The following is a 227,172-nucleotide window of genomic DNA, read 5'->3' as shown; positions in this document are numbered from 1 at the left end:
ACTTTTCCATCCGCTTTTGCGCGCTTTCGAGCGCGGCTGTCAGCTTGTCTGCTTCCTCCCGCGTTCGGGCCGTCTCGATGCGCAGTTTGTTGTAGGCCTGTTCGGTCGAATTAATCTTTCCCTGCGCCGCGACCAGTGCGCGGTTTCCGGCGTCGTACGATTCCTGCAGCGATTTTTCTTCCTTTTTAAGTCTCGCCGTTTCGACCTCGAGCGCCCGCATTGAAGCCTCGTCGAGATCGCCCGCCTTGGCATGCGCTTTAAGCGCTTCCGCGCTATCGGCGTGCGCTTTTTTCGCGGCTTCCAGCTTTGCCGCAAGCTCTTGCTGCCCCTTGGCAGTAGTCTCCAAGTCTTTCCGCAGCTTCTCAAGCCGCTCGCTGTATTTCTGGCAGGCCGCTTCCTGCAATTCGAGTTTCCGGCTCGCCGCTTCTCCCTTGGCTCCCAGCTCGTCGAATCGCTTCCCTGCCGCTTCTGCCTCGGCTTTTGAAACCTTAAATTCGTCGTCGATTCCCCTCACCGATGCCGCCGCGCGTTTCATCTGCGTCTCAAACGTGCTCGATCTCAGCGCCAGCTCAACGGCTATCGACCCCGCGTTTTGTTCGGCCATGTGTCCACCTCCTTTGCGGCATAAATTCCGTCCGCACATATCCGGCGCGGCAAAAAGAGTAAATTTAAAAATGGCATCCTTTTTCTCGTTTTTTCTTTAATACGTATTGACATAATACGTATTAAATGGTATAATAATAATCGTAAAGGGGGAACGAAAATGCCGCCGATGCCAAGAGAAATGGAAAAAATCATTCTCGCAGACGGATGGATTTTCAAATCGCAGGAGGGCTCGCACCGGCATTACGTCCACCCGACAAAGCCCGGAAAGGTGACAATTCCCTTCCATGCGAAAGAGTTATCGAAAATCACGGAAAAATCCATCCGAAAGCAAGCGGGGCTAAAATAAGCCCCGCCCCTTTCCAACCCATGCAGGAGGTGCCGCTTATGCTTACCGCTTACCCCGCGTGTTTTTTCAAAGAAGAGCCTGGCTATTCCGTTGTCTTTCCCGATCTGAATTATCTTGCGACGTGCGATGATACTCTGACTGGTGCGTTCTCCGCTGCCGTCGATTGCCTTGCAGGGTATCTCTATACCGCGCAGCGCGACGGGGAAGACGTTCCTCCCCCGTCCGACATGCGCGCCATCAACCCCGCCGAAGTAGCGCGCGCCCTCGAAGCCGATCCCGGCGAATCTTTTGTCAACATGATAACAGTTGACGTAAACGAGTATGCCCGCGCTCACTTTGAAAAGTCCGTCAAGAAGACGCTTTCGATTCCGGCATGGCTGAATGCGGCCGCGCTTGAAAAAGGCATCAACTTTTCGCAGGCTCTTCAGGGCGCGCTGATGGATCAGCTCGGTTTGCGCCGGTAAGGCAAATAAAAAGGCGTGCAAAGCGCCTTTTTTGTTTGCTTAAAATAGGCCGAGCTCGTCGATGAATTTCGGCTTCGGTTCCTGCTTCCCCTCAGTGCCTCGCAGCGCACGCAGAAAGAACCCCATGTCCATGTCGTCAATGTCCCGCATCGTCCACCCCTCGCGTAGCAGCTTCGCGTACATGTCCAGAAGGAAATCCCCAAACGTTACGGTTTCGCCGCCGTCTTCGGCGGCTTCGGAAAACCCGCGTCCAGTTCTCCCGCAACACCCGCCAGCATGTCGTCCATCATGCTCAGGATGTCGAAGAACCACCCCTGATAACCGTCCAGAAATTCATCCGCCGTGAACTGGCGGTCGAACGCCTCTACCACCCATTGCAGCATCGCGTCGGTCGTTCCCTCGTCGAACTTGGACGATTCGCCGCCTTCCCGAAGGCGCTCGCGAATCCTTTCGCGGTGAAAATAGGCGTCGCGCGTCTTGCGCGCCGTGGGCGAGGAAAGGAAGACCCTTTCCCCGCCGCCTAGCTTAAGCGTGATTTTCATGCTGCCTCCTTACACCGTCGCCTTTTCGTACGGCTTTTCAAACCATTTGGAGATCACGTCCGCGCTGGCCCCCTCCGCGCCGCTGTTGACGCTCGCCATCCATTTCCCATCAGACAGACGCGGCGAGCACGAAATCGTGACCTTCTGCGTCTGCATCGTGACGGAAGAGCCCTCCTTCGTGTGGTGGGCGTTTTCCGGCAGGCTCGCGAGCGCCTTGTAGACCCAAACGTATTTAAAGGTCTTGTCGTGATTCTGCGATTTGAACCCCAGCGCGAAGTGTCTCGCCGTGTCGTCCGCGCCCTTTACGAGCACGCCGTCCTCGTCCCTCTGGTGCCCGAACCAATCCACCTGTACATCGTCAGGCAGGCTCGCCAGCTCAAGCGCAATGGACACGTCGCCGAGCGACGTGATTTCCGCGAACGTGCCGTCGTCGGCATAGAGCGGGGTGTTCTCGCTGCTCGGCGTAATCGTCGCGTCAATCGCGCCCGCAACGCCCTTGACGGCGACCGTGCTTTCCTTGGTCTCGTAGACCGTCCCGGTCTCGTCGTCCTTGGTAATCATCGCGTAGCATACGTCGCGCAGGCCAATAGATACCGGCCCGCGATATTTCGTCATACCCATTTTCATTCCTCCAATGCTTTCCATTCCATAGTGGCAATTTGGTACTCCCCGTCAAATTTGTCCGCGCGGAAAACGAAGCCAAAGCCCGCCGCGGTCAGGGCGTTTTCGGCCCGCTGTGCAAGGTCGCACAAACCGCTTTTCGCAAACACCCGAATTTCCACTGTGCATTCGCAACACGCAACTCTGTCGTCCGCGTAAAATGGTCTTTTCCGCGCCAACCGAACGATAGCGTACTCCACCGCCAGCCCATCCCGGCACAGTGCGTCCGCCTCTATGCCGACGCCGCGCAGCGCGGCAATGGCCGTCTCGTAAACCGTCATTTTGTGGTCCTCCTGATCGCCCGCTCGACGCCCGCGGCGATCTCTTTCAGCGCTTCGTCACGCCCTTCTTCCATCGCGGGAGCGAGATAGGGATGCGGGTCTGCGCGGCCCACCCCTCGCGGCCCTACGTGTCCGTTCTCCACAAGCCAGCCGTGAGAACCTTCGGGCCGCCGTGCAAGCACCTGAACTGACGTTTTTTCTTTTGTTGCCGTTATGTTTCCAACGTCAATCGAAGGCCCGAGATTGCCAGAACGATTGCGAATCCCGCGCTTTGCCAGTTCCGCAATTATATCGCCTCCGCGCCGAAGACCTTCCCGCACCTCCTCGCGTTGCGACGCGACCATCGAGGTTTCCACAAGCTTCCCGTATGTCTCCGCAATGCCCCTTACGTCCAACGTCACGCTCGCACTCACAGAACGGCCTCCTCACACGTAAGTTCAGTTTCGCGCGCGCTCTTGTCATCGTAGGCGCGGAGCACCTTGTACGTCGTACCCTGATGCCGTACAAATATCTGTCCCGCGTACTCGCCTTGCCAAATCGTTACCTTGAGCACCGGCGTCATGCCGACCGCCGCGCTTTCGTAAAATTCCTTCATCCCAACGCGGGCGGTATAAGCGAATACCCGCTGCGCGGCGCGCTCGTCCGGTTTCGGCGCGGTAGGCGGAGAACCGGCGTCTTTGGGGAACAACGTCACCACGTCGTTTTTGCGCTTCATTCGCCCACCGCCTTGCGCAGCGCATCCGTCATCGCTCCGTAGCTGCTTTCAAACGCCGCGCGCACATCCGGGTCGTCGGCCTGCTGCGCCCGTGCGTAGGTCGTGATAGCCATGCGGGCAAGCGGCTCCGTAAGCCGCGCATCCGCGACGCCGACGCGGCGCAGGTCATCCCGCGCCGCGTCGATCATCAGGGCAATTTCTCCGTCAAGCGCGTGTGTGCTGTACCGCAGCGCCGTTCGTACCTCAGAGACCAGTGATTGCTCGCGGAAGTCCGCAATCATGCCCCCTACCTCCGCGCGCACCTCCTCCGGCGCGGCTTCGCACGCCCCAAGGATGCCTTCCAGCAGCTCATCAATCAGCATGCAACGCGCCCCCCTTCATTCAGCTCGCCGCCTTCGACGGGATGGTTACGATCTCGTACGCTTCAGGCCGCGTGATGGTGCCGCCGATCATCGCCTCGCCGCGTACGGCAATAAGCCCTTCCGCGAACTTGTAGTCGCGGGACATTTCCACCTCAAACGGCCCGAACAGGCCCAGCTTGTAGGCTCTCGGCACGCCGTAGACCATCGTCGGGATCGCCGCGTCGCCCTGCGCGGTGCCGCTCAGCGCGTTCAGCTTCGGGCAGATGCAGTAGCGCACGGATACGCCGCCGTCCTTGATGATGCCGGTGTTCGGGTTCTGCGCGTCCGGCGTGATCTCGTAGACGTACTTTTTCTCGTTCGTGCCGCGCACATCGCCGAAGGCCAGCAGGTCCTTTTTGTTGAGGAACAGCACAGCGCCGCCGATGATGTTGTTGTCCCCGCCGAAGTTCATCACGATGTTGCGCAGCGTCTTTTCGTCGATTACGCCCTTGCTCCCGCTGTCCAGTTTTGCGATAAGCGTGGTGTGCATGTCCTTTGGCGTTTCGCTCTCCCCCGTGACGTAGCTCTTGCAGTTGTACAGGCCAACCGGGCCGGGCGCACCTGCGGCGGTCTGGATCATGTCCGCCACTTTCTGGCGGAGCGCAATACTCGCGCCGCGGCGCACCTTGTCCTCGAGCTGCACGTTGGTCACGCGGTAAATGTCCTTGCTCACGTACGAAATCACCGAAACGGGCTTCGGCGTGATCTTCACCATTCCGGTCGCAAGGTCGCTTTCGTTCGGGCTCTTGCCCTCGCCGGGATGATCGCCCGCTTCCTGCCAGTGTTCGATGTAGGTTTCGGTGTACTCCGTCATGCCGGTAAGGTCTTCGGTTTCTACCATGTCGATGATGCTCGACACCGTGTTCATCGGCTCGGAGACGTTCGCGCCGTTTCCCTTCGGCGCGCTGATGTTTCCGCCGGAGAAAAGCAGCGCGCGCAGCTCGTCCGCGCCCAGCTTTACGGATTTGCCGCGGCGGAGCTGTTCGCCCCGCGTATCCTCGCGGCTTCGCTGCAAGTCCGCAGGCTTCTGCTCGGGGGTTGCCTCCGGGCCGAGCTTGTCCATGAGCGCGTGGCGCGCCTCGAGCTTTTGCATCTCAGCGTCGAGGTTTTCCAGTTCCCCGGTCAGGCCGCGCAGTTCGTCGGTCGTCATGTCCGGCTTGTCGTTCAGTGCCTTGCGGATTTCCGCTTTGCGCTCTCTGATTTCGTTCAAACGCTTTTCCATGTTTGTTCATCCTTTCTTTTCACAGCAGGCTCATGATTTTCGCCCGCTCGATGTCCCGCTCGTTTGCGCGAATCGCGGTCATGGCGTCCCTGCGCCGCGCTTCGATCTCCGTGTCGCCGTAGGCCGGGATGTCAACGGCGCTCACGTCATGCACCACGCCGATTTTCTTGATGCGGTAGTCAATCGTAACCGCGTTTTCGTCCTCCGAAATGTTTCTTTCTTCCTCTGCGATGCGGAATCGAAACGACATTCCGCGAATGTACCCGTTTTCAACGTCCGCGTGCAGCCGCATATGCTCCGGGTCATCCGTGCGCAGTGTTGCACGCATGTGCAATCCCTCGTCGTCCGCTCGCAGCTCCAACGTGCCGTTGCGGTTGCGCGCAAACACCCTGCCCGCGTGGTTGTAGTTGAAAATCACGTCCGACATGTCGCATTCGCCAAACGCCCCGCGGCAAATCGTCTCCCGGATCGTGTATTTCACACCGTGCTCCGACCACTCGGCCAGAATGGTCGGGGATTCGCAGCGCGCGGCCAGCCCCTCAATGACCGGTACCTGCGCGCCCGCGTCGCCCAGCATCCGCGCCTGCGCTTCAAACCTTCGTTCCATTGTCTGCGCTCTCTCCATTGTCATTCACCTCCTTCGCCTGGCCGGTCTGATACTTGCTCTGGTCGCTCTCCTTGATGTAATTAAGCGACACCTGTCTCTCGTCTCCGCCCTTCACCGGCGCGTACCCAAACATCGCGCGCTGCTCGTTGGTCGTGAAAAGCCCCAGCTCGCGGGTCGCCTGAATCACGTTGACCTTCGTTTGCGTGCTCGCGTGGTTCAGCATGTTTTCCGAAAAAATCAGCCGGTTCCCGCGCGCATACTCGAGCGGCGTAAAGCAGGCGTTTGTAAACGCCTGGCTTGCGAGTTTTAGAATCGGCTCGATTTTGCCTTCGTAAAATGCCTTATACGTCGCCTCGTCGTACTCGTTTTTGATGATTTTTTCACTTACCCGGAAATACCGGTACAGCCCGTCGCGTATGTCCTGCATCTGCGCAGCCGTCAGGGCATATGTGCTGTTTCGTGAATCGAGCATCGTCACGTCGCTGTCCATGCCGACCGGCACGAACCCGCCGTCCTTTGCCGCCCGCGCGTACAACTCGTCGAACTCCTTCGCGGCTTTGAGCAAGGCAGGAGAGCCGTGGACGGTCATCTTCTGCTTGACAAATCCGCGAATCTTGTTCGAGACGCCGACCGCTTCCTGCATGCTCGTTTCGCCCGCCTCGATCATGTCCAACGTGCGTTTGAGCGCGGCGTTACCGTCCCCCATCGCATCGTGCGAATTATAAAACTTTCGCAGGCAAACGAGGTCTTCCAGCATCGCCCGGTATTCCGTTCCGGTCGAATCCACGAAGTTCACCGCATATTCGCCGTTGTCCAGCTTAAAGAATTCCGCCGTCCGGTAATTAACCGGAATGATCTCGCGCGGTACTACGCCATCCCAACGAATGCAGGCCAGCGCAGTCGTGTAGTTCTCCAACTGCGAAAACAGCTTGTAGCGCATTTCGTATGCGGTCATCAGGTTATTCGGCCGTACGTTCAGCAGCCTCGCGTAAGGGCTGTCGCGCCGGATGTCGCGAATGCGCTCGTCCTTGTCTACGACCACGTGCATCACGTCGGCTTTAGCCGCGTGGCTCGCAATGCAGTCGATGATCGCCCGAACCGTCTCCTGTTCGTACGCCGCGCGGTCATATGACACCGACCGCGCGCCAAAGGAAAACCCGGTGACGCTGTGCGTCATCCGGGCGAGGATTTTATCGAATAGGCCCACCGTATCACCCCATCTCTACGTACTGCATGTATTCGTCGTAGTGGCGCAGGTAGCACACCCATGCATTAAGCAGCGAGACCGTGCCGTCTATGCGCTGGCTCTCGCGCAGTTTGCGCGGCTCGATGCTCTTCACTCCGTCTTCGTTGCGCGATTTGGCGACCGTGTTTGTCAGGCACCACATCGTCACCGGATTCCGGTTGTAGTTCACGGACTTCGCCGCGAGCTGCGCGCCCAGCTCCTTCATCGGCTGCGTCCACGTAAATGCTCCCTGCGCGACTTTTTCCATGACGTTGGCCGGGTGCCGCTCCCCCATCCATGTAAATCCGTGTCCGTCCATGTCGTCAAGCCAGTACCCCGCCAGCGCGCGGTCAAATCCGATGTAAAGCGGCCTTATGCCGTATTCGTCGCGCATGCGCGTAAACCACGCCGTTACCGCATGATAATCCACCTGGTTCCCGCGGCAGATCGTCACGAGGCCGTTTTGTGCCCAAACTCTGTAAGGGGCTTCGCGCGGCCTGCCGTCCGGTGTGTCCTCAAGCTCCTCGACCTTTTTCTCGGGTATAAAATACTGCTGCAAAACATAGATGACCGGATCGTCGGGCTTGCGCACCATCAGCGTGGCGCATGTGAGGTCCGTCGTCGCGGACAGATCGCATCCTCCGATTGCCACCGAATCCCTCAGATCGTCCAAGGCATAGGTCAAATCGTTCTTGATCTCGTCGTAGGTCAGCCACGCCTCCGCGCTGATCTGTGGCATGTCAAATTCCTTGCATAGCAGATTCGCCACCAGTCGCGGGTTTCGTTTGGCTTTCTCGACTTTGAGGGCCAGCGCGTCTGCGCGCTTAATCGTCCCGAGGCCCGGATTCGCTTTCTGCCAGCAGGCCGGGTCCTTCCATTCGTCTATCGCGTCCAGCCTGTACAACGCCGCGAGCAGTGTGTCGTCCCGCATGCCGTCAATCTCGTTCAGGCTGTTTATCGCCTCTTGGTTTTTCTCGTCATAGAGGCCGCCGCGCACAAAGCCCGCCGTCGTGGTCATGAGTGTAACGGGCTGCTCTCTCGCGCTCTCGCCGTCTACGATGACGTTGTACAAGTCCATGCCCGGCCAAGCGTGCGTCTCATCCATGATCGCTCCGTGCACGTTTAGGCCGTCCAGCGTCTCGCTGTCAGCGCCCAATGGTTTCATTACGCATCCGTCGTATTCTCCGACGCCGACGATCTCCGCGACCAGTGTTTTTAGCCGTTTCCGTAATACAGGCGACTTGCGCACCATTCGCTTGGCTTCCAGCCAAATGATCTTCGCCTGATCGCGCTTGGTCGCGGCGTTGTAGATTTCCGCACCCATTTCGCCATCGGCCACCATGAGGTATAGCGCGATAGCTGCCGCGAACGTGGATTTGCCATTTTTGCGTCCAACCTCAAGCAGCGCTTCGCGGAATCTGCGCAGCCTCGTTTCCTCATGGACAAAACCAAAAAGAGCCGCGCAGAAAGCTTTCTGCCACAGCTCTAAAACAAAAGGCTTCCCGCCCGCCGCTCCCTTCGAGTGCTTGCAATAGGTCTGGATAAAATCAATGGCATGCCACGCAAGATCGTTGTCATATACCCACGGCGCGCGTGGCGTCTCGATGTCGCGTACCAACCCGCCGTAGAGTTTGATGATCGTCTGTGGCACGGCGACGCGGCCCGCCTCGATATCCTCCCAATATGCGATGATCGGGTTTGGTCGCTCCTTCGCCTGCCTCGTCATATTCTCACCCCTTGCGCGCGACGAAGCTCTCAAAGCCGTCGTCTTCTACCTTCGGCGCATCCTCCGGCAACATGTCCGCAAGCTGTTTCGTCAGCGCCGCATAGTTTTTAATCATCGCGTTGTATACCTCGACGTATGTGCTCTTTTTGTAGCCGGATTGATTCGCGCCGTTTTGATACGTCTCGCGCACACCCTCGGCGTCAATGTGCCGCTCGATGTCTGCGAGCTGCACCGTCATAAACGCCACGCGCGCAAGCAGCTTCATGGCAACGACCGCTTTGCCATCGTCCAGCACATCAAATCGCGGGAGCATCCGATCAAACTCGTCCTTTACGCCCGAACCCTCCGGCATTTCCTTCGTGATCTGTTTGTATGTGCTCGTCTTTTTAAGATTCAAATCCTCATCTCCCTAGTTTTACTTTCTTTGACCTACACCCATTATACGCGCGGCCCGTGTATTCTCTAAGGGTACCCCTCCACGGTTTCCCACACTATACCGATGCATCATACCCTCGGGGGGATTGCCTCGATCAGCCTGCCGTCCTCGTCAAATATCAGCCCGTCCTGCGCGCAACTCAAATGCGTATGCCTCAATCTGTGACAGCTTTGGCACAGCAATTCGAGGTTCGCGAAATCAATCGCCACTCGTTCGTCGTGTACATTGCTTTGTGTAAGCGGTATACGATGATGCACGATCTCTCCAGTTCCGCCGCAGCTTTCGCAGATGCCGAATGCATGCGCATAATAAAGTTTTCGCGTTTGTTTCCATAGCGATGATTGATAAAACGCCTTTATTTCCGGCGCACGCTCTTTCCATCCCACCCAATCACCTCCGGGGATATATTGCTCTCCGGCCCCGCCTCACCGATAAATATGAGAGCTGCCCGTCGGCCCGTAGGTAGGCCGCACACCCAAAGTGTTATCGGCGATCGCTATACCACTCGGGTATAGCGCCGCCGTTTCGTTTTCGAATTAGCATTCGTTTTTCTTTCGCTCTGCTAACAGCGCTTACAAGTCTTGTTACGTTTTTGTTGATTAGTGATGCTGGTATTCTAACAACTTCCCATTCAGCACCTAGAGATATGGCTATTAGGTTATCTCTCAAATTTTCTTTTGTGCGCTTTTCTTCTCCGTGATAAATCTCTCCATCTACTTCAAGAACGACTTTCATATCAGGTAAAACGAAATCAGCTCTATATCTGCTCCCAAACTTAACTTGATGTCTATATTTAATGTGTTTTTGTTCAAGCTCTATGGCAACCATGATTTCTTCAGTGCTTTCATATGACAACGGAGTGTGTATTCTTTTATGAACATCAGATATCGCTGTTTCATAATTTTCTATTCGTGCAACTTTCGCAATTCTTTGGATCGCATTATCCATTCTGCGTTCCTTAATTTCAAAAGTGTCAAGTATGCGCCTTTCGCTATCTCGTAACGCGTTGTTCGCTTTACATGCTTTGCAGGTGTATTTCGTTCCAGAGGTATAACGCATTACAAGCATTTCCTCCCCACAAATTGAACAGCGAGGATAATAATAACTGCCCCGTTGCTTTTTCACAATCTTTACACCATCTCGTTTTGCATCCTCGTACCCCATTCTCTCGCCTCCATGAATGAGAAAAGAGAGTGATATTCCAACACTCTCTTTTGTGGGTGTTTCCACCCACTAGCATTATATCACCTTTCAACTGCCCCAAAGTGTCCTAATTTCGCATTCCTAAGCAAAAAGAAAAACTTTCGTCGCGCCTCGTAGAACTGCCTACGGCCGCACGGTGGCTTTAAGGTCGTAATTCCTTCGTCGCGTGTAACGTTGCGCAATATATAAGCATACAAGTCGCCGCTCGCAGCTATTGCCGCCTGCTCGATCATCTCGCAGTCTCGCAGTAACCTATCTCGCTGTACTGCCGCCGCACACACGGGGTCTGATGTGTTGCTCCCGCGTGGCATGCCAGTAAGCTTTCCAGTCGTTCGATAAAGCATGTCTGCAGCTTCGGTCCTCTTTTCGTCATACCTCCGGCAAAACGCCTTGAGCTCTTCGTACTCCGATTTGCTGATTCCGTATTCGTCCAGTTTGAGCGCCCATTGTCTCAAGCGTTCCCCCTCCTTCCGTATCCCTCACGGATACGTTTTATGTAGCCGTAGGCGTTTTTGACCGTGATGCCCTCTGCCTCCGCGATCTCGCGTACCGTGGGCATTCGCCCCCGCGCGCGGAGGGAGGCATCCATCATCCGGCGGATGCGCTCGCGGCGGTCAAGATTTGCGCTCACGTTATCACCCTCCTTTGGATCGCTTCCTGTCGATGCTTCATAGCGGCCCTCGCTCGATCTCATCGAGAGCGTATCTCGCGCCTTCTACCTCTTCCATCGCGTCGTCAAGCGCGTTCCGGACTCCTTCCAGATGTTCCAGCACGTCTTTTAAGCTCATTGCCCTCGATCTGATTTCGAGGCGATCCTCGAGCATGTTTGCAACGTCGTCGCCACAAAACTGCCGGACTACACAGATGAGCGCGTCGTCGCCGTCGATGTTTATTGCGTCGTTTATTTTGACGATGCGGGGATAGATTCCGTTGTAGTTCACTTTTCCACGGCCTTTCCGATATGCTCCGGTTTGGTAAAGCTAAATATCCCGTCGAATCTCGCAAAGTCTTTGACGGTTTCGCCTCTGTATTTTGACTGCCAGCATTTGCGGCATTGCGAGTGGCAGACGGCGTATCTGTTTATGTTGAAATAGTGATACGGGCACCCGCACACGCCGCCCGCGAATGCCGGTTTAAAAATGTTGCTGCAGAACTGCTCTTTTATGATCGTTTTCGCTGCGTCTTTGTACGTCACTCAGTTAGTCTCCTTTGCTTGATTTTCGGACAGTATCCGCAAGTCCGGCATATCCAGTAGCCGCCGCTGAAAGTGTAGACAAATTTCATGCCAGCGCCGCATTTGGGGCATCTGTACATGCGCATCACCTCGTTAGTTTTTTGGCGGCCCTTTTGTACCTCGCAAACCTCGCACGCGCAAACGCCGCAAACGCCATGTAATCCGCCTCGTGCACCGTCCCGGCGTGTACGTCGTGTACGCGCCGCTCAAAATCGTCGATGCCGCCAAACCAGCAGCCCGCGCGCACGTATATGTCGCCGGTCTGCGTGTTGCAGTAGGCGTAGGCCGTGCGGTTTACGCTCCCAATGTTGCTCGCTGCAAAAAACGTTGCATTTTGCACCGCGCCGTTTTCAAGCTCGCACCTGTCGCCCAGCTCGCACCTGTCGCCCATCTTGCACCAGTTGCCCAGCTTGCACTCGTTACCCAGCTCGCACCCGTCGCCCAGCTCGCACCTGTCGCCCAGCTCGCACCAGTTGCCCAGCTCGCACCGGTTGCCCAGCGTGCAGCCGTCGCCCATCTTGCACCTGTTGCCCAGCGTGCAGCCGTCGCCCAGCTCGCACCAGTCGCCCAGCTCGCCCCCGTTGCCCAGGGTGCACTCGTTACCCAGCTTGCACCAGTCGCCCAGCTCGCACCCGTCGCCAAAAACCAGTTTGTCCGCGCCGAAATCTACGTCAGACCAGTCGCCGCCGGGACAGTACAGGTAGCCGTCATCTGCGCGCTTAAGCGTGTCGAAATCCGATTGAGTGTATTTTTTCATGGGTTTTGTGCCTCCTCCTCGCTGTCGTACTCGCTGATCGTGTCGTCGCTCATGATGATTTTGTCTACGCTGTCAAACGCGCAGGGCCGAATCTCCATCAGCTCCTCGGTTGTGTATACGTCTAGCAGGCTCATTTGTCCGTTCGCCCTCTCCATTCGCAGCGCTCTCAACGGGTCGCCCATCCCGCTGCGCATCACGAGCGCCCCTCTCGTTCGAGCCATGCCAGCACCTCGCGTTGCGCTTCGTATTTGAGCCCGTCCTTTTCCAGTTTCGCCGGACGGGCCTCCTTGAATCGTTCTCCGCCCCAAGCCTTGCCGATCTCACGGGCAAAGCGTAGGCTTTCCGGGTATTCGACGCCCGTGTTGCCAAAAATGATGTACGGCTTTCTCTCCGGAAAATATGTGCGGATCAGCCACCACAGCACGGTCGAATCTTTTCCACCGCTGAACGCAATCGCCTGATTGTGCCGAGATGCGGCAAATCCTTCTCCGATAGCCTGTACTGCGCGCTCGATCTTCGCATCAAGGGGCAGGGCCTGCAAATCGTCCAACTCAGTATAGCGTATACTCATACGCTCACCCTCCCCGCCGCCCGGGTGATCGCTTCTCCTCGCGCGGCACGTATCCGCGCACCGGTGATCCGTAGCCGTGCCGCGCGGCCTCCCGCAGCTCGTCCATGAGCTGACAGCGGCGGCGGGGCCTGTTGATCGCCACTTTATCGCTGTATCGTCTCAGTTTCATTTTCTGCCCGCCCCCTCCTGCGTTATGTCAGGTCTCAATATCCGCATAAACCAACGGCACGCATTCGACACGAGCGTCCAGAATTTGTAGTTCGTCAGGGCCCGGAGATACGCAAAATACGTGGTTAATTTACGCATTCCGCCACCCGCTTTCCAGCAGCCCCGGAAGCTCTTTCTCGATCGCCTGCCGCAGTTCGTCGGCGCACAGCGCGTCATCCACCGTCCGCGTCATCGCCTCGAAAAACCTGTAGCAGCGCTCCTTGCCGAATCCAAAGTCGCGATGCAGCACGAGCAGCGCCGCGAGCTGGATCATGTTGTTTTTGTGCTCCTCCGTCTCCATGATGATGTCGGTCGCGGCCCGTTTCGCCTCGTCCATCGTAAACTTCATCCGCGCGGCGCGGCGGCGATATGCTCTGTTCATGGCGTTACCTCCGTGATCTCGATTTCTACCCGAGGTGTCAACGCATACCATTTTTCAATCGACGCCTCGACGATTTGCCGGTCATCTGCGTATGCAATTCCGTTTAGTGCGTCCAGCACGAGCTTGAGGATGTTGTCGGCATCCGGCTTAACCGCGGGGCGTATATCGCCGGAAATCATTTGCATACGTACTGCATTGCTTGTTCCGCTCGGGATTCCGTGCCATGCGGTAACTTTGATTCGCGCATATCGTTCAACCGGCTTTATATGCCCCGCAAGGCTTTTGACAGACTCTTCGGCCTTGCGTGTTGCATCTGGTGTGTATGCGTGTCCTGATCTCGTATCGAAACGCGGACGCCCCTTTCCGCACGGCCTGCCGGGTACAATGATTTTCTGTGTCACTTCGTGTCATCGTCCTTCATGATGTCGTAAAACAGCGCGTCCAGTTCGTTTTCGGGGTATTGCCGCTGGTCATAGTGATGCTTGGCGACCTCCTTGACAGGGCGGGCAGATTCGGTTCCCGGCTTCGATGTGCTGAATCCGTTGCGCTCCCAATTTCGTACGGCCGCCCGCCAGTCCTTCATGGGGTTTTTACCGACTTTCCAGCCGTTGGCCTCGTAGTAGTCAAGCCAGCGTTGCGCGTCGACCTTGTTTTTTCGTTCGAGGCAATACGCCGCGACTTCCTCGAGCGTCGGCGGGGCAAAACGGTGCGCGCGCGGCGCAGGCTTGCCCTGCGCGCCCCCATTCGTATTGGATTCGGATACGGATTGGATTGGATTACGTGGACATTTGCTTTCATCTGCCTGCATGTGCTCGCTCATGTTTTCATCTGCTTGCATGTGCATGCAGATGTTTTCAGGCTCTTGCGCTGTGTCGGCAGGCGTTGGATACTTGCTCTTTTTTGCACGGATTGTCTGGTGCGCTTCCCACGTACGAATTTGAAGGAACGAACGACCATCTACTATGTATAGATCGATCATGCCAGCCGACCGTAGTGATTTGAGCGCGTCCTTAATCTGCTTGTCCGTGATCGTTTTGAGCGGAAACAGCCGGGCCCGCAGAATTGCCGGGCGGGCGTCCATCCTGCCGTAATCGTCGCAGTTTACAATGAGCCTGTAAAAGCAAACCTCCTCGAACCATGAAAGCGTGTCAAGGTTGTCGCTTGTGCAAATGCTCTCCTTGATGATCCTGTTAGGCACTGTCACCGCCTCTTTCGGCCGCCTGTTCGCGCGAGATCGCCGGGGCGGGATGGTAGGCGTAGTCCGCGAGTAGCGCGCCGTCTAGACTGAGATAACACGGCAAATGCTTGCCAAGCATAGACTGCGGTAGCCCGTATCTGATAAAACTCAGCAGGGCATTGTTCGTTTCGATGCGACGCGCATGCTGCGTTTCTTTGACGTGCGAGAGCTTAAACGCCCCTTCGTCGCCCTGCTTCGCGGAATAGATGCGCACAAGCAGGGCTTTGGTATCTATTCCGATGGTAATGTACTCTGCTCTCAGCAGTTTCCACGCCGCAGCACTGATGTAAAGCATTTTCGGCGTGATCGAAATATACGCTTCGTTCGGTGTCGCGCGCGATGATCGTTTTTTTATCGGCATAATACACTTGAACGCCATATGATCGCCTCCCGTCAGAACGGTAAATCGCCGTCTTCCACCTGCTCAAATCCCGCGGGGATGCCCGTACCGCCTGGCGCTCTGGCTTGCTGGTTCTTGGGCGTCAGGAACTCAACCTCGTCTGCAACCACCTCAAAAGCGGCGCGCTTGCTCCCGTCTTTCACCTGATAAGTGCGCGTCTGAATCGACCCGCACACCGCGACCTTCCGGCCTTTCTCAAGGTAGTTCACGCACAGGTCGGCCAGTTGCTTCCATGCGACGATGTTGATAAAATCCGTCTCCTGCTGGCCGGTCTGCTGATTGCGAAACCGCCTGTTGACCGCGATGGAGAAGGAACACACTGATGTGCCGGATTGTGTAGTGCGCATCTCCGGATCACGCGTGAGGTTTCCTATCAAAATGACTTTGTTCATTCCTGCCCCTCCGTCTTTTCGAGGTACACCGCGTCTCCCTGCATGTGAATCTTGATAGTTGCAAACTCAGGTCGTCTTCTTGTTGCGACGGTACGGGCGGTTCCGTAGAAACTTCTGAGTTCTTTTTTGTCCTTAAATTCGCAAATGCGTGCGACGGCATTGCTGCTCTCTAAAAAATCGTGCATTATGTCGTAGGCTCTGCTTTTCCGCATGAATCTGCGTCTCTCTGGAATCTTGTTCGCCTCGTAATCAACTTTCATGGCTTGCTCCTTTTTGTTCTCAGTTTGTATATTTTCGATATCTTCTCGTCGATCTGAACGGGTTCCAGGTGGTACCGCGCCATAAACGCCGCGTCCCCGCGGTGATCGACCTCGATGTGGTGTATCCTGCAAAGGGGTAGGGCGCGTCGTCCGATGTGTTCTATCTGCGTGCGGTCGTTGCCCATGCCCACGCGGTCTACGTGGTGCAGCTCCGCGCGCTTGCCGCACACGGCGCACTTCTTATGCACCAAACAGGCGTATACGTACCGCTGGATGTCGTCGCACAGCGTCACGAGGGGCACATGCGTCGGCACGTCAAACTCGAGCACAAAGTCGATAAGGTAGGCAACGAACTCGCGAGCCGTCGTCATGTCGCAGTTCGACAGGCTGAACAATTCCTTTTCGAGCGCCTGCAGGTGGCGATGGACGAACTCGCGCTTTTGTACCAGCTTGATTTCCTCGACCTCGTATCCCGCCCACTCCGCGATCTCGCCCAGCAGGGCATAGGCTTTGCGACGCTGCTCCGGACTGATTCTGCGTCCGTCGGGCAGGCCGACCTGCACCGCGTCATACCGGCGCAGGCACAGCCTTTCGACGTTGGTGTAGGGCACAAAGATCGTGATTCCCTCCGGCGTCGCGTTCACGATCTTGCCGTCAACGACTTCCATCTTCGTTCACCGTATTCGCCGCGTTTGCTGCGTTCAGCGCATTGTATTTTTCCATACAGGCCGGGCACAGGTTCATTTCACTTGCGCGCCTGGTGGACATGCGCCACTTGTCAGCCGTGTAGACCTTGCCTTCGTAAACCACGTTGCCGATCAGCTCCCCGCAGTTATCGCGAGGGGTGGCCTTCGCCGGGGGCGCGGGTTGATTGGAAGGAGGCGATGACGGGGCCTGTGGCCTGTCGTACTTCGTCTGCGCGCCTGCGGACCAATAGATGTTTGCTCCGACACCCAGAGCCTTCGCGGCAACGCTGATGGCATCCGTAAGGGCCATTTTGAAGCATTCGTCCGACGTGTAAGGCCCGTTTTTCTCCTTCGCGATCAGCATGTTCCCGCCAAGGCCGGGAATGGCCGACGACCTCAATCCATCCTCTTTGAGATACCAAAGTCCGATCTGGACGAACGCGCACTTCTCGCCGTTCGCCCCCTCTTCCGTCCACATCCGCTCGATCTCATAACCCCATCCGTCTCCGCATGGCCCGAACAGCTCCGTGAGCACTTGGATACGCCACATGGGGTTGATGTCCGTTTTCCCCTTGAGCCGCCCTGCCTGTATGGCCTTTTGAGCCTGTGCGGGCACGGCGCGGACGGCGTTGTAGATGGTCATCTTATCCATTGCACACTACCTCGAATTTTTCGCTGCTCATTCCGGCTTTCAGGCCGTCGACCACCTCGCCGGTCTCGCTGTCGACGCACGCACCGTCTTCCAGCGGCTTCACGAGCTTCTTGAAGTCGGCCCACGCCGCCTTATCGACTGTCTTGACCATCTCCGGGTGGTTGGCCTTGAGGTAGGCCAGTAGCTTGTCCTCGTCGCGCTCAAACTGTAGCGAGGGAGCCTTGAGCACCAGCTTCGCGGACGGAAGCGCGTATGACGCCTGCGTCTTCGTGCACTTTGCCGGGCACGTCGTAAAGTAATCGTAAAGCAGCCGCTCGAAGTATGCGCATTCGCGCTCTGTGGCCTCTTCAGCCGCCCGAAGCTGGGCGTCGTAGTGCGCCCGCAACCGCTCAAGATCGCGCCTCTTCTCAGCAATCTTCCGCGCCGCCCAGTCGGCAGAAAGGTCGTCTGTAATCGAAAACGGCTCCGTTGTCTCCGTGATCCTCTGTGTCTCGCTCATTCGGTTTCCTCCTTCTTTTGCGCGCCATCGCGTACGCTCGTTCCGTCTCCGCCTGTTCGTAATCGGGGTTACAGCGCGAAAGGCTTGTCCATGTCGAGCCGATACGCCAGCATTCTGAGCGCCTTGATAAGCGTTTCAAGCGCATCCGCGCCATACTCCGCAACCTTGACGGCGTTGCTTTCCGGGTCGTACTGGACGATAACTCCATGATCTTCAATGACAATCATCCCATCTTCCTTGTTTGACATAACCGGCCTCCTGTGTTAAAATATCGTTGTGTTTTGTTCTCTGTCCTGCGTTACGGTTGCAGCCGTGCGCAGGGCTTTTTGTTTTGCGCGGCGCTCCGCGCCTTTGCGCAGCATCTCGGCGTGGTTGGCGTGATAGCGCGCCCGCTGGCGCTCCCTGCGTCTTGCCTTGATTTCCTCCGGGGTGTACACGCGCTTGCGCCCCGGCTTCGCGCCCGTCGGCTCCTTTATGCCGCCCTTGCACTCGCGCTCAATGCGGGCGTCGACGACGCGAAGCTCTTGTATCCATTCCTGATACCACGCTGTCCCGCTGTAGTCCGGCAGCGGAATTTTCCCCCGCCCGCTGATCGGGTCGTACACCTTGCATCCCTCCCTTCCGCCCAAATGCCATCTGTATGTCCTGCGGCGTCCAGTACTGCAGCCCGCCGAGCATGTGCATGATCTGGTCTGGCGTGCCTCGCATTTACGTTTCTCCCCCCTCGCCCGTGAGAAATTGCAGGAACGGCTTGCGGGGTATGATTGTTCGCGCTCCTATCCTGCAAAACCTGAAACCGATCAGCTCAGGCTGGTCCTTGATATTGTCTCGCAGGTATTGCGGATCGCATCCGAGCGCCCGCGCGGCCAGCTCCGGCGTGATCGTCACCGTGTCCAGTTCACGGATTTCGTTGACCGCTGACTGCTGCTTGTCCATGTCGTTCCCCCTCACTTATCCCGTCTTGGATCTTCTTTCAAAGTTCATTCCGTGACTTCCCAATCATCTGCCATTAAGTCTCTTGCTTTCGGCTGTCACCGCCTGCCGGGGGCTTTTTTAACCCTTCGACCTCAACCAAGCAGCAGCCGCTAGTGTTGGTCGGAGTGATGATTATTCCTGAATGTCGGATTCTCTTTCCATCTTTTATCGCTTTGACCGTTGCTTCGTAAATGTTCATTTCCTCGATCCCTCCTTCTCGACGATCTTGCCAGCGTAACGCTGTCCTTTTTCGTTGTTGTCCGCTGGCAGCCATGGTATAATCAAACGCGAGGTGACGGTGCAATGGTCGAAAAACTTGAATTGTTTCTTCGCAAGCTACCCATGACTTTTGAAGACGCCTATACTTTCTGGGGTTCTCCGGGCGCATACGAAGAAGTTGTGCATTACATCGTGCTTAAGTACGGGAAGACCATCGACCTGTTTGAGTGCGAATTTGATTATCAGACCGGCAAGTATACTGATAAACTCGTGCTTTCTCTCGCTGGGCGCGAATACCTAGAAGCGATAGACAAGCGCAACGCAGAGCGCGCCGATCAGGAACGAAAGAACGCATTGAATCAGCAGTCTGCGGACGAATGGAAACGTAAAGATGCGCGCCGCTCTTGGGTGCAGTTCGCAATAACCACAATCATCACGGTTGCCTCCTTCTTCGCGGGTGCAATAGTCGAAGTATTTACAGGATTTATGCAGTGGATATCTGCGGGATTTCATTGATTCCTCCTTCTGCGCAAGCCTGCCGTCGCTCTTATCGCGGCAATAGTCGTATCAGTAGCGCGGCCATCGATAAGATAAACGCGACCCCGGAAAAATCGTTCTCCAATGTTTTGCGCCATGTTCATAAACTCGATGTCCCGAAATACTGCACATGCTGCGGAGCGCCCTTCCCTTGGACCGTATCCCTTCTTTCTAACGCTGCGACAATCGTGGAAGAGGACGAATACATGAGCGATGAAGAGAGAAGAATTATGTCTTTGTCTTTTCATGACCTCGTCATTGAATCGCCAGAAACCACTCTTGCAACAATTCGATTTAAGAAGTGTCTATCGACCTGCGGAGAGATTACCCGCAAAGCTTTCCAGAGTTTAATCGTTAAGTTTGCCTGCGACACGGCATTGAAGCTACTAGGGCTTTGAGCGAACGCAACGGCCCAATTACTTTCATGTATTCCTCACACGTTGGGTATCCGCACGAGTATTCGCTTAGCTGGTCTACCCAGCACCATGCGCATTTCTCGTCGAGTTTCCCCGCGCACTTAGTGCAGAAATTTGATCCGCTTGCATTCTTGTGTCCGCATTTTACGCACTTCATGGCGTTCCTTTCTCTGCCGCTTTTATGCGGTGCGGTCGGTCGGGTTTCGTTATGCGCTCTGTTTCTCGTTCTTCCCTCCCCCGCGCCTCTTGGGCTTCGGGGGTTCCGTCGCCTTTGCCAGTACGCCCGCGGCGTAACCAAGCACGAACTGCTTGTCTGCCTCGGGGAGCTTAGAGATTTCCGCAATCAGTTTACAACGGTCGTCTGCAATCATTTGCTTCACCTCCTTTGTGATTTCAATCACATTATACGGCGCACAAATGTAATTGTCAATACTTTTTAATAAAAAATGTAATTGACGTTACATAATTTGCGCTGTATAATAGTAAACATATAAAGGAGGGATACTATGACATTGGGGCAGAGGATAAAAGCCATAAGAAAATCGCTGCCGGGGAAAATTACACAATCTGATTTTGCTAAAAGCTTAGGCGCAACTAGGGAAATGATTACTACGTACGAAATAGATAAAGTTTGCCCGCCTGAGGCCATGATCCGCCTGATATGCAGGACATACAACATCAGTTATCTGTGGCTCAAGGACGGGACAGGGCCCATGTCCATTGCACCAGAAACAGATGATGAAAGAGTTGACGCCCTTATGTCGGGCGAAAACGAGTTTGCAAAAAAAGTGATGCGCGCCTTTGCTCGGCTCGGCGATGAGGAATGGGAGCTTCTTCGGAAGATTGTAGACGAAATAAAAAATGCGGGCCGTTAAACTCGGCCCGCAAATCTAATGACTTTACGGCAAGCGTGCTATGAGGCGACTGATAAATTTAAATATCCGTTGTAACACTGTCTCGTCTTCTATCCTGCCAACCATTTGCATTATCATTTCCCTGTAGTTCATTTCCTCGCCTCCATGCAAATACTTGTTATGGCGCACCCTCGCGCCAATGTGATGTAATAAATGTGAACTAATATTTGTTCAAACAATTTGAATGGATGTGAAAGTCTCATATACCTTTAAGGTTTCTGTTTGCACATAGTATACACCCGAGTTATTGAAATGTCACTGGAATTTAAATGGAAAAATAGAACGTTTGTTTGCATTTGTATTATAGCACGCTATCGTGCCCAGCACAACCCCGCATGAGGCATCGCCTCCTTTTAAGTCCCGGTTTAGCATCGACGCACGAATAGAAAAGTTTTAATTTAACTTTTCTCTACACTATTGATATGTAGAAAAATCAAAAAATCGGGCAAGCCAATAAACGGAAGAAATTTGCTTTTCCTTCTTATGTATTTGGTACGATTTGGAGAAGGAATTGCACGATTCATGCAGAAATTACGTACATAAAGCAGCAAAAAATCTCAAAATAATTTTGTTGCAAAAAGAAAAAGCGGTCAGATGACCGCGAAATGAGGGGGATATCTATGAATAACAGCCGTGTGCAGAAAACGATTAAAACCATGTGTTTGCTGTTGGCTATGATGCCGTTGTTAATAACGGCAACTGCGTCTGCTGATGCGCTCGAAGACGCTTGGCGAAACATAGATTTCGGAATCAAAGAAAAAACTCCGGAAGAAAAAGCCACGCAAGATGTAACCGTTGCCTTCATCCTTGCGACTGGCGACGGAACACAATTAAATCTTGAAAGTTTTCTCGACGCACTAGACGTCGAGACAACAGAGTACTTGCTAAACAAGCTTAACAAGCAATACAACCACCTTAAAAACGAAGCAGTTGTTTCAAGAGCCGAAGGATATGAAGTAAGGTTTGGCACTGTTTATACGGTCGGTACCGATATTCTCCCGGGCGAATACTTTTTAATTCCGAGGGAGCATGGTTCTTTTTTTGATCTCGCAGAAGAGATGACATCCATAACTAATCCTACTCCATTGCTCCTAACTGAAGGGCAAAGCATAAACGTGCGCTTAGATGGGTATGGGTTCACTCTCCTTCCTATCGCAGATAGCGGAAGCGCTGTAATGGGAATTCCGAAATCAGGGACCGTAGTATGCGGCATACACTTTGAGCCCGGATATTATGTCGTTACAACAGACGCCACGCCGGATTCATATTCCCCGAAGTATACTATTTTTGCTAATTCTAACGATTATTATAATCACAAAATTAAAGAGCGTTCGTTCGTGGACGAAAATGATGTATTTGCCGTATACATCGAAATCGGGAACTACATCGAAAGCAACGAATGCATCTTTATGCTTGTTAAATAAAAAGTCCGTCCCCATGCCAACGAGAAGCAGCCGCGCCAAGCGCGATTTTGAAAATAGTATTCATTCAATGTGCAAATTATCAACAGACGAGATTATTTTACTTCTAAAATCTGCAAGGGAACGCGAGTACGTTCCTATTGTCGCATCCTCCGAAGAGGAGGCTATAACGCAAGACCTTGTAACGGTGAATCCAGTACACAAAAGGGTTCCAATTAGTACAATTAAAAACCACGATAATTGGCGCGACGGATATGATGCCGGATACCCTCTTTGGGAACGTGGCGAAGAGGCGCGAAAAGCAGGAAACGTCGAAGCCGCTATTGAACTGTTTGACCAAGCTAGATACAATGGTTACAACGCCCCGATACTGTACAATTCATACGCAATGGCTTACCGCCGCCTGAAAGACTATGACAATGAAATAGATATTTTGAACGAAGGCATCATGCGAAACCCAGAGCAAGCGAGTTTGTGGGAGGCAAGGCGAGATAAAGCCATAAAACTTTTATATGCCCGGCAAGAATCCGCTAGAAAATTAGACGAAAAAACTAAACTAAAAAATGAAAGGATAAAGGCTAAGGAAAACTGCAAACAAAGCAAAACATCGATTGGAAAGCCCGTCGTGCAGATAGACGACAATGGAAACATAATAAAAGAATTTATATCGGTAACTGCTGCCGCGCAAGAAATTGGCGTAAGCCCAAAAAGCATAAGAGATGCTGCAAAGGGAGTTCAAAAGCACGCTGGCGGTTATCGGTGGATTTACAAATAAGCGTTTACGAAATAATCCCCGCCGCAGTCTCTCACCTCTGCGGCGGGCAACGCAACAAACGACAATATTTATAAACTTATCAAGGAATAGTCTCGCTCTGCACGGAGCGCGTGGGTTGAAATTGGCAAATAAAGCAAAGGAGAATCGCCGTGATCTGCAAAAAATGTCATCGTGAAATCGAAGATGCCTTTGCGTTCTGCCCCTTCTGCGGTCAAAACCAGAACGAAAAGCGGCGCGTCAACCGCAGGCGCGCCAACGGAGAGGGCACGGCCTACAAGCGCGGGAAGAAATGGACGTCGCTTATACGGGTCAAAACCGTCATGCCGGACGGCACGGTCGCGCGCGTGCCGTATACAAAGGGCGGTTTTGCGACGCGGCGAGAAGCGCTACTGTACCTTCCCGAACTGGCAAAATCAATCAAGCAGCCCCACGACGCCAACGTCTACGCGGACATATCGTTCGCGCAGCTCTACGAAAAGCTGATGGAGCGTCACGCCCGGCGCGTCGGGAAGAGCACCCTCTACTGCTACCGCGCGGCCTATAAATATTTTTCGGACATACACCACATGAAATTTGCAGACCTCAACACCGAGGACTGGCAACTCTGCATTGACGATTGCCCGCACGGCACCCGGACGCGCGAAAACATGAAAGCATTGGGCACGCTCATGTACGGCTATGCACAGGAGCTTCGCGTCATTGACAGAAACTTTGCGTCGTTCGTGTGGATCGACCGGGCGGACAGCGAAAGCCGGTTGCCGTTTACGCTCGACGAGGTAGCGGAAATCAAGGCGGCTGCAGCACAGGGCGTCCCCTATGCTGCTTGGGTCCTCTCGCTCTGTTACAGCGGCTTCAGGCCGGGGGAATTTCTTGCGCTGCCGCGCGAAGCGTTTGACCCCGCGACGAAAACGCTTCGAGGCGGAGCGAAAACCGATGCCGGAAAAAACCGCATCGTCCCGGTACACCCGATTATCATGCCGTACATCTCGGAACGCTATCTATCCGGGACGCCGTTGTTGTTTCAGCGCGAGGACGGGCCGATGCCGACGGCCTATTTCCGCGAAAAATGCTTCTACCCGCTGCTCGATCAGCTCGGCATCCAGCCGATTCCCTCCCCCGGCGAGAAGCCCGGACGCACGCCCTACTCATGCCGACACACTTTTGCGACGCTCATAAAATCAGTCGATGGGGCGTTGAAGGACAAGGCCGCGCTGATGGGGCACACGTCGTACGAAATGACGCTGCACTATCAACACGAAGATTTAATTTCATTGCGAAACATAATCAATAATATCGCCTAATCCTGTAGACCATTTTGTATTACACGCGATTCGATTTTGCTCTATTTCAGCCAATTTTTCGTAATTTCCAAAACAAAACAAAAAAGCCCGAAAACCTAGTAAAATCAAGGCTTTCAGGCTTTTTTGATGGTCTGGGTGAGAGGATTTGAACCTCCGGCCTCTTGAACCCCATTCAAGCACGCTACCAAGCTGCGCTACACCCAGATACCTCACGCGGAGAACTCTCCGGCGAACATTCAATATTATAGCACAGTTTGCGCGGATGTCAAGTGGTTTCCGTAGAATGTTTCCATCTTTCGTCGAGCGATTCACCCTTGACAGACGCGTCATGAAGTGATATGCTTCGAGCAAGTATTTAGATAACATTCTAAGTACTTGTATAAAACCAGATGAACTGGAGGTTCTACGATGAAAAAATGGATGGCTCTTTGCCTGCTCGTCTTTCTGCTTCCGCTGTCCGCGTGCGCAGATACGTCTGGGGACGGCTTGCTGGCCCAGGCGCACAGCGTTCTAGACGACTTTACATCCGCAGAATATGGCCGGGTAGTCGAGCGCTTTAGCGCTGACATGCGTTCAGCCGTAGATGAAGAGATGCTTATGCAGGGCTGGTCGGCCGTTACAGAGCGGCTTGGCGCCTATCAGGGGGTCGCAGGGGAGCAGGCTTTCTCCGGCAGCAGCACCCCCTCGGTGTCCTTCACGCTCTCGTTTGAAAGCGGTACTGCCACCTTGACCGTGGTTTTCGATGAGACCGGTTCCCTCTCCGGTCTGGCATTGCAGCCGAACATCGCCTATGAGCCCGTTGTAAAGGCGCTGCCAGAAGGTGCTCTGGAAGCGCAGGCGACCCTTTTTGCCGGTACGGAGAAGGAACTTTCCGCCTCCATCGTGTCGCCCGAAGGGGCGACGGATCAAACGCCCTACGTGCTGCTCGTGCATGGATCGGGCGCCAGCGATATGGACGAAACCATCGGCCCAAACAAGCCCTTCCGCGACATCGCCTACGACCTGGCAGCGCGGGGAGTAGGCACGATGCGCTTTGACAAGATCACCTACGCACATCCCGAGCTTCCGGTAGATACGGTCGAGCAGGAATATCTGGAGCCGGTACGCGAGGCGCTTCGGGTGCTCAAGGCGGAGACAAACGCCGCGCGCGTCTACATAGCGGGGCACAGCGAGGGAGGCATCCTGACCCCCTGGCTGGTGCGTGAGTGCGGCTTTTCGGGCGGCATTGCGCTGGCCGGCACTCCCCTTCCGCTCTGGCGCATGTCCTACGACCAGAACCTGCTCTCCATCGCCCTGATGCCCCAGGAGCAGCAGGACGAGCTCCTTCAGCGGGTAGAGGACGAGCGCGCGCATGCTGAATCGCTGCTGCAAATGAGCGAGGAGGAAGCGCGCAGCCAGACTGTGTTCGGCTTAAGCGGTTACTACCTGCAATACATGGAAAAGCTGGATCAGGTCGCTATTGCCCGTGAAACCCAGAAGCCCTTCCTCTTTTTATGGGGTGAGGCGGATCTTCAGGTCAATCGTGCCGCCTATGATGCTTGGAAGAACGGCCTGGGCGAAGGCGCGCTCTACACGTACGTCACTTATCCGGGATTGAGCCATCTGTTCCTGCCTGCCGAAGAGGGCGATTCATTCGCCAACCTGCAGCAGGCCTACATGCGTCCTCAAACCGTGGATCCGGCCGTTGCAGAAGACATTGCGCGCTGGCTTGGTTCCATCGCCTGATCCTTTAACGCCCAACGCGTGGAAGCGCCGGTGCAGAGATTCGCTCTGCACCGGCGCTTTTCCTTTTCACAGCACGATCATCCTGATGACGCGCTTTTCTTCCCCGTTCTCCTTTACATATCCCCAGCACACGATCGCAAGCTTTCCCTCCTTCCCGATCGGGACCAGATGCGGTCCGGCTCCTATGACGTCTATTTCATCCGCGCCCTCCGGGTACAATTCATGAAGGCTGCCGTCTTCCCCCACTTCCAGAAGCGCCAGATGTCTTCCCTCGCCGTACTCGCTGAGGTCGTGTTCCAGGGCGAAAGCAAAACCATCCTCCGTTTGTACAATCTGGGAACCGCTCAGGAGTTTTACGGTTTCCTCGCGGGCTTTAATCCAAATTTCCTTTCCCTGCGCGTCCAGGCACATAAGCATCGGCTTGCCGCCGATTCCGCCCGATTCGCCGCTCGCGACGAGGCTGCCGTCTTCGAGCTCCAACACGCTCAGGATGCACACGCCTCTGAGCCCTTCGACCGCTACCCCCTCATTCGTGCGCAGAATGTTCCCATTCCTGTCCAACCAGCACAGCAGGGGCAAGCCGTGTTTCAGACTCCCGTCCATGCCGGTTACGAGGTATCCGCCCGCGATAGGCCGTACTCTAGTCGCCCGGCCTGTCAGCTCATCGTACAGCCGGGCCCAGACGACCTCGCCCTGTGCGTTCAGCTGGGCGAACATCAGCGTATGCGTCTGGCCGACGGAGCTTTTTAGCAAAAAACCCTCATGCCCCTCGCATGCAAAGTTCTGGTCTCCCTCCGGCATCCGAACGCCCACCATTTCCTCCGTGCTGGGCAGCGCGATTTTCTCAAGTACGTCGCCGCTTTCGTTCAAGCGAACCTGCGTGTACGGGCCGCAGGAAGAAAGATTTCCTGCTACGTAGAGCAAAATGTCCCCGGACTCCAGCTGCATGGCGCACTCCACAGATACGCCTTTTGTAAACGTTCGCCGCCAGATGGGTTCGCCAGCCTCGCTTAAACAGACGGCGTAGGGCGTGTGCTGCCCGATCTCCAGCCCCGAAAGCATTCCGTTTGCCTGATCAGCCGCGCCATAGACCAGTACCGAACCGTCCTGCAGGGCCAGCGCGCCCGCCAGCGTATTTCCCTCTGAGAGGGAGTAGATTTGGGCGGAAACTGTCTGCGCCGTCTCGCGGTGCCGTTTCAACCGTTCTTCCGCTGACAGGCTCCCTTCCTCCTGTATTCGCCGTTCCCGCTCCAGTGCGTCTCGCGGCGACTCTACGCCGGCGTACCCGTCCGCGGCGCAGAGAATCCTTCCGTCGCCCGACACGTTGCAGGTGTAATCGTATTCATAGCGCGGAGCCTCGTAGTTGACCGTCCCGTCCGCCTCCTTCATCGCAAAATGTACGGTGTAGTAAGGCTCCAACAGCTTGTACTCGCTGCGGTGCAGGCTGTAATCGACCACCGGCTGATAAGCGTCCAGTTCCTGCGCCGTCACGCCGTACACGTCCTGTACCTCCGCGCGCGCGGCCTCTACGGCTTCCGCGGGACGGATAACATCCTTCCCTGGGAGCAGGAACACGTCTGTGTCAAAGCCCAGCAGTCCGAGATCCATGAGCATCTGCGTATACCATGCCTTGTCTTCGAGGCTCCAACCGTCCATTGGCCCCATCTCGACGTAGAGGATGCTCTCCACGCCTATATTCTCCGTGATCTTGCTCGGCCCGCCGTAGCGCTCAGCCATCAGAGCGTCCAACGCTTCCTCACGCGCTGCGTCGCTCATCTTCCCATCCAGGATTGCATCCACACGCGCATCGCCCGGCAGGATGCCGTTTTCACGCATGATCTTGAGGAATCCGAGCTTTTCATTGAGTGACCAATGGTCATAATAGCCGCTTTCAAGCTGTAATTTTGCGGCATCCTCAAAAAACGCCTTAGAGAGCGTAAGCGCCAGCGCCGTCGCCGTGGTCGCGACAACCAACACGAGGACGACGACCAGCCCCACCGACAGTTTTCTTTTCACGACTCTTTCCTCCTCCTTTTCGGGCAGGCTATGAATCGTCCGGAGCATTCGCTGCTCAAAGGCCTCGTCCATAGGCGGATACAGGCTCTTCAGCGCGTCCGAATGGATGATCCTTTTTTTCATTCAAACGTCACCTCCGAATCCGTGAGCGTCTTCTTAAGCTCGCGCCTCGCGCGAAAGAGCCTGTTTTTCACCGTCGTGACGGGTACGCCGAGAGCCCCTGCGATTTCGCGCTCGCTGTAACGCTCCATATAATGCAGCAGCAACGGTGTTCGCAGTTTCTCCGGCAGGCCCTCGATCGCCTCATAAAGCCCCACATCCTCCGGCACGTATTGCGGCGTCTGCGGCTGCTCTACAGGGAACACGCGCATGCGTGCGCGCTGCACGTTGCGGCACTCGTTAATCACGATACGCGTGAGCCATGCCCGAAAGCTCTCCGGCCGTGCTCTCGCTCTGCGCTCCCATGCCCTGAGCAGCGCTTGCTGCACGGCGTCCTGTGCGTCCGAGCGCGCGTGCAGGATGCTCATGGCGAGCCGGTACATTCCGGGCAGCAGGGCGGACGATTCCCGGGTAAACGTTGCGTCATCGACCATGGTCTACCTCCGGCGTTCAAATGCATTCGGAAAGGAAATTCCTTTCGCATGAAATACGCGAAAGAAGGGGGAAAAGTTTGATCGAAGAGAAGAAAATTCAATAAAGATACCCGCCTCGGCCGTCGGCCGGGCGGGTCAGACCATGGACAAACGATCTTCGTCGGGGAAGGAAAGTCTTGCTGCGGCAGCCCCCAAGGCCCCTCGGTGCCGCCCGTAAGCATCTGTCAGGCGAGCTCGAGCAGTCCCTTTTCAGCCATGCGCCGCACCGCCTGCGCGATGCCGGCCCGTCCATGCGAGAGCGTCAGTCCCCCCTGCATGTAGACGTTGAAGGGTGCGCGCATCGGCGCGTCCGCGCTCAGCTCGATCGACGCGCCGGACACGAACGTGCCCGCCGCCATGATGACCTGATCCTGATAGCCCGGCATCGCCCAGGGCTCTGGCAGAGCGAAGCTGTCGATGGGCGAAGCCATTTGAATGCCCTCGCAGAAAGCCACCAGGCGATCCGGTGTCTCCAGGCGCAGCGCCTGAATGATGTCGCTGCGCTCGTCGTCCACGCCCGGATGCACCGTGAACCCAAGCCTCGCAAAGACCGCCGCCGCCAGCACCGCCGTCTTCACTGCCTGGCAGACCACGTGCGGCGCGAGGAAGAAGCCCTGATAAAAGGGCTGGTAGCCGTAGGCGTAGGAACCCACCTCGCGTCCGATACCCGGCGACGTCAGACGGTAGGAGATGCGCTCCACCAGATCGTGCCGCCCGGCGATGTATCCGCCCGTCGGCGCGAGCCCGCCGCCCGCATTCTTGATGAGCGAGCCCACGATCACGTCGGCGCCCACGTGCGTAGGTTCCTGCGTGGAAACGAATTCGCCGTAACAGTTATCCACCATGACGATGGCATCCGGCTTTTTTTCGTGAATCGCCTTCGCCGCCACGCCGATCTGCGAAACCGTCAAAGCAGGCCGCCATGCGTAGCCGCGCGAACGCTGGATCATCACCACGCGCGTCTTTTCCGTGATCGCATCGAGCACCGCGTCCAGGTCGATCTCGCCCTCCGGCGTCAGCTCCACCTGCGAGTAGGAAACGCCCATCTCCCGCAGCGAGCCGTCGTAGGCCTTTGTGATGCCGATAACCTCGTCCATGGTGTCGTAGGGCATGCCCACCGCCGACAGCAGGTGGTCTCCCGGCCGCAGCAGGCCGAACAGGCATACGGCCAGCGAATGCGTGCCTGAAACGAACTGCGGACGCACCAGCGCATCCTGCGCGCCAAAGGCGCTGGCGAATACCTTCTCCAGCGTGTCGCGCCCGATGTCGTCGTAACCGTAGCCCGTCGTCGCCTGAAAGTGCTGCACGCCCACGCGGTATTCCTGCATGGCCGAGAGCACGCGGGCAAAGTTCCCATCCTCGATGCGCTCCAATTCCATAAAGCGCCTCGCGCAGTCCATCTGCGCCCCGTCGATCAGCGCCTGAAGCCTTTGTTCCTGCGCCTGTGTCCATTCCGTCATTCCCGTATCTCCTTCAAGTGCTCTAAATCCGCCCGCACGCGGTCGATGAAGGCTTCCTCCATCTCCTCCGGCGAGCCGTAATCTTCAATCTGTATAAAGCGCACGCGTGCGTCCCCCCGAAACCAGGTCATCTGGCGTTTGGCGTACCGGCGCGATTCGCGCTTGATGAGGTAAACCGCTTCTTCCATCGTGCATTCGCCGCGAAGCGCGGCGGCAATTTCCTTGTAGCCGATCGCCTGCATGGCCCCCGAAACGCCCGGTTCCACGCCCGCCTCGAGCAGCGCGCGCACCTCGCCGACGAGGCCGTCCGCCATCATTTGATCCACGCGCCGGTCGATGCGCGCGTAAAGCCGTTCCCTTTCCATCGTCAGGCCATAGATCAGCGGCGTGTAATCCTCGTTTGGCCTGCGCTCGTCCGCGTGCTCCGACATAGGGCGGCCCGTGACCTCGTAGACCTCCAATGCGCGCACCACACGGCGCACGTCGTTTTCGTGCAGCTTCCGGGCCGATTCGGGATCGACCTCGCATAGCATCGCGTGCAGGCGCGCCCTGCCGCCCGGCGTGTCCGCGACCGCGTGCAGCCGAGCGCGGATGGCCTCGTCCCCCGTCGCCTCCGCAAACTCCATCCGGTACGTGAGCGCGTTCAGGTACAGCCCCGTCCCGCCTACCAGCACGGGCAGGTGCCCGCGCCCCGCAATCTCCCCGATCGCCCGCGTCGCGCCCTCCCGGTAGCTGGAGACGGTAAAGGAATCGCGCGGGTCGCAGACGTCGATCATGTGATGGGCGATTCCTCCGCGTTCCTCCGCTGTAGGCTTGGCCGTGCCCACGTCCATGCCGCGATAGACCTGCATGGAGTCCATGGAGACGACCTCGCCTGAGAGCCTTCGGCACAGCGCGATGGAAAGCCGCGTCTTTCCGGATGCCGTCGGCCCCACGATCGCCACGATGGGCAACCCCATATGCATACCTCCGTCAGTTGTTGATGCGCTTAAAGCGCCTTTCCAGCTCGCCCCGTGTCAACCGAACCACCAGCGGCCGCCCATGTGGGCAGGTCGGTGGCGCGTCCACCTCCTGCATCTGCCGAAGCAGCGAGGCAATCTCCGATTCCGTCAGCGCGTCGCCGCCCTTGACCGCGCGCTTGCAGGCCATCTGCAAGATCGCCTCGCGCCGCCGTTCCTGCGTGGCCAGCACGCGCAGCTCGCCCAGCCTATCCAGCAGCTCCAAGAACATGGCCTTCGCCTGCGGCTGGCCCAACACCATCGGCACTGCGCGAATTTGATAGGCATCCTCGCCAAACGGTTCGATTTCAAATCCTGCCGCCTCGATTTCCTGGCGGTAGCCTTCCAACCGCTCGTGTTCCTGCGGCGTTACGCGCACGATCTGCGGGACGAGCAGCTGCTGCGAGCCCTCGCCTTGGTCGATGGAGCGCATCAGCCGCTCGTAAAGGATGCGTTCGTGCGCAGCGTGCTGGTCGATCAACAGCAGCTCGCGTTCCTGCTGTACGATGACGTAGGTGTCAAACGCTACCCCGATCACGCGGAAGACCGGCGGAACCGGGTCCGCCGGTGCGGAAAGCTCCGCCGCCGTCTCCGTCCGCAGCGTCTGCTGCTCTATTTCCACCGCCTCCTCCTTTGCAGGCGCGGCATCCCCGGATGCCGGCGTCCACTCCGCCCGGCTCTTCGCGGGCATGTCGCCCGGATAGGCCGCAAAGTCGAGCTTGGGCACAGGCGCGGCTACGGGTCCCGGCGTCTGCCGCACGCGCGGAACTTCCTTCGCTGCCTCGCCCCCGCCGAAGTAGGAGGAAACCACCTGCGCAAACGCGGCTGCCTCCCCCGCCTTTTCCGAGACCGGCTCCGGAGCCTCCTGCTTCTTTTCAAAGGCGGGCATTGCCTCTTTTTCCCTCTTCGCGGGCGGCGCCGGGTTCCCGGCTGCTGCGGGGACCTCCGGCTGCTCCGGCGGCGGCGTCACCTGCACGCGAACGGACGGAACCTGCGCGTCCGTCTGCGTCCCCAGCGTCATCGAGGGCGCCGCCGCAAAGGCTCCGCGCGCAAAGCAGTCCTTCACCGCGCCGTACACGCTGTCGTAGACGACCGCTTCATTGGAAAAGCGCACCTCCAGCTTATTGGGATGCACGTTTACGTCGAGCATGGGGCCGGGCATCTGAACGTGCAGCATGCAGATGGGGTAGTGGCCGACGGTCACCCGTTCGCGGCATGCCTCTTCCAGCGCCTGCGTGAGCAGGGCATTTCGCACGTAGCGCCCATTTAAGATAAACGTCTGGTGCGTGCGGTTTGCGCGCGCAAGCGGGCCCACGCCCACGAGCCCCGTCACCTTCACGCTTCCTTCGCTTTGCACCTGCGAAAGCTCCTTCGCGGCCTCGCGCCCATACAGACAGAACGCCGCCGCGCGCAGGTCGCCGTTGCCGGGACTGAAGTAGATCTGCTTCTCGTTGTGAATCAGGCGTATGGATACGTCGGGGTGCGCGAGAATCATGCGCAGAATCATATCCGCCACCCGCGCGCCCTCGGTCGCGGGCTTTTTGAGGAACTTGCGGCGCACGGGCGTGTTGTAGAACAGATCGCGCGCGACGATCGTCGTGCCCTCCGGGCTCGCAGCGTCCGAGATGGAGGTAATGACCCCACCCTCGTTCACGACGCGCGTGCCGCTCTCGTCCTCCCGCGTGCGCGTGGTCAGCGTCACCCGCGACACGGCGGCGATGGAGGCGAGCGCCTCGCCCCTGAACCCAAGTGAGCGCAGGTCGAACAGGTCGTCCGCCTTTCTGATCTTACTGGTCGCGTTGCGCTCAAACGCCATGCGCACGTCGCTTCTCTTGATGCCGCTGCCGTTGTCCGTCACGCGCAGGTAGCTGATGCCGCCCTCACGAATTTCGACGGTGACGGATTTTGCGCCCGCATCGATGCTGTTCTCGACCAGCTCCTTAATGGCGGCCGCCGGGCTCTCCACGACCTCGCCCGCGGCGATCTTACCGATGATCTCCGCGTCGAGCTTTTGAATCGGCCTGTAAACAAAATCCATTCCGTCCCCTCCTGTCCGTTCGCGCTGTCCCTTCACTTGACGCGCCGCGCCTGCTCGCGCAGCCTAAACAGCACGTTCATCGCGTCGATCGGCGTCAACGCCATCACGTCGATTCCCTTCAGCTCCTCCACGATGTCCATCGCCCCGCTGTCAAAAAGCGTGAGCTGCGCGGGTTTTTCTTCCGCCTGCGCGCCGATGATGTTCTGGCCGATGCTCAGCTGTCCCTTGTCACGCGTCTCAAGCCGCGCTAAAATCTCGTGCGCGCGCATCACCACCGGGCGTGGCATGCCCGCCAGCCGCGCCACGTGGATGCCGAAGCTCTTGTCCGCGCCGCCCGGCACGATCTTGCGAAGGAAGATCACGTCCTCGCCGTGTTCCTTCACCGACACGCGGAAGTTCACGACGCCGGGCAGGTGGCCCTCCAGCTCGCTGAGTTCGTGGTAGTGCGTGGCAAACAGCGTCTTTGCGCCGATGATTTCGGGATTGGCGAGGTATTCCACGACCGCCCAGGCGATGCTGAGCCCGTCGAACGTGCTCGTGCCGCGCCCGATCTCGTCCAGAATGACGAGCGAACGGGGCGTCGCATTCATGAGGATGTGCGCCATTTCGTTCATTTCGACCATGAAGGTGGATTGACCGCTCGCTAGATCGTCGGACGCGCCGACCCTCGTGAAGATGCGGTCCGTCAGGCTGATCTTCGCGGACTGAGCCGGAACGAAGCTGCCCATGTGCGCCATCAATGTGATCAGCGCCACCTGGCGCATGTACGTGCTCTTGCCCGCCATGTTCGGGCCGGTGATGATGAGCATGCGGTTATTTGTGACGTCCATGTGCGTGTCATTGGGCACGAACTGCCCGCCCGCGCTGAGGCTCTGCTCGACCACGGGATGGCGGCCTTCGAGGATCTCGATCTCCCCATCCTCCATGATCTGCGGACGCACGTACCCATACTGCGCCGCCGCAAGCGCGAGCGAGAGCAGCGCGTCCAGGGTCTTGAGCGAGAGCGCGGTCTGCTGCATGCGCTCGATGGCGGCGGAGAGCTTCTCGCGGATCTCGGAAAAGAGCTGCTGCTCGAGCCTGAGCGAGCGCTCCTCCGCGCCGAGGATCTGTTCCTCCAGCTCGTGCAGCTCCGGCGTCACGAAGCGCTCGCTGTTGGCCAGCGTCTGCTTTCTCGTATAGCGGTAGGGCACCTGGTCGTAGTTGGAGCGCGTCACCTCGATGTAGTAGCCGAAGACCTTGTTGTAGCGGATGCGCAGGTTTTTGATGCCCGTCGCCTCGCGTTCTCTGGCCTCCAGGTCCGCGACCCATTGCTTGCCCTCGGTAGACGCGCGTCGAAGCCTGTCCAGCTCCTCGCTGTAGCCGTCTCGGATGATGAGCCCGTCGGAGAGCAGCAGCGGCGCGTCCGGGTTGATCGCGCGCTCCAGCAGCGCGCGCACGTCCTCCACAGGGTCCATCTGCGTGTAAAGGGTGCGGAGCAGCGGGCTCGTTCTCTCCGCGACCAGGTCGCGTACCGCCGGGATGCGCGAGAGCGAGGCGAGCAGCGCGAGGCAGTCGCGGGCGTTGATGCTCTTGTAGGAAATACGGCTGAGCAGGCGCTCGATGTCGTACACGCCGCGCAGCTCTTCAAAGAGCGATTGGGCGAGGATGGGGTCACCCTGCAGCTCCGCCACCGCGTCCTGACGCTCCTCGATGCCCTCCTTTACGCACAGCGGCTGCTCGATCCAGGAACGCAGCATGCGACCGCCCATGGAGGTCGCGGTCTTGTCCAGGAGGCCCAGCAGCGTGCCCTGGCGGCTGCCCCCGCGGATGGAATCCGTCAGTTCCAGATTGCGCCGCGCCGTGCGGTCGAGCGCCATGTACTGCTCCCGATGGTAAATGCGAAGGCTCGTGATGTGCTCCAGCGCGTTCTTCTGCGTGTCGCCGAGGTAGCGCATCAACGCGCCCGCCGCGCGCGCGGCGAGCTTCATCTCTCTGAGGCCGAACACGTCCAGGGAAGCCACCTGAAAGTGACCCGTCAGCGCTTCTTTGGCGCTCGAGAGCTTAAAAGCGCTCTGCGCGTAGGGCGACAGCGGAACCTGTGCGCCAAGGCGCTCCGAAAGCGCCATTGCGCCTTCGTCAGCGATGATCTCGCGCGGCAAGATGCGCGCCAGTTCGTCCGCCAGGCGCGCTGTTTCCGCCTCGTAGGTGAAGAACTCGCCGGTCGAAACGTCCGCAAAGGCGACGCCCGCGCGGCGTCCATCCACGCAAAGCGAAAGGATGTAGCTGTTCTGGCGCTCATGCAGCATCGACTGCTCGATGACCGTGCCGGGCGTCACGACGCGGATCACATCGCGCTTCACCAGCCCTTTGCACAGCGCCGGATCCTCCAGCTGTTCGCAGATCGCCACCTTATATCCCTTTTCGATCAGGCGGTTGATGTAGGTTTCCGCCGCGTGATAGGGAACGCCGCACATCGGCGCGCGCTCCTTCAATCCGCAATCCTTGCCCGTCAGCGTCAGCTCGAGCTCTCTTGAAGCGGTCACCGCGTCGTCGTAGAACATCTCGTAAAAATCGCCCAGCCTGAAAAAGAGCAGCATGCCGGGGTAGCGCTCCTTGACATCGAGGTACTGCTGCATCATGGGTGTGACGTTTGCCATTTTATCCTCCGCATTTCATCGCCTGATCGGGCCTTCGTCCGCCGTTTCCTCAGTGGCAACCGCCGCAGCTTCCGCAGTTGCCGCTGCATCCGGCCTCTTCGGTTTCTCCGGTCACCATGAACTGGAGCACCTGGTTTACCTGGCTCATCATCGCGGAAAAGACGCCGCGCGCCTCCCCCATGCGGATGACCGCGTCCATCGCGTTCAGCTTTTCCTGCGCAGCCTTCATCTGCTCGCTGTGCGCGGCCAGCGCCGTGTGATCGGGCACTTCCTTCGCGAGTTCCGTCTCCACGCCCTGCTTGTGCTCCAGGTAAACGGTCATCTGCTGCGCCACCTCAGGCATCGCCATGGCCTCGTCCTCCAGAGCACGCATGGTCTTGAATTCCTCGGATTCCACGATTGCCTGGCCCAGCGCGCGCGCCTTTTCAAAAACCTCATTCATGATTTTGTGTCCTCCCATTTTGTCTTTTATTGCCGCTCCGCGATCTCGCCGCGCAGCGTGCTTTCGCCCGCAGATAAGATGCGTACCCTTACGATTTCCCCGATAAGCGAGCGATCTCCCGGGAAGTTTACGGTAATGCCGTATTCGTCCTTGCCCGCGAGCTTCGTCTCGTCGCGTTTGGACGCGCCGTCTACCAGCACCGAATGCGTGCTGCCGATCATCGCTTCCATCCGCTTTTTCGTGCTTTCCTTTTGAATGGCGATCAGCTTCTGAATGCGCCGCGCCGCCGTTTCCTCGTCGATCCGCCCCTCCATCTGCGCCGCGCGCGTACCCGTTCGGGGCGAATAGATGAAGGTAAAGGCCGCGTCGTAGCCGACCTCGCGCACGAGAGAGCAGGTTTCCTCAAACTCTTCCTCCGTCTCGCCCGGGTAAGCCACGATCAGGTCGGTCGTGAGCGCGATGTCCGGGATGCGCTTACGAAGCTGACGCACGCGTTCCAGATACCTTTCGCGCGTGTAGCGGCGGTTCATGGAAGCGAGCACCCGGTCGCTGCCCGCCTGCACCGGCAGGTGCAGCGCGTGGCAGATGTGTCGGGACGAGGCCATCACCTCGATCAGCTCGTCCGACAGATCCTTGGGATGGCTCGTCATGAAGCGGATGCGCTCCACGCCGATTTCATCCAGCGCCGAAAGCAGCTGCGGGAACGTCATGCCTCCTTCGATGTCGTTTCCGTAGGAGTTCACGTTTTGACCCAGCAGCATGATCTCCTTTACGCCATCAGCCTTGAGGCCCCGCGCCTCCGCCAGGATGGCGGCGGCGTCCCGGGAGCGCTCGCGTCCGCGCACATAGGGCACGATGCAGTAGGAGCAAAAGTTGTTGCAGCCGTACATGATCGTGATGTAGGCATGCGTGCGGCTCTCGCGCCGGACGGGCAGTTCCTCCGGAATGTGGCCCTCGTCGTCCTGAAGGACCTCCACCACGCGCCGTCTCGTCCTGAGCGCGTTTTCCATCAGCTCCGGAAATCGGTACAGGTTGTGCGTGCCGAACGCGATGTCCACGAACGGGTATTGGCGGAGGATCTTTTCCGCCATGCCCGGCTGCTGCATCATGCAGCCGCACACGCCGACCATCAGTTCGGGCCTGTCCTTTTTAAGCTCCTTGAGCCACGTCACGTTGCCAAGCGCCCGGCGCTCGGCGTTTTCGCGGATGCAGCAGGTATTGAAGATCACGAAGTCCGCCGTCTCGCGGCTCTTCGCCTTCTCCATTCCCATGTCTCCCAGCATGCCGGAAAGCGTCTCGCTGTCGTGCTCGTTCATCTGACATCCGTAGGTGACGACGCAATACGTCCGGGGACGGTCGGCGCGTGCGCGGATGCTTCCCAGCATGGCGCGCTGACGCGCGATCTCCTCCTGCGGAATCAGCGCGGGATCGGTTCTTTTCATGGATTCCTTCCTTCCGTATTGAGCAGCGCCGCCCCCTGCGGCGGCGTCTCGTTTTCTGCAAGCGCAGTCAGCGCAAACTTTTCCAGCGGCGTGCCCGGCTTGGCCAACGCGTAAACGCGCGCGCCCTCGGGCGCGCAAAGCGCGCTCAGCGCCTGCGCCGCCGAGGGGTGCAGCGTCAGCAGGAGGGCCGCGCCGCTTCCGGCGCTAAGCCGCCTGCGTACCTCAAGCAGCGCGCGCCTGGCGACTTCCTCCTCCCGCAGCACGCGCCCCGCGCCGCGGCACAGCGGACACGCGCGCGTCAGCACCTCGCCGAGCGGCTGCGACAGCCGCTTACGCGTGAGCTCCACCAGGCCAAGCCCCGTCATGCCCACGAGATGCGTCTTCGACCGGTCGGACGCCAGCGCCTCCCGCAGCGCCGCAAGCACGCCCTCGACGTGCTCTTCCTTCTCCATGTCGATGAAGTCCGCCACCACGATGCCGCCCACGTCGCGCAGCCGAAGCTGACGAGCGATCTCCCGCGCGGCCTCCAGATTCACCGCGTAGGCGGTTTCCTCCAGGCCGCGCTTGCCCGTGTACTTGCCGGAATTCACGTCGATGACCGTCATCGCCTCGCAGGGGTCGATCACGAGATATCCCCCGCAGTCCAGCCACACGCGCCGCTGGCAGGCGCGCTCTGCCTTTGTCTCCAGTCCATAAGCGTCAAAAATCGGCGTCGATTGCGCGTCGTGCAGCTCGAGCAGGTTCTCCGGCACCAGCTCCCGCAGCGCATGCGCGCCTTCCCCCTGCGCCGCAACGCGCACGGTATCCGGCGTCAGCAGGTCGCGCAGCATGCGCCCGGCGAGGTCCTCCTCCTGCAGGACGAGTCCCGGCCCGCTCCTGTTCGCATAGGCGCGCTCGATGGAAAGCAGGCGCTCGTAAAGCGCGCGGGCTTCCGTCTCGATGTCCGCGTCGTCCGCGCGCTCCGCCTGCGTTCGCAGCAGCAGTCCGCAGTCCGGAGGGCAAATCGCGCCGCCGAGCGCGCGAAGCCGCTCCTGCGCCGGCGCGGCCAGCTTGCGCGAGACGCTGACGCCCGCTCCGCCGGGCTTCAGCACGCAAAGCCTGCCCGGCAGCGTGATTTCCCGCGTCAGGCGAAGGCCCTTCGTCTCGCCCGGAGGGTCCTTCAGCACCTGCACGAGCAGCTCCTGCCCGCCGCGTACGCTTCCCGACCCGCTCAGCGGGAGGAAAGCGTTCTTCTCCAGGCCGATGTCCACGAACGCGGCCTGCATGCCAGAGAGCACGCGCTGCACGCGCCCCTTGTATAGGCTGCCCGTCCGCTTTCCCTCGCCCGCGCGCTCCAGCGCGTATTCGCAGAGCTTTCCATCCTCCACGACCGCCATGCGCACGAGCTCCCGGCCGTACTCCAAAAAGATTTCTCTCTTCATGCTCACATCTCGATCAGCGGCAGGGCCTGTCCATCCCGTACGCCGAAGAGGCCCGTGCGGCACATGCGCGCCTTGTCCGCCTTTACGCCTGCGAACTTTTCCAGGGCGCCCACCAGTACCTCGGGCTTGAGCGTGGCGATTTCCTCGAACGACACGCGCGCGTACAGCGTGATGCTGTCCTCCGTTCGTTCCGTCACGCGCAGCTCGTGGATCATCGGGCGGATGTCGACCAGCTTTTCCCCGCTCTTGGTCTTTCGAATCGCCTCGATGGATGCCTGCGCGAGGAAGCCCGGTAGGCTGCCTGAGATGACCTGCGCGCCCTCGCCGTAGAGCCGGATGTCGTAGGACGCCTGGCGCAGCATGCCCATCAGCGCGGGGTGCCGGTCGTCCGCCGTCACCACCCGTGAAGCCGACAGCGCGGGCGGCAGCACGCGGTTCATCCTTTCAAGGCAGGTTTCAGCGGGCACCTCCTGCGTCAGCGTCACGTCCAGAATTTCCGCTTCGCCCGAAATACCCACAGAAAGCGCGGAGGCGAACGACATCACCACGTGCGGGCTGAACCCCTTGGAATAAGCGATCGGAAGGCCGCTGCGGCGAAGCGCGCGCTGCATCGTGCGCTGAAGGTCCAAAAGGCCCAAGTGGCGCACGCTCTCCGCTTTTTGGAACTGCAAAAACATCCTCATTTTCTGCACGCCCCTTCCATCCGCTGCAGCCCGCAGCCTTGGCAGCCTTGGCGGCAGTCCGGCGTGGTGATGCCCTGCACCGCGCGTTCGCGCTCGCGCCACAGGTATTGCTGCGTGACCCCTGCGTCGATGAACGCCCAGGGAAGGAGCTCGTCCCGGTCGCGTTCGCGGCAGGCGTAAAAGCGCGGATCGAGCCCGCAGGCGGCGAACGCATCCATCCAGGCGTCGTACTTGAACTGGTCGGACCACCCGTCGAACCGGCATCCGCGCTTCCACGCCTCCTCCAGCACGTCCGCAAGCCGCCTGTCGCCGCGCGCGAAGCAGGCCTCTAGGAAGGAGACGTGCGGCTGATGCCAGTTGAACTCCACGCCCTTGATATGCATGCGCTCGCGCAGGAAGCGCTGCTTTTCCTCCAGCGTCTCCAGCGTGTCCTGCGCCGCCCATTGGAAGGGGGTAAACGCCTTGGGCACAAAGCACGAGGCGCTGCACGTGACGCGAAGCCCGCGCGCGCGCACATTTCTGGGCACCGCGAAGTACTGCGAGACGACCTTCTGCGCCAGATCCGCAATGCCCGCAAGGTCTTCCTCCGTCTCGGTCGGAAGGCCCATCATAAAGTAGAGCTTCACGCTGCTCCAGCCGCCCTCGAAGGCGTCCTTTACGGAGGAGATCAGGTCTTCCTCCGTGATGCCCTTGTTGATCACGTCCCGAAGCCGCTGCGTGCCCGCCTCCGGCGCGAAGGTGAGGCTCGTCTTCTTAACGCGCTGCGTCTCCTCCAGCGTCTGCTTGACCTCGCTGTCCAGCCGCAGAGAGGGCAGCGAAATCGACACGCGGCGCTCCTCAAAGCGCTGCATCAGCTCGTGCGCAAGCTGCGGCAGGCACGAGTAATCGCCGGTCGATAGCGAAGAGAGCGAAATGTTTTCATAACCCGTCGCCTCAAGCTGGCGCTCCGCGAGGCTCAGCAGCCTCTCCACGCTGCGCTCGCGCACGGGCCTGTAGATCATGCCCGCCTGACAAAAACGGCAGCCGCGCGTACACCCGCGCAGCACCTCCAGCATGATGCGGTCGTGGACGATCTCCGTGTAAGGCACGATCACATCCTCCGGGTAGGCGGCCTCGTCGAGATTTGCGACGAGGCACTTTGTGACGACCGGGCTCGCGCATGCGTCCGTCGGTTCAAACGAGGCGAGGGTGCCGTCCTCGTGATACGCCGCCTCGTAAAGCGCGGGCACGTATACGCCGCGAATGCCCGCCAGACGGCGCATGCACTCCCCGCGGCTGACCCCTTCCCGCTTGCAGGCCTTTACCACGTCGACGGTCTGGTTCGTGCTTTCCTCGCCGTCTCCGATGACGAAGGCATCGATGAACTTGTAGAGCGGTTCAGGGTTGAAAGCGCAGGGGCCGCCCGCCAGCACGATGGGGTCGTCCCAGGTGCGCTCCTCGCTGTGAAGCGGGATGCCCGCAAGGTCCAGCAGCTCCAGGATGTTGGTGTAGCTCATCTCGTACTGGAGCGTCACGCCCAACATGTCGAATTTTCTCGCCGGCGTATGCGTCTCGATGGAAAAGAGCGGCACGCCCTCCTCGCGCATGGCGTCCGCCATGTCCACCCACGGCGAATAGACGCGCTCGCAGAGCGCGTCTTCCCGCTTGTTGATGACGTCGTATAGGATCTTGGAACCCAGATGCGACATGCCCACTTCGTACACGTCGGGAAAGGCGAACAGGTAGTGGATATCGGCGCTTTCCCAGTCTTTCACGATGCAGTTCATCTCGCCGCCCGTGTAGCGCGCGGGTTTCTGCACGCGGTCGAGCAGGGCGTCGATTTTTTCCTGAATCAAAGGATGGTCCTCCATTCCGGCGCGCAGGAGCGCGCGTTCGTCTTTATGGACTACCCTTTATTGTATCGCGTCTTGGCCCGGCGGTCAAGCTCCCACCGCACCCTACGCGGCAAGGTTTTCTTTCCAGCGGTTCCTACAGCAGGATGCAGATCATGCCGCCCGTGCCCTCGTTGATGATCCGGCTGAGCGTCTGCTGCACCTTTTCCTGCACGTCCGGGGGCATGCGCATCAGCTTTGTGGATAGCCCCTCGCGCATCAGATCATCCAGTGACTTGCCGAACATGTTGGTCGACCAGATCTTGGCGGGATCCTGTTCAAAGCCCGAAAGCAGGTACTGCACCAACTCCTCCGACTGCTGCTCCGTGCCCACGATGGGCGATACCTCGGTCTCGATGTCCACGCGGATCATGTGCAAAGAAGGCGCGCTGGCCTTGAGTTTTACGCCGAAGTGATTCCCCTGCTTCACGATCTCCGGCTCGCTGAGCGTGAGCTCCTCCATGCTCGGCGCGACGAGGCCGTACCCCGTCTCGCGCACGGACGCGAGCGCCTGGGCTACGTGGTCGTACTCCCGCTTCGCCTCGACCAGCTCCTTCATGAGCCGCAGCAGGTGCGCGTCGCTGCGGATATCCGTGCCGCAGTGCTCGCCGAGGATGCGGTTGAAGAGGCCGTCGCGGAGCGGAAGGCTGTAGGCGACCTCGCCGCTCCCCAGGTCGATGCGGCTTTGCGAGGCAGGAAGGGTGTAGGCTGAATCGTCGAAGGCGTGGGAAAACGCCTCGCTCTCGCGCACGCACATCGCGGGCTGCGCCGCCTCGCGGGCCTTGGTCATGAGCTCCTGCATCAGCCAATGGCTGTCGTCCAGCGCGAGCGCCCAGGCGGGCAGGTTCACGCGCACCTCGCTCACCGGGAACTCGTAAAGCACCTGACGCAGCACGTCCTGAATGTCCCCAAGCTCCATCTCCTTGACGTTCTTTGAAAGCACCGGCACGCCATACTTGTCGGAAAGCGCCCTTTGCAGCTCGCCGCTCTCCGGGCTCGCGGGGTCGCTGACGTTGAGGATCACGACAAAAGGCTTTCCAAGCTGCTGCAGCTCGCGCACGACGCGCTCCTCCGCTTCCACATAAGCGCTGCGGGGAAGTTCTGTAAAGCTGCCGTCCGTCGTCACCACCAGGCCGATCGTGCTGTGGTCCGCAATGACCTTGCGCGTGCCGATCTCCGCTGCGTCCTCAAAGGGCATGTCGCTGTCGCTCCAAGGCGTCTTCACCATGCGCGGCACGTCGTTTTCCTGCGTGCCCATCGCGCCCTTGATAAGGTAGCCTACGCAGTCCACGAGACGCACGTTCGCGCTGGCGTTGGGCGAGAACTGCACGTTCACCGCCTCACCGGGCACGAACTTGGGCTGGGTCGTCATGATCGTCCTGCCTGAACCGCTTTGCGGCAGTTCGTCGCGCGTGCGTTCGCGCCGTCTCGCGTTATCGATGCGCGGCAGCACCAGCTTTTCCATAAACTGCGTAATCAGCGTGGACTTGCCCGTGCGCACCGGCCCCACGACGCCGATGTAAATATCGCTGTCCGTCCGGTTGGCGATATCCCGATACAGATCTGTCTGCTCCATGCTATCATCCCTCCCACATGTCACCGAATCGTATGCAACCCGTCCAAAACATAGTACAAGGCGGCGGGAAATTTCCCGCCGCCTTTGCGTCCGTTTGACCTGCTTTACGCCTGCGACGCGTCCTGCGCCACCAGCTCTACGGTAATCTTGAGCGTCTCTCCCTTGGGGATACGATCGTTGACCGTCAGCTCCGGCAGGTTCGGCACGCGGTAGATTTCAAGCTCTACCGTGTCGCCTACCGTGCGCGTATTGATCACGTTCGTAAGGTCCGTGTGCTGTCGCACGCGTTTGCCGTCCACGGAGAGGATGATATCCCCGTCCATCACGCCCGCGCGCTCGGCCGCGCCGCCTCCCTGTACGCCGCTCACGTACACGCCTGCGGGCAGCGCGCCCTCGACAGGCGTCTCGGTGCCGCGAATCGTCGAAACCGTGATCCCGAGCTTCGGGCGCGTCACCTGCCCAAACTTGATGATGCTCTCCACGATCGGCTTCACCACGTCCATGGGAATGGCCATGCCGATGCCCTCGATGCTGGCCCCGTAGCCGACGGAAGTAAATTTCATGGAGGGGATGCCGATAAGCTGCCCGCGCGTGTTGAACATGCCGCCGCCGCTGTTGCCCGAATTGATCGCAGCGTCGGTCTGAATCATCTTGACGATCGAGTTTTCGATCTCGCGGTCAAGCCCGCTTACCACGCCCACGGTCACCGTGTCCGCGAACTGCTGGCCCAGAGGATTTCCGATGACGATCGCCCAATCGCCTACGCGAACGGATGCGGGATCGGCCATCGTCACGGCGGGCAGGCTGCCCTCTGTCGCCTGCAGCACCGCTAGATCGGTCAGCTCGTCGTAGCCGATCAGCTTCGCGTCGATCAGCTCGCCCTGCCAGATGAGCTGGATTTCCCGCGCGTTTTGAATCACGTGGTAGTTGGTCACCACGTGCCCCTGCGTCGTAATCACTACGCCTGAGCCCGACGCCTGCTCCACGGACTCCGTCTGCCCGGTGTAGAGGCTGAACGCGTGCGTCTTGTTGCTGACCCCCACCACGCAGGGCATCACGACGTCCACCACGTCCGCAAACGGGCTGCGCTGCTCGTCCAGCACCTGCACGTATTCGCCCTCCGCATACGCGTTCATGCCGACCGCGCCATCCGATGTGATGCCAAACGCCGTCAGCACCGCGGCGGAGCAGATCATGACCGCAGCGATTGCGGACGCAATATAGCCCATGAGATTTCCCTTCACAGCCGCACATCCTCCTTCTTGGTTCGAAAGCATAACGTAGTGTGTGCGAAGGAGCGGGCGATTATCACATTATTTGAGCGTCACCACCGTGACTCCGCTCTCTCCCTCGCCGTATACGCCGAGGCGGTAGCTCTTGACGCGCGGGTTGCGCCTGAGCGCATCCTGCACGCCCGCGCGCAGCACGCCCGTTCCCTTGCCGTGGATGATGTTTACCTCGCCAAGGCCCGAAAGCATCGCGTCGTCCAGGAATTTATCCACCTCCGGCAGCGCCTCGTCCACGGCCATGCCGCGGATATCCAGCTCCTGACGCACGGCGCGGGTCGCGATGTCCACGTTGGAGCGCACGCCGCCCTTCTTCTTTTGCGCCTGCGCCCCTGCGGGCTCCGCCTTGGGCAGCTGCAGCTGGGTAATGTGCACCTTGAGCTTCATCACGCCCGCCTGAAGCTGCACCTCGCCCTTGGCGTCCGGCGCGGCTAGCACGGTCGCCTCCGTACCCAGGTGAACGATTCGTACCCGGTCGCCGGGTTTCAGGTTTCTGGGCGGCGGGCTCACGCGATCCACCGGCTGGGTGAGCGCCTCGCTCACCGCGTCGATGTTCTCGTTCAGCCTGCTCTTCAGCCTTTGTATCTCGTGCTCGGGCGTCCCCGCGCCCTCCTTCTTCATGCGCCGCAGCTCAGCGATGAGCGTCTCCGATTCGCGGCGCGCGTCCTCCAAAATGCGCCGTGCCTGTTCCTTGGCCTTGCGAATCGCCTCGTCGCGCTGGCGCTCCAGCCGTTCGCGCTCGCGCTCGGCCTGGTTGCGGATGGCGACCATCTCCGCGCGCGCTTCCTCCGCGATCTGCCGCTCCTTTTCCGCGATCTGCCGGTGATATTCCGCGTTGGCGATCACGTCCTCGAAGCGGACCTGTTCTCCGCTGAGCAGCTGCTTCGCGTCTTCGATGATCGCTTCCTCCAGCCCCAGCTTTTTCGAGATGTCAAAGGCGTTGGACTTGCCGGGAATGCCGATGGATAGCCGATAGGTCGGCCGAAGCGTCGCCACGTCGAACTCCACCGACGCGTTCTCCACGCCCGCGGTCGTCATCGCGTACTCCTTGAGCTCGCTGTAGTGCGTCGTGGCCATCGTGCGAATCTTCCTCTTCAGCAGCTTGGAGAGGATCGCCTGCGCCAACGCCGCGCCCTCCGTCGGGTCGGTGCCCGCGCCCAGCTCGTCGAAGAGCACGAGCGACCGCTCTGTGACGTTCCCCAGGATGCTCACGATGTTCTTCATGTGGCTGGAAAAGGTCGAGAGCGATTGCTCGATGGACTGTTCGTCGCCGATGTCCGCGAACACGTCGTCGAAGACGGCAATTTCCGTGCCGAGCTCCGCCGGTACGTGCAGGCCTGCCTGCGCCATCAGGCAAAAGAGGCCCACGGTCTTGAGCGTCACCGTCTTGCCGCCCGTGTTGGGGCCGGTAATCACCAGCGTGGTGAAGTCCTTTCCCAGCCAGATGTCAGACGGAACCACCTTATCGGGGTCGATCAGCGGGTGACGGCCGCGCACGATGCGCACATACCCCTCTTCGTTGATCTTGGGGGCGCAGCCGTACATCCGGCGGGAGAGCCCAGCCTTGGCGAAGGCGAAGTCTAGCCGTGCGAGGATGTCAAGGTTCCCCTGCATCGCTTCTGACTCCGGGGCGATGCGCGCGGAAAGCGCCTGCAAAATGCGCTCAATCTCCGCTTTTTCTCTGGCCTGCCACTGCTTGAGGTCGCTGGTGATTTCCAGAACCGCCATGGGCTCCACAAACACGGTCGCTCCCGTCGCGGACTGGTCGTGCACCAGGCCCGGCACGTTTGCGCGGTATTCCTGCTTGACTGGAATCACAAATCGGTCGCCGCGCATGGTGATGATGGGCTCCTGCAGGTACTTCTGATACGCGCTGGAGTGAATCATCGAATTGAGCTTTTCGCGCACGCGCTCGTTGCAGCCGCGGATATGACGGCGGATGTCCGCAAGCTCCGGGCTCGCGTGGTCGGAAATCTCTTCCTCACTGATGATCGCGGAGGTGATCTCCTCCTCCAACTGCCGGAATGTCGAAAGCCGAGAGGCAGCGGCCCGAAGGTTCGGCGTGTTCTCGCGGTCGGTGACGATCACGTCCCGGGCGGCGCGCGCCGCCCGCATGCACGCGGCGGCATCGAGCAGCGCGCGCGGGGAGAGCGTCGCGCCAATCTCCGCGAGCTTCAATGTCTGACGGATATCCGGAAAAGGCACGATAGGCTGTTCGCCCAGGTAGGTGAGCAGCACGTGCGCCTCCTCCGTCTCCTCCTGCGCATAGCGGATTTCGGACAGGTTTGCGCTGGGCACGAGCGCCCCGGCGATTTCCCGTCCCATATCGGAAACGGTAAGCTCCTTGATCTGTTCGCGTATCTTCGTAAATTCCAGCACGCGAAGCGAGCGTTCTGTCATGGGTATCCCCCTCTTTATTCTACGCCGCGCTGCAGATGCCCGGCCGTCGTCTGCCCGGGAAGGGCGAAGTCGGACGGCTTTGCGTCCATCAGCCTGCGGTAATGCCGAGTGATTTCCGCGCACAGCGCGTCATCCTCGTCTGTAAATTGAAGCCGGAAGGAAAGCGGCAGCGAAAGTAGCCTTTCCATGTAGCGGGAAAGATCGGTCGGCACGCTGTTGTACAGGCGAAGCATGCACCCGTGAGGCAGGCGCAACCGCCTTTCCGGAAAGGCAAAGCCTTTGCGGTCTATCAGCGGCAGCCCTTGCGCCCCGCTGCCTGCAGCGCAGCGCTCGCAGGCGGCGTCCGCCTCCGAAACGCCGCGCTTTACGCAGTCCGTGCAGTGAGAAAGCAGCATGAGCTGCACGCGTCCGTAAGCGATCAGTTCAAAGCTTCCGCCCGCGCGGATGACCTCCCGAACCTCGGAAAGGTTCAGCTCCGGCGAAAGCGTCACCCGCCCGCAGCCGCGCCCAAAGAGGAGGTCTGCCGTCCGCGCGTTCATCACGTTAAGGGCGCCGTCCGCCACCACAGGCAGGCGAAGCTTCAATGCAAACTGCCCTGGATTGCCCAGCACCGCGCCCGCAAGCACGTCTGCGCGCGCGTTTATGAACTGCGCGAGCGCTGTCAGCTCCCCCGTCCATGCGACCTGCGGCAGGACGATCAGCGTCCTTTGCAGCGTCTTTGGCGCCTGCTCCGTCATGGCGCGTTCAAGCGCCTGGGTGCGCAGGTCGTCCGGCTCCCAATAGATCCAGTCTGCCCCGCTTGCGAGCAGGCGATCCGCGAGCTCCAGGCGCGGCGTCCTTGCGATCAGCAGGCGCTCGCCCGTCGGCCTTTGCGTCAACGGGGACGGCAGCAGAATATGCGGAGCCGGCCGCGCGCACCGTAGGCTTGAAAGCGCCGACAGTGCGTCCCGGCGCAGGGCATTGAGCGCCGAGGCAGGCAAAAACGTGCCCTCGCCCGACAGCGTCAAATTCCTGAGCGCGTAGGGCGTGTCGCCCGTCTTTTCGATCTGCCGTCTGGCGCCCGCTTCGTCCAGCGCCCGGCTCTCAGCCGCTTGAACGATCTGCTCTCCCAATACGGACGCCTCGTGCGCGCCGTCGGTGACCGTAAGCGTGGGCCGCTCGCCGATCCGCGCCGTCAGGCGCGCGTCAAAGGGAATGCGCACGGTTTCCTTCGCGTAGCTCTCGCGCGCCTTCGCCATCTGCAGGGCGTCCGTCAGGCGGAAGACCTCGTCGCCCGCGCGGGGCATGGCTTCGCCGCCCGCGACGCGCACCGTCGCCTCGCTGCCCGCAGGCTGAAAGGGGCCGGCATAGACCGTCTCGCGCTCTCGCTCGCCGCGAATCGCCAGGCCGTCGCCGTCGTTGAGCGCCTCGGTCAGGCGAACGCCCGCGAGCTCGCCGCGCATGCGCGTCACCTTTCCGACCGGCACGCCCCAATGGTTGGGCCGCTTCCAGCTCATGAGCGCCTCGTTTGTGCGCCCCGTCAGGTAGCCCTCGGTAAAACCGCCCCGATTGAAGATTTGAAGCAGCGCGCGCGCTGTCTCGTCGTCCGGCGTGTAAGGCTCGCCCCGCATGGCGCAGTTAAGCGCCCGTCGGTACGCGGCCGTCACCACCGCTACATATTCCGGACGCTTCATGCGCCCCTCGATCTTGAGCGAGGCCACGCCCGCATCCCGCAGCTCCCCAAGCCTTGAAAGCAGCATCAGGTCGCGCGTGGAAAGCAGGTATCCATCCGTGCCGTCCGCCTGCCGGTAACGCATGCGGCAAGGCTGCGCGCACTTGCCCCGGTTTCCACTGCGCCCGCCGACCATGCTGGAAAACAGGCACTGCCCGGACACGCTGACGCAAAGCGCCCCATGCACGAACACCTCCGTCTCCAGCCCTCCGGCCGCGATCGCGCGGATCTCCGAAAGTGGGCACTCGCGCGCCGGAACGACGCGCGTAAAGCCCATGTCGCGCAGCAGGCTTACGCCCTGCGCGTTGTGAATCGTCATCTGCGTGCTCGCGTGCAGCGGAAGATCCGGGAAACGCTCGCGGCAAAGCGCCGCCAGCCCCAGATCCTGCACGATCACCGCGTCCGCGTGGCCCCTCGAAAGCATCTCCAGCACGTCCGCCGCGTCGTCCATCTCCGCGTCCTTCACAAGCGTGTTGACCGTCACGTACACGCGCTTGCCGCGTTCGTGACAGTAGCGGACAGCGTCCGCCAGCCCCGCGTCGTCGAAGTTGCCCGCATAGCTGCGCGCGCCGAAGGCCGTATAGCCCAGGTATACCGCGTCCGCGCCGTTTTGCACGGCCGCGACCAGCGCATCCCGATTTCCGGCAGGCGATAAAAGCTCCATCGAATTTCCCCCAAAAAAGAGGGGCTATCCCGGGGAGCTGCCGCGATATCGCGGCGCTTTCCCCGGGCAGCCCGAATTACTCCCTGTCCTTAGCGGCATCCTGCGTGCGTTTCATCGGCGGTGCGTTGTGCTCGATGCGCATCGCCGTGAGCTGCTGGTGCACCTGCATGATCTCCTTGCGCAGGCGCGTGTTCTCATCCTGCGCCTTGAGCAAATCGTCCGCGATATTCATGGCGGTCAGCACGGCCACCATGTTCTGCGGCATGCGCGAGGTAAGCGCAAGCTCTTCCATCTTCCGATCGACGTAAACCGCCACGCGCCGGATGTGCTCTTCGGACTCGGTGCCCACGAGCGTGTAATCCTTCCCCGCGATCTTCACCGTCGTCTTGATCTTATCCACCGGGCATTCCTCCTCAGTGGGCCAGCTTTTCCGCCTTGTACTCCTGGCCGAACGTTTCCACGCGCACGCGCTTCATCTTCTGCTCCGCAAGCGGCTTGTCGTGCTTGTCGCGCTTCTGGCTGACGATCGCGTCCGCCGTTTCCATGCCCTCGGTTACCTTGCCGAACGCCGCATAGCTGCCGTCCAGGTGCGGCGCATCCGCCACCATGATGAAGAACTGCGAGCCCGCGGAATCGGGCATCATCGAACGCGCCATGGAAAGCACGCCGCGCGAGTGCTTCAGATCGTTCGGGAAGCCGTTCTGACGGAACTCTCCGCGGATGCTGTAGCCCGGGCCTCCGACGCCCATGCCCTTCGGGTCGCCGCCCTGAATCATGAAGCCGGGAATCACTCGATGAAAGATGACGCCGTCATAAAAGCCCTTGTTGGCCAGCTCCACAAAGTTCGCCACGCTGTTGGGCGCGACCTCCGGGTACAGTTCGCCCACCATCCTGCCGCCGTCTTCCATCTCAATCGTAAAAATCGGGTTCTTGCTCTCCATTTTGAATGATCCTCCTCATTAAATGTCCTCTAAAATATCCTCGTGCAGCGCGTCGAAACCCGTCTGCATCATGCGCAGGATGTCCTGCTCGATGCCCTGATCCGTCAGCGCAAATCCGCTTCTTAAAAGCGGGAGATAGCATTCATAGAGCGTGCGCGCCGTCTGCGCGCGCATCCGCCGCCAGTAGCCGATGGTCCTGTCCGCAGCCGCCGCAAGGCTCGGACGCAACAAAAAGCGCGGCCTGTCGTCCTCCAGCGCCAGCGGGATCGATTCCGGACGAATGCAGGGCAGCAGCCTGTCCCGACGCGCCGCTGCGGCCGTAAGCAGCGCCGCCTCGTCCCCGGCATGCGCGCACCATACAGCGGCCCTCAACCGCGGGAAATCCCGCATCATCGATAGCAGCGCCGAAAGCGCCGCCTCGTCCGAAAGCCCCAGCGTGAGCACGAGCCCCGCGTCCTCACAAAGCGGGCAGAAAGCGTAGCGCATCCAACCGTCCAGCAGCGCCTGCGCGTCCACCTCGCCGAGCGCCGCGTCCCGGATGCCCTGTTCCTTTACATAGGCTGTAAGCCTTTGCGCGGTTTCGCCGTAGCCTTCGGCGTAGCGCCCCGCCTCGCCCCGGCAGGACGAAAGGTCGAGCGCCGGAACGAGAAAGTCCACCGCCCGCTCCCCGCCGTACGCATCGGGCACAACGGGCGAAAGCGCAGCGGCAAGCCCCGCCTGCGCACGCACCATCTCCAGATACGCGCTGGGCGTCAAGGACGCTTCCCGCATGCGGATGACCTGCAAGTCGCCCTGCGGCATATTCAGCCTGTCCAGCGCAGTCACGACGTCCTGCGCCGCCTTGGAAAGGGGCGTGCTTTCGATCATCAGGCGCGCGAAAGCTTCGTCCGGCGGTTCGCCCGGCGCGATAGAACGCATTGCCGCATCCACGCCCATCTGCGGGCGGGCGACGTCAAGGCGCGTCGCTACGTCCACGAGCGAAAGGCCGCGCACGCACGCGCGGATACAGCGCCTCAGGTCGTCCTTATCGTCGATCAGCACGCATGCCGGCCCCCTTTCGCCGCCCTGGCGGACGTCCATAGCCATTCCTTATTTTACACGAAAAACGCCTGCTTTGCAATCTCGCAGTTAGAGCGCATTTTTCTCCTGTAGCGCGTCCTTCAAAAACAGTTCGCGCTTTCTTTCGATCATCTCGTCCACGCGCGCGGTATACTGCTCGATATTGGAAACGTTCGGCGCGCGGCGGATGCGCTTTTCCGCATCGTCCTGCACCCGCTTGGAAATGCCGCCAGCGCCCAGAGCCAGAATGGAGGTCGTCTCCTCCATGATGTCGATATTATAGGTACAGGCATGTCCCGGCAGCGCGTAGCCTACGTTTTCCAGGTTGCCCGCCATGTACTTTTGCCGGTACAGGTAGTAGGCGTGCATGCCCATGGCGTGCGCCGCCTCAAGGCCCCGCTCCACCATCCCCTGCACCGTGTCTGTTTCCGTCGGGCGGTAGTTCTGCTCATGCAGCCGCGAGGAGCGCTTGACCGCCAGCGTGTGTACCGTCAGGCTTTCGGGCGCAAGCGAGCGAATTTCTGCCAGCGTGCGTTCAAAGTCCGCGGGCGTCTCCCCCGGCAGCGCGGCGATCAGATCCATATTGATGTGGTCGAAACCCATATGCCGCGCTAAGGCGTAAGCGTCCCGGACGTCCTTAGCGGTATGTGCGCGGCCTATTTTTTGAAGCGTCGCGTCGTTCATCGTCTGCGGGTTGATGCTGATGCGCCCGACCGGAAAATCCCGCAGCGCGCGCAGCTTCTCCTCGCTCAGCGTATCCGGCCGCCCGGCCTCCACCGTCCACTCCGTGGCCTCGGGGAACGCGCGCATCAGCCTGTCGAGCAGGTGCGCAAGCTGCCCCGCGCGAAGGGCTGTGGGCGTTCCGCCGCCCACATAGAGCGCACGCATGCGCAGCCCCGCCTCGTCCATCAGCGCGCGCGCCGCTTCGATTTCGTGCCCCAGCGCCGCGAGGTAGGGCTCCACCAGGCGCCCGTCTCCGATCTCGCCCGAGGAAAACGAGCAGTAAGCGCATCGCGTCGTGCAAAACGGGATACCGACGTACACATCCGCCTCGTTCGGCGCGCGCTCGATGAGCCCGCGCTGGCTCGTGATGATCTCGCGCAGCAGGGCCGCCTTGCCCTCCGACAGGTCGAACGTCTCCCGCATCGCGCGCTCCGCCTCGTCCATCGTGTCGCCCTGCTGCAACTGCGCGTAAAAAAGACGCGTGGGCCGAATGCCGGTCAGCGAGCCCCACGGCGGCCGCATGCCCGCGGCGCGCTTGAGCAGCTCGTAGCAGCAGAGCTTGACCGCGCGCTTAAAGTAGCGCTTTTCTGCAAGCCCGCCGCGCACGGCCTGCGCCTGCTTCTCCTGCTCCAGCAAGCGGTCTCCCTGCGTAAAGACGCAGCGCTCGTGCCATACGCCGTCCTGTTCCGCATGCGTGTGGGAAAGCGTCGCGTCGCTGCCCTCCGGCGTAAAAAGAGCAGACCCCTCCCCGAAAAAGAGGCGTACCACGTCCGACAGATCCGGCAAAAACTGCGGCGTATCCGTCCTGATGTAAACCTTCAAGCGTGCGCCTCCCGTTCTTCCGCGATCGTCGTATCCATGCCGTGCCCCGGATGCACGCGAATACGGCCTTCCAGCGCGCAAAGCCGGGCGAGCGATGCGCGAAGCTCCCGCGCGCTGCCGCCCGGAAAATCCGTGCGGCCATATCCTCCGCAGAACATCGTGTCGCCCGAAAGCAGATCGTCTCCGATCAGCAGGCACAGGCCGCCGGGCGTATGACCCGGCGTATGCAGCGCGCGCAGGGTCACCCCCGCCGCTTCCACCACGTCCTCGTCCTCCAAAAGACGCTCAGCGGGCTCCGCAGTCAGGTGTTTTCCGATGGCCGCGCACAGGTTAAGCCGCTCGTCCGAAAGCATCGGAGCGTCCAGCCGGTGCAGGTAAAGCGGCGCCCCCGCATCCCGAAGGGGCGGGAGCGTCAGCATGTGGTCAAAGTGCGCGTGCGTCAGGATCACGGCCGCAGCGCGCCTTCCTGCAAGCCCTTCCTCGAGCTGCGCGAACGGCACGCCGGGATCCACGACCACGCAGTCGTCCCGCCCTGGCGCGCTCAGGATGTACGTGTTGACCGCGAGCGGCCCGCCCGTCAGCTTTTCGATCTCGTAGTTCATTAAAAGCACCTCCTGCTGTCCACCAGCAGCGTGACCGGGCCGTCGTTGCAAAGGTATACCTGCATGTCCGCCTGAAAGACGCCCGTCTCCACGTGCAGCCCCTGCGCGCGCAGTCCTTCACAGTAGGCGTCGTAAAGCGCGGTGGCCGTCTCCGGACGCGCGGCCTTGATAAAGCTGGGCCGCCTGCCGCGGCGCACGTCGCCGTGCAGCGTAAACTGCGAAACCGCGAGCACCCCGCCGCCCACGTCCATCACGGATCGGTTCATCTTGCCCGCCTCGTCCTCAAAGATGCGAAGGTGCGCCGTCTTCTCTACGCAGTAGTCCACGTCCTCCTGCCCGTCGCCTTCCTCCACCCCCACGAGCACCAGCAGTCCCACTCCGACGCTGCCTACGGTCTTTTTCTCTATTTCCACGTGCGCGCCCTTCACGCGCTGAACGACCAGTCTCATCTGCGGATAAGTCCTTTCCTTCAGATTGAAACGCGGAAGATCTCGATGACGTCCGAGCGCTTGCTCAGCTGCTTGATAATCTTGTCCAGCTCCTGGCGGTTCTTGACCTCCAGCGTCACGTTGATCGTGCACGTCTGATTCTTGTTCGTCTTGGCGGATATCGCGCTGATCATCACCTTGAGACTGCTGATGAACAGCACGAGGTCCGCGAGCAGCCCCTCGCGGTCGTAAGCCAGAATCTGCACGCTGCCGTTGTAGCTGGTCTTGGCCTCCGCATCCCAGGACACCTCCACCAGCCGGTCGGAATCGATCTCCGAGAGCACATTGATGCAGTCCGCCTTGTGCACGGTCACCCCGCGCCCGCGCGTGATGTAGCCGACGATTTCATCCCCCGGCAGCGGGCTGCAGCAGCGCGCGAAGCGCACCAGCATGCCCGGCTCGCCGCGCACGAAGATGCCATGGTCGCTGCCTCCCGCGTGCTGCTGGGCCGCCTGCTGCTGGCGTGCGCGCTGTTCCTCCGGCGAAACGACCGGCGGGGCGGCGGGCAGCGCGGGCTTTTCCCGGCGCCGCTGTTCCTCCACGAGGCGCGTGACGACATGGCTGGCCGCCAGACCTCCGTAGCCCACGGCGGCGTAGATGTCGTCCACGTCAAAGAATGCGTACTTCTTGAGAAGCGGCTCCAGATACTCGTTTTTGAGCAGCGAGGGCAGGTTTACCGCCTGTCGCCTGGCCTCGTATTCCAGCATATCGCGGCCCTTGGCGACGTTTTCTTCCTTAAGCTCGCGCTTAAAGAACTGGCGGATCTTCGCCTTTGCCTGCGAGGTCTTCGCCACCTTCAGCCAGTCCATGCTGGGCCCCTTGGCGTTCGCCTGGGTGATGATTTCCACGAAGTCGCCGGTGTTCAGCGGCGTATCCAGCGTCACAATGCGTCCATTCACCTTTGCGCCGATGCACTTATTGCCCACCGCGCTGTGGATGCGGTAGGCGAAGTCGATCGGCGTCGCGCCCTTGGGCAGGTCGAGGATGTCGCCCTTGGGCGTAAAGACGAAGACCTCGTCGCTGAACAGGTCGACCTTCAGGCTGTTGATGAATTCCTTGGAATCCTTCGTCTCGTTCTGCCAGTCCAGAATCTGGCGCAGCCAGTACAGCTTCTTGTCCAGCTCGTCGCCGGACTGCTTGCCTTCCTTATAGCGCCAGTGCGCGGCGATGCCGAATTCCGCCACGCGGTGCATCTCCCAGGTGCGAATCTGCACCTCAAACGGCATGCCGTTCTGCCCCACCACCGTGGTGTGCAGCGACTGGTACATGTTCGGCTTCGGGGTGGAGATGTAGTCCTTGAAGCGGTTGGGCACCTGCTTCCAGAGCGTATGCACGATGCCCAGCACCGCGTAGCAGTCCGGGATGGTATCGACCAGAACGCGGATGGCGATCAAATCGAAAATCTGCTCAAAGGGCTTGTTTTGGAGCACCATCTTCTTGTAAATGCTGTAAAAATGCTTAGGCCGCCCGTCGATGTCGTAGCGGATGCCCAGCTCCTCGATTTTCTGGCCGAGCTGCTTGATGACCAGGCGGATCGATTCCTCTCGTTCCGCTCGACGCATGCCGACCTTCTGAATGAGGTTCTGGTAGCCCTGCGGATCCAAATAGCGCAGGCAAAGGTCTTCCAGCTCCTGCTTGATCTTATACACGCCCAGTCGGTGCGCCAGCGGCGCGTAGATGTCCAACGTCTCCTGGGCGATCAGCCGCTGCTTCTCGGGCGACTGAAACTTCAGCGTGCGCATGTTGTGCAGGCGGTCCGCGAGCTTGATGAGCACGACGCGGATGTCCTTGGACATCGCGAGGATCATCTTGCGCAGAGATTCAGCCTGCTGCTCCTCGCGCGAGTTGAACTCCAGCTTGCCCAACTTCGTCACGCCGTCCACCAGCACGGCGACCTCCTGGCCGAACTCCTTTTCGATGACGTCCAGCGTCACGCCCTCGCAGTCCTCCACCGTGTCGTGCAAGAGCCCCGCCGCGATGGTCGGCGCGTCCAGCATGAGCGACGCCAGGATGCCCGCGACGGTGAGCGGGTGCACGAAATATGGCTCGCCGGACTTGCGCCGCTGCTCCGCGTGGGCCTTTTCGGCAAAGGAATACGCCTTCTCAATCAGCGCCTCGCCGTCGGCCTGCGGGTGATACTTGCGCACCCTGCCGAGCAGTTCTTCCAAGCTGCTACACACCTCGTTCGTCACGGGTCATTCTCCTTTTCCTTCTGCCCAGCGTCCGCCGGGCCGCCGCCGCGCGGCTGTCCCACTCCTGTTTTACTCAACCGGCGATCTTCCGCAGACGCATCAACAGCGCGCTGCTCGAAAGGTCGCATTTTCGCATCGGAAGCAGCCGCATCTGCCAGGGGCTTTCCGCGAGCTGCAAAAGCGAAAGCTCGCGTAGGACGTAAAGCCCAGCCAGCGCCCTGCATGCTTCCATCCCCGCCGCGCCGGCCACTTCCTCCAGCGGACTGTCCGGCGGCAGCGCGCGCAGCCGCTTGTACAGCCCGCGCAATTCGTCATCCGTAGGCGCAAGGCGCGCCGCCTCCTGACGAACGTAGCCGGAGGCGTCCTCCACCACGGCGATCTGCGCCCCCGGATAAGCCGCCTGCCAGGCGCCGAGCGAAGCCTCTTCCACCACGCCGTCCAGCAGCACCACGCGCCGCATGTCCCCCCGCGCCGAACCGGCGTCCGGCTGCGCCAGCAGGGTGTTGAAGCGCCTTGCGTCCGTGAGACGTCCTCTGGCGTAGTCGAGCTTTGCGTCCATCACCGCCAGGCGCACGGCCCACTTGCGCAGACACCCCATCGTCTGGCAGACGAGCAGCGTGCCCTGAAGGCTTTCGCCCAGCGCATCTTTAATGTATTCGTCCGCCTGCATCAGCGTGAGCTTCCGATAACTGGAAGGTTCCGGCTGTTGCTTGTGCCTATTATAGATGATTTGCGCCAAAATTGCACGTACAAATCCTTCCTCGTGCCGCTTGCACTCCGCGATGAAGGCCTTGGGCGCAGCGAATGGCGCCATCTGGCGCACCTCGCACTGCACGCTGCGCTCGCCCTGCCACTCGTTGATCGAGGGCGAAAAGAGCACGTCCACGCGCTCTGGCAGCGCGGCCGCGCGCTCACCCATGCGAAAAGCGATGCCGTCGCGCTGCTCGCCGTCCGCCGAAAAGCGCAGCTTGAGGTGGGAAAAGTCCTTGCCCACGCGCCGGGCATCCAGCGGCTCTACGCCGCGCAGGCAAAAAACGGGCGCGGGGTTTCCAAAGCCCGTAGGCTGCATCTGATCAAAGGCGTGCACCAGTTCTTCCGTGAGCTCCGGCAGCGCAACCTCCAGGTCGTATTCTTCGGTGGGATAAAACGTGTCCCACGCTTCCTGACGGGCGATTGCGGCGTTCAGCCGCTTTCTGAATTCAGGCAGATGCCGCGCCTCGATCGTCAGGCCCGCTGCCTGTGCGTGCCCGCCAAAGCGCAGGAACAGCTCGCGGCAGCCGCACAGCGCCTCGTGGATATTGACGCCCGGAATCGACCGGGCGGACCCTACGCAGATGTCTCCGTCTTTCGCAAGCAGAATCGTGGGCCAACGATACTTTTCCACCAGCCGCGAGGCCGCAAGCCCGATGACCCCGGGATTCCATCCCTCGCCTGAGAGCACAATGGCCCGGTCGCGCAGGAAATCGATCTGGGAAGGCAGCATTTCCTCCGCCTGACGCAGGATTTCCCGCTCCAGTTCCTTGCGCTGCGCGTTGTCCGCCTCGAGCTGACGGGCGATTTCCCGAGCCTTTTCCTCGCTGCGCGTGGTCATCAGCTCCACGCCCCGCGCGGCGAGCGCCAGCCGTCCGCCTGCGTTGATGCGCGGGGCGAGCTGAAAGGCGATGTGCCCGCTCGTGATTTCCCGTCCTGAAAGTCCGGCCTCCTCGATCAGCGCGCGCAGGCCCGGCCGCTTCGTCCCGTTGATCGCCTGAAGGCCGTAGGTCACGATCACGCGGTTTTCGTCCGCCAACGGCACCAGATCCGCCACCGTCGCCAGCGCCGCCAGCTCCCACAGGGGCCCCAGCGCCTCCATGCCGCCCAGCGCCTGCACCAGCTTGAAGGCGACGCCCGCCCCGCACAGCCTGCGGAAGGGATAATCCCCCAGCAGGGGATTGAGCACCGCCTCGCACTCGACCGGCCGCTCGCCAAGCTGGTGGTGGTCCGTCACGATCACCTGCATACCCAGCTCCCGCGCGCGCGCGACCTCCCGGTCCGAGGTAATGCCGCAGTCCACCGTGATGAGCAGCTTTGCGCGCCGCGCGATCTCTTCCACCGCCGGAATGTTCAGCCCGTAGCCCTCGCCGTGCCGGTCGGGGATGTAGTAAGTCACGTCCGCCCCCTGTTTTTTCAAATAGGTCAGCAGTATCGAGGTCGCCATCACGCCGTCCACGTCGTAGTCGCCGTAAACGACGATGGGCAGACGGCACCGAATGGCCTCGCGGACGCAGGCGACAGCCCGGTCCATGTCCTGCATCTGCATCGGGTCGTGCAGGTGTTCCCGTGCCGGGTGCAGGTAGGCCTCCGCCTCTGCAGGCGTCTTTATGCCGCGCGAAAAGAGCAGCTCCGCCAGCCGTGCGGGAACGCCCGCATCCAGCAGCGCCTCCGGCTTGCCTTCCCGTGTCTTTTGAACGAAACGAAGCAAATTTCGCACTCCTTTACCGGCCTGTTTGAAAAAACAGAAGAGGTCTGAATAGGACGAAAGAGCCTGCGCCCCCGCAGGCTCTTTCGCCGAAGCATTTGTTACGCCTTCTTGGCTTCCTGCTTGGCCTTCGCGCGGTGATCCATCAGGAACGCCCACACATAGCCGTTGATGGCGTTCGCGGAGTACACGCCGGAGACGATGCCCACGATCAGCGGCAGCGTGAACTCGCGGATGGAGGCCACGCCCAGCACGAACAGCGTCACCGTCGTCAATAGCGTCGTCAGCGTCGTGCTCACCGTACGGGTGAAGCACTCGCGGATCGAGGCGGTGACGATCTCGGCGCGCGGCTTGCCGCGCATGCTGCCGTGCACGTTCTCACGAATGCGGTCAAAGATGACGATGGTGTTGTTGATCGAGTAGCCGACGATGGTCAGCATCGCCGCGATGAACGTGGTGTTCACCTGCACGAACGGACGCAGGAAGACCATGAGGGCCACCATGATCAGCACGTCGTGCACCAGGCCGATGACCGCCGCCAGACCGGAATAGAAGTCGAAGCGGATGGCGATGTACAGAAGCATCAGCGCCGCCGCGACCAGCACGCTCTTGAGCGCGTTGAGAATCAGGTCGCGTCCGGCGACCGCGCCCACGCGATCCACCGTGATAAACTGCATGCCGGTGTACTTGGCGGAGAGCTCCGCCTCCAGCGCGGCGCGCATCTCGTCGGGGTTCTCCACGTCGCGGATGCGGATCTGCGCCTTCTGGCCATCCTCGCCGGTCACTTGAATCTGGGCGTCGCTTATGCCCTGATTGGCGAGCGCAGTCTGAATGTCCGTTACCTGATAATCCTCACCCATGTCGTATTCCATGATGATGCCGCCGGTAAAGTCGATGCCCAGATTCATGCCAAAGCCGAAGACGGACATGACCAGCGCCACCGCAATCACGATCGCGGAAACGCGGATACAGATCTTGGAGCGATCCTTGAGCACGTGACCTTCGTTTTCCTTCGCAGGCCGCGCGTAGAGCGCTTTGTTCTCAATGCCCAGGTTCACGAAGATGTTGAGCAGCCCATGGGTCACGACGACCGCCGTAAACATGGACGTGATGACGCTAATGGAAAGCGTGATGGCAAAGCCCTTGATGGAGCCCGTGCCGAACCACAGCAGAACCAGCGCCGCGATGATCGTAGTCACGTTGGAGTCCATGATGGCGGAAAGCGCGTTGCTGAAGCCCTTCTTCACGGAGGAGAACAGCGGACGCCCGGCGTTCAGCTCCTCGCGAATGCGCTCGAAGATGATGACGTTCGCGTCGACCGCCATGCCGATGCCCAAGATAATGCCCGCGACCCCGGGCAGCGTGAGCTGCGCGCCCGTAACCGCCAGCAGGAAGATGACCAGCAGGATGTAAACCGTCAGCGCGATGTCGGCGATGACGCCGCACAGGCGGTAACGCGCGATCATGAACAGCATGACGAGAATGACGCCGATGACGGCCGCCAGAATCGCCTTGTCCAGCGCCTCGACGCCCAGCGTCGCGGAGATGGCGGAGACCTCGAGCTGGCTAATGTCCAGCGGCAGCGCGCCGGACTGGATCAGCATCGCCAGGTTGCTCGCTTCCTCCACCGTCATGCCCGGCGACTGGATGATGCCCGAGCCGCCCGCGATGACGGAGTTGACCGTCGGCGCGGAGATGACCTCGCCGTCCAGCTCGATGGAAATCGTCCTGTTCAGGTTGGCCGCCGTCGCCTCGGCAAACTGCTTCGTGCCGACGTCGGACAGCCTGAAGGCCACGCACGGCGTGCCCGTGTCGTCCTGGCTGATGTAGGCCTCCTTGACCTCCTGGCCCTCCATCACGACGTTGCCCGCGTTGTCCTTGAAGACCAGGTGGGCGGGCGTGCCGATGATCGTAAGGATCTCGTTCGGGTCCTTCACGTCCGGAATTTCGATGCGGATGCGGTCGTTTCCCTGCCGGGTGACCGTGGCTTCCGTGAAGCCCTGTCGCGTAAGGCGCCCGGTCAGGATGTTGACCGTGGTGTCCATCTTGCCGTCAAAGTCCTCGACGCCGTCGCTCTGCGCCTGATAGACGGTGTAAACGCCGCCGCGCAGGTCGAGGCCCAGGCTGATCGCCTCGCCCCACGGTTTCATGTACTGCACCATGGTGCCCTTGCCAAAGCCGTTGAGCGCCACGAAGCCCGCCAGCACGATCAGGACCAGGATGACGCAAAGCTGCGCGATGCTGATAGCCTTGCGGTTCTTGCCCCCCAATTTCTTGTTCGCCATATCAGATCTTCCTTCCATTTCGGTTGTATTCGGTCTCGCTTTTCTTCAGGAAGCAACGCTAAGCGCCGCCGTCACTGAACGAAAACGCCTGATGCAGGGAGAGCATGTAACTTCGCCTTTGCAGCACGTTTCCGTTGCGGTCGCGCCCGCTCCGGGCCCGATTTCGCCAAAGCGCCGCAAAGAGCCCCGCGAGCAGCGCCGCCGGGACAGGCGCCTGGCGCGCGGCGCTCTGCAGCGCCTCCGGCAGGGGCTGCGCCTCCTGCGCGGGCGCCGTGGGAACGCTTGACGTCAGCACTGCGGGCGGCAGGCCCATGGCGGAAGGCAGCGCCGTTTCAACCGGCATGGACGCGTCCTCCGCGCGGTAAAGCAACCGGTCCACGCCCTGCAGCAGCGCAAAAAGGCAGACGAGCGAAAAAAGAACCGTCACCAAGACGCGAAGCGGCCTTTTTCGGGCCATGTGCTCCACCTCCTGCGACGATTCTTTTATGCCCTATGGGACAAACAGATGTAGTTATTATAGGTCTTTTTGTAGGCTTCGTCAAGCTTCGCCTTCGTGTTCGACGGCATAAATCGCCATCGCGCACTCCAGACGCTTGCGCTCCATCTGGCATTCCATGTCGTAGGGCTCGCGGATATTGCCGCTGAACGCCTGCGCGTTGGCCGCGCACCCGCCGCTGCAATAGAAGCGCGCCCAACACTTGGAACACTTTTCCTTGTTCAGCACATGATTTTCCGCGAACTCCTTTTGAACCGCGCCGTCAAAGCTGCCGTCCAGCACGCTGCCCATGCGGTAGCCCTCGCGGCCCACGAATTGATGGCAGGGATAAATGTCGCCGTCCGTGGTGATCGCCACGTACTCGTTGCCCGCGCCGCAGCCGGTGAGGCGCTTGCGCAGGCAGGGCCCGCCCTTGAGGTCGATCATAAAATGGAAGAAGTTAAACCACGTATCGTCCTTTTCCCGGCGGCGTACATAGACGCGCGCCAGGCGCTCGTATTCGTCCTTGATCGTGGGCAGCATGTCCTCTTTCAGCGCGTATTCACAGGCCGGGTCGGCCACGACCGGCTCGATGGAAATCTGCTCAAAGCCCAGGTCCGCCAGGTGCAGCACGTCGTTTCCGAAGTCCAGGTTGTGCGCGCTGTAGGTGCCGCGCACGTAGTAGTCCTTCTGTCCGCGGCATTCCGCCAGACGGCGCGCCTTCGGCATCATGATCTCGTACGATCCCTTTCCGCTGGGCGTGGGGCGCATGCGGTCGTGTACCTCAGGCCTGCCGTCGATGGAGAGCACGACGTTGTGCATCTCCCTGTTGAAAAAGTCGATCATCTCGTCGTTTAAGGCGACGGCGTTCGTGGTGATCGTAAACTTGAACCGCTTGTCGTGCGCGCGCTCCAGCGAGCGGCCGTAAGCGACCAGTTGGCGCACGACCTCAAAGTTCATCAGAGGCTCCCCGCCGAAGAAGTCTACCTCCAGCGAATGGCGCTTGCCGCTCTTCTCGACCAGCCAATCCAGCGCGCGCTTGCCCGTTTCAAAGGACATCAGGCGGCTTCCATGCATGTGGTATTCGCCTGCGGAGGCAAAGCAATACTTGCAGCGCAGGTTGCAGTCCTGCGTCACGAGCAGGCACATGGCCTTAACCACCCCGGGATCGGTGTTCACGTCGAGCTCCGCGTAGTCGTCATCCGTGTCCAGCTGCCCCAGGCGGATCAGTTCCTCTATCTCCCCTATCGTTTCCTCGAGCTCGTCCGCGCCGTACCTGCTGCCAAGCTGCGCGCGGATCTCCTCAAAGGGCGCGCCCTGTTCGTGCAGGCGAAGCACGTCGTACGCAAGCTCGTCCAGCGCGTGCACCGCGCCGCTGCCCACGTCCAGCGCCATGTATTTGTCACAGGATGTAAACGTATGAATCAAAAACGGTTCCTCCTTCGGTTCTTCAGGTTCTATGTTCAAAGCGTCCGCAGGCGTTTTTTACGCGCGGTCGCGACGGGCAATTTTCCATGAGGCAAAAGAAGCGGCATCCGAACCATGTCGGATGCCGTCAGGCAAGCTTCCAAATCCTTACTTGTTGTTCTTGTTCTGGCAGGACTGGTTCGCCACGGTGCAGGACGTCTTGCAGGCGCTCTGGCACGACGCCTGACACTCGCCGCAGCCGCCATGCTTCAGGCTTTCCTTCAGGCAGGACTTCTGAACGGTCTGAATATGCTTCATTCTTCATTCCTCCGTAAACAGATTCGGTGTAACACCATACGATAGCTTATTATACAACAGTTTCTTGCCCGATGCAATCATTTCGCCGGAAGATTCGACAAAATCATCCCGCACAGGCCGCCTGCCGCGATGCCCATGCCGACGTCCGCCGCATAGCCCGCGAGGCTCATCTGCTGCCCGCTGAAGACGCCGTAGAGCGCGACGCCCAGCCCCATATAGAGCAGCCCCACGCAGGCGCCGCGCATCGCCCCCCGTTCACCGCCGCGGCCTACGGCCACCAGCACGCCCACGAGGATCGCGACCAGCTTGAGCACCTGATTGACGACCGTGATGGCCCCGCTGTCCATCTGCCATACGCGCAGCAGCAGCGCAAAGAGCACCACGCCCAGCACGGTCGCCGCCAGGGCGCTCAAAAAACCCAGCAGCAATTTCTTGATCGCGCTGTTCTTTTTGCCCGCCGCGCGCGGCTTGCGCCGGGCCATGGTATCCGGCGTTTTTGCCTGTCCTTTAACCGACCCCTGTACCGCTTGTTTCATAAAAAAGCGCCTCCCGTCCGTGTCATAGAAGAATCTATGCACGTCCGGGAGGCCTTATCACTCAAACGCTTCCGATCAGATGAGCGCTTCTGCGTCGTTGGAAATCGAGATTTCCTCGACGTTGCGGATAGCCCAGCGCGCGAACACGAGCTTGGTCTTCTCAGCGCCGACCTCGACCGTCAGCACGTCGTCCTTGATATTCGCGATCGTGCCGTAGATGCCGCCAATGGTGCAGATACGGTCGCCGACCTTCAGCGCCGCCAGCATCGCCTTGGCTTCCTTGTCCTTCTTGCGCTGCGGACGAATCAGCATGAAGTAGAAGACGACGAAGATCAGAATCATCGGCGCCAGGGAAACCACCAGGCCGAGAATTCCGCCAGCGGCTCCTACTTCGGTCGCCGCATCGCCAGCAGCAGCGGCGGCATCGCCCACAGCAGGGGCAGCATCGGCCAGAAGGTTCAAAAACGCGTTCATCATGATATAGAAACACTCCTTTTCCAAATTACACCCTATTATATCTTTTGGCGCAGCGTATTGCAAGGGCTAATCCTACTACGTTCAAATTATTTTGCGCCGGTCAAAAGTTCCTGCTCATGTCGTAATTTGCGAAGAAATCGTGATGGAACTGCTCGAAGCGGTCCTCGTCAATAGCCCTGCGGATGCGCTCCATGAGCCTGAGCAGGTAGCGCAGGTTGTGGATCGTCGCGAGCCTGCCGCCCGTAATCTCCCCCGCCTTGATGAGATGGCGGATGTAGGCGCGCGAGAAGTTCTGGCAGGCGTAGCAGTCGCAGCCCTCCTCCAGCGGCCCGAAATCGTGCGCATACTGCGCGTTGCGGATGACGAGCCTGCCCTTGTCCGTGAAGACCGTTCCGTTCCGGGCGATGCGGGTTGCCAGCACGCAGTCAAACATATCCACCCCGCGCAGCACGCCCTCCACCAAGCAGTCCGGGCTGCCCACGCCCATCAGGTAACGGGGTTTTTGCTCGGGCATGTAGGGCATCATCTCTTCCAGCATCTCGTACATGATAGGCTTGGGTTCGCCCACGCTGAGCCCGCCGATGCCGTAGCCGGGAAAATCCATTTCCGAAAGCACCTTCGCGCTCTCGATGCGAAGGTCCTTGTAAAAAGCGCCCTGCACGATGCCGAACAGCGCCTGATCCTCGCGCGCATGGTACGCCTTGCAGCGCTCCGCCCAACGATGCGTGCGGTGCATGGCCGCCTCCGCTGTTTCATGGTCGCACGGGTAGGGCGAGCATACGTCAAAGCACATGGCGATGTCCGCGCCTAGATCCTGCTGAATCTGCATGGAGACCTCGGGCGATATGAACAGACGGCTGCCGTCCAGATGGGACTGAAACGCCACGCCCTCCTCCTTGATCTTGCGAAGCCCGGAGAGGGAAAACACCTGGAATCCGCCGCTGTCCGTCAGGATCGGATGATTCCAGGACATGAACCGATGCAGCCCGCCCGCCTCCTTCACCAGCGCCTCTCCTGGGCGCACGTGCAGGTGATAGGTGTTGGACAAAATGATTTGCGCGCCCGCTTCCTCCAGCTCGCGCGGCGTCGTCGCCTTGACGGTCGCCTGCGTGCCCACGGGCATGAAGATCGGTGTCTGTATATCGCCGTGCGGCGTGTGCACCACGCCCCGGCGCGCGCCCGTTCGGGCGTCCGTTTTCAGTAAGTCGAATGTCAGCGGTTGATTCATCTTTCTCTCCCAATTTTATCTCGCGGCAACGGTGAAATCCCGTTTGACACACCACATGTTATTTTGCCTCTGCCTCTTTCGCGACGATGAGCATCGCGTCCCCGAACGAAAAGAACCGATAGCGCTCCCTTACCGCCTCTTCGTACGCCGCAAGCGCCTGCTCGCGTCCCATCAGCGCGCTCACCAGCATCAGCAGCGTGGACTGCGGCAGGTGGAAGTTCGTGATCAGGACGTCCACCGCGTGAAGCGGCACGCCCGGCGTGATGAAAATCTGCGTGTAGCCGCTGCCCGCGTGCACCACGCCCTTCTCGTCCGTCACCGTCTCCAACGTACGAACGCTCGTCGTACCCACGCAGATGATGCGCCCGCCCGCGGCGCGCGCCGCGTTGATGCGCGCGGCCGCGTCCTCCGTCACCTCGTAGTATTCCGAGTGCATGTGGTGGCGGGATACATCCTCTTCCTTCACCGGTCTGAACGTGCCCAGTCCCACGTGCAGCAGAATGGGCACGACCGAGACGCCCATTGCCCTGACTTTTTCCAGCAGCTCCGGCGTAAAGTGCAAACCTGCGGTCGGCGCGGCGGCGGAGCCGTCCTGCCGGGCGTAGACCGTCTGGTAGCGCTCCTTGTCGGAAAGCTTTTCGTGGATGTAGGGCGGCAGCGGCATCTGCCCCAGACGATCCAGAATTTCCTCGAACACGCCCTCGTAGGCAAAGCGCACGATGCGGCCGCCGTCCTGCGCCATGTCCAGCACCGTGGCCTTTAAAAGCCCCTCGCCGAAGACGAATACGGCGCCCGGCTTCGCCTTGCGCCCGGGCTTCAGGATGACCTCCCACGTATCCCGGTCGATGCGCTTCAGGAGCAGAAACTCGATTGCCCCGCCCGTGCCTTCCTTGCGGCCATACAGCCGCGCGGGGATGACGCGCGTCTCGTTGAGCACCAGCACGTCGCCCGCGCGCAGGTAATCGGTGATGTCGCGGAAGATTCGGTGTTCGCGCTCGCCCGTCTTCACGTGGCAGACCATCAGCCGGCTCGCGTCGCGCGGCTCGATAGGCGTCTGCGCGATCAGCTCTTCCGGCAGTTCATAGTTAAAATCGGATGTCAGCATATCGTCCTCCCAAAGGCGTCAGTCCAGCAGCGAAAGCTGTCCGTCGTCTTTGTCCTTTGCATCCCTTCTTACGGGCATGGGCATGCGCATGTGGTCGTAGGCCGCCTGCGTGCATACGCGCCCGCGCGGCGTGCGCATGAGAAAGCCCAGCTGCATGAGATAGGGCTCGTACACGTCCTCGATCGTCACGGCATCCTCGCCCGTCGTCGCAGCGAGCGTGTCCAGTCCGACCGGGCCGCCGCCGAATTTTTCCATCATCGTCGTCAGCATGGCGCGGTCCACACGGTCGAGTCCCAGCTCGTCGATCTCCTGCAGGTTCAAAGCCTCGCGCGCCACCTCGTAGGTGATGACGCCGTCCGCCCGTACCTGCGCGAAGTCGCGCACGCGCTTGAGCAGTCGGTTGACGATGCGCGGCGTCCCGCGAGAACGCCGCGCGATTTCGCGCACGCCCTCCGGCTCCACCGGGATCTTCATGATGTTCGCGCTGTGCTGCACGATCTGCGCGAGCTCGTCCGTCGAGTAGAGCTGGAGCCTGAACAGGATACCGAATCGGTCGCGCAGCGGAGCCGAAAGCTGGCCCGCGCGCGTGGTAGCGCCCACGAGCGTGAACTTGGGCAGGTCCAGCCGGATGGAACGCGCGCTCGGCCCCTTGCCGATCATGATATCCAGCGCGTAATCCTCCATCGCCGGGTAGAGCACCTCCTCCACCGTTCGCGACAGGCGGTGAATCTCGTCAATGAAGAGCACGTCGCCCGCGCTCAGGTTGGTGAGGATCGAGGCCAGATCGCCTGGTCGCTCGATAGCCGGCCCGGAGGTAATGCGGATGTTCTGGCCCATCTCCGCCGCCACGATGCAGGCCAGCGTCGTCTTGCCCAGGCCCGGCGGGCCGTAAAGCAGCATGTGGTCCAGCGCGTCGCGCCGTCCCCTCGCCGCTTCGATGTAGATGTTCAGGCTGTCCTTGACGGTCTGCTGGCCGATGTACTCGCGCAGCGTCTTGGGGCGAAGCGATTGCTCGATCTCCTCGTCGCCGTCTCGAAAGCCCGTCGTTACCAAGCGTTCTTCTTCCATGCTCTTACTCCCTCATCCCACGTCAGTTCCCGCCCAGCGTGCGCAGCGCCAGCATGATGAGCTGGTCCGTCTTGTCCGACTGGCCCTGCACCTGGTTGATGGCGCGCGCCGCCTCCGCGGAGGAATAGCCCAGCGCCATCAGCGCCGCCACCGCCTCCTGCTGCGCGCCCATCGCGGCTGCGGGAACGGCCTGGCCGGCACCGGAGGTGAGTTCTCCTGCCTCCACCTTGTCCTTCAGTTCCAGCACGAGGCGCTGCGCCGTCTTCTTGCCGATGCCCGGCGCGCGCGAAAGCGCGCCCGTGTCGCCCGTGGCGATGGCGATAGAAAGATCCCGCAGCGGCATGGAGGAAAGCACCCCCAACGCCGTGCGTGCGCCCACGCCCGTGACGGAGCAGAGCTTTAAGAACATCGTCCGCTCCTCTTTTGTGGCAAAGCCGAAAAGGTCCATCGCGTCCTCGCGCACCGACAGGTACGTATAGGCCCGAAACCGCTCGCCCGCCTGCGGGGCCTCGGCCACCGTCGAGGCCGAGCAGATAAGCTGATAGCCCACGCCACCGGCGTTTACGACGATCTCGCCCTGCCGCTTTTCCTCCAGCTTTCCTTCTATAAATGCGTACATGGCGTCTACTCCTCACATGATCTTGAACTGCGCGCGCGCGTTCCCGGTGTGCGCGTGGGTGATGGCCACGGCCAGCGCATCCGCCGCGTCGTCGGGCCTTGCGATTTCCTTCATGGAAAGCAGCATCTTCACCATCTGCTGCACCTGCTGCTTTTCCGCTTTGCCGTATCCCACGACCGCCTGCTTGATCTGCATCGGCGTGTATTCGTATAAATTGTCCGTCTTTTCCGCCGCCGCCACCAGCGCCACGCCGCGCGCCGCGCTGACCGCCATGCCCGTCGTCACGTTCTTCGAGAAGAAGAGCTCTTCAAACGCGACGTCGTCCGGCCTGTACGTCTCGATCAGCTGCTGCATGCCGATGTAGATGCTCCGCAGCCGGTGCGGCAGCGTGTTGCCCGGCTTCGTGCCGAGGATGCCGTACTGCACCATGCGAAGACGGCTGCCCGTCTGCTCCACGACCCCCCAGCCCAGCGTCGCAAGGCCGGGATCGATCCCCAGTATCGTCAAAAGCATCGCTCCATTTGTCCACAAAAAATCTATTTTATCTTATCTTTTTTGCCGTCATCTGTCAAGGAAACGCCTGAATGTATTTTTATACAAACCTCTTGCATTTTTACCGCAAATGACGTATAATACCAGCGTCATACGGCATCAAGGGCCAAGCGCCCAATAACCATTTTGGAGGGGACCCTATCTTATGAAAAAACACGATCGCGTTCTGCTTGCGTATTCCGGCGGTCTGGATACGTCCATCATCATCCCCTGGCTCAAGGAAAACTACGGCTGCGCCGTCGTCTGCGTAGCCGCCGACGTCGGCCAGGGCGAGGAGCTCAACCCGCTGCACGAGAAGGCGAAGAAGACCGGCGCGGAAAAGCTCTACATCGAGGATCTGCGCAAGGAGTTTGTGGACGAGTTCGTCTGGCCGACCATCAAGGCCGGCGCGGTGTACGAGGGCAAGTATCTGCTGGGCACCTCCTTTGCGCGCCCGCTGATCGCAAAGCGCCTGGTGGAGCTGGCGCACAAGGAAAACTGCACCGCCATCTGCCACGGCTGCACAGGCAAGGGCAACGATCAGGTTCGCTTTGAGCTGACGATCAAGGCTTTCGACCCGCACATGGACATCATCGCGCCCTGGCGCATTTGGGACATCAAGACGCGCGAGGAAGAAATCGACTACGCCGAGGCCCGCGGCATCCCGGTGCCGGTGAGCAAGAAGCGCCCCTATTCCATGGATCGCAACCTCTGGCACCTCTCGCACGAGGGCGCCGATCTGGAAGACCCGTGGAACGAGCCGCCGCGCGATCTGCCGCTGATCTGTGTCAGCCCGGAGGACGCGCCTGACAAGCCCGAATACGTCGAGTTTACGTTTGAAAAGGGCGTGGCCGTCGCCATCAACGGCGAACGCCTCGATTCCGTCGCCCTGATCGAAAGGGCGAACGAAATCGCCGCGCGCAACGGCGTGGGCATCGCGGACATGGTCGAAAACCGCCTGGTGGGCATGAAGTCCCGCGGCGTGTACGAGACGCCCGGCGGAACGATCCTCTACGCCGCACACAGGAACCTCGAGGAGATCACGCTCGACCGCATCACCAGCCACTACAAGGAGCAGGTAGCCATCCGCTTTGCGGAGCTGGTCTACGACGGCCAGTGGTACACCCCGCTCCGCGAAGCGCTGAGCGCGTTCGTCGATTCCACCCAGCAGAACGTGAACGGCGTCTCCCGTCTGAAGCTGTACAAGGGCAACTGCATCCCCGCGGGCGTGAAGTCCCCCAATTCGCTGTACTTCGAGGAAATCGCCACATTCGGCGACTCCAAGGACCTGTACAGCCACAAGGACTCCGAGGGTTTCATCAACCTGTTCGGCCTGCCGCTCAAGGTGCAGGCGATGATGAAGGAAAAGAACGGGCAGCTCTAAGAGCTTCCCCTTTGCGGGCCGCCTGAACGCGCACAAAGCAGATCCATAGACCACGCCGTCCTTCCCCGCGGCCCCGCCGCCCCGAAGGGCGCGCGGTCTGTCGATTCTGCTTTTGCTTATTGTGAAGGCCCTTTTGACCAAGATGTAAGGAGCGTGTATTCATGAAGCTATGGGGCGGGCGCTTTGAAAAGCAGACCGACGGCCTTGTCGACGACTTTCATTCCTCCATCACCTTTGATAAGCGCCTGTATAAACAGGACATTCAGGGCTCCATCGCCCACGCGACGATGCTGGGCGAGCAGGGCGTCATCCCAACGGCCGACGCGGAAAGGATCGTGGAAGGCCTGAATGGCATCCTAGAGGACGTCGATGGCGGGCGCGTGCAGTTTGAAATCGACGCAGAGGACATCCACATGAACGTGGAAAAGCTGCTCATCGAGCGAATCGGCGAGGCGGGCAAGCGCCTGCACACGGGCCGCAGCCGCAACGATCAGGTGGCGCTCGACGGACGTATGTACACGAAGGACGAGGCCAAGCGCGTCTGTTCCCTGCTTTCCGACCTCTGCCGCGTGCTGCTTCGCATCGCCGGAGAAAATCTTCACACCGTCATGCCGGGCTATACCCATCTGCAAAAGGCGCAGCCCATCACCCTCGCCCACCACATGATGGCCTACTTCCAGATGTTTACCCGCGATATGGACCGCATGCGCGATTGCTACCGCCGCAGCGACGTGATGCCCCTGGGCTCCGGCGCGCTGGCGGGCACCACCTACCCCCTGAATCGCGAGCGCGTGGCCGAGCTCCTCGGCTTTTCCGCGATTACACCAAATAGCCTGGACGGCGTCTCCGACCGCGACTTCATGCTGGACTTTCTCTCCGCCGCCTCCATCTGCATGATGCACCTTTCGCGCTTCTGTGAAGAACTGATTCTCTGGTCGAGCCATGAATTTCGCTTCGTGGAAATGGACGACGCCTTCTCCACCGGCTCCTCCATCATGCCGCAAAAGAAGAATCCCGACGTCGCGGAGCTCATTCGGGGCAAGACGGGGCGCGTCTACGGGGACCTGATGGGCCTGCTCACCGCCATGAAGGGCCTGCCCCTCGCCTATAACAAGGACATGCAGGAGGACAAGGAGGCGCTCTTCGACGCGCGCGACACGCTCGTTAAATCGCTCGTCGTCTTCACGCATATGCTGGACGCCTGCCGCTTCCGCAAGGACGTCATGGCCCGCGGTGCGGAGGGCGGCTTCACCAATGCGACGGACGCGGCGGATTACCTCGTCAAGAAGGGCATGCCCTTCCGCGAGGCGCACGCGGTCATCGGCCGTCTGGTGCTGCACTGCATCAAGGAAAACAAGGCGCTGCTCGACCTCACGCTGCCCGAGCTGCAGGAATTTTCGCTGCTCTTCGATCAGGATGTTTTCGAGGCGCTCTCCATGCGCGCCTGTGTTGACCTCAGGAACATCCCCGGCGGCCCTGCGCCAGAGGCGGTTCAGGCCTCCATCGATGCGGGCAAGGCCTGGTTAGAAGGGTTTTCCATCTGACGGTCTTTGGCATTGAATGATTCTTCACATAAAAAAACGGAGGCTTAGGTAGCCACTGATAAAACAGTATCAACTACAAATTGAAATAGGGTAGCTGCCATACAGGGTGCAAAAAAGCGGGTGAAATGTTTTTAACATTCACTCGCTTCTTTTTTTAAATTCCTAATTTGTCAAAGAGAATTTTATTTCTTTGTTTTGCATCATTGATAATTTTGTCATAAGACAAAATCTCGATATAAGCGTTCATTTTTTCATTGTATCTGTAAAACCCTAGCTTATCAGGAGTTTGCGTAAAATCATGATAATCCAAAATACGTTCTAGCGTATTGGTAACATCACAAACTGCGTACAGATAAAATTTCGTATTTGCGCTTACCTTGATAAGCCTACCATCTTTATCCATAGCTTTACCAGATTTCAGAAAGGCTACGTAATTATAAAGCTGTGTGACTGGGTTACTTCCATCATTGTAATCATTTCTCATAGGACGCTTCAGCTCAAAAAGAACAATAGTTTCATATTCTGTTCCTATATTTGTTTCATCTGATACAGCTACAGGGCTATCTAAAATCATAAGGTCAGTACGGTCTTGCTTAGGGTCATTATTGAAAGGAATATCTGAAGAAATATAATTACAATAAGCTAATTTTTCATCAATAAGCCAAAGGTTATGATTGCTATATTGGGTATCGTCCGAAGTTGTTCTCATGGGATAAATTAGATTATGTAAAAAACTTTCCTTTTGAAAATGCCCATCATCTTTACGTCGTATTGCAAACTCCATTAAATCAAGAATTACCTTACGGTGTGCAACATATTCCGCTAACGCTGCACCGTTAGCACTGTTGATTTTTTCTACCTGCTGACTGAATCTTTCCGTATAATCATCCGATGAAATAATTCCCTCATTTAAGTCCTGTAACAATTTCATATTTTCATCCGAAGTGCGACGGTCAAATTTGCGCTTTATTCGATGAAGTTCATCATCCAACTTATCATCGCTTAGGTTAGGCTTTATTTTAGTAATATCATCAGACATATACTTTAGTAAATGACGAAACTGTGGAGCTTGATAAGCTACATAGTCCTTAATCCGTTTTAACTTGTCGGAAGATATTGGCTGTAAATAATCCTTTAAAAAATTTTCAACTTCGACGATGACTGCTTTCATTATCTGATCCATTGTAACAATATTTGTCAAACTTTCAAGCGGTCCACCATCGGGAATATTAAACGAAAGACGATTCATATCTACAGAATCATCTAAATATTTGCTTCTTAAAACGCCTATATACCAAAATCCGCTTTTTTCATATATCTCTCTATCTAAATCAGTGATATACTTATCAAGCTCTTTTGTTTCAACCAAGCGATTATGCGCACATAAATAAAGCTTGTTTCCATTGACTGTATTATCTTCCGCTTTAACATGAAGTAAATCGAAATCTTCATCGCCCAAATGTATTGTGACTAAGTTTTCTTCTGTCGTGATTCTTTCTTTAAAAATAGAATTCAAGTTAAACTTTTCATCACAGTCTATCAATTCAATCTGAGGACAATTCTGCGCAATAAAATACACTAAGCAGTGCTGTATAATGCGCATTGCAATAGTAATGCCTCTTTTGGGAATATTATCCGAGTATGGTTTTACACAATCAACTAATTTTATAGTTGTTCTATTATCGTTTATATTTTCGCAATCCGTAAGAATGTCATTTATCTCTGTTTGTTCAGGCGAAAAATCAAATGAGCGTTTAACATATCCTTTTTCATCTTCATTCCAATATATACTTTCTATTTCTGCTTTTTTGAAAGCAATAAGCCACGAAAAACGACCGACACCCTTTCCACCGTAGGAAGCCTTATATGTCGAATCAGATTCCATAAATGATATTAAATTGGGTTCATTAAAGCCAACACCATTGTCGATAATTTCAAAAGAACATATGGAAGGCAATTCTCCTATTCCATCTAAACTTAATTGTCCATCTCGAATAATTTTGATTATTATCTTACCTTTAAAATTTTTATCCACTATACCACGTTCTTCAATAGCATGAATGGAGTTTACAATAGCTTCAAATAGTGGAATTAGCGGTTGATTTTTAGGGAGATTAAAGTTTTTTACTCGCCCACGAATATTTATAGAAAATCCTCTCATAGTCTACCCTCCATACAAGCAATAGATTAAATCGCTTGTTGAAAACTATTTTATCACAATTTGCAAACAGACACAATCGAAGAAGGTGGAAATATTTACGCTCTGTCACGCAATAGAACGCCATTTTCAAGGGTGGAAATACAAAACCCTTACCCATGCCCTTATCGTGTCTTCAAAGCCGCATAAATCAAGGGAAAAATAAGGTCTATTGCGTAACATTCCATAATGAATAAAGGGCGCAAGCGGTCTATCCGTTTGCGCCCTCTTGACTACACCATAGCAAGGGCATAAAAAACCGTCAAGGGCGGCGTAGCCGTTCATCTTGACCCTTGACGGTTTTTCATGGCTTTGCTACTTACTACCCGTTAAAACGGAACTTGAAGATAGCATGGATAAGCTGCGCTTTCAGACGGTCTTGAATATCATCATTAAAATGCCCTTGATACATAGACAGGTACTTGATATGTCCGGCGTAATGCCGCAATACCATGTCGATTGCTTCCGGCTCTCCGGCGACAGCTTTTTCAATGACTTCAAACGGTATCAGTTTTTTATTCCTCATTTTCTGCTTCCTCCCATTCCTTTCTCAACTGCTTTAGTGCCGCAAGTTTCCAGTAATTCGCTGTGCTTCTGTTTCTTTCGTACACGTTCCCGATTTGCGTATCCGTATAACCGAGGAAAAAGTACATCAACAGAACGGTGCGCCTTTGCTCCGATAGTTTGACTAATGCGGCGGCTAATCGCTCGTCTGCTACAATTACTTCTTTTCCCTGCACAACAAAGATAGTCGGCTTGTCCTGCTTCTCAAAGTAGCTATCCATTGTGGACGGTTCAAAAGGCGTTTCAGACATCAGATAATCAAGCGATACCTCTCGCTTCTGCTTCCGTCCAAAATCACGATAAGCGATCATTGCCGCATTACGGAGAACGACTTTACAAAAGGCTGCGAAAGTGTACTCAATATGCTCTTTGTATTCTTCGGAATAACTCATTTTCTCACCCCCTTTCTTCCCAGTAGGGGGCTATTACAACAAACGCCTATGCGGTATAAAACCACATAGGCGTTTGAGTAATACGAATTGTCACAGCATACTAAATGAATTAGCAGTTCATCTATATAGCCGCAATATTCCATAGACAGAAATGGTCTTTTTTTAACAAGCTACTGATAGGCAAATGACAGAAACATAAAGAAAACACGGCGATACCTCCCAATGCTTAAAAGCATCTAATACCGCCGTGTTCTTAAAGAAGTACGATTTTAATACACCCCCGTATCCCTATTTTGCAAAATGCAAACGGCGGTTTTGAGGTAGTTGATAGGAGAAGTACTTAAACTAACAAGTCGTTTAAAGTAATGATTTTACTGCCTTTGCTTTCATAATAACGCAGCATTTCGTCTATTTTTCTTTTGTCATAACTGGTAATGCAGTCTGACAAGACATTGACGCCATAATTTGCTTTGCATAAGTTATAACAGGTTGATTTTACACAAGCGACAGCGTCTGCTCCGGCTATGTAAAAATCACATATTTCATTTTTACTGATAAAGGCTGCAAACTCTTCACTGGTTAATGCGTTCCCTTTGCATTTTGTAAAAACATTTTTTGATACTATTTTCAAATCCGAAACCAATTCTGCTCCCGGTGTACCCGGTTTAAAAGTCCTTGTTCCGGCTGATAAGTTTTCATGCCTTATATAAACAACATGAATGTTTTGATTGACTGCCCAATCAATCGCTTTATTGATATTGCCAATAACATCTTTGTAATTCTTTGTTATGTCATTTTGAATATCTATGATTACTAAGGCTTTTTTCTGCATAGTGCTTCCTCCTGACAGGTAGATTGATTTGTTTTCATTTTTATTGTATAATGTAATCATTGACAACAGTATGGCAACAATTAAAAATTTTGAACGGCGGTGAATAAATGAAAGTAGACAGACTTGTCAGCATTATTATGATACTTCTTGATAAAAAGCGCATAAGCGCACAGGAGTTAGCAGATATGTTTGAAGTTTCACCCCGCACAATCTACCGCGATATAGACGCCATCAACATGGCGGGTATTCCAGTCCACTCAACATCAGGAGTTGGCGGCGGATTTGAAATCATGCAGGAATACAAGGTTGATAAAAAGGTTTTTTCGATTGATGACCTTTCTGCCCTCTTAATGGGGCTTTCCAGTCTTTCGGGCATGATAAGAGGCGATGAACTGGTACACGCTTTTGCAAAAGTTAAAAGTTTTATCCCCGCCGACAGAGCGAAAGACATTGAATTAAAAGTAAATCAAATTTGTATAGATTTAAGTCCGTGGACGGGCAACTTACAACTACAACCCTATTTAGAAATTATCAAAACAGCTTTGCAGGAAAACAGGCTGCTGACCTTTGAATATGTAGCCCACCACGGAAATAAAACCGAACGAACAGCCGAACCGTATCAGCTTGTATTGAAAAGTAGTCATTGGTATTTGCAAGGGTATTGCCATACAAGAAATGATTTCCGCTTATTCAGACTATCCCGTATGTCAAACCTACAAATACAGGAGGAAACTTTTACGCCACGAGATTATCAAAAACCGATTTTAGACTTTGCGGGAATGTGGGAAACTATGCAAACAAAAATCAAAATCCGTATTCATAAATCTGTCATGGACAGGGTGCTTGACTATTGCGCTTATGAAGATTTTTCGCCAGACGGTAATGAGCATTATATTGTCAACTTTCCTTTCATAGAGAACGAATACCACTACGATATTCTTTTAAGTTTTGGAGATAAATGTGAGTGTTTAGAGCCATTACATATCCGCACAGAAATGAAGCGCAGAATACATAATATAGCTGCCATATATGAAAGCTAATACACTGAACAAAGCAAAAAGGCTAACGACTTTGCGGAATATTACCAGCACATAGGAAGTCTCTAAAAAATTGAACAGACATGAAATAAGCGTTGTAATCTCTTTGAGATTGCAGCGTTTTTCTTTTTCGTGTCTTTGGCATTTTCAGCTTGTTCTCCGTAGTAGGAAGTGAGAGAAATTTTTTCTTAAATTTTTCTAAAAACTTCGGCAAAACCTCCCTGTGTGGTGTTGTAGGTAGTGAAAGGAGAAATGCCAATGGAAAACAGAAAACGGAACGTACAAATCATTGTGCGGGTAACAGAGGAAGAACGGGCATTGATTGAGGACAAAATGCGGCAGATACCGACAATCAATCTGTCCGCCTATTCCCGAAAAATGCTCATTGACGGGTACATTATCCAACTGGATATGCAGGACATCAAAGCGCATACCGCGCAGCTTCAAAGGATAGGCGTAAACATCAATCAGATTGCAAAGCGTATCAATGAAACAGGGCAGATTTACGCTGACGACATGGACGAGTTAAAGCGTGTCATGGAAGAAGTTTGGAGATTGGAACGGCGGCTGCTTCTGCAATTCAAGGGGCTTCGTAAATGAGGGTTTGGGATACTTCCCAACAAGCAAAATGCAGCGGCGGCAGACGGGCATTTTACGGGAACGGCTATCCGTTCCCTATGCTTGCTGCGAAACTATCAACAGCGATTTCAGAGGAAAGGACGGGAACGGAATGGAACGGAAACGAATTATTAAGAACGGGCATATCGTGGTAAAAAATCCACTTGCTTATGAATTACCAAAGCGTGAAGTAACAATAAAATCCGGCAGGACGCTTTACCGCTTTACAGGCAGCTATGACGGAGAAAGGAGCCTGTCCCACAAGGTTTTACGTCTTATGGAACGGGAAAATTCAAAGAAAGATGTTGATTAAAAATGCCGGAGCCGATACAATAAATACAAGCAATCCTGTATTGGCAGACTGCCCGCCGATGAAAGGAGCAGAAACTATGTTAAGGCAGTCTGACAAAATTACCGCCCTTTATTGCCGTTTATCGAGAGATGATGAAATGGCGGGCGACAGCAACAGCATTGTAAATCAAAAGGCGATTTTAAGTAAATACGCGAAAGAAAATCATTTTTTAAACACCTTGTTTTTCGTGGACGACGGATATTCGGGTACGAACTTCAACCGTCCGAGCTGGTGCGAACTTTTGGAACGGATTGAAAACGGAGAAGTGGCAACGCTGATTGTTAAGGATATGTCGCGGCTTGGACGCGATTATCTGAAAGTGGGCTTTTACACCGAAGTACTGTTTGTTGAAAAAGGTGTGCGGTTCATTGCCATTAACAACGGTATCGACAGCGCAAACCAACAGGACAGCGACTTTACCCCTTTTTTGAACATCATCAACGAGTGGTACGCAAAAGATACAAGCAAGAAAATCCGTGCTGTGATGAAGTCCAAAGGAGAAGCGGGGGAACATCTCTGTACCAACCCGCCCTATGGCTACATGAAAGACGCTGACAATCCCAAACAATGGGTAGTGGATAATGAAGCCGCCGGAGTAGTCAAGCGGATATTTTCGCTCTGCTTAGAGGGTTCCGGGCCAACACAGATTGCCCGTATTTTGAAAGCGGATAAAGTCATAACGCCGACTATCCATTTTCAGCGGACAGGCAGGGCAACAAGGAACACGCCGCCGGAAAATCCTTATCATTGGACGGGCGACACCGTAGCCGACATTTTAGAGCGTCCAGAGTATCAAGGGCATACGGTAAACTTCAAGACCTACAAGCAGTCCTACAAGAGCAAGAAAACCTGCTACAATCCGATTGAAAAACAGCTTGTGTTTGAGAATACCCATGAAGCAATCATAGACGCTGATACATGGGAACGGGTGCAGGAATTGCGGAAGAACAAACGCCGCCCAACGAGGACGGGAAAAACAAATCTGTTCTCTGGCATTGTCTGCTGTGCTGACTGTGGGGAAAAACTGTATTACTGCACAAGCAAAAACTTTGAAGCGCGGCAAGACCATTTTGTATGCTCCACTTCAAGGCTCAAAGGGAAAGAAATCTGCCCAACGCATTTTATCCGCGCCGTTGTTTTAGAACAGGGTGTACTCGCTCATATGCGGCTTGTGATTGCCTGTGTGTCTACCTATGAGGAACGCTTTAGAAAAGCTATGGGCGCGAAGCAGAAAGCCGAAGCAAAGGGAGAACTTGCGGCGAAGCGGCGGCAACTGACGCAAGCGGAACGCCGGATTGAAGAACTCGACCGACTTTTCAAACGTATTTACGAAGATAACGCCAACGGTAAACTTTCCGATAGCAGATTTCAAATGCTCTCTGACGATTACGAACGGGAACAGGAAGAACTGCGGGAAAAGCTGTTGCAACTGAATGAAGAAATTACACAGCAGGAAGAACAGGCGGAAAATATTGACAGGTTTATCGGCAAGATACGGAAGTATCTTGACTTGGACGAGCTGACGCCTGCTGTCTTGAATGACATGGTAAAGGCGGTGTATGTTCACGCTCCCGACAAGTCAAGCGGACAAAGGGAACAGCAGATTGATATATCCTATGACCTTGTGGGAATACTCCCCGCGTCTTTGCTCAACAACCTACAAAACGGAGAAACGGCATAGCCCGAAAGCTACGCCGTTTCCCGAAAACATTCTTATGCTGTTTTATGAGTGCTGCCCTTTTGCAGCCTCTGTTTTTTTGCATTCCAGCCTTGATCCAAGCGCTTCATTCCGCAAGGTATCCGGGGATTTCCCGGCTCGCCTCCTCGATCAGCGCTTCAACCATTTGCAGCGTGCAGTAAATGAAATCCTCCGGTTTACCCGCCGTTCGATCTACAAACTGCTCGTGCAAAAGGGAGTTCTGCATGCGCGCGATATCCTCTGAAAAGACCAGTCCGGCCAGGTCGCATCCATGGGCCTTTGCCAGTCCTTCAAAAATTCCCCATCTGCGGGGGCTTTTCAGGTACAGCGCATAATCCGTCATCAGCGCTTCCTCGTGGTAACGATCGGCCCCATACGCATCCATACACCCTTCATTTTTCAGCCTGAACGGCTTCCAGATGCGCGCGTCGTTGAGCCAGTCCGTGAAGACGTGCGTACAATAACCTGCGATGAAATCCCTCTGCGCATCGCCGCGATGGGTCTGCCAAAACGTCTTCGTGTTTTGATACCAGCGCCCGCTGTCCAGCGTGACGCCCCAGCGCGACCCGCTGCCCACCCACAGATGGCTTATTTCCTTCATGGCAGGGTCGTAGCCTTCGCGGAAGTGCACCGAATCCGGCGCAACCGCGCCCAGCAAAAATTGTGCCGGATCATCTGCCTCAAAGCCGCGCCTCAGCATCTCGTCCGCGATGCAAAGGTGTACCATCGGGAAGGGCATGCGCTCCACCTCGTCTCAAAATTCATGCCCTGCACATTCGACGCGCCCGCCGCTATTCCCTCTTTTCCCGCTCCTTTTTGGCGCGGTATTCCCCCAGCAGTCCGTCGTAACGCCTGCCCGACGCGCGGTAATAGATCTCAAACCCCGCCGTAAATCCGGCCAATGCGAGCACGAAAATGACGAAAAACGTCACCCAGGCAAAGGGCTCGCCCTTGGGAAACCAGTCAAAGATGACCGCGCAGAGCGTCATCAGCGCGAGGAACGGCAGGGTAAACACGACCATCCGCAGGCTATAGCGCATCTTCTTGATCACTGCGTCCGTAAAGGCGACGTACTGCAGGAGCGATCCTGCCAGGCACAATGCTAGCAGCTCGAAAAGAACCGTAATCGACACGTTTTTTTCGCCGAGCAGCAGGCTGACGACCGCGTAGATCAATACTGCCGCCGTATAGGAAAGGGACGCCCCCGCCTTCCATTCCATCGAATGACGGAACCATTTCTTCATCTAAATCACCTCAATCCCAATTTTTCCTTGATGACCGGAACGTATTGCCTGGATACGTATACGATTTCCCCGTTCGTCAGGGTCGCCAGCATCCGGCCGCCAAACTCCGGTCGCAGCGAACGAATCTGTCCGAAGTTCACCACGACGGCCTTGGACGCACGAAAAAAGTCGCTGGGCCCCAGCCGTTCCTCCAACTCGTAAAGCCTAAGCGGCGTCTCAAACACTCCATCCGCCGTATAGAGAAACGTCTTTTTGTCCACGGAATCCGCATACAGGATGTCGCGCGCCTCCAGGATGAACGTCTGTCCCTCCCTGACGCCGGTGATCTTCTGATCGAACGCGCGCAGCAGCGCCAGCATCCGAAGCACCTGCTCGTCCATCCTGGGGCAGCGGACGCTTACCTCGATCTGCGCGGCGTCCGGGCTTTCATCGATGGTTATCTTCACAGTTCATTCCCCCCAAGCCTCTATTTCGTAGCTACAGCCTTATTGTACGGAGCTTTTTCTTCTCGTTCAAGTCTTTTTAACTCAGTGGTACAAAAGAGCTCCCAACCTGCACGAAGCGGCAGTGCCCGCACCCCTCGTTTTCGCGCAGGCTCCATTACTGCAACAAAAAAGCGGGACCGCCTGTCACAGCGGCGCCCGCGTCCCTGTATCTATGTTCCTACGCTTCCTTCGCGCCCGGCAGCATCGCCTCCCGGATGCGCCGCAGGATGCGCGCCTCCTGGCGGGAAACCTGCACCTGCGTCATGCCCAGCTCCTGCGCGGTCTGCGTCTGCGTCTTGTCGCGGAAGTAGCGCAGGACGATGAGCTTTCGATCCCGCTCCGGCAGCTTATCGATCTCCTCTCGCAGGGCGAAACGGTCAATCGCGCCTTCCTGTTCTTCCCCGACGACGTCCCAAAGCGTGCCGCCGTCCTCCTCTCCGATCGGCGCGTCCATGGAGACGACGCCATAGCTGCTTTCCAGCGCCATCGTCAGCTCCTGCTCGTCACAGCGCAGGACCTTGGCGATTTCGCTGATCGTCGGCTCGCGCAGCAGCTGCTGACGCAGCAGCTCCGCGGCCTTTGCGGCGTGCGCCGCGGTTTCCTTCAGCCTGCGCGATACGGTGATCGTCCCGTCGTCACGCAGAAACCTTCGTATTTCCCCCATGATCATCGGCACGGCGTAGGTGGAAAAGCGTACGTTCAGATCCAGCCTAAAGTTCTTGATGGCCTTGACAAGCCCCAGAGCCCCTAACTGATACAGCTCCTCCATCTCGCACCCCCGGCCCGCAAAGCGCGCACAAATAGAGCGCACCAGCGCCAGATTCGCGCTGACCATGCGCTCAAGCGCCTGCGAATCCCCGGATTGTGCCAGTTTTATGAGATGCATGGCCTCTTCGTGTGAAAGCACACCGGCCACGCGCGTCACTCCCCGGCGCCAAAGCGTTTCGTCATGTGCACGCAGGTGCCTTCGCCGGGTCTGGACGTGACCTCCAGCGTGTCCATGAACGTCTGCATTACCGCAAAGCCCATGCCCGAGCGCTCCATCTCCGGCTGCGTGGTGTAAAAGGGCTGCATGGCCTTTTCCACATCCGCGATGCCCTTTCCGTGGTCCTCGATGGTCACGCTCATCTCGTGCTCCCCCTCTATGCGCGCGCTCATGACGACCGTGCCCTGCGTGCCCACGTAGGCGTGCACGATGGCGTTCGTCACCGCCTCGCTCACCGCCGTCTTGATGTCCGCGATTTCCTCGATCGTCGGGCTTAGCTGCACGGCGAAGGCGCTGATGACCACGCGCGCGAAGGACTCGTTCTGTGCGCAGCCGAGGAACTCGAGCCGCATGCTGTTCTGTTTCACCATAATCCCTTCCTCCCGTGTTATCGCACTTTTTCGATGATGCGCTGCAGCCCTGAGAGCTGAAAAATTCGCTCAACGTGCGGGCTCATGTTGCGCACAGCCATGCGCCCGTCGCGCCTGCTGATCGTGCGGTAACGCCCGATCAGCACGCCGATACCCGAGCTGTCCATGAACGTCAGCCCCTGCATATCGATGACGAGGTTGCGCACCCGTTCATCTTCGATGAGCTGGTCCAGCTCCTGGCGGACCGTCTGCGCACAGTGATGGTCCAGCTCGCCTTCCAGGCACACGACCAGCGTATCCCGCTGCTTTTTGTGTTTGAGCATAACCTTGCCTCCTCCGCTCTGGTGATTGTGTTTGTTTCCGTATGCATCCGCCCATATCCTTCCACGAAAAAGGTCTAGTTATGTCGTCAACGCGGGAATCGTTCGCCAAAAAGTGCAAAGGCTATCCGAAAGACAGGACGGCGTTTGCCGTCATCTTCGGATAGCCTTTGCCTGAAAAGCGCTGTAATCGTCGTAGCTGTTCGCTTCGCCGCGATAAAGACGCTCGTAAGCCTTGCGCTTAAACGACGAGCGCGCGCACCTCTTCGCCCGTCATGCGCTCGCGCAGGAGCAGCTCCGCCGCGACGCGCTCAAGCGTTTCCTTCCTTTGCAGCAGCGTCCGTTCCGCGAGCGCCATGGCATTTTTCAGCGTCCGTTCCACCGCCTCGCGCTCGCGTTCTCCTGCCGCCATTTCCCTGGGCAGGGCGTGTACCGCGACGCACCCTACCTCTTCGTCCATTCCCCAGGAGAGGCAGGCCGCTGCCGCCATCTGCGTTGCGCGCTCCAGGTCGTTCGCCGCGCCGTTTGTCACGGCGTCCTCGCCCAGTAAAATGCGCTCCGCCGCGCGGCCGCCCAGCGCTACCGCGAGGTTCGCCCATAGCTCCTCGCGCGAGACGAAGGCGCTGTCCGGCGGCACGGCCATGCTGTAGCCGCCCGCGCCGTTCACGCTGGGGATGATGCTCACCGCGCTCAGGCGGCTTCGCGGCATCAGCAGCAGGGTCAGCAGCGCGTGGCCCGCCTCGTGAACGGCCGTCACCCGCCGCTCGCGTTCGGACAGGACGCCGCCAACGCGCTCCTCGCCCACGAGCTGCGTCGAAAACGCGCGGCGTACGTCCGCCTCTTCGATCTTTTCCGCGCCGCGCTGCACGGCGTAGATCGCGGCTTCATTGAGCATGCTCTCCAGCTTCGCGCCGCTGAAGCCTACGGTATCCTGAGAGAGCGCGTTCCAGTCGATCTCCCCGCAAAAAGGCTTGCCCTTCGCATGCAGCGTCAGAATCCGCTCGCGCTGCTCCCTGCCCGGCAGATTCACCGCGATGTGGCGGTCGAAACGTCCGGGACGCAGCAGCGCCTCATCCAGCGTGTCGATGCGGTTCGTCGCCGCCAGCACGACGATGCCGCTGTTTTCTTCAAAGCCGTTCATCTGCGTGAGCAGGGCGTTCAGCGTCTGCTCGCGTTCGTCGCTCGACGCGCCGTCGCGCCGCTTGCCCAGCGCGTCGATCTCATCGATGAAGATCACCGCGCGCCCCGCCTTCTTCGCCTTCGTAAACAGGTCGCGCACGCGCGCCGCGCCCACGCCCACGTAGACCTGCACGAAGTCGGAGCCCGATACCGCGTAAAACGGCACGCCCGCTTCGCCCGCCAGCGCCTTGGCCATCAGCGTCTTTCCTGTGCCCGGCGGGCCGTAAAGCAGCACGCCGCGCGGAATGCGCGCGCCGAACCTGCCGTAAAGCTCCGGATTTTTTAGCGCATGCGCAAGCGATTTAAGCGAAGAGAGCGCTTCCTCGTTCGCGGCTACGTCGGTAAAACGAAGCGACGGGGACGCCTCCGCCACGTCCATCGCCGATGCTTTCGCCATGCCCGCCCGTGCGCGCCCGGGGGAGCGCAGAATCGCGATCATCGTACCTACGAGCAGCGCGCCCACGAGCAGACGGGTTACCGTCTCCCGGGCCGGCATGGCCGAACCCGGCAGCGCGTAAAACAGCGCGGCCGCGAACAGCCCAGCAGCTACCAGGAGCAGAACGTTTCTCGCCACGCGGCTGGATTGATTTCTCACATTTGCCACCTCATTATAATTTCATCACAAATGAATGCACACATTATACCGTCTATAAGCCGCCGCGTCCATGGCCAAATACTGGCTGTGTAATGTTCCCTAGCGCAGGTGAAACTGTCCTTAGCTTGTTTGGAGGGGCGCATGATGAAAAAAAAGCCGGTGCGCATTGCGCTGATCGTGCTGCTTAGCCTGCTCGTGCTCTGCGTGGGCGGCTTTGCCTTTGTTTACTTCGCATTCGACGTGCCGAATTGGCAGAAGATCGACCCTGAAAAGATCCTCAATTTGCAGCAAACCTCCCTCGTCTACGACGGGGAGGGCCAACTGATACAGACGCTGCAGGCGCAGGAAAATCGCACCGTCGTGCCGATCTCGCGCATCCCTCGTCACGTGCAGGATGCTTTTATCGCGGCGGAGGACCTGCGCTTTTACAAGCATTCGGGCTTCGACCTGGTTCGCATCGCGGGCGCGCTCGTAAATGACATTAAGACGCGTTCCCTGCGCGAAGGCGCGAGCACGATCACGCAGCAGCTCGTCAAGCTCACGCACCTGACGCTCGACAAGACGTTCTCCCGCAAGCTCGAGGAGGTCTACCTCGCATGGCAGCTCGAACAGGACTTCACCAAGGATGAAATCCTGGAAATGTACCTCAACTATATCTACTTCGGAAACGGCGCCTATGGCATTCAGGCCGCGGCGCAAACCTATTTCGGAGTCGACGTCGAGGACCTGACGCTCGTACAGGCGGCGGGGCTCGCCGCCACCATCAAGGCCCCCTCCGCCTTCGCGCCGCACATCAAGCCGGAAGCGAATCGAAATCGACGCAGCTATATTCTGCGCACGATGGCTGAAAATGGCTTCGTTACCGAGGCGGAAGCGCAGGAGGCGGAAAATACGTCGCTTTGGGTGCTTCAGCGCCAGCCCAAGGAGAATACCTACGGCTGGTTCGTGGACGAGGCGCTGCGCGAGGCGGAAGCGCTTCTTTCCGTCTCCTCAGACGACTTGCTGGGCGGCGGATATCAGATCTACACCACCCTGCAGCCGCGCCTTCAGGAAATTGCGGATGCCCTCTACGAGGACGACTCGTATTTCCCGGATGACGCAAAAGACGGCACGCCCGCGCAAAGCGCCCTCAGCGTCGTGGATGTAAAGACCGGCGCGGTCGTCGCGATGGTCGGTGGGCGCGAATACAGCGTGCGTCGGGGCCTAAACCGCGCCATTCAAATGGAGCGCCAGCCCGGCTCCGCGCTCAAGCCCCTTTCCGTATATGGCCCTGCGCTGGAGCTTGGCTATACGACCGCCAGCGTGCTGCTCGACGAGCCGGGGGATTTTAACGGCTATACCCCGAAGAACGCGAGCGGGAGATACTACGGCCGTGTCAGCATGCGATCGGCGCTCAAAAGCTCGCTGAATCTGCCGGCCGTCCGTCTTTTGCAGGAGATCGGTCTGCCCGCCGCCAGCAGCTATCTCAGCCGCTTCGGCATCACGGCCGACGGCAAGGATCAGAACCTCTCCCTCGCGCTCGGCTCCATGGCGTACGGCGTCACGCCCACCCAGCTTGCAGCCGCGTACGCAGTGTTCGCGTCGGGCGGCGTCTATCACGAGCCCTACGTGATCTCTCATATCGTGGACAGCGCCGGCAACACGGTGTACGCCTACGACGCCCAGCCTGTGCAGGCGATTTCCAGCCAGAACGCCTTTCTGATGACTTCCCTGCTGCAGACCGTAACCGCCAGCGGCACCGGCTCCAAACTGCGCACGCTCGGCTTTCCCGTCGCCGGCAAGACGGGCACTGTTTCCATGACCGGCGGCAACCGGGATATCTGGATGGCCGCGTATACCCCGGAGTATGCGGTCGTGACCTGGATGGGCTTTGACAAGACGGACAGCACGCATAAAATTCCCAATGGTACCACCGGCGGCGGAAAGACTGCGCTGCTGGCCTCCGCGTTTCTGTCCAAAGCGCTCGAAGGCCGCGAATCTCCCGACTTTACGCAGCCCGAGGGGCTCGTCTGGCTCACTCTGGATAGGCGCGCCATGGAGCTCACGGGAAACGCGATGCTGGCCAGCGACATGACGCCCGAGAAGTATCGCTACGGCGAGGTGTTCCTGGAAACCAACCGCCCCTATGAGGTCAGCACGGTTTGGAATCCCCCCTTGGCGCCCACGAACTTCTACATCACGAACGCGGAGAATGGAAAACCCGTGCTGAACTTCACCGCCGCCCAGTACGCACGCTATCGCATCGTGCGCGAAAGCGGAAACGGCGCTTCCGAGCAGCTCACCGAGATGGTGCTGGAAGCGGGAAACACCGCGACTTATACGGACGAAAGCGCACAGGTCGGTGTGACTTATACCTATCGCATCATCCCAATCCACGAAGAGCTCCTTCAGGAAGGCACGTGGCTGGAGGGACAAAGCGCCGCGCAGGTCGCCCAGGCACAGTGGACCTACGAAGGCTTTCTGGGCGGCATACTCGACTTTCTTACGCCCGCACAGGAGCCGTCCCCCACGCCGCCGGAGCAGACGTCCCTGTTCTGGTGAGCTCATGCCCGACCGGCCCGTTCAAAGTACGCTTTGTTGTACAGGTAGGATGGATCGTCCGGCCATCGTTCGCCCACGCGCTCGTTTATTTGCCGCGCAAGCATTCGCTCTCCCATGCGGTCGTAGCAGACGCATAGCTGGAGCAGCGGCACGTAGTCGTAGCATTCCGGCTGTACGAAAGCGCCGGAGCGGGTGTCCGCCTGGCACGTGAGCGCCCGCTCGTACCAATAGGCCGCCGCGCGATAGTTCTGCGCTTCTAAAAAAGCAGCGCCGATCTCACAGCAGGTTTCAGCCCTCGGCACGTCCATCGCAAACGAGCGAAAGCGCATGGCCTGCGCCTCCTCCTTCCGATCCAGCGCGCTTAGGCACCGCGCCGCGCCTCGACAGGCGTCGATCCGGTTTTCAATCCAGCCGTCCGGCTGTTCAAGAAACGCCTCGAACGCCGCCAGCGCCTCCGCAAACCGGCCGTGGTCGCTCAATTCGCGCGCGTAATAAAACTGCTCTCTTGGCCCAAGCTGCTTGCCCTGCGCAAGCAGTTTTTCGTATATGCGAAGGTTCCGGTCGCTGTCGCCCGTCCCCTCCTTTCTATGGGACACCGCCGCGTCCGCGTAAAGAATTCGTCCTGCAGGCGTGATCGCCTCGTGCACCGCGCCCTCCCAGCGGAAGTTCATCGACCGGCGCAGTAGCCGTTCGCGATAGTAGGTCATCGTCGGAATACCCCGGTCGTCAAACCCGATGCGGTAAGGCAGCATCACCACGTCCGCAGTCTTTCCAATCGTCTTTTTCAGTTCTATCAGCTTTTGGGCGTCCTCGGGTTCGATCATGTCGTCGGCGTCGAGCCACAGGATAAAGTCCTGCGATGCCTTTGAAAAGGAAAAATTGCGCGCCTTCGAGAAATCGTCCTGCCATTCAAAGTCGTATACCCACGGCGTGAATCCCCGGGCGATCTCCCTCGTGTCATCCTCAGAGCCTGTATCTACGACGACGATCTCGTCCACCGCCTCTTCTGCGCTTTTCAGACAGCGCATTAGATGCCTGTGCTCGTTGCGTACGATCATGCACAGGCTGACCGTGGCGTAGGAGATTTGTTCGCTCATGTTCTTTACCTCCCGCACATTCGTCTTTTCCCGCTCATAGTGTATGTCAGGGGAAGCCCGGCCGGAACCAGCTTCCCACTCCCAAGGAAAAGGGTGATTGTTTTGCCGATTTATAATAGCCGAAATACCCGTTGCGCTAGCGTACTTGGCAGCGTACCTTACGCCACGTCTCCTTATCCCTCCTGCCCGCTGCCCCAGCAAATGGGCTGCTGCATGCCGCCCTGCCCGCCGCCCTGTCCGCCCCCTTGCTGCATGCCGGGACCGACTGGACCGACCGGGCCGACGGGGCCTGCAGGCGGGCCGACCGGACCCACCGGGCCGACAGGCCCTACCGGTGCCACAGGCGCGCCGGGCATGAACGGTGCGATGGGCCCTACCGGCCCCACCGGCGCGCCGGGCATGAATGGCGCGATGGGGCCCACCGGCCCCACTGGCGCAACGGGCGCTAACGGCGCGGCAGGCGCTGCCGGATCTACCGGCGCCACAGGCGCTACCGGGCCCACCGGTGCAACGGGCGCTACCGGGCCCACTGGCCCCACTGGTCCTACCGGTGCAGCAGGCGCGGCGGGCGCTAACGGCGCGGCGGGTGCCACTGGCGCGACGGGCGCTACTGGCGCAGCAGGGGCTACCGGTGCAGCGGGGGCTACCGGTGCCACAGGCCCCGCCGGTCCGACGGGCCCTACCGGTGCCGCCGCGACCGTGAACGTCGGCACTGTGACCACGGGCGCCCCGGGCTCGGACGTGCAAGTCACCAATTCCGGCGATGAGAATAACGCCGTTTTAGATTTTGTCATCCCGCGTGGCGATCCGGGCGGCGGCGGAACCCCCGAGGTGCTCGCCACTGTGGATACAGCAACCCAGGCCTCCAGCGCAGGCGGTGCGTTGGTTTTTAACGACACACCGCTCGTATCCGGCACCACCATCAGTCACACGGCGGGTTCCTCCAATGTCGTCATCAACCAACCCGGTATCTACCAGGCAACTTTCCACGGTACCGCCTCCGTGGATGCCGGAACCCCGATTCCGGCTGAACTCACCGTGCACCTGAACTTGGACGGCACGCCGATCTCCGGTGCGGTCGCTCACCACACCTATACCGCGTCGACCGAAGTCGCCACGCTTCCGATGAGCGTTCCTTTTGAGGTGACTACCACTCCGGCTAACCTGGAGGTCGTCGCGGATCAGGCCGGCTTCACCTTCTTCGATATTTCGTTTACCGTTGCCCGTTTGGGCGATTAACCTTAAACTTGCGTTGCTGCGCCGTCATCCTTCGGGGCGGTTCCATCCTTTCAGATGGAACTGTCCCGTTTTAAATTGCCATCGCGCTCATCGAGTTGCTGTTCCATACATACCCCTGCAAACAAGCCGCGCATCTATATCACGATTGATCCTATGAAATTCTTCATTTAACCCTCATTATTCTTTTCAAGCAATACGCTTTTTCTCGCGGGCAGTCGCACGTTAATGCCATTTCCCATAGCCCTGTTTAGCAGACCCCTATCTATCCTGAATGTAACCTATATATCGTGCATTCTCTTACGGTACGGCCTTGGCGAACCTGGAAAAGCGGTCACGGCCCTGTTCTCCACGCGTCTTGCCCCGAACGGGGCATCAATTTCCGCCGCTGCTTCAGTGCGCCGCACGTCTTCTTCGCATCCCTCATAATGTACAATCGGGGAAGCCGGATGCTGTTCGCTTCCTACGCCACCTGAAACGGGTGATCAATTTGCCGATCTATCACAGCACGAATCATCCGCGCGTCGCTGTTCCCTGCGGTGCCTTTTACGCTCCGTGCATCCCCTCCGCCTGTGGATGCCAATCGCAAAACCACTGCCCCGCGTCCTGTCCAACCGTCATCGGCCTCGAAGGGCCGACAGGCCCGACAGGGCCCACGGGAGCTCGCGGCCCCACCGGAGACACAGGACCTACCGGTGCGACAGGTAAAAATGGCGTCGCGGGCCCTATCGGGCCCACCGGAAATACCGGCGCGACCGGTGCGACCGGCCCAACCGGGCCTACGGGAGCTGACGGGACAACGGGACCGGCCGGTGCGACCGGTTCAACCGGACCTATCGGGCCCGCAGGAAATACTGGCGCGACCGGGCCTACGGGAGCTGACGGAACAACGGGACCGGCCGGTGCGACAGGTTCAACCGGACCTATCGGACCCGCAGGAAATACCGGTGCGACCGGGGCGACCGGCCCAACCGGACCTACGGGAGCTGACGGGACAACGGGACCGGCCGGTGCTACAGGTTCAACCGGGCCTATCGGGCCCACCGGAAATACCGGCGCGACCGGGGCGACCGGCCCAACCGGGCCTGCCGGGCCTACCGGGCCTACCGGGCCTACCGGCGCGACCGGAACTGTTGCAAATGAATCCTTCGCTACATTTATTAACTATGGCGCTCAGTTCGTTGACGCCGCGCTGATCCCCTTCAGCACTGCGGTTGCCGACACGACGGGCCACATCGTGTCAAACGATAATCAGCGGATAAACCTGGCCCCGGGGTATTATCTCATTTCCTACCAGGTATCCGTCCTTCTGCGCACTGCCGGGTTTATCCAGGTCACCCCGTTCTATAACGGCGCTGTGCATATTGAAAACGGCCTTTATTACGCTTTGGGCACGCCTGAGCGCGCCAGTGGGCTGGGGTCGATCAGCTTTATCCTTGAGATTCCCACGGCGACCGTCTTCAGCCTTACCTATAACAGTCCCGTGGAAAGCACCGAAGGCACGCTTCACCTGACCATCATACGGCTCAACCGCAGCCTCTAGGACGCGTCTCCCTGACTGAAGCCTCAATAGGATTGTCTTCGCACGCGTTCCATCCACACGGTATTTAGGGGAAGATAAGCTGCACTTCTCAGTCTTTTTGAAAAGGGGGATCGTCTTGACGGTTTATTCCAGAAACCATACGTGCTTTTCCGGCCTCCTTAAATTCTGTCAGCCCCCGATGTGTTCGTCTCGTGTGTTTTCCGCGTACTGCCCGCCGCGCAGTCCGATGCCCGGTTCAGCCCTGCCGACCACAGGTTGCGAGGGCACAGGCTCAGCGCGCACGATCGATATCCCGCAATCGGCCGGAATCGTTGGTCTTGGTGATCCAACAGGCCGCACCGGCCCTACAGGTTCTATGGGCCCGACCGGACCCACAGGGCCGACCGGATGCACCGGCCCAGCCGGACCCACAGGGCTGACCGGATGCACCGGCCCAGCCGGACCCACGGGACCGACCGGTTCCACCGGCCCAGCCGGACCCACAGGGCCGACCGGATGCACCGGCCCAGCCGGACCCACAGGACCGACCGGATGCACCGGCCCAGCCGGACCCATGGGGCCTTCCGGCCCGGCGGGTACGCTTCCCGCCCCTGCTTCCGCCAGTCTGGCCAGTACGACAGCCCAGACGCTGGTACCAAACGGGCATTATGCGCCGGTGCATTTAACCCTGTACACGCCCCGTGATATAAGGCTGGAAGAAGACGGATGCACGGTAACGCTCCTGCGGGACGGGCTTTTCCTTATAAACTACGCGGTGATTCCTTCCGCCGGCGCAAACGCGGACGCAAGCGCCGCGCTTCTTCTTCCCAATCGCGGCGCGGTACCGCCCGTCCTACTGCTTTCCAACCGATCCATGCCGGCAAACGGCGTCTGCGCAACGGCGTCCTTTGTCGCCCCGTTTGCTTCAGGAGATCAGCTCTTTCTCGGGGTAAATTCCGCCGAGACGGTGATCCTATCCAGCCACTCCAAGCGCTGCGCAAACGCGTCGCTCTGTATCCTTCAGGTGGGCTGACACGGCATGCCGCCGTTTAGAACGGTCGTACCTCTAGGTCTGTGTTTCGCGCACCCTGCATACTGTGCGTTGCAACCCGGAAGCCGGCGTGCTATACTTGTCTTCGACAAATGAACCGGCAGGGGGAAAGTCCATGGCCTCGTTTGATCCGCGCGCGCTGGAACTTACCGTCCGTGCGGGAGAAGTGCTGCTCCAAAGCGGCGCGGAAATCTTCCGCGTTCAGGAGACGATGCTGCGCATTGCGGCTGCCTACCACGTGGAGCCGTTTCACGTGTACGTCATTTCCAACGGCATCTTCTGCTGTGTGGACGGCGAAGAGGGCCGGCGCATCAGCGAAATCCGTCACACGCCGCTCTCCCCCGTCCATCTGGGCCGGGTCGCCGCGGTCAACGCGCTCTCGCGAGGCATCGTCTCCGGCCAATGCACGCTGGGTCATGCCCTTCAAGAGGTAGCGCGCATCGAGTCAATGCCTTTTAAGCCCGCATGGGCGCAGGTCGTGGCTTCGGGCATTGGCAGCGCGGGTTTCGGCTATTTATTCGGCGCGAACCTTTGCGACGCGGGCGTTTCCTTTCTGGCTGGGGCGTTATTGCAGCTCTTCCTTTTCTTTTTCTCTCGGCACAAGGTTTCCAAGATCCTGCAAAATCTGCTCGGCAGCGCCGCCGTGACGCTCGTGTGTATCTTCTGCTGCCTGCTCTTCCCGGGGCTCACCCTTTCCAGCACGATCATCGGCGCAATCCTTCCGCTTGTGCCCGGCGTACCGCTGACAACTGCCGTGCGCGACTTTTTTAACGCCGACTATCTGTCCGGCACCATCCGCCTGATCGACGCGGTGCTCGTCGCCTCGTGCATCGCGCTCGGCGTAGGCTTCATGCTCAAGCTCTACAGTCTGTTTCCGGGAGGTCTCCTGTGATGCCGCTTCAAATTTTCGCCGCCTTTCTGGCCACCGTAGCCTTTGCGGTGCTCTTTCAGGCGCCGCGCAGCGAATACGTGCAGTGCGGTCTGGCGGGCGCGGTCAGCTGGGCCTGTTATACCCTCTGTCTGCACATCAGCGCTTCCGTCACGCTTTCGACGCTCGGCGCAACGATCGCGCTTACGCTGCTTTGCCGCCTGCTTGCGGTCGCCCGTCAAATGCCTTCCACGGTATTTCTCGTATGCGGCATCTTTCCGCTGGTTCCCGGCGCAGGCATTTACTACACCGCCTACCACTTCATCATGGGAGAAAACCAGCTCGCCGTCAGCCGCGGAATTGAAACCGTCAAAATCGCCGTCTCCATCGCGCTCGGCATCGTGCTCGTCCTTTCCCTTCCGGGTGGCTGGTTCTCAATCGGACGCTTCCTTCGCCGGACAGAACCCCGCGCCTGACTTTGACTCTATTCCTGCCGGTTTCGACACTTTTCCCGATCTGTCCATATCCACGCGCAGGCGCGCCGTGGTATAATCAGGCAGGTCTAGTCAAGGATGTGACAGGGATGCCGGATTCTATCATCACCAAGAACGCACTGGCGGCGGCCGTCAAAGAGCTGATGCAGCAAAAGCCCTTCGCCAAGATCAGCGTAGGCGACATCTGCGAGCAGTGCGGCATGAGCCGCAAGAGCTTTTACTATCACTTCCGCGACAAGTACGATTTGGTCAACTGGATCTTTTACAGCGATTTTTTAAGATCTCTGCAGGAAGAGCCCTGCGAAAACGGCTGGCTGCTGATGCGCAATCTTTGCCGCCTCTTTTATAAAGACCGCCATTTTTACGCCAATGCCCTGCAGGTGCGCGGGCAAAACGCCTTCCGAGATTACTTTGTTGAGGTGCTTGAGCCCTTCATCATCGCCTTTACGCAGGACATGGTCGCCGACCGCACGCATCAAAAATTCTTCATCACCTTTTATTGCGACGCATTTCTCACCGCCATCGTGCGTTGGCTATCTGAGGGCGCGGAAATTCCTCCGGATGAATTCGTCGACTTATTTGAAAGCGTCGCTGAACACTTCGTATCGCACCTGCCCAAAAATGAAGCTCCCGACGCCTGACGCGTATTTCTCATCGCGACAAAAAAATCCGCTCGGCCCTTTCAGGCCAAACGGATTTTTTCTTACTTATGCCCGATTTTGATGCCGCACGGATAGGCCGCTTCGGCATCGAACGCAGGGTCGGAGGTCACGCGCTCATAGAAGCGGTAGCCTCCGCTCAGGTTGTAGCATTCAAAGCCTCTTTGCGAAAGCATCCGGCAGGCGATGTAGCTGCGAAGCCCGCTATGGCAGTTGACGTAGATGGGCTTCTGCGCGGGAAGCTCGTCCAATCGTTCCCGCAGGCTGTCCAGCGGGATGTTGAGCGCCCCGTCGATATGGCCACGCGCATACTCTACTGGCGTGCGCACGTCCAGCAACGTCACGCTCCCATCCCGCGGCAGGCAGGCCACGTCATGCCAGTGGAATTGCCGCACGAGCCCGCTCCGCACGTTCTCGATCACGAAGCCCGCCATGTTGACCGGATCCTTTGCCGAAGAATAGGGCGGTGCGTACGCCAGATCCAGCTCCGCAAGATCCTGCGCCGTCATTTGCGCGCGAATGGCCGTAGCCAGCACGTCAATGCGCTTGTCAACGCCGTCAAAACCTACGATCTGCGCGCCGAGGATTCTCCCGGTCGTCGGATCGTAAAGCGTCTTGACCGTCATATTGCTGCTGCCCGGGTAATAGGTCGCGTGCGACGCAGAAAACGTAAGCGCCTTATCGTACGGGATGCCCGCCGCCCGTACCGCCTTCTCATTCAGGCCCGTCGCCGCCACGGTCATGTCAAACAGCTTAATGACCGACGATCCCTGCGAGCCGGGGTAGTGCCGCGCGATACCGCAGATGTCGTCCGCCGCGATGCGTCCCTGCCGGTTGGCGGGCCCCGCCAGCGAGATGAGCGCGTCCTGTCCGCTGATGCTGTTTTGCACCTGCACTGCGTCGCCCACCGCGTAGATGTCCGGCGCAGAGGTGCGCATGCGCTCGTCCACGACGATTGCGCCGCGAAGACCGAGCGAAAGGCCAGCTTCCTTTGCGAGCGCCGTGTCCGGCGCTACGCCGATCGCGAGCACACACAGGTCGGCCAAAAGAGCCTTTCCGCCAGAGGTGCGGGTCACAATGCCGTCCTCGCGCGTCTCAAAGCCCTGCACGGTTTCGCCCAGCACGAGCGCTGTGCCCTTGCTTTTAAGGTAAGCATGCACTTCGCAGGCCATGTCGTAGTCGAGAGGCGCCATGACCTGATTCGCCCCTTCTACGACCGTGACCTGCACGCCTGCCTGCATCAGGTTTTCAGCCATCTCCAGACCGATGAAGCCGCCGCCCACGACGACCGCGCGCCGGGGCGCTGTGCGCTCGACGACCGCGCGTAGCTTGAGGGTATCCTCCACGGTGCGGAGCGTGTAGACGCGTTCGCTTTCAACGCCCGGAATCCCCGGACGCACCGGCCTCGCACCCGGCGAGAGGATCAGCCTGTCGTAGCTTTCCTCGTATTCAGCGCCGGTGGACAGGTCGCAAACCGTCACCGTCTTTCGCACGGGATCGATTCGCCGCACCTCGCAGCGTACACGAACGTCCACATTGAAGCGCCGCTTAAAGCTTTCCGGCGTTTGAAGCGTCAACGCTTCCCAATCCTTGATCGTCCCGCCGACATAATAGGGCAGGCCGCAGTTGGCGTAGGAAACGTATCCGCTGCGTTCAAAGACGACGATCTGCGCATCTTCGTCCAGCCTGCGCAGTCGCGCGGCTGCGCTCGCGCCGCCGGCGACGCCGCCCACGATGATGACCTTCATGTTCAGCACCTCTTTTCTCCGGCCGTTAAAGCCGTTTAATGGCAGTTGCCCGTGCAGTGATCGTGCCCATGGCAGTCGTGATCGCCCTCATGGTGATGGTTGCATGAGGTGTTCGGATCGTAAACCAGCGCGCCGTCCAGCAGCGCCTGCACGCAAGCGTCCGCGCTCCCGCTCGCGCCAGGATACAGCTCGATGCCTGCCGCCGCCAGTGCCGTGCGCGCGCCACCGCCGATCCCCCCGCAAATGAGCGCATTCACGCTGTTATTTTTGAGCAGAACTGCCAGTGCACCATGGCCCTCCCCCTGTGCGCTGACGACCTCGCTGCGCACGACCTTGCCGTCCGCAATTTCGTAGACCTTGAACTGCTCTGTGTGCCCAAAGTGCTGGAACACCTGTCCGTTCTCATAGGTTACCGCGATTTTCATTTGACATACCCTCCTGAATCCTACAATTCTGCGCCTCGCCACAGCGCTTCATCTTACACGCGCCGTCCTGTCCCCGGCGGCAATCCATTCCTCTGCATCCTCGACCGCAGCAGGCTTCCGCATGCGGGCAAAGCGCATAGCTTCCGCCCCGGATGACCAGCTTTCTGCCTTCCACGAGCACCTGCGCGAGCTTTCGCCGCGCCGCGTCGTAAACCGCCTGCGCGGTCGTCCGCGCAACGCCCATCTGCCGTGCAGCCTCTTCCTGTGTCAGCGCGAGCAGATCGATGAGCCGGATCGTTTCGTATTCGTCCAGCGTCATTTCCACCGGATCGCCCGCTCCGCCGTTTGCGGGCTCAAAGGTTTCACAGCCCGGCAGCGCGCAGATTCGTCTGCATTTCTGCGGCCTTGCCAATTTGATCACCTCGGTTATTTCTGGCATATGCCAATATTATCATTCTTTTCGCAGTCTGTCAACAAAAAAGAAGAGCGAAGACATGCCTTCGCTCAGACGGTCGACAAGGTATCGCCGCGTATGTAAGAGGGGATGCATCAAGGAACAGCATCCTCTTCATCCGCATTGGAAAAACATTTCCCGTGTCATTCGCAAAAGGAGCCTTCCTTTCGTACGAGGCCGCCGACATTTAACGATGTCCAGGGCGAAGGCGCGCCTTCGCTAAGCAATTCACGCGCGGCTGCACGCCGCGGCGTTCTCCTTCCCCGCGACCAGAGGGAAACGTGCCCGAAGCGCCGCTTCCAGCGGCAGCGCACCTATGTTCACATCTGAGCCATACAGCAGCCCATCTTCCGCCACCTCGACCAGGCATTCCTGAGAGGAGATAATACGATCCACATAGCGGATGTCTTCGTAGAGATCCATGAGGATCATCGGGTATCGTTGATGCGTACGCGCTTCCAGCGCAAAGCCTGCCACCTGTGCGCGGTCCGCCTGCGGGCAGTCCGGCTCTGCGATAAAGAGCACCAATGGGCTTTCGAGTTCCGCGACCCGTTGCATCGCCTCCCCGCAGGCCGCGTCCTCCGCGCAGCCATAACGCCAATGCGCCGCATACAGGCACTCCGCGCCGCGAAGCCGCCGGGCCAGCGCCTCCGCACCGTCTACCTGAGCGGGGACGGAAACGACGGCGTTGTGCGCGGACGAAAGCACGTCGATATCCGCCGGCAGGAGACGGGCATCCTTTAAGAAGCAGAGAAAAACGCTCCGCGGAAACCGGCTGAACAGCCGGGTAAGCACGCCGATGTCAGGCGCAGGCTCGTCTAGAAGCAGTTGATAGGTGTTGACGCCCAGCGCGGTCCCCCGTTCCACGATTTGCGCATAGGCTTCGACGGGCAGGGCCCCTGCACGCCCCGGCGCCATGTGCAGCAGCATCGTCCAGGGGACGCAGAAACCGCCGCGCTCCTCCGTCTCCCGGATGCGCCGCGCGCCGTTCGTCCAGCTTTCAAAGCCCACGTTGATGCCGACCCGTTTGAGCGTGCGGTGATCCACCCGCGCGACGAGGCGGCTGATGAGATCGTAATAAGGGCTGCTCTCGTTTTCGAGCAGGCCCTGAAAAAGGCAGAAAATCTGTGATTGAAACCTGCCCTTTGAAATCTGCCTGCCCAGATCGACCAGCCTGCGCACGCCGCGCCGCGGGTCCTTCTCGATCTGGCGGATTCCGCCGTCTACAGCAGCCTCGAGCAGCATTCTCTGGAGATTTACGCCGTCCAAAGCGCTCCCTCCTCGTCTAATCGATATTCGGCCATCCTTACGCCATCTGTACTATACCCGCTAAACGCCGGGCTGTGTATGGACAAAATCACCGTTCTGTCCCAAAAGGTGACAGAATGCAGTCATTCCGTTCTGCACGTCTGTCCCTCTCCTCCAGAAGGGATTACTGGATTCCTCGACCGACTTCCTCCGCAGCCTGTCCCTGTGGCTGCAAATGCATTTTGCCTCTTCTTTATCTGCGCTGCAGCGCCTAGCATCCTTCGATTTAATATGCTACAATGATCTCAAAAGATCAGGAGCGTTTTTATCAAGATGCAAGAGAACATCCGCATGATCGCATGGGAGGACGCGACCCTGCGCCCCAGCGACTATACCCATCCCTTTGCCCACCTGCACGAATCGAGCGAGGTGCTGTACGTGCAGGAGGGAGAAATCGAGGTGACGTTTCCCGAAAAGACGTATCGCGCCGCCGGGGGAAATCTGCTCTTCTTTGCGCCTTTGGAGGTACACCGCATTCGCATCCTTCGCGCGCCATACAGGCGATTCGGCCTGCGCGTTTCGCGTGAATCGCTTCTTTGCGCCGTGCGTGAGCCCGCTCTCTGCTCGATTTATACCGCGCGTCCCGCGGGCTTTTCCCATTTGCTGTGCCTTCCGGCAGCCCATCCAGAGGTGCCCGCCCTCTTTCGGGAGATCGTAACCCTCTACCGCGAAAAGAAGCCGTATTATCTGGACGCGATGGAGGCTGTGCTGAGTCTGTTCACCGTCCTGCTGAACCGCGCCTGCCCGAACGCGTTTCCTCTGGTTTCTCCCGCCATCCGTGACGTAGTGTACGAGGCGCGAGGCTATCTGGACGATCACTTCATGGAGAGTATTTCCATCGAAGCGCTGTCCCGCATGTTTTTCATGAGTCATTCGTATTTCACACACGCCTTCCATGCGCTGACCGGCAGCACCCCCAAGCAATACCTGAACCTGCGCCGCCTCGCCCATGCGCGCGTGCTGCTCGGCACCACGCATCAATCCATGGAAGAAATCGCGGCGCAGATTCGCTTTTCGGACAGCAACGCCTTCATCCGCGCCTTTAAAAAGGAGCTCGGCATCACCCCCGGCGTCTATCGTCGCCTAGTGGGCAGTTCGACGGCCCCCGCACCCGACAAGGCCGCCTATGCGCGGCGCATCGGCACGAAGCCCGCCGAACTATAGGAGCTGCCGTTCGCAGCGCTTCACCCACCCAAGCACGGCCTTGCCCTCCTCCGTAGCATCCAATCCGTCGACGTCCACCACGTCGACGTTTTCTTTTTGCAGAAACCATGCGTGCTTGAGCGGCATCAGGTGCTGCAAATGATGCTCAAAGAAGTCGCGCGACCGCGTTTCATCGGCCGCCTTGCGTGCGCGCAGCGTCTCGTCCCGCGCCCTGAGAAAGAGGATACGGCGCGGCATGCATGCGCGAAGGCAACGCAGCTCCTCCCTCAGCGCGGATTCCACATCCCAGTTTTCGCCGATCGATTGCGGATAGCAGAGGGTGTAAAACTCGATTTCCGCTGCACCGAAGTCCGTGAGCGTCACGGGATAGGCCTGCGCCCGCGCATAGCGATCGATTTCATTTTGTATCCAAAGCTTTTGAATCTCCACGTAGTCCGAAAATACCCGCTTGTCGAGCCCGCGGGCGCGCACCTTCTCAACGGTCTGCGCCGTACGCTCGAAGCTCACGTGCACCTCGGGCGCGCTTTGCGCGACGAAACGCGCCGCGCTCGTCTTGCCGGCCGCCATGCAGCCCTCCAGCGCCAAGATCAATGCCATGCCGATCCCACCTTTACTCGCATTGTAGCAAATTTACCCTTCATCTCTCATCGACCAAAACGCGCGTAAAACAGGCAATTTTATCGTTTTTTATAAAACGAAAGCGGGAAACGCCTCCGCTCCCCGCCGCCGGTATTTTATTTTTCCGCCTCCTGAGCGGCGATCCTTTCCGCCAGTTCATTTAGGTAGACCCAACGCTCCATCGCCTGTTCCAAACGTGCCTGCGCCTCCAGCTTTTGCTGCTCCAGTTCCTGCAAACGGACGTAATCGCTCGCCGCCGCCTCCATCTGCGCATCGATCGCCGCCGCCTGCGCTTCGAGCGTGGCGATCGTCTCGTCGATGGTCTCGTACTCCCGCTGCTCCTTGAAGGAAAAACGCAGCTCGCGCGTGCGCTCCCGCCGCCCCTGCGCCGGCCGTTCAAATTGCCCGCGTTCTCTCTCTCGCTCCGCCTCGTCCCGCAGGTTCGCGTACTCGCTGTAGGAGCAGACGTAAGGCGCAAGATGCGTTCCCTCGAACGCGAACAGGCGCCCGCACACACGATCCAGGAAGAACCGGTCGTGCGAAACGACCACCGCCGCGCCCGCGAAGCTGTCCAGATAGTCCTCAAGAATCGCAAGCGTCTGGATGTCCAGATCGTTCGTAGGCTCGTCGAGTAGCAATACGTTGGGAGAGAGCATCAGCACGCTGCAAAGATACAGCCGCCGCCGCTCGCCGCCGGAGAGCCTGCGCACCTGGGTATACTGCTGCTCCGGGGGGAAGAGGAAGCTCTCCAGCATCTGCGAAGCGCTCAGCTTTCCGTCCGGTGTCTGCACGTATTCCGCGATGGAGCGCATGTAGTCGATCACTCGAAGGTCGGGATCGACCGGCGGGTATTCCTGTGCAAAGACGCCGAAGCGAACCGTATCGCCTACGTCGATGCGGCCGCTGTCCGGCTGCTGCATCCTCGCAATCATCGAAAGCAGCGTCGTCTTGCCGCAGCCGTTGGGCCCTACGATGCCCACGCGGTCGTCGCGCAGCAGCACGTAGGAGAAGTGCTCGATCAGCTTCACGCCGTCAAAGCCCTTGCTCACGTCCTCGATTTCCACGACCTTGCGGCCCAGCCGCGCGCTGGCTGAACCCATTTGGAGCTGCTCCGTCCCTTTTGGGCCCTCGACCTTTGAAAGCTCCTCGTAGCGCTGAATGCGCGCCTTCTGCTTGGTCGAACGGGCGCGCGCGCCGCGCTTCAGCCATTCGAGCTCCGTGCGGAGGATGCTTCTGCGCTTTCTCGCGCTGGCGACCTCCATCTCCTCGCGCGCGGCCTTCTGCTCCAGATAGTACGAAAAATTGCCTTCGTGCACGTAGAGCCCGCCGCCGTCGATTTCCACGATGCGGCCGCATACGCGGTCCAGAAAGTATCGATCATGCGTCACCATCATCAGCGCGCCAGGGTAGCGCTTCAGCTCCGCCTCTAGCCATTCGATCGTCCGCTCGTCGATGTGGTTGGTCGGCTCGTCGAGCAGCAGCAGATCCACGGGCCGAATCAGCGCGGCGGCGAGCGCGACGCGCTTTTTCTGCCCTCCGGAGAGGGATGCGACGTCCTGCTCATAGTCCGCAACGCCGAGCTTTGTAAGCATCGTCTTCGCTTCGTACTCCGCGGCGTCCCGCACGTCCCGCGACAGGCCCAGGAACACCTGCTCCAGCACCGTATGCCCGCGCGCAAAATCCGGCGCCTGCGGCAGGTAAGCGACGGTCAGCGCGCTCTTTCTCGTGACCGTACCCGCGTCCGGCGCCTCCTCGCCCGCCGCGATCTTGAGCAGCGTGGACTTGCCCGTGCCGTTGAGACCCACCACGCCGATGCGGTCGCCGGGCTGCACGTACAGCGTCGCGCCATCCAGCAGCCTCCGTTCGCTGTACGCCTTGCAGATGCCCTCCAGGCTCAATATGCTCGCCATGTTTCATCCTCTATCTTCGTATGATTTCGTCGCAAAGGCGGTAAAGCGTCCCGCCGCAGCCTGGGCCCGCGAGCACGTCCGCCAGCCACTTCACCGGCTTGCGGACGCCGAACTGCACCCAGCCGTAGCGTGTCCTGCCAATGCGCTTTCCCTTTCGGTTGCTGTCCGTAAAGGTCAGCGTCTCCCCGTCGCAATCCTCCGTCAAAAGCAGGGTGTGCGGGCCGTTTCCGTCTCCGTAATTTCCCACGAACTGCAGCACATCGCCCCGCCGCGCCGTGCGAAGGAAAGCGGCCGCTTCCTCTGCGTTCGCCGCGCGCTCCTTTTCCCCGCTTTCGCGGAAGCTTCCCACCTCCACAAAGGGGTTGCCCGCCTCCCGCGGCAGATTCGTCCACATGACGCCGTAGCGCCAGGGGCGGCAGTCGGCCTTGTCCGCGTTGAGCGGCAGAGAGAGCGCCGCGTTCGGCGCGCTAAGCAGTCCGTAGCTGTCCGAGCAGTTCAAAAGCAGACGGGCAATGTAGTTCTTGCAGGTACCGGCATCCTGCGGGTCGTCGGCGCGCAAGAAGTTTTGCCGGTCGTCCTGCGCGATCTCCCTCGCATAAAGGATCAGATCGTCGATCAGCGTTTCGCGCGGCGTCCGCAGCTCCACGGAGTCTTCCGCGCAGGCGCCGTCTGCTCCGCAGCCGTGAAGCGTAACGGTCACCCGTCCCGCAATCGGCGGCAGCACCGCCGTCTGGTCGATTTCCTCTCCCGACGCCTCCAGCTTCATCGTCCCTCCATCCCACGCAAGAAGGACTTCCATGCGCTGCACGTTCCTGCCGGAGCCGGTAACTTTCAAGCGCCCGCCCGGCCCGATGCCGTCCGCCCCGCGTGGACTGCTCAGCTCTACCCGCGGCCTTTGCGGAACAGGCAAAAAGCTGTCATCCTCTTCCCCCAGCGTCCGCTGCGCCGGGGCTATCATCATCAGCACCATCATCATCATCGCGATGGCGCGCCTTCTCATGCTTTCCTTCCTCTTCTTCCTCCGGCAGGATGGCCCGCGCGTCCGCGCAGGTAATCGTCTGCAGCTGCTCCACCGTCAGCGTGCCCGTTTCCTTCGCGAGGCGGTTGGCCTGTGCCTCCACGAGCTTTTCCAGCGTGTTTCGCATGCCGCGCGCATTGCCGAAGTCTACGCGGTCGGCGGGTCCCATGCGGTCGAGCGCGCCGCGGATGACGGCGTTCGCCTCTTCCTCCACCGTATAGCCCTGCCTCTTCGCGTTCATCGCGAGGATGGCCATCAGTTCGTCCGTCGTATAGTCCGGGAAATCGATGTACTTGTTGAAGCGGGAAAGCAGCCCGGGGTTGGAGCCCAGGAAATCCTGCATCTCATCTGTGTAGCCCGCGACGATGACCACCAGATCGCTCCGGTTGTCCTCCATCAGCTTCACCAGCGTGTCCACCGCCTCGCGTCCGAAGTCGTTCTCCATGCCCTTTCGGGTGAGCGCGTACGCCTCGTCGATGAACAGGATGCCGCCCATCGCGCTCTTTACGACCTCCTGCACCTTGAGCGCCGTCTGGCCGACGTATCCCGCGACCAGTCCCGAGCGATCCGTCTCGATGAGCTGGCCCCCGGAAAGAAAGCCGAGCTGCTTGTAAATCTTCGCGATCAGGCGGGCGATGGTCGTCTTGCCCGTGCCGGGATTACCCGTGAAGACCATGTGAAAGGACATGTCCATCACGCGCAGGCCGTTTTCCTCGCGCAGCTTCCGTATTTTGATGAGATTGACGAGCGTTTCCACCTCGCGCTTGACGTTATCAAGCCCGATGAGCGCGTTCAGCTCCGCCATCAGCTCGTCCATCGTCTGCTCCGGTTCCTGCTGTGCTGTTTTCTTCTGCGTGTCCGACTCGTTCTCCTTCTTTTGGGCGGGCGCTTCCGACTGATCCCCCTCGTCGTCCCCGGCGCGCGGCGTAATCGCTCCGCGCACGGCGTCCGCCCCCGCGCCCAGCATTTCACCGATGCCCCTCACGAGGTCGCTTCCCGTAACGCCCCTATGCGCTGGCTTCACCGGGCCTGCAAAGGAGGCCAGCGTGCGCTCGTAATCCGCGATAAAGGCGCTCTCCTGCCTATCCACACCGCCTGAAACGGCCGCGAACGCGCGCAGGATCGCAGGCACCGCCTCTATAAAGACATCCGCGTCCCGGGTGCCGTCTTTACGGTCGTGCGCGCAGGCGCAGCGCAGCAGCAGGGGCGTCCCCTGCGCGAAAGAACGGTTCCGGTGCGCGACGAGCGCGAGGTTTTGTGCGCGCGATACGTCCAACGCGTCCATCCCCGGAAGGCGCGCAATGAAGTCGCGCTGAGCTTCGCCGGCCTCGCCGCCCGTCGTGAACGTCATCTGCAGCAGCAGCGCCTGGATATAGATCGAAAGGAACAGCCGCACGTCCGAAACGCCGACCTGATCCCAGTTCCCGCTTTTCACCACCGCGTCGCATACGGCCTCCAGCCGCGCGTACTGTCCCCTGGCTTCCCGCATCAGCGCTTCCATCTGGTATCTCCTATCTTTATCGCTTGAACTTTTTCATGATCCGCTGCACTTCACTTTTTCGCAGCAGGAAGACGTCCGCCGCCCGTACGCTGTAGGAGCGCATGAAGTATATCAGGAACAGCGCGCCCGCGACCGTATACGAAAGCACGGAGGCGATGGCCGCGCCCTCCTTGCCCATGGCCGGAATCGCGATGCAGTTGGCCGCGACGTTCACCGCCACGCTGCCCGTGAGCATGCCCAGATACGTACCCTTTCTGCCCTGAGCCAGCAGCAACGTCCCGATGATCTTGAAGTAGCTCATGCTCAGCACGCCGACGAGCAGGATCACCGTCACGCCGTAAGCGGGCATGTACTTGCTGCCCCCGACCACAAGGATTGCGGGCTTCCCGAAGAGCACAATGCCGACGATGACGAGCAGCGTCAGATATAAATTGATTTTCAGGCTCATGGTGATCTCGCCCACCGCGTCATCCTTTGCCGTACGCGAGAAGAGCACCTCTCGGAATGCGTCCGAGATCAGCCAGCCGTACTCCGAAAGCGAAACGCCCAGCGTGTAGTAGCCGATCTGCGCGTCGGCCACCCCGAACCAGCCCATCATGATCACGTCCAGGCGGTAGTTGAGCGTCAGCATCAGGGTCGTCAGCATCGTGACAAAGCCGAACGGAAGGATCTTCTTCGCGAACCGAAGGTCCGCGCGCAGCGGATTAGGCACCTGCCTGAGCCGTCTGAAGGCCATCACCACCGTGATCACGTCGCCTACGACGATCAGCCCCAGCGCCACCAGCAGCGAAGGCTCCAGGGTGTAAAAGGCGAGGATCGTAATCAGCGTGTTGGTAATGCGCGCGGTAAAGAAGATGACGTTTTTAAACTTTACGTCCTCCACCGTGATTGTAAAGCTCATCTGGTTGGCGAGCACCTGAATCGGCGCGATCAGGCACACCGCCGTCAGCGCGAACGAATCGAAAATAAACGCAAGCGCCACGCCCACTACCGTGTAAACGATAAACTGGAGCAAAAAGATGCGCAGGAACTTGTCCAGCGCGTTTTGAAGCCCCTGCCGTTTGTAAAACGGGTAGGGCTGATACAGGCCGAAGTTGGCCACGATCGCGACGATCGTCAGCGGCGCGTTGATCTTGGCGAGCTGACCCTTCAGCTCAGGGCCCAGGTAGCGGTTGGAGTACGCGGATGCGACCAGCCCGATCAGCAGTGCGAATACCTTCGTCAGGATCGTAAAGACGTAGTCGTTGTTCGCGATCCTGCGGGCGACTTGTTTGATAGCCATCGCTGTTCCCCTTTTGACAAATCGTTGGGTTTCTTTTCTATTATACCCCGAAGTCCGTTTTTTGCATAGCCGGATTTACGCACCCGCGGGGCACCCGGCGCATAAGGTATATCGGGTCCCAACCCCTGCAACGGAGGTGCAAACAAGATGTATATCACCGATAATCATGAAAACTGCGCATGGGTGCAGCCCCTCGGCTGCGGCTGCGCTGCCAATAGATGTTCCCTCGCGGGCGTAGGTTCCGTTGCCGAAAACGGCTGCACGCTCGTCATTCATAAGATTCTGCTCGACGCCTGCGGCAACCAGGCCTGCACGCCCCGTACCTTCTCGATTTGTGTCAAGGGCCCCAGCTACCCGTGCGGCGAGGTTTTCCAGATGACCGCCGGCAGCTGCCGGACGCTCGACGAGCCGCTCGTCCTCACGGGATTGATCTGCGGCGACTACACCATCGAAGAGATCAACGACGAACCCCGCCGCTATTGCTCCACGATCACCGGCAGCTGCGTCTGCGGCAACTGCGTGCGCCTTACGCCCGGCTGCCCGCCCGCCGTGGTGACGATCATCAATCGCCGCCGGCTGTGCCGTTGGGGCTGCTGCAGCGGTATCGGCAGCATCGGCGGCTGCGGCGGCTCCTGCGGCTGCGGCGGATGTTCCTGCGGCTGCGGCGGAAGCTCCTGCGGCTGCGGTGGAATCTCCTGCGGCTGCGGCTCAAATTCCCGCCTTGGCTGTGGGTGTGTAAATGCCCGGCTCAAAAGCTGATGATCCCATGCACCGCCCGGAAGCGCTCGCTTCCGGGCGGCCTTTTTTCTCCTCCGGTCATTGCGCACGTCCACATGCGCGATAAAGCAAGGCAGCGCATCACGGCCGGAGCCTCAATCGGCCGCAAAGCAGGCGTTCAAAACGTCCACCCCCGCCGCAAAGCGTCCCCGATCGTCCCGCTCCTTGTCGATGCCGTTTGAAAGCAGCACCGCCGTCGTCCCGTCCTTCGGGTCAAAGTACGCCTCACACAGCACACCGTATACGTTCCCCTGGTGCCCCCAGAGGGTTCTGCCGCGAACGAGATTTTCCCGGACCTCCATGCCCAGCGCGCGTCCGCTTTCGCAGCCTACACTGCCTACTTTATTTTGCGTGCTTCGCATCAGCTTCACCGTTTCCGGCTCGAGCACGCGTACGCCGTCCACGCTTCCGTCGCCCGCGAGCAGGCGAAGCAGCCGCGTAAGATCCGGGCCGCTGATCATCAGGCTGCCCACCGCGAGGTCATAGTGATCCTCCGGCGCGAAATCCGACGTACGCACGTCCTTCAGCGGATCGTAGCCCATGCTGCCGCTCTCGCGGTAGGACGCAGCGATGCGGTCGGGCTCCCTCATTGCCTCCGCCGTGTAGGCGGCGTCGATGCCAAGCGGCGCAAAGACGAGACGGCGCATCGCGGCATCCAGCCCTTCGCCCGTCGCGCATTCGATGAGGCTGCCGACGATGCCTGCGCCGAAGTTGGAATACTCCACGCGCGTTCCCGGTTCCCAGGAGGCAAAGTTGCGCTTCACGTTTTCACCGCTCGATAGCATTTCCTTCAGCGCCTTGCGCCCTCGCCCATCCTTTTCGGCGTAATCCGCGTTGTGCTTCATGCCCGCCGTGTGCGTCAGCAGCTGGCGCAGGGTGATGGGCGTCTGGGGGTAGCGCGGATTGCGCACCGAATAGCCCAGCACATCGCCGATGTCGCCGTCCAGCGTCAGCAGCCCCATCTCGCACAGCCGCAGCGCCCCGATCGCCGTCACCATTTTCGTGACCGAAGCCGTCAAAAATGCCGTATCCGCCGTGACCGCGTCGCCGTTTCGCCGCTTCGTTTGCCCATAAGAAAACGTCTGAAGCCCTCTCTCCGGCGTGTACAGACAGACCACAGCGCCGAGCGCGTGGTTTTCTCGAAGCACGCGTCGTACTTTTGTCTCAAAGGCGCTATCCGCAAACGCGCCCGTACAGTTTATCGTCATGCACAGCGCCATGAGCAGGCTGATCCATCCCTTCAACGCAAGACGCCCCCTTTTCACTCTATTGTAGCGAAAAGGGGGTGCGCTGTAAAGATTGCGCTAACGCAGCAAGCCGATTATCGCAGGCTTAGGCCGCGATGTCGTTTCTCCGCAGGCGCTGCGCTGCCAGAAACAGAAACGCAGCCGCATAGATCACGGCCGCGCACAGCAGCCGCATCCCCATCGTCAGCCCCATGTTTTCCTCCGATTGCGCCCCCAAGCCGACGATGAGCAGCGTATTCGGGTAGGGAATCTCCCTGCTTATGACGAATGTACCCAGCCCTACGACGCAACTCGCCAGCGCGATGCCGATGGGGACGGCGAAGCTGCGGATGCGCATGGAAAGGTAGAGCTGCATCGCCGCGATGGGCAGCGCTGCCAGCCAGCCGAACAGGAACCACTCGAGCGCCCGTGGCGGCACAGGCGCTGCGATGTGAAACAGCGCCTTGCCGCACAGCAGCACGAGCGTGACGAAAAGCGTGTGCTCCAGCAACACCACGCATGCGAGCACGATGAACTTCGCCCCGATCAGCGTCCTGCGCCTGACGGGGACGGTCATCAGCCGGTTCCAGTTGTGCTCCCGGTGTTCCACTCGCCAGAGACAAGACGCGCAGATGGCGATCATCATGGGGTAAAAAAAGTATCCATAGAAGAGGCCGTTCTGCACCCAAAGGTTTCCCCATTGCTCTCCGCTGAGCAGCGAGGCGTTGATCGAATAGGTAATCGCGCCGATCGCGCAGGAAAGCAGCGCCAGTACCACCGCCGGCAGCAAAATCTTTGAGCGCCTGCACTTTTCCAACTCGGCAATAAGCACGTCCATCATTCTAAATGCCTCCCTTTCAGCAATCCCGCCGTGCGATCTTCCGCCTCGCGAGCATGTAAAACCCCACGCCCGCGAGCCCCGCAAGGATCACCGGCGTCATGCGGATCGCCGTATCCATGACTTTAAACTGCCCCGGACTCGTCTCCTGCGGCACAGCAGTGATCAGCTCCGCAAAGTTGCCGTAAAGCAGCAGGTTGCGAAGCGGCGCGGGCAGCAGGCTGGATATAAAACCGATCAGCGCCCCGAGCATTCCTTCAGACAGCGCGATCAGCTGGTTCTCATATAAAAGGGCAAGAAACAGCGAAATTGCAGCGGCGGGCAGACTGACCAGCAACGTTCCCAGCGTGAAGCGCAGCAGCACGCCCGCATCCGGTTTGCCGGGGATGCCGATGCTTCGCCCGACCGCCAGGGAGATTGCGGTTTGCGCGGCCACCGAGAGGGCCGCGATCGTCATCAGTACGCCCATCTTGCAGTCCCACAGCCGTGCGAGGCGCTGCCCGCAAAGACAGGAAAGCCTGAGCCCGCCGTCGTGCTCCATATCCGCCAACCGGCTGGCGCAGACGGCCAGCATCGCCGGAAAAAACAATCCGTTGAACATGCCGAAGGGAGAAAGCATGTAGCCCCACGTCGCGGCCTCTCCCGGTGCGGTCAGGCGCTCCCGCTGAGACAGAAGATTCGCGCTCACGAACAGCGCCTCCGCCCCGATCATGAGCATCGCGGTCAGCAGCACGCGCTTGCCCCGCAGCTTTCGCCATTCGATCCAGAAGGAACGCATCATAGCGCGGCCTCCTTTCCCGTCATCTCCAGAAAGACCTCTTCCAAACTGCGCATGCGCTGCTCTACGCAATACACATCGACGCCCGCTTCCACCATTTTTTTCACGGCGAGCGCCGCCTGTTCGTCCGTCGCGCCCTCCAGGGAAAGGCCGTCCGCTCCGTGCGCCGCCCCCATGACGGAAAGCGTTCTTGCGGCCAGCGCATCGTCTGAGGTGCGAATGCGCGTCACAGGCCTTCGCATCTGCCGCAGCGTCTCCATGCTGTCCTGAAAGATCAGCTCCCCGTGCTGAATGATGCCCACGGCCGTGGCCATGCGGTCGATTTCGGAGAGAAGATGGCTGGAAATCATCACGGTCATGCCGTATTCCTGCGGCAGGCGGCGGATGAGCTCGCGGATTTCCTCGATGCCGGCGGGGTCGAGTCCGTTCGTCGGCTCGTCCAGCATCAGCAGCTTGGGAAAACGAGCGATTGCCATCGCGATCCCCAGGCGCTGCTTCATGCCCAGCGAGTAGGCGCGCACCTTCTTGTCCATCTGCCCTTCCATGCGCACGATTCGCACCGCCTCCCGGACGTTTTGTTCCGGCAAGTCGAGCAGCCGCTGCAGCACGCGCATGTTTTCTCTTCCCGTCAGGTGTCCGTAGTAGGCGGGCGATTCGATCAGGGAGCCGACGGAGCGCAGAATTTCGATGCGGTTTCTCTCTGTAAACGGAAGGCCCAACACCTCGACCTGCCCGTCGCTTGGCTTCACCAGCCCCAAAATCATCTTCATCGTCGTCGATTTCCCTGCGCCGTTCGGGCCGAGAAATCCATAGATTTCCCCCTCTCGCACCTGCAAATCCACATCCCGCACGCGCATCATGCCGCCGTATACCTTGGTCAGTCCCTTTGTCTGAATGATGGCCTGCATCATCGTCACCTCCGCTTGTTCTAGCGGATTCCATTCTAATCGTTCCGCCTTGCGCTTCCCTTGCAGAAACCTTGAATTTATCTTGATTTTTCATCGGAAACGGACGAGCCGCTCTGTTTTCTGGTATTCTATAGGAAAGAGGTGATTTCATGTTGCGCCATCAACGCCGCATTCTCGCCGTAGACGACGACCCGCAGCTTCTCTCCATGCTGTGTGACATCCTCCGCGAGGACGGGTATTCACTCGTCGATACCGCCGCCACGGGACGCGAAGCCCTTGGCCTTCTACGCAGCCAGCCGCCGGACCTCATTTTATTGGACGTCATGCTGCCCGACATCAGCGGCTTCGACCTCATGCGAACCCTCCGCGCTTCGATGGACGTGCCCGTCATCTTCCTTACCGCGCGCGGTGAAGGCGAAGATAAGTTTGCGGCCTTTCATCTGGGTGCAGACGACTACCTCGTCAAGCCTTTTCTGCCGCGTGAACTGCTCTTCCGCATCGCGGCGGTGCTGCGACGCGTCTATCCCGAAACGCCGGAGCGCTTTGCGCTGCCCGCATGCGAGGTTGACCTGTCGCGCGCATCCGTCCTGCGGGAGGATGGCGAGATACCGCTCACCGCCAAGGAACACGCGATTTTGCAGAAGCTCTTCGAGGCGGAGGGGCGCATCGTCACGCTGGGCAGCCTGTGCGAGACGGCCTGCGGCGAACTGTACCAGGGGTACGAAAGCACGCTTATGACCCACATTCGCCACATCCGGGAAAAGATCGAGCGAGATCCGTCCACTCCCGAAGCGCTGCTCACGGTTCGTGGGCTGGGGTACAAGCTCGTGCGCCGCAAGGAGGAAAACCTGTGAAATTCCAGCGTTTTTTTCGCCGCTATGTCGTGCGCAGCCTTGCGATCTTCGCGCTATTTATCATTGTAAATCTGGCCGCAATGGGCGCCTTTATCTTCTCGCATCTTGGGAAGCAGGAATCCATCGGCACGGCGGATCTGCTTGACGTGCTAGAGGCAGGCTTGACCGCGGATGGCTTTGGCGCCGATGCGCAGGCGGCCCTTGAAGAAAGGGAGTGCGGCGCATTCTTCGTGGAGGATGATACGCTGCGCATTCACCACAGCGTAAACGTGGATGCATCGCTTCCGGCGCGGCTGACGGCCGGAGATATCGCGCGTATGACGCGTTGGTATTACAAAGAGCACCCTGTCTTCGTGCGCACGAACGCCGAAGGCATCATCGTCCTGCTATGTCCCACGGGAAGCATTTGGCGCTACAACGCCTATTTCGATACGGACATCCTTCTCGCTATGGCTTGCGGCGTTCCATTTTTATTCCTCAGCAACGTGGCTCTTTGCGTAGCGCTGGTGCTCAAGACAAACAGGCGCTTTCAGCGAGAATTTGGGCCGTTGCTAAGCGGCATCGACGCGCTGTCCCACGGCGAGTTCGTAAAGCTTGCCCCCGAAGGGGAACTGGCGGACATTCGCCTTGGACTCAACCGCGCCATTTCCATCCTGCAACAGCGCGATGAAGCGCGCGGACGATGGATCGCCGGGGTTTCGCATGACATCCGAACGCCGCTTTCAAAGGTGATCCTTCAGGCGGACACGCTCTCCCATGCCGCGATCGGGCCGGAAGAACAAAAACGCGCCGTCCTCATCCTGCGGCAAAGCGAGCGCATCCGCCGGCTTGTCAGCGACTTGAACGCGGCCTCCGCGCTCGAATACGACATGCAGCCCCTGCGTCCCGCGCTCTTTTATCCCACCCAGCTCATCCGCCAAATCGTCACCGACCTGCTCAACGACGGCCTGGAGCCGATCTTTTCCGTCTCCTTTGAAGCGGACGAATCCGCAGAGCTTCTACGGCTGAATGGCGACGCCGAGCTCTTCGGACGTGCGGTTTCCAACCTGCTGTACAACAGCATACAGCACAACGAAGAAGGGTGCTCTATCGCCGTGCGCATACGCTTAGGCGATGGCTACGAAGTCGAAGTTCTGGACGACGGCCTGGGCTTGCAAATTGACAGCAATCCCGTCGTCCGGAAATTAAGCCGCCTTGAAACGCACGGCATCGGTTTGGATCTCGTTCGGCGCATTGCACAGGCGCATGGCGGCAGCTTGTCTCTGGAAAACGTGACGCCGCACGGCTGCCGGGCGCTGCTGCGCTTCCCCGTCGAGCAAGCACCCGGAAAGAACTAAAAAAAGAACCCACGCTTGGATTGAAGAGAACCGATCCAAGCGGGGATAGCATCCCCAAAACGAGAAAAAAGAGAGCCACTTTCGACTCTCTTTTTTGAATGGAATCCGGCAGCGACCTACTCTCCCGGGCCGTCACCAGCCAAGTACCATCGGCGCATAAGGGCTTAACTTCTGTGTTCGGTATGGGAACAGGTGGATCCCCTTCGCCATTGCCACCGGAAATCTCTCAAGGTCTTCGTACCTTGAAAACTGCACACCCAGCCTTCCAACATCCTGCGCTCTTCAACCAATCTCGCTTTTCCGTACTCTCGTACGCTCTTTTACGTTGGCCTCTTCTAAGATTCTCTCGCAGCTCTTTCCAGCCGCTTCTTAGATCAAGCCCTCGACCGATTAGTATCATCAAGCTCCAAACATTACTGCTCTTCCACCGATGACCTATCTCCTGGTAGTCTTCCAGGGGTCTTACTTCTTTCGAATGGGACACTTCTTCTTGAGGGGGGCTTCACGCTTAGATGCCTTCAGCGTTTATCCCGTCCGCACTTCGCTTCCCTGCTGTGCCGTTGGCACGACAACAGTTGCACCAGTGGTGCGTCCACTCCGGTCCTCTCGTACTAGGAGCAGCTCCTCTCATGTGTCCTACGCCCACGATGGATAGGGACCGAACTGTCTCACGACGTTCTGAACCCAGCTCGCGTGCCGCTTTAATTGGCGAACAGCCAAACCCTTGGGACCTGCTTCAGCCCCAGGATGCGACGAGCCGACATCGAGGTGCCGAACCTCCCCGTCGATGTGGACTCTTGGGGGAGATCAGCCTGTTATCCCCGAGGTAGCTTTTATCCGTTGAGCGACGGCAATTCCACTCTATACCGCCGGATCACTAAGTCCTACTTTCGTACCTGCTCGACTTGTCAGTCTCGCAGTCAAGCACCCTTCTGCCTTTACGCTCTTTGAATGGTTTCCATCCATTCTGAGGGTACCTTTGAGCGCCTCCGTTACTCTTTCGGAGGCGACCGCCCCAGTCAAACTGCCCGCCTGACACTGTCCTTCCGCCGGTTCACGGCTTGAAGTTAGAATTTCAATAACAGAAGAGTGGTATCCCAACGGCCGCTCCACGAAGACTGACGTCCTCGCTTCTTAGCGTCCCACCTATCCTGTACATCCGTTATCAAAATCCAATGTCAGGTTACAGTAAAGCTCTACGGGGTCTTTCCGTCCAGTCGCGGGTAATGTGCATCTTCACACATACTTCAATTTCACCGGGCCCCCTGTTGAGACAGCTCACAAGTCGTTACGCCATTCGTGCGGGTCGGAACTTACCCGACAAGGAATTTCGCTACCTTAGGACCGTTATAGTTACGGCCGCCGTTTACTGGGGCTTCGGTTCTCTGCTTCGGGTTTCCCCTAACACTTCCCCTTAACCTTCCAGCACCGGGCAGGCGTCAGCACCTATACGTCAGCTCTCGCTTTCGCAGATACCTGTGTTTTTGCTAAACAGTCGCTTGTGACTATTCTCTGCGACCTCTTTCGAGGCACCCCTTCTCCCGAAGTTACGGGGTCATTTTGCCGAGTTCCTTAACAGGGGTTCTCCCGTCCGTCTCAGGATTCTCTCCTCGCCCACCTGTGTCGGTTTCCGGTACGGGCACCTTCAGGCTCACTAGCAGCTTTTCTCGCCAGCGTGAACTCAGACGCTTCGCTACTTATTTTCGCTCCCCGTCACGCCTCAGCTTTTAGGACTGCGTACTTCACTACAGCCCAACCTCGACGCTTGGACGCGGTTGACCATCACCGCGCTCGTCTTATCCTTCTGTGTCACTGCTTCGCTCAATCGCCTGTCGGTGGTGCAGGAATCTCAACCTGCTGTCCATCGCCTACGACTTCCGTCCTCGGCTTAGGCCCCGACTTACCCTGGGTGGATGAACCTTCCCCAGGAATCCTTGGGCTTTCGACGCCCATGTTTCTCGCATGGGTCTCGCTACTCATACCGGCATTCTCTCTTCCATGCAGTCCACTGGTGCTCCCGCTCCAGCTTCCGCCCGCATGCAATGCTCCTCTACCGATGCTTACGCATCCCGCCGCTTCGGTGTTACGTTTTAGCCCCGTTACATCTTCGGCGCTGAACCACTCGACCAGTGAGCTATTACGCACTCTTTAAATGTGTGGCTGCTTCTAAGCCAACATCCTGGTTGTCTCTGCAATCCAACATCCTTTTCCACTTAACGTATACTTTGGGACCTTAGCGGACGATCTGGGGTGTTCCCCTTTTGACCGCGGAACTTATCTCTCGCGGCCTGACTCCCGGACATCAATTGTGCGGCATTCGCAGTTTGATAGGGTTCGGTAAGCTTTGTGGCCCCCTAGCCCATTCAGTGCTCTACCTCCGTCAATCTAATCCGAGGCTAGCCCTAAAGCTATTTCGAGGAGAACCAGCTATCTCCGGGTTCGATTGGAATTTCTCCGCTATCCACAGGTCATCCCCGCCTTTTTCAACAGACGTCTGGTTCGGTCCTCCATGAAACTTTACTTCCACTTCAACCTGCCCATGGATAGGTCACCCGGTTTCGGGTCTACGTCATGCAACTCGACGCCCTCTTCAGACTCGCTTTCGCTTCGGCTTCAGACCTTCAGTCCTTAACCTCGCTGCATAACGTAACTCGCCGGTCCGTTCTACAAAAAGTACGAGATCGCACCTTTATCGTGCTCTCTCTGCTTGTAAACACAGGGTTTCAGGTTCTCTTTCACTCCCCTCCCGGGGTTCTTTTCACCTTTCCCTCACGGTACTATGCGCTATCGGTCACTGGATCGTATTTAGCCTTGGAGGGTGGTCCCTCCTGCTTCCCACCGGATTTCTCGTGTCCTGCGGTACTCTGGTACCGGCTAGCCGTGTCTGCCTTTCGCTTACGGGGCTCTTACCCTCTCTGGCGGCGCTTTCCAGCGCTCTTCTTCTAAGCTTTCACGTACATGTCGCCGGCCCACAACCCCAGCCGACCGTAGTCTGCTGGTTTGGGCTCTTTCCCGTTCGCTCGCCGCTACTTAGGAAATCGATGTTTCTTTCTTTTCCTCCGGGTACTTAGATGTTTCAGTTCCCCGGGTGCCCTCTCCCCAGGCTATCTATTCACCTGGGAGTGACGGGACATTGCTCCCGCCGGGTTTCCCCATTCAGATATCCACGGATCTAAGCCTGCTTGCGGCTCCCCGTGGCTTTTCGCAGCTTGCCACGTCTTTCTTCGGCCTCCAGTGCCATGGCATCCACCCTGTGCCCTTAGTATCTTGATCGTCTTTCATACTCTCGTATGCTGAGAATCTTTCCTGAGACCAACTGCAAAATTGTTTCGCAACTGGTTGTTTTCTTCACAAGATGTTTTCCATCTGGTTGTGCAGTTTTCAAGGTGCGCCGCGCACCGCCTCGCTTCGCGAGACCCACCCTTTTCCAGGGTATGTGCGCCTCAGGGGTTCTTCAATCCCTGAAAACGATACAGCTTAGAGATTTCTCCGCATCCGCAACCGGCAGTCTCTTCTTTGACGCTCTCGCGTCTTCAGTGCTTTACACTGTTTTCTTCTTCCACACAGTCTCCTGTGCTTCTTCGACCTAAAGATGAGCTCGGATGTTTCCATCTTCGCTTTCTCCCTAGAAAGGAGGTGATCCAGCCGCACCTTCCGATACGGCTACCTTGTTACGACTTCACCCCAGTCATTGGTCTCACCTTCGAAGGCTGACCCCTTTCGGTTATCTCACCCGCTTCGGGTGCTCCCAACTCCCATGGTGTGACGGGCGGTGTGTACAAGGCCCGGGAACGTATTCACCGCGGCATGCTGATCCGCGATTACTAGCAACTCCGACTTCATGTGGGCGGGTTGCAGCCCACAATCTGAACTGGGACCACTTTTATGAGATTCGCTCTACCTTACGATTTCGCTCCTCTTTGTAGTGGCCATTGTAGCACGTGTGTAGCCCAGGTCATAAGGGGCATGATGATTTGACGTCGTCCCCACCTTCCTCCGAGTTGTCCCCGGCGGTCTCTCCAGAGTCCTCGCCTCTACGCGTTAGTAACTGGAAACAAGGGTTGCGCTCGTTGCGGGACTTAACCCAACATCTCACGACACGAGCTGACGACAACCATGCACCACCTGTCTCAGATTGAGCAAGCTCACACCGTATCTCTACGGCTTTACCTGGATGTCAAGACCTGGTAAGGTTCTTCGCGTTGCTTCGAATTAAACCACATGCTCCGCTGCTTGTGCGGGCCCCCGTCAATTCCTTTGAGTTTCAACCTTGCGGCCGTACTCCCCAGGCGGAATGCTTATTGTGTTTACTCCGGCACAGAAGGGGTCGATACCTCCTACACCTAGCATTCATCGTTTACAGCGTGGACTACCAGGGTATCTAATCCTGTTTGCTCCCCACGCTTTCGCGCCTCAGCGTCAGTTACAGTCCAGAAAGCCGCCTTCGCCACTGGTGTTCCTCCCGATCTCTACGCATTTCACCGCTACACCGGGAATTCCGCTTTCCTCTCCTGCTCACAAGCCCAGCATTATCCAAAGCAATTCCCACCTTGAAAGCGGGACTTTCACTTCAGACTTACCAGGCCGCCTACGCGCCCTTTACGCCCAATCATTCCGGACAACGCTCGCCCCCTACGTATTACCGCGGCTGCTGGCACGTAGTTAGCCGGGGCTTCCTCCTATGGTACCGTCATTCTTTTCGTCCCATAGGACAAAGGTTTACGACCCGAAAGCCTTCTTCCCTCACGCGGCGTTGCTGGGTCAGGGTTTCCCCCATTGCCCAATATTCCCCACTGCTGCCTCCCGTAGGAGTTTGGACCGTCTCTCAGTTCCAATGTGGCCGATCACCCTCTCAGGTCGGCTACTGATCGTCGCCTTGGTGGGCCGTTACCTCACCAACTAGCTAATCAGACGCGAGCCCATCTCTCACCGGATTGCTCCTTTGACCCCTATGCCATGTGGCACTGTGGTCTCATGCGGTATTAGCGCATCTTTCGATGCGTTATCCCCCTGTGAAAGGCAGGTTGCTCACGCGTTACTCACCCGTCCGCCGCTAGAATCATTTCCGAGCAAGCTCTTCCTTGATCCCCGCTCGACTTGCATGTGTTAGGCACGCCGCCAGCGTTCGTCCTGAGCCAGGATCAAACTCTTATGTTCAATCCTTTATCTCCTCTTGGTGTTCCGGTTTGCACCGGCTCACACAAGATTCAAAACTCTTCTCAGAATTAACTGTCTTTTCCTTGCGTTTGCGTTTCTTTTCTCTATTCTGTATCGTTTTCAAGGATCGTTTCTGTGCAGCTTGCGAGAAGTTTTTCACTCGCTCGCTGACAGCTTGATTAGTATACCAAGAACATTTGGATTTGTCAACCCCTTTTTTGAGGTTTTTTGTCGTTTTTTCGATTCTTTTGTCGGATCGTCCTTCGCGCGTATGCGCGCCCGCCCCGCGTCACAAACTATGGATGCTTTTAAACATCAACAGCAAGGAGGCCCATCATGAATCCATTTACGCAGACACCCCGCCCCATCGATGAATTCACCCGGAATTGGCAGGAGCTCTATCCAAAGAGCTATGCCAAGATGGATATCAACCCCTTTACGCGTCTTCGCGTCATCCTCATGAACGGAACGGAATTTGAGGCGACGTTCTTTTCCCATCAGTTCCAGCGCAACTGCCCCAGCAACGACCTGCGCCGTGCGCTCGCCGAGACGCGCCGCCAGGAACAGCAGCAGCAAAAGACGATCTCCTGCCTCAAGCCGATCGACGAGAACGTGCTTGAACACACCATCGGATACGAGCAGCTCGCCGTGGAACTCACTGCCATTCTCGCCCAGCGCGAACCGGACCCCTACGTAAAGGCGGCGCTGGACTTTGCGCTACTTGAAGACTTCGACCACCTCTACCGCTACGCCGACCTGATGGATCTGGAGGGCAGCGGCAAGGCCGAATTGTACGTCGGCGGCTATACCGAGATCATGCCCGGACGCCCCACCATCGCGCACCACCGCCATCCCTTTGACTCCGTGCGCCGCTTCACGAACTTTATGCAGGCCCACCCGCTCACCAAACTGGACGTATCCATCATCACCGCTGCCGAGCAGCAGACGATGAACTACTACATGAACAACGCCTGCTTCTACACTTCCGACCTGGGCCGCAACCTCTATCAGGAAATCGCCCAGGTCGAAGAGCAGCACGTGACGCACTACGGCAGCCTGTTGGATCCAAACCGCACGTGGCTGGAAAACCTGCTGCTGCACGAATACACCGAGTGTTACCTGTACTACTCCTGCAGCCAGGACGAATGCGACCCAACCGTCAAGCCGCTGTGGGACTACTTCTATGAAATGGAGGTCGCGCACCTGCATCAGGCCGCGCAGCTTTTGCAGCAGTACGAAGGCAAAGACTGGCAGCAGGTCATCCCGAACGGAGAATTTCCCCTGCTGCTCGCTTTCAAAGGCAACAAGGATTACGTCCGCCAGGTGCTTCAGAACACGGTGGAAAACACCGCGTATTGCGAACAGTATCTGCCCGTGCAGAACCTGCCCGCCGATTCGCGCTTTTCGCAATATCAGCTCAAGGTCAACCCGACGCCCGAGGTCGAGCCGGGGCATCTCGTCATACAGGCGGACATTCAGCAAAACGCTCAGGACTACCGCTGCGAGGATTCCCCCAACCCCATCCCCGCCCTTCGCGACCGCACGCAGGACAACACCTCCGTCGGCCGCCCCTCACAGCTTCGCTGACGGATGACAGGCACGCGCGGGTGTGATATAATAGGAGCAACATCTTCCCCACGGATTGCGTCGGCCCGCGTATGCGAGCTTCTGTCGCTTCACCGGGGAAAAGGAGGGTCATCCTATGGATATGAATCGCATTCTGCGCACGGTGGATCATACGCTGCTGACGCAAACCGCTACATGGCCGGAAATTCAAGCGATCTGCGACGACGGTCTCGCGTATCATACCGCCTCCGTGTGCATCCCCGCGTGCTACGTTAAGCAGGCGGCGGATTACGTACAAGGCAGCCTGCCCATTTGCACGGTCATCGGCTTCCCCAACGGTTACAGCACGACGGCGGCCAAGTGCTATGAGACGTCCGACGCCGTATACAACGGCGCAAGCGAAATCGACATGGTCATCAACATCGGCATGCTCAAGGAAGGCCGCTATGACGCCTTGCTCGAGGAGATCAACGAGGTCAAGCGCTCCTGCGAAGGGCGCCTGCTCAAGGTCATCATCGAGACCTGCCTGCTCACCGAGGCGGAAAAGGTCAAGATGTGCGAAATCGTAAACGAATCGGACGCCGATTTCATCAAGACCTCCACGGGCTTCAGCAAGGGCGGCGCGACGCGCGAGGACATCGCGCTCTTTAAGGCGCACATGAAGCGCGGCAAGGGCATCAAGGCGGCAGGCGGCATCCGTTCGCTTCAAGACGCGGAGGATTTCCTAAATTTAGGCGCGACGCGTCTTGGCACCAGTTCGGTCGTAAAGCTCATCAAAAACGAACAGCTTGGCGCCTATTGACGCGGCGGTAGGGCAAGAAGGAGGCATCGACGATGAAGCTATCCGTCTTTTACGATCACCTCCTCGAGGGCGCAGCCCAGCGCAGCATTTCGCTTTCGCAGGCGCTATGCGAGGTACGCGCTGCCGGCATCGAATGCGTAGAGCTCGACTTTGACGCCGTGTCCGCCGACCCGAAGGGACTGCGTGCGACGCTTCAAAGCGCGAATTTGCAGGCGGGCAGTCTCTACGGCTTCTTCGATTTCGGCCATCAAAATCAATCAGCCCGTGCCCGCGCGCTACTCGATTGCGCCGACGACATGGGCGCGCGATATGTGCTCGCCGTCCCTGGATTTCTGGAACCAGTCGACGATGAAGTGGCGTGCATGGCCCGCATGGACGAATCGCTGCACAGCCTTTGCGCCGAGGCGTCCGCGCGCGGCATCACCGTATTGATGGAGGACTTCGACAGCATCTCCGCGCCCTACGCCACCGCTCGCCAGCTCCGCCGATTTCTCGACGCCGTACCCGATCTCCGCTGCGCGCTGGATACGGGCAATTTTCTCTATTCTGGCGAGGACGTGCTGAACGCCTTCCCCCTCTTGGCTAACCGTATTCGCTACGTGCACTTGAAGGACCGCGCGCGCAGTCCGCGTCCGGGCGAAAAGGGCGTACCTGACGCCAAAGGCTGCATGCTCTACAGCGCCAGCGTGGGCATGGGCGTCATCCCGATAGCCGAATGCCTGCGGCAGCTTTTTGCGATCGGCTACGACGGCACGCTCGCCATCGAGCACTTCGGCTCGCCCGACCAGCTTGGAGATATCGGGCGCTCCGCCGCGTTCGTGCGCGCGCTGCTCTGATTGTTCCGCATGAGGGCTTGTGCCAAAAAATCCATAAACGGTCTGTCCGCATGACGGCGCCGTTTATGGATTTCTTTTTTATGCCTGATAAGTCCTCATCGCTGCCCATAATAGGCGTTCGGGCCGTGCTTGCGAAGGAAGTGCTTGTCCTTGATGTAGTCCGGCATATCCGGGCGCGGCGACGCACAGGGCAGCGCCTCGGTATGCCATGCCATCATCGCGACCTCTTCGAGCACCACCGCGTTGTGCAGCGCCTCCAGCGCGTCCGCTCCCCAGGCAAAGGGACCGTGGGTATAGAGCAGCGCGCCGGGCACAAACTGGGGATTCAACCCTTTTTCCTCGAAATATGAGACGATGGCCAAGCCTGTTTCGCGCTCGTATGCCCGCTCCACCTGCGCACGTGAGAGCGCGGGGACACAAGGAATGCTGCCGTAGAACGTATCCGCGTGCGTCGTCCCATAGGCCGGAATATCCCGTCCCGCCTGCGCCCAGATCGTCGCCCAGCGCGAATGCGTGTGAACCACGCCACCCGCCTGCGCAAAGCCCCGGTAGATTTCCACGTGCGTCGGCGTATCGGAAGAGGGGTTCAGTTCTCCTTCCGCCTTCCGCCCATCCAGATCCACGACCACCAGTTTTTCCGGCGTCAGCTCTTCGTACGGCACGCCGGAGGGCTTGATGACAAAAAGCCCCTGCTGTCGGTCGATGCCGGACACGTTGCCCCACGTAAAGGTCACGAGGCCGTGCCTAGGCAGCAACATGTTCGCCTCGTACACCTGCTCTCTGAGCGTCTTGAGCATCATGCGTTTCCCCTCCTCAGCGCAGGCAATCGGTCGCGGCCTTTTCGACCGGGATACAGGCCTCGTACCGGCGCATATACCGTACAAAGCCCGATACGTCTTCCGCCAAGGGCGCGAGCGTCTCGCACGCCTTGCCCGCGAACACCCGTCGGTCGAGGTAATCCTCCAGCTTCTCCCCCGGCTCTCGATGCATTCGATAGGCTGCTAGCAGAGCGATGCCCCACGCGCCGCCCTCGCCCGCCGTCTCCATCACGGAAACCGGCGCGTTCAGCGCAGCCGCCATCATTTGCTGGCCGACGCCCTTCGTCTTGAACAGGCCGCCGTGTCCAAAGATCTGATCGATCTTTACTTCTTCCTCCGCCAAGATGTCCATGCCGATCTTCAGCGTTGCCAGCGCCGCGTATAGGTGCGCACGCATGAAGTTTGCGAGCGTGAAACGGCTGTCCGGCGTGCGCAGGAAGAGCGGCCGCCCCTCCTCCAGCTCGGTAATCGGCTCGCCCGATACGTAGTTGTAGGCGACAAGCCCGCCGCAGTCGGCATCCGCCTCCAGCGCCTTGCGGTAAAGCGTGCCGAAGAGCGCGCCCGCGTCGGCCTCCAGCCCCATCTCCTGCGCAAACTCCCCGAACAGATTGACCCATGCGTTCAGGTCCGACGTGCAGTTGTTGCAGTGCGCCATGGCAACCGGCGCGCCAGATGGGGTCGTCACCATGTCGATCTCCGTATGCACCCGCGAAAGCGCGCGCTCCAGCACGATCATCGCAAAGATCGAGGTGCCCGCAGAAACGTTGCCCGTGCGCACGCCTACGCTGTTGGTCGCCGCCATGCCCGTTCCCGCATCCCCTTCCGGTGGACAAAGCGGGATGCCCGCCTCAAGCTCTCCCGAGACGTCCAGCAGGCGCGCGCCCGCCTCCGTGAGGACGCCCGCCTCGTCTCCCGCGCAGAGCACTTGGGGCAGAATGTCCCCAAGCTTCCAGGTAAAGCCGCGCGGGATCAACCTTTCGTCCAGCAGCTCCACCATGCGTGCGTCGAAATCGAGCGCATCGCTGTCAATCGGAAACATTCCAGAGGCATCGCCGATGCCCAGTACGCGCCTGCCGGTGAGCTTCCAGTGCACATAGCCTGAGAGCGTGGTGATGAAAGCGATCTTGCCCACGTGCGCCTCGTCATTGAGAATCGCCTGATACAAATGCGCCACGCTCCAGCGCTGGGGAACGTTAAAGCTAAACAGCTCCGTCAGCTCGGCCGCCGCCTGCGCGGTGGTGGTGTTGCGCCAAGTACGAAAGGGCGTCAGCAACTCTCCCTGCGCGTCAAAGGCCAGATATCCGTGCATCATAGCGCTGATGCCGATGGCTCCGACACGCCGGAGCCTTGCGCCGTACTTTTTCTGCACGTCATCCTTCAAATCGCGGTAGCAATCCTGAAGTCCGCTCCACACGTCTTCCAGACTGTACGTCCAGATGCCGTTTTCCAGCTTGTTTTCCCACGCATGGCTGCCCGAGGCGATCGGTTCGTGATCGTGCCCGATCAGCACCGCCTTGATTCTAGTCGATCCGAGTTCAATGCCCAGAACCGTTTCGCCGTTTTCTATCGCACGTTGCCTGTCCATTGCTTACTCCCCCATCTTTCGTCGCTTTCAAAGCTCTTGCCCAACGTTATTGTTTCTATTCGCCATTTCCCCCGCCGCTTCCTGCCCTCTGCTTCCCCGAAGCCAGACGCGCAGCAGGCGTCAGGCGTATCGTGCGGTTCCGATTCTTCGGACGCCCCGCATGGTAAACCAGCGACGGTACTACGCGTTCCTCCGACGCGCTTCGGCTCTGCAGGACACAGTGGCTCTGCTTTCCATCATCCTCTTTTTTGTATGGTTTCATAGTAACGGTTTTAGAAGCAAAACACAAGCCCGAAATGTGCGTATGGGTGCAAAATTTATGTTCGCAACGCCGGTGTGCAAGGAAACACTCCACCTTCATTGCGGCTAAGATGCAGACGGTCGGGCGGTCTGCGCCCAGCCCCTTTGAATTTTCCATAATGCCACGGACGCATCAGCTCTGCCATGGACCGAAGTCATTCCTTCCTCTTATACAGAGCGTATCTCAAAAGCAAACCGCCTGACGCGATCAAAATCGCGATCTCAGAGTATTTTCACGTCTCAGCGGATTATCTCGTCGGCCTGACGGACGATCCCTGCACGCACAGCGCCCCAAATCACGCTTTTCGCCTTCCACCGCACTTCCTGCCGCAGGCCAAGTCGGAATTGAACGCATTTATCATTACCCGATTTACCCATACAAATAAAGGGCACCCCGAGTAGGGATGCCCTTTTCCGTCTGTAGGATACCGCGCGAAGCGTGGGGATCAGCCCAGCTCTGCGAAGTACTTGATGGTGCGAACCATCTGGCTGGTGTAGCTGTTCTCGTTGTCATACCAGGACACGACCTGCACCTGATAGGTGTCGTCGTCGATCTTGGTGACCATGGTCTGGGTGGAATCAAACAGCGAGCCATAGGTCGAACCGATCACGTCGGAAGAGACGATCTCGTCCGTGTTGTAGCCGAAGGACGCAGAAGCCTGCGCCTTCATCGCGGCGTTGATGGAATCCTTGCTGACGTCCTTGCCCTTGACGACCGCGACCAGAATGGTGGTCGAGCCCGTGGGAACCGGAACGCGCTGCGCGGAGCCGATCAGCTTGCCGTTGAGTTCCGGGATGACCAGGCCGATCGCCTTGGCGGCGCCGGTGCTGTTGGGCACGATGTTCTGCGCGCCGGCACGAGCACGGCGAAGATCACCCTTGCGCTGCGGGCCGTCCAGAATCATCTGATCGCCGGTGTACGCATGCACTGTGGTCATGATGCCCGAGACGATCGGATACTTGTCGTTCAGAGCCTTGGCCATGGGCGCGAGGCAGTTGGTGGTGCAGGACGCCGCAGAGATGACCTTGTCTTCCTTGGTCAGGATGTTCTCGTTGACGGAGAAGACGACGGTGGGCAGATCGTTGCCCGCGGGCGCGGAAATGACGACCTTCTTGGCGCCGGCTTCGACATGCGCCATGGCCTTCGCCTTGCTGGTGTAGAAGCCCGTGCACTCCAGCACGACGTCCACGTCCAGCTCACCCCAGGGCAGTTCGTTCGCCTTGGGCTTGGCGTAGATGGTAATCTCCTTGCCGTTGACGGTGATCGAACCCGGAACCTTCACGGTCTTGCCGTCCTCTTCAAAGACGGGCTCCTTGGAAGACACGGTGTCCTTGAGCTTGTAGCTGCCCTGCGCGGTGTCATACTTGAGCAAATGAGCCAGCATCTTGGGGCTGGTCAGGTCATTGATGGCGACAACTTCATAGCCCTCGGCGTCAAACATCTGACGGAACGCCAGACGGCCGATGCGGCCGAAACCATTGATAGCTACTCTAACCATTGGAATCTCCTCCTGAATAATGGATTCAAGGTCATTTGATACCATCCATATTGTAAACAATAATACGGAAATTTGCAAGGGCTCTGCTGAATTTTCAAAGCCTTTGTGAAATCTTTCTCAATCAGGTCAGTCCGATTGCGCTCACTTGAGCGCGTCCGGGTTGAGGCACTGCAGATCCTGCGGCACGAACAGGCCGTCCCTGCGGATCAGCTCGCCGTCGAAGTACATTTCTCCCCCGCCGTACTCCGGGGTCTGGATGCACACGAGATCCCAGTGGATGGCGCTTTTGTTGCCGTTGGGGCACTCGTCGTAGCAGTTGCCGGGGGTAAAGTGGAAGGAGCCCGCAATCTTTTCGTCGAAGAGCGTATCCTTGATAGCGCTGGTGATGTAAGGGTTGACGCCGATGGCGAATTCGCCCACGTAGCGCGCGCCTTCGTCCGTATCGAACACCCTGTTGACCTTTTCCGTGTCGTTCGCCGTCGCCTTGACGATCTTGCCGCCCTCAAAGGTCAGGCAGACGTTTTCAAACGTCGTCCCCTGGTACAGACTCGCCGTATTGTAGGTGAGGGTGCCGTTCACGCTGTCCTTCACCGGAGCGGTGAACACCTCACCGTCCGGGATGTTCAGCTTGCCGTCGCACTTGATTGCGGGCATGCCCTTGATGGAGAACGTGAGATCCGTTCCCTTGCCAACGATGTGCACCGTTTCCGCCCGCTCCATGCGCGCGACCAGCGCGTCCATCGCGCGGCTCATCTTCGCGTAATCGAGGTTGCAGACGTTGAAGTAGTGGTCCTCGAACGCCTCGGTAGACATACCGGCGGACTGCGCCATGGAAGGCGTCGGGTAGCGCAGCACCACCCACTTGGTGTGCGGCACACGAATCAGGCTGTGCACCGGATGACTGTAAAGCCGCGCGCTGAGCTGCTGCTTGTCCCCGGGCACGTCGCCGGTTTCCATCATGTTGTCGCCCGCGCGGATGCCGATATAGGCCTGCATGTTCTCCATGCGCAGGCTTTCCACCTTCGCCATAAGCTCGAGCTGCGGCTCGCTGCAGTTCATCATCAGCGCGCGGTTGACCGCGGGGTCCTTGATGTCCACAAAGGGATTGCCGCCCGCCGCGTAGATTTCGCGCACCAGCGCGGTCACGAAATCGCGTTCAAAGCCCGTGTTCTCGATGAGCACGTTCTCCCCCGGCTGCACGTCGCACGCGTAGCGCACGATGTTCTTCGCCAGCTTTTCAATTCTCGGGTCCTGCATTTTCATTTCCTCCTCTTCGCGTCGGACGGCTTATGCGCCGACGCTCGTCCTGTCTATCCTGCCCTGCTTCTTTTGCGTCCTGTGGGCTTCGTACATGCGCGCGCCGCGGCGCGCGATGGGGCGCTCAAATGCGTAGGTGATGACCGTGGAGACGGCAAGCGCCAGGAAGAAGCAAAGCAGCGTGTACTGCCACTGCCAGGGCATCTCCCCATCCACGTTCGGTTCCAGCGAAGCGGAGTGCGGAATACCCCACTCGCGCAGCTTGACCGCAAGGTATTGGTGCCAGATGTAAAAGTTAAACGAAACTGCCGAAAAATATCGCATCAAACGGTTTGAAAACAGGCTGCGCCACAGCAGACCGGCGTTCGCGCTGCAGATAATGAACGCGGAAAGCACCGCGCTCAGAGAAAAGCGGTTGCGCATCTGCAAGAGCCGGATGACCTCGTGCGAGCCCGCACCGGCCTGACGCACCACGATGCGCCACAGCGCGCAAAGCAGCATGACCGACAGCGCCGAGAAGAGCATGCGGCTGTAGGCTGAATGGCGAAAGTCCTTGGACAGCTTCACGAAAATCGACGCCGCGAGAAAGCCGTTCGCGTACACGTCAAAGAACGCGGGCAGTTGGTTGACCAGCAATGTCGTATCCGCGCAAAAGACGGACACGAGCCCCCTGTATAGGAAGGATGCGCCCACCATCGCCGCGTACATGGCGGCGGGACGCTTCAAAAATGCCCGGGCCAGGAGCGGAAAGAGCAGATAGAACTGCACCTCGACGGCGAGCGTCCACAGCACGACGTTGAGCTGCGTAGCTACGTAGGTGTCGAACGCAAACACGTGCGTAAATGTCAGGTGGCTGACGAGGTCGCGCGCCATGTAAGCGCCGGAGGTATACGCGCCCTGGGGCAGCGCCACGAAGAAAAAGATCGAAAAGACAGAGAGCCAGTACGAGGGCAGGATGCGCAGCGCACGGCGAACGAAAAAGCCCTTCGTCTCCGGCAGGCTGGGCAGGGGGCTGTCCATCTCCCTCGCATAAGGCAGGTAGAGCAAAAAGCCGCTGATGAGCAGCATCGCGTCCACCCAGATATAACCTGAGCGCACGAGCGGATCCAGATTCAGCGTCGCGCCCCCCATGGTCAGCACCGGCCAAAGCCACGACTGCTGCCAGATATGATACCATGCGACGATGAAGATGCACAGCGCCCGGATGCCGTCGAGCACGCCCACGTGGCGCGTATCGACGGGGGCCCCGGCGTCTTCCCGCCACCGTTTGATCGGATGCATCGGTTCCCTCCTGTATAGCCGCGTTCAAAGCCGCCTTTTCTCAGTATACGACGACGTCCAGGTCGTCGGACGGCGCACCCTGCGCCTTTTCCGCGTTCTCGCCCTCGCCGGCGGGCACGAGCTGCACGACCAGCTTGTGCGGCAGGCAGACGATCGTACGGGCGGCGCGGCGCGTCTCGCCCTGCGAAATGCATACGCCGTCGCGGCAGTTGGCCTCTACCATGCGCACGCCGCCGTCCTTCACCTCGATGACGTTGAGGCTGCCGTCGGCCTGCGGGATTTCATAGGTGGCGTCCCTGGAAAGCGGCGCGTTCAGCACGACGGCGCCGTCCACCGTCACCTGCACCTGCGATACGTCCCTGGGCTCCAGCAGACGCGCAGCACCCATGCCCAAAAGTGCTACCGCCGCGATCACTAAAATCAGAATCAGATCTTTTCGCTTCATCATGCTCATTCCTGTGCGCGGGTGTAGCGCACGGTCTCCCCGCCCTCTTCGCGTTTCAGGGTCATCCGTCCGGCATCCATGGAGACGATGGCGTAGGTTTTCCCCGTCGGGTGCGGGGCGGTGCCGATCATCAGCGCGTAGCCGTTCACGTCGAAGTAGTATTCCCCGCCGTCGAAGGTGCAAGTCCCATCCGCGCGAAATTCCACCATGTCCTCCGTTCCTTCCCGCGTCCATGAGCCTACGATCAAATATACAAACCCGTCCAGGAGCTTTGCGCTGTCCTTATATCCGTTGGCCGCTTCAAGGTACGGCATGGCCTCCAGACGGCTGCCCGCCTCGATCAGGTTTTTTGCATACTGGTAGTTCGCCGCCTCGAACAGCGCGTCAAATCCATCGTAAGGCGCGGGCAGGCTCTTCCCAATGTAGGGCTTGCAGCCCTCCACGACGGGCGCATAGTTACCCACGTCCATCTCCAGGTTGAGGTCGGTCCACGTCGCCAGCAGCCAGTCGTCGTATACCTTCTGTGCGCGCTTGGCGGCATCCTCGTATTCGCCAAGCGAGAGAAACGCAGCGCCCGCCGCTTCCGGATTTCCCGCCTTTTCCTGTTCCTCGGCATATCGGTACAGGCTGTCCTTTGCGCGCTTTTCGGCGTCCAGGTAGCCCGCCGCTTCCTCGTACTTCGCAGAAGCTTCCTGCAGCCTGCCCGCCTCCGCGAGTGCCTGCGCCTGCGCGTATGGGCAGGAAAGCGCCCGGTCGTAGGCGTCGCGGTAGCTGCCCAGCGCCTCAAAGAGCAAGCGCGCGCCGTCGTAATCGCCGGTGGAATACAGCTTGTCCGCTGCACCGTAGTTTGCCTCCAGCACCTTGCGGGAAGCATCCGAATATTTTCCCAGCGCTTCAAAGCGTTTGGCCGCTTCGTCGTACCTGCCCTCTTCCAGCGCATGCTGCGCGGCGAGGTACCGCGTCTGCTGCGCGCGCGACGCGGCGCCGTCGTAATCGCCCATCGCCTCGTACTGCTCGATCGCCTCGTCGTACCGTCCCTCGTTTGCGAGGCTTTCCGCACGCATAAAGCGCGCGCGCTGCACCTGCGCGTCCGCGTCCTTGTATCCGGAGACGCGCGTAAGGTAGCCGATCGCCCTGTCGTAATCCCCCTCACCCAGCGAAGCCATGCCCGGTAGATACAGCGCCTCCTGCCAGAGGATCTGCGCGTCCTCGTAATCGCCCAGGCCCTTGAAAAGATCGCTCGCCGCCTCGTAATCGCCGCCGTTCATGAGCTCGACACCGTGGCCATAGCGCGCGCGAGCGAGCTGCTCGGGCGCGTCCTGATACGCACCCAGCGCCTCAAAGGAAACGATCGCCGCTTCATACGCGCCTTCCTTCAGCGACCCGGCCGCGTCCTGATACGCGCACGCCCTGGCGCGCTCCGCCGCGTCCTCGTAATCGGGGATGGAACCGAAGAGCTCCGCCGCACGCGCGAAGGCGCCCGCTTCCATCTCCAGCCCCGCCAGCGCGTAAGTGCACTCCTCGCCCTTTTCGTCCGCTTCCTCGTAACCGGGGAGCGCGCGGAATCGCTTTAAGGCGTCCCCGTACTCCCCCGACTCCATCGCCGCAAGCGCGAGGGCATAACTGACCTCCTGCGCCTGCGCATCCGCTTCCTTGTACCCGGAAAGCCCAAGCAGCAGCGTTTCCGCCTCTGCCTCCCGCTTCTCTTCCCGATACAGGAGCGCCAGGCGATAGCGCGCTTCCCGCTCCTGCTCCGCCGCTTCCGGCAGGGAGAGCGCCAGCAGGCGTTCCTGCGCTTCGAGCAGCGAAGACTCGTCCCCCGCGTCAAGCAGCGAAAGGGCGATTTGATATTCCGCATCGTCCGCCTGTGCGGGCGCGTCGCGATAGTCGCCCAGGTTCAGGAACGTCTCCTTCGCCTGCGCGGCCCGGTCGCTTCTGAGCAGATATCGCCCATATTGATAGTGAAATTCCGGGACGCCCCAGGTGATGGTCGCGTAAGCGCCCGCGGCGACGATCACCGCCGCGGCCACCGTGCCCGTGACGATACGGCGGCGGCGGCGGCGGCGCTGCATCTCCTGCTGGCGCGCGAATTCCTTTTCAGAGGCCTCCTGACGCGCGCGCTGAGCAATTTCTTCCAATTCTGCCTCGCGCTTTTGAATGACCGCGTCCACGGCGTCCTCGCTGTACTTTTCAAACACCTCTTCCCGTACGCGCTCGCAGCGGCGGCACACCTTTTCAGAGGCTGCGTTTGCGCGTCCGCACACGCACAGCCAGACGGGGCCCTGCTCCTCCGGGTAGCCGACCGCGTCCTCGCCTGCGACGAAGCGCAGCATTTCCCGCCGGCGTCCCTCCGGGATGATGTTGGGAATGTACTCCTGCGTGGAGGCGTTGTCCCGCCGCCAGATCGAGGCATCGTCAAACCAGACCTTTTCGACGACCAGCTCGATGGAGGCGATGTCCGGGTCGTCCTCCAGCGGCACGTCGGCCACGAAGTTTTCGCGTCCCGCGCCCTTCAGGTCCATCACGCGCTCCACCACACGCTGCTTGAGGTTCCCCTGCTGATCCAGGCAGGTCAGCGTTACCTGCACGCTGGAAACCTGCTTTCTTTCCAAATTAAAAAACGTAAGGCTGCACGCAGGCCGCTCCTGCGTGGGCAGCTCGAATGCAAACAGCTCTATCGGGCATGTCAGGTCAATTTTCATCCTTTGTCGCCTCCGATCCCGGCGCTCCCGCGCACGCGTCTGTCGAAAATACCCCAGTAGAAATGATAAGTTCAAAACGGCGTTTTGTCAATCAATGCACAGCATTTCCCAAAGAATGGGGCGCACATTGACACAGCCCCTCCGCGTTGCTATAATGCATGCGGGCCGCGGTTCCGCGGCCGGAAGGATGAAAATATGAGCGACGAAAAGGTTGCGCTGCGCGCGCTGTGTCTGGCGGCGCGCATCATATTGGAAAACGGCGGCGAGACGTACCGCGTGGAGGAAACCGTCATGCGCATGGCGGGCGGACTCGGGCTCAGGGAAGCGCGCGTAGTGGCGTTTCCGACCAGCCTGTTCGTCACCCTCGGCACGCGCACCATTACCCTGCGCGTCGCGCGCCGCGGCACGGATCTGAGCCGCCTCGCGTCGGCCAACGACATTTCGCGCCATGTGGCCCTCGGCCATATGGACGCGGCGGAGGCCGAGCGCGCGCTGCTCGCGCTCGCCGCTTCCCCCGCCCCGGCTCAGCCGCTGCTCATCGCGGCCTCCGGCGTGTGCGCGGCGATGTTCGCCCTGATGTTTCGGGGCAGCCCCGCGGCCGCGCTCGTCGCGCTCCTGACCGGCGCGCTCTCGCAGGCGGTGGCCCCCTGCTTTTCAAAGCTTGAGATGTCGCAGCTCGTCACCAATGCCGTCGGCGGCTTCCTGACCGCCTTCATCGCCGTCGGGCTCAACTTTTATTTCCCCTATCATACCCCGAACGCCGCCATCGCGGGCGGCATCATGCCGCTGCTCTCGGGGCTTTTGATGACCAATGCCATGCGCGACACCATGTACGGCGATCTCGTCTCCGGCGTATCCCGCGCGGTGGAGGCGCTGCTCATCGCGGCGACCGTCGCCTGCGGGGTCTTCGTGGCGCTCAAATTCTGGGCTTTGTTTGGGGGGCTGTAAGCATGATGTACTTCGCCGTTTCCGCGGTCAGCGCCTTCTTTGCGGCGGGCGCCTTCGCTTTGCTCTTTCATGCGCCCCGGCGCACGGTTTTTCCATCCTGCGCGATCGGCATGGCGGGCTACCTGCTTTACGTCGTGCTGGCCGAGGCGGGCACCGGCGCCGTGTCCTGCTATTTTTTCGGCGCGCTGCTCATGAGCGCCCTTTGCGAAATGGCCGCGCGCAGGCTCAAGATGCCCGCGACCGTGTTTCTTTCCAGTTCTCTGGTAACGCTCGTGCCCGGATACGACCTGTACCAGCTCATGCTCTCCCTCGTGCAGAACGACGGCTCGCTCGCCGCCGCGCACGGCGTCGCGGCTTTGCAGGGCGTCATGGCCATCGCGGCGGCTACCGCCGTCTGCTCCGTCGTCTTTCGGGCGATAAAGCCGCGGAAAACCGCGGCTTCATAAAATGGATCTGCTGTTTCCGGCCGGCGCGCCGGATTTTTTATTCAGACAAAAAACGTCTTTAAGCGATTCGTCGTTCCGGCAATTCCCTTTCGCTTCAATCGAATGGGACGACCCAACGGTCGCCGGCTGCGAAAGCGTCGAAGCACATCTTCACCTGTTCGCGATTGCACTTGTCCTCCGAAAGGCACGGCAGGTCGCCATAGGAGAAGTAGCCGCTTTCCACCGTCTCGACGTTCTGTCGGAAACAGCCGAAGCGCGCGCTGCACAGCACGAACACTTTGCAGATGCCGTAGGCGTAGGCGGGCGTGTTATGACGGTTCCGATCCTGCACGGCGATGATGCGCTCCGCGTGCACGCTCAGCCCCGCCTCCTCCAGCACCTCTTTTTCCGCGTTGGAGCGGACGGACTCCATCACATCGCACCAGCCCCCGGGCAGCGCCCAGTCCCCGTTCCGCTCGTGAACGAGCAGAATCTTCCCTTCTCGAAAGACAGCCGCTCGCGTATCAATCTTGGGCGTCTGATATCCCGTCTCATTGCAGAACAGCTTCTTCACCGTTTCCAGCGGCATCTGCGCCTGATAGGCGATCATCTCCGCCGAGATGTCCCGGATGCGCGTGTAGCGCTCCTGATCGTAGGGATCCTTGCCATACGTCAGCCCCGCCTGCGCGATGAATTGCAGTTCCTTGGCCCAATCGATCCATCTTTCGTTCATGGATGATTCCCCTTTTCCACGTCAAAGCTCGTAAAGCCTTGCCACTTCTTCTTCCGTCAGCTCACGCCACTGCCCGCGCTCCAAAGAGCCCAGCTGCAGCGGGCCGAACTGTACGCGCCTGAGCATCAGCACGCGGTGGCCGACCGCCTCAAACATCCGGCGCACCTGACGGTTGCGTCCCTCGTGAATCGTCACCAGCGCCACCGTCGCAAACGCCTCCTGGCGGATGACGCGCACCTTCGCGGGCGACGTGCGTCGGCTTTCACCAGGCAGTAGCACGCCCGCGCGCAGGCGGCGGATGCTCTCAAGAGACAGGTCGCCCGTCACGCGCGCGAGATATACCTTGTCCACCTCGCGGCTGGGATGCAACAGCCGCTGTGCCAGCTCGCCGTCGTTCGTGAGCAGCAGCAGCCCTTCGCTGTCGTAATCCAGCCTCCCTACGGGATAGATGCGCTCCGGGATCTCGCTCTTGAAGCGGTCGAGCACCGTCTCGCGCCCCTTGTCGTCGCTCGCGGTCGTCACCTCTCCCGCGGGCTTGTGGTAAAGAATGTAGCGCTTCTTCGCCTCCGGCTGCACGGTTTCGCCGTCCACCGTGACGCGCTGCCCTTCCTCTACCTGCGTACCCAGCTCGGTGATCTTCACCCCGTCCACGCAGACGCGGCCTTCCAGGATGATTTCCTCGCATTTTCTGCGGGAGGCGACGCCACAAAGCGCCAGATATTTCTGTAAACGCATATTTCTTTCCTTCCGGTCAGATCATCTTATAGTAGAACAGCGCGCTGTCCAGCAAAGGGGACGCCTTTTCGCTCTTTCGCGCCAGCCCCGCGTAGAGCATGCAATCCACGCCGCAAAGCGTAAAGCCGCAGTGCTCCAAAAACTGGCATGCAGCGGGGTTAGCGTCCTGTGTTTCCACCATGACACCCTCCATGCCGTGCAGTCCCGCCCAGTCCATCGCCACGTCCATGAGCTCGCGCCCCAGGCCCTTGCGGCGGGCGGGGATGTCCACCCGTACATCGAGCACGAGCGCCATCTGATTCCAGTTCTGCGCAAGCACCATCTGCCCGCAGAGCGCGCCTTCCAGGTAGCCGAAAAAGACGTCCCGATCCCGGCGGCCGAGAAAGCCCTCCGCCGTAATCTGTTCGTTCTCCGCGGCCCGCCTCCACACAGAGGATGCGAGCGGCTTGTATTCCAGCGAAAAACCGCCGCGCGCAAGCCGCAGCGTCGCCACCTCGCTGACGAGATGGCGGGCGTCCAGCGTATTTAAAAGATGGGCGTTGTTTTCATCCATTCGTACGATCTTCATCGGTTACTCCTTCATCTCGCGCCGCCAAGCAAAGGCCAGTGCAGCAGGATGGTCTTGATGTTCGTCATAAAGGATTCCGCCTGTACGCTGCGCGCGGCGACCAGCGGCACGGTCAAAAGCGTCTCACCGTTCAGCACTGCGCTGGCGGTGCCAAGCTCCATGCCCGCGTAGACCGGGGCCTGTACGGTATCCGGCAAATCGACGACGAGCTTCGCCTCTTCGCCCTCGCGCACAGGGACTGAAAGGCTCGTCTGCGACACCGCGCGCACGCTGCGGTCCATGCCGCCGCTGACGCCGACGGCGCGCGCATCCTGCCCAGCGCGGAAGAGCGTCAGCATGTCGTAGGCTTCAAAGCAGGTATCCATCAGCCTCTCCGCCTCGTCAAACCAGTCGCCGCAGTTCAGCACCACGCCGACGAGCTCCATCCCGTCCCGTCGCGCGCCGAACGCGAGGCAGCGCCCCGCCGCGCGCGTAAAGCCGGTCTTGATGCCCGTAGCCCCGGGGTAATCCGACAGCAGGCGGTTCTTGTTGCGAAGCTGCCGGTCGTAATCGCGCCCTTCCCAGGGGATGGACGCGCGCTGGGTGGAGACCAGATCGCGAAAGCGCGGAATCGTCATCGCCTGGCGCGCGATCAGCGTCAGGTCGCGCGCGGTCGTGTAGTGCCCCTCCATGGGCAGCCCGTGCGGCGTGATGAAGTGCGTGTTATCCGCCCCCAGCGCTTTGGCGCGCTCGTTCATCATCTGCGCAAAGCCCTCGACGCTGCCGCCCAGGTGCTCCGCGATGGCGACCGCCGCGTCATTGCCGGAGGCGAGCATCAGCCCCGTGACCATCTGTTCCAGCGTCAGCTTTTCTCCGAGGTTCAGATAGATCGAGGTACCCGGCACGCCGTAGGCGTTCTTCGTGCAGACCACCTCATCCGAAAGATTGCCCTGCTCGAATACCAGCAGCGCCGTCATGACCTTGGTCGTCGACGCCATGGGAAGCTTTGCGTCCGCGTTGTAAGAAAAGAGCACGCGGCCCGTGGATTGCTCCATGACGCACGCGGCCGCCGCACTCGTCGCGGCCGCCGCAGTTCCATTATACAGGACGAGCAGCGCCGTGAAAAGCCCCGCGATCCATCTTTTCATCTTTCTCCACTCCTTTGCAGCTATAAAAAAGCTTATGCACGCGCTTTTCACTCCATCCCTTTGTTGACAAAAACGCCGGGATGGGGCTATCATAAGCTATCTGACGCAAAAGGAGCCGATTCGATATGAAGATTCAGCCGCTCAAGGGCATGAGGGACTACCTGCCGGACGAAATGCGCCTGCGCGATTACGTGCAGGGTGAAATTTTGAAAACCTACCGCGCCAGCGGTTTTGAACGCATCGCCACCCCGATGCTCGAGGACATGGAAAACCTCGACAAGAGCGACGGCGGCGACAACCTGAACCTGATCTTTAAGGTGCTCAAGCGCGGCGACAAGCTCGACGCGGCGCTCGCCTCCGGAAGCGAAAAGGAGCTATCCGACATGGGCCTTCGCTACGACCTGACGCTGCCCCTCTCCCGATATTACGCGGCAAACCGTGCAAACCTTCCCGCGCCCTTCAAGGTAATCCAAACCGATCGCGTCTTCCGCGCCGAGCGTCCGCAGAAGGGCCGGATGCGCGAATTCGTGCAGTGCGACATCGACATTCTCGGGGACGAGAGCGTTAACGCGGAGATCGAACTGATTGACGTGACGGCGCGCGCGCTCCTCTCCATCGGCTTCACCGACTTCACCGTGAACATCAACGACCGGCGCATGCTGCGCGGCATGCTCGGAACGATGGGCTTTCCCGCCGATACGCTGGACAGCGTATGTGTCACCTTCGATAAGCTGGACAAGGTCGGCGCGGACGGCGTGCGCGCGGAGCTCACGGAAAAGGGCTTCCCCGCACGGGCGGTAGAGGCCCTGGATGACTTCCTGCGCGCGGGCGACTTCGCGCTCGAGCGCGTCGCCGCGCTGTGCGAAGACAGGTCCCTCGGCGAAAACCTGCAGCGGGTCCTCGACACCGTGCGCCGTCTTGCCGGGGACCGTTACGCCATCGCCTACTGCCCCTCTCTCGTGCGCGGACAGGGCTATTACACGGGCATGGTCTTTGAGGTTACCTGCGCTGCCTTTTCCGGCGCGGTCGCCGGCGGCGGGCGCTACGACGAGATGATCGGCAAATTCATCGGCCAGAAGGTGCCTGCTGTGGGCTTTTCCATCGGCTTTGAACGCATCTGCGGCATTTTGATGGATCAGGGCTTCGTCATCCCCGCCGATAAGCAAAAGCTCGCGCTGCTCTACCGCGCGGACGCGGACTTTGCGCCGGTGCTGAAGAAGGCCGAAGCGCTGCGCGAGCGCTATGCGGTTACGGTGCTCATGCAGCAAAAAAAGCTGGGCAAGCAGCTCGGCGCGCTGGAGGCTGCGGGCTTTGCCGCCGCCGCCTTCGCGGACAACGAAGACATCAAGGAGCTCGGGCAGAAGGCCGAGTAATGCGGCCGCAAAACGGAGCGAGGGAGAAAGCCACGATGGCCTTCTCCCTCGTTTTTCGTATAACGAAAATCCCATCTTTTCAGACGTCGCGCCCCTATTTTATCGTGGGTATCACGACAATTCTGGCGCATTTCTTGAAATAGAAGGGCGGTGTCTGCAGTGCGAATCCATACGTCTCACATTGCAAAGTGATTTATTTATATCTTTTCGCTTGACACCGCCCTCTAAAAGTGATATATTTCTCTTAAAAAGAGATAAATATATCTCCATCAAGGAGGAAACACCATGAAAGAAGCCAAGCGCGCGATCGGGTTGGGGATCGTCAGCGTACTTCTGTTGGTTCTCTCGTCCCTGTACGCCATCACCTTTAACGAATCGCGCCTCGTCGCGCCGATGGACTTTTCTACCTATACCTTTCACCTTAAGGATCTGCCGATGCTCTGCTCCATCGCGCTGCTCTGGCTGTACGCGATCTATCTGTTCGTGCTGCTGTTTCGCGCCATGGCCCGTAGAAGTCGAGAGACTGCGCGCACGCATCGGACCCGCAGGCTCAATCCCAAGCTCGGTCTCCTGGGATTCCTAGGCTTTCTGGGGCTCCTTGGATTTGTCACTTACCGCGCCGACAGGACGGTCTATCCCTTCGCCTTTTTTCTCTTCTTCGGTTTCTTCGGTTTTTTCTTCGAGGGGAAGATGTCCGGCACTTATATGGATGAACGCTACCGTGAAAACGTAAAGACCGCCCAGCTGCAGGCCTTCCGGGTCGGGTATGTCGTGATCTTCCTCATGCTCATCCTGCTGGGACAGGGTGCGCTTTTCGGAAATCTGGAGTATACCCTGATCGCCTTCGTCATCGTCACCTCTCTTTCGATCGCGTTGGTGCTCTTCCTGAGCGAATACCTGCTCTACCGCCTGGATCACGACGAGTCGGTGGGCGACGGCGAGGAGTAACGTATGCCGGAATTTGAGTGCAGGTTAAAGAAGTACAGGCTTCAAAGCGACATGACGCAGGAGCAGCTGGCGCTTCGCGTCGGGGTGCGGCGCGAAACCATCATGCGTCTGGAAAAGGCGCAGTACAACCCCTCCCTCAAGCTCGCAATCGACATCTCGCGGGCGGTCAAGGCGTCGATCGAAGAAATATTTATCTTCCCGGAAAATACGCACGAATGAATAAAAAAAACAGGTGCAGACCTGTCGGATGACCGGCAAAGTATTGTCATGTAAAATCATATCGATCGGCTTTGCCGGTCGGGCGGGTCGTTTTCTCGAGTCATACGTGTAAAATGAATGCTCACTTAGCACGTATGACTCGGCGTGTACCCGTTTTTCTTCATTCTGCGGCTTCCACGCGATTCCGCCCCTTTTGTTTGGCACGATAAAGCGCCGCGTCCGCCGCGTTGAAGATCTCTTTAAAGCCCCGTCTGTCCTCCCGCGATCCCGACGCGCCGATGCTGCACGAGATTCCCGTGCCCTGCTGCGAAAAGACCGCCCGTGTCTGCTGTAAAATGGCGTTGGCGACGCTCATCGCTCCGCTCTGCCCGCCCGTTTTCATCAGAACCAAAAACTCGTCTCCGCCGATACGTCCAACCACCGCGTCCTGCGGCACGCAGTAGGTCAGGATGCGCGCAAATGTGCGCAGCACGTCGTCTCCCTGCCAATGCCCCAGGGTATCGTTGACTGTTTTGAAGTTATCGACGTCCATTACCAGCACCGAGCCGTCCTGCGCCTCGTCCTGCGCAAACAGCGCCAATCCTCTGTCATATGCCGCGCGATGGTTGAGCAGGCCCGTGAGAGAATCGTTGTCGATTTGACGTCGAAGCAGCTCGTGGTGCTCCATCTCCGCGGTGATGTCCGTATAGACGCTGCAAATTTGCCCAGCCTTTTCCCCGCCCACACTCTTCTTGCCCGTTTCCTTTACCCAGACAGGCGCCCCATCCGTCCGGCACATCCGGTATCTCGCGGTATAGACACCTGCCTCGTCCGCTGCGTTCCATTGCCGCAGGACGTCCTCCCGGTCCGCCGGATAAACTGCGCCCAGCGCCGTCCCGCCGGATGCGCGCAAAAACACGTCGCGCGGGCAGCCGAGAAGCTTTAATAGGCCATTCCCTATGAAGAGATAGGTGTGTTCACGGTCGCACAGGCACCGCGAAAAGCCGCTGCCGATATCCGCGTCGGGCGCAAGGGCTGCCGGCAGACTTCCAGTCCCCTGCAATGGGGCGGACAGGTGCGCATGGCTCAGCAGAAAACCGCCTGTCGCCCTGCGTGAAAGCAGCATCGTCACGCGACGACGAATGCATTCGTTTTTCCCCGCATTACGCAGTAGGATACCCGCCTGCCCCGTGACCAGGAAATGGGCCCCGTCCAGACTCCGCGCGCTCAGCGACTCCTCCGCCAGCGCCATGCTCTGCGCCGCATTTCTCCGTCTTTCGATCAGCGCGCGCACACCTGCCTCGCCCAACGCGTAGTCCGTCTCATCAATCCACGAGACGTCCTGCGAAAGCGCCTCGGTGAGGCTTTCGTCCGCACCGGCGCTATAATACCGTCTCAGATAGGCCCGCACGAAGGCCGCCGCCCGACGCTCCATGTTTTCCCGTTCTCCCATACGGCAACCCTCCCCGCTTCTGTGCCTATAAGCCCAGTTTGCTCGATTTTACACCAGATTTGATGTAAAGTCAATACGCCACATATGATGTGGGCAATAATAGCCTCATACAGAAAAAGTAATGAGGCATCTCGCATGAAAAACTATCTGGACATCCTGCGTGGTCTGCGGGAGGACAACGACCTGACGCAAGCGGACGTAGCCCATATCCTGGGGACGACGCAGCAGGTGTACTCACGGTATGAAAATGGGGTTAATGAAATTCCGCTGCGCCATTTTATCACGCTTTGCCGCTTTTACCGCGTGAGCGCGGACTGGGTACTCGGGCTCGGCGTATACCGGCAGGATTGAACGAAAGGGGACGGGCGCCGCCGCGCCCGTCCCCTTTAATCATTGCCCTCTTCGAACTGTTTTTCCAGATCCTTGGGAAGCGGCGTCACGGTAAAGGCCTGCGGCGCTTCTTCCTTTTTCGCTTTCTTCTTGCTTTGCTTCGGTTCCTCTTCCTCGTCGTCGCAGAGCATGTTCTTCAGGTCGCCAACGACCTGTGGAATCATTTCCACCATGCGATCCACCGGCGTCGCGTAGTTGGCAGAAAGCAGTTTTACCTGTCCGCCCCCCGACACGAGGAAACCCACGGGGTTGACCGATACGCCTGCGCCGCTGCCGCCCGCAAAGGGAAGCGCTTCGTCCACGTTTGCGCTCTTGATCTGCCCCTTACCGTCCACGCTGTACTCGCCGCCGCCTGCGACAAAGCCAAAGGATACGCGCGAGATGGGGATGATCGTCACGCCCTCCGTCGTCTGCACGGGATCGCCCACGACGGTGTTTACATCCACCATATCGCGGATATTTTCCATCGTTGTCCCCATCAGGCTTTCAATAGGATGCCTGTCCATATCTTCTTCGCCTCTTTCCGATTTCGCCGCCCTGTATCTAGGACGGAATACGCGTCACGTCCGCGTGCGCGCGCAGCGCAGCGCGCTGCGCCGACAGCCGGATGCTGTGCAGCATGCCGAGCGCTACCGTGGCCATAATGTCCCCCGGCAGCACGACGATTATGCACTGTGCGTTCATCAGGAACACGGAGTGCGAAAAGTCCGGCGCGACGCCAAAGTGCGGCGTCACGCGCATCTTTTTTTGAATCAAGCGCGAGAGCGGCGCCAATGTACAGGAGAGCAGGCCGCATACGCGCGCGGTGTTCGCAGCTTCCTCCATACCCACGCGCGCCTTGGCAACCAGTTTGTCTACGCGCACGTGCCGCTCGATGTAGGCGCGGGCTCGCCTGTTTTTCAGTATCGGCCGAATAAGCGTGCGCGCCGGCACGTCGATTGGCGAGCCTTCCTCTCCGTCCTTGCCGCGCGGGCGAATGGAAAAAAAGAGGCCGCTCTTTCCCCTTTCGATGACGCCGTCGAAGCGCAGCGTCCAAAACAGCGCGCGCAGCTTGAGCTGCACGGTCGACCGTTCCCCGATGTCCAGCCGCGCGCTGATATGAAGCGGCACCAACAGCAACGCGTATAAAAACGTCGTCACATATACCATGTCTTCACCCCCGCATTCCTGTTCTTCCCTCATGTTCTTCGTTTGATACGTCTTTTCTTTTGTCCGGCGGGCGTGTATAATAAAAAGCACTGAATTTGGAAATGGAGGCCTTCCCCCATGTACAAGATCCTCGAAAACTTTGAATACGTCATTCTGCTCCTGTTCCTCGCCTGTTTCGTGCTGGGCAAGCTCTGGCTCATGCTCGCCCTCGCCGTGCTTTGGTATCTGCTCTATGGCTTCGTAGGACTTGCGGAGCGCATGATACAGACGGGGCACCGCCGTCTAGCCCAGTTCTATTTGAAAATCACGTTTCCCTGTCTGCTGCTTCCCTTCCGGCGCGCCTGGTACTACATGCTGAGCATCCTCGCACTGCCCGCCGAGCCCGCCTATCCTGCGGATACGGCGCTGGCGCTCTCCCAAAAGCTCAACCCCGAAGCCCTTGGAAACGACAACAACCGCAGCTATTATTACGGCATCGTGGCTCATATTCAAACCGAACTGGGCAACGTCAAAGAGGCCCGGACGCAGCTTGAAAGGGCGCGCGCACTGAAACACAACACAGGGTTTGATAAGATGTACCAAGACATCGAAGAACGCATTTCCAAGAAGGAGCAAAGCGCATGAAACTGATTTCCTGGAACGTCAATGGCCTGCGCGCCTGTCTCGGCAAGGGATTTATGGACTATTTCGCCGCACAGCAGGCCGACTTCTTTTGCCTGCAGGAGACCAAGATGCAGGAAGGTCAGGCGGAAGTCCCCACGGAGGGATACTTGCAGTACTGGAACAGCGCCGTCAAAAAGGGCTACTCCGGCACCGCCATTTTCGCCAAAGAATCCCCGCGCAGCGTGCGTTACGGCCTCGGAATCGAGGAGCACGATCAAGAGGGGCGCGTCATCACCCTGGAATATGAAGGTTTTTTTCTCGTCACCGTCTATACGCCCAACGCTCAGCGTGAGCTCACCCGTCTTTCCTACCGCATGCGATGGGAAGAGGACTTCCGCGCGTACCTCAAGGCGCTCGATGCGCAAAAGCCCGTCATCGTCTGTGGGGATATGAACGTCGCGCACAAGGAAATCGACCTGAAGAACGCCAAGTCCAATGCCGGAAACGCGGGCTTTACGGATGAGGAACGCGAACAGATGACCCGGACGCTTGAGAGCGGTTTTGTCGATACGTTCCGCCACCTCTATCCGGACAAGACCGGCTGCTATTCCTGGTGGTCCTATATGTTCAACGCCAGAAAGAACAACGCCGGATGGCGCATTGATTACTTTCTCGTCTCCGAGCGCGTCAAGGACCGCATCCGCGAGGCACGCATCGACGCGGACGTATACGGAAGCGATCACTGCCCTGTAGTGCTTGAAATCGAACTATGACGCACCTGCTGGACGACACCGTTCTTTTATAGTAGGAGGATTTCTCATGAAATACCTGTTTGCATCCGACATTCACGGCTCGCGCGGCGCGGCCGAACAGGTGCTCGCACGCTATGCCGCTGAAGGGGCGTCCCGCCTCATACTGCTGGGCGACCTGCTCTATCACGGTCCGCGCAACGACCTGCCCGCCGATTATGACCCGAAGGCGGTCATTCGCCTGCTCAACGACGCCAAAAAGGAAATTCTCTGCGTGCGGGGAAACTGCGACGCGGAGGTCGACCAAATGGTGCTGGAATTCCCGATTACCGCGGATTGCATGCTGCTGGATCTTGCCGGGCGCGCTGCATTTGTGACGCACGGGCACGTTTTCAACCTCTCATCGCTTCCGCCCCTGAAGGACGGCGACCTGCTGATCCATGGACACACGCACGTGCTCACCGTGCAGCAAAAGGCGGGAATTACCTACATCAATCCCGGCTCCGCCGCGCTGCCCAAGGAGGGCAATCCGAAATCCTACATGGTCTGGGAAGACGGCCTGTTTACCATCAAGGAACTCGACGGAACGGTTATCACCGCCTACGACAGCCGCATCTGAGGCGGCGCATATCACAAAAGGAAGCGAGAACGCATGAACTTTGTCTTTATCTCCCCACATTTTCCCGCCAATTATGAGCGCTTCTGCACAGCGCTCAAGGAGCACGGCGTCACGGTGCTGGGCATCGCGGACACCCCTTACGAGCAGCTGACCGACAGCCTGCGCAGCGCGCTGACCGACTATTACCGCGTCGCCAGCCTGGAGGATTACGAATCCGTCCTGCGCGGCGTAGCGTATTTCATTCACCGCTACGGCAAGATCGACTGGCTGGAATCCAACAACGAGTACTGGCTGGAGCAGGATGCCCGTCTGCGTGAGGCCTTTCATATCACATCCGGCTTTATGCCCGCGGACATGCCGCAGGTCAAGCACAAAAGCCTCATGAAAGCCTGCTATGAAAGGGCGGGCGTTCCCACTGCGCGCTATCACATGGTCTCGACGCTCGACGCGGCTCGCGCCTTCGTCGCGCAGGTCGGTTATCCTGTCATCGTGAAGCCCGACAACGGCGTGGGCGCTTGTGCCACGTACAAGCTCTGTTCGGACGACGAGCTGCGCCGCTTTTACGAAAGCCCGCCATCCGTTCCCTATATTATGGAAGAGTACGTATACGGTGCGATCTGCTCTTACGACGCGATTTTAAATTCTGAAGGCGAACCGCTCTTTGAAAGCGGCGATTACGTCCCCTACTCCATCATGGAGGCGGTCAACGCGGGCGATCCGCAGCACTTTACCATCCTGCCGCGCCTGCCGGACGACCTGCGCGACGCGGGGCGGCGTTGCGTAAAGGCGTTCGGCGCGCGTTCGCGCTTTGTGCACTTCGAGTTCTTCCGTCTGTGGGAGGATCATCCAAACCTCGGACGCGCGGGAACGATCGTAGGGCTCGAGGTCAATATGCGTCCCTGCGGCGGTTTCACGCCGGACATGTACAACTACGCGCTGAGCACCGACGTATACCGCATCTACGCCGACATGATCTGCTACGACGAGAACCGCCAGCCCGAATGGCCGGAAAAGTACTACTGCGCGTTCGTCGGGCGTCAGGACGGCAAGCCGTACCTGCTTTCGCAGGAGGCGCTTCGTCAGCGCTACGCGGGCGACCTGATGATGTCCGCCGTACTGCCGGACGTGCTCGCCGCAGGCATGGGCAAGTACGTATTCATCGCTCGCTTTAAGGATACCGATCGAATGGACGCTTTCTTCCGCGACGCGTTGGAGCTCGTCGAACAATAACCTGAAAGACGGTGGTTATGTGACGCCTGCCCTGTTTTCAAGCTTTCTCTGGGCCGTCCTCGCTGCGCTACTGGTCGCGGCAAGTGCGTGGATGGTTCGTTTTTCGCGCACCAACCGGCTGGTGGGCAGACTGTCCAATGCCGTTACTTTCCTGTTTCGTCGCGGTTACTGGGTTTTTTTCGCCTCGACGCTTGGCTTGGCAGTGTTTTGCCGCCTATACGGCTGGCCCGGCATCCCAGCAAATTACCATACAGACGGCATCATGTCCGTTGTGGACGGCTATGCGCTCGCTCGTTTTGGCACGGATCACTACGGCATCTCCTACCCAGCCATGATGAAGGCCTGGGGATACGGTCAGCAAAGCGCGATGATGGCTTATCTGATGTCCCTCTCAACCCGTCTTTTCGGGCTTTCTGTCTTCGCCATGCGCCTGCCCACGCTGATCGTCAGCCTGCTTGGGATGGCCGCCTTTTACGACCTTGCACGCAGGCTCTGCGGAAGATACTACGCCCTGCTTGCGCTTTTTCTGCTTGCCCTTTCGCCCTGGCACATTTCGCAAAGCCGTCACGCACTGGATGCGTATATGCTTTGTCATTTTCTTCTCTTTTCCGTCTATTTTCTCATGCTGGGGTTACGTCGCCGTCCTTTCCTCTATGTCTCTATGGTATTTTTCTCGCTTTCGATGTATTGTTACGGCGTTGCTGCCTATATCGTGCCGCCGCTCCTGCTTTTACTCGCGATTTATCTGATCGCGAGCCGCGTCGTTCGCCCGCTGGACTTGCTGCTGTGCGCCGTCATCTACCTTACGTTGTCGTTTCCGCTCATCTTGACGCTGTTCATCAATGCTCTGGGGCTTGAGACCGTGCATTTAGGGCCGATCACCTGCCCTTATTTCGAAGACAGCGTTCGCAGCTCAGACATCCTCTTTTTTACGGAGCAGCCCTTCATGGAAAGGCTCTACGCCAATCTGCTATGCGCGCTTCGCATTACCTTCCTGCAGTCATCGCGCGCGCTGGGGGTAGATACGCGTTTCGGGGCGCTCTATCCCTTTAGTGCCCCGTTGCTGTGCTTCGGACTTTTCCTCTTCTGGCGTGCGCGTCGAAGCGGCGAGCTCGCCGAAAAGGTGCATTCCGACGGTTCACTGCACGTCCGCGGCGGCTTTTTAATCCTCGTCTGGACGCTCTGCGCTTTCGCTGGCTGCATAATCACCAACAGTGTGACCGCCTGGCGCGCAAATGCCATTTACTACCCGCTCACCCTGCTCGCGGCTTACGCCATCTGGTGGGCATGCCGCCGCGTTCGTCTGCTCGTTCCGCTCTTTGCGGCGCTTTATATCGCCGCTTTTGCCGTCTTCTTTCCGACCTATCTTTCCGAAAATTCGGTCGCAACGGACTCACAGGATTCCCCCTCTGGCCAGTACCAGGCTCTGTCCTACGCGCGGACGCTCCCTTTTGAACACCTGTACTTGACCACCAACGCCCCCGCGGACAGCGATTACTATCAATACGATGCTCCAACTGTTCGCGTGCTCTACGCTTTCGGCCTCACGCCTTCTCAGTATCAGGGGGAAGAGGAAATCGTCGGCGCAAACGGTGATCCCATCGGCTATTATCAGGATGTCTTTGAGATATGGCCTCCGGATTACGGCGACTACGAGCCGGATCCCGAAGAAAACGCAGCCTATGTGGTTCCGGAATTTGCGCTCACACAGTTCGATCCGGCTGCGTTCTCCATCAAGCGCTTTCTCAGCTACGCGGTCGTCTATCCGAACGCTCTGATGCCGGACGGAGAGGAGGAAACAAAATGACGCTCGGTTTATCGCTGTTTGCTGCCGGATGCATTCTCTGCGCTCTCGGCGGATCGCCCCGCGCGAATCGTCTTCTTGTACAAAGCGCTTGCCTGACGCGCCTGCGTAAAACGTGCGCCAGCTTTCTTGAAAGGTATGAGTGGGTCTGTTTTACCCTTTTGCTTTTTGTTGGCGCTACGCTTCGCTTTTCTCTGCTTCGGCAGGTTCCCACGGGCCTCAGCGCGGATGAAATGCTGATCGCTGTTCAGGGACGCGCGCTCGTCCAAACCCGAACGGACATGGCGGGCACGCACCTTCCCGTCTTCCTGCCCGGTTATGGGGCGAGCACGGCCATGGGGCCGTTGCTTCCCCTTCTGACCACCCTGTTTACGTCAATCCTCGGCCTTTCATTCTGGGGCGTGCGACTGCCTGCCCTGCTCATCGGCATGTCTTCCCTCGTGTTTGGGTATCTGTTGGCAAAAAAAATGGGTGGACGGGCGATGGCGTTATGCACGTTGTTCGTTCTGACGCTTTCCCCTTGGCATATCGCCGCTTCCCGCTTTTTGAACGTTCCGCTGGCCGCGCTCACCCTGCTGACGGTGGGCTGTCTGATGCTTCTCAGTGGGCGTCTCCTGATTGCAGGCGTTATCTTCGGTCTTTCGATGTATCTGAGCGACAGTTTCTGGCTTGTCTCACCCTTGCTTATCGCCGGCTATTCGATCTATCTCGGCTGTAAGAGGAAAGCGAAAGCAAGGCGTCTCGTAACTTCTCTATCCCTCTACTTTTTAATCTCGTTGCCCGCTTTTTTGACAATCTGGTTGAACCTTATGGGACGCCCGTCCATTTCATTGCTGGGCTTGACCATTCCGGCGCTTCCGGTATCTCCGCAGGTCCTTCATACGATCTTTCAATCCGGGTTTTCCTTCAATGCGATTGAAGACACGTTCTTTGCGCTGCTGGAATGGCTCATCTGCGCTGTCAAGTCGGATGATTTTGGCGGAACCAATTCCTACCTTCTGTACAATTCAGGTTTGATCTATCTGTTCTCGCTTCCGATGCTTCTAACCGGCCTGCTCGGCGCGTTCGGTCACGCCCATCGGCAAGAGGCACCCTTTGTCCTGCTCATTCTTTTGACCTGCCTGTGCGCGTTGCCGCGTCTGCTTTGTCCGACGCTCAGCATCGAACACCTCTTTATACTTTATCTGCCCGTCACGCTGCTCGTTGCATTTGCCATTTGTACGCTCAGCCGCCGTATGCGTCTCAGTATTCTGGGGTTCACTGCGCTCTACATCGTCTCCGGTTCGCTGATGGTATCGTCTTATTGGAATGGCAGCTATGCTTACGACACGGAAAGCGAATTTCGCACCGGCTTCATGGAAGCGGCTCGCTTTGCCGAATCGACTGCCCCGGAGCAGATCGTGGTCACCTCGCGCATGTACCCATGCGTGGACGCGCAGCGTCTCGGCGAAGCCATGACGCGCTTTGCTTTCGATCTGCCAGCTTCCGCGCCTCTTGGGAAAGAGCAAGCCTACTGTGTTACCGGCCTGGATGAAACAAACAGGGAATTCGATAGAAACACCGTTTACATCGCATCGCAGGATGATCTGGATTTTTTTGACTGGGATTTGTTCGACTTTGACGACTTCGGGTTGTACACGGTTTTAACTCCAATTGCTTCGGAGGAATCGGGGGGTTCTCCTCCCTAAATCCCTTAAAAACTTTAAAGTGAGGTGAATATACGTGCCGGGAACCAGCAGCACAATATTTTGTATCATTTTGACCCTGCTTTTTTTGGTCGCGATAAGCGACCGGTTGACCGTAAAAATCAATGCTTTCCGACCAGTTAAGGCTTTAAACGCGATTCTGACCCGATTGACAAGGAGGTATTATGTCGTCCTTTTTGTCCTCGCCGTTTTGATCGCATTGTTCCTTCGTCTTTATCAATGGCCGAACATCCCGGCGGGGGCACAGTGTGACGAAGTAATGTCTGGCGCAGATGCATATGCGCTCTCGCTCTACGGTACGGACCGTTTTGGCACATCGTATCCCGCTATGCTCTGGGGATGGGGCTACGGCCAGCAAAGCGCCTTTTTGGCCTATTTTTCTTCTTTATTTTTACATTTTATGGAGCCCTCTCTCGTCGCGCTGCGTCTTCCCGCGCTCGTGCTTGCGCTCGCCTCACTTTTTGTCCTTTGGGATTTTGCCCGCAGAATCGCAGGTCGAAATTATGCGCTAATTGCGTTGTACTTTTGCGCTGTATGCCCCTGGCACATTATGCTATCCAGATGGTCCATCGACGCGAATTTCTTTTCGATTTTATTGCTCTTCTCCTGCGACGCGCTGGCCGCAGGGGTCGAGAAAAAGCCGATGCTCTACGTCTCCATGGCGCTCTTCGGTCTCACGATGTATACGTACGGTATCGCCATGTACACCGTTCCCCCGCTGCTCGTCCTTCTTGCGGCCTATTTGCTTCTGCGCGGCAAGGTACGCCCACTCGAACTCGTTGGCTGTGTGGCCGTCTATTTAGTCGTCGCAGGACCTATCCTTATGACGATGGTAATCAATGCTTTCGGCTTGGATACGATGCAATTAGGCCCCATTACGATGCAGTATTTCAGTGAATCCGTGCGCAAAGCCGATATCGTTTTTTTTGCTGATGAGCCTTTCTTTGCGCGCATCTATGGTGACTTTACGCAATATCTGGGCAATACGCTCTTTCAGCAGGGTTATTCGGAAAATTTCAGCATCAAGGGATACCACACGCTCTTCACTTTTTCCGGTCCCATGATGCTGCTCGGCGGCATACTTCTATGGCGCAAGCGTCGTACGGGCATGCTGAACGGATGCGAATGGACATCCGACGGCCTGTCGGTCACGAACGGCTACATCCTGCTCATCCTCATGATGAGCGTGTTTTTTGCCGGTTTATGCACGATTGGAGGACACGTATGGCGCATCAACGGCAGTTACTTTCCGCTTATTCTCCTAATCTGTTATGCGCTGTACTTTATGTGCCATAGGGTAAAAGCCTTTACGCTCCCTCTCGTGTTGCTCTATGGCGTCGCCGCAGTGGGCTGCGGCGCAATGTTGTTCAGCAGCGAAACGCAGATGTACGGAAACACTTCGACCACACGCTATGGAGAAACGCGCTCGATCATCTATGCAAAGGATTTGCCTTTTGAACATATGTATGTTCGCGTTGGTGAAGATGAAGATGAAGTGACGGCCGCCGAACTTCGCGTACTTTACTTTCACGCAATCAAAGCACCGCAGTGGAGAGGAGAAGAACCCCTGCCTTCCGGCAAGATGTATGCAGATACCTACGAGTTCTGGTACGAATCAGACGGCCCCTTTGAGTATGATCCCGAAGAAAACGCCGCGTACGTTCTGCGCGCTTCAGACCTTGATACATTCGACGAGGAAGGATTTACACTGCTCCGCTTTTATGACGGCGCGCTTGCCTATCCGACGCAATACATGACAAAACAAGGAGAGGATCTGCCATGACATTGGATTTTGCGACCATGCTCGCTGCCTTAGCCCTGTGCTTGGCAGCTGCATCCCCGCCGGTGACAGGCGCCCTTCAAAAATGCCGGGGACTTTCGCGCCTACGTGACGCCGCCGTCCGCCTTATAGAGCGGCGGTTTCTGTTCCTCGGCGCGCTCCTTCTGCTGCTTGCGTTTGCACTGCGCACATATCGGCTCACTACCTATCCCACGCCGCTATCCGCCGACGAAGCATTTATCGCAGCCTCTGCCCGATGGCTTACTGCTACCGGACGTGACCTGAACGGCAGTCTTCTGCCGCCATACCTCAAAGGCGCTGGATCGCTCGGCTCCATGGGCATTCTGACACCGCTTCTTACCGCGCCATTTGTATCTGTCTTCGGCATGTCTGCGCTCGCGGTGCGCCTGCCTGCGCTGTTGATGGCGATGGGCTGCCTCGTCTTGATGGCGGCGTGGGTTTATCGGGTGTGCGGCAAAGGCGGCGCATTGCTCGCGCTATTCATGGGCGCGCTCGCCCCCTGGGCTTTTATGAGCGCGCGGTTCGGCACAGCGGCTCACGCCTTTCTCTTTTTCCTGTTGCTGGGCGTCTATTGGCTCGCGGCCTCTCAAGCTCGCACGAAAAAAAGCCTGTTTTTTCTGTACGGTGGAGCGGCCGCGCTGGCTGCCTCTATGTATACGGTGGATGTCTCGTGGATCGCAGTTCCCGTCTTCATGATCGGATACACAGTTTATTCGCTTGTCAAGCAGCGGAGCAATCCCGTGCACATATTGGGCGCAGCTGGCATGTTTCTGCTTTTATCCCTTCCGTCGTTCTGCGTTGCGGCCGTAAATCTGTTCGGCCTGAATCCCTTTCAGTTCCTGTTCATGCGCATTGAACACTTCGACCTCCCCTCTAGCTTTGTGCACAGCGCTCTCGGTTCAGGCGGCGTTGAAGCTGTAGGTTCCGCCCTCCGGCAGAACTTCATCTCGTGGATCGGATGGCTTACCCTAAACATCCACACAGACGAATTTACGCCTTCCGGCGTATGGACGCCTTGGAATCAAGCCTCCGCCTATGCCTTTCTGATTCCCTTTTTATTGGTGGGTTCTTGTGTTTTGGTTTCTGCGCTGCAAAGCAAAAAACACGGTGCTGGTATGCCTCTCGCGCTATTGGGCATGTCCTTCGTTCTACAACTCCTCTTCCCCTCCATGGACAGCCAGGAATTCCTCTTCGCGCACGCAGCGGTAACAATCGTCTCCTGTATCGGCCTCTTTGAAACCGTCAGGCGGGTTCGCCTTAGCGGGATCGCGGCAATCGCGCTGCTCGTCCTTACGGCTTTTCCCCTGATCACCGGATATTTCGGTGAGGACTATATGGCCTCGACAGGAGATCAGTATCACCCGGGGCTTGTGGAATCGATTCAGTATGCTAAAAAGCTTGCACCGGACGATGTGGTCCTTTCTCAGGAAATTCATCCAAGCAGCGCTCCTCACCAAACAGCCCGTGCCTACGGAATTTACGCTCTGAACGAAAGACCGCAGGACGAATCTCTCCTGACAATCGCTTATTTTCCCGGACTGACACCCGATACGTCTGGCCGCACTGCTTACGTAGGCCGCTATTCAGACTTTGATACGTTCGATTACGCTGTCTTTAACTATGCGGAATTTGAAGACTATTGCGTGCTCACCCCCATCGCCGCCTTTGGTGAAATGGAGCCTTAACGACGTCTTCTTGCATGTCATGAAGAGCATCCGTCACCTATCCCTTATTCGAAACGAAAACATCCAGGCATCAAAAAAGCGGCATTACTGCCGCTTTTTTGATGCCCATTTGAGCCCTATTCGTCTTCGTCCTCTTCTTCGGGGAGCTCGCCGTTATGGTAGACGTCCTGCACGTCGTCCAGATCGTCGAGCATCTCCAGCAGCTTCTGAATCTTCGCGACCGTATCCGGATCGTCGATGGCGTTCGTGGTCTGCGGAATCATCGTCAGCTCTGCGGAGAGGAAGTTAAAGCCCTGTTTTTCGAGATTCTCGCGCACCGCCGAGAAGTCGGCGACCGCAGTCGTCACCTCAAAGCAATCGTCCTGCGCCTGCACGTCGGATGCGCCCGCGTCCAGCGCGGCCATCATCACGTCGTCCTCGTCCATGCCGGGCTTGCGCTCCAGGACGATCAGGCCGACGCTGTCGAACATGTAGGAGACGCAGCCGTTCGTACCGAGCGATCCGCCGTTTTTATCGAAGATGTGGCGAATGTCGGAGGCGGTGCGGTTGCGGTTGTCCGTAACGGTCGTCACGATGACCGCCATGCCGCCGGGCGCGTAGCCCTCGTAGGTGATCTCCTCGTAATTGACGCTGCCCAACTCGCCCGCGGCCTTGAGGATGGAGCGCTTGATGTTATCGTTAGGCATGTTGTTGGCCTTGGCCTTAGCGATGACATCGCGCAGCTTGCTGTTGGAATCAGGATTGCTGCCGCCGTCGCGCACGGCAATGGCGATCTCACGCCCGATCTTCGTGAACACCTTGCCGCGCGCCGCGTCGGCCTTGCCCTTTTTATTCTTGATGTTTGCCCACTTGGAATGGCCTGACATGATGAATCCTCCCGGTTTTAAAAATCACATCTATTATCATAACACAAATACAAGCAAACAAGCAAGGCGTGAACCCCTGTTTTTGCAGGAAAATCCCTCTTTTTTACCGTTTTGCTCAAGGAACGAGGTTCAACAGATTGCCATCCGGGTTATAGCCGACGAAGCTGTTCGGCACGTCGCCCACGATGATGCTCTCCGCGAGCAGCAGATTGTTGGATACCTCCACCTCGCGTGCCTGAGTCGGAATGACGACGCGAATCCAAGCCGTCACCGTCATATAAATTTTGTGACGCGTCTGGTTAATGCCCGAAGTCTCAAATTCAGTATGAAACTCGGTCTGCACGCCGCCGATCGGCACCACCTGCACGGGAATAACCGGACCGCTCGCCGCCAACACCTGCGAGCCGAGCGCAGACCCCAACGGAATGCCGACCGCTTCTGTGCGCATGCTGTCGAGCTGCGCTTCCGCCGCGTTGACGACGGCGGTCGATACGTCGTTCATCCTGACGGTATTCGCCTGAACCATGCTCACCCGCCCCTGGGCGTCACAGATGACGTTCATCAGGTCCTCGTAGTTAACCCGACCGTCAGTCGCTTCGTTCATCGCCTCGTTGATGAGGCGGGTTGCCAACGCGATGGATTTTGCCTCCGCCATGTTTAGCACCACCGGACGCAGGTTTCGCTCCACGAACAGGCAGAACCCTGCGACGATTACGAAGAACAGAATGATCCATCGCACCACCCTGTTCTTCTTCTTGAAAACTTTTTCCCTGGCTGCAACCATCTGCGTTCCTCCTTCGTCATATCATCAGTGGATTGTATGCAGATGCCGGACGTTTGATTTTTTCAATGCGCTTTGGTACAAAATATGCTATAATGCCACCAATGGACAGGAATACTGATTCCCGCAGGAGGGAGGCCTTGCATGAAAAAGAAAAAGGACAAGCGCAAAGCGCCGGGCGCTTTTGACGAACCTTTCGATCAGGCAGACGGCTTACAGGAGGAGCCGCCCGTTTGGGAAGGCGACTACGCGCCGGAGGGCGAGCCGGAAATACCCGTTTACCCGCCGGAGGACGGCGGCACGGACTGGAACGATCCCCATGCAGAGGAGAATATCGACTTCGCCCCGGACGATTCGGAGGCGGATGACTTTTATGCGGAAGAAACGCCCACGCACATGCCCCCGCCGAGCGGCGGAGACGTCTATGACGACGGCGAAAACGCCTCCCCGATCACCATTTTCAAGCCGCGCACGCGGCGGCCGAATTTTATTCTGAGCGTCGTGGTTTCAACCCTGCGCCTGCTTTGCATTCTGGTGGTCATCCTATCGCTCGCGGGCGCGGGCGCGCTGGTGGGCATCGCCAAGGCGTACGTAGAAACCGCGCCCACGCTGGATCTGGCGAAGATTGATGAGCAGGCGCAGACCTCCTTTATTTACGATGCGCAGGGCAATCTCATCACCGACTACAAGGGCACGGAAGACCGCATCATGGTCTCCATCGACGAGATCCCCACGCAGCTGCAAAACGCGTTCGTGGCGGTCGAGGACGCGCGTTTCTTTACCCATAACGGCGTAGACGTCAAGCGCATCGTCGGCGCGTTCATCTCGAACATGTCCTCCTCCAGCCAGCAGGGCGGCTCCACGATCACGCAGCAGCTCATCAAGCAGACGGTGCTTTCCGACGAACAGAGCTACAAGCGCAAGCTGCAGGAGGCCTATCTGGCCATGCAGCTTGAGACGCGCTACACCAAGGAGCAGATCCTTGAGTCCTATCTCAACACGATCTTCCTGGGCGGCAGCTATTACGGCGTAAAGGTCGCGGCAAACGGCTATTTTGGCAAGGAACTGGGCGAGCTGACGCTGCGTGAATGCGCGATGCTGGCGGGCCTCACCCGAAGCCCCAATTACTACAACCCGCGCAAGAACTTCTACTCGCGCAACATAGAGGACAGCCAGACGGCCAAGATCACGAACGACCGTACCGACTACGTGCTGCGCATGATGTACGAAAACCAGTTCATTACGCAGGAGCAATACCATGAGGCGCTCGATCCCTCCACCGCGCACGTGCTGGAGACCTCCCCCGCCTCCACAGAAATTTACGACTACGCCTACTACGTGGAATACGCGATAACGGACGTGGTTTCCACCTTTCTCGAATTGAATCAGCTTGAGGACACGTCGGCTAACCGCTATGCGATGGAGAACAAGCTGCGCACGGGCGGGTACAGCGTGTACCTTTGCATCGACACGGAAATTCAGACCATCGTGGAAGACACGCTGGCGAACTGGGACAATTACCCGCGCCTGCGCAACCCCTCCGACAAGGTCTACCGCGCGCGCAATGCCGACGGAACGTACACCGAGATTCCCCAGCCACAGGCCGGCGTCGCGGTGCTCGATTACCGCACCGGCGAGCTTAAGGCGATCGTCGGCGGCCGCTATCGCCCGACGCAGCGCAAGACGCTAAACCGCGCAAGCGACATCAACATGCCGGTCGGTTCCTCGATCAAGCCGATCTCCGTGTACGCGCCGGCCATCGACCTGGGCGCGTCCCCGGCGAGCATCGTGTACAACATGCCGATCCCGATCAGCGGATGGAAGGTAAACGGCAAGGATTCCTTCCCCAAGAACTACGGAGGCGGCGGATATAAGGGTGCGGAGACGTTCCGCGAAGCGCTGCGCAGCTCGCACAACACCGCAGCAGCACAGGCGCTGATGACCTACGTAGGCGTCGAGCGCTCGGCCGAATACCTGCGCCAGATGGGCGTCGCAGACAAGAACATCAATGAAGACGGCTTCGGCCTCGCGCTGGGCTCTTCAGGCCTCACGCCCATTCAGATGGCCGTTGCCTTCGGCACGCTGGCCAACAAGGGCGTCTATCTGGAGCCGCTTTCCTTCTCCAAGATCGTCGATTCCAGCGGCAAGGTCATCGTCGACGCCCACGCCATCCAGGAAAAGCGCCAGGTCTTCAAGCCCTCCACCTCCATGCTGGTAGTCGACATGCTCAAGGGCGTCGTATCCAGCGGCACGGGCACCAAGGCGAAGATTTCCTCGCAGGTGGTCGCTGGCAAGACGGGCACCAACTCCGACGCGCGCGGCGTCACGTTCGCGGGCATGACGGGCTGGTATTCCGCCGCGCTCTGGGTCGGCCACGACAACTATAAACCCCTCACCTCCAAGGCGACAGGCGGCAACGACGCGGCCCCGCTGTGGCAGTCCTTTATGGAGAAAATCCACAAGGCCAAGGGCCTCGATTCCCGCGAAATTGTGGACGGCTCCCCTGAGGATTATGGCCTCGTCAAGGTCACGACCTGCGGCGTCAGCGGGCAGCTCGCGACGGACGCCTGCCGCCGCGACATAAACGGCTATAAGACGGTCACCGACTACTGGTATAAGGACAGCGCCCCTACGCAGTACTGCACCATGCACTCGGAGCTGCCGATCTGCACCGTTTCCGGACGCCTTGCGACCGAATACTGCCCCTCGAGCGTCGTGGAAACGAAGGCGATCGTCGTCATCCCCAAGGGGCATCCGCTCTACGACTACACCGATTCCTACGGCAGTGTGATTCGTCAATACCTGGGCGACTTCGCGACTTCCAAGAGCAGCAGCGCGATCAGCACGACGGTCTGCGACGTGCACACTTCCGACTGGGTTTACCAGAACAGCTCGAACACGCAGTCTCTGCGCGACGAAGCCTATCAGCTCACCATCGACGCTTACAATAAGGTCGGCGCCGCGAGCGAGTGGCTCTCCGGCGACGCGCGCCAGAGCATCAATACGGCCATCGGTGCGGTCGAAGCGGTCATCTACAGCGACTACATCGATTCCGGTACGCTGCAAAACGCGGTGGATAATCTGCGCTGGGCGCTTTCCAACGCAGGGCTTTAACAAAAACCTGAGCGATGAATCCGAGGCCCGCCGATCGCAAAGGCGGGCCTCTTTTCCCTGACAAAGGAGGAAGCACCATGAAAAGCGTTAAGCCCGGTCGCGGACCCTCCATGATGGGCGCCGTCACCAGCGCCGTCTTCATGCTGTTCGGCGTCGTCTGGGTCGTAGCAACCAGTCAGTTTTCGGAAGGGGCAGGATCCTTAGGCTTCGTTTTTCCGCTCTTTGGCGTGCTGTTTGTCGTCATCGCCGCCGTACAGTTCTTTATGAACCTTCACAACGCTACGGGGAAAAACCGCTATTCGGAATTTGACATCACGGATGGGCAGGAAGAACCGGATCCTCTCGCTGAGCGCTTTGAAAGCGCCTCCCCGGGCGATACGCCTTCCTCCACCCCTTCCTATTGCCCCTTCTGTGGGACGGAGCTAGGAAAGGACTATGCCTATTGTCCGCGCTGTGGTAAAAAGCTGCCCACGTGAATACAGGCCGCCGAACGCTTGGGTGCGTTCGGCGGCCTTGTTTCGTCTTTCAGGGGATCATTCGTCGTCGTCCAGATCGTCGTCGATCTTGCGCATGCGCGTCGGCAGGCAGATCACCTGGCCCGCCCGGAAGTCGGTGGGCAGCAGGTTCGGGTTGAGACGCATCAGCATCTCCACCGTCGTGCCGTTGGCCGTCGCGATGCTCGAAAGCGTGTCGCCGTTCTGAATCTCATACGCCTGGCCGCCGTCCTCACAGCTGCCGCGCATACCGCTCTGCGGAATGCACAGGCGGTCGCCCGCGGCAAGCGCCGTCAGGCGTACGCCTTCGTTCGTCTGGCGCAGGGCGCGCACAGAGACGTTGTTCGTCACCAGCACGTCCGTCAGCGTCTGGCCGCTCTGCACCACGTAAGGCGTGCTGCCGACCGGGCAGGCAGGGCCGGAAGAACCGCTGCCGCTGGGCACGCACAGAACGTCGCCGACCAGCAGGCGGCCCGGGGCTATGTTAGGGTTCGCGTTGATGAGCTCGCGCACGTCGATGCCGAATTTGCGCGCGATGATGTAAAAGCTGTCGCCGCGCTGAACGGTGTAGGGCGTCGTGCAGCTGGGGCAGCCTGCGTAGGTCGAGGAATTGTCCATCGCTACGTGGCTCAATTCGTCGTCCTGCATCGTGCCGGCCCCGTTTTCCACACCGCTGAGGCTGGAGGGCTCTACATCGTACTGCGTCATTTCATTCATGAAAATCAAGTCCCCTTTCTTGTGGTATGCTACATCGTATGTAAGCGCTCGAAAAGGGGTGCGCGTCCCACTGTACTCTCCTAAAAATTGTGCCGTACGCAGTCATGGCCGCAGCCGATGAAAAAAACCGGATGCCCGGCAGGCAATCGCGCATAGCACGACGCCAGTGGGCAGCAACACCAGATGTGCAGCTCCCCCGGCGGCATCGAACAGCACGCCATAGATTCCCTGACCGAGGGGCTGTGCGCACAGGGTGAGCGCGGAAACGCATGCCATCACCTTGCCTGTAAGCTCCGGCGGTGTCCGTGCCTGTATGGCCGACAGCGCAAAGATCGAAAAGATGCTGGACGCTACCTGGCCGCCGCAGAAGGAAAGCACGAGCCAGACGTACTGTACGGTCGGTCCGCCGGGCAGCAAAAACGAGATGCCCGCAGGCAGATAACAAAGCCCCAACGCCAGCAGCAGGACATGCAGCCGTTCCGTCCTGATCCGATTTGCCAGCAAGCTCGCCGACAGACCGCCCAACACTGCGGCAGCCCCCATCGCGCTCTCCGCCAGACCGTAATGCGATGCGGAGAGCCCCAGCACATTTCGTACCATGAACGGAAAGCCCACGGCTGCCGTTCCCACGACGAAAAAGCTGATCCCCGCCGCCAACAGCAGCAGATGCAGGATAGCAGGTTGTTCCTTTAGAAGAAAGTGCACGCCGGCGCGGATATCTTCTCGGACAACCTCCACGGCACGCCGTTTCACCGTGAACCCCTGATGTGGGAGGCGGATGAAGCACTCCATCAGCGCCGTGAGGAAGAAGCAAAGCGCCGCCGCGCTCATCACGCTGCGAATGCCGAAAGCAGTATAGAAGACGCTGCCCAGAAAAGGCGTCGTCAGACCCGCGATCGCATTCACCTGATTGACGAGCGCATTTCCTCGCAATAGATTTTCGCCCGTCTGCATCTGCGGCACGCATGCGAGAACCGTAGGCGATTCAAACGCACCCAATATCGACAGAGCTACCAAAAGCGCGCCGATGACCGGCAGGCCGCGCTCCCGCGTAAGCAGTGCCGCGGCGGCGAGCACCGCAAGGCCGGACAGGCCGTCCAGCGTGACCATGATATTCCTGCGGTTCGCACGGTCAGCCAGAACGCCGCCCAACGGGGAAAGCAGGAGGGTCGGAACCATGGCTATGGACAAAATCCCGGCAAAGATCGCTGCGGAACCCGTGCGTTCCAGGATGTACATGGAAAGCGCAAATTTCAGCGTATAATTTCCGACGAGGGAACTGATCTGCCCGAGAAGCAGCAGCGTGAAGTTACGGGTAAACAGCCCATGCCTCATCGCCTTTTTCCTCCAAACGCGATGATCCGCGCCGCATCCGCCGCGAGCGCAATTATGGCAAGCCCGAGGCACCACGCCGCCGCAATCCCCCAACCTCTGACAGCGAGCAGCACACCTCCTATGAGCAAGCCTGCCTCCGCGGCCAGCGAAATCCCGCGGATGACCCGACGAAACGCCAAGCTCTTCTCCCACCGATTCGTCACGTTTCGGTCGAATCGTTCCACCGCCTCCTCAATTCGTGCCTCCGCCCGTTTCGCAGCTGCCTCTATGCGCTCGTCAAATTCCTTTTCCGTCATGTGATATCCTCCCCTTTAATACATTCAGTCGGTATGTAAATATGCCATAAAAACGGCGCATTAGCGCCGGAAATTTTCAAACCTGAGACGTCGGTCAAGACAGCCGTTCATCTTCTCCCCACTCGCTGAAATATCGCTGCGCCGCGTCAAAAATTTCGTCATCGATCAACGGAAGGCCCATCTTTTCGAGCATTTGAGCGATGAACGCGAACTTGCGCTGCACCGCTTCCGCCGAAGCAGGAAAGACCGAAGGCGCCAACCAGAGGTCCGAGAGCAGCGGGATCACCTCTGCCAGCTCCTGGGCAAATTCCGTATGAATGGAGCCGTCGCGATTGCCCTCTTCAATCAGCTTGAGCCATTGGGGGGCGAGTACGCGCCTGCCGGATTCGATCAACCGAGCCAGAATGGCCGGGTTCTTCAGGATGGGGAGCGCCTGCTTGCCCATCTTGACGCGTTCACCGTCCGCCTGATTCAGCAGGATGACGGCGCGCATCTTTTGCAGGCCGTTTAAGTCCGTACGATTCCGGACAGCTTCAAAGGGGTTGTTCTCGAAGAACATCTGATCGCTCACAGCGTCCATGATGTCCTCCTTGGACTTGAAGTGATGATAGATTGCTCCCTTAGTAAGCCCGCCGAGGCCTTCGACGATATCCTGAATGGTGGTTTCCTCATACCCTTTTTCCATGAAAAGACGCTTTGCCACCTCCAGTATCTTTTCGACGGTCACCTCCGGATACTTGTTGCGTGCCACGCGCGTCCCTCCCAGACATTACATTCATTCGGTATGTATCTATTATAGCCGCCGTCTCTTGGAATGTCAAGGCACTTATAAAATAAAAAAGGAACGCCGCCTCTCATAAAAGCAGCGTCCCCCGGATTTAATTCGCTTTCTTTACGCCTTGACCGTTCCGTCCGGATTAAAGAGCGGCAGCGGCTCCAGGAAACGGATGTCCTTGCGGCCCTGCGCGTCGCCTTCCGCGAGGATCGCCATGCGCCCCACGACCTCGCCGCCCGCCTGACGCACGAGCTCCTCCACCGCGTGGAGAGACTCGCCGGTCGAAATCACGTCGTCCACGATCAGGATGCGCTTGCCCTTAATGAGCGCGGCATCCTCGCCGTCCAGATAGAGGCGCTGCACGTGATCCGTCGTAATGGAGCGCACCTCTACGGAAAATACGTCGCGCATGTAGAGCTTGGCGCTCTTGCGGGCGAGAAGGTACTTGTTCTGTCCGCTCTGCCGCGCCATTTCGTAGACGAGCGGGATGCCCTTGGATTCCGCCGTAATCATATAATCGTACTCAGGCGCGAGTTTGAGCAGCTCCCTCGCGCAGGCCACGGTCAGCTCCACGTCGCCGAAGATGACGAATGCGCCGATGGAAAGCGTATCGTCTACCTTACACAGCGGCAGGTCACGCTCGACCCCCGCGATGGTCATATGATGCTTCATCATCTGTCAAAACCTCTTTTCATCGTATAGACGCGCGGCAGCGCCGCGCTTTTTCTTCCTCTTCGTATTATAACGTCTTTGGCAAAAATGTCAACGCAAACCGGATCGTCTCAGCTCTCATCATTTTCTCATCTGATTCTCACCTCTCTCTTTTTGCATTTTGTCCCCTCCTGTCGTATGATAAGGACATAAGAGAGGGAGGTATTTACATGAGCTGGCTTTTCGCTCCGTTTGCTTTTATCTTTTCCCTGATCGGCGGTCTTTTTGCCGCTGTCGGTTTTCTCATCATGCTGGTTCTCTCCCTGGTCGGGCGTTTCATCGGCTTCATTCTCGGCGCCGTACTGGCGACGGTGGGCGTGGGCCTTTCCCTGACCGGTATAGGGCTCATCATCGGCGTTCCGCTCGCTCTGTTCGGCGGCGCAATGGCCCTCAAGGCGATCTTTTGACGGAAAAGGCATCCGAACTGACAAAAAAGCGTGAAGGCTGCATTCTTCACGCTTTTCTTTATCCTCTTATCCCAGAATCCGTTCGTTTACCTCTTCCGCCATCGCGTCCAGCAGCGCCTGCGCGCTGATGGGATCGTCCGCACGCGCGCTCAGGTAAACCTTCACCTTCGGCTCCGTACCCGAGGGGCGGACGATGGCCTTAAGCCCCGTGCCCGTCGCAAAGGAGAGCACATCGCTCTTGGGCAGGCCCTCCATCCCGGCGCAGTAATCCTTTGTCGTGCGCACCCGAGCACCCGCCAGGTCCTCGATGGGCTCCTCGCGCAGGGACGCCATTACGCGCCGCATCTCTTCCATCGGCACCGCGCCGGTAATGTCGAAGTTGAGCAGCCGGTTTTCCATGTGGCCGTACCTGGCATACAGGGCGTCCATGGCGTCCCTCAGCGTGCGCCCCTCCGCCGCGTAGGTCTGTGCCATCTCCGCCACCAGCATGCAGGCCATCACGCCGTCCTTGTCACGCACATGCGTACCGGCAAGGTATCCGCAGCTTTCCTCAAAGCCAAAAACGTAACGGCTCTCCTCTCCCGCACGTTCAAGCCTGCCGATGGTCTCTCCGATGTATTTAAAGCCCGTCAGCACTTCGACGACCTCCGCGCCGTACTCGGCTGCGATTTCAAAGGCCAGGTCGCTGGTGACGATCGTCTTGACCACCACCGGGCGCTCGGGCAGCGTCCCACGCGCGCTGCGCGTGCGCAGGATGTATTCGAGCAGCAGCAGCCCCACCTCGTTGCCCGTCAGCACGGTGTACGCGCCGCTCCGATTTCGCACGGCGACGCCGACACGGTCACAGTCCGGGTCCGTCGCGATGAGCAGGTCCGTCTGTTCCTGTGCGGCGGCTTCGAGCGCGAGCGCGAGCGCTTCACGAAGCTCCGGATTGGGCTTAGGGCAGGTCGGAAAGTTTCCATCCGGCGTGCATTGCTCGGTCACCTCGACCCGCTCGACGCCCTCCATGCGGTCAAGCACGCTGCGCACGGGCTCCAACCCCGCGCCGTAAAGAGGCGTATACACGATGCGAAGCCTGGTCTTTTGCTCCGGGTTTACCCGGCAAGCCAGCGTCTTTTCAACGAACGCGTCGTATACGTCCCGCGAAATGTCGAGGAGCAGGCCGCGTTCGCGCGCTTCCTCCACCGAGAGCCAGGAAAGACTCGCGTACGCTACCTCCCCGATGCAGGCGGTGATTGCATCCGCCGCGGCCTCTGTAATCTGGCATCCATCCGCCCCGTATACCTTGTAGCCGTTATACTGCGCGGGATTATGGCTCGCGGTAATGACGATGCCCGCATCGCACTTGAGCGTCCGCACCGCAAATGAAAGCATCGGCGTAGGCATCAGGCGCGGATATACGTGCGCCCGAATGCCGTTTTTCGCCAGCACGCCCGCAGCGATCTGCGCAAACTCCTTTGAACAATGGCGGGAATCGTAGGCGATGGCGACATCCTTGCCGCCGTTTTGCTTTAGATAACGCGATAGTCCCTGCGTGGCGCGCGCCACGGTGTAGGCGTTCATGCGGTTCGTCCCGACACCCAGCACGCCGCGCAGACCGCCCGTGCCGAAAGCGAGCTCACCTCCAAAATGCCCGGCCAGCTCCAGCGGGTGGCTTAGCACCTCACGCGCCTTAGCGCGCGTCTCTTCGTCGAAGGACGGATGAGTCGCCCAAAGCTCCGCCATCTCATGACTGGTCATAGTCCCTTTCTTCCTTTCCAGCGCCCGCGCCGTACGGCGTTATTGAGCGCATCCTCAACCGTATTTCCACAAGCATGCCTATTCTACCACATCCGCCCGGCGCCGTCCAGTGGCGTTGACATTTCCAGGCTCCGCCCTTATACTGTCTTATACGCCACTTTTTATGAAAGGACGACCTTCATGCAACGCATCGCACAGTTTGAAAAGGTGTCACGCGATCGCTTCCGCGCAGATTGGGCCGCGCTCCATCCTACCCAGGCGCAGGAAGCTGATGCGCTTTACGACGCCCTCCTTTTGCCCTGCCGCGCAACCTGCGGCTCAGCGGGCTACGACTTTTACCTGCCTCATGACTTGACGCTCGCTCCCGGCGCAAGCGTCCTGCTGCCGACCGGCGTGCGTGCGCGCATCGCTGCGGGCTGGGTACTCCTGCTCGCGCCCCGCAGCAGCCTCGGCTTTAAATTCCGCCTTCAGTTGAACAACACGGTCGGGGTGATCGACAGCGACTATTATCATTCCGACAACGAAGGACACATCATGGCCAAGCTGCTGAACGACGGACGCGAGGGCAAATCGCTCGTCCTCAAGGCGGGCACCGCGTTCATGCAGGGGCTGTTTCTGCCCTTCGGCATCACGGAGGACGACGACGCAACGCAGCTCCGAAACGGCGGCTTCGGTTCCACCAGCGAGGCGGTGAAAGCATGAGCGGCCTGTTCGATCCGAATGCGCTCGCGGCGCAGCTGCGCGCGCTGATCGAGGGAGAGACGCATCCCCTCGTCAACCTCGCCAATGCGGCCGCCCTGCTCTACGAAGAGCTGGGCGGCGTCAACTGGTGCGGTTTTTATCTGATGGACGGCGGCGAGCTCGTGCTGGGCCCCTTCTGCGGCAGGCCCGCTTGCAGGCGCATCGCGCTCTCGCGCGGCGTGTGCGGGGCGGCGGCAAGCCGGGGCGAAACGCTCTGCGTACCGGACGTTCACGCCTTTCCCGGGCATATCGCCTGCGACAGCGCCTCGCGTTCGGAGCTCGTCGTGCCGCTTCTGTTAGAGGGCAGGGTCGTGGGCGTGCTGGATGTAGACAGCCCGCTGCCCGCCCGCTTCGGCGCACGCGAGCAGGAGGTTCTGGAAAACGCGGCGCGCGATCTCACCGCCGCGTGCGATTGGACACACGCCGGATACAGCTTGGAGTAAGGCAGCCGGTATCCTCGCCCTGCGTTCCCGTTTGCGGCTTCAACCACAACTCCTCTGTATACAAAGCAAACCTTGAGCGGCGAAGCTTCAAGGTCACAGCCCCGCAGTCAGGGCGAGAACCTTTGTCCCATCAAGGGCGGCCCTTCGCCCTGTCAATCCACCCCCCTAGCTGCTTCGTCAATACCGTGGGCCGCTTTGTGTCTCACGGTTCCTGTTGGGCGGCTGGGCCTTTCCTGGCGCCCAGCACGGGGTCGCGCCGCGCGACATACAGGAGCAGAAGAACCGCTGCGACCGCCGCAACGCTCTCCGCAATGGGGAACGTGATCCATACGCCCATGAGCCCCAGCGAACGGGAGAGGAGCGCGGAAAGCGGCAGCGTAATGGCAAACTGGCGGAGCAGGGACACGCAGAGGCTCTGTGGCCCCTTGCCCATCGCCTCAAAGAGCGCCGCGAACACGACGCCTACGGTCGAGATCACGTAGCTGGACGCGATGACGCGCAGCGCCGTCACCCCCATGCGCATCGCCTCATCCTCCACGCTGAACAGCGAAAGGATCGGCCCCGGCAGGCATTCAAACAGCAGCGTGCCCGCCGCCATCATCCCGGCGGTGAGCGCCAGCGTGCAGCCAAGCGCCTGCATCATGCGTGCCCGGTCGTTCGCGCCGTAATTATAGCTGATGATCGGCCGAGCTCCCTGAATCAGTCCGTTAGAGGGCATGTAAACGAACGTCTGAAGCTTATAATAAACGCCGAAGACCGCGACCGCCGCTCCTGAAAGTCCAGAAAGAATCGCGTTAAGCCCCATCACCAGCACCGACGAGAGCGAGTTCATCACCGCCGAGGGGAGCGCCACCTGATAGATGCGCCCGATCAGCAGCTTCGACGGTGCAAAGGAACGCCAGTGCAGCCTGATGGCGCAGTGGCGCGACAGGAGCACGCCGACGGAGAGCATGCAGGCTGCCACTTGGCCGATGACCGTCGCGACGGCTGCGCCCTGCACGCCCATCGCGGGGACGGGGCCAAGTCCGAAGATGAAGATCGGATCGAGCGCGATGTTGATGACCGCCCCAACGGCCTGAAGGATCATCGGGGCGATCATATTGCCCGTGGCCTGCAGGATCTTTTCGATGGTGATGTGAAAGAGTTGCCCAAAGGCGAACGCCATGACGACGGAGGCGTATTCCACCCCATACCGGCGGATCGCCTCGTCCGGCGTGAACATCGCGAAAAAGGGACGAACGACGAAAAAACTGAGCGCGAAGAACACGAGCGCGTGCAGCGCGCTAAGCACAAGCCCCTGTGCGGCGGCATTTTCCGCCGCACGCTGGTCGTTCGCCCCCAAGCTGCGCGAGATGACGGAGCCCAGGCCTACGCCCGTGCCCACTGAGACCGCGAGGATGATATTTTGCAGCGGAAAAGCCAGCGACACCGCCGTCAGCGCGTTCTGACCGATGCGCGCGACGAAAACGCTGTCCACGACGTTGTAGAGCGATTGAATCAACATCGAGAGCATCGGCGGAAAGGACATGGAAAGCAGCAGCGGCAGCATGGGACGCGTGCCCATTGCCTCGACGGACGACCTTTGCATGAGTGATTCTCCTTCCAAATAAAAGGACGAGGCCACGCAATCGCCTCATTTTAGTCTCAGAAATGAGGAAATCTGTAGCCCCGCCCTTTGCGAAACGGATATACTATAACACAAAAGCGCCCGGCAGGCAAGCGAAAACTTGCGCCGGGCGCTTCCGTACAGTTTTTAGCCGGGAATGACGGCGGCTCACTCTCCAAATGGCGCCATCGTCCAGCGGATGAAATATCCCTGGTCGTGATGACAGACCGGGCATACCATCGGCGGCTTCGGGCCATTGTGAATGTGGCCGCAGTTCAGGCACATCCACACGGTTTCCTGCCCCTTGCTGTCGAACAGCTCGCCCGATTCCATCAGCTGCGCCAGCCGGGCGAAGCGCTCGCCGTGCGTCTTTTCGATCTTCGCGATCTGCTCAAACGCAAGGGCAATATTTTCAAAGCCTTCGCTGCGTGCGACCTGGGCAAAACCCACATAGACGCTCACGGCTTCCTCGTACTCGTTGTGCTCCGCCATGCGCAGCAGTGTCGCCACGTCGTCCGCCAGATCGACCGGGTAGCCGCCGTCCACGGTGATCGTTTCGCCCGCGACGGGCTTCAAAAAGTTGTAGAAGATTTCAGCGTGCTCCTTCTCCTGCCCCGCGGTGAACAAGAACGCCTGCTCCACGACGTGCAGATTCGCCTTTTTTGCCGCCGACGCCGCAAAGGTGTAGCGGTTTCTCGCCTGGCTCTCGCCCGCAAACGCGCGCATCAGGTTTTCCTTCGTAACGCTGTTTTGAAACTCTACCATGTTTTCCCCTCCTGTCCCCTGTATTATACGCAGGAGTGGAAAAGCTTATACGTTCTATTTACACCAATCACGAATGATTTTCTCCTGTTCGGGCGTCAATGCGATCTCCTTGCCGCCCACGCTGACGGTCACCTCGTCAAGCTTTCGTTGGTGCTTATGGCAGCCGCACTGGCAGAAATCCCCGCCGGATGTCGCCGGGTTCTCCGCGAGCAGCTCGTCGAGCGCCTCGACCGGCTGCTCCCTGCACGCCTCCACCCGGTCGCATAGCTCCTCGATCTGACGGAGCGGGCTCACCACAGGCAGTCCGTCCAGCTCCTGCGCGCTGTTTGCCAGGCGTCCGGAGACGGCGATCGTCCATTCGTTTATCCGCTCGCGGGCGTCCTGTGCCTGGTGCGCGGCGACGATGCGCGGCACGGGCGCGCGGTAATCCCCCTCCAGCAGCACGTAATCCAGATCCACGTAGTGAGCGAGGATCTCGGCGTTCGTAAGCGGACGCTGGTATAAAACCGCCGTCTCGTTGCGCGCCTTCGCCGTGACGATCTCAGCGCCTGCCCGCGCGTGGCGCGCCGTGTTGCTCGTCGGGTTGTCGATGCTGAACGACGGGCAGAAGACCGTCTTCACGGTCCCTACGCGCTTTCCCCGGCGGCGCAGCTCTTTCGTCAGTTCCTCCACGATCGTCGTCTTTCCGGAAGCGCGGATGCCGACCACGCACAGTATCTTCATCGATCTTAATTCCTTCCATCAAAAATTCCTACTTATTATACCCGTTTTCGGCATCCAAGTAAAGCGGCGGCAGAGAAGAATCTGCCGCCGCGGTGAATCTCCGCTTCCTCCTACGCATCCAGCGGTTTTACGCTAAAGTTTGAAAAGCGCGCCGCGCCCTGTCCGCACACGAAAATACCCGGCCGCAGGCTGGCGTATCCGCCGAGCGCGTTATGGTTCAGCCCGGAAACCTCGCAGCCGAAGTCGATGTCTATCCACTCGCCGCCCGGCACACGGTACTGATAGCTGACGTCGTGTTCGTCGTTCACGATGCGCAGCGTCGCCCTGCGCCAAAGCTCCGGAATGCGCACATAGGGCTTCCCGTACTTGTAAAGCTGAACACAGCCGGGCGCGAGCCCGATGCCGCAATGTGCCTGCGGGGCGAAAAAGAGCGTAACCCCGCCGGTGGCCTCCCCTTCCAGTTCGACGTCGACCGTCGCCGCATAGGTCTTCAGTCCGCAGGGCAGCGTCATCGGGCAGGCATCCGCGATGGCCGCGCCCTGCCCCTCCATGCGGATGCCTCCGCGCTCCGACGCGCCGACGCGCGCCGGGGCGCAGCGTCCCCAGAACGCCCAATACGGCTTGACGCGTCCGCCGGCGAAGGAGTCTTCCATTGCGTCCTCCGCCGCCTGCTGCGGCAGGGGCGCAGGCGCTTCCTCCGCCGCGTCTCCCGGTACATACGGCCATCCATCCTCGGTCCAATCCACCTTTTGCAGCAGCGTCTTTCTTCCATGGTTCAGGAAGCCCCGCTCGTAGGCGTGGTAGACGATGTACCATTGACCTGCCGCCGTCTCAAAGATGGTGCCGTGCCCCTTGCACCACCAGCGCTCGGATCGGTTCCAGGTATGCACGATCGGGTTGTTCGGCGCGTTCTCCCAGGGGCCGAGCGGATGCCGGGCCCGCGCGACGACGCACATATGCGCGGTAGACGGACCGGACGTGCCGCCCTGCGCGCTTACCAGATAGTACATGCCGCCACGCTGAAAAAACTTGGGCGATTCCAGCCATTTGCCCTCGGTGTGCAGCGTCGGATCGTAATTCCATCCCTCGTACAGGCGTCCCAGGCTGCGCACCACCCGCAGGCCATCCGCACTCAGCTCAAACGCGCTGCCTCCGCTCACGTAAAGATAGCGCGTGCCGTCCGGGCCGACGACGTGTCCCGGGTCGATCGCCCCGATTTTCAGATCCACCGGATCGCTCCAGGGACCCGCCGGATCCCTGGCCGTCACGACGTAGTTCGTCCCGTTCGCCGGGTAATACAGATAAAAAAGCTCCTCGTGGCAGATCAGCTCCGGCGCGGCGATGCATCCCGCATTCAGTACTGCGCTGCAAAGCGTCCGCCAATGGACGAGATCTCGCGAATGCAGGATCTTCAGCCCCGGCGTAAGCTCCGCGCACGAATAGGTCATGTAGTAATCCCCGCCGACACGGACGAGAGTCGGGTCGGGATAATCTCCGTTCAGGATTGGGTTGACATAGGTTTCCATACGCTCATCCTTTCAGGCCGGTCGTGACGATGCCCTGTACAAAATACTTTTGCGCCGCGATGTAGAGGAGCAGCACCGGCAGGATGGACACGAGCGCCACCGCCATCATCGGCCCCAGGTCCAGCGTCGCACCGTAATTGGACTTGAACAGGATCAGGCCGACGGCCAGCGTGTACTTGCTGTTGTCGTTCAGATAGATCATCGGGCCGAAAAAGTCGTTCCACGCGCCGACCAGCGCAAAGATCGCCACCACGAAGAGCACTGTCTTTGCGTTGGGCAGCAGAATCTTGTACAGGATGCCGAAGTAAGAGCACCCGTCGATCGAGGCGGCCTCGTCCAGCTCGATGGGAAATCCCATGAAGAACTGCCGCAGCAGAAAGATCGAAAATGCGTTCATCGCCAGAAAGGACGGCACGATGAGCGGCAGGTACGTGTTGATCCAATGCAGCTTGACGTAAATTGTAAACAGCGGCAAAAGCGTCACGAAGCTCGGAATCATCATCGTGCTCAGCAGCATGGTAAACCAAAAGTTCCGAAAAGCGCCTTTCACGCGGGCGAAGCCGAACGCGACGAACGAGCAGCTCAGCAGCGTCCCCAAGACGCAAAGCGCGGTGACAAACACGCTGTTGAGCGTATAGCGCCAGAAAGGGAACTGACTGAACGCCGTTTCAAAGCAGCGCAGCGTAAACGGGTTGGGAATAAACTGCGGCGGATACGCGATGCATTGCCCGGGCGTCTTGAACGCCGTAGAGAGCATGTAAAAGAACGGCAGTACGAATACAAAGCCGAGCATGAGCATCACGGCGTACCAGAGGACTGACGACGCGCATTTTCTGAAGGTGCGCCTGCCTGCATCCGTGATTTCCATAAAAGCGCCCTCCTTACATCTCGTAATTGACGTGTTTATCCGAAAGCTTCATGACGACCAGGCTGATTCCCATGAGGATCAGGAACAGCACCCAGGACGCGGCCGAGGAATACCCGAACTTTCCGTACAGGAACGCGTTGTTGTAGATGAATAGCGACATCACATAGGTCGACTGCACCGGGCCGCCCTCCGTCAGAATCAGCGCCTGTCCAAAGATCTGGAATGCGCTGATCATCGCCATGATGCCGTTGAACAACACGGTCGGCGAGAGCAGCGGAATGGTAATCCGAAAAAACTGCTGGGCCCCGCTGGCGCCGTCGATCGTCGCGGCCTCATAATACTGCGCGGGAATCTGCTTAAGGCCCGCCAAAAAGATGAGCATTTGCCCGCCGCAGAACGTCAGGTTCATGATGACCATGGACGTCATCGCCCACTTGGGGTCCGACAGCCACCGCGGCCCCTGAATGCCCAGCAGGGAAAGCAGGTAGTTGAACACGCCGACCTCGCCGTTGAACAGCCAGATCCACACCATGTACACCGCGATGCCCGCGCTCACAGACGGGAAATAAAAGATCGCCTGAAAGATTCCCGTTCCCCTGTGCTTCATGTTGAGCAGAAAAGCGAGCAGCAGCGCGAGGGCGACGCTCGAGGGCACGCTCATCAGCACGTATAGAAACGTATTTTTAAGCGACTTGAGGAACAGGTCGTCGTAAGTGAACAGGCGCACGAAGTTCTTCATGCCGATGAACTGCGGGGCCGTTACCCCGTCCCATTTGGAAAGCGCCCCGAACAGCGAATACAGCATCGGGCCGATGGTAAGGCCCAGGAAACCGATAAGCCAGGGGGAAATAAAGATATAAAAGAAAAGATTATTGCGCCTTCGTATCAGGCTGCGGCGGCGCCTGCTTGGCTTGGTCAGGGCGGCATTCATGTCGTCATCCTCCCCTTCATGGCTGGAAACGCCCATAATAGGGGCGAAGCCGGGGATCGCTCCCCGGTTTCGCCCGTGCATTTCGCTGTGACGAATCAGAAGTCCATGTCAAAGAGCTGCTGGCCCTTCGTCTGGATGGTTTCAATCGTCTCGTCCACGCCGACCGACTCCGTCTGAAGGAGCAGCTTTTCGATCGCCGGCTTGATGACGTTGTCGTTGATCTCCGCGATGATTCCGCAGTTCCACCACGCAGTACCCTGCTCGGCGATGGTATCGATGACCACCTGCTTGTCGTACGTATGACCGTCCGGGAAGCTCGCCATGTAGTCCGCGCTGCTCTGAATCGCCGTGCTCGCGGGGAAGGAATCCGCCATCGAGGTCTGCGGCGCGGCGTTCGTCGCCCACCACTTGATGAACTCAAACGCCTCTTCCTTGTGCTCGCTGGTGTTTGCGATCGACATCGCCTGTACGTACAGCGGGGACTGCCAGCGAACGCCGTATTCCTCGTTCATCGGGAACTGCACGATATCCCAGTCGAACGAATCGCCGATGGTCGAGGAGAGCGACGCGATGTCCCAATAGTGAATGATCGCCATCGGGTACTTGCCCGTTTCAAAGCCGCCGCCGATGTCCTTCGTGCTCGTGGCGGCGGGCGTCGCCTTGTCCGTCACGAACAGGTTGTAGAAGAGCTCCACAGCATGCTTGAACGAGGGGTTTTCCGTCGCCGTCATGGTGTTCGTATCCCAGTCATAGCAATAATCGCCGTACATGTTGCGGATCGTCTCGTTTGCGCTGCCGGACACGAGGATGCCGTACTGATTCTTTTCCGGCGCCGTCAGCTTCTTCACGGTCTCCAGGAACTCCGCTTCCGTCCAGTCCTTCGTCGGGTATGGCAGGCCTGCCTCGTCGAAAAGCGCCTTGTTGTAGGCGATGAAGCTCACCTGAACGCCGATCGGGATCGCGTACTGCACGCCGTCAGTCTTGAGCGCGTCGAGCAGGCTTTCCGCCCATTCGCCCTTCAGGTCGTCGGTCAGATATGCGTCCAGCGGCGCGAACACGCCCTTCGCGGTATACTCGTTGCCATAGTCCGCAGCCACCTGAATGATGTCCGGCGCGGTGCCGGAAGAGAAGAAGGCGTTCAGCTTCTGAAAGTAAACGCTCGGATCGACGCCGTTGACGGTCACGTGGATGCCGTCCTGCGACGCGTTGTACTGATCCACCAGATCGAACACGGAGGTCAGGCCTTCATTGGTTCCCCAAAGGACGAATTGCAGCTCCACCTTGTCTTCCGCCAACGCCGGCAGAACCATGAGCATCGACAGTACCAGGCAAAGCAAAACCGATAATCCCTTACGCATGAGAATCCTCCTTCGCTGCTGTGCGGACCGCGCGCCCTCCGGATGGCGCCGCGTTCTCGCTTTCATGCTTTCATCTTACCAGAGAACACCTCCCCGGCACATGGAAAAATCCGCGCTATTTTTGGTGCTTTTCGGCCGTCCTATACTGCGAGGGCGTCATGCCCACGGTTTTTTTAAATACCTTGTTGAAGTAAAACGGATCGGAAAACCCGCTGAGCCCCGCGACCTCCTGCACGGCAATTTCGCTCGTCCTCAGCAGTCGGCAGGCATAGTCGATTCGTTTTTCGGAGATCGACTGGTGAATGCTCTTTCCGAGCTTTTTACGGTACATGCGTCCCAAGTGTTCCGGATCGACGTGAAACGCGCAGGCGATTTGCTGAACGGTGACGGCCTGCGTATAGTGCGCACCGATGTATTCCTCCACGCGCATGATCTCCAGCGTTCCGCTCGACGCGCCCGCGCCAAGGAGCATCGCGCAGAGGTTTACCCGCAGCGTCTCAAAGTTTCCAAAGGTCTGCACCATCGCCTGGGGCGATGTAATCAGGCGCGCCTTTGCTGCCGCGGCGCCGACGCCCGCACCCGCTTGCAGCATGTGTGCCGCTTCCCGATACAGGTAAAGCGCGTCACTGACGTCCCACGTCTTCGCGCAGCGCGTACCTTCCCACTCCTCCAGGACGTGCGCCGCCGCCTCATAACCGCCCGCGCGCACCATTTGCAGCACGCCCTCGATTTCCGGCGGGGTGACGTGCTCAAACGAGACCCGATACAGCCCGTTCGCACGGGTGAAAAAGGGCTGGCTTGCTCCCCTTTGCGCGCAGTCCAACGCCCGGTGCACGGCAGCGCAATCCCTGAACGCTTCGCTTCCGCCGATCGACAGGCATGCCTGCCGAGCCGCCGTATCCATATCGGCGCACAGGCGCTCCCATTCCTCCGGCATCACCTGACATAGGGCGTACGAAACACGTCCATCGCTTGATCCGAAGACGTTCAGGCCGCCTTCCCGGACTTCCGGCACAAAATCCGCTTTCTCCCAGCAAAAGGCGCCCAGCACGCTGCCGGTGTCCGCGCCAAATCCCGTCAGCGCCTGAAACGTCTGTGGGGTAATGACAAAATCGGGCCGCATCAGGCAGTCGTAAAGCCTGCTGCGTTCCGCCTGCGTCCGCGCCTCGTCCAGCCTCGCGCGCAGCACCTTGAGCATTTGGAGGAGCGCTTCCCGGGTGATGGGCTTCACCAGGTAATCCGCCACGCCGAGGGATATGGCCCGCTTGGCGTAGTCGAACTGGGAATGCGCGCTGAGGATGACGAACTGCGTCTCCCTCCGGCAGCCCCGCATCATCTCGATCAGGGTCAGGCCGTCGATGCCCGCCATGCGGATGTCGACAAAAACGACGTCCGCCGGGTCCTCCTGAAACGTCAAATACGCTTTCTGCGGGTCCGTAAAGGTGGATACGACGGTAAAGCCCTGGCTCTCCCAGTCGATGAAGCGCTTCAGCCCCCGAAGCACCCAGATCTCGTCGTCCACCGCCATCACGCGATACATGCCGTTCCCTCCATCTCTGCCGGAATGCGCATCAGCACGCAGGTTCCCCGTCCGCGCTCGCTTGTGATCTGCATGGAAGCACGCTCCCCATAGTAGAGCGCCAGGCGCTCCCGCACGTTCATCAGCCCCAGCGAATCGCTGTGTGCATCGCTCACGCTGCCCGGATGATTGAGCTGGTCCCGCAAACGCTCCAACCGGCTCTTTTCCATGCCGATGCCGTCGTCCTGTACTTTGACCAGCATATTGCCCGCACCGTCACAGCTGAGGCTCAGCCAAACGCATCCTTCTCCCGGCCTCTCCTCCAGTCCGTGCCGCAGGGCGTTCTCGACGAGCGGCTGCAACAGCATCTTCGGCATGAGCGCCTGTTCCGCGCGCGCGTCCGTCTCTACCTGCAGAGCGAACCTCCCGCTGTAGCGCACGTTCTGAATCGCCATGTAGCTCTTCACGCAGGTCAGCTCGTCGCTTACCTGTACGATATTGGCGCCCTTGATGCTGTAGCGGAACATGTAGGCCAGCGCCTCGGCGATCACCTGCACCTCCTCCACCCCATAGCAAACGCCGATGGACTTCATGCACTCCAGCGTATTGTACAGAAAATGCGGGTTGATTTGCGCCTGCAGCGCGAGCAGCCGTGTCTGCCGCTTGTCGATCTCTTCCTCCAGCAGCTTTTTCTGAATGTCCATATTTTGCTTGGAAAGAGCACTGATGCGCTGCATCATGCTGTCAAAGCCCTCGCTGATGGCCATAAATTCCCGCTGCTTCCCCCTTTCCATCCCCTGATTCCACACGCCCTGTTTGATGAGCTCCATGTGGGCGGTAAGCCGTCTGATAAAGCCGTAAAGACTTGAAAACATCAGCACGACGAGCAGGACGATCAGGAGCGTCACGACAAGCCACACCGAGAGGATCGGTCCTGCCGTGTGTTCCAGAATGCCGCCCAGGTAGGACACCGGCGCAAAGCCGATGATGCGCCAGCTCATGCCGTCCGGCGTATTGGCGTAGACCGCGTATTCCTGCCCATCGACGTTCACCCGCTTCGTCTGTTCACGCGGCTGCTCCATCGCAAGGGCAGAGGCCAGTTCGCACAGCTCGGGCTCGATCCCCTTCGTATCGGAGAGCACCTTTCCTTCCTCGTTGACGAGCATGAATTTAGAGGCTTTCTGCGCGTGCAGCCCCAGTTCTTCTTCGAGCGCATCCATATCCATGAAGAAGATGCAGGTGCCTTCCGCCTCGGCTCGTCGGGCAAAGGACTGCGTCATCTCCTGTTTGTAAATCGGCGCGGAGATCGTAAACAGGCGCTTGCCCGAGACGTAATCCCAATCCGAATAGCCGGGGTTTTGCGCCGCCTCGTCGATCATACGCTGATATGCCTCAATCTCGGGGTAAAATTGATACACATAGCGCTTGGATTCCTGATCGTTCACCACGACGACGTTTTCGATCCCTTTTTCCAGGTAGCTGTACGAGCAGAGGATGCTCAGGAACAGATCCTCGTCCGAATCGAGCGTATAGCGCTGCTTCGTGCTCAGCGTGCTTCGTATGGAATTCAGGTAAGAAATCGTATCCATCAGCGATTGGATGGTGCCGTTTTTGATCGACAGCAGGTTTGCAATGCGCGTGTATTCCGCGCGATTGATGTCGTTCTGCTCCTGCATGACGTACTCGCCCGCCAGACGCATCGTGCCGGCCACGGCGACCGCAATGAGCAAAAGGATTAGAAAAACGATGGTAAGCAGCTGGCTTTTCAGCGATACGCCGCCGCTGCGTTCCCGCTTGTGTTCGTTCATGACAACACCCCTTCTTCCCGAGACACTCCCCTTTTTCGTCTTCCGACGCCCTTTCCCCTTCCATCCACACAAAAAAGCCGGGAAATCTTGTGATTCCCCGGCTTTTTGCCCGTTTTTCAGTCTTCCATATGCAGCTCTTTGAACGGTCCCAGCTGTCCCTTTGCCCAATGCCTGCGGCACAGGCTGACATATTGACTGCTGCCGCCCAGCAAAATCTGGTCGCCCTCCTTGACGACGCGCCCATCCTGTACGCGCGCGTTGAACGTCGCCTTGTGGCCGCACCAGCAGATGGTCTTCACCTCCTCGATCGTGTCAGCCCAGGCCATCAGCCACAGGCTGCCCTCGAACAGGTTGCCCTGAAAGTCCGCGCGCAGGCCGTAGGCGATCACCGGCACGCCAAGCTCGTCCACGATGAAAACCAGCCGTTCCACCTGCGCCTTGGTGAGGAACTGCGCTTCGTCCACGATCACGCAGTGATATGCCTTGACGTCGATCTGATCCAGGTCCTCCACGAACGCACACTGTGCCTCCAGACCGCAGCGCGAGCGCACGACGATATCCCCATCCCGGTTGTCCAGCCTCGGCTTGAGCATCAGCACGCGCTGACCGCGCTCCACGTAGTTGTAGCGAACCATGATCGCGTTCGCCGTCTTGCTCGAGCCCATCGCGCCGTACCGAAAATACAGTTTTGCCATGCCTTACAACCCCTCATTTTTTGTGGTTTTCTCCCCGTCAACCGCCAAAGGCGATCAGCAGGCCCGTCATGATGAGCAGGCTGATCGGAATCGAGACGGAGTTGGTCATCCCCGCAAGCGCCGCGTCGCCCCCCAACTTGTCCGTATACACAGGCGCGATCGTCGATACGGGCGAAAAGAGCGCCAGCACTACCGCCTGACGAATCATCAAATCAAAGGGCAGCAGGAAGTAGCAAGCGAGCGACAGCACGATCGCAAGTCCGTAGCGCAGCAGCAGCGTGCGCACGGCGCGCAGAAGCTGCGGCATATTTTCGGGAAATTCGAGCATCATGCCGATCATGAACATCGCAAGAAAGCCGTTGGCCGCGCCGATCGTTTCCGACAGCCGGGCGACGGGCGTAGGAATGCGAATTTGAAAGACCATCATCAAAAAGACGACGAAATACGTGTCGAACAGAACGGACGAAAAAAGCTTCTTCACAATCGTCTTGACCACGGGTTCGCTGCGCTCCCCGATCGCCGCAGAGGTAATCGCGTAGGTTCCGCCCGCGACCATCACCGCGTTCCCCGTGTCGAACATGCAGGTCGCAACGACTCCGGCCGCGCCCAAAAATCCCTGGGCGAAGGGAAGCGTCGCGCAGCCGATGTTGTAGCCAGGAACGTTCATCATGTAAAAGATGCGCTCTGTGCGATCCATGCGGCGCGAGAAGACGAACGCCGTCAAAAATGCCAGAAGATTGGCCGCGATGCCCAGCGGTACGATGACGAACAGGGACGGATCGCGCGCCGCCGTCACGAATGCCGCGACGACCGCGCCGGGCAGCGTCACGTTCATCACGATTTTAGAGACGATCCGAAAGTCCGTCTTGCCGAACATCCCAAGCCTTTTAAGGACATAACCAAGCGCGACGATGATCAAAAACACCGCCGCACGGAGCACGATATCCGCCATGGCATGAAAACTCCCATCGTGAAAATGTCGCCTTTCATTATACCAGCCCATCCGCATTCTGTCACGCAAATCGACGGATATTGCGCGTGTTTTTGGCGCATCCTCATAGACGAGGTGATCGCATGAGTTTTTACCGCAATTTGGATCAGCTTCTTTCGGAATGTCCCGAGGCCCGCGGGTTCTATTCGGGCCTTTCCGCGGCCATGCAGCGCCGCATTCGCCAGCACGCGCAGGAGATTCAATCGCTCTGCGCCCTTCAAAGCTTTGCGGACGGCGCTCCGAAGGGAGGAAGAGAATGAAGACGATACGACTTCCCGGCAATCGCGTCATCGCCCTGCCCACGCTCTATGGCGCGCTCGCGGTATGCCTGGGCACCGGACTTATCGCAACGCTGCTGGCGCTGGGCCACTTCGGCGTCTATCGTACCCTTGCCCTCCCGCCGCTCGCCCCGCCCGCTCCGCTCTTCGGCGTCGTCTGGACGGTTCTCTACGCGCTGATGGCCGTTTCGCTCTCGATCGTCTACGAAAGCCGCTCGCCCATCCGCCGCGCCGCGCTCGCTGTGACCGGCCTGCAGCTGCTCTTCAACGCCGCGTGGGTGTTCTTTTTCTTCCGCATGCGTTCCTATGGTCTCGCCTTTTGGGAACTGTGCATCCTGCTCTTCCTGGTGCTCGCGATGCTGGAATGCTTCCTGCGCGTGGATTCGTTCGCCGCGCTTTTACAGGTTCCTTATCTGCTGTGGACGGCTTTCGCGTGCTACCTGAACCTGGGCGTCCTTCTCCTGAATTAAACGTAAACTTGATTTTTGAATTCAGTTGACATATTCGTTTGTCAAATGTATACTATTAAAAGATAGAAAGTTTACAAAAGGAGCCGCCTATGCACAGCACAAAAGTTCGTAAGCTCACCCTTGCCGCCCTGTTTGCCGCGCTGACCGCCGTCTGTTCGCAGATTCAAATTCCCCTGCCGATGATACCGCTCAACCTTGCACTCTTCTCCGTACACCTGTGCGGCGTGCTGCTGGGCGCGAAATACGGCGCGGTCAGCATGGCGGTCTACGCATTGCTCGGTCTTATCGGCGTGCCCGTCTTCACCGGCATGGGCGCAGGGCCCGCCGTACTCTTCGGAAAGACAGGCGGCTACATCGTGGGCTACGTCCTGGCGGCGGCCGTCGGCGGTCTGTGGCGCGAACGATTCGGCTATTCCTTCTGGCGGCTTTGCGCGGGCATGGCGCTGGGCACGATTGCCTGCTACGCGCTGGGCACGCTCTGGTTCATGTTCATCGCCCACCTCGATCTGATCACGAGCCTGAGTTATTGCGTCTTCCCCTTCCTGCCGGGCGACGCGATCAAGATCGCGCTGGCGGCGGGCCTTGCCCTGCGCCTCGCAAAAACGCCTATGCTGCGCGGATAACAAGAGACCGGACGCCGTTCCTTGCGATCGGCGTCCGGTCCTTTTTATCTTTCCTGCCGTTTAGATTACCTCCCTGAGCACCGCGAACAGCTGGTCCATCTCGATCGGCTTGGCGATGTGCGCGTTCATCCCCGCCTCCTTGGCGCGCTGAACGTCCGCTGTAAAGGCGTCCGCCGTCATCGCCACGATCGGAATCGACGAAGCGTCCGGCCGCCGTTGGGCGCGAATCGCCCGAGCAGCCTCGTAACCGTTCATCACAGGCATTTGAATGTCCATCAAAATGAGATCATAATAGCCCGGTGCGCGCGAAGCAAAGGCCTTTACCGCCTCTTCCCCGTCGTTCGCCGTCTCTACCGTCGCCCCTGCCATTTTTAAAAACTCGGTGGCGATCTCCATGTTCAGTTCGTTGTCCTCGACGACCAGCACGCGCTTTCCGTCGAGCCGCGATTCCTGCGCGCCGTCGGGCGCGGCGCCTTTCGCCGCCTCCCCGCCTTTTGTTTTCTCCGTTTGTGCGGCGATTCGCAGCCCCAACGAAACGGTGAAGCGGGTTCCTTCGCCCCAATGGCTTTGTACGCCAATTTCGCCGCCCATCATGTGCACGATGTTCTGCGTAATGGTGAGCCCCAGTCCCGTCCCGGCAATCCGGCTGATGCGCGAATCGTCCGCACGGCTGAACGGCTCGAAGATATGCGCGACATACTCTTCGGACATGCCGATGCCGTTGTCCTCCACGGTGAAAACGTATCGCCCGATCGAAGGCACCTTGGCGGGGATTTCCTCCAGTGCCAGGGCGATCTTTCCTCCCTCCGGCGTGTACTTTACGGCGTTGGACAGGAGGTTTGCAAGCACCTGCTCCAGCCTGACGGCATCGCCGGTTACGTCCTCGTGCACGACGCCGCGTATCTCTACGTTCAGCGCCTGCCGCTTGTCTGCGGCGACGGGCCGAATCATGGTCAGGGCATCCTGCACGAGACGCCGAAGGTTAAAGTCCTTCAAGTCCAGCTCCGCCCGCCCGCTCTCGATCTTGCTCATATCCAGCACTTCGTTGATGAGCCCGAGCAAATGCCTGCTGGAAATCGCGATCTTGTCCAGGCAGTCGCGAACGCGCTCCTGATCGCCCAGGTACGATCCCGCCAGCGCCGTCATGCCGACGATGGCGTTCATCGGCGTGCGGATGTCGTGCGACATGCGCGAGAGGAAGTCGCTCTTCGCTGCGTTCGCGCTTTCCGCGCGCCTCAAAGCGTCCTCGAGCAGGCGCTTGGTCTCAAGCTCCTTTCGGATGTTCTCGTCCACGTTGCGGATGGCGACCGTCAGATGGCGGGGCACGCCGTCCTCTTCCTCGCTCAGGACGATGCGCGCCTGCATCCAGGCGTAGGTGCCGTCCGCCTGCAGCTTGCGGTAAAGCGCGCTGCCCTCGCCCGCCGATGTGCCGAAACGCTGCCTGCACTCCTCCAGGCCGAAAAACGCTTCCATCTCTTTCCGCTCTTCGGGATGCACAAAATGGGCGACGTACTGGCGGATCAGCTCGCTGTAGCAGCCCTGACGGCCCGCGTTGAGGCAGCGAACGACAGCGCCGTCGGAGCGAAGGATTTCGTAGCGATCCCGATTCATGTTGACGTAGTACAAGGCGTAGTACTCGCGGCCCAGCGCCTGGATGATGTCGCTTTGACGCCGGTGCTCGGACGCGTCCATGAGCGTCAGAATCGCGATATCGCTGCCCGCGCCAAGCCCGTTCAGGTATACCGTACTGGTGATCCAGCCGTATTCTTTTCCGCGTTCCCGGCGGTACTCGCCCGTGAAGGAACGGACGCCCTGCGCCTTCTTCTCCCGCAGATTTTGAAGCGAGTGCTCCCGGCAATAGTCCATCCGTTCCTCCGAATGGTAGAGCGCCGCGACTTCCTCCACCCTGTAAGGGGTTTCCGCCGTGGCGGTTACGACCCGCTCCCCTCCTTCCGGCATGCGGATCGCGCGGATGGTTCCCTTCGCCAGATCGATGCGGTAGACGCCAAAGAACAGTTCGTTGAGCGAAGAGAGGATGTCCGCGTTGAGACGTGAAAGCTCAGATCGCTCCGTTTCCACGTCCTTCTGACGGGTGATGTCCTCCACCAGCCCTACCGTTACCGTCGGCTTGCCCGTCCCGTCGTATTCGACGGTCGAAAGCGTCACCCGCACCCAGCGATTTGAGGCCTGAATCCGAAACTCCGCGCTCGCCGTGCGCTCGCCCTCGTGAATGCGCGCATACATGCCGTCGTAATCGGCCCTGCCCTCTCCCAGAGTCATGTCCTGCGCAAAGCTTGCGGGCATCTGCTCATAGACGGCCCGGCAGCGATAATGTCTGCGGGTTCTCTCCGGAATTTCCGCGCGCCGCTGCTGCGGGAAGTAGGTAAAGTCGCAGATATCGGTTCCCGACAGCGCGAGACGCAGCAGCTCGTCGCTGGCGCGATTGCGGCGCAGCAGCTCGATGTTCTCGATTTCCGCGCGCTTGCGCTGGTCTACGTCCATAAATACGCTCTGCATGACGATTTCGTCGTCCACGTCGCGCATCAGCTCCGCCGTGCCGATGATCCAGCACGAGGTTCCGTCCTGCCTGAGGAGCCTGTATTCGTAGGCCTGTTTGTCCCCGACTTTTTGAATCGAGGCGATTTCGTCCATTATGCGCGCACGATCCCGGATGTCGATCAGGTTTTGGAGGATCCAGCGATCCTTCTGCCAAAAGGCCTCCGGCGTGTAGCCGAAGATGCGGATCGCCTCTTGATTGGCGTTTTTAAACGTGACGCCGCCGTCTTCCGCGAGCTTGTACTGCACGATGCCGCACACCGCCGACTGAAACAGCGAGCTGTACAACGCCCGCTGGCGCTCTATCTCGCGGATATACCGCTCCTTTTCCTGTTCGCCGGTCACGTCCCGATAGATGCCCACCGCGCGCACCGGCTTATCCACGCCGTTGGGCACGGCGATCAGCGTCAGTTCATACGCCCTTGATCCGCCCTCCGCGTCCCGCAGGCGGACGATTCCCTGCGCCTTGTCCGCGCCCGCGAGCATCTGCTCGTGCAATCGGATGTACTCCCCGGCGGAATCCGCGCACACGACGCCCCGGCGTACCGCCGCGTAGGGGATATCCTCCTCGCGGGAGGCCACGCCAAAACGCCTGGCGATTTCCTCCGTCGTATAGATAGCGCGGGTCGTCAGGTCGTACTGAAAGATGATGTTGCCCGCGTAAACCGCCGCGATGCGGAACTGCTCCTCGCGCATCCTGAGCTCCTGCTCCGCCCGCATGGCGCGGGTGATGTCGCGGATGGTGCTGACGCACACCGCTTCCCCCGCGTCCGTCGTGACCTTGCGCCCGATGTCATTGACCCAGATATAGCTGCCGTCCTTCTTGCGCATGCGGTACTGGACCTCGTACTCGTCGCCCCGCGAAAACGCTTCGGCGACGGCCTCGTCGATCCGCGGACGATCCTCCGGGTGCATGCAGTTGATGACCATTCCGCCGATGTCCTCGACGAATTCCTCGTAAGTGAAGCCCAAATGCTTGAGCATGTAGTCGTTAACGCAAAAAAGCGGAAATCCCTCCTGCAGGTATCCGCCCATGATGCCGCCTGGAATGTTCCGATTGAGCAGTTCGAGAAGATTTACCTCGATGTCCGCCGCGTCTTTCGTGCCTCTATTTGGGGCGAACTTCAGGGAGTATCCGCTCTCCATCCGTCTTTTCACCGCTCCATCCGTCCTTTCCGCCAGGCCGGCGTCCCCGCAGTCTTCCTCCGCGTGTTTTATCCATTTTAACACGAGCGCTCCATAAAAAGCAACGTCCGGGCAACATTTAAGCGGCCCCTCATCGGAATGACCGCCCCGTTTATTCAGCCGCGAAGCGATATCCGACGCCCACCTCCGTCAGGATAAAGCGTGGGTTCGCCGTGTCGTTTTCAATCTTTCGCCGCAGGCTCGCCATGAAGACGCGCACGCTCTTCGTATCTCCGCTCTCTTCATAGCCCCAGATCTGGCGGACGATGTAGCCGTGGGTAAGCACCTTGCCCCGATTGGCGATGAGCAGCAACAGCAGCTTATATTCGATCGGGGTCAGGTGCACTTCGCAGCCGTCCACCAACACGAGACGGCGCTCGTAATCGACCGTCAGCGCATCGCACTGAAAGCGGACTTCCCCCTCCTGAGGCTGCCCCTTGTCCATCTTCCGCTCCACGACGCGAATGCGCGCCATGAGCTCGCCCATGAAAAAGGGCTTGGTGATGTAATCGTCCGCGCCCGCGTCGAGCGCGGCGACTTTTTCGCGCTCCTGTCCCCGGGCCGAAACCACCAGCACCGGGGTGCCGCCGCCCCGGCGTATCTCGCTCAGAACCTCCAGACCATCCCTGTCAGGCAGCCCCAAATCCAGCAGCACGATGTGCGGATGATGGGACGCGAACAGGAAGAGGCCCTCGCTCGCGGATTCCGCCACGAATACCTCATAGCCCTCCTTGCGCAGGGAGACGGCGGTAAAGCCGGAGATGTACCGGTCGTCCTCGACGATGAGAATTTTAAAGCCCGCCTGCATAAGCATCCTCCATCGGCAGCGTAAAGATAAATTTTGATCCCTTGGGCCTGTTTTCCTCCATGCGGATTTCGCCCCCGTGCGCTTCCACCACGGCCCTGCAGATCGCAAGCCCGAGCCCCATGCCGCGCTTGCTGTCGGAGCGCCCGTGGTCCGACGTGACGAAGCCCTCGAAGAGGGAATCCCGCACGCTCTCGTCGATGCCGTCGCCCGTATCGGCCACGCAGAACTCGATCACGCCGTCCTTTTTGACGGCCGACAGCTCGATTTCGCTGTCCGAGGGCGTATGCTTGACTGCGTTGTCCAATAGGTTTACGAGCACCTGTACGATCAGCTTGCCGTCCATCGGCGCCATCAGCACGTCGTCCGGCAATGTGGCCTTAAACCGGCGCGTGCGCAGCAGGCGGTTCATGTGCGAAACGGCCTCGCCCACCACGTCGTCCACCACCTCGTCCTCCAGGTGCAGCTCGAGCCGGGATTCATTGATGCGCGTCATGTTGAGGATGTTTTCCACGAGGTTGGAAAGCCAGACCATTTCCTCGCTGATGTCGCCCGCGAGCTGCTTCTTCTCCTGATCGCTGAGCCGCTCGTAGTCGTCCGCGAGCAGTGTGCTCGCGCCGGACAGCGCCGTGAGCGGACTTCGCAGGTCGTGCGCGACGGAGCGCAGCAGCGTGCTGCGCAGGCGTTCCCGCTCCATGGCCACGCGGATGTTTTCGCGTTCGTGGTAGACGTATTCCCGGTCGAGCGCGATGCCCATCTGCGTGGCGACCGTCTTGATGACGAGCTCGTCCTGATCGCTCAGCGGCTCGTCCGTCTCAAGGACGTGCACCCTGCCCAGAATGCCCATCGCGCTGGGGATGCTGTACGCCCGTGAAGGACGTTCCTCCCGCTGCGCATTCTCCGCGCCCTCCAGCGTCACGCGGCAGCCGCGTCCGGCGTACTCCCGAATGTAGACGATGCCCTGCTGCAAAATATTCTTTTCGCCCGTGCAATTCAGAAAGCCCGTGGCGATCTGATAGAGCAGCTGGGTCGTCCGCTCGCTTTGGCCGGACGCCTCCATGAGCGTGCGCATTCTGGACATTACGCTGCCGGATACGATTGCCGTAACCTCGAAAAACACGAGCAGCACCACGTCGCTGGGGCTATGAATCAAAAACGTATACTTCGGTTCGGTAAACAGAAAGTTGAACAGCAGCACGCTGACGAGCGAGGAGACGACGCCGTAGCTGTAGCCGTGCGTGAGCACGGTCGTAAAGAGCACGCCCAGCAGGAACACCATGATGACGCATTCTTTTCCGATGCCCGCCGCGTTGATGAGCAGGGAAAACGCCGTCGCCCCTGCCAGCAGCACGAGCGTCGTGCCCGCGCGCGCGAGGAACGGATCTGCCTTTTTCACCCGGCTCACCTCCTCTTGCATTATACTACGCAGCGGGTTTACTTGTACATCAGGCGTGTGATATCCTTTTTGCCTCCGGCCACCAGCAGATGCTCCGCCGCCTCAAATCTGTGCTCCGCACTCACGAGCGGAATGACATGCTCCTCCACCTTGATGCCGATGATGTTCACGTTGTAGCGGGAGCGCACCTTCAAATCGCGCACGCTTTGTCCTACCCAGCTTTCAGGTACGCGCAGCTCCGAGATGGCGTACTCCGGCGTCACCTCGATGTAATCGAAAGCGTTTCGCATGCTGTACTTCATCGCCGCACGCTGCGCCATGTCGCGCTCCGGATGGACGACCGCGTCCGCGCCGATCTTGAGCAGGAACTTGGCGTGCATCTCGCGGTCCGTCTTGGAGACCACCCACTTCGCGCCCGCCTCCTTGAGCAGGGAGGTGATCTCCAGCGAGGACTGAAAGTTTTCGCTGATGCACACGAAGCAGACGTCAAAGTTGCGCACGCCCAGCGAAGCGATGACTTCCTCGTCCATGCAGTCGCCGATGTGCGCCGCCGTCGTCACGGGCGCCAGACGGCTGACGGCTGCCTCATCCCTGTCCACCACCATGACCTCGTTGCCCAGCTCCGCAAGCTTGGTAGCCAAATGACGCCCAAAGCGGCCCAATCCGATCACGAGCATCGAACGCATCCGTCATTTCCTCCTTATCCTACGATCACCTTGCCCACGGTGTTGCGCAGCCGGGGCGAACGCCTTTTTTCCGCGATCGCCATCGCGACCGAGAGGCTGCCGACCCGGCCGCTGTACATGAGCAGAATCAGCGTCAGGCGCGACAGGGGCGTCAGCAGGCGTGTCGCCCCCTTGGACAGCCCGACCGTGCCGATAGCGGAAAACGTCTCGAACATCGCGTCCATCAGGGAAAAGCCCGGCTGCTCGCGCAGGAGCACAAAGCACCCGAAAAAGGCGAGCATCAGGTAGAGCATTGCCCCGCAGTAGGCGCGCTTTACGAGCCCGTCCTCTACCCTGCGCCGGAAAAGGTTGATATCGTCCCGTCCGCGGGCGTAGGAAAGCGTCGAGAGCAGCATGACGACGGCGGTGGTCACCTTGATTCCGCCGCCTGTCGATCCCGTGCCCGCGCCGATGAGCATCAGCAGGACGGTCAGCGCCGAGCCCGCTTCCGTAAGTTCGGAAAGGTTGGCGGTATTAAATCCCGCCGTCCTGGGGGTGACCGCCTGAAAGAGCGCCATCAGTGCCTGCCGTCCCCGGCTCACGCCTGAAAACGCGCCGTTTCGCTCAATCGCCCAGAAGGCGAAAAATGCGAAGAGGATGAGTCCGGCGGTAGCGCAGAGCATGATCTTCGTGTGGAGCAGGTAGCATCTGAAGTGATGCCTATGCTCCGCCAGGTCGTCCCACACGAGAAAGCCGATACCGCCGATCACGATCAGCGAGAGGATGACGGCGTTCACCAGCACGTCCGCGGCAAAGGGCTCCAGCGAACAATAGGGACGAATGCACCCCATCAGGTCAAAGCCTGCATTGCAAAACGCGGAAACCGAATGGAAGAGCGCATACCAGATGCCCGTGCCGAGGCCGAACCGCGGGCAGAAGCGCAGCGCGAGCAGCAGCGCGCCCGTCAGCTCGAACGAAGCGGTGCCGATCAGGATACGACGAACGAAACGGACGATGCCGCCCAATCGAAAGGAGCTGACCGCCTCCATCAGGCAGGATCGCTCCCTGAGCCCGATGCGTTTGCCCAGAACGAGCGAGAAAAGCACCGCGATCGTCATGAAGCCCAGACCGCCGATCTGGATCAGGCACAGGACGACGAGCTGGCCGAAGAACGTGAACTGGGTGTAGGTATCGTAGACGACCAGCCCCGTCACGCAGGTGGCCGACGCGGACGTGAACAGCGCATCGATAAAGGGAATCGGCGCGCCGTCCCGGTTTGCAGCCGGCAGCATGAGCAGCAGCGCCCCCAACAGGATGATCAGCGCGAATCCGGCGGCCAACGTCTGAATGGGCGAAAACTTTACGTGAAATCGCAAGCCGTGCTTCCCCCTTGAATGATGGAAAGGAGTTCCCTCGAGGACAGCTCCCCCCTCACCACGTGCGATATGTGCGCTCTGCGAAAGAGGGCGATGTATGCCGGGTCGTTCAGCCGCGCGATGGTGACGCAGCCCGGGCACATCCTGCGCGCCTGCGTGCTGAGCAAAATGTTCTCCAAATCGTCCTCCGAGAGCGCGGCCACCACCTTAGGCGATAGGTCCGGCCGGATGTCGGGCGTCTCCAGAACTTCCCATGGGCTTTCTTCTACGCAAAGACACGCTTCCTGCGCACGCACGCCGCAGTAAAGCAGATATACGGACGTCCGGCACGGCGGCCGCATGCGCACATTCTCCGCGATGAAGGCGTCCACCTGCCCCATCACCCAATACCCCAGCAGCACGACCCCCGCCAGAGAAATCCATACGACAGCAAACATCTCCATCACCTGCCTGTATTTATCATAATCTACGGGGCGTTAACATGGTGTCCTTTTCCTGCCCGCCCGGCGCTAAGATTCTGTAAAGACAAAACCGGCCCCATTCGCTTCGGAATGAGACCGGTTCAGACGGTTGAAAATCCGTGTAGCTTTACTGAGCACGCACGACGAGGAAGATTTCTCTCCATACGAACCCGCATCGACCTGTTTTGCCGGTTGCGCCCTGCGTCCAGGCGCTTCGCGCCCGTGCCGGGCGGTGCGTTTGCCGCAGAAAAATCCACGGGAATTTCGGAAGAAGGCAGCTCCCAGGATTCCCGTGCAAAATGGGCCCCCTCTGCGCGAGGCCATCGGCCTTATCGATGGCTAAAACAGCTCGTCGAGCAGGATATAGTAATCGATCTTGGCGTCGTCGCGCGCGACGCTCAGCTCTTCAAACAGCTGATCCGTATAGCGGGCGGTGCCGAAGTTATACGCCATAGAACGCACGCACAGCGCGATGTCCTGAAACCGATCTGCGACGCCGCTTCGTCCCAGATCGATGAACCCCGCGACCGCGTCCGCCTTCAAAAAGACGTTGGGCAGGCAATAATCCCCATGGGAAAACACGAGATCCTCTGGCGGGCGGTTCTCGTCCAGATACCGGTACAGCGCCTGAAGGGAGCCAAATCTTTTGAGCGTCCCCGGCTCCGTATCCGCGGGGTCGACGAGGCCCGCTTCCAGCCGGGCCCTGGCGCGGAGCAGCTTTTCAGAAAGGCGCTGATCCGCCGGGCAATTCGCCGTTTCCACCTGCCAGAGCCGCTTTATCCCTTCTGCCAGCAGGTGAACGGTTCGTGCAGGTTCCATCAGCCTCGTCTCAAAGCAGGCCATTTCGCCTGCCACCCGTTCCAGCAGCAGGTAATTCACGCCGTCCTCGCAAAAGCTTTCGTAGACCCGCGGCACGGGCAATTTATCTTGTAAAAAGGCGTACATCGCACGCTCATTGTCGGACTCCGCGCCGCTGCGTTCGATTTTAAGCACCTTGTCCGGAAAGAGCAGCACGCGCGAATCGGAGCGCCCCGTTTCGTCTTCCTGATAAGGCGCATCCTGTAAGTAGGGCGCCAGCCGCCCAGGCAGCCGCATCCCGCCGCCGCAAACCGCATCAAAGGTTTTCAAAGAAGTCGTCCTTTCGCACATCCGGACCGACCGTGCTCATGCGAAGGCCATATGCACGGTTGTCGTAACGGTTGCCCGTCCCCATGCTGTAATAGCCCTGCTGGGAAACGTGCTTGTCGTAGCCAATGGTCGCCATCTCGATAGCCGAACGTCCCCCCTGCGAGGCGAGCGGCTTCGTCCAGTCCATGACGACCTCGCCCTCCTTCAAAAGGTGAATGTACAGCTTTTTCACCTGGTACGCGCCGTATTGCCGTGCGGAATCCGGGTAAGCTTCCGGATCGGCCGCCAGCTCGACGGCGCGGGAGACGAGGCTTTGCGTGTACTTGTGCTGGTTGTGGCCGTATTCGCCTTTGACGTCGTGCGTTACGACCACCTCCGGACGATAGCGGCGCAGAACTTCCACCGTCTTTTGAAGCGCCTGTTCGCCGTCCCAAAGCTCCTGCGCGATCTGAAACGTCTTCGCCCGCTTGTCCGTAAGCCCCAGAAAGAGGGGATGTTTTTTCAGCCCGCTCGCCCACAGTCCCGCGAGCGCCTCCTCATAGCGCGTGCGCCCGCAATCCGCCATGTAGACGACGGCAACCTCCTTGCCCGCATCCGCATAAAAGGGAATCGTGCCGCCAAAAAAGATCAGTTCGTCGTCCTGATGCGCGGAAAAAACCATCAGATCCACCTTTTCCGCGAGCGGCTGCCAGCGCTGCACCACGCTGGGGACGCGGCCCTTTTCATAGACGCGAAGCTTTGAAACGGGCGTTCCGTCTCCGCTTCGCAGGGTCACCTCCCGCGTGCGTTCGTCCAGGTCGAACCACTCGTTGACGTAGCGCCCATCCGCGCTCAATTCTTCGAGCACGTTCCCTTCCGCGTCCCGGCAGGTGAGGCGTGCGCCGCCGGTTGGAGCCATCCATTCAACCGAAATGCCGCCAGCCGTCACGCCTTCCGGCAGCCGTACGGTGACCACATCCGTTTCGTCCAGGGGCGTCCAGACCGTGCGCGGCCGGTCGTCCAGCAGCGCCTCCACATTCCCCTGCGCCGTCTCCACCTCGCACCATGCGGTGATGTGCGTAGGCTCCGCCGCCTGGCCCAGCACGGTAAAAGGGGCTTCGGCCACGGCCTCGCGCCCGCCTGCGTGCCGCGCGTAGATCGTCAGCGTCTTTTCGCCGGGCGTCAGCTCGCTGAAGGGGATGTACAGCGAAGCGAGGTCGACCTTCTGCACGCCCTGTCCGGCGTCATAGCGCAAGCGGACGATGCGTTCCACGTAGAGGAGCCGTTCGTCGTATACCTCCGCCTCCACCTCGAGGATCGGGCCGTCTGCCAGAATGGTTCCGCCGAGCCTTACGCCCGCCTTTCCGCGGATCATGGCCGGGGCCTTAAAATCCTGCACACAAACCCTGCGCGCCTCTTTTGCTGGGATCGTTTCCGCTGCTTCTGGCTTCTCCTCGCGCTTTTCAATCTGGCTGCTCTTGATGTACGTGACGCCGCGTCTGCTTTCGATCAGCGCCCAGCCGTCCGCTTCCTCAAGCACCCGTACGTCCGTCCCGCCGGGCATGGTGGCGACGCAGTCGTATTCCTCCCCCGGGCCGTTGCGAAGCCGCACCCAGTCGTTTCCGCGCACCTGCGCAAAGGTCGTTCCATCCGCAAAAGTTGCCGCCGGAAGCGCGAGCAGCAGACACAAAAGGCCTGCCGCCCTCCTTATCGATCTTTGCATCAGCCCTGCACCTCAAAGGGAAAACGCAGCCCACCCTGGCGGCGCACCTCGTCCATGATCCGCATGACAGCGACCGACTGCCCGGGCGTCATGATCTCGCTGTGCGTGCGCCCCGCGCGCAGGCATTCCTGCGCTTCGCGCATCTGATATTCATACCCGTTCACGTCAAAGGGCAGTTCAAACGTCTCCGGCTCCCGCCCGTCCACGAGCAGCGTAAAGCGCTGCGGGTTTTTGAAATCCGGAATCTCGATGCGGCCTTTCGTGCCGTATACCCCGCCGAATACCGGCACATTTGCGCCGATGGCGCTGGTGAGTTGGGCTATCGCGCCGTCATAGCGCAGCGTTACGGCGTCGTAAGCGTCCGTCCCGACGCGATTCAGGAGGAGCGAAGCGCCGATTTCCTCCGGCTCATAGCCGAGGATCATCGCCGCAAAGCCGATGCAGTACACGCCGATATCCAGCAGCGCGCCCCCCGCGAGCGCCGGATCAAACTTGCGCGCCTCACGCGCGGTCGTGTAGCCGTACTGCGCTGTCACCAGGCGGATATCGCCGATCACGCCGGAGGCCACACGGCGCTCGACCTCGCGATAGATCGGCAGGAACTTCGTCCAAAAAGCCTCGACGACGAGCAGGTTCTGCCCGCGCGCGCAATCGTAAACGGCCTGCGCCTGCGCCGCGCTCACCGTAAAGCTCTTTTCGCACAGCACGTGCTTGCCGTTTCTGAGCAGGAGCATCATGTCCTCGTAATGCCGGCTATGCGGCGTGGCGACGTACACGATGTCCACGTCCGGGTCCTCTGCCAGCGCCTCATAGCTGCCGTACGCCTTGGGAATGCCGTACGCCGCGGCAAACGCCTCCGCGTCCTTCCGTGTTCTGGAGGCAACCGCCTCCACGACGACCTCGCCGCCCAGCTTTTGCGCGACCTCGGCAAAGTTTTTGGCGATCATGCCCGTAGATAAAATTCCCCAACGAATCGGCCGCATGGTTTCCCTCTCCTTCTTCCCCCCGCGCGGGGTTGTCCGTCCATTTCGTGTAAGGACGCAAAAAATGTAAACCGCCTTTATTCTCTCCGGCGCTCCGCCAGCTTCTCGATTGCTTGGGCCAGCGCCTGATACGCTTCCTCCAGCGCAGACCAGTCCGACGCGAGCGAATCGTGCCGCCCAGTGCGGCAATCCGCCACCAGCTGCGCGCTCGCCTCATAAACGCGCGAGAAGCCCAGCATTCCCGCAAGCCCCTTGAGCGAATGCGCCTCCTCTTCGATGCGCTTCACCTCGCCCTGACAGATCGCTTCTCTCAGCAACGCGTAAGTCTGGCTTTCCGCATTAAAGCGGAACACGTACTTCTCCCATAGACCGAGCGCATCCCCGAAGCGCTGCCGGACCGCGGCGCTGTCGACAATTTCCCGCGGCAAAAGGTCGATCATCTCCATGCCAAACTCTCTTTCTCTTTTGATTTTCGGCACACAGCATCCCTCTCGCATGAGCCGAACCTAATATAGCAAAATTTCCCGCCGATTTCAACAGAATTTCCTGGTTTTGGAGCAAAACGCCGGCCGTCAAGCCGCACAAAACATAGGAACATCCCCATTGAATCGCTTTATTCGGCCTTTCCAAACCGGCACACCCTTCCGACGCAGCGCTAAGGGACGCGCGTCGCGCAGGCACGCCTGCGTCAGCGCATTTTTTCCGCCTGCCTTTTCCGGCGTCTTTACATCGTCCTGAGGCTCTGGATGTTCAAAAGCTCGATCGAGATCGAGCCGTCCGGATGGTTGACGACGCGGAAGCTCTGCTGATCTTCGGCGATTTTGCGGCTCATCGTGATCGTGATGCCGTTGTCCGTCGAGAGCTTTACGCGCTCAAAGGCATTTTTCAGGCGGTTTGACTCGATCTCGATCACAGGCTCTACGCCGCTTTGATAGATCTGTTCGTGGAACCTTTCGCAGCGCTCGCCGTCGTCCGCGTAGACCTGATCCGCGATAAAGCGCACGTCCACCGTGCCCGACTGTTCAATCGAATCAGCGATCGCCTTATGCACCGCCTCCTGCCGCTTGGGCGCGGCCTCCTCGCCCGCCACCTCGCAGGCGATTTCCTTGATGGCCTCGATCGCCTCCACCTGTGAAAGCGCCCGTCTGCACCCGAAGAGCACCTCCTCGAACAGCTTCTGCTTGCCGGATGCCGTCTCCACCAGCGCGTCCTTGACCCTGAGCTTCATCGTCCCGCAATCCATGATCGCGCCAGCGAAGAACTTGCTCGCGGCGCCCGGCAGCACATAGCGGTTTTTCACCAGGCTGCACGCGAGCCCCGCGTCCCCGCTGGAGACCGCGTGCACCTGCGCGCTCCTGTACGGCAGGTAACAGACGCATACGGCGAGTTCCTGCGCGTCCTCAAATAGGAACACCAGCATGTCGAAGCCCTGCAGCAGCATTTCCGCCCGGCGCGCCCGCTCGATCAGGCGCGTCATCAGGCTGGTTACGTTCGCGTGCGTGTAATCGCGAACGAGCATCGCCGCAGGTTCCACGACGTCGCTTTCCTCCTCCAGCTCCGTCTGCTTGCTCAGCTCCGAGGTCTCGATCTTCCGATATAACGAAAGGCAGTATTCCGCCACGTTTTCCGTCATCTCGATCGGCGCGCCCGGCATGATCGGCGACAGGGGGCTGTCGTCGAAGACGAAGAGCTGTGCGCTCCTGATCATTCCCACTCGTCATTCCTCTTTTCCTTCGTCGATTCAACCTATTATAATATACGACCGCCGTCCGGGTCAATCGGAGCACGCGCAGCAAATTGGGCTGAATTTGGCTGAACCCCTTGACTTTGAGCGTACTCCAGGTGCTATGCTATAGGCACGGCAAATCAACCGGATGCAAAGGAGAACGAAATGAACTACCGAAATTTGGGCGCAACCGGCCTGCGCGTCAGCGAGATCGGCCTGGGCTGCGAGGGCATGATGGAAGAGGGCTGCTCGATGACGAAGAAGCTGCTCGACGCGGCGCAGGCGGCGGGCGTCAACTACTTCGATCTGTACAGCTCCAACCCGGACCTGCATGAAGCGCTGGGCGAGGCGCTTTTGGGCAGACGGGACAGTTTTATCGTACAGGCGCACCTCTGCTCCGTCTGGCAGGACGGCCAATACAAGCGCACGCGGAACCTGCCCGAGGTGAAAGCCGCCTTCGAGGGGCTTCTGAAGCGTCTGCGCACGGATTTTATCGACGTGGGCATGATCCACTACGTCGATTCGATGGACGACTGGCGCATCGTCGCGGACGGGCCCGTGATGGAATACGCAAAGTCGCTCAAAGACGCCGGGCGCATCGGACACATCGGGCTCAGCAGTCATAACCCGGCGGTCGCGCTCGAAGCGGTGAAGAGCGGGCTGATCGAAGTGCTCATGTTCAGCGTCAACCCCTGCTATGACCTGCTGCCCGCCAGCGAGGACATCGACGTCCTGTTTGACAAGGATAGCTACGCAGGGGACCTCATCAATATCGACCCGCAGCGCGAGGAGCTTTACGCGGCCTGCCAGCGCCTGGGCGTCGGCATCACGGTGATGAAGCCCTTCGGCGGCGGCGACCTTCTGAGCGACAAGCTCTCCCCCGCCGGCAAGTCGCTCACGGTCAGCCAGTGCATCCATTACGCCCTGACCCGCCCGGGGGTGAGCACTGTGCTCGCAGGCGCGCACAGCGTAGAGCAGCTTCTGGACAGTCTTCACTACGAGGACGCCTCTGAGGCGGAACGCGATTATGCCGCCGCGCTCGCCGCCATGCCCAGGGTCAGCTGGCAGGGGCACTGCATGTACTGCGGCCACTGTGCGCCCTGCCCCGAAGGGATCGACATCGCCATGGTCACGAAGTTCCTGAATCTCTGCCGTGCGCAGGGCGAAATACCGGAGACGGTGCGCGAGCACTACGCGGCCCTGGCGCGCCATGCGGGCAACTGCATCGCCTGCGGCATCTGCGAGCGCCGCTGCCCCTTCGGCGTAAACGTGCGCGAAAACATGCAGGAGGCGAAGCGCCTTTTCGGGCGCTAAAGCTGCAAAAAAAAGCCCCTTCCCGGTTTTTCGGGAGGGGCTCCTTGCTTTTACGCGCTGGCGCTTCAGGCGCCGGCGGCGCAGTTCTTGCCTGCGACGTAGCCGTAGTAGACGCATAGCGAATGGCTGATGCCGCGGAAGCAGATCGGGTATTCGACCGCGTAACGGCTGCCCTGCACATTGCCGGTGACGTACAGGCCCGGAATCCGGTCGCGCGTCGGGTCGTCCGCGGTGCCGGTAAAGGTATGGCAGTTCTCGTCGGATTCGAGGCCGCCCACACAGACCAGCATGATGGTCGGGTTCAGCGTGCAGGCATAGAAGGGGCCGTTCTCGATCGGGAACAGACGCTGCGCGTCCTTTCCGAAGTCCGCGTCGTAGCCTTCTTTGCACAGCTCGTTGTAGCGTTCGATGCTCTCTTTTGCCGTCTTGAGGGATTCGCCCTCAAAGCCGAGCTGCGCGAGCAGATCGTCCAGCGTATCCGCCTTCACGGTGTAGGCGTTCTCCTTGGCGGAAACCTTGGTGTACTGGCGATCGGTGAAGTTGGGGTTGGACTCGTCTTCGTCCTCCGGGATGATGTAGCACAGGCCGCCGTGGTTGGCGGGCATGTACGGAATCTGATCCGGCCAGCTGGAGTCGTAGATCTGGAACGTCGTCTGATCCGGCTGCAGCTCGATCTGATTTTCGAGCTGCTGGCCCGGGATGGACTCGTTCATGAAGCGCTTGCCGTGCTTGTTGAGCTGCAAAAACGGCGTGACGCCCATGCCGCCGCCCATGTGATGGGTCATCGGCGCGTGGAAGTCCTGCACCTTCGCGCCGATCCAGGCGCCCATGCGCAGGCCGTCGCCGGTCGGGCAGGGATTGCCCTCGACGTCCACGCCCATCATACCCATCTTGCCCATGCTCTGGATGTTCTTTTCCACGATTTCCGGGCAGAAATGGCGGATGATCTTCTCGTCCCCGCCGTTGTCGCCCGTAGCGAGGATGACGCCCTTTTTCGCGTTGAACCGCAGGTATTTGTTGCCGTTCTGCGCGTCGCGCACGATGATGCCCGTCACGCGGCCATCGGCGTCCCGCAGCAGCTTCGTCCCAAAGCATCCGAAGAACGTCTTCGCGCCCTTCTCGACCGCCGCGTTCAGGTTCGCTTCCACTACGAAGCCCTGCTGGTCCGGGCGGCTTGAGCGGAACTCCATCGATGACGGGAAGGTCGGAAATTCCTCCTTCCGGTAGTCGTAATGCTCCGGCTGCGGCCAGGCCAGCGGCACCAGAATTCCCTTGTCGAACTGCTCAGGCGTCACTTCCTGACGGGTGGTGTCGCAGACCGTCAGGTCAGGGTAAGCGTCGATGAACCAGTCGATGGCCTCGTGCGCGTGGTCGGCCCACTTCTTGAGGATGGAGCGCTTGTTGCGGTAGGTGCACTCGCGCATCAGGCGGTTGACCACCACGTCCGTATCCACGATGTTCTCCCGGCCCCAGCGCTTGTTGAGCGTGCCGTTCAGCACGGCATACTCGCCGGAGCGGCAGTTAAAGGAAGCGGACTTTTCGATCACCGCCACCGACGCGCCTTCCTCTGCGGCCGCGCGCGCCGCACACACGCCGGAAAGGCCCGCGCCGACGACGACCACGTCATAATCGTACACTGCGTCCACCGCGGGCGTCTCCGGCTCCTCGCCCAGCCATTCGTCCGAATTGTCCTCTTCCTTTACGCTGCCCGCGTCCACCGTCTCGCCCTTCGCCTGGGCGATGCAGGCCTCCGCCGCCTTGAGCACGGCGTTGCTGGTGACCGTCGCGCCGGAAACCGCGTCCACCTGCGCGCCCTGCGCGGAAAGAATCTGCCCGGCGAACTTTTCGCCCAGCTCCGCGCCGATGCCCGCCGTCTCCGCGGCGGTATCGACCGTGACGGCGGTGATGCTGTTTGCGTCGAACGTCATGCTCACCTTGACCTCGCCGATGCCGGTCGCGGTCGCGGAGTAGGTGCCGGGGGCGTATACGCCCTTTTCCTCCGCCAGCACGGGAATGCCCACGCCGGTCGCAGCGATGCCGAGCGCGCCCGCCATCGCGCCCTTGAGGAATGTGCGTCTATCGAATTCCTTGCCCATGTTCGGTTCCTCCTAGCCTGTTATCTCCCGCGCAGAGGCCCTTTTGCTTCCGCGCGAATGTGCATTCATTGTATATGCGTCACCCCGTGACGTGTCAAGGCGGCGGGAGACGCGCCCTAAAGCGCGCATAACCTTGAAAAAAAGCGGGAATCTATGCTATACTTCGCAGTATCAATGTGTCCGCAAATTGAAAAAGTCGTCACAGGGTGACGAGGGTGGGAGCGTGCGTGCGGTGAGAATCAAGGCTTCGGAAATGCAGCAGATGTTCAACCTGTCCGCCAACGGGATTAAGCTGTACGAAAAGCACGGCATTTTGCGCCCGCGCCGCGCCGCTGACGGGAATTACCGGCTGTATGGCCAGCACGAGATGCAGGCGATGGGCTGCAGCCTGCAATACCGCCATTACGGCTTTTCCATTCAGCAGACGGCCAGGCTGCTCACCCAATCGAGCGAGCAGGAACAGATCGGTGCTCTGCAGGCCCGCGCCGCGCAGATCGACGATGAAATCGACCGGCTGTACAAGATTCGCAAGAGCCTGTGCCTGCACGCGCAGCGCGCGGCCCACGCGCTGGAACTGCTCAGCGACTGCGCGGTGGAGGAAAAGCCCGCGATGTACTTTCTCGGCTCTCAGCGTGGCAAGAGCTTTTCCAGCAAAGCCGCCCCCTCGATGATCGGCGGATGGATCGAGCGCTACGCGCCGCACCTGTCCGCGGCCATTCTGCTGGACGGCCCGTACTTCGTCGATCCGTCCTTTGCGCGGGAACCCCTGTCCGGCGTCGCGGTAGACGCGGAGATGGCGATCAGCCTCGGCCTTCAACAGTCGGAGTTCGTCACCTATCTGCCCCCCAAGCAGTGCGTGGTCACGGCCTTTCGCACCCGCTCCATCCCCTTCGACTTTTCGGAGGCGCGGGCGCGCATCTTCTCCTATGCCCGCGCGCATCAGCTCAGCATGCACGGCGGCGGGCTGTGCCGCCTTGCGCTGAGCGCGCGCGACGGGGACGGCATGACGGATCTGATGCTCCTGTGGGCGGTCATCCAGCACGACGAAAGGCAATTCGGCGAAATGCGCTGAAGCCCTCAGGCCATCGGCGAAGCAGGGGGCTCCGGGCAACCCGGGCGTTCCGTTGTCCCAAGATCGCGGACGCCATCCCCTCCCTGCACGTTTCAACGCTCTCTTTACAGGCCGAACGCTGTGGCGAAAAGAAAATTTTTCTGCCGCAGCGCTTTTTTATTGCTGTTTTCCGCCTGAATCCTCACTGGATGTATGGCCGTTCAACTTCCAGGGTTGTCTGCAGGATCGCCGTTGTCCTTTCAAGACAGTTGCAAATCACGACGTTCTGCTGTACAATAATATGGATTAGGAGCCAAGAATGTTCGGCCTTTTCGTTGGACTTCTGCACCCCGATCCTTGAAACAGACGGAGGTCCTGGTATCTGTAAAATGAAAGATATATGCGGGTGGATAAAGGTATGAAAAACACAGAAAAGAAGCGAGCTGCCAAAAGTGCCGAGGCATTGGCCTACACCAATGTCCGCAGGGGTTTTATTGCCTGCCTGATTTTAGGCATGATGGTTTTTGTGCTTCAAAATGCGTTTCTTGCTTACAAAAATATGAAGCAGACGGCCCGGACGATTCAGCAGAGCGTCTCCGCACAGGTGTCGGACAAGGTCAATGAATCGCTCAAGCTGCTGAAATCCCTGGCCTCGCTTCAGATTTTTTACGAGCCCGGCATCGCCTGGGAAGAAAAGGTCTCCAAGCTGGATAAAATCAACGAATACTATGGATACATGTTCATCTGCTACGTGGACAAGGACATCGTTGTGTATACCATAGGCGAAGAACCCGCCAGCCTGGCCAGCCGCGAGCATATGCAGAAGGTATACGCCTCCAAGCAGTCCTACGTGACGGACAGCTTTGTCGCCGGAGCCGACGGCAAGACGCTGAACTATACCGTCATCGTCCCGCTGCTGCAGGATGGCGTCCTGACGGGCAGCCTGTTCGCCACGGTCGTCCTGGACGACATCTCCGCGCTCTTGAAGGAGATTACCTCCTCCACGACGGCGGACGCGGTGCTGATTGGCTCCAAGGGGCAGGTCATGTGCGCTACGAACGGCACGGTCTACGGTTCATCCATCCTTGACATTCTGGACGACTACAAGCTCTATGGGGCGACCGCCGACCAGATCGAGGAACAGATGCTGAACCGAAAGGCCGGCTCCTTCCGCAGCAGCGTTGGCGCCGAGCTCCGGTTCACCGAGTACGGCCCCGTAGAAAACGCCAACTGGGACGTGGTGGTCACCGTCGGCTTCTGGCCGGAGTTCTTCTCCATGCTGCCCTCCGCGGGCTTTGTCCTGCTTGGGATGCTGCTGCTCCTGTTGGGGCTGTACTATTTCGTAAATTATCACGCCAGGCTCCAGGCGAATAGCATCGAGCATATGGTCAACGCCGTGCAGGAGATCAAAAAGAAGGTCTGCCAGAGCAGCGACCCCTCGGAGCTATTCGATTATGAGAATATCCTTCAGCTGTCCAGCAGAGGCCTGAACGACGATTTGACGGGCGTGTTTACCCGGGTTATTTTTCTGGACCGGGCGGAAGCGATGCTGCAGGAAAAGCAGGAGAAGCGCGACGGGCAGACCTTTGCCCTCTGCTTTATCGATCTGGACAATTTAAAGACGCTCAACGACAAGAACGGCCACTTAGCCGGTGACATAGCCCTGAAAAGGATCGGCTCCGTCCTGCGGGAGTATAGCGTCAAATACGATGGAATTGTGGGGCGGTACGGCGGCGACGAATTCATTCTGATTCTGCGGGACATCGACGACCGCGAGGAACTGGACGCCGTCCTGAAGGAGATGGTCGGCAGATTAACGTTTGACGTGCGCTGCGAGGACAAGGACATTACGGTTCATTGCAGCATCGGCGTTAGCCTTTGGCATCCGGAATTTTCGCTGGGCACGCTGATCGCCAACGCGGATAAAGCGCTCTATGATGTGAAATGTCACGGGAAGGCCAATTATTCCATCTATTTGTACGGTGAGCACGATGAAATTTAGAAAAAGGCGGGCCCTGATATTGGCCGTCCTCGTTTTGCTGCTAGCGGAAGCGATGCTGGTGCTGGACGGCGCCGTAAAAAACGCGCTCCGCGAGGAGCGCGTGGCGGCAGCCCAGACGGTGGTGGGCGGTTTTCACAAGGGACTTGACGAGACCTTCAAAAATTTGAATGCCGCGCTGAAGCTCTCCTACGCCATCGATCTGGACGACAGCGACCACCTGGAGCTCTTTCAAAAAAGCGCACGGCGGCTCACGGAAGAAAATGAGCACGTGGCCTATGTCGCCTATTTCAAGGAGGATACGCTGGATTATGTCTATCCGGCGGATCGCTTCGGCGCCCTGACCGGAAAGGATATGGCGGACTTCGCCTACAGCATCACCCTGGCGAAATTTGCAAAAATACCCGTCGTGGAGGGGCCGGCCAGCCTGTTCGGCGAGGAAACGGACGTGTTCCTTTTTCTGCAGCCCCTCTATCTGGGCGCGGACTATATCGGCGAGATCGTCGTCGCGATGGACAGCGCCTACGTGCTCTCTACGCTGGGACTGACGGAGCTGGAAGACGGAAACTACGACTATGAGCTCTGGCGTCTGGATTTTCTGGGGCAGACCAAGAACGTCGTCTTGACCACGAACCCCGCTATTGACTATTCGGATGCCGTAAAGCTTGAATTCAGCTTGCCCGCCACCTGGAATATCAGCGTCATGCCGAAAGGCGGCTGGATCACGCAGTCCGAGCATGCGCGCATCGACGCCATCTTTCTCGGGCTTGGCCTCGTCCTGCTCGCGGCGGGTATGCTGCTGTGCCGCGTGGTGGGTCTTCAGCGGAGACTGAAAGTCGCAAAGTATACGAACGCAGACAGCGGGCTGGCCACAATGGAGGGCTTTATCTACTTCGTGAATAAGCGCCTCTCGAAAAAGCCGGATTCCAGGCTGTGCTTCCTGGAGCTGCAACTGGGTAATTTCCGCAGGTTTACAAAAAACATGGGACGCGACGAGCTTGTCGCGCATTTGATGCGGTTCCGCCAAAGCGTGCTGGACTGTCTTCCCAAGGATACCTTCGTAACCAGGCTCAACGACGACTGCTTCCTGCTGGCGATCTTTGCGGACGACGGTTCACGGCCGGATCGGATGATCGAAGACTTCATCCTGCAGCTGTATTGGAAAAGAAGAGTGGACGGTCGTAAAATATTCATTTCGCCGCGTTATTGCACGGTTGCCTATCCCAATGACGGCAGGGACGCGATGTCCCTCGTAAAGGCGGTCACAAAGCAATTCGAGACGACATCTTAAAGAGGATCGGGCCTGTAACGCCAATGCGCACAAGATCAAAACTTCCCTCTGCAAAATAAGAAAAAATCATTTCCACAAAGCACCGCCGTCATAAGCCTCCATGGCAGCCTCGTAATAGCCCAACCGCTTGCACGCTTCGATCACCAAGCAATGGATATGGCGAAATACCCCGGCAGTCTTTTCCGCAAAGGCCGCGTGATTTTCGGCGGTGAGCTGATCGATCGCGATTACGCACTCCTGATGAATTTCGCAGTTTGCAGCCGTCTTCGTCGTGTGGAGCAGGGCCGGAATACTGCGGCCGATCCGCAGGTTCCTTTGCAGGAGTGCGTAAACGCCATTCAGCGTATCGATTCCCGTATGCTCGACAATAAAATCCAGAAGCACGGCGGGGGTACGGCCGTATAGGTACTCTTCATTCCACAGGCGGTCGATCTTATGCTTTACCGTCTGTATCTCGCTCTGCGCAATATGCGGCGCGGCGCAGCTGGCTGTTCCCTCGATCGTTAGGGCCAGCAACTCCAAACTGTCCAGATAGCGCCGAACCTGATTGGCGACTAAATGAGCGGGAATCTGGATTTTATTCAATTCCTCCTGGCTCATCTCCACAAAGATGCCATTGCCGCGTACCGCCTTTACAACGCCCCATTCCTGCATCATTTGTATTGCTTTGAGGGTCGTATCCACGCAAACGCCGTATATTTCCTGCAATTCCTTATGCGTGGGCAGCTTATCCCCTCGCTTGTACCGCCCCACCGCTATGAGGCCCAAAAGGTCCATATACACCGCCGCGTATCGCACCTCCGCCGCCGACAAGAGCTTTTCCAGCTGCGTCCTTCCGAGCACCACCACCGAGTCGGCCGGAACATGAAACGCGGGAGTATCCCCCTCTGTAAAGCCATAGAGCCCGGACATATTGTCAAAGGGAGCGCTCTCCGGGGCATCGCCGCGTTCAACGATCCGCAAAAACCCCTGAAGCTGCTCCCGGTACCTGATCCGATTCGCCTCATGTTCCCGCAGCGGCTTCAGTTCTGCGAGCCCCAGGCTGTCTACCACCCGAAGGATGAGATCATTCTCATTTCGGGCCACAAAAAATCTCCAAAAACGCTTCGACAATCTCCAAAACTCATCTGCGTCCGCCGCGGCCATGTTTTCAAAAATCCTACGTGGTACTTCCAGATCTCCTTTTCGGCAGAGAGAAATCCCATTTTTTATCACGGGGTAACACAGCAGCAGGCCCGTCTTCAATACGTCGTCCGTCACCTCGGCGTCTATTTTTTCCAGCGCAAGCCGGGTCGTCTGATGGACGGCACTACAGTCGTACGTGACAACAGGACGCTTTCGCTGCTGCGTGTCAATCAGGCCTTTTTCTTTCAGCATCTGCAACGCACGTCGAATTGTCTTTTCCGAAATGCCAAATTCCTCGCACAAATTGCTGCGGGAGGGAAGGCTTGACCCTGTCGGCAGCAGCCCGCATTCAATCCTGTTCCTGAGAATCTGATACACCCGCTCGTACATCATAGCATCGTAGCTCAAAATCATCTTCGCCTTTCGCCATGTAACCTCTATTGTTTCGCCCGTCTTTTATGTCCTCGCGTTCATGAAGGACGGCCTTTTTATACATACAGGGACCCTTATTTTCATCATTATATGGCAGAGCCCCCTATTTTGCAACTGCAACGAGCCGGGGCACGCCGTAACCCTTTTTCCTGTTAAATCGTCCGCCGAAGGACGAACCCGCGCCCCCCATTTTGGAGGCGGTGCATTCCCCCGCTCCCCCCGTCTTATCACAATTTGCAGTTGCAAAAAATGAGCGATTGCAATATACTCTATCTGGATATGGTTCCAAGATAAACGCGGTTGACGGGGCGTATCCGAGTCAAATGTGACGCTAAAACCGTCCACCAAGAACCAAGGAGAAAAGGAGCGTATTGCTATGAGCGGAGCAAAGCGGAGAATTTTCCCCTTGTTCGTGTTGTCCGCGGTCGTCGTCAGCCTGCTGTCCGCCGGTTACTGGCTTTATCAAAGAAGCGTTCGCGAGGTCATCCACGCCACAACCGTATCCTTCATGGAGCAGATCGCGGAGCACGACCGGCAGAACATGCTCAACCAGATGGACAGCAAATGGTCGGCGCTTATGACGATCACAAACCGCATCAACGCCGCAAGAGAGTATTCGCTCGCGGAGGTCTTCACTGACTTGAAGCTCAACGTGGTCTCCGGGACGTTTCAGCGGCTGTACCTGGTGACGGACGAAGGGAGCGTATACGCGCATACCGGCCTGAAAACGGATTTAAACGACATGGCCTGGAAGGAAGATTACCTGATCGCCGACGGCTATTTCGCCTCCATCTACCGTGAGAGCACCCGCGAGCACTGGGGGGAATACATGGTCTGCGGGGCAAAGCTGTCCGAGCCTGTCCGGTGCGGCGAGACGCACGTGGTCGGCATCGTCGGCCTGGTGCCCGTCTCCTCTATCGAAGCGCAGATGCGCCTGGAAAGCTTTAACCAGATGGGCATGACCGTCATCATCCAGTCCAACGGCGAAATCGTGACGTCCAGTACGGTCTACGAGGACGACGCCACGAACAACTACCTGAGCTTTCTGGCGAACGTCACCCTGCAGAAGGGCTACACCCAGGCCGTGGTTCACGACGCCATCCAGCGGGGAGAGCGGCAGCTCTTTCGGTTCTCCGTGAACGACAAGGGATTTTACACGCTGATCGAGCCGCTAAGCGACATATACCGCTCCGGCTGGAGCCTGGTCGTTCAGCTTTCCGACAAGATCACCACGGATCAGGTGCACAGGCTCCTGCTACAGTCGCTGGTGTTCTTCGTGCTGATCGGCATCGTATGTCTTTTGACCGTGGTCTTTATCTACCGGCAGATGAACGAGGTGAAAACCCTCCGCATCGTGGAACAGACCAAGACGAAGTTCCTGGCGAATATGAGCCACGAGATCCGCACGCCGCTCAATGGCATATCGGGGCTGTGCTACCTCATGCAGGAGAGCCTGGACGACAAGGACAAATTAAAAGAGTACCTGCAAAAAACGCTCGTGACGACCACGTTTTTAAAGGACATCATCAACGACGTTCTGGACATGTCAAAGATCGAAAGCGGTCAGCTGGAGCTGATTTGCCGGGATTTGAACCTGGACGAGCTGCTGTCCGAGGTAAACAAGCTGCTGGAGACGCAGGCCCACGACAAGGGAGTTGCCTTTACAATAGAAGGTCGGGGCCTGAAACAAAACTGGGTCATCGGGGACGCGATCCGACTCAAGCAAATCCTGATGAACCTCCTGGGCAACGCCATCAAGTTTACGCCGGCAGAGGGCTCCGTCGTGCTGACCGCTACCCAGACGTTGGACAACGGAATCGCCAACACCACCTTCGTCATCCGGGATACCGGCTGCGGCATGAGCCAGGAATTTCTGACGCGGATTTGGCAGCCCTTTGAGCAGGAGAACCGGACGATCTCTAAAAACGGCACGGGCCTCGGCACGACGATCAGCAAGAATCTGGTGGAGAAGATGGGTGGTACGATCTCTGTGGACAGCAGGCCGGAACAGGGCACCGTCTTCACCATCACGATCCCCCTTCCGATTTCAAAGAAGTCCGGCGCGGCGCGGGAGCAGGCCTCCCGGAAGTCCGCGGCCGACATAAAAGGCATGCGCATTCTCGTCGTGGAGGACAACGAGCTGAACAGGATGATCGTCACAACGGTCTTAACAGAGCAGGGCTGCCTTTTGACAGAGGCCGTCAACGGCAAGGAGGCCGTAGATATCTTTGAGGCCAGTCCGGCAAAGGCCTTCGACCTGATCCTGATGGACGTGCAGATGCCGGTGATGGACGGATACGAAGCGGCGCGACGCATTCGGCGGAGCGGCCATCCGGATGCCAGGAGCATCGTCATCTTTGCCGTGACCGCCAGCGCGTTCCAGGAGGATCTGGACAAAGCGCTGAACGCAGGCATGAACGACACGCTCACAAAGCCGTTGGATATCGCCAAGCTGTTGGATAAAATCGGACGTTTGGAAATGAGGAAAAGATAAAGTGAAGCGGATATTCTGTGTATGTTTGGCGTTTGCCGTCGTTCTTTCCCTGTCGGGATGCCAGTCTACCTCCTCGAACAACGGGAAGTCACGCGCGATTACCCTCAAAATATCCACGCCTCCGATCGGGCTGGGCGACATACCGGGCGTGGGCGAATCGGAAGTCAGCGATATGCTGGCGCTGGCCGCGGAACGGTTCAGCGCTCAGTATACGGCCTGCGACGTGCGGTTTGAGATCAGCCGCTACAATTATATGGACGAAAAGGCACAGCTGCTGGACAAGATCGGCACGCAGGATGCAACGGACATCTTCTTCGCCGGTTCCTGGAATACCTCCGCCTGGGCGGACAAGGGGTGGCTCGTCCCGCTGGACGACATCATCGACGAAGCGCTGCGCTCGGATATCAGCAGCACATTCTGGAATCAGAACACCTACGAAGGGCACGTCTACGTCCTCCCCTATCACCAGCTGCAAAACACGCTGGCTGTGAACCGGGCCATGATGGAGCAGGCGGGGCTGGATGCCTTCATTCCCGAGCCGGACACCATCGCTCACTGGTCCACGGAGGATTTCAACACGGTGTTCGCGGGGCTGAAGGCGTCCATCGCCGACGAGAGCACCTATGTGTTCATGATGTATGCACTGACCAGCCAGGGAGACAGCCACATCATGACGCTGCTGCAGGCGATGGGCGGCAGCCTGTACGACGAGGAAGGGAATTTTGCCGTGAATACGCCGGAGGGCATCGCGGCGCTCGCGTGGCTGAAGTCTCTGGACGATCAGGGCTATGTGCCGAAGGCTGCAGAAAACATCGAATTTGCCGACGTGATCGACCTGTTCGGCAACGGTCAGCTGGCCATCTGCATGTCCAATCTCACCAATCTATGGGATTACCGTGATCAGGGGCTGGACGTGTTCCCGGTCAACTTCCCCAGCATGGATGGCCGCGGCTACGCCGTCGCCACCACCAACGGCTTTTGTGTGTTTGACAACGGCGACGCGGAAAAAATACAGGTGGCAAAGGAGTTCATCCGGTACATTTATTCGGATGAGGAATTGATGAAATACACGCTGGGCACCCTTCCGGTCAATTATTCGGTCATGGAAGAATACGGCGATAAGATCTGGATGCTGAATGCCTACAGGGAAAACAGCGAAAATCTTACCACCATCGTTCGTCTCGACAACCTGAACTGGCAGGGCGTGCGGGATGCGTTTTACCTCAACATTCAGGATCTGCTGCGGGGAACGAAAACCCCCGCCCAGGTTGCGGCCTCCATCGACGAGACCTGCAACGCCGCGCTGGAACAGGGCCGCCCGCACTGAACGGGAGGCGAAGGCGCCTCACGCAGGCCTCAAACGAATCCACCGGCGGAGGACATGCCGGGATGTGATCTAACATTCCGCCTCGGGAGAAAAAATTTTCCATATCATCCGTGCAAAATGATCCTTCATTTTGCACGCGGTCATCGACTTGGTCGATGGCTAGACGGCCGGCAAACGCATCGGCCGTTTTTCTTTCACCGCAGAGCGCGGCCGTTCCGTACCCATATTGCTTTCAAAGCGTCATGCTTTTTCAAAAATCAAAAAAAGCGCCGACTTTCGACGCTTTCCGCTTTGGTAGCTCCAAGGGGAATCGAACCCCTGATTTCGCCTTGAGAGGGCGACGTCTTAACCGCTTGACCATGGAGCCATAATGGCTGGGGAACTAGGATTCGAACCTAGACAATACGAGTCAGAGTCGTAGGTGCTGCCGTTACACAATTCCCCAATATTCAGTTCATCCGGGAGCGTTTTTGAAGTGCTCCGTTCGACGAATGATATTATAGCGCATTCCGCGCCCCATGTCAACAGGTTTTTTCAATCTTTTTTCACTTTTTCTTGTCTTTTCCGTAACCCCTCCAGCGCGTCCCGCACGGACTGCGTCGGGTCCTCCATGAGCGCCGAAAGCAGCGCGTCTTCCCGCAGCGTGCCCAGAGGGCGCATCTCATCGTCCACGACCTGAAAATCCCCATAAGCGCGCGCCGAGAGGCCTCCAGCCAGCGCCGTCAGCGGCAGGTCCGCACGCACGAGCATCGAGCGGACGGGCAGCACGCCGCGCCGCGTGAGCTGGCGCACGTGGCAGAGCACCGTGCGCACGCCGCCCATGCCGGGCGTCTGCCGCTCCTTCGCCGCCGCGTAGACGAGATAGCTTCCCGTGAGAAAGAGGGTCAGGTTCAGAACCCTGTACACCGCGCCGTAGACACCCAGGGCGATAATCGCAAGCCCGACCGCCTCCCCCGCGCGCGAAAAGACGCGCAGACAGCGCTCACGTCCCAGGCGCGCGGCGCACAGGGCGTACAGCGCACGCCCGCCGTCGAGCGGGAGCACCGGTAAGAGGTTAAAGAACATGAGCACCAGGTTGATGCGCACGAAGAGCTGCGCGTCCTGGCGCACAGCCCACCCCGATCCCACGCAGGCCATCGCCAACACGACGAGCAGCGCGTTCATCGCCGGACCCGAAAGCGCGATGACCGCGCTGCGCCATCCGGTCTCCTCCCGCATGCCTTCGAGCCTCGCGCAGGCGCCGAAGGGCATCAGCTCCAGCGAGACGACCTGAAAGCCCAGCAGGCGCGCCGTAAGCGCGTGCGCCAGCTCGTGCAGCGTCAGCACGGTGATGCTCACCGCCAGCACGCGCTGAAGGCCCATCATGCACATCGCCGCCATGAAAATCGGAAGCGCGGGGTGCATCTCGATGCTCACGTCCCTGACCTTGGCTATTTTCATCGCTTCGCGACGTCCGCAGGGTTCAGCATCCTACCCTCTCTGCGAATTTCAAACGACAATTCGCCGTCCGCTGTTCCCAGGACGCCCTCCTCCTCTACGTAATCGCCCTCCCAGGCGAGACACTGCGCCAGGTTGCCGTAAATCGTTTCGGAGCCGTCCGCATGCTGAAGCCGCATCGTGTAAAGCCCTTCGTCGCCGCGCGTGACGCTCATTACTTCGCCCGCGGCCGCCGCCTTTACGTCGCCCTCGCAGGCAACCTCCAGCCACGGCTCCTGCTCGCTCCAGGTGTGCACGACGTCGCCCTTGGGGACCTCGTAGGCCGCTGTCTCCTCCCCGACGTTCCAAAAGACGAGCACGCTCTCGGGCAGCATGTTCTGCACGAACTGCAGCCTGCCCAACGCCTCGTCCGGCTGGAAATCCATCTGCACCGCAGAGGCGACGCGGCTCATCACGCCGTCCGCCGTCGTGCCGCCGATGTTGGCAAAGCTCATCGCCGCGAGCACCGCCGCCGTGCACAGCGCGCAGTCGCGAAGCAGCCGCTCGGGCAGTGTGAGCCCGCCCGTCTCCTGCTGCTGCCTGGAGCCGGGCTTTGCGCCCGTGCCCGGCGCGCGCCGCTCACGCACCTGCATGCTGCCGACGTGAATGACATGTCTGTCCGGATTGCTCATGTTTCATCCCTCCCGCATCGTACTGATTCCTATGCAAAGGCCGGCGGAATCATGCCGCCGCGGTTGTACAACCGGCCCAAATGTGGTACAGTAAGAAAAACTATTTTCGTCCCCATCGTTGGAAAGGATGATGAACGTTGTTAAGTGGAATGCTCCGCGTGGGCGCCGCTGTTCCGCGCGTTGACGTCGCGGACTGCGCCAAAAATACGCAGAATATCATCGGGCTCATCGACCGCGCCGCGGACGCGGGCGTGCGCATCCTCGTCTTCCCCGAGCTTTGCCTTTGCGGCTACACCTGCGGCGACCTGCTGCTGCAGCCCACGCTGCAGACGGCCGCGCTCGACGGTCTGCTTCGCATCGCCGCGCACGGCGGGCCCGTCGTCTCCATCGTCGGTCTGCCGCTGATGGCGGGCGGGCGGCTGTTCAACTGCGCTGCCGTCGTATCGGGTGGACGCGTCGCCGGCATCGCGGTCAAGCAGCATCTGCCCAACTACGCCGAATTTTACGAACAGCGCTGGTTTTCCCCCGCGAGCGAGGCGCCCGCCGCGATCTCCCTTTCGGGCGATACCGTTCCCATGGGCGGCGGGCTGCTCTTTGAAAGCGATGAAGCCTGCTTCGGCGTAGAAATCTGCGAGGACCTTTGGGTGCCCGCGCCGCCCTCCGGCCCGCTGTGCATGGCGGGCGCGCAGCTCATCTTCAACCCCTCCGCCAGCAACGAGGTCGTCACCAAGCACCGCTACCGCACGGAGCTGATCTCGCAGCAGTCCGCACGCTGTATGTGCGGCTACGTTTACGCGGGCGCCGGCTACGGCGAATCGACGACCGATCTCGTCTTTGCGGGCTACGCGGGCGTCTACGAAAACGGCCGCCTGCTCGCCGAAAACAGGCGCTTTGTCCGCAGCGAATCGCTGACGGTCGCGGATGTGGACCTGCAGCGCCTCACATTTAAGCGCGCGCGCAACCGTTCCTTCTTCACGGACGCGCCGCAGGGCCTGCGCCGCATCCCCATAAAGCTCGGTGGTGCGGACAAGGCCGACCTGCTGCGCCCCGTCTCGCCCATGCCCTTCGTGCCCACGGGGACGGAGCGCGAGACGCGCACGCAGGAGATCCTCTCAATCCAAAAAAACGGGTTGCTCACCCGCTTTGAACGCACAGGGCTTCACAAGGCGGTCATCGGCGTTTCGGGCGGCCTGGATTCGACGCTGACGCTGCTGGTGACGGCGCACGCCTTCCGCGAGGCAGGCTACCCCGCCGACGGACTGCACGCGATCACGATGCCGGGCTTTGGCACCGGCAGCCGCACGCTGAACAACGCGCGCGCGCTCATGGCGCGGCTGGGCTGCACGGTGAAGGAAATCCCCATCGGCCCGGCGGTTACGCAGCACTTCGCGGACATCGGCCAGAACCCCGACGTACACGACGTCGCCTACGAAAACGCGCAGGCACGCGAGCGCACGCAGGTTCTGATGGACTACGCCAACCGTATCGGCGCGCTGGTGATGGGCACGGGCGACCTCTCCGAGCTGGCGCTGGGCTGGTGCACCTATAACGGCGACCAGATGTCCATGTACAACATCAACGGCAGCGTACCCAAGACGCTGATCCAGCATCTGGTGCGTTACATGGGCCATACAGTGTTCGGAGGGGAAATCGCCGCCATCGTGGACGACATCCTGGATACGCCGATCTCCCCGGAGCTGATCCCCTCCAAGGAAGGCGAGGAGCTCTCCCAGCGCACGGAGGACGTGCTGGGGGCTTACGCGCTGCACGACTTCTTTCTGTACAACATGATGGACTGCGGCGCGGGGCCGGACAAGCTGCTCGCGCTGGCCGAAGCCGCCTTTGCCGGCGCCTACACCCGCCGTCAGATCGTGGACGCACTGGAGACGTTTACGCGCCGTTTCTTCAGCCAGCAGTTCAAGCGCTCGTGCATGCCCGACGGCCCCAAGGTCGGCAGCGTAAGCCTTTCTCCGCGTGGCGACTGGCGCATGCCCAGCGACGCGAGCGCGGCCCTGTGGCTGAACCGGGTGCGCGCGATCCGCCAAAGCCTCAGTTACTGCGAGGTCTATCCCCTCGACGGGCTTTCCGATTACCGCTTTATCGTGACGCTCTCGCGCTATCAGGACAAAATCCTGCTCAGCCAGCATAAAAAACGCGCCACCTGGGAGACGCAGGGCGGCCACATTGAGCCCGGCGAAACGCCCGAGGAAGCGGCGCGGCGCGAGCTGTACGAGGAATCGGGCGCGACGGACTTCACGCTGACGCCGCTCTTCGACTACCGCGCGGGCGACGAAAAGGATTCGTCCAACGGCAGGGTCTTCTTTGCGGACATCCGCACGCTCTCGGCGTTGCCCGAAAGCGAGATGGCGCGCACCTGCACCTTTGATTGCCTGCCGGAAAATCTGACGTATCCGGCCATTACCCCGGTGCTGTTCAGGGCGGCAAAGGAACGTTTCCCCGGATGCGCACTTTAAGCAAAAGACAAACGCGCGGCCCGGAGCTGAAAAAAATCAGCTCCGGGCCGCGCTCCGTTTCTGCAAATTCCCGCTTTACTCAAACGACAGGGCGAGCACCTCCCCGATGGGTTCCCCGTTCGACGCCGCCTGCAGCCCAATCCTCCGGGGCAGCTCGTCAAAGGCGTCCACGCCGTTGGACAAGAGGGACGTGGATGTGGGCTCAACGGCGTTCCCCGCTTCGTCCAGTACCAGCACGTCTATGCCCGTGTACGTCCGGGCCCCGTCCGCAAAGTCGATGTCCACCACGGTCTGCAAGGGGGTAAAGGTAAAGGTCACGCGGTCGATCTCCTTCCCGTTCAATTCGCCGGGACGCTCGAACGTGAAGGTATGGTTTTTCAGGGTGTGGTCGGTCACATCAAATTCCAGCCATTCGTCCGTCCGCTCGTCCTCCTGCCCCTTCGTAAACTTGTGCGCGCCCGCGCCAAAGGACAGCCGCGTAGACTTCATTTGTGTGCAGCTGAACGACAGAATCATCGAGAGCACGTCGTCCGCTTCCTGCCGGTAATAAAAACCCAGTTCGCCCCAGAACGTTTCACTTCCTTTATCGGTGACGCACAGGAGATCCGGATCAAGCGGCGCGTAATAGACGCTATAGGTATCCAGCAGCGCCTGTTCGTCCTCCGCTTTTCCTTCGATCCGCCGGTCGTCCCAGGGCACCATCGCCGTGCCCTCCGGGCTCCTGTACTCGATCACCAGATGACCGGCGAAGCCGTCCCAAATCGCCTCGCGCACGGTCACCGTCACGTCGCCTACGCGCTTTGAAGCCTGTGGATAATCTACGAGCTCCTGCGCGCCGGGCTTTAGCTCCTCTCCGTACATCCAGCCCAGAAAGTCCCCCACGCCAAACTGCCTCGCCATCGCTAGCGCGGTACCGCCCAGCAAAAGCACTAGCACGCAGACGATGATGATCGTCCGTAACACATGTTTTTTCACGATACGTTCCTCCTCAAGCTGTGATAGGGTGCGCTCGACACGCACGGCAAGGCTGTCCGGCAGCGGCTCGTAGGCGCGCCGCCATTCTTCGCGCTTCATTCGATCCCCTCCTTCAGAAGGGCACGCAGGCTTTCGCGCGCACGTGAAAGCCGCGAGCAAACCGCGCCCTTGGTCGTACCCAGCATCGAGGCGACCTCCTGCACGCTGTAGCCCTCCATGTAGTGCAGCACAGTCGCGGCCCGCAGCTTTTGCGGAAGACGGCTGAGCGCCAGGCGCAAATCCTCGTTCTGCGTAGGCACGTCGGGCTGCATCAACTGCTCCACCGGCGTCGTGCGCCGCTGCCTGCGCTGAATGGCAATGCACTCCCGGATGAGGATGCGAACCAGCCAGGTGTTAAAATACCGCTCGCTGCGCAGGGTATCCCGCTTTTGCCAGGCTTTGCAGATTGCCTCGCTGATCGCGTCCAGGCGGTCGTGCTCACACGCAAGGTAACTGCACGCGATGCGGTACAGGCTGCCCTGCGCCGAGGTGATCCTCGCGGCGAAGTCCTCCTTGTCCATGGTGTTCCTCCTCTTTGGATGTCCGTCGGGCGTTGGACGCGGGGCGTCCGGCGCCGGCGGGATAAGGCCGCTTGCGCGGCCCTCTTTTAAAAGCGCGCTTCACCCATTAGACGCACGAGCACAGCCCCAGATTCAGGAAATGCAAATTTTTATTCCAAGGGGGGCAAGAGGTTTCACCAAAAACGAAAACCGGCCGAGGCAATCGGCCGGAAAGAAAAATTCTCAGAGGCTGAACAGGTCGTTTAAGGCCTCCGTCATCGTGGGATGGGTGAAGACCTGGTCGCGAAGCGCCGTGTAGGGCGCTCCCAAATCCATGGCCAGCTTCACGACGTTGATCGTCTCGTAGGACTCGCTGCACAGCAGCATCGCGCCCAGGATTTTGTCCGTCCGGACATCCACGACCGCCTTGAGCAAGCCGTCCGTCGCCCGAAGCACCTGCGCCTTGGGGATCGCCGCCGCGGGCATCTTCATCACGCGGACGTCGTAGCCCGCGGCGCGCGCTTCGCGCTCATTCAGCCCAACGCGGGCATAGGGCGTGTGCAGGAACACGCTGTAGGGCACATTCCTGCGATCCGCCGTGGTGTAACGCGTGCTGCCGGACAGCTGCGACCATACGACGCGAAAGTCGTCCAGCGACACGTAGGTGTGCTGCGCGCCGCCGTTTACGTCGCCCAGCGCCCAGATGCCTGGCGCGGTCGTGCGGAGCTGATCGTCGACCCGAACGGCCCCATGCGGCGTGAGTTGAACGCCCGCTGCCTCGCAGTTCAGCCCCTGCGTATTGGGCACGCGCCCCGTCGCGACCAGCACCGCGTCCGCCTCAAAGCGCTCGACCGTTCCGCCGGCCTCAAACGTTAGGACCGGCCCCTGCGCGCCCTTCTCAATCTTCTGCGTCTTTGCGTTAAATCGCAGGATGATGCCCTGCGCTTCCAGCGTATCGCGAATCGCCCGCGCCACGTCCTCGTCTTCACGCGGCAGAAAGTCCCCGTTATCCTGCAGGACGGTCACCTGGCTTCCGAAGTCCGCGAACATGGAGGCAAACTCCAGTCCGATGTATCCGCCGCCGATGACGACGAGGCGGTGCGGAAGGACCTCGACGTCCATCAGCCCCGCGCTGGTGTAGACGCCCGGCGTATCCCGAATGCCCTCGATGGGCGGAATGCGGGCAGTAGAACCGGTATTGATGAAGATCTGCGCGCTCTCAAGGAGATATGTGCCCGTATCCCCCGTTACCTCCACCTGATGCGCGCCCACAAAACGGGCATGCCCATCGTACAGGGTGACGTTCTCCATACGTTCCAGCTTGTCGTAGTTCTTTTTGCGCAGCATCGCCGTCAGCCGCCGTTTTTCTTCGACCGCCCGCCGAAAAGCCGCCGCTTTCTCCGCCTCAGGCGCGTGCGGATCCGTCTTCGCCGCGCTCGTAATCAACGACTTGGAGGGAATGCACCCCACGTTGATGCAGGTGCCGCCGTACATGTCGGAATCCATCTCCGCCAGGGCCACCTTTTTCCCGCTCGCGCCGAGCTTTGCGGCCAGCGTCTTGCCGCCCTTGCCAAACCCAATGATGATCGCGTCGTATTCGTTCCTTTTCATAGCCCATCCCTGTCCTTTCTCGTATGCCCTGTCATCCTTATTCAGCCGCGTTTGCGCCCGGTTCGACGCCTGTCACCGTATCATACGTCCAATCGAGGATGCCTCCCATGTCGTACACGCGCCGATACCCCATCCGCACCAGCTTGTCAGAGGCCTGTTTGCTGCGCACGCCCGACCGGCAGTAGACGATCAGCGTCGCCCCGGCATCCGGCAGCGCCGCCGGCATTTGATCCGCAATGTCTTCGTTGGGGATGTTGATTGCGCCCGGCACGTGGCCGTCCTCGTATTCGTCCGTCCTGCGCACGTCCACCACCGTCACGCCGCCCGCATCGATCATGCGCTTTGCCTCGGCGGGATCGATCTTCTGGTAAGCCCCGCCGCTTGTTTCCATTCCGTCTGGCTTCCCCGCGTCGGGCTTTGCGCACGCCGTCAGCAGCATGCTCACCGCCGCAAGCCCCATCAACAACAATATGCTCTTCCGTTTCATACATCGCGCTCCATTCTGTAATCTCGCTTGTAACAGTAATTATAATAATTACAGTCTTGTTTGTCAAGAGAAAACCAGAAAATAAAAAATCCTGCGCTACGCGGGCAAACCGAAATCCCGCAAACGCAAGAATGCGCGCCTTGCTTCTCTCAAAAGCAAGGCGCGCCGTTATAGATAAAATTGTCTCACACGACGCCTTCCGGCGTCACCGTCGCATAGATGAGCGGCGGCCTCACGGGCTCCTCGTCCGACAGGAGAACGATCTCCTGCATGCGCTTAGCCGCGGCGTCCGCGCGCGCCGCGGCGTTCGCGTGAATGTGGCAGATCGGCTCGCCCGCGCGAACGAAATCACCGATGCGCACGTCCATGACCAGGCCGACCGCAGGATCGATCGTGTCGTCCTTGCGCGCCCGGCCCGCACCGAGCCCCTGCGCCACGTAGCCGATGGCCGTCGTGTCCAGCGCGGCGACGTAGCCGTCCCGCGCCGCGGGCACGGCCGTCACGAGCTTTGCCCGCGGCAGCAGCCCCACGTCGTCCGCGACGCGCGCATCGCCGCCCTGTGCCGCGATCATCTCCCTGAACTTTTGAAGGCCCGCGCCGCTCTCGAGCGCCGCGCGCATCTTCTTCTTCGCCGCTTCCAGCGAATCTGCAAGGCCCGCCGCGAGCAGCATCTGCCCGCCCAGCGTCAGCGATACCTCGCGCAGATCGGCGCTCTTTTCGTCCGCGCTGCCCGCGAGAATCTCGATCGCCTCCCGCACCTCCAGCGCGTTGCCCACGTGGGTGCCCAGCGGCTGGTCCATGCCCGTCACCATCGCCAGCGTGGGCTTGCCCGCCAATTCCCCGATGCGCACCATGGCCTGCGCCAGGTCGATGCTCTCGTCAAGCGTCTGCATGAGCGCGCCGCTGCCGGTCTTCACGTCCAGCACGATCGCGTCCGAGCCCGCCGCCAGCTTCTTGGAAAGGATGCTGGACGCGATGAGCGGGATGCAGTCCACCGTGCCCGTCACATCGCGCAGCGCGTACAGGCGTTTGTCCGCGGGCGCGAGGTCGGCCGTCTGCCCGATGACCGCGCAGCCGATGTCCCGTACCTGGCGCAGGAAATCCTGCTCCGAGAGCGCGATCGTGCAGCCGGGAATGCTCTCCAGCTTGTCCAGCGTGCCGCCGGTGTGCCCCAGCCCCCGCCCGGACATCTTGGCGACCTTCGCCCCGCAGGCGGCCGCAAGCGGCGCGAGCACCAGCGTCGTCGTGTCTCCCACGCCGCCGGTGGAGTGCTTGTCCACGCACACACCGCCCACGCTGCGAAGATCCGCCACGTCGCCGGAGTGCATCATCTCCATCGTGAGGTCAGCCGTCTCCTGCGGCGTCATGCCGGCAAAGCAGATGGCCATCATCAGCGCGGAAAGCTGGTAATCCGGCAGGGAACCGTCCGCCGCGCCCCGCACGAAGTAACGGATCTCCTCGCGGGAAAGCGCCTCCGCGCGCTTCTTCTTCAGGATGATCTCGACCATGTTCATGGCATTTCCTCCTCCGCCGCGCTGCGCAGCCTTTGCCACGCAGCGCGTTTTTCTTCAAACGGGCGCGTATAGGCCGGGCTCGTGGACGGCATTTTGTACACACAAAGGCCTTTCCCCTGCGCAAACCCCGACTTCAAAAAGAGCGCGTGCGCCGCCGCGCCGTTGCACAGCACCGTATGAATGCCCGGCGCGAAGGCAACCAGCGCTGCAAAATCGTTGAATTCGACGCTGCGCATCGCGGTGTCAAGGCTTCCCTCCCGCTCACAGGCGCGCGCCGCATCCCACAGAGCGATGCGGTGCGCCCGCGCAAAGGCGAGGCGACGCGCATAATCCGAATCCAGCTCTTCGTTCCAGAGAGAAAAGACGATCGGCCAAAATGCGTTGCGCGGGTGCGCGTAATACTGCCCCGCGCGCAGCGAAGCGATTCCGGGCATCGATCCTAAAACCAGCACGCGCGCATCGCCGTTCGCCACGAACGGAAAGCTCTCACAGCGCGGCACAGGCGCGCTCCATAGCTCTTTGCACGAGGTCCTCCAGCTGTTGCGCGCACAGCTCGTACACCGCGTCGCTCATCCCGTAGGGGTCGTCTACATACCCGCTAACGCCCGCATATTCGCTCAAGGTGAACGTCTTATCGTTGGGCTCCACCTGCAAGATCGCCTGCTTGTGCCCCTGCGTCATACAGAGCACCAAATCCGCCGCGCCGAATATCTCCGGCGTCAGCATGCGCGAACGGTGTGTATCGAGCGAAAGGCCGCGCGTGCGCATCGCGTTCTTCGCGCCGTCCGTCGCCTCTTCGCCCGTAAAGGCCGATATGCCGGCCGAAAAAACGGTGATCTTCGCCCCCACGCCGTGGTGCTTAAGCCAATCGCGCGCAAGCGTCTGCGCCATGGGGCTCCGGCACGTGTTGCCGGAACAGACAAAAAGGATCTCCATCACAATTATACTCCGTCATAATCATCTATAGGCCCATACTTGGAATTATTTTATCATATTCATGATCTATTTTCAAGGCTTTGGCTCGCCGCCTCTGCCGGACAATCAACGCACGCTTTTTCCGAATATTTTTTCCCTCATGGTTCATTGATCGTCAGCACGGGCAATCAGAACCCGAGTGATTATTTATGGACAGTAAAGCCTTCATATGCTATATTGAATTTGACGGCATAACCTTGTGGGTGCTGTCAAATTACCGTTTTCATCTGGAGGACCAGCATGCTATCTGTCTTAATTGTTGACGACGAAGCTTATGTTTGTGACGGTATCGCGCAGAACATTCCATGGTCTCAATTCGGTATCGGTTCGGTTCTCAAGGCCCGAACAGGAAAAGAAGGCCTGGCTGTCGCCGAAAAAATGCGTCCGGACATCGTCATCAGCGATGTTCGCATGCCCCATATGAACGGGCTCGATATGGCTTCCACCTTGTTGTCCATCCATCCGAAAATTCGATTCATTTTTATGAGCGCGTACTCCGAGCTCGAATACTATAAAAAGGCATTAAAGCTGCACGCTGTAAGCTTTATAGAAAAGCCGATTATACTGGAAGAATTGACAGAAGAAGTCCGCCATGCGGCGGATCAGATCGAGTCCGAGGCTTCTGCCGGTTTCGTGTCGAAAGCCGATATAGAAAAATATGCCTTGCTGGATTTGATTCGCCAAAACAAAACGCCAGCGGCTGAACGTCTTGGAGATGAGCTCACGGCTTTCAGCTTCCATGCCCTTTTTGTGATTGGCCGGCTTCCCGAACTGCCGCAGCAGACAATCGAGCAAGCCCGAAAAAAGATTTTGTCCTTACTTCCTTCGCCAGCAAAAATACTGGGAATCTATGACGGCCAATTTCACCTCTTTTTAGCATCCTCCAGCCCTTTTTCACCCGAGCAGATACGAACCGCCGGCGAATATCTGTTGCGCCTGAGCGAAGGCCGCGCGGCATACATAACGACTGCCGGCTGCAGGAGCGCGGAACAGCTTTCAGAAATATACAAACAGGCCGTTCAAAGACAGGCATACGGATTTTTTCATGACATCGCCCATTTAGACCTGTCGTTCAGTTCTTCGTCAGCTCCAAAAAAGTCGTTTCCCGACGTTGAACGGCTGTGTAAGCTGATCAAGGAAGCCATCAAAGACGCCGATTTTGGCCGTCATCAGAAGCTCACGGACGCCTTTTTTTCACAGCTGAGAACGACGCCTTATCTGCCGCCCGATCAAACGTGCCTGTCCGTGCTAAAGATGTTGAACGCGGTCAAAGAGGGGTTCCAGTCGTTGGGGGCTCCGACGAACGATGAGCCTCCCTGGGAGGCCGTGACGCGTATGACCTCCCTCACGCAAATTCAGAAATACTACAACGAGCAAACAGCTCTAATGATCGGCCGTTTTGAGGCGCTCCACGAAAAAGGGCGCAACGCCTTATACATTCGGCAAATGATCGATCAGAACTTCATGATTCCTCATTTTTCCGTTTCATCCCTGTCGGACAAGGTGCATTTTTCAGAAAGCTATTTAAGCAATCTCTTTAAGAAACAATATCACATGACCGTCGGAGAATATATCAATCAATTGAGGATGGAAAAAGCCAAGCAGCTTTTGTTGGAGCCTGCCGCGCGAGTGAGCGATGTTGCCGAACAGGTCGGTTTCGACAACACCGATTACTTTACCAAACGTTTCCGGCAGTTTACGGGGCTGACGCCAACGGAATACAGGAGATGACGTCCAGATGTCCTCATCGAAAGACTTTTTTCTGCAGATTCTCAGAACCTTTCGCTCAAACCGCAGGCAGTTCTTTAAATATATCTTGCTTGCCTTTTTCCCCTTCATCGTCATTTCCATTATCGTAAACATCCATTTTTTGAAGGTTCAATTCGACAGCACCCTATCTATCGTGAACGACGTTACGCTTCAGGCGGCAAACCAGCTTTCGTCATTGTATAAAATATCCAGCGGCATTGCGCAGAACATTACCAACGGCGCGGTACTCCAGGACGACATCCTCGTTTCCAAAGCCTCCGAAACAAATTATCAGCTGATTAACCGGAATATTCTAAAGCTGCAATCCATGGCCAAAACGTATCTATTTTTTGACCAGATTGCCTCAATCCGCTTTTTTCTGCCGGAGAACCTGATTATCTCCAATGGAAACATGCTGCTCTATGACGACCAGTTGGCCGACCTCGATTGCTTTGCCTATTACGAGGATCATATCGGCCTTCATCGCTGGTATGTGACGGATTCCGTGCTCCAATCCGGGAATGAAGACTGTATCAGTCTGCTCTCCCCGATCCGTGACCCGTTGGATTTCATGAAAACCGCAGGTTCGCTCTGCGTCGATATCCAGCGTTCTTACGTTCAGGACATTATGAAGAGCGGAATGATCCTCGATCGCACGGACTGCTACCTCGTAGATCTGTTTGGGAATACCATTTTGCGCTCTGGCGATCACACCGGTTTTGACGTAGCCGAACTGCTTTCAGCCCATCAGAACGACGGACAGAGCGTGACAAAGCAGGTTAAATCCGACGGCATGTCCTGCTTGCTGGTAATTCATCCTGTTGTTGACTCCGACATGTTTCTCCTTTACCTTGTTCCAACCGGCAGCATCACGCAGCGCAACCTCATGAATTACGCATTCCAAATCCTCTTGATGATCGCGGAGATCGTCATCGTCATGCTGCTGGCCGCAGCGTTATCCTTTATCGCGATCAACGGTAAAAACAACCGGCTTAAGCTATTGAATCAGCAAATCAATCCGCACTTTTTATACAATGCGCTGGACATGATCAACTGGAAAGCCATCAATTCCAACCTGCCCGACATTTATCGCCCCATTCAGAAGCTATCCCGCTTTTACAAGCTTACGCTCAACCATGGGCTCGACTTTATCAGCCTGAAGGAGGAATTTCATCAGCTCAGCTTGTATCTGGAGCTCCAGGATATACGTTTTGGGCATCAAATATCTTATGATTTCGATTTGCCTCCTGAACTGTTCGACTGCGTCATTCTTCACATGATATTACAGCCTATCGTTGAAAATTCCATCCTGCATGGCATCCTTGAGCAGGCCGACAAATGCGGTCAGATTCACATTGCCGCCAGGCAGCAAAACGACGAACTTTTCATATCGATTGAGGACAGCGGCATCGGCATGGACGATAACGCCATCAGGAAAGTTTTCAACCGGAAAGAATCAAAGGGATACGGCCTGGACAGCGTTCAGGAACGCATCCACCTGTTCTACGGGAAAAGATATGGCATAACCCTACATAGCGCCGCAGGCCGTGGAACCTGCGTTAACGTCCTGTTTCCCATCAGGCGCGAGGACGACAGATAAAAAATCAGGCCGCGCTCGCTTGAAGCAAACGCGGCCTGATCTTCGCCAATCGTTAAAAATTATAAAGCCTGAGCCATTCACAGCACAGCGTTACCCAATGCGCCACATGCGGATCGTTCGCCTTCGCATCCGGATGTATTTCATTGGAAAGCGCAGTGCCATGGTTGCCGTACGGAAAAATGTGCAATTCAAACGGCACGCCGCACTCCGCCAGCACATCCGACAACTGGGTCGAATTGCGGGGGTCGTCCATGCCCGCACATTGCCAAATGTAGAAAGGCGGGCATTCCGCTTTTACATTTCGTTCGATGGATCTTCGGGACATCTTCGCGTGCCATGCGCGGTCGTATCCAAGGAGGCCCTTGGATACGGGAACAGAGCTCCCGGCTCCGTAACAAAGCACGGCCGCATCCGGCCGGCTGGAACAGCGCTCTACAGGATCTTCCGCCAGGGGATCTCCCTCGTCAAACATCGTGGCACAGTACCCGGTCAGCATAGCGCCCGCGGAAAACCCCATCATTCCAATCCTGTCCTGGAGGATATTGTATTCCTTTGCATGACCTCTTAAAAAACGCACCGCGCGGATGGCGTCCGCGTAAGCGGTTTCCTGCGTATAGGGATTGACCCGGTAATCGAGTACCGCGACATTAAACCCCTCCTGATAAAAGCGCTCTGCTACGATGGTTCCCTCGTAACAGGCTTTCCACATGAAGCCTCCCCCAGGGCAGACGAGCAGCATGCTTCGCGGCGCTCCCTCGTGAATGCGAATTCCAATGGAGGGTTCGGGCTGCGCAAAGTCGGCGCGAAAATCTGCCGCGCCTCCCTCTCCATATAGGTATTTGGGGGCCGGATCGAAAGCATGATATTCCTTCTGCCAGAACGTCCACATCGGCAGGTATTCCTCGATAAACTCCTGCCGGTATCGCTCGGGCAAATCAAAGCCGTCTTTGCGCGCGAACCATTTCGCATCGTCGATTTTAGGCCATCCTTGAAAGCGTGAATTCATAGCGCACCCCTCTTAGGAGTCCGGCAAGCCGAAAACGCAGGCTTGCCGGACCTGATTGCATCATTGCAGGTCGACAGAGGATCCTATTGATTGGCCGCTATATAGGCGGCAGCCTGGGCGGTATAAGCCTCAATGACCGTTTTCAGCCCAGCCGCTTCCATCAGCGCAATGTATTCCGCCACGCCGGTAGCCGGGTCTACAAAGCCCAAGCGCAGCGGCTTCCCGTACTGTTCGTAGACGTTTTGCATCGCCGCAAGCTCATTTTGGCAGTTGGAACTGTCGAATGTGAAGCTTTGCATGATATTATTGATGCTGCGCGAATCCATGTCGAAGAAGATTTCACGATAGCCGGGGATGCTGTTTTGCTCGGATTCGATGATCTGGTAATCCCAGTTGCGGAAGGCACTCCAGCAGATCCAGTTGCCGCCGTAGAGCTGACTGCGGGCGCCCGCTGCCGTCACGTTTTCGTTCGTCGTGCCGTCCGCGTTCAATTCGCCTGCAAAATACCACTGCGCATCCTCGCCATAGATTCCGCGCTGCACCAGATAATTCATCTCTTTGTCGTTGCGCAGATAATCGATGATCTGAAGAACCAGCTCCGGATGCTGGCTGTTGATCGGCAGCGAGATGCCGCCGCCGGTCGCGGAATAGCGCAGCATATTTTTTTCTCCGGACAGGTCGTAAATTTCCAGGAATTCATCTGTACCGTTCTTCTTCAAATCCTCGTTGGCGCTGTTGACGGTTCCGGCGTTATCCAGCATCACCGCCGTCTTTCCGTTCGCCATATTTTCACGGTTCGTATTGGTGTTGGACAGGCTATCCTTCGAAATCCACCCATTTTGGTTCCAACGGTAAGCAGTCTCGCACCGCTCTTTGAATTCATCGGTGTACAGATAGCAGAAAGGAACCGGCGCCTCCTCCTTGATGTCGTACGCCATGCAGATCTGGGGGAAATTTGCATCTACCGCCCATTCATTGGGGGTATAGAGCAGCAGGTCATCAAGGTAGGTGTACATGCTGCCAAAGAGCAGCGGAACGATGCCCTTTTCATTTTCATGTACAGCGGCCATGAAGGCCTCCAGCGACGAAAGATCCGTGATTTCGGGCAGTTGGTATTTTGCTCTTAGATCGCCGCGGATGCCGACGGTGGCCTGAATGTTCTGGATCATCTCCTGCGGAACCATGTAAATCTTGCCGTTTACGCGGGCCTGATCCCAAACCTCCTTGGGCGTATGGGCCCACGTGATGGGCGCATAGGTTTGGAGCATATCGTCCGACATTTCCATAAAGGCGCTTTTGCTCGCCAGCGTGCCGTATCCGGTAAAATAAGCGGAAAAAATGGCGTCCATTCGGGTTTGCGAAGCGAGCAGCAGCGGGTAGGTGGTGTTTATTTCGCCAAAGGAGACGTACTCTACCGTCATGTAACAGTTGAGCTTTTCTTTCAGCTTCTCGTTAATGGCGCTAAGAACGACCTTGTCGTCCTCCAATTCTTCCCCGAGAAAGTAGAAAATGACTTCTGTCGGTTCCGATTCTGCCGCGGCCGACAGGACGACGGTCGAGCACAGCATGACCACCGCCAGAAAAACGGAAAGTAGCCTGGTCCATTTTTTCATGATGATACCCCTTTCTATTTTTGTGCCGTCAACGGGCACAATCATACGTGGAGATGCGCTTACCCTTTCACAGCGCCGATCGTGATGCCCTTTACAAAATACTTTTGCAGGAAAGGGTAAAGCAAAATGATAGGACCGGTAGCGATGACCGTCATAGCCAGCTTCAAGCTCTCGCTGGGGAACGATAGACTGGATATTTCAGAAGACATTGGAACGGTCGCGTTCTTTAAAAACTCCATGCTGTTCAATAAACGATACAAATAGTATTGGAGAGGGAACAGCTCGTCGTTTTGCAGGAAGAGCATGCCGGTCCTCCACTCATTCCAGTAATTCAGCGCGGTGAACATGCCAATGCTCGCCAGCGCCGGCTTTGCCAGCGGTAAAACGATTCGGAAGAAGGTAAAGAATTCCCCCGCGCCGTCTATTTTTGCCGCCTCTATCAGCGCCTTTGGAACGGTCTTCATGAAGTTTTTCATGAGAATCACGAAATAAACATTGACAAGCTGCGTCAAAATCAGAACCAGATAGGTGTCCTTCAGCTTCAAGTAATTGGTGATCAGCAGGTACCATGGCACAAGTCCTCCGCCAAACAGCATGGTAAAGAAGATAAACATCGTGAAAAATCCACGGCTTTTGAAGTCCTCGCGCTGAAGCGCGTATCCACATAGGGCGGTGAACAGAAGAGAGAGCATCGTGCCTATCACGGTTATAGAGACCGTAACGCCGTATGCGCGCAGCACTTTAGCCGGGTATTTAAAGGCGGTTTTATACGCTTCAAGGGAGAACTCATGCGGCCAAAGAGAATAGCCGCGCTGATAAATCTCCGCTTCCGACGTAAAGGAGCCGATAATCACCAGCCAGAAAGGCAGAAGGCAAAGAATCGTCACGAGTAGGATAAACGTATAGGACAAAGCCTCGAAAGCCTTACGATCGCCGGTCGGCCGGATTTTGTTGGAAGTTTCCCTCAATGTAACGACGCGATTCACATCCATCACTCCCTTACAACATCAGTACAGCGCATTTTCCGGGCTTACCCGCCGAATAATCAGGTTTGTCACGATGAGCACGATACAGCAAAGGACCGACTGATATAATCCGATGGCAGAGGACATCCCAAACTCATAACTTGTCAGCAATGATCTGAACACATACGTATCGATGACGTCCGTGGAGTTGTACAAAAGGCCATTGTTGCCTACGAGCTGGTAAAACATGTCGAAGTTTCCGCGGAAGATGTTTCCAATGGCGAGGATCAACAGAACGAAAAAGGTAGACTTGAGACCGGGCAGGGTAATATACCGGATCTTCTGCCACTCATTGGCCCCATCCAAAGCCGCGCTTTCATAGATGTCGGAACCAATGCCCATAATTGCCGCCAGGTAGATGATCGAGCCATAGCCGACATGCTTCCAGGCACTCAGGAACACGAAAATGCCCGGCCAATAGCTGGCGTCTGTATAGACCGACCACTTTTCCATTCCCATGGATGTAAGCATGTTATTTACAAACCCAAAGTCGTAGCTCAACAGGTTGTAGGCGATGGCACCCACCACGACCCAGGAGATAAAATTCGGAAGGAACATGGCGCCCTGGGTAAATTTTTTGAAGCGCTTACCGCTGATTTCCGAAAGAAAGATCGCCGCCGCAATTTCCAGCGTGTTCTGAACGACGATAAACGCGGCGTTGTATAAGACGGTATTCTGCGTCACCTGCCACGCCTTGCCCGACATGAAAAAAAAGCGGAAATTGTTAAAACCACACCAGGGGCTTCCAAATATGCCTTGTGCGAAATTGTACTGCTTGAAGGCGATCACAGCGCCCGCCATCGGAGCATAATTAAAGATAATAATATAAATTATAACAGGCAAAATCATGATCAAAAGGGGCCTGTTATGTCGAAGATCATAGGTAAGATTATGTCCAAACCGACTGAGTGTTTTCATGTTGTTCACTCCCTTTTGTGTAGCTGTTTTCATTATAACATCACACATCCTGTTTTCAACCGAACAATACTGAACTTTTCCGTACAATACTGTTCAATCCGTCCAATCATCGGTCATGCAACATAATAACATGCAATTGAATCCTGTAAGATTCAGTGCAAAACAGAGCGTCGGATTACACAAAAAGAAGCCGCTTCGCAGGCCTGAACTGCCCCCCTAATGTTAGACAGTATGGTATACTGAAAACGTTGGGGGTGCTTTTTATGCCAAAAGGGAGACCAAACAAGCGATACACGCCAGAGTTTAAGACGATAGTGGTAGAAACAATGCAACAGGAAAGGTTGAGTTACAAGGAAGCAGCGCGACAATTCGAGGTTGGAGACGACAAGCGGGTCGCGGCGTGGGAGCGTATTTACCTAACAGAAGGTCCGGAAGGCTTTTGCGTGGAGCGTCGTGGACGCGGGAGTAAGGGACGTCCACCAAGGCTACCTGAAAAAACAGAAGAAGACTTGCTTGCAGAAGTGCAGCGGCTACGAGCGGAGAATGCGTACCTAAAAAACTTGCAAGCCTTGGTTTTGGAAGACGAGCGACGCCAGCACAAAAAACACTGGTGATTCAAAAACTGAGGCAAGATTTTCGGCTGGATCTGCTCCTTTCCATCGCTCAACTCCCGCGTGCCACTTACTATTACCACATAAAGCGACAGGCCGCGCCAGACAAATACGAATTGGAAAAAGAGTTGATATCGGCCATCTATCATGAGCACAGAGGTCGCTACGGCTACCGCCGTATCACAGACGAATTGCGTGACAAAGGTTTTGTCCTCAACCACAAGACGGTACAGCGACTGATGCGTGACCTGAAACTCATTTGCCGCGTCCGGATGAAAAAATATCATTCCTACAAAGGAGAAGTTGGCAAAATTGCGCCAAATCTGCTGGAGCGCAAATTTGAAGCAGAGAAGCCGAATCAAAAGTGGGTGACCGATGTCACGGAGTTCAGTCTCTTTGGGCAAAAACTCTACCTGTCGCCAATCCTCGACCTGTGCAGCCGGGATATCGTCAGCTACACCATTTCGGACAGGCCAGCGCTGTCTATGGTGACAACTATGCTGAACAATGCCTTTGCAAAAATTTCGGATGGAACAAATCTTATCCTACACTCCGACCAAGGCTGGCAGTATCAGCACAAGCAGTACCAAAGAATGCTCAAAGAAAAAGGAATTTATCAGAGCATGAGTCGCAAAGGCAACTGTTTGGACAACGCGGTGATTGAAAGCTTCTTTGGCCTGCTCAAGAGTGAGCTGCTGTATTTGCAGACGTTTCATTCCATGGAACATTTTAAGAATGAACTGACTGACTATCTTGATTACTACAACAACCGTCGTCGCAAGGCAAAGACAATGGGCTTGCCACCTGCGATGCACAGACAGCAAGCCCTTGCGGCTGCTTAATTAAACTATTTGTCTAACTTTTGGGGGTCACTTCAGCCCGAAGCGGCTTCTTTTCAGCTGTATGAAAGGTGGGATACGGTTAACGAAAACAGGCGTTCATCGACACGGATAGACAATGCAGGCCCGAAGCGGCCTACACCTCGACGATATGGAATCCTGCCGCGCGCCCCATGCGGTTCATGACCGCCAGGCCGATGCCCTCCGCCTCGACCGCCTCGGAATAGATTCGCTCCACGCCCTGCGCATCCATCTCGCGCAGCAGGTCGAAGAGCGTGCCCGCCGCGTCCTGCGCGAGGCTGCCCAGCGTGAAGACGCGGCGCATCCCATAGAACGGCGCATGGCCCGATAGCGCGAAGATCGCCGCATGCTGAGGCGCTGCGTCGTAACGCTCGCAGATGACCCGTGCCACGTCCCCGGGCGCACCCTGAAAGATTTCCATCTGTGCCCTGGGCGCATAGTGGCGGTACTTCATGCCCGGCGAACGCACGGCCTCCCCCTCCCGCAGGGGCTTCATCACGTGCTCGTCCACGCGCACGCCGCCCGCCACCCGCGATACCATCTCCGGCGTGATGCCGCCGGGACGCAGAACCACCGGCACCTCGCCCGTCGCGTCGATGACGCTCGATTCGAGCCCTACCTCGCAGGCACCGCCGTCGAGGATGAGGGGAACGCGCCCCTCCATGTCCTCCAGCACATGCTGCGCGCGCGTCGGGCTCGGCCTTCCGCTGCGGTTTGCGCTGGGTGCAGCAATCGGGCAGCCGCTTTTTTCGATCAACGCGCGCGCCACCGGATGGCTCGGCAGACGGATGCCGACCGTAGGGAGCCCCGCGGTCACTACGGCCGGGATGCAGGGACGCCTGGGCAGCAGCAGCGTCATCGGCCCCGGCCAGTATGCCTCCATCAACCGCCTTGCCGCCTCCGGCACGTCCAGGACGAGCGCGTCCAACTCGGACAGGTCGGATATGTGCACGATCAGAGGATTATCGGCGGGCCTGCCCTTGGCTGCAAAAATCTTATGCACAGCCTGCGGGCAAAGAGCGTTTGCGCCCAGCCCGTACACCGTCTCCGTCGGAAAGCCCACGACCTCGCCCATACGGATATATTCAGCGGCCCGTGCGATCGACTGCGCGTCCGCCTTTACCATCTGTGTCTCCATTGTCTTCCTTCTCTCCGAATGCTATACGATCAGCGAAATGATGCTTCCGAGCGCCACGCCGAGGGCAAGGCAGAGCGTCGCGCCCCACCACGAAGACAGCTCGCCCGCGCGCGGAAGCATCTCTTCCGTGGTGATCTGCAGCATCGCGCCGCCCGCAAGGCCCATGCACAGCGCAATCATCTGCGCCGAAACGCCGCCCATCGCCATGCCGAGCGCAGTGCCGATGCCCGTGGGCAGGCCGCTGAGTACGGTGATGAGAAGCGCGCGCAGGGCGCTTTGACCCGACGCACGCATGGGCACCGCGGCGGCGATGCCCTCCGGTACGTCGTGCAGAAGAATCATCAGCGCCATTGCGATGCCCAGGGTAGGCGCCTCCGCAAAGCCGGAGCCGACCGCAAGCCCCTCCGGCAGGTTGTGCAGGGCGATGCCCGCCGCGACCATGAGGCCCGTTTTCGCCATGCTGCTCTTGCCCTGCATGCGCCGCTCCAGCATGCCGTCTGCGACCAGCATCGCGACGATGCCCAGTAAAAGCCCCGCGATACCGCAAGGCGCGTGCAGCGCGTAGGCCTGCGGCAACAGCTCAAAGCAAACCACCGCGATCATCAGTCCGCCCGTCAGGTTGAGCAGGCAAGAGAGCGCCTTGGGCCGCGGCTGACCCATCAGCACCCCCAGCAGTCCGCCAAGGCCGCTGCCCGCGACGCCAAAAACCGTTCCCCACAGCGCCGCGATCCATATATTCCCCATTGATTCACCCCCGTCCATGTGTATGCGCCGGGGGTGAATTTCTTTACGCGCGTGCGCTCAGCGCTTTCAATCTTTCGCTCTGGTCGGTGAAGATGAGCGCGTCGATGACCTCGTCCATGTCTCCGTCCACGAAGCTGTCGATCTTGTAGATCGTAAGGCCTATGCGGTGGTCGGTCACGCGGCCCTGCGGAAAGTTATAGGTGCGGATGCGTTCGCTGCGGTCGCCCGTCCCCACCTGCGAGCGGCGGTCCTGCGCATAGGCAGCGTCCTTCTCGGACTGCAGCTTGTCGTACAGCCGCGCCCGCAGCACGCGCATCGCCTTATCGCGGTTCTTAATCTGCGATTTTTCGTCCTGGCAGGTGACGACCAGTCCCGTGGGCACGTGCGTAATGCGAACCGCAGAGTCCGTCGTGTTGACGCACTGGCCGCCGTGGCCGCTCGAGCGGTACACGTCCACGCGCAGGTCGTTTGGGTTCAGCTCGACCTCGACCTCCTCTGCCTCCGGCAGCACCGCCACCGTGGCTGTGGAGGTGTGAATGCGCCCGCCCGACTCGGTCGCGGGTACCCGCTGCACGCGGTGCACGCCGCTCTCGTATTTGAGGCGGCTGTAAGCCCCCGTGCCGCTGATGGTGAACGTCACTTCCTTGACGCCGCCCAGCTCCGTAAAATTGCTGTCCATCATCTCCACGCGCAGGCCGTGCCGCTCGGCGTAGCGGGTGTACATGCGCAGGAGCACCGCGCCGAACAGCCCCGCTTCCTCGCCGCCCGCGCCCGCGCGGATCTCCATGACGACGTTTCGCTCGTCGTTGGGGTCCTTGGGCAACAGCATGAGCTGAATTTCACGCTCTTTCTCCTCGAGCGCGTGCGAAAGCGACGCAAGCTCTTCCTGCGCCATGTCCGCCATGTCGGGGTCGCTCACCATTTCTTCCGCCTCCGTGCGCTGCGTGAGCAGCTGCTCGTACGCGTTGCAGGCGTGAAAGAGCGGCTCGAGCTGCGCGTGCTCGCGAAGCAGCCGCTGCCAGCG

Annotated in this window: 219 protein-coding genes, 3 tRNA genes, 3 rRNA genes and 1 pseudogene (2 of these 226 running past the window's edge); 62 read left to right on the top strand and 164 right to left on the bottom strand. The window is 59.0% G+C overall.

From position 1 onward, the window contains the following. Positions 1 to 604: the 5' portion of a phage tail tape measure protein gene (locus C1725_RS09640; RefSeq protein ID WP_346026534.1), read on the bottom strand. 2,993 nt of this gene lie to the left of the window's left edge; the window shows 604 of its 3,597 coding nt (coding positions 1-604); it begins with the start codon at positions 602 to 604; the stop codon falls past the left edge of the window. A gap of 159 nt (positions 605 to 763) precedes the next feature. On the opposite strand from C1725_RS09640, the gene C1725_RS09635 reads away from it, so the two are divergent. After that, a complete protein-coding gene (locus C1725_RS09635; protein WP_102411401.1) occupies positions 764 to 952 on the top strand; it encodes a type II toxin-antitoxin system HicA family toxin in 189 nt (62 codons plus the stop codon). A gap of 38 nt (positions 953 to 990) precedes the next feature. Beyond that, positions 991 to 1,416 (top strand): type II toxin-antitoxin system HicB family antitoxin, encoded by a 426-nt coding sequence (locus C1725_RS09630; protein WP_102411400.1) that lies wholly within the window; start codon positions 991 to 993, stop codon positions 1,414 to 1,416. Between the two features lie 39 nt (positions 1,417 to 1,455). Here C1725_RS09630 and C1725_RS19330 read toward each other — a convergent pair whose 3' ends face one another. The 35 genes from C1725_RS19330 to C1725_RS19320 all read right to left on the bottom strand — a co-directional run bounded on the left by C1725_RS19330 (position 1,456) and on the right by C1725_RS19320 (position 18,885). Continuing rightward, a complete protein-coding gene (locus C1725_RS19330) occupies positions 1,456 to 1,599 on the bottom strand; it encodes a hypothetical protein (protein ID WP_346026533.1) in 144 nt (47 codons plus the stop codon). A 23-nt stretch (positions 1,600 to 1,622) separates the two neighbouring features. Beyond that, positions 1,623 to 1,958, bottom strand: a complete 336-nt coding sequence (gene gpG / locus C1725_RS09625) for a phage tail assembly chaperone G (RefSeq protein ID WP_102411399.1) — start codon at positions 1,956 to 1,958, stop codon at positions 1,623 to 1,625. Positions 1,959 to 1,967: 9 nt separating this feature from the next. After that, a complete protein-coding gene (locus C1725_RS09620; protein WP_346026532.1) occupies positions 1,968 to 2,579 on the bottom strand; it encodes a major tail protein in 612 nt (203 codons plus the stop codon). Positions 2,580 to 2,581: 2 nt separating this feature from the next. Further along, the gene (locus C1725_RS09615; RefSeq protein ID WP_102411397.1) at positions 2,582 to 2,899 is read right to left on the bottom strand and encodes a hypothetical protein; all 318 of its coding nucleotides are present in this window, start codon (positions 2,897 to 2,899) and stop codon (positions 2,582 to 2,584) included. After that, a complete protein-coding gene (locus C1725_RS09610; RefSeq protein WP_102411396.1) occupies positions 2,896 to 3,312 on the bottom strand; it encodes an HK97 gp10 family phage protein in 417 nt (138 codons plus the stop codon). The genes C1725_RS09615 and C1725_RS09610 overlap by 4 nt, the downstream gene beginning before the upstream one ends. Further along, positions 3,309 to 3,614, bottom strand: coding sequence for a hypothetical protein (locus C1725_RS09605; RefSeq protein WP_102411395.1), 306 nt, complete (start codon positions 3,612 to 3,614; stop codon positions 3,309 to 3,311). Before C1725_RS09605 ends, C1725_RS09610 begins: the two co-directional genes overlap by 4 nt. Continuing rightward, positions 3,611 to 3,976: a hypothetical protein gene (locus tag C1725_RS09600; protein WP_102411394.1), complete on the bottom strand. Its 366-nt coding sequence runs from the start codon at positions 3,974 to 3,976 to the stop codon at positions 3,611 to 3,613. The genes C1725_RS09605 and C1725_RS09600 overlap by 4 nt, the downstream gene beginning before the upstream one ends. A 19-nt stretch (positions 3,977 to 3,995) precedes the next feature. After that, entirely contained in the window at positions 3,996 to 5,237 is a 1,242-nt protein-coding gene (locus C1725_RS09595) for a phage major capsid protein (RefSeq protein ID WP_102411393.1), read from the bottom strand. 19 nt (positions 5,238 to 5,256) lie between these two features. Continuing rightward, a complete protein-coding gene (locus C1725_RS09590) occupies positions 5,257 to 5,862 on the bottom strand; it encodes an HK97 family phage prohead protease (protein ID WP_346026531.1) in 606 nt (201 codons plus the stop codon). Then, positions 5,828 to 7,051, bottom strand: coding sequence for a phage portal protein (locus tag C1725_RS09585; RefSeq protein ID WP_146009209.1), 1,224 nt, complete (start codon positions 7,049 to 7,051; stop codon positions 5,828 to 5,830). The genes C1725_RS09590 and C1725_RS09585 overlap by 35 nt, the downstream gene beginning before the upstream one ends. A gap of 4 nt (positions 7,052 to 7,055) precedes the next feature. Further along, positions 7,056 to 8,795 carry a terminase large subunit domain-containing protein gene (locus C1725_RS09580; protein ID WP_102411390.1) on the bottom strand — a complete coding sequence of 580 codons (1,740 nt, stop codon included), beginning with the start codon at positions 8,793 to 8,795 and terminating at the stop codon, positions 7,056 to 7,058. 4 nt (positions 8,796 to 8,799) lie between these two features. Next, complete coding sequence (locus tag C1725_RS09575) at positions 8,800 to 9,192, bottom strand: hypothetical protein (RefSeq protein ID WP_102411389.1); 393 nt, start codon at positions 9,190 to 9,192, stop codon at positions 8,800 to 8,802. 107 nt (positions 9,193 to 9,299) lie between these two features. Then, positions 9,300 to 9,617: an HNH endonuclease gene (locus tag C1725_RS09570; protein WP_346026530.1), complete on the bottom strand. Its 318-nt coding sequence runs from the start codon at positions 9,615 to 9,617 to the stop codon at positions 9,300 to 9,302. 97 nt (positions 9,618 to 9,714) lie between these two features. Next, positions 9,715 to 10,395, bottom strand: coding sequence for a DUF559 domain-containing protein (locus tag C1725_RS18990; RefSeq protein ID WP_146009208.1), 681 nt, complete (start codon positions 10,393 to 10,395; stop codon positions 9,715 to 9,717). Between the two features lie 80 nt (positions 10,396 to 10,475). Beyond that, positions 10,476 to 10,889 carry a hypothetical protein gene (locus C1725_RS09565; RefSeq protein ID WP_102411387.1) on the bottom strand — a complete coding sequence of 138 codons (414 nt, stop codon included), beginning with the start codon at positions 10,887 to 10,889 and terminating at the stop codon, positions 10,476 to 10,478. After that, on the bottom strand, positions 10,886 to 11,065 hold the full coding sequence (locus C1725_RS09560) for a LexA family transcriptional regulator (protein WP_102411386.1): 180 nt from the start codon (positions 11,063 to 11,065) through the stop codon (positions 10,886 to 10,888). The genes C1725_RS09565 and C1725_RS09560 overlap by 4 nt, the downstream gene beginning before the upstream one ends. Before the next feature lie 37 nt (positions 11,066 to 11,102). Continuing rightward, positions 11,103 to 11,375, bottom strand: coding sequence for a hypothetical protein (locus tag C1725_RS09555; RefSeq protein ID WP_102411385.1), 273 nt, complete (start codon positions 11,373 to 11,375; stop codon positions 11,103 to 11,105). Then, a complete protein-coding gene (locus C1725_RS09550; protein WP_102411384.1) occupies positions 11,372 to 11,629 on the bottom strand; it encodes a hypothetical protein in 258 nt (85 codons plus the stop codon). The genes C1725_RS09555 and C1725_RS09550 overlap by 4 nt, the downstream gene beginning before the upstream one ends. Before the next feature lie 124 nt (positions 11,630 to 11,753). Next, the gene (locus C1725_RS09545) at positions 11,754 to 12,425 is read right to left on the bottom strand and encodes an LbetaH domain-containing protein (protein WP_102411383.1); all 672 of its coding nucleotides are present in this window, start codon (positions 12,423 to 12,425) and stop codon (positions 11,754 to 11,756) included. Continuing rightward, positions 12,422 to 12,646, bottom strand: coding sequence for a hypothetical protein (locus tag C1725_RS09540; protein ID WP_146009207.1), 225 nt, complete (start codon positions 12,644 to 12,646; stop codon positions 12,422 to 12,424). The genes C1725_RS09545 and C1725_RS09540 overlap by 4 nt, the downstream gene beginning before the upstream one ends. After that, positions 12,619 to 12,996 (bottom strand): phosphoadenosine phosphosulfate reductase domain-containing protein, encoded by a 378-nt coding sequence (locus C1725_RS09535; RefSeq protein WP_102411381.1) that lies wholly within the window; start codon positions 12,994 to 12,996, stop codon positions 12,619 to 12,621. Before C1725_RS09535 ends, C1725_RS09540 begins: the two co-directional genes overlap by 28 nt. Positions 12,997 to 13,000: 4 nt before the next feature. Continuing rightward, complete coding sequence (locus C1725_RS19325) at positions 13,001 to 13,165, bottom strand: hypothetical protein (protein WP_346026529.1); 165 nt, start codon at positions 13,163 to 13,165, stop codon at positions 13,001 to 13,003. A 129-nt stretch (positions 13,166 to 13,294) separates the two neighbouring features. Next, positions 13,295 to 13,585, bottom strand: a complete 291-nt coding sequence (locus tag C1725_RS09530) for a hypothetical protein (RefSeq protein ID WP_102411380.1) — start codon at positions 13,583 to 13,585, stop codon at positions 13,295 to 13,297. Beyond that, entirely contained in the window at positions 13,582 to 13,986 is a 405-nt protein-coding gene (locus C1725_RS09525) for a RusA family crossover junction endodeoxyribonuclease (protein WP_102411379.1), read from the bottom strand. The genes C1725_RS09530 and C1725_RS09525 overlap by 4 nt, the downstream gene beginning before the upstream one ends. Then, the gene (locus C1725_RS09520; RefSeq protein ID WP_102411378.1) at positions 13,983 to 14,783 is read right to left on the bottom strand and encodes a hypothetical protein; all 801 of its coding nucleotides are present in this window, start codon (positions 14,781 to 14,783) and stop codon (positions 13,983 to 13,985) included. Before C1725_RS09520 ends, C1725_RS09525 begins: the two co-directional genes overlap by 4 nt. After that, entirely contained in the window at positions 14,776 to 15,201 is a 426-nt protein-coding gene (locus tag C1725_RS09515; protein ID WP_102411377.1) for a hypothetical protein, read from the bottom strand. Before C1725_RS09515 ends, C1725_RS09520 begins: the two co-directional genes overlap by 8 nt. Before the next feature lie 14 nt (positions 15,202 to 15,215). Beyond that, positions 15,216 to 15,614: a single-stranded DNA-binding protein gene (locus C1725_RS09510; RefSeq protein WP_102411376.1), complete on the bottom strand. Its 399-nt coding sequence runs from the start codon at positions 15,612 to 15,614 to the stop codon at positions 15,216 to 15,218. Next, positions 15,611 to 15,874: a hypothetical protein gene (locus tag C1725_RS09505; protein WP_102411375.1), complete on the bottom strand. Its 264-nt coding sequence runs from the start codon at positions 15,872 to 15,874 to the stop codon at positions 15,611 to 15,613. The genes C1725_RS09510 and C1725_RS09505 overlap by 4 nt, the downstream gene beginning before the upstream one ends. Beyond that, positions 15,871 to 16,542: a putative HNHc nuclease gene (locus tag C1725_RS09500; protein ID WP_102411374.1), complete on the bottom strand. Its 672-nt coding sequence runs from the start codon at positions 16,540 to 16,542 to the stop codon at positions 15,871 to 15,873. The genes C1725_RS09505 and C1725_RS09500 overlap by 4 nt, the downstream gene beginning before the upstream one ends. Further along, entirely contained in the window at positions 16,529 to 17,212 is a 684-nt protein-coding gene (locus tag C1725_RS09495; protein ID WP_102411373.1) for a hypothetical protein, read from the bottom strand. Before C1725_RS09495 ends, C1725_RS09500 begins: the two co-directional genes overlap by 14 nt. Beyond that, positions 17,205 to 17,711, bottom strand: a complete 507-nt coding sequence (locus C1725_RS09490) for a host-nuclease inhibitor Gam family protein (RefSeq protein ID WP_102411372.1) — start codon at positions 17,709 to 17,711, stop codon at positions 17,205 to 17,207. The genes C1725_RS09495 and C1725_RS09490 overlap by 8 nt, the downstream gene beginning before the upstream one ends. A gap of 68 nt (positions 17,712 to 17,779) precedes the next feature. Next, complete coding sequence (locus C1725_RS09485) at positions 17,780 to 17,959, bottom strand: hypothetical protein (protein ID WP_102411371.1); 180 nt, start codon at positions 17,957 to 17,959, stop codon at positions 17,780 to 17,782. 15 nt (positions 17,960 to 17,974) lie between these two features. Further along, positions 17,975 to 18,316 (bottom strand): hypothetical protein, encoded by a 342-nt coding sequence (locus C1725_RS09480; protein ID WP_102411370.1) that lies wholly within the window; start codon positions 18,314 to 18,316, stop codon positions 17,975 to 17,977. Positions 18,317 to 18,419: 103 nt separating this feature from the next. Next, on the bottom strand, positions 18,420 to 18,647 hold the full coding sequence (locus tag C1725_RS09475; RefSeq protein ID WP_102411369.1) for a hypothetical protein: 228 nt from the start codon (positions 18,645 to 18,647) through the stop codon (positions 18,420 to 18,422). A 73-nt stretch (positions 18,648 to 18,720) separates the two neighbouring features. Beyond that, positions 18,721 to 18,885 (bottom strand): hypothetical protein, encoded by a 165-nt coding sequence (locus C1725_RS19320; RefSeq protein ID WP_346026528.1) that lies wholly within the window; start codon positions 18,883 to 18,885, stop codon positions 18,721 to 18,723. 104 nt (positions 18,886 to 18,989) lie between these two features. Here C1725_RS19320 and C1725_RS18985 point away from each other — a divergent pair, with 104 nt between their 5' ends. Next, positions 18,990 to 19,421 (top strand): hypothetical protein, encoded by a 432-nt coding sequence (locus tag C1725_RS18985; protein ID WP_346026527.1) that lies wholly within the window; start codon positions 18,990 to 18,992, stop codon positions 19,419 to 19,421. Beyond that, on the top strand, positions 19,397 to 19,840 hold the full coding sequence (locus tag C1725_RS09470) for a DUF2321 domain-containing protein (protein ID WP_346026526.1): 444 nt from the start codon (positions 19,397 to 19,399) through the stop codon (positions 19,838 to 19,840). The genes C1725_RS18985 and C1725_RS09470 overlap by 25 nt, the downstream gene beginning before the upstream one ends. A gap of 224 nt (positions 19,841 to 20,064) precedes the next feature. On the opposite strand, the gene C1725_RS19315 is transcribed toward C1725_RS09470, so the two are convergent. Further along, positions 20,065 to 20,229, bottom strand: coding sequence for a hypothetical protein (locus C1725_RS19315; protein ID WP_346026525.1), 165 nt, complete (start codon positions 20,227 to 20,229; stop codon positions 20,065 to 20,067). Positions 20,230 to 20,364: 135 nt separating this feature from the next. Between C1725_RS19315 and C1725_RS09465 the strand changes: the two genes are divergently transcribed. The 4 genes from C1725_RS09465 (at position 20,365) to C1725_RS09450 (ending at position 24,269) form a co-directional block, all read left to right on the top strand. Beyond that, positions 20,365 to 20,733, top strand: coding sequence for a helix-turn-helix domain-containing protein (locus C1725_RS09465; protein WP_102411367.1), 369 nt, complete (start codon positions 20,365 to 20,367; stop codon positions 20,731 to 20,733). Positions 20,734 to 21,392: 659 nt separating this feature from the next. Beyond that, on the top strand, positions 21,393 to 22,196 hold the full coding sequence (locus tag C1725_RS09460) for a hypothetical protein (protein ID WP_102411366.1): 804 nt from the start codon (positions 21,393 to 21,395) through the stop codon (positions 22,194 to 22,196). 13 nt (positions 22,197 to 22,209) lie between these two features. Continuing rightward, positions 22,210 to 22,968, top strand: a complete 759-nt coding sequence (locus C1725_RS09455) for a hypothetical protein (protein WP_102411365.1) — start codon at positions 22,210 to 22,212, stop codon at positions 22,966 to 22,968. A gap of 149 nt (positions 22,969 to 23,117) precedes the next feature. Beyond that, on the top strand, positions 23,118 to 24,269 hold the full coding sequence (locus tag C1725_RS09450) for a tyrosine-type recombinase/integrase (RefSeq protein ID WP_102411364.1): 1,152 nt from the start codon (positions 23,118 to 23,120) through the stop codon (positions 24,267 to 24,269). Positions 24,270 to 24,396: 127 nt separating this feature from the next. Here the strand turns inward: C1725_RS09450 and C1725_RS09445 are convergent. Then, positions 24,397 to 24,473, bottom strand: a tRNA-Pro gene (locus C1725_RS09445). A gap of 204 nt (positions 24,474 to 24,677) precedes the next feature. Here C1725_RS09445 and C1725_RS09440 point away from each other — a divergent pair. Beyond that, positions 24,678 to 25,994: an alpha/beta fold hydrolase gene (locus C1725_RS09440; RefSeq protein ID WP_102411363.1), complete on the top strand. Its 1,317-nt coding sequence runs from the start codon at positions 24,678 to 24,680 to the stop codon at positions 25,992 to 25,994. A 66-nt stretch (positions 25,995 to 26,060) separates the two neighbouring features. Here C1725_RS09440 and C1725_RS09435 read toward each other — a convergent pair whose 3' ends face one another. From C1725_RS09435 to ruvC, 34 genes are all read right to left on the bottom strand, one after another. Continuing rightward, positions 26,061 to 28,133 carry a hypothetical protein gene (locus C1725_RS09435; RefSeq protein WP_102411362.1) on the bottom strand — a complete coding sequence of 691 codons (2,073 nt, stop codon included), beginning with the start codon at positions 28,131 to 28,133 and terminating at the stop codon, positions 26,061 to 26,063. Beyond that, positions 28,130 to 28,603, bottom strand: a complete 474-nt coding sequence (locus C1725_RS09430) for a sigma-70 family RNA polymerase sigma factor (RefSeq protein ID WP_102411361.1) — start codon at positions 28,601 to 28,603, stop codon at positions 28,130 to 28,132. The genes C1725_RS09435 and C1725_RS09430 overlap by 4 nt, the downstream gene beginning before the upstream one ends. A 224-nt stretch (positions 28,604 to 28,827) precedes the next feature. Next, a complete protein-coding gene (locus C1725_RS09425; RefSeq protein WP_102411360.1) occupies positions 28,828 to 30,102 on the bottom strand; it encodes a methionine gamma-lyase family protein in 1,275 nt (424 codons plus the stop codon). After that, complete coding sequence (gene miaA / locus C1725_RS09420) at positions 30,099 to 31,061, bottom strand: tRNA (adenosine(37)-N6)-dimethylallyltransferase MiaA (RefSeq protein WP_346026524.1); 963 nt, start codon at positions 31,059 to 31,061, stop codon at positions 30,099 to 30,101. The genes C1725_RS09425 and miaA overlap by 4 nt, the downstream gene beginning before the upstream one ends. Positions 31,062 to 31,074: 13 nt before the next feature. Beyond that, the gene (mutL, locus tag C1725_RS09415) at positions 31,075 to 33,138 is read right to left on the bottom strand and encodes a DNA mismatch repair endonuclease MutL (RefSeq protein ID WP_102411358.1); all 2,064 of its coding nucleotides are present in this window, start codon (positions 33,136 to 33,138) and stop codon (positions 31,075 to 31,077) included. 32 nt (positions 33,139 to 33,170) lie between these two features. Then, positions 33,171 to 35,774 carry a DNA mismatch repair protein MutS gene (gene mutS / locus C1725_RS09410; protein ID WP_102411357.1) on the bottom strand — a complete coding sequence of 868 codons (2,604 nt, stop codon included), beginning with the start codon at positions 35,772 to 35,774 and terminating at the stop codon, positions 33,171 to 33,173. 49 nt (positions 35,775 to 35,823) lie between these two features. Then, positions 35,824 to 36,216, bottom strand: coding sequence for a YlbF/YmcA family competence regulator (locus tag C1725_RS09405; protein ID WP_346026523.1), 393 nt, complete (start codon positions 36,214 to 36,216; stop codon positions 35,824 to 35,826). 26 nt (positions 36,217 to 36,242) lie between these two features. After that, complete coding sequence (gene miaB, locus C1725_RS09400; RefSeq protein ID WP_102413303.1) at positions 36,243 to 37,601, bottom strand: tRNA (N6-isopentenyl adenosine(37)-C2)-methylthiotransferase MiaB; 1,359 nt, start codon at positions 37,599 to 37,601, stop codon at positions 36,243 to 36,245. 53 nt (positions 37,602 to 37,654) lie between these two features. Further along, positions 37,655 to 39,079: a ribonuclease E/G gene (locus tag C1725_RS09395; protein ID WP_102411355.1), complete on the bottom strand. Its 1,425-nt coding sequence runs from the start codon at positions 39,077 to 39,079 to the stop codon at positions 37,655 to 37,657. Positions 39,080 to 39,081: 2 nt separating this feature from the next. Beyond that, the gene (locus C1725_RS09390; protein WP_102411354.1) at positions 39,082 to 39,762 is read right to left on the bottom strand and encodes a TIGR03936 family radical SAM-associated protein; all 681 of its coding nucleotides are present in this window, start codon (positions 39,760 to 39,762) and stop codon (positions 39,082 to 39,084) included. Further along, positions 39,759 to 41,594: a TIGR03960 family B12-binding radical SAM protein gene (locus tag C1725_RS09385; RefSeq protein WP_346026880.1), complete on the bottom strand. Its 1,836-nt coding sequence runs from the start codon at positions 41,592 to 41,594 to the stop codon at positions 39,759 to 39,761. The genes C1725_RS09390 and C1725_RS09385 overlap by 4 nt, the downstream gene beginning before the upstream one ends. 136 nt (positions 41,595 to 41,730) lie before the next feature. After that, positions 41,731 to 43,209 (bottom strand): stage IV sporulation protein A, encoded by a 1,479-nt coding sequence (gene spoIVA, locus C1725_RS09380; protein WP_102411352.1) that lies wholly within the window; start codon positions 43,207 to 43,209, stop codon positions 41,731 to 41,733. Positions 43,210 to 43,313: 104 nt separating this feature from the next. Beyond that, positions 43,314 to 44,453 (bottom strand): S1C family serine protease, encoded by a 1,140-nt coding sequence (locus tag C1725_RS09375; RefSeq protein ID WP_346026522.1) that lies wholly within the window; start codon positions 44,451 to 44,453, stop codon positions 43,314 to 43,316. A gap of 69 nt (positions 44,454 to 44,522) precedes the next feature. Further along, positions 44,523 to 46,895, bottom strand: a complete 2,373-nt coding sequence (locus C1725_RS09370; RefSeq protein WP_102411350.1) for an endonuclease MutS2 — start codon at positions 46,893 to 46,895, stop codon at positions 44,523 to 44,525. Positions 46,896 to 46,909: 14 nt separating this feature from the next. Then, entirely contained in the window at positions 46,910 to 49,270 is a 2,361-nt protein-coding gene (locus C1725_RS09365; protein ID WP_102411349.1) for a U32 family peptidase, read from the bottom strand. Between the two features lie 76 nt (positions 49,271 to 49,346). Then, on the bottom strand, positions 49,347 to 49,670 hold the full coding sequence (locus tag C1725_RS09360) for a cell division protein ZapA (RefSeq protein WP_102411348.1): 324 nt from the start codon (positions 49,668 to 49,670) through the stop codon (positions 49,347 to 49,349). Positions 49,671 to 49,683: 13 nt separating this feature from the next. Continuing rightward, on the bottom strand, positions 49,684 to 50,211 hold the full coding sequence (locus C1725_RS09355; protein ID WP_102411347.1) for a peptidylprolyl isomerase: 528 nt from the start codon (positions 50,209 to 50,211) through the stop codon (positions 49,684 to 49,686). 18 nt (positions 50,212 to 50,229) lie between these two features. After that, positions 50,230 to 51,252: a hypothetical protein gene (locus C1725_RS09350; protein WP_346026521.1), complete on the bottom strand. Its 1,023-nt coding sequence runs from the start codon at positions 51,250 to 51,252 to the stop codon at positions 50,230 to 50,232. An 87-nt stretch (positions 51,253 to 51,339) separates the two neighbouring features. After that, positions 51,340 to 52,815: a coproporphyrinogen dehydrogenase HemZ gene (hemZ, locus tag C1725_RS09345; RefSeq protein ID WP_346026520.1), complete on the bottom strand. Its 1,476-nt coding sequence runs from the start codon at positions 52,813 to 52,815 to the stop codon at positions 51,340 to 51,342. After that, positions 52,812 to 53,417: an MBL fold metallo-hydrolase gene (locus C1725_RS09340; RefSeq protein WP_102411344.1), complete on the bottom strand. Its 606-nt coding sequence runs from the start codon at positions 53,415 to 53,417 to the stop codon at positions 52,812 to 52,814. Before C1725_RS09340 ends, hemZ begins: the two co-directional genes overlap by 4 nt. After that, positions 53,417 to 53,866: a D-aminoacyl-tRNA deacylase gene (dtd, locus tag C1725_RS09335; RefSeq protein WP_102411343.1), complete on the bottom strand. Its 450-nt coding sequence runs from the start codon at positions 53,864 to 53,866 to the stop codon at positions 53,417 to 53,419. The genes C1725_RS09340 and dtd overlap by 1 nt, the downstream gene beginning before the upstream one ends. A gap of 20 nt (positions 53,867 to 53,886) precedes the next feature. Next, entirely contained in the window at positions 53,887 to 56,097 is a 2,211-nt protein-coding gene (locus C1725_RS09330) for a RelA/SpoT family protein (protein ID WP_346026519.1), read from the bottom strand. 73 nt (positions 56,098 to 56,170) lie between these two features. Further along, the gene (gene recJ / locus C1725_RS09325) at positions 56,171 to 58,558 is read right to left on the bottom strand and encodes a single-stranded-DNA-specific exonuclease RecJ (protein ID WP_346026518.1); all 2,388 of its coding nucleotides are present in this window, start codon (positions 58,556 to 58,558) and stop codon (positions 56,171 to 56,173) included. Positions 58,559 to 58,656: 98 nt separating this feature from the next. Continuing rightward, complete coding sequence (secD, locus tag C1725_RS09320) at positions 58,657 to 60,840, bottom strand: protein translocase subunit SecD (protein ID WP_346026517.1); 2,184 nt, start codon at positions 60,838 to 60,840, stop codon at positions 58,657 to 58,659. 58 nt (positions 60,841 to 60,898) lie between these two features. Beyond that, positions 60,899 to 61,297: a hypothetical protein gene (locus C1725_RS09315; protein ID WP_102411340.1), complete on the bottom strand. Its 399-nt coding sequence runs from the start codon at positions 61,295 to 61,297 to the stop codon at positions 60,899 to 60,901. A gap of 81 nt (positions 61,298 to 61,378) precedes the next feature. Then, on the bottom strand, positions 61,379 to 62,743 hold the full coding sequence (gene scfB, locus C1725_RS09310) for a thioether cross-link-forming SCIFF peptide maturase (protein WP_346026516.1): 1,365 nt from the start codon (positions 62,741 to 62,743) through the stop codon (positions 61,379 to 61,381). Between the two features lie 147 nt (positions 62,744 to 62,890). After that, on the bottom strand, positions 62,891 to 63,040 hold the full coding sequence (gene scfA / locus C1725_RS09305; RefSeq protein ID WP_102411339.1) for a six-cysteine ranthipeptide SCIFF: 150 nt from the start codon (positions 63,038 to 63,040) through the stop codon (positions 62,891 to 62,893). Positions 63,041 to 63,117: 77 nt separating this feature from the next. Continuing rightward, complete coding sequence (locus tag C1725_RS09300) at positions 63,118 to 63,576, bottom strand: TIGR04086 family membrane protein (RefSeq protein ID WP_102411338.1); 459 nt, start codon at positions 63,574 to 63,576, stop codon at positions 63,118 to 63,120. A gap of 75 nt (positions 63,577 to 63,651) precedes the next feature. Next, positions 63,652 to 64,053 carry a preprotein translocase subunit YajC gene (gene yajC, locus C1725_RS09295; RefSeq protein WP_346026515.1) on the bottom strand — a complete coding sequence of 134 codons (402 nt, stop codon included), beginning with the start codon at positions 64,051 to 64,053 and terminating at the stop codon, positions 63,652 to 63,654. Between the two features lie 100 nt (positions 64,054 to 64,153). Further along, positions 64,154 to 65,281: a tRNA guanosine(34) transglycosylase Tgt gene (tgt, locus tag C1725_RS09290; protein WP_102411337.1), complete on the bottom strand. Its 1,128-nt coding sequence runs from the start codon at positions 65,279 to 65,281 to the stop codon at positions 64,154 to 64,156. Positions 65,282 to 65,339: 58 nt separating this feature from the next. Continuing rightward, complete coding sequence (gene queA, locus C1725_RS09285) at positions 65,340 to 66,386, bottom strand: tRNA preQ1(34) S-adenosylmethionine ribosyltransferase-isomerase QueA (RefSeq protein ID WP_102411336.1); 1,047 nt, start codon at positions 66,384 to 66,386, stop codon at positions 65,340 to 65,342. Positions 66,387 to 66,404: 18 nt separating this feature from the next. Next, positions 66,405 to 67,454, bottom strand: a complete 1,050-nt coding sequence (gene ruvB / locus C1725_RS09280; protein ID WP_102411335.1) for a Holliday junction branch migration DNA helicase RuvB — start codon at positions 67,452 to 67,454, stop codon at positions 66,405 to 66,407. A 22-nt stretch (positions 67,455 to 67,476) separates the two neighbouring features. Continuing rightward, positions 67,477 to 68,073 carry a Holliday junction branch migration protein RuvA gene (gene ruvA, locus C1725_RS09275; RefSeq protein ID WP_102411334.1) on the bottom strand — a complete coding sequence of 199 codons (597 nt, stop codon included), beginning with the start codon at positions 68,071 to 68,073 and terminating at the stop codon, positions 67,477 to 67,479. A gap of 12 nt (positions 68,074 to 68,085) precedes the next feature. Then, positions 68,086 to 68,586 carry a crossover junction endodeoxyribonuclease RuvC gene (ruvC, locus tag C1725_RS09270; protein ID WP_487042802.1) on the bottom strand — a complete coding sequence of 167 codons (501 nt, stop codon included), beginning with the start codon at positions 68,584 to 68,586 and terminating at the stop codon, positions 68,086 to 68,088. A 184-nt stretch (positions 68,587 to 68,770) separates the two neighbouring features. Here ruvC and C1725_RS09265 point away from each other — a divergent pair, with 184 nt between their 5' ends. Beyond that, a complete protein-coding gene (locus tag C1725_RS09265) occupies positions 68,771 to 69,988 on the top strand; it encodes an argininosuccinate synthase (protein ID WP_102411332.1) in 1,218 nt (405 codons plus the stop codon). 161 nt (positions 69,989 to 70,149) lie between these two features. Next, positions 70,150 to 71,532, top strand: a complete 1,383-nt coding sequence (gene argH / locus C1725_RS09260) for an argininosuccinate lyase (protein ID WP_102411331.1) — start codon at positions 70,150 to 70,152, stop codon at positions 71,530 to 71,532. Between the two features lie 154 nt (positions 71,533 to 71,686). Here argH and C1725_RS09255 read toward each other — a convergent pair whose 3' ends face one another. The 4 genes from C1725_RS09255 to C1725_RS09240 form a co-directional block, all read right to left on the bottom strand. Then, positions 71,687 to 73,693, bottom strand: a complete 2,007-nt coding sequence (locus tag C1725_RS09255) for an ATP-binding protein (protein WP_102411330.1) — start codon at positions 73,691 to 73,693, stop codon at positions 71,687 to 71,689. Between the two features lie 358 nt (positions 73,694 to 74,051). Further along, positions 74,052 to 74,255, bottom strand: a complete 204-nt coding sequence (locus C1725_RS09250; RefSeq protein ID WP_102411329.1) for a helix-turn-helix domain-containing protein — start codon at positions 74,253 to 74,255, stop codon at positions 74,052 to 74,054. After that, entirely contained in the window at positions 74,245 to 74,685 is a 441-nt protein-coding gene (locus C1725_RS09245; protein WP_102411328.1) for an RNA polymerase sigma factor, read from the bottom strand. Before C1725_RS09245 ends, C1725_RS09250 begins: the two co-directional genes overlap by 11 nt. Before the next feature lie 340 nt (positions 74,686 to 75,025). Then, positions 75,026 to 75,517 (bottom strand): isochorismatase family protein, encoded by a 492-nt coding sequence (locus C1725_RS09240; protein WP_102411327.1) that lies wholly within the window; start codon positions 75,515 to 75,517, stop codon positions 75,026 to 75,028. Between the two features lie 107 nt (positions 75,518 to 75,624). Between C1725_RS09240 and C1725_RS09235 the strand changes: the two genes are divergently transcribed. From C1725_RS09235 to C1725_RS09220, 4 genes are all read left to right on the top strand, one after another. Continuing rightward, a complete protein-coding gene (locus C1725_RS09235; RefSeq protein WP_102411326.1) occupies positions 75,625 to 76,557 on the top strand; it encodes a WYL domain-containing protein in 933 nt (310 codons plus the stop codon). Between the two features lie 255 nt (positions 76,558 to 76,812). Beyond that, positions 76,813 to 77,154, top strand: a complete 342-nt coding sequence (locus tag C1725_RS09230) for a plasmid mobilization protein (protein WP_102411325.1) — start codon at positions 76,813 to 76,815, stop codon at positions 77,152 to 77,154. 130 nt (positions 77,155 to 77,284) lie between these two features. Continuing rightward, on the top strand, positions 77,285 to 77,485 hold the full coding sequence (locus C1725_RS09225) for a hypothetical protein (protein WP_102411324.1): 201 nt from the start codon (positions 77,285 to 77,287) through the stop codon (positions 77,483 to 77,485). Positions 77,486 to 77,561: 76 nt separating this feature from the next. After that, on the top strand, positions 77,562 to 79,205 hold the full coding sequence (locus tag C1725_RS09220; protein ID WP_102411323.1) for a recombinase family protein: 1,644 nt from the start codon (positions 77,562 to 77,564) through the stop codon (positions 79,203 to 79,205). 103 nt (positions 79,206 to 79,308) lie between these two features. Here the strand turns inward: C1725_RS09220 and C1725_RS09215 are convergent, their stop codons facing one another. The 7 genes from C1725_RS09215 to C1725_RS09185 form a co-directional block, all read right to left on the bottom strand. Then, on the bottom strand, positions 79,309 to 79,962 hold the full coding sequence (locus C1725_RS09215; protein WP_102411322.1) for a hypothetical protein: 654 nt from the start codon (positions 79,960 to 79,962) through the stop codon (positions 79,309 to 79,311). A 52-nt stretch (positions 79,963 to 80,014) separates the two neighbouring features. Beyond that, positions 80,015 to 80,467 carry a hypothetical protein gene (locus C1725_RS09210; RefSeq protein ID WP_102411321.1) on the bottom strand — a complete coding sequence of 151 codons (453 nt, stop codon included), beginning with the start codon at positions 80,465 to 80,467 and terminating at the stop codon, positions 80,015 to 80,017. A gap of 5 nt (positions 80,468 to 80,472) precedes the next feature. Then, entirely contained in the window at positions 80,473 to 80,913 is a 441-nt protein-coding gene (locus tag C1725_RS09205) for a LytTR family DNA-binding domain-containing protein (protein WP_346026513.1), read from the bottom strand. A gap of 217 nt (positions 80,914 to 81,130) precedes the next feature. After that, positions 81,131 to 81,868 carry a SigB/SigF/SigG family RNA polymerase sigma factor gene (locus tag C1725_RS09200; RefSeq protein ID WP_346026512.1) on the bottom strand — a complete coding sequence of 246 codons (738 nt, stop codon included), beginning with the start codon at positions 81,866 to 81,868 and terminating at the stop codon, positions 81,131 to 81,133. A gap of 5 nt (positions 81,869 to 81,873) precedes the next feature. Continuing rightward, entirely contained in the window at positions 81,874 to 82,305 is a 432-nt protein-coding gene (gene spoIIAB / locus C1725_RS09195; RefSeq protein WP_428829598.1) for an anti-sigma F factor, read from the bottom strand. Positions 82,306 to 82,325: 20 nt separating this feature from the next. Beyond that, positions 82,326 to 82,631 carry an anti-sigma F factor antagonist gene (gene spoIIAA, locus C1725_RS09190; protein ID WP_102411318.1) on the bottom strand — a complete coding sequence of 102 codons (306 nt, stop codon included), beginning with the start codon at positions 82,629 to 82,631 and terminating at the stop codon, positions 82,326 to 82,328. Positions 82,632 to 82,869: 238 nt separating this feature from the next. Continuing rightward, positions 82,870 to 84,402: an AAA family ATPase gene (locus tag C1725_RS09185; RefSeq protein ID WP_102411317.1), complete on the bottom strand. Its 1,533-nt coding sequence runs from the start codon at positions 84,400 to 84,402 to the stop codon at positions 82,870 to 82,872. Between the two features lie 141 nt (positions 84,403 to 84,543). Here C1725_RS09185 and C1725_RS09180 point away from each other — a divergent pair, with 141 nt between their 5' ends. Next, entirely contained in the window at positions 84,544 to 86,943 is a 2,400-nt protein-coding gene (locus tag C1725_RS09180) for a PBP1A family penicillin-binding protein (protein WP_102411316.1), read from the top strand. Between the two features lie 2 nt (positions 86,944 to 86,945). Here C1725_RS09180 and C1725_RS09175 read toward each other — a convergent pair whose 3' ends face one another. Further along, positions 86,946 to 88,040 carry a glycosyltransferase gene (locus C1725_RS09175; RefSeq protein WP_346026511.1) on the bottom strand — a complete coding sequence of 365 codons (1,095 nt, stop codon included), beginning with the start codon at positions 88,038 to 88,040 and terminating at the stop codon, positions 86,946 to 86,948. A 699-nt stretch (positions 88,041 to 88,739) separates the two neighbouring features. Here C1725_RS09175 and C1725_RS19310 point away from each other — a divergent pair. From C1725_RS19310 to C1725_RS09145, 6 genes and pseudogenes are all read left to right on the top strand, one after another. Further along, positions 88,740 to 89,279: a hypothetical protein gene (locus tag C1725_RS19310; RefSeq protein ID WP_346026510.1), complete on the top strand. Its 540-nt coding sequence runs from the start codon at positions 88,740 to 88,742 to the stop codon at positions 89,277 to 89,279. A 619-nt stretch (positions 89,280 to 89,898) separates the two neighbouring features. After that, positions 89,899 to 90,405, top strand: a pseudogene (locus C1725_RS19625) (hypothetical protein); the annotation flags it as partial. A gap of 108 nt (positions 90,406 to 90,513) precedes the next feature. Beyond that, a complete protein-coding gene (locus C1725_RS19305) occupies positions 90,514 to 90,819 on the top strand; it encodes a hypothetical protein (protein ID WP_346026509.1) in 306 nt (101 codons plus the stop codon). Between the two features lie 1,145 nt (positions 90,820 to 91,964). Beyond that, positions 91,965 to 92,741: a threonine/serine exporter family protein gene (locus C1725_RS09155; protein WP_102411313.1), complete on the top strand. Its 777-nt coding sequence runs from the start codon at positions 91,965 to 91,967 to the stop codon at positions 92,739 to 92,741. Further along, positions 92,741 to 93,193, top strand: coding sequence for a threonine/serine exporter family protein (locus tag C1725_RS09150; protein ID WP_102411312.1), 453 nt, complete (start codon positions 92,741 to 92,743; stop codon positions 93,191 to 93,193). The genes C1725_RS09155 and C1725_RS09150 overlap by 1 nt, the downstream gene beginning before the upstream one ends. Positions 93,194 to 93,300: 107 nt before the next feature. Next, positions 93,301 to 93,852 (top strand): TetR/AcrR family transcriptional regulator C-terminal domain-containing protein, encoded by a 552-nt coding sequence (locus tag C1725_RS09145; RefSeq protein ID WP_102411311.1) that lies wholly within the window; start codon positions 93,301 to 93,303, stop codon positions 93,850 to 93,852. A 62-nt stretch (positions 93,853 to 93,914) separates the two neighbouring features. Here the strand turns inward: C1725_RS09145 and C1725_RS09140 are convergent, their stop codons facing one another. From C1725_RS09140 to C1725_RS09125, 4 genes are all read right to left on the bottom strand, one after another. After that, the gene (locus C1725_RS09140) at positions 93,915 to 95,618 is read right to left on the bottom strand and encodes an FAD-dependent oxidoreductase (protein ID WP_102411310.1); all 1,704 of its coding nucleotides are present in this window, start codon (positions 95,616 to 95,618) and stop codon (positions 93,915 to 93,917) included. 35 nt (positions 95,619 to 95,653) lie between these two features. Continuing rightward, positions 95,654 to 96,043: a NifB/NifX family molybdenum-iron cluster-binding protein gene (locus C1725_RS09135; protein ID WP_102411309.1), complete on the bottom strand. Its 390-nt coding sequence runs from the start codon at positions 96,041 to 96,043 to the stop codon at positions 95,654 to 95,656. Next, complete coding sequence (locus tag C1725_RS09130) at positions 96,021 to 96,455, bottom strand: DUF134 domain-containing protein (RefSeq protein ID WP_102413297.1); 435 nt, start codon at positions 96,453 to 96,455, stop codon at positions 96,021 to 96,023. The genes C1725_RS09135 and C1725_RS09130 overlap by 23 nt, the downstream gene beginning before the upstream one ends. Positions 96,456 to 96,725: 270 nt before the next feature. Continuing rightward, the gene (locus C1725_RS09125; RefSeq protein ID WP_102411308.1) at positions 96,726 to 97,766 is read right to left on the bottom strand and encodes a hypothetical protein; all 1,041 of its coding nucleotides are present in this window, start codon (positions 97,764 to 97,766) and stop codon (positions 96,726 to 96,728) included. 312 nt (positions 97,767 to 98,078) lie between these two features. Here C1725_RS09125 and C1725_RS09120 point away from each other — a divergent pair, with 312 nt between their 5' ends. After that, positions 98,079 to 98,969 (top strand): helix-turn-helix domain-containing protein, encoded by an 891-nt coding sequence (locus tag C1725_RS09120; protein ID WP_102411307.1) that lies wholly within the window; start codon positions 98,079 to 98,081, stop codon positions 98,967 to 98,969. Here C1725_RS09120 and C1725_RS09115 read toward each other — a convergent pair. The 5 genes from C1725_RS09115 to C1725_RS09095 all read right to left on the bottom strand — a co-directional run bounded on the left by C1725_RS09115 (position 98,964) and on the right by C1725_RS09095 (position 105,298). Then, positions 98,964 to 99,566, bottom strand: a complete 603-nt coding sequence (locus C1725_RS09115; protein ID WP_346026508.1) for a hypothetical protein — start codon at positions 99,564 to 99,566, stop codon at positions 98,964 to 98,966. The genes C1725_RS09120 and C1725_RS09115 overlap by 6 nt on opposite strands. Before the next feature lie 137 nt (positions 99,567 to 99,703). After that, complete coding sequence (locus tag C1725_RS09110) at positions 99,704 to 101,497, bottom strand: ATP-binding cassette domain-containing protein (RefSeq protein WP_102411306.1); 1,794 nt, start codon at positions 101,495 to 101,497, stop codon at positions 99,704 to 99,706. 10 nt (positions 101,498 to 101,507) lie between these two features. Further along, entirely contained in the window at positions 101,508 to 102,497 is a 990-nt protein-coding gene (locus tag C1725_RS09105) for a hypothetical protein (RefSeq protein ID WP_146009203.1), read from the bottom strand. Continuing rightward, entirely contained in the window at positions 102,415 to 104,016 is a 1,602-nt protein-coding gene (locus tag C1725_RS09100; protein WP_346026507.1) for an AAA family ATPase, read from the bottom strand. Before C1725_RS09100 ends, C1725_RS09105 begins: the two co-directional genes overlap by 83 nt. Before the next feature lie 16 nt (positions 104,017 to 104,032). Further along, a complete protein-coding gene (locus C1725_RS09095; protein WP_102411304.1) occupies positions 104,033 to 105,298 on the bottom strand; it encodes an MATE family efflux transporter in 1,266 nt (421 codons plus the stop codon). 147 nt (positions 105,299 to 105,445) lie between these two features. Here C1725_RS09095 and C1725_RS09090 point away from each other — a divergent pair, with 147 nt between their 5' ends. Then, a complete protein-coding gene (locus tag C1725_RS09090; protein ID WP_102411303.1) occupies positions 105,446 to 106,057 on the top strand; it encodes a hypothetical protein in 612 nt (203 codons plus the stop codon). 113 nt (positions 106,058 to 106,170) lie between these two features. Here C1725_RS09090 and C1725_RS09085 read toward each other — a convergent pair whose 3' ends face one another. The 4 genes from C1725_RS09085 to C1725_RS09070 form a co-directional block, all read right to left on the bottom strand. Then, positions 106,171 to 107,319 carry a serine hydrolase gene (locus tag C1725_RS09085; protein ID WP_102411302.1) on the bottom strand — a complete coding sequence of 383 codons (1,149 nt, stop codon included), beginning with the start codon at positions 107,317 to 107,319 and terminating at the stop codon, positions 106,171 to 106,173. An 88-nt stretch (positions 107,320 to 107,407) separates the two neighbouring features. Beyond that, on the bottom strand, positions 107,408 to 108,142 hold the full coding sequence (locus tag C1725_RS09080; protein WP_102411301.1) for an ABC transporter permease: 735 nt from the start codon (positions 108,140 to 108,142) through the stop codon (positions 107,408 to 107,410). 16 nt (positions 108,143 to 108,158) lie between these two features. Beyond that, positions 108,159 to 108,920, bottom strand: a complete 762-nt coding sequence (locus C1725_RS09075) for an ABC transporter permease (protein WP_102411300.1) — start codon at positions 108,918 to 108,920, stop codon at positions 108,159 to 108,161. Continuing rightward, positions 108,917 to 109,825 (bottom strand): ATP-binding cassette domain-containing protein, encoded by a 909-nt coding sequence (locus tag C1725_RS09070; RefSeq protein ID WP_102411299.1) that lies wholly within the window; start codon positions 109,823 to 109,825, stop codon positions 108,917 to 108,919. The genes C1725_RS09075 and C1725_RS09070 overlap by 4 nt, the downstream gene beginning before the upstream one ends. Positions 109,826 to 109,974: 149 nt before the next feature. Between C1725_RS09070 and C1725_RS09065 the strand changes: the two genes are divergently transcribed. Then, positions 109,975 to 110,679, top strand: coding sequence for a response regulator (locus C1725_RS09065; RefSeq protein ID WP_102411298.1), 705 nt, complete (start codon positions 109,975 to 109,977; stop codon positions 110,677 to 110,679). Continuing rightward, positions 110,676 to 112,016, top strand: a complete 1,341-nt coding sequence (locus C1725_RS09060; RefSeq protein WP_102411297.1) for an ATP-binding protein — start codon at positions 110,676 to 110,678, stop codon at positions 112,014 to 112,016. The genes C1725_RS09065 and C1725_RS09060 overlap by 4 nt, the downstream gene beginning before the upstream one ends. A gap of 103 nt (positions 112,017 to 112,119) precedes the next feature. On the opposite strand, the gene rrf is transcribed toward C1725_RS09060, so the two are convergent. From rrf to C1725_RS09045, 3 genes are all read right to left on the bottom strand, one after another. Continuing rightward, a 5S ribosomal RNA gene (rrf, locus tag C1725_RS09055) occupies positions 112,120 to 112,236 on the bottom strand. Positions 112,237 to 112,386: 150 nt separating this feature from the next. Continuing rightward, positions 112,387 to 115,289: ribosomal RNA gene (locus C1725_RS09050) — 23S ribosomal RNA — on the bottom strand. Positions 115,290 to 115,645: 356 nt separating this feature from the next. Further along, positions 115,646 to 117,173, bottom strand: a 16S ribosomal RNA gene (locus C1725_RS09045). The 16S, 23S and 5S rRNA genes sit together here, the layout of an rRNA operon. A 336-nt stretch (positions 117,174 to 117,509) precedes the next feature. Between C1725_RS09045 and C1725_RS09040 the strand changes: the two genes are divergently transcribed. The 3 genes from C1725_RS09040 (at position 117,510) to C1725_RS09030 (ending at position 120,377) form a co-directional block, all read left to right on the top strand. Continuing rightward, positions 117,510 to 118,760, top strand: a complete 1,251-nt coding sequence (locus tag C1725_RS09040; RefSeq protein ID WP_102411296.1) for a hypothetical protein — start codon at positions 117,510 to 117,512, stop codon at positions 118,758 to 118,760. Between the two features lie 115 nt (positions 118,761 to 118,875). Further along, complete coding sequence (deoC, locus tag C1725_RS09035; protein WP_102411295.1) at positions 118,876 to 119,541, top strand: deoxyribose-phosphate aldolase; 666 nt, start codon at positions 118,876 to 118,878, stop codon at positions 119,539 to 119,541. A 32-nt stretch (positions 119,542 to 119,573) separates the two neighbouring features. Continuing rightward, entirely contained in the window at positions 119,574 to 120,377 is an 804-nt protein-coding gene (locus C1725_RS09030) for a TIM barrel protein (RefSeq protein WP_102411294.1), read from the top strand. A gap of 95 nt (positions 120,378 to 120,472) precedes the next feature. Here the strand turns inward: C1725_RS09030 and C1725_RS09025 are convergent, their stop codons facing one another. From C1725_RS09025 to C1725_RS08990, 7 genes are all read right to left on the bottom strand, one after another. Then, positions 120,473 to 121,174 (bottom strand): L-ribulose-5-phosphate 4-epimerase AraD, encoded by a 702-nt coding sequence (locus tag C1725_RS09025; protein WP_102413294.1) that lies wholly within the window; start codon positions 121,172 to 121,174, stop codon positions 120,473 to 120,475. Between the two features lie 16 nt (positions 121,175 to 121,190). Then, entirely contained in the window at positions 121,191 to 122,780 is a 1,590-nt protein-coding gene (locus C1725_RS09020) for an FGGY-family carbohydrate kinase (RefSeq protein ID WP_102411293.1), read from the bottom strand. A 746-nt stretch (positions 122,781 to 123,526) separates the two neighbouring features. Beyond that, the gene (gene gap / locus C1725_RS09010; RefSeq protein WP_102411292.1) at positions 123,527 to 124,579 is read right to left on the bottom strand and encodes a type I glyceraldehyde-3-phosphate dehydrogenase; all 1,053 of its coding nucleotides are present in this window, start codon (positions 124,577 to 124,579) and stop codon (positions 123,527 to 123,529) included. A gap of 141 nt (positions 124,580 to 124,720) precedes the next feature. Continuing rightward, positions 124,721 to 125,836 carry an aminopeptidase gene (locus C1725_RS09005; protein WP_102411291.1) on the bottom strand — a complete coding sequence of 372 codons (1,116 nt, stop codon included), beginning with the start codon at positions 125,834 to 125,836 and terminating at the stop codon, positions 124,721 to 124,723. Positions 125,837 to 125,866: 30 nt separating this feature from the next. Beyond that, the gene (locus C1725_RS09000) at positions 125,867 to 127,117 is read right to left on the bottom strand and encodes an acyltransferase family protein (RefSeq protein WP_102411290.1); all 1,251 of its coding nucleotides are present in this window, start codon (positions 127,115 to 127,117) and stop codon (positions 125,867 to 125,869) included. A gap of 40 nt (positions 127,118 to 127,157) precedes the next feature. Beyond that, positions 127,158 to 127,562: a NusG domain II-containing protein gene (locus tag C1725_RS08995; RefSeq protein ID WP_346026506.1), complete on the bottom strand. Its 405-nt coding sequence runs from the start codon at positions 127,560 to 127,562 to the stop codon at positions 127,158 to 127,160. Positions 127,563 to 127,567: 5 nt separating this feature from the next. Then, a complete protein-coding gene (locus tag C1725_RS08990; RefSeq protein WP_102411288.1) occupies positions 127,568 to 130,264 on the bottom strand; it encodes a hypothetical protein in 2,697 nt (898 codons plus the stop codon). A 195-nt stretch (positions 130,265 to 130,459) separates the two neighbouring features. Here C1725_RS08990 and C1725_RS08985 point away from each other — a divergent pair, with 195 nt between their 5' ends. Together C1725_RS08985 and C1725_RS08980 are read left to right on the top strand one after the other, a co-directional pair. Then, complete coding sequence (locus tag C1725_RS08985) at positions 130,460 to 131,212, top strand: threonine/serine exporter family protein (RefSeq protein WP_102411287.1); 753 nt, start codon at positions 130,460 to 130,462, stop codon at positions 131,210 to 131,212. Positions 131,213 to 131,214: 2 nt separating this feature from the next. Continuing rightward, positions 131,215 to 131,658: a threonine/serine exporter family protein gene (locus C1725_RS08980; protein WP_102411286.1), complete on the top strand. Its 444-nt coding sequence runs from the start codon at positions 131,215 to 131,217 to the stop codon at positions 131,656 to 131,658. A 94-nt stretch (positions 131,659 to 131,752) separates the two neighbouring features. Here C1725_RS08980 and C1725_RS08975 read toward each other — a convergent pair whose 3' ends face one another. The 4 genes from C1725_RS08975 to C1725_RS08960 are packed head-to-tail and all read right to left on the bottom strand — an operon-like array spanning position 131,753 to position 134,800. Then, positions 131,753 to 132,370: an NUDIX hydrolase N-terminal domain-containing protein gene (locus tag C1725_RS08975; RefSeq protein WP_102411285.1), complete on the bottom strand. Its 618-nt coding sequence runs from the start codon at positions 132,368 to 132,370 to the stop codon at positions 131,753 to 131,755. A gap of 21 nt (positions 132,371 to 132,391) precedes the next feature. After that, positions 132,392 to 133,105: a pseudouridine synthase gene (locus C1725_RS08970; RefSeq protein WP_102411284.1), complete on the bottom strand. Its 714-nt coding sequence runs from the start codon at positions 133,103 to 133,105 to the stop codon at positions 132,392 to 132,394. Positions 133,106 to 133,121: 16 nt separating this feature from the next. Continuing rightward, positions 133,122 to 133,673, bottom strand: a complete 552-nt coding sequence (locus C1725_RS08965; RefSeq protein ID WP_102411283.1) for a GNAT family N-acetyltransferase — start codon at positions 133,671 to 133,673, stop codon at positions 133,122 to 133,124. Positions 133,674 to 133,684: 11 nt separating this feature from the next. Beyond that, positions 133,685 to 134,800, bottom strand: a complete 1,116-nt coding sequence (locus C1725_RS08960; RefSeq protein ID WP_346026505.1) for a D-alanyl-D-alanine carboxypeptidase family protein — start codon at positions 134,798 to 134,800, stop codon at positions 133,685 to 133,687. A gap of 125 nt (positions 134,801 to 134,925) precedes the next feature. Here C1725_RS08960 and hisS point away from each other — a divergent pair, with 125 nt between their 5' ends. The 3 genes from hisS (at position 134,926) to C1725_RS08945 (ending at position 137,340) form a co-directional block, all read left to right on the top strand. Continuing rightward, entirely contained in the window at positions 134,926 to 136,173 is a 1,248-nt protein-coding gene (hisS, locus tag C1725_RS08955) for a histidine--tRNA ligase (RefSeq protein WP_102411281.1), read from the top strand. Positions 136,174 to 136,458: 285 nt separating this feature from the next. Next, positions 136,459 to 137,121 carry a DUF3796 domain-containing protein gene (locus tag C1725_RS08950; RefSeq protein WP_102411280.1) on the top strand — a complete coding sequence of 221 codons (663 nt, stop codon included), beginning with the start codon at positions 136,459 to 136,461 and terminating at the stop codon, positions 137,119 to 137,121. Positions 137,122 to 137,124: 3 nt separating this feature from the next. Beyond that, positions 137,125 to 137,340 carry a helix-turn-helix domain-containing protein gene (locus tag C1725_RS08945; protein ID WP_102411279.1) on the top strand — a complete coding sequence of 72 codons (216 nt, stop codon included), beginning with the start codon at positions 137,125 to 137,127 and terminating at the stop codon, positions 137,338 to 137,340. Positions 137,341 to 137,500: 160 nt separating this feature from the next. On the opposite strand, the gene C1725_RS08940 is transcribed toward C1725_RS08945, so the two are convergent. Continuing rightward, on the bottom strand, positions 137,501 to 138,772 hold the full coding sequence (locus C1725_RS08940) for a diguanylate cyclase (protein ID WP_102411278.1): 1,272 nt from the start codon (positions 138,770 to 138,772) through the stop codon (positions 137,501 to 137,503). Positions 138,773 to 138,907: 135 nt separating this feature from the next. On the opposite strand from C1725_RS08940, the gene C1725_RS08935 reads away from it, so the two are divergent. Further along, positions 138,908 to 139,123, top strand: a complete 216-nt coding sequence (locus C1725_RS08935) for a helix-turn-helix domain-containing protein (RefSeq protein ID WP_102411277.1) — start codon at positions 138,908 to 138,910, stop codon at positions 139,121 to 139,123. Between the two features lie 35 nt (positions 139,124 to 139,158). Here the strand turns inward: C1725_RS08935 and ytfJ are convergent, their stop codons facing one another. Together ytfJ and C1725_RS08925 are read right to left on the bottom strand one after the other, a co-directional pair. Next, positions 139,159 to 139,668, bottom strand: a complete 510-nt coding sequence (gene ytfJ, locus C1725_RS08930) for a GerW family sporulation protein (RefSeq protein WP_102411276.1) — start codon at positions 139,666 to 139,668, stop codon at positions 139,159 to 139,161. A 37-nt stretch (positions 139,669 to 139,705) separates the two neighbouring features. Next, on the bottom strand, positions 139,706 to 140,311 hold the full coding sequence (locus C1725_RS08925) for a DUF2953 domain-containing protein (protein WP_346026504.1): 606 nt from the start codon (positions 140,309 to 140,311) through the stop codon (positions 139,706 to 139,708). 117 nt (positions 140,312 to 140,428) lie between these two features. Between C1725_RS08925 and C1725_RS08920 the strand changes: the two genes are divergently transcribed. Genes C1725_RS08920 through C1725_RS08885 form a run of 8 tightly spaced genes read left to right on the top strand, consistent with a single transcriptional unit; the run spans position 140,429 to position 150,508 of the window. After that, complete coding sequence (locus C1725_RS08920; RefSeq protein ID WP_102411274.1) at positions 140,429 to 140,935, top strand: hypothetical protein; 507 nt, start codon at positions 140,429 to 140,431, stop codon at positions 140,933 to 140,935. Beyond that, positions 140,932 to 141,687, top strand: coding sequence for an exodeoxyribonuclease III (locus tag C1725_RS08915; RefSeq protein WP_102411273.1), 756 nt, complete (start codon positions 140,932 to 140,934; stop codon positions 141,685 to 141,687). The genes C1725_RS08920 and C1725_RS08915 overlap by 4 nt, the downstream gene beginning before the upstream one ends. Before the next feature lie 46 nt (positions 141,688 to 141,733). Further along, a complete protein-coding gene (yfcE, locus tag C1725_RS08910; protein ID WP_102411272.1) occupies positions 141,734 to 142,282 on the top strand; it encodes a phosphodiesterase in 549 nt (182 codons plus the stop codon). 33 nt (positions 142,283 to 142,315) lie between these two features. Beyond that, a complete protein-coding gene (locus C1725_RS08905) occupies positions 142,316 to 143,512 on the top strand; it encodes an ATP-binding protein (protein WP_102411271.1) in 1,197 nt (398 codons plus the stop codon). Positions 143,513 to 143,531: 19 nt separating this feature from the next. Beyond that, complete coding sequence (locus C1725_RS08900) at positions 143,532 to 145,319, top strand: ArnT family glycosyltransferase (protein WP_346026503.1); 1,788 nt, start codon at positions 143,532 to 143,534, stop codon at positions 145,317 to 145,319. Then, the gene (locus C1725_RS08895) at positions 145,316 to 147,004 is read left to right on the top strand and encodes a glycosyltransferase family 39 protein (RefSeq protein ID WP_346026502.1); all 1,689 of its coding nucleotides are present in this window, start codon (positions 145,316 to 145,318) and stop codon (positions 147,002 to 147,004) included. Before C1725_RS08900 ends, C1725_RS08895 begins: the two co-directional genes overlap by 4 nt. A gap of 34 nt (positions 147,005 to 147,038) precedes the next feature. Further along, the gene (locus C1725_RS08890; protein ID WP_346026501.1) at positions 147,039 to 148,805 is read left to right on the top strand and encodes an ArnT family glycosyltransferase; all 1,767 of its coding nucleotides are present in this window, start codon (positions 147,039 to 147,041) and stop codon (positions 148,803 to 148,805) included. Then, positions 148,802 to 150,508, top strand: coding sequence for a hypothetical protein (locus tag C1725_RS08885; RefSeq protein WP_102411267.1), 1,707 nt, complete (start codon positions 148,802 to 148,804; stop codon positions 150,506 to 150,508). Before C1725_RS08890 ends, C1725_RS08885 begins: the two co-directional genes overlap by 4 nt. Before the next feature lie 116 nt (positions 150,509 to 150,624). On the opposite strand, the gene C1725_RS08880 is transcribed toward C1725_RS08885, so the two are convergent. Further along, positions 150,625 to 151,374, bottom strand: coding sequence for a YebC/PmpR family DNA-binding transcriptional regulator (locus tag C1725_RS08880; RefSeq protein ID WP_102411266.1), 750 nt, complete (start codon positions 151,372 to 151,374; stop codon positions 150,625 to 150,627). Between the two features lie 115 nt (positions 151,375 to 151,489). Next, the gene (gene yunB, locus C1725_RS08875) at positions 151,490 to 152,158 is read right to left on the bottom strand and encodes a sporulation protein YunB (RefSeq protein WP_102411265.1); all 669 of its coding nucleotides are present in this window, start codon (positions 152,156 to 152,158) and stop codon (positions 151,490 to 151,492) included. Between the two features lie 141 nt (positions 152,159 to 152,299). On the opposite strand from yunB, the gene C1725_RS08870 reads away from it, so the two are divergent. Beyond that, a complete protein-coding gene (locus C1725_RS08870) occupies positions 152,300 to 155,269 on the top strand; it encodes a PBP1A family penicillin-binding protein (RefSeq protein ID WP_102411264.1) in 2,970 nt (989 codons plus the stop codon). Positions 155,270 to 155,346: 77 nt separating this feature from the next. After that, on the top strand, positions 155,347 to 155,745 hold the full coding sequence (locus C1725_RS08865; RefSeq protein WP_102411263.1) for a zinc-ribbon domain-containing protein: 399 nt from the start codon (positions 155,347 to 155,349) through the stop codon (positions 155,743 to 155,745). A 57-nt stretch (positions 155,746 to 155,802) separates the two neighbouring features. Here the strand turns inward: C1725_RS08865 and C1725_RS08860 are convergent, their stop codons facing one another. The 5 genes from C1725_RS08860 to C1725_RS08840 all read right to left on the bottom strand — a co-directional run bounded on the left by C1725_RS08860 (position 155,803) and on the right by C1725_RS08840 (position 159,561). Beyond that, positions 155,803 to 156,480 (bottom strand): LysM peptidoglycan-binding domain-containing protein, encoded by a 678-nt coding sequence (locus C1725_RS08860; protein ID WP_146009200.1) that lies wholly within the window; start codon positions 156,478 to 156,480, stop codon positions 155,803 to 155,805. Positions 156,481 to 156,582: 102 nt separating this feature from the next. Then, complete coding sequence (locus C1725_RS08855) at positions 156,583 to 157,815, bottom strand: MFS transporter (RefSeq protein WP_102411261.1); 1,233 nt, start codon at positions 157,813 to 157,815, stop codon at positions 156,583 to 156,585. Further along, positions 157,812 to 158,111, bottom strand: a complete 300-nt coding sequence (locus C1725_RS08850) for a hypothetical protein (RefSeq protein ID WP_102411260.1) — start codon at positions 158,109 to 158,111, stop codon at positions 157,812 to 157,814. The genes C1725_RS08855 and C1725_RS08850 overlap by 4 nt, the downstream gene beginning before the upstream one ends. A 94-nt stretch (positions 158,112 to 158,205) precedes the next feature. After that, entirely contained in the window at positions 158,206 to 158,862 is a 657-nt protein-coding gene (locus tag C1725_RS08845; protein WP_102411259.1) for a TetR family transcriptional regulator, read from the bottom strand. Positions 158,863 to 159,003: 141 nt separating this feature from the next. After that, on the bottom strand, positions 159,004 to 159,561 hold the full coding sequence (locus C1725_RS08840; protein WP_102411258.1) for a phosphoribosyltransferase family protein: 558 nt from the start codon (positions 159,559 to 159,561) through the stop codon (positions 159,004 to 159,006). A 206-nt stretch (positions 159,562 to 159,767) separates the two neighbouring features. Between C1725_RS08840 and C1725_RS08835 the strand changes: the two genes are divergently transcribed. Next, a complete protein-coding gene (locus C1725_RS08835) occupies positions 159,768 to 160,004 on the top strand; it encodes a hypothetical protein (RefSeq protein WP_102411257.1) in 237 nt (78 codons plus the stop codon). Between the two features lie 66 nt (positions 160,005 to 160,070). Here C1725_RS08835 and C1725_RS08830 read toward each other — a convergent pair whose 3' ends face one another. Next, a complete protein-coding gene (locus tag C1725_RS08830) occupies positions 160,071 to 161,744 on the bottom strand; it encodes a phosphohexomutase domain-containing protein (protein WP_102411256.1) in 1,674 nt (557 codons plus the stop codon). A 180-nt stretch (positions 161,745 to 161,924) separates the two neighbouring features. On the opposite strand from C1725_RS08830, the gene C1725_RS08825 reads away from it, so the two are divergent. Both C1725_RS08825 and C1725_RS08820 read left to right on the top strand, forming a co-directional pair. Next, positions 161,925 to 162,446, top strand: coding sequence for a dCTP deaminase/dUTPase family protein (locus tag C1725_RS08825; RefSeq protein ID WP_102411255.1), 522 nt, complete (start codon positions 161,925 to 161,927; stop codon positions 162,444 to 162,446). Continuing rightward, positions 162,443 to 162,928, top strand: a complete 486-nt coding sequence (locus C1725_RS08820; protein WP_102411254.1) for a GAF domain-containing protein — start codon at positions 162,443 to 162,445, stop codon at positions 162,926 to 162,928. The genes C1725_RS08825 and C1725_RS08820 overlap by 4 nt, the downstream gene beginning before the upstream one ends. A gap of 202 nt (positions 162,929 to 163,130) precedes the next feature. On the opposite strand, the gene C1725_RS08815 is transcribed toward C1725_RS08820, so the two are convergent. From C1725_RS08815 to C1725_RS08765, 11 genes are all read right to left on the bottom strand, one after another. Next, positions 163,131 to 164,516 (bottom strand): MATE family efflux transporter, encoded by a 1,386-nt coding sequence (locus tag C1725_RS08815; RefSeq protein WP_102411253.1) that lies wholly within the window; start codon positions 164,514 to 164,516, stop codon positions 163,131 to 163,133. Between the two features lie 186 nt (positions 164,517 to 164,702). Next, positions 164,703 to 165,299, bottom strand: coding sequence for a rubrerythrin (rbr, locus tag C1725_RS08810; protein ID WP_102411252.1), 597 nt, complete (start codon positions 165,297 to 165,299; stop codon positions 164,703 to 164,705). A 54-nt stretch (positions 165,300 to 165,353) separates the two neighbouring features. Continuing rightward, complete coding sequence (gene mobB, locus C1725_RS08805) at positions 165,354 to 166,022, bottom strand: molybdopterin-guanine dinucleotide biosynthesis protein B (RefSeq protein WP_102411251.1); 669 nt, start codon at positions 166,020 to 166,022, stop codon at positions 165,354 to 165,356. Between the two features lie 110 nt (positions 166,023 to 166,132). Beyond that, the gene (locus tag C1725_RS08800; RefSeq protein WP_102411250.1) at positions 166,133 to 167,548 is read right to left on the bottom strand and encodes a family 43 glycosylhydrolase; all 1,416 of its coding nucleotides are present in this window, start codon (positions 167,546 to 167,548) and stop codon (positions 166,133 to 166,135) included. 4 nt (positions 167,549 to 167,552) lie between these two features. Further along, the gene (locus tag C1725_RS08795) at positions 167,553 to 168,416 is read right to left on the bottom strand and encodes an ABC transporter permease subunit (protein ID WP_102411249.1); all 864 of its coding nucleotides are present in this window, start codon (positions 168,414 to 168,416) and stop codon (positions 167,553 to 167,555) included. A gap of 13 nt (positions 168,417 to 168,429) precedes the next feature. Beyond that, on the bottom strand, positions 168,430 to 169,347 hold the full coding sequence (locus C1725_RS08790; protein WP_346026500.1) for a carbohydrate ABC transporter permease: 918 nt from the start codon (positions 169,345 to 169,347) through the stop codon (positions 168,430 to 168,432). A 95-nt stretch (positions 169,348 to 169,442) separates the two neighbouring features. Continuing rightward, positions 169,443 to 170,705: an ABC transporter substrate-binding protein gene (locus C1725_RS08785; protein WP_346026499.1), complete on the bottom strand. Its 1,263-nt coding sequence runs from the start codon at positions 170,703 to 170,705 to the stop codon at positions 169,443 to 169,445. Positions 170,706 to 170,820: 115 nt separating this feature from the next. Beyond that, positions 170,821 to 172,245: a response regulator gene (locus tag C1725_RS08780; protein WP_102411246.1), complete on the bottom strand. Its 1,425-nt coding sequence runs from the start codon at positions 172,243 to 172,245 to the stop codon at positions 170,821 to 170,823. Continuing rightward, positions 172,233 to 174,032, bottom strand: a complete 1,800-nt coding sequence (locus C1725_RS08775; protein WP_102411245.1) for a histidine kinase — start codon at positions 174,030 to 174,032, stop codon at positions 172,233 to 172,235. The genes C1725_RS08780 and C1725_RS08775 overlap by 13 nt, the downstream gene beginning before the upstream one ends. A gap of 116 nt (positions 174,033 to 174,148) precedes the next feature. After that, positions 174,149 to 174,727: a thymidine kinase gene (locus C1725_RS08770; RefSeq protein WP_102411244.1), complete on the bottom strand. Its 579-nt coding sequence runs from the start codon at positions 174,725 to 174,727 to the stop codon at positions 174,149 to 174,151. 37 nt (positions 174,728 to 174,764) lie between these two features. Next, the gene (locus C1725_RS08765) at positions 174,765 to 175,679 is read right to left on the bottom strand and encodes an AEC family transporter (protein ID WP_102411243.1); all 915 of its coding nucleotides are present in this window, start codon (positions 175,677 to 175,679) and stop codon (positions 174,765 to 174,767) included. A 122-nt stretch (positions 175,680 to 175,801) separates the two neighbouring features. On the opposite strand from C1725_RS08765, the gene C1725_RS19300 reads away from it, so the two are divergent. The 3 genes from C1725_RS19300 (at position 175,802) to C1725_RS08755 (ending at position 177,089) form a co-directional block, all read left to right on the top strand. Continuing rightward, positions 175,802 to 175,978, top strand: coding sequence for a hypothetical protein (locus tag C1725_RS19300; RefSeq protein ID WP_346026498.1), 177 nt, complete (start codon positions 175,802 to 175,804; stop codon positions 175,976 to 175,978). Continuing rightward, positions 175,975 to 176,466 carry a TspO/MBR family protein gene (locus C1725_RS08760; RefSeq protein WP_346026497.1) on the top strand — a complete coding sequence of 164 codons (492 nt, stop codon included), beginning with the start codon at positions 175,975 to 175,977 and terminating at the stop codon, positions 176,464 to 176,466. The genes C1725_RS19300 and C1725_RS08760 overlap by 4 nt, the downstream gene beginning before the upstream one ends. A gap of 89 nt (positions 176,467 to 176,555) precedes the next feature. Next, positions 176,556 to 177,089: an ECF transporter S component gene (locus C1725_RS08755; RefSeq protein ID WP_102411241.1), complete on the top strand. Its 534-nt coding sequence runs from the start codon at positions 176,556 to 176,558 to the stop codon at positions 177,087 to 177,089. Positions 177,090 to 177,149: 60 nt separating this feature from the next. On the opposite strand, the gene C1725_RS08750 is transcribed toward C1725_RS08755, so the two are convergent. The 11 genes from C1725_RS08750 to C1725_RS08700 all read right to left on the bottom strand — a co-directional run bounded on the left by C1725_RS08750 (position 177,150) and on the right by C1725_RS08700 (position 191,054). Then, a complete protein-coding gene (locus C1725_RS08750; RefSeq protein WP_346026496.1) occupies positions 177,150 to 180,803 on the bottom strand; it encodes a PAS domain-containing protein in 3,654 nt (1,217 codons plus the stop codon). Between the two features lie 139 nt (positions 180,804 to 180,942). Next, positions 180,943 to 181,638 carry a response regulator gene (locus tag C1725_RS08745; RefSeq protein WP_102411239.1) on the bottom strand — a complete coding sequence of 232 codons (696 nt, stop codon included), beginning with the start codon at positions 181,636 to 181,638 and terminating at the stop codon, positions 180,943 to 180,945. Then, positions 181,622 to 183,031, bottom strand: a complete 1,410-nt coding sequence (locus C1725_RS08740; protein ID WP_346026495.1) for a sensor histidine kinase — start codon at positions 183,029 to 183,031, stop codon at positions 181,622 to 181,624. The genes C1725_RS08745 and C1725_RS08740 overlap by 17 nt, the downstream gene beginning before the upstream one ends. A 38-nt stretch (positions 183,032 to 183,069) precedes the next feature. Further along, positions 183,070 to 183,717, bottom strand: a complete 648-nt coding sequence (locus C1725_RS08735; RefSeq protein ID WP_102411237.1) for an NAD-binding protein — start codon at positions 183,715 to 183,717, stop codon at positions 183,070 to 183,072. 14 nt (positions 183,718 to 183,731) lie between these two features. Beyond that, entirely contained in the window at positions 183,732 to 185,072 is a 1,341-nt protein-coding gene (locus C1725_RS08730; RefSeq protein WP_102411236.1) for a TrkH family potassium uptake protein, read from the bottom strand. After that, entirely contained in the window at positions 185,057 to 185,509 is a 453-nt protein-coding gene (locus C1725_RS08725; protein WP_346026494.1) for an NAD-binding protein, read from the bottom strand. Before C1725_RS08725 ends, C1725_RS08730 begins: the two co-directional genes overlap by 16 nt. A gap of 363 nt (positions 185,510 to 185,872) precedes the next feature. Beyond that, a complete protein-coding gene (locus tag C1725_RS08720) occupies positions 185,873 to 186,661 on the bottom strand; it encodes an APH(3') family aminoglycoside O-phosphotransferase (RefSeq protein WP_346026493.1) in 789 nt (262 codons plus the stop codon). Next, entirely contained in the window at positions 186,648 to 188,363 is a 1,716-nt protein-coding gene (locus C1725_RS08715) for a PIG-L family deacetylase (RefSeq protein ID WP_102411234.1), read from the bottom strand. The genes C1725_RS08720 and C1725_RS08715 overlap by 14 nt, the downstream gene beginning before the upstream one ends. Beyond that, on the bottom strand, positions 188,363 to 189,346 hold the full coding sequence (locus C1725_RS08710; RefSeq protein ID WP_102411233.1) for a Gfo/Idh/MocA family oxidoreductase: 984 nt from the start codon (positions 189,344 to 189,346) through the stop codon (positions 188,363 to 188,365). The genes C1725_RS08715 and C1725_RS08710 overlap by 1 nt, the downstream gene beginning before the upstream one ends. A 77-nt stretch (positions 189,347 to 189,423) precedes the next feature. Continuing rightward, the gene (locus tag C1725_RS08705) at positions 189,424 to 189,825 is read right to left on the bottom strand and encodes an Hpt domain-containing protein (protein WP_346026492.1); all 402 of its coding nucleotides are present in this window, start codon (positions 189,823 to 189,825) and stop codon (positions 189,424 to 189,426) included. A 245-nt stretch (positions 189,826 to 190,070) separates the two neighbouring features. Further along, the gene (locus tag C1725_RS08700; protein WP_102411231.1) at positions 190,071 to 191,054 is read right to left on the bottom strand and encodes a nucleoid-associated protein; all 984 of its coding nucleotides are present in this window, start codon (positions 191,052 to 191,054) and stop codon (positions 190,071 to 190,073) included. Between the two features lie 183 nt (positions 191,055 to 191,237). Between C1725_RS08700 and C1725_RS08695 the strand changes: the two genes are divergently transcribed. Further along, positions 191,238 to 192,386 (top strand): aldo/keto reductase, encoded by a 1,149-nt coding sequence (locus C1725_RS08695; RefSeq protein ID WP_102411230.1) that lies wholly within the window; start codon positions 191,238 to 191,240, stop codon positions 192,384 to 192,386. 65 nt (positions 192,387 to 192,451) lie between these two features. Here C1725_RS08695 and C1725_RS08690 read toward each other — a convergent pair whose 3' ends face one another. Next, positions 192,452 to 194,482 carry an FAD-dependent oxidoreductase gene (locus tag C1725_RS08690; RefSeq protein WP_346026491.1) on the bottom strand — a complete coding sequence of 677 codons (2,031 nt, stop codon included), beginning with the start codon at positions 194,480 to 194,482 and terminating at the stop codon, positions 192,452 to 192,454. Between the two features lie 223 nt (positions 194,483 to 194,705). Between C1725_RS08690 and C1725_RS08685 the strand changes: the two genes are divergently transcribed. The 3 genes from C1725_RS08685 (at position 194,706) to C1725_RS08675 (ending at position 198,823) form a co-directional block, all read left to right on the top strand. Further along, on the top strand, positions 194,706 to 195,554 hold the full coding sequence (locus C1725_RS08685) for a MerR family transcriptional regulator (RefSeq protein WP_102411229.1): 849 nt from the start codon (positions 194,706 to 194,708) through the stop codon (positions 195,552 to 195,554). A 397-nt stretch (positions 195,555 to 195,951) separates the two neighbouring features. After that, a complete protein-coding gene (locus tag C1725_RS08680; protein WP_102413291.1) occupies positions 195,952 to 197,535 on the top strand; it encodes a diguanylate cyclase domain-containing protein in 1,584 nt (527 codons plus the stop codon). Between the two features lie 19 nt (positions 197,536 to 197,554). Then, a complete protein-coding gene (locus C1725_RS08675; protein WP_102411228.1) occupies positions 197,555 to 198,823 on the top strand; it encodes a hypothetical protein in 1,269 nt (422 codons plus the stop codon). 66 nt (positions 198,824 to 198,889) lie between these two features. On the opposite strand, the gene C1725_RS08670 is transcribed toward C1725_RS08675, so the two are convergent. Continuing rightward, positions 198,890 to 200,338, bottom strand: coding sequence for a GntR family transcriptional regulator (locus tag C1725_RS08670; protein ID WP_346026879.1), 1,449 nt, complete (start codon positions 200,336 to 200,338; stop codon positions 198,890 to 198,892). Positions 200,339 to 200,792: 454 nt separating this feature from the next. On the opposite strand from C1725_RS08670, the gene C1725_RS08665 reads away from it, so the two are divergent. After that, positions 200,793 to 202,874 carry a hybrid sensor histidine kinase/response regulator gene (locus tag C1725_RS08665; protein ID WP_346026878.1) on the top strand — a complete coding sequence of 694 codons (2,082 nt, stop codon included), beginning with the start codon at positions 200,793 to 200,795 and terminating at the stop codon, positions 202,872 to 202,874. Between the two features lies 1 nt (position 202,875). Further along, entirely contained in the window at positions 202,876 to 204,201 is a 1,326-nt protein-coding gene (locus C1725_RS08660; RefSeq protein ID WP_346026490.1) for an ABC transporter substrate-binding protein, read from the top strand. A 292-nt stretch (positions 204,202 to 204,493) separates the two neighbouring features. Here C1725_RS08660 and C1725_RS08655 read toward each other — a convergent pair. The 4 genes from C1725_RS08655 to C1725_RS08640 all read right to left on the bottom strand — a co-directional run bounded on the left by C1725_RS08655 (position 204,494) and on the right by C1725_RS08640 (position 206,309). Further along, positions 204,494 to 204,568 (bottom strand) — tRNA-Glu (locus C1725_RS08655). A gap of 4 nt (positions 204,569 to 204,572) precedes the next feature. Continuing rightward, positions 204,573 to 204,646, bottom strand: a tRNA-Gln gene (locus C1725_RS08650). 89 nt (positions 204,647 to 204,735) lie between these two features. Further along, positions 204,736 to 205,641: a site-2 protease family protein gene (locus C1725_RS08645; protein ID WP_102411224.1), complete on the bottom strand. Its 906-nt coding sequence runs from the start codon at positions 205,639 to 205,641 to the stop codon at positions 204,736 to 204,738. Further along, on the bottom strand, positions 205,638 to 206,309 hold the full coding sequence (locus C1725_RS08640) for a peptidoglycan DD-metalloendopeptidase family protein (RefSeq protein WP_102411223.1): 672 nt from the start codon (positions 206,307 to 206,309) through the stop codon (positions 205,638 to 205,640). Before C1725_RS08640 ends, C1725_RS08645 begins: the two co-directional genes overlap by 4 nt. Positions 206,310 to 206,446: 137 nt before the next feature. Here C1725_RS08640 and C1725_RS08635 point away from each other — a divergent pair, with 137 nt between their 5' ends. After that, a complete protein-coding gene (locus tag C1725_RS08635) occupies positions 206,447 to 208,783 on the top strand; it encodes an NAD(+) synthase (RefSeq protein ID WP_102411222.1) in 2,337 nt (778 codons plus the stop codon). 75 nt (positions 208,784 to 208,858) lie between these two features. On the opposite strand, the gene C1725_RS08630 is transcribed toward C1725_RS08635, so the two are convergent. The 7 genes from C1725_RS08630 to C1725_RS08600 all read right to left on the bottom strand — a co-directional run bounded on the left by C1725_RS08630 (position 208,859) and on the right by C1725_RS08600 (position 214,845). Beyond that, the gene (locus C1725_RS08630; RefSeq protein ID WP_102411221.1) at positions 208,859 to 209,857 is read right to left on the bottom strand and encodes a DUF4179 domain-containing protein; all 999 of its coding nucleotides are present in this window, start codon (positions 209,855 to 209,857) and stop codon (positions 208,859 to 208,861) included. Next, positions 209,854 to 210,318, bottom strand: a complete 465-nt coding sequence (locus C1725_RS08625) for a sigma-70 family RNA polymerase sigma factor (protein WP_102411220.1) — start codon at positions 210,316 to 210,318, stop codon at positions 209,854 to 209,856. Before C1725_RS08625 ends, C1725_RS08630 begins: the two co-directional genes overlap by 4 nt. 222 nt (positions 210,319 to 210,540) lie before the next feature. Then, a complete protein-coding gene (locus C1725_RS08620; protein WP_102411219.1) occupies positions 210,541 to 211,908 on the bottom strand; it encodes an FAD-dependent oxidoreductase in 1,368 nt (455 codons plus the stop codon). Positions 211,909 to 211,945: 37 nt separating this feature from the next. Then, a complete protein-coding gene (locus tag C1725_RS08615) occupies positions 211,946 to 212,395 on the bottom strand; it encodes a rhodanese-like domain-containing protein (protein ID WP_102411218.1) in 450 nt (149 codons plus the stop codon). A gap of 185 nt (positions 212,396 to 212,580) precedes the next feature. Then, a complete protein-coding gene (locus C1725_RS08610; protein WP_102411217.1) occupies positions 212,581 to 213,909 on the bottom strand; it encodes a thymidine phosphorylase in 1,329 nt (442 codons plus the stop codon). Then, on the bottom strand, positions 213,906 to 214,409 hold the full coding sequence (locus C1725_RS08605; RefSeq protein WP_346026489.1) for a DNA-deoxyinosine glycosylase: 504 nt from the start codon (positions 214,407 to 214,409) through the stop codon (positions 213,906 to 213,908). Before C1725_RS08605 ends, C1725_RS08610 begins: the two co-directional genes overlap by 4 nt. Further along, positions 214,396 to 214,845: an arsenate reductase/protein-tyrosine-phosphatase family protein gene (locus tag C1725_RS08600; protein ID WP_102411216.1), complete on the bottom strand. Its 450-nt coding sequence runs from the start codon at positions 214,843 to 214,845 to the stop codon at positions 214,396 to 214,398. The genes C1725_RS08605 and C1725_RS08600 overlap by 14 nt, the downstream gene beginning before the upstream one ends. A 279-nt stretch (positions 214,846 to 215,124) precedes the next feature. Here C1725_RS08600 and C1725_RS08595 point away from each other — a divergent pair, with 279 nt between their 5' ends. Together C1725_RS08595 and C1725_RS08590 are read left to right on the top strand one after the other, a co-directional pair. Next, positions 215,125 to 216,615 carry a helix-turn-helix domain-containing protein gene (locus C1725_RS08595; RefSeq protein WP_102411215.1) on the top strand — a complete coding sequence of 497 codons (1,491 nt, stop codon included), beginning with the start codon at positions 215,125 to 215,127 and terminating at the stop codon, positions 216,613 to 216,615. Between the two features lie 7 nt (positions 216,616 to 216,622). Further along, the gene (locus C1725_RS08590; protein WP_102411214.1) at positions 216,623 to 218,233 is read left to right on the top strand and encodes a histidine kinase; all 1,611 of its coding nucleotides are present in this window, start codon (positions 216,623 to 216,625) and stop codon (positions 218,231 to 218,233) included. 52 nt (positions 218,234 to 218,285) lie between these two features. On the opposite strand, the gene C1725_RS08585 is transcribed toward C1725_RS08590, so the two are convergent. The 4 genes from C1725_RS08585 to C1725_RS08570 all read right to left on the bottom strand — a co-directional run bounded on the left by C1725_RS08585 (position 218,286) and on the right by C1725_RS08570 (position 222,795). Further along, positions 218,286 to 219,239, bottom strand: coding sequence for an alpha/beta hydrolase fold domain-containing protein (locus C1725_RS08585; RefSeq protein WP_102411213.1), 954 nt, complete (start codon positions 219,237 to 219,239; stop codon positions 218,286 to 218,288). Positions 219,240 to 219,322: 83 nt separating this feature from the next. After that, positions 219,323 to 220,852: a DUF3502 domain-containing protein gene (locus tag C1725_RS08580; protein ID WP_346026488.1), complete on the bottom strand. Its 1,530-nt coding sequence runs from the start codon at positions 220,850 to 220,852 to the stop codon at positions 219,323 to 219,325. 59 nt (positions 220,853 to 220,911) lie between these two features. Beyond that, entirely contained in the window at positions 220,912 to 221,838 is a 927-nt protein-coding gene (locus tag C1725_RS08575) for a carbohydrate ABC transporter permease (protein WP_346026487.1), read from the bottom strand. A gap of 21 nt (positions 221,839 to 221,859) precedes the next feature. Then, a complete protein-coding gene (locus C1725_RS08570; protein WP_102413289.1) occupies positions 221,860 to 222,795 on the bottom strand; it encodes an ABC transporter permease subunit in 936 nt (311 codons plus the stop codon). Between the two features lie 263 nt (positions 222,796 to 223,058). Here C1725_RS08570 and C1725_RS08565 point away from each other — a divergent pair, with 263 nt between their 5' ends. Together C1725_RS08565 and C1725_RS08560 are read left to right on the top strand one after the other, a co-directional pair. Then, the gene (locus C1725_RS08565) at positions 223,059 to 223,409 is read left to right on the top strand and encodes a helix-turn-helix domain-containing protein (RefSeq protein WP_102411210.1); all 351 of its coding nucleotides are present in this window, start codon (positions 223,059 to 223,061) and stop codon (positions 223,407 to 223,409) included. Then, positions 223,406 to 224,248 carry an IS3 family transposase gene (locus C1725_RS08560; protein WP_102411209.1) on the top strand — a complete coding sequence of 281 codons (843 nt, stop codon included), beginning with the start codon at positions 223,406 to 223,408 and terminating at the stop codon, positions 224,246 to 224,248. Before C1725_RS08565 ends, C1725_RS08560 begins: the two co-directional genes overlap by 4 nt. A gap of 133 nt (positions 224,249 to 224,381) precedes the next feature. On the opposite strand, the gene C1725_RS08555 is transcribed toward C1725_RS08560, so the two are convergent. The 3 genes in view from C1725_RS08555 to prfA are tightly spaced (at most 43 nt apart) and all read right to left on the bottom strand, a layout consistent with a single transcriptional unit that may run on beyond the window. Beyond that, positions 224,382 to 225,404: an L-threonylcarbamoyladenylate synthase gene (locus C1725_RS08555; RefSeq protein ID WP_102411208.1), complete on the bottom strand. Its 1,023-nt coding sequence runs from the start codon at positions 225,402 to 225,404 to the stop codon at positions 224,382 to 224,384. Between the two features lie 21 nt (positions 225,405 to 225,425). Next, a complete protein-coding gene (locus tag C1725_RS08550) occupies positions 225,426 to 226,148 on the bottom strand; it encodes a ZIP family metal transporter (RefSeq protein WP_346026486.1) in 723 nt (240 codons plus the stop codon). 43 nt (positions 226,149 to 226,191) lie between these two features. Continuing rightward, on the bottom strand, positions 226,192 to 227,172 hold the 3' portion of the coding sequence (gene prfA, locus C1725_RS08545) for a peptide chain release factor 1 (RefSeq protein ID WP_102411206.1). It continues 87 nt past the right edge of the window; the window shows 981 of its 1,068 coding nt (coding positions 88-1,068); its start codon lies beyond the right edge, outside the window; its stop codon occupies positions 226,192 to 226,194.

The sequence above is a fragment of the Beduinella massiliensis genome, assembly GCF_900199405.1.
Classification (GTDB): Bacteria; Bacillota; Clostridia; order Christensenellales; family Aristaeellaceae; genus Beduinella; species Beduinella massiliensis.
The sequence above is the reverse complement of the archived record's forward strand: the minus strand, read 5'-3'. Positions and strand labels throughout refer to the sequence as shown.

Excerpts from the sequence above, each read along its gene's own strand:
- C1725_RS09215 (WP_102411322.1), bottom strand. The coding sequence starts at position 79,962 with ATGCCCTTCCCGATGGTACACCTTTGCATCGCGGACGAGATGCTGAGG.
- C1725_RS08940 (WP_102411278.1), bottom strand. The coding sequence starts at position 138,772 with ATGGGAGAACGGGAAAACATGGAGCGTCGGGCGGCGGCCTTCGTGCGG.
- queA (WP_102411336.1), bottom strand. The coding sequence starts at position 66,386 with ATGCTGACATCCGATTTTAACTATGAACTGCCGGAAGAGCTGATCGCG.
- C1725_RS09090 (WP_102411303.1), top strand. The coding sequence starts at position 105,446 with ATGTATATCACCGATAATCATGAAAACTGCGCATGGGTGCAGCCCCTC.
- C1725_RS09080 (WP_102411301.1), bottom strand. The coding sequence starts at position 108,142 with ATGATGGACGTGCTTATTGCCGAGTTGGAAAAGTGCAGGCGCTCAAAG.
- C1725_RS09110 (WP_102411306.1), bottom strand. The coding sequence starts at position 101,497 with ATGGCGAGCATATTGAGCCTGGAGGGCATCTGCAAGGCGTACAGCGAA.
- C1725_RS09620 (WP_346026532.1), bottom strand. The coding sequence starts at position 2,579 with ATGGGTATGACGAAATATCGCGGGCCGGTATCTATTGGCCTGCGCGAC.
- C1725_RS09545 (WP_102411383.1), bottom strand. The coding sequence starts at position 12,425 with ATGAAAAAATACACTCAATCGGATTTCGACACGCTTAAGCGCGCAGAT.
- C1725_RS08690 (WP_346026491.1), bottom strand. The coding sequence starts at position 194,482 with ATGGGCAAGGAATTCGATAGACGCACATTCCTCAAGGGCGCGATGGCG.
- C1725_RS08950 (WP_102411280.1), top strand. The coding sequence starts at position 136,459 with ATGAAAGAAGCCAAGCGCGCGATCGGGTTGGGGATCGTCAGCGTACTT.
- C1725_RS09255 (WP_102411330.1), bottom strand. The coding sequence starts at position 73,693 with ATGAGAGGATTTTCTATAAATATTCGTGGGCGAGTAAAAAACTTTAAT.
- ytfJ (WP_102411276.1), bottom strand. The coding sequence starts at position 139,668 with ATGGACAGGCATCCTATTGAAAGCCTGATGGGGACAACGATGGAAAAT.
- C1725_RS08745 (WP_102411239.1), bottom strand. The coding sequence starts at position 181,638 with ATGCAGGCGGGCTTTAAAATTCTCATCGTCGAGGACGACCGGTACATC.
- C1725_RS08755 (WP_102411241.1), top strand. The coding sequence starts at position 176,556 with ATGCACAGCACAAAAGTTCGTAAGCTCACCCTTGCCGCCCTGTTTGCC.
- C1725_RS09225 (WP_102411324.1), top strand. The coding sequence starts at position 77,285 with ATGGAACGGAAACGAATTATTAAGAACGGGCATATCGTGGTAAAAAAT.
- C1725_RS08975 (WP_102411285.1), bottom strand. The coding sequence starts at position 132,370 with ATGAACGAAAGATGGATCGATTGGGCCAAGGAACTGCAATTCATCGCG.
- C1725_RS08795 (WP_102411249.1), bottom strand. The coding sequence starts at position 168,416 with ATGGAAATCACGGATGCAGGCAGGCGCACCTTCAGAAAATGCGCGTCG.
- C1725_RS19330 (WP_346026533.1), bottom strand. The coding sequence starts at position 1,599 with ATGTACGCGAAGCTGCTACGCGAGGGGTGGACGATGCGGGACATTGAC.
- C1725_RS08870 (WP_102411264.1), top strand. The coding sequence starts at position 152,300 with ATGAAAAAGAAAAAGGACAAGCGCAAAGCGCCGGGCGCTTTTGACGAA.
- C1725_RS08790 (WP_346026500.1), bottom strand. The coding sequence starts at position 169,347 with ATGAATGCCGCCCTGACCAAGCCAAGCAGGCGCCGCCGCAGCCTGATA.
- gap (WP_102411292.1), bottom strand. The coding sequence starts at position 124,579 with ATGGTTAGAGTAGCTATCAATGGTTTCGGCCGCATCGGCCGTCTGGCG.
- C1725_RS09430 (WP_102411361.1), bottom strand. The coding sequence starts at position 28,603 with ATGGTCGATGACGCAACGTTTACCCGGGAATCGTCCGCCCTGCTGCCC.
- spoIVA (WP_102411352.1), bottom strand. The coding sequence starts at position 43,209 with ATGGAGCAGACAGATCTGTATCGGGATATCGCCAACCGGACGGACAGC.
- C1725_RS08855 (WP_102411261.1), bottom strand. The coding sequence starts at position 157,815 with ATGAGGCATGGGCTGTTTACCCGTAACTTCACGCTGCTGCTTCTCGGG.
- C1725_RS09510 (WP_102411376.1), bottom strand. The coding sequence starts at position 15,614 with ATGAACAAAGTCATTTTGATAGGAAACCTCACGCGTGATCCGGAGATG.
- C1725_RS09230 (WP_102411325.1), top strand. The coding sequence starts at position 76,813 with ATGGAAAACAGAAAACGGAACGTACAAATCATTGTGCGGGTAACAGAG.
- C1725_RS08710 (WP_102411233.1), bottom strand. The coding sequence starts at position 189,346 with ATGCGGCCGATTCGTTGGGGAATTTTATCTACGGGCATGATCGCCAAA.
- C1725_RS09485 (WP_102411371.1), bottom strand. The coding sequence starts at position 17,959 with ATGTCAAACAAGGAAGATGGGATGATTGTCATTGAAGATCATGGAGTT.
- C1725_RS08695 (WP_102411230.1), top strand. The coding sequence starts at position 191,238 with ATGAACTACCGAAATTTGGGCGCAACCGGCCTGCGCGTCAGCGAGATC.
- C1725_RS08815 (WP_102411253.1), bottom strand. The coding sequence starts at position 164,516 with ATGCAAAGGTCGTCCGTCGAGGCAATGGGCACGCGTCCCATGCTGCCG.
- C1725_RS08700 (WP_102411231.1), bottom strand. The coding sequence starts at position 191,054 with ATGATCAGGAGCGCACAGCTCTTCGTCTTCGACGACAGCCCCCTGTCG.
- yfcE (WP_102411272.1), top strand. The coding sequence starts at position 141,734 with ATGAAATACCTGTTTGCATCCGACATTCACGGCTCGCGCGGCGCGGCC.
- C1725_RS08775 (WP_102411245.1), bottom strand. The coding sequence starts at position 174,032 with ATGAACGAACACAAGCGGGAACGCAGCGGCGGCGTATCGCTGAAAAGC.
- C1725_RS08625 (WP_102411220.1), bottom strand. The coding sequence starts at position 210,318 with ATGGACAAGGAGGACTTCGCCGCGAGGATCACCTCGGCGCAGGGCAGC.
- mutL (WP_102411358.1), bottom strand. The coding sequence starts at position 33,138 with ATGGATTTTGTTTACAGGCCGATTCAAAAGCTCGACGCGGAGATCATC.
- C1725_RS09635 (WP_102411401.1), top strand. The coding sequence starts at position 764 with ATGCCGCCGATGCCAAGAGAAATGGAAAAAATCATTCTCGCAGACGGA.
- C1725_RS19320 (WP_346026528.1), bottom strand. The coding sequence starts at position 18,885 with ATGAACATTTACGAAGCAACGGTCAAAGCGATAAAAGATGGAAAGAGA.
- C1725_RS08645 (WP_102411224.1), bottom strand. The coding sequence starts at position 205,641 with ATGAAAATAGCCAAGGTCAGGGACGTGAGCATCGAGATGCACCCCGCG.
- C1725_RS08825 (WP_102411255.1), top strand. The coding sequence starts at position 161,925 with ATGCAACGCATCGCACAGTTTGAAAAGGTGTCACGCGATCGCTTCCGC.
- C1725_RS09115 (WP_346026508.1), bottom strand. The coding sequence starts at position 99,566 with ATGGCATTGATCTTGGCGCTGGAGGGCTGCATGGCGGCCGGCAAGACG.
- C1725_RS08770 (WP_102411244.1), bottom strand. The coding sequence starts at position 174,727 with ATGGCAAAACTGTATTTTCGGTACGGCGCGATGGGCTCGAGCAAGACG.
- C1725_RS09300 (WP_102411338.1), bottom strand. The coding sequence starts at position 63,576 with ATGAAACAAGCGGTACAGGGGTCGGTTAAAGGACAGGCAAAAACGCCG.
- C1725_RS09630 (WP_102411400.1), top strand. The coding sequence starts at position 991 with ATGCTTACCGCTTACCCCGCGTGTTTTTTCAAAGAAGAGCCTGGCTAT.
- C1725_RS09365 (WP_102411349.1), bottom strand. The coding sequence starts at position 49,270 with ATGGAGCTTTTATCGCCTGCCGGAAATCGGGATGCGCTGGTCGCGGCC.
- C1725_RS09075 (WP_102411300.1), bottom strand. The coding sequence starts at position 108,920 with ATGATGCGTTCCTTCTGGATCGAATGGCGAAAGCTGCGGGGCAAGCGC.
- mutS (WP_102411357.1), bottom strand. The coding sequence starts at position 35,774 with ATGGCAAACGTCACACCCATGATGCAGCAGTACCTCGATGTCAAGGAG.
- C1725_RS09100 (WP_346026507.1), bottom strand. The coding sequence starts at position 104,016 with ATGGAAGCGCTGATGCGGGAAGCCAGGGGACAGTACGCGCGGCTGGAG.
- C1725_RS08595 (WP_102411215.1), top strand. The coding sequence starts at position 215,125 with ATGCTATCTGTCTTAATTGTTGACGACGAAGCTTATGTTTGTGACGGT.
- hisS (WP_102411281.1), top strand. The coding sequence starts at position 134,926 with ATGAAGATTCAGCCGCTCAAGGGCATGAGGGACTACCTGCCGGACGAA.
- C1725_RS08945 (WP_102411279.1), top strand. The coding sequence starts at position 137,125 with ATGCCGGAATTTGAGTGCAGGTTAAAGAAGTACAGGCTTCAAAGCGAC.
- C1725_RS09605 (WP_102411395.1), bottom strand. The coding sequence starts at position 3,614 with ATGAAGCGCAAAAACGACGTGGTGACGTTGTTCCCCAAAGACGCCGGT.
- C1725_RS09000 (WP_102411290.1), bottom strand. The coding sequence starts at position 127,117 with ATGCATCCGATCAAACGGTGGCGGGAAGACGCCGGGGCCCCCGTCGAT.
- yunB (WP_102411265.1), bottom strand. The coding sequence starts at position 152,158 with ATGGTTGCAGCCAGGGAAAAAGTTTTCAAGAAGAAGAACAGGGTGGTG.
- C1725_RS08785 (WP_346026499.1), bottom strand. The coding sequence starts at position 170,705 with ATGCGTAAGGGATTATCGGTTTTGCTTTGCCTGGTACTGTCGATGCTC.
- C1725_RS09540 (WP_146009207.1), bottom strand. The coding sequence starts at position 12,646 with ATGGCTCGAACGAGAGGGGCGCTCGTGATGCGCAGCGGGATGGGCGAC.
- C1725_RS08715 (WP_102411234.1), bottom strand. The coding sequence starts at position 188,363 with ATGCAAAGATCGATAAGGAGGGCGGCAGGCCTTTTGTGTCTGCTGCTC.
- ruvA (WP_102411334.1), bottom strand. The coding sequence starts at position 68,073 with ATGTACGCATTTATAGAAGGAAAGCTGGAGGAAAAGCGGCAGGGCGAG.
- C1725_RS09580 (WP_102411390.1), bottom strand. The coding sequence starts at position 8,795 with ATGACGAGGCAGGCGAAGGAGCGACCAAACCCGATCATCGCATATTGG.
- C1725_RS09040 (WP_102411296.1), top strand. The coding sequence starts at position 117,510 with ATGAATCCATTTACGCAGACACCCCGCCCCATCGATGAATTCACCCGG.
- C1725_RS09355 (WP_102411347.1), bottom strand. The coding sequence starts at position 50,211 with ATGGAGAGCAAGAACCCGATTTTTACGATTGAGATGGAAGACGGCGGC.
- C1725_RS09240 (WP_102411327.1), bottom strand. The coding sequence starts at position 75,517 with ATGCAGAAAAAAGCCTTAGTAATCATAGATATTCAAAATGACATAACA.
- C1725_RS09460 (WP_102411366.1), top strand. The coding sequence starts at position 21,393 with ATGAATAACAGCCGTGTGCAGAAAACGATTAAAACCATGTGTTTGCTG.
- C1725_RS09495 (WP_102411373.1), bottom strand. The coding sequence starts at position 17,212 with ATGGATAAGATGACCATCTACAACGCCGTCCGCGCCGTGCCCGCACAG.
- C1725_RS09140 (WP_102411310.1), bottom strand. The coding sequence starts at position 95,618 with ATGAAGGTCATCATCGTGGGCGGCGTCGCCGGCGGCGCGAGCGCAGCC.
- C1725_RS09440 (WP_102411363.1), top strand. The coding sequence starts at position 24,678 with ATGAAAAAATGGATGGCTCTTTGCCTGCTCGTCTTTCTGCTTCCGCTG.
- spoIIAA (WP_102411318.1), bottom strand. The coding sequence starts at position 82,631 with ATGCTCAAACACAAAAAGCAGCGGGATACGCTGGTCGTGTGCCTGGAA.
- C1725_RS08570 (WP_102413289.1), bottom strand. The coding sequence starts at position 222,795 with ATGAAAACACTCAGTCGGTTTGGACATAATCTTACCTATGATCTTCGA.
- C1725_RS08980 (WP_102411286.1), top strand. The coding sequence starts at position 131,215 with ATGATGTACTTCGCCGTTTCCGCGGTCAGCGCCTTCTTTGCGGCGGGC.
- C1725_RS08990 (WP_102411288.1), bottom strand. The coding sequence starts at position 130,264 with ATGAAAATTGACCTGACATGCCCGATAGAGCTGTTTGCATTCGAGCTG.
- C1725_RS09025 (WP_102413294.1), bottom strand. The coding sequence starts at position 121,174 with ATGCTCAAGACGCTCAGAGAGCAGGTGTACGAGGCGAACATGTTGCTG.
- C1725_RS09175 (WP_346026511.1), bottom strand. The coding sequence starts at position 88,040 with ATGAGCGAACAAATCTCCTACGCCACGGTCAGCCTGTGCATGATCGTA.
- C1725_RS09405 (WP_346026523.1), bottom strand. The coding sequence starts at position 36,216 with ATGAATGAGGTTTTTGAAAAGGCGCGCGCGCTGGGCCAGGCAATCGTG.
- C1725_RS08920 (WP_102411274.1), top strand. The coding sequence starts at position 140,429 with ATGTACAAGATCCTCGAAAACTTTGAATACGTCATTCTGCTCCTGTTC.
- C1725_RS08735 (WP_102411237.1), bottom strand. The coding sequence starts at position 183,717 with ATGCGTTCGATGCTCGTGATCGGATTGGGCCGCTTTGGGCGTCATTTG.
- ruvB (WP_102411335.1), bottom strand. The coding sequence starts at position 67,454 with ATGGAAGAAGAACGCTTGGTAACGACGGGCTTTCGAGACGGCGACGAG.
- yajC (WP_346026515.1), bottom strand. The coding sequence starts at position 64,053 with ATGATGAACGCGTTTTTGAACCTTCTGGCCGATGCTGCCCCTGCTGTG.
- C1725_RS09395 (WP_102411355.1), bottom strand. The coding sequence starts at position 39,079 with ATGAAGAGAGAAATCTTTTTGGAGTACGGCCGGGAGCTCGTGCGCATG.
- C1725_RS09120 (WP_102411307.1), top strand. The coding sequence starts at position 98,079 with ATGCAAGAGAACATCCGCATGATCGCATGGGAGGACGCGACCCTGCGC.
- C1725_RS09250 (WP_102411329.1), bottom strand. The coding sequence starts at position 74,255 with ATGAGGAATAAAAAACTGATACCGTTTGAAGTCATTGAAAAAGCTGTC.
- C1725_RS09490 (WP_102411372.1), bottom strand. The coding sequence starts at position 17,711 with ATGAGCGAGACACAGAGGATCACGGAGACAACGGAGCCGTTTTCGATT.
- C1725_RS08550 (WP_346026486.1), bottom strand. The coding sequence starts at position 226,148 with ATGGGGAATATATGGATCGCGGCGCTGTGGGGAACGGTTTTTGGCGTC.
- C1725_RS09005 (WP_102411291.1), bottom strand. The coding sequence starts at position 125,836 with ATGCAGGACCCGAGAATTGAAAAGCTGGCGAAGAACATCGTGCGCTAC.
- tgt (WP_102411337.1), bottom strand. The coding sequence starts at position 65,281 with ATGAATCAACCGCTGACATTCGACTTACTGAAAACGGACGCCCGAACG.
- C1725_RS09370 (WP_102411350.1), bottom strand. The coding sequence starts at position 46,895 with ATGACAGAACGCTCGCTTCGCGTGCTGGAATTTACGAAGATACGCGAA.
- C1725_RS08765 (WP_102411243.1), bottom strand. The coding sequence starts at position 175,679 with ATGGCGGATATCGTGCTCCGTGCGGCGGTGTTTTTGATCATCGTCGCG.
- C1725_RS08585 (WP_102411213.1), bottom strand. The coding sequence starts at position 219,239 with ATGAATTCACGCTTTCAAGGATGGCCTAAAATCGACGATGCGAAATGG.
- C1725_RS09600 (WP_102411394.1), bottom strand. The coding sequence starts at position 3,976 with ATGCTGATTGATGAGCTGCTGGAAGGCATCCTTGGGGCGTGCGAAGCC.
- C1725_RS08895 (WP_346026502.1), top strand. The coding sequence starts at position 145,316 with ATGACGCTCGGTTTATCGCTGTTTGCTGCCGGATGCATTCTCTGCGCT.
- C1725_RS08600 (WP_102411216.1), bottom strand. The coding sequence starts at position 214,845 with ATGGAGATCCTTTTTGTCTGTTCCGGCAACACGTGCCGGAGCCCCATG.
- C1725_RS19315 (WP_346026525.1), bottom strand. The coding sequence starts at position 20,229 with ATGATTGCAGACGACCGTTGTAAACTGATTGCGGAAATCTCTAAGCTC.
- C1725_RS09340 (WP_102411344.1), bottom strand. The coding sequence starts at position 53,417 with ATGAACTACGAGATCGAAAAGCTGACGGGCGGGCCGCTCGCGGTCAAC.
- C1725_RS09425 (WP_102411360.1), bottom strand. The coding sequence starts at position 30,102 with ATGACGGAATGGACACAGGCGCAGGAACAAAGGCTTCAGGCGCTGATC.
- C1725_RS08965 (WP_102411283.1), bottom strand. The coding sequence starts at position 133,673 with ATGAAGATCGTACGAATGGATGAAAACAACGCCCATCTTTTAAATACG.
- C1725_RS08610 (WP_102411217.1), bottom strand. The coding sequence starts at position 213,909 with ATGAACATGGTCGAGATCATCCTGAAGAAGAAGCGCGCGGAGGCGCTT.
- secD (WP_346026517.1), bottom strand. The coding sequence starts at position 60,840 with ATGGCGAACAAGAAATTGGGGGGCAAGAACCGCAAGGCTATCAGCATC.
- C1725_RS09070 (WP_102411299.1), bottom strand. The coding sequence starts at position 109,825 with ATGCAGGCCATCATTCAGACAAAGGGACTGACCAAGGTATACGGCGGC.
- C1725_RS08935 (WP_102411277.1), top strand. The coding sequence starts at position 138,908 with ATGAAAAACTATCTGGACATCCTGCGTGGTCTGCGGGAGGACAACGAC.
- C1725_RS09135 (WP_102411309.1), bottom strand. The coding sequence starts at position 96,043 with ATGAAAATCGCGGTAACCTATGAGAACGGACAGGTGTTCCAGCACTTT.
- C1725_RS08840 (WP_102411258.1), bottom strand. The coding sequence starts at position 159,561 with ATGATGAAGCATCATATGACCATCGCGGGGGTCGAGCGTGACCTGCCG.
- C1725_RS08880 (WP_102411266.1), bottom strand. The coding sequence starts at position 151,374 with ATGTCAGGCCATTCCAAGTGGGCAAACATCAAGAATAAAAAGGGCAAG.
- C1725_RS09455 (WP_102411365.1), top strand. The coding sequence starts at position 22,210 with ATGCCAACGAGAAGCAGCCGCGCCAAGCGCGATTTTGAAAATAGTATT.
- C1725_RS09180 (WP_102411316.1), top strand. The coding sequence starts at position 84,544 with ATGATGAAAAAAAAGCCGGTGCGCATTGCGCTGATCGTGCTGCTTAGC.
- C1725_RS08995 (WP_346026506.1), bottom strand. The coding sequence starts at position 127,562 with ATGAAGCGAAAAGATCTGATTCTGATTTTAGTGATCGCGGCGGTAGCA.
- C1725_RS08960 (WP_346026505.1), bottom strand. The coding sequence starts at position 134,800 with ATGAAAAGATGGATCGCGGGGCTTTTCACGGCGCTGCTCGTCCTGTAT.
- argH (WP_102411331.1), top strand. The coding sequence starts at position 70,150 with ATGAAGCTATGGGGCGGGCGCTTTGAAAAGCAGACCGACGGCCTTGTC.
- scfA (WP_102411339.1), bottom strand. The coding sequence starts at position 63,040 with ATGAAGCATATTCAGACCGTTCAGAAGTCCTGCCTGAAGGAAAGCCTG.
- C1725_RS08830 (WP_102411256.1), bottom strand. The coding sequence starts at position 161,744 with ATGACCAGTCATGAGATGGCGGAGCTTTGGGCGACTCATCCGTCCTTC.
- C1725_RS09155 (WP_102411313.1), top strand. The coding sequence starts at position 91,965 with ATGGCCTCGTTTGATCCGCGCGCGCTGGAACTTACCGTCCGTGCGGGA.
- C1725_RS18990 (WP_146009208.1), bottom strand. The coding sequence starts at position 10,395 with ATGGGGTACGAGGATGCAAAACGAGATGGTGTAAAGATTGTGAAAAAG.
- rbr (WP_102411252.1), bottom strand. The coding sequence starts at position 165,299 with ATGGTAGAGTTTCAAAACAGCGTTACGAAGGAAAACCTGATGCGCGCG.
- C1725_RS09465 (WP_102411367.1), top strand. The coding sequence starts at position 20,365 with ATGACATTGGGGCAGAGGATAAAAGCCATAAGAAAATCGCTGCCGGGG.
- C1725_RS08800 (WP_102411250.1), bottom strand. The coding sequence starts at position 167,548 with ATGGAAACCTATGTCAACCCAATCCTGAACGGAGATTATCCCGACCCG.
- C1725_RS08985 (WP_102411287.1), top strand. The coding sequence starts at position 130,460 with ATGAGCGACGAAAAGGTTGCGCTGCGCGCGCTGTGTCTGGCGGCGCGC.
- C1725_RS08725 (WP_346026494.1), bottom strand. The coding sequence starts at position 185,509 with ATGTTTGCTGTCGTATGGATTTCTCTGGCGGGGGTCGTGCTGCTGGGG.
- C1725_RS08590 (WP_102411214.1), top strand. The coding sequence starts at position 216,623 with ATGTCCTCATCGAAAGACTTTTTTCTGCAGATTCTCAGAACCTTTCGC.
- C1725_RS09615 (WP_102411397.1), bottom strand. The coding sequence starts at position 2,899 with ATGACGGTTTACGAGACGGCCATTGCCGCGCTGCGCGGCGTCGGCATA.
- C1725_RS08970 (WP_102411284.1), bottom strand. The coding sequence starts at position 133,105 with ATGCGTTTACAGAAATATCTGGCGCTTTGTGGCGTCGCCTCCCGCAGA.
- C1725_RS08915 (WP_102411273.1), top strand. The coding sequence starts at position 140,932 with ATGAAACTGATTTCCTGGAACGTCAATGGCCTGCGCGCCTGTCTCGGC.
- C1725_RS09105 (WP_146009203.1), bottom strand. The coding sequence starts at position 102,497 with ATGAGAAGGCGCGCCATCGCGATGATGATGATGGTGCTGATGATGATA.
- C1725_RS08630 (WP_102411221.1), bottom strand. The coding sequence starts at position 209,857 with ATGAAGCGCGAAGAATGGCGGCGCGCCTACGAGCCGCTGCCGGACAGC.
- C1725_RS08640 (WP_102411223.1), bottom strand. The coding sequence starts at position 206,309 with ATGAGCAATCCGGACAGACATGTCATTCACGTCGGCAGCATGCAGGTG.
- C1725_RS08925 (WP_346026504.1), bottom strand. The coding sequence starts at position 140,311 with ATGGTATATGTGACGACGTTTTTATACGCGTTGCTGTTGGTGCCGCTT.
- C1725_RS09505 (WP_102411375.1), bottom strand. The coding sequence starts at position 15,874 with ATGAAAGTTGATTACGAGGCGAACAAGATTCCAGAGAGACGCAGATTC.
- C1725_RS09390 (WP_102411354.1), bottom strand. The coding sequence starts at position 39,762 with ATGAGGATGTTTTTGCAGTTCCAAAAAGCGGAGAGCGTGCGCCACTTG.
- C1725_RS08780 (WP_102411246.1), bottom strand. The coding sequence starts at position 172,245 with ATGTATCGCGTGATGGCGGTGGACGACGAGATCTGGGTGCTTCGGGGG.
- C1725_RS08670 (WP_346026879.1), bottom strand. The coding sequence starts at position 200,338 with ATGTACGAGCGGGTGTATCAGATTCTCAGGAACAGGATTGAATGCGGG.
- C1725_RS19325 (WP_346026529.1), bottom strand. The coding sequence starts at position 13,165 with ATGAAACTGAGACGATACAGCGATAAAGTGGCGATCAACAGGCCCCGC.
- ruvC (WP_487042802.1), bottom strand. The coding sequence starts at position 68,586 with ATGCTTTTGACGATACTGGGGATCGATCCCGGCCTTGCGACGCTGGGC.
- C1725_RS09145 (WP_102411311.1), top strand. The coding sequence starts at position 93,301 with ATGCCGGATTCTATCATCACCAAGAACGCACTGGCGGCGGCCGTCAAA.
- C1725_RS09530 (WP_102411380.1), bottom strand. The coding sequence starts at position 13,585 with ATGAACAGAGCATATCGCCGCCGCGCCGCGCGGATGAAGTTTACGATG.
- C1725_RS09315 (WP_102411340.1), bottom strand. The coding sequence starts at position 61,297 with ATGGCCCGAAAAAGGCCGCTTCGCGTCTTGGTGACGGTTCTTTTTTCG.
- C1725_RS09500 (WP_102411374.1), bottom strand. The coding sequence starts at position 16,542 with ATGGAAGTCGTTGACGGCAAGATCGTGAACGCGACGCCGGAGGGAATC.
- mobB (WP_102411251.1), bottom strand. The coding sequence starts at position 166,022 with ATGAAGATACTGTGCGTGGTCGGCATCCGCGCTTCCGGAAAGACGACG.
- C1725_RS09475 (WP_102411369.1), bottom strand. The coding sequence starts at position 18,647 with ATGGACAAGCAGCAGTCAGCGGTCAACGAAATCCGTGAACTGGACACG.
- C1725_RS08680 (WP_102413291.1), top strand. The coding sequence starts at position 195,952 with ATGAAAAACACAGAAAAGAAGCGAGCTGCCAAAAGTGCCGAGGCATTG.
- gpG (WP_102411399.1), bottom strand. The coding sequence starts at position 1,958 with ATGAAAATCACGCTTAAGCTAGGCGGCGGGGAAAGGGTCTTCCTTTCC.
- C1725_RS09210 (WP_102411321.1), bottom strand. The coding sequence starts at position 80,467 with ATGAAGAAATGGTTCCGTCATTCGATGGAATGGAAGGCGGGGGCGTCC.
- C1725_RS08850 (WP_102411260.1), bottom strand. The coding sequence starts at position 158,111 with ATGACGGAAAAGGAATTTGACGAGCGCATAGAGGCAGCTGCGAAACGG.
- C1725_RS08565 (WP_102411210.1), top strand. The coding sequence starts at position 223,059 with ATGCCAAAAGGGAGACCAAACAAGCGATACACGCCAGAGTTTAAGACG.
- C1725_RS08620 (WP_102411219.1), bottom strand. The coding sequence starts at position 211,908 with ATGAAAAGGAACGAATACGACGCGATCATCATTGGGTTTGGCAAGGGC.
- C1725_RS08885 (WP_102411267.1), top strand. The coding sequence starts at position 148,802 with ATGACATTGGATTTTGCGACCATGCTCGCTGCCTTAGCCCTGTGCTTG.
- miaB (WP_102413303.1), bottom strand. The coding sequence starts at position 37,601 with ATGCTGGGAAGCATCCGCGCACGCGCCGACCGTCCCCGGACGTATTGC.
- C1725_RS09595 (WP_102411393.1), bottom strand. The coding sequence starts at position 5,237 with ATGGAAAAGCGTTTGAACGAAATCAGAGAGCGCAAAGCGGAAATCCGC.
- C1725_RS09030 (WP_102411294.1), top strand. The coding sequence starts at position 119,574 with ATGAAGCTATCCGTCTTTTACGATCACCTCCTCGAGGGCGCAGCCCAG.
- C1725_RS09245 (WP_102411328.1), bottom strand. The coding sequence starts at position 74,685 with ATGAGTTATTCCGAAGAATACAAAGAGCATATTGAGTACACTTTCGCA.
- C1725_RS09265 (WP_102411332.1), top strand. The coding sequence starts at position 68,771 with ATGAAAAAACACGATCGCGTTCTGCTTGCGTATTCCGGCGGTCTGGAT.
- C1725_RS08865 (WP_102411263.1), top strand. The coding sequence starts at position 155,347 with ATGAAAAGCGTTAAGCCCGGTCGCGGACCCTCCATGATGGGCGCCGTC.
- C1725_RS08860 (WP_146009200.1), bottom strand. The coding sequence starts at position 156,480 with ATGAATGAAATGACGCAGTACGATGTAGAGCCCTCCAGCCTCAGCGGT.
- C1725_RS19300 (WP_346026498.1), top strand. The coding sequence starts at position 175,802 with ATGAGTTTTTACCGCAATTTGGATCAGCTTCTTTCGGAATGTCCCGAG.
- C1725_RS09095 (WP_102411304.1), bottom strand. The coding sequence starts at position 105,298 with ATGGCTATCAAACAAGTCGCCCGCAGGATCGCGAACAACGACTACGTC.
- C1725_RS09220 (WP_102411323.1), top strand. The coding sequence starts at position 77,562 with ATGTTAAGGCAGTCTGACAAAATTACCGCCCTTTATTGCCGTTTATCG.
- C1725_RS18985 (WP_346026527.1), top strand. The coding sequence starts at position 18,990 with ATGGTCGAAAAACTTGAATTGTTTCTTCGCAAGCTACCCATGACTTTT.
- C1725_RS08835 (WP_102411257.1), top strand. The coding sequence starts at position 159,768 with ATGAGCTGGCTTTTCGCTCCGTTTGCTTTTATCTTTTCCCTGATCGGC.
- miaA (WP_346026524.1), bottom strand. The coding sequence starts at position 31,061 with ATGGGGTTGCCCATCGTGGCGATCGTGGGGCCGACGGCATCCGGAAAG.
- C1725_RS09020 (WP_102411293.1), bottom strand. The coding sequence starts at position 122,780 with ATGGACAGGCAACGTGCGATAGAAAACGGCGAAACGGTTCTGGGCATT.
- C1725_RS09150 (WP_102411312.1), top strand. The coding sequence starts at position 92,741 with ATGCCGCTTCAAATTTTCGCCGCCTTTCTGGCCACCGTAGCCTTTGCG.
- C1725_RS08615 (WP_102411218.1), bottom strand. The coding sequence starts at position 212,395 with ATGAAACGGAAGAGCATATTGTTGTTGATGGGGCTTGCGGCGGTGAGC.
- C1725_RS08820 (WP_102411254.1), top strand. The coding sequence starts at position 162,443 with ATGAGCGGCCTGTTCGATCCGAATGCGCTCGCGGCGCAGCTGCGCGCG.
- deoC (WP_102411295.1), top strand. The coding sequence starts at position 118,876 with ATGGATATGAATCGCATTCTGCGCACGGTGGATCATACGCTGCTGACG.
- C1725_RS09535 (WP_102411381.1), bottom strand. The coding sequence starts at position 12,996 with ATGAGTATACGCTATACTGAGTTGGACGATTTGCAGGCCCTGCCCCTT.
- dtd (WP_102411343.1), bottom strand. The coding sequence starts at position 53,866 with ATGAGACTGGTCGTTCAGCGCGTGAAGGGCGCGCACGTGGAAATAGAG.
- C1725_RS09065 (WP_102411298.1), top strand. The coding sequence starts at position 109,975 with ATGTTGCGCCATCAACGCCGCATTCTCGCCGTAGACGACGACCCGCAG.
- C1725_RS09235 (WP_102411326.1), top strand. The coding sequence starts at position 75,625 with ATGAAAGTAGACAGACTTGTCAGCATTATTATGATACTTCTTGATAAA.
- C1725_RS09590 (WP_346026531.1), bottom strand. The coding sequence starts at position 5,862 with ATGGAGAGAGCGCAGACAATGGAACGAAGGTTTGAAGCGCAGGCGCGG.
- C1725_RS09435 (WP_102411362.1), bottom strand. The coding sequence starts at position 28,133 with ATGAAAAAAAGGATCATCCATTCGGACGCGCTGAAGAGCCTGTATCCG.
- C1725_RS08905 (WP_102411271.1), top strand. The coding sequence starts at position 142,316 with ATGAACTTTGTCTTTATCTCCCCACATTTTCCCGCCAATTATGAGCGC.
- C1725_RS09515 (WP_102411377.1), bottom strand. The coding sequence starts at position 15,201 with ATGGCGTTCAAGTGTATTATGCCGATAAAAAAACGATCATCGCGCGCG.
- C1725_RS08555 (WP_102411208.1), bottom strand. The coding sequence starts at position 225,404 with ATGGAGACACAGATGGTAAAGGCGGACGCGCAGTCGATCGCACGGGCC.
- C1725_RS08760 (WP_346026497.1), top strand. The coding sequence starts at position 175,975 with ATGAAGACGATACGACTTCCCGGCAATCGCGTCATCGCCCTGCCCACG.
- C1725_RS08580 (WP_346026488.1), bottom strand. The coding sequence starts at position 220,852 with ATGAAAAAATGGACCAGGCTACTTTCCGTTTTTCTGGCGGTGGTCATG.